The organism is Brucella tritici (assembly GCF_008932285.1).
Taxonomy (GTDB): Bacteria; Pseudomonadota; Alphaproteobacteria; order Rhizobiales; family Rhizobiaceae; genus Brucella; species Brucella tritici.
On the sequence record NZ_WBVY01000006.1, the window covers coordinates 1 to 206,066 of the forward strand.

Genomic DNA, 206,066 nt, shown 5'->3' on the forward strand with positions numbered 1-206,066 from the left:
CGGCGTCACAACATCCGCAATCAGCCATCGTTTGCGTAAACTCGAAGCCGATCTCGGCGTCCGGCTCCTCAATCGCACAAGCCGATCCATCACGCCAACCGTAGCTGGCAAAGCGTTCGCTGAGCAACTCGAAGCAGGACTAAGGGCTATAGCCGAGGCTGTCGAGGCACTGACCAGCCAGCGCGACTTCCCATCCGGACGCATAAGGCTCAACGCGTTACGCGATGCCGCTCGGTTGATTATTGCCCCCATCCTGCCGCGCTATACGCAAACCTATCCCGATATGCATCTGGACATGACGATAGACGACCAGATGGTCGATATCGTTGCCGAAGGCTTCGATGCAGGGATTCGCTATGGCGACCGGGTACCGCAGGATATGATCGGTGTGCCGTTGACTGGACCTTTGCAATGGATCGTGGTTGGATCCCCTGTCTTGATATCAAGGGTAGGGCGCCCCGAAGCACCGGACGATCTGCTACACTTGCCATGCATAGAGACAAGGCTCGGGGACAATTCCCGCTACGCGTGGGAGCTAGGAAACGGAGCTTCCTTGCGCCGGGTCGATGTGAAGGGCCCGATTTGCGCCAATGAGACCGAGCAGGCTGTTGAGGCTGCCTTGAGTGGGATCGGCTTTGCCTATTGTCTGGAGCCTTTGGTCCAGAATTACCTGGATACGGGTGCGCTTGAAGCTGTGCTGCCTGACTGGGCTTCGGAAGGTCCGCCTCTGACCATGTATTATCCAAGCAGACGACAGGTGCCATCCGGTTTGCGGCGGTTGATCGATATTATCCGGGAAGATCAGGGGCTTCCGAAATTGGTCGTCGCAGAGGAGGCCGTATCGCCCTGACGGTTTTGTTGAGTATCTGTCATTCTTTCGTTGAGTAGCGGTCAATAGATTAGCGTTGCACCAGCTTCTCATCGGGATCAAATATGCGCCACACCTGTTATGCATGGGATTGGCGCTGCCTTCCATGCGTGGTCAAACCATTTCACTCATGGAGATGCGTCATGCATTATTCTGCAGCGGCTGATCGTTACCAGTCAGATATGATCTATCGCCGTACCGGCCGGAGCGGCATCGATTTGCCAGCCATATCGCTTGGCCTTTGGCATAATTTCGGTGGCCGGGATGTCTACGAAAACGGTCGCGCGATTCTCCGTCGCGCCTTCGACCTGGGTGTAACCCACTTCGATCTGGCGAATAATTATGGGCCGCCTGCAGGGTCTGCCGAAGAAAATTTCGGTCGCATTATGGCCAGTGATTTTCGGCCCTATCGCGATGAAATGATTATTTCGTCGAAAGCCGGTTGGGATATGTGGCCGGGGCCGTATGGCGGAATTGGCGGCAGCCGCAAATATCTGATCGCCAGTCTCGATCAGTCGCTGAAGCGGATGGGGCTCGATTATGTCGACATCTTCTATTCGCACCGTGTTGACGCCACGACGCCTCTGGAAGAAACGATGGGAGCGCTCGCGCATCTGCATCGCCAGGGCAAGGCGCTTTATGTCGGTATTTCGAGCTATTCGCCGGAACTGACGCTGAAGGCGGCGGCGATCCTGAAGGAAGAGCGCGTGCCGCTTTTCATTCACCAGCCGAATTACAACATGTTCAATCGCTGGATCGAGAACGGGCTTCTCGATACGCTGGATGAACTGGGCACCGGCTGCATCGTCTTCTCGCCACTGGCTCAGGGTTTGCTGACATCACGCTATCTGAACGGCATTCCGGAGGGAGCACGGGCGAATCAGGGCGGCTCCCTGAAAGCCAGCGCAGAGAACGAAGAACTGCTGGGTCGCATCCGCGCATTGAACACCATTGCGGAGCGTCGCGGACAGACTTTGGCCCAGATGGCTATTGCCTGGACGCTGCGTGATCCGCGCGTCACCTCTTCGCTCATCGGAGCAAGTTCGGTCGCACAGCTTGAAAACTCTTTGGGAGCTCTGAAGGGACTGGAATTCAGCGCTGAGGAACTGGCTGAAATTGACCAATATGCGCATGATGGCGGAACCGACTGGTGGAAGAGCTCGACGTCGCTTTGAATTATCCAGTCTGACGAACAACTTGATAAAAGGCCGTACGCTTTGCGTACGGCCTTTTTGCTAGAGGACATCCCGAAAAGTGTGAAACGGCTTTCGGATAAGATGCGCTCTAGGAATAAGACGCGGCGAAAGCAATTCACGCGGGGAGATGAAATTGCTATAGGCGAGTGGGGTTTGCTGCTGGGCACGATCCTGCGCCAAGTCTGGCCTTCGGGGGAAGTATATTCGAGAAGATGTCGCTGCGGTCGATAAAGGGCAGTTTAAAATATCCGCTGATCCGTGCGGGGCTGGAGGCTATCGCCTTTTCCGGCGCGCCAGCACTTTTCCCTTCTGCCGGTGGGCGTGGTGTCGTCTTCACGATGCATCACGTCAAACCGGAAGATGCGATTGATCGGCCGGACCCCAACGCCATTCTCTCCATTACACCGCACACGCTTGAAATGGCGATAGAAGCGGCATTGGAAGCAAGCCTCGTGCCGGTGCATCTGCATGACTTGCCGAGGTTACTTTCCGAGAAAGCCGACGCCCGGAAATATGTCGCCTTCACACTCGACGACGGTTATCGGAACAATGCAGAATTCGCGGCGCCGGTGTTTGCCAGATACAACATTCCTTACACGATTTTCATCACGACGGGTTTCGTGGAGCGCAAGCGATCCATGTGGTGGCGAACTATCGCGGCTCTGGTGACGGAGGCCGACGGTTTTCAGTTCAATTTTGGCGGCGGTACTGTCGATGTCCGCTCGGCAAACTCTGCCCAGAAATCAGCGGCCTTCGCCCGGCTCGTGCAGTTCATGCAGTGTTTCGATGAGGACGAAGCAGTCGCCCGCATTGATGCGGCTGCACAAACGGTCGGGATCGACGCGATTTCGCTTGTCGATGAATCGGTGATGACCCCATCGGAGTTGCGCACTCTTGCGCTGGACCCGCTTGTGCATCTTGGAGCGCACACCGTCACTCACGTCAATCTGCGCCGTGTCGACGACAGGCGGCTGGTAACGGAAATCGCTGATTCGACCGAATCGGTGCAACGCTATGCCGGTTACAGGCCGCGATCCTTTGCCTATCCATATGGATGGAAGGCGGCAGTTGGGGAACGTGAGATCAGGGCGGTATCAGCAGCCGGTTTCGATGTGGGCGTGACCACCCAGCCCGGTGTGCTGCAGCAAACGGGCGCGATGCCAGCCGCAGCGATTCCGCGTATCTCACTCAACGGCTATTTTCAGAAGAAGCGCTATATAAAGGTGCTCGTTTCGGGCCTGCCATTCAAGCTGCTCTAGTGGTCTGATTCCAACATTTGCGTATGTCGGTTCAAGCGCTGAGCAAATGTTGGAATCAGACCACCAGGAAGTATATGTATCTAGTGGATTGAATTTGACGTTTGAAACGGCATCTATGTCAGCCGGGGTTCAAACGTCAAATTCAATCCACTAGCGACGATTCGCTTCCAGAAACATTGCCCTGAAACACGAAAGGCCGCCTGTCGGCAGCCTTCGTAAAACCTGATCTGAAGAAAAACTGGAGCGGGCGAAGGGATTCGAACCCTCGACCCCAACCTTGGCAAGGTTGTGCTCTACCCCTGAGCTACACCCGCTCGCGCCAGTCATTCCGGAAACCGTTCGTTTCCGTCAGGCAGGCGCTATATGGACCAACGCTTCGGAGATTGCAACAGGGAAATTTGCTTCTTTGTGCAAGATATTTTCCGGTTCTCTTCAAAGCTGTGGATGAAGTCAGCGTCCGAGACGTGTGACGCTGATCAGTGAGGCAAACAGCGCGAAGCCGGATGCGAAGAAGAGAATATAGGGTGTTCCTTCCACGCCCCATTGCGACAGCAGAAAGGCGACGAAGGCCGCACCCAGCGATTGGCCGAGAAGGCGGGCCGTGCCCAGCATGCCACTTGCGGCTCCACTGCGTGAGCGTGGTGTAGACGTAATCATCATGCGATTGTTCGGTGCCTGAAAGAGGCCAAAACCAATTCCGCAAATTGCCATGCGCCAGCATATATCCGGGATTGACGGATGTTCCGGCAGCATGCCGACCAGAGCAAGGCCGATGGCGAATGTGATGAGGCCAAGCAAACCCAGAATCGCCGGCGAGTACTTGTCGGACAGTTTGCCCGAAAGCGGCGCGACGATGGCAAGCGCAATGGGCCACGGCATCATCAGGAAACCGACTTCGATAGGCCTGAAGCCAAAGACGACCTGAAAGAGGAACGGCAGTGAGATGAATGCCATCATCTGCGCCAGAAACGACATGATCGAAGTGCAGATGGAAAGCGTGAAAACGGGAATGCGCAAGAGGTCGAGCGGCAGCAGCGGATCGGCCATGCGCAGCGACCGCCGTGTGAGGAGAACAGCCGCGGTTACGCAGCCCACCGCCTGCAACAGCACGACGAAGGAACCGATTTCGTTGCCTGCACTGTCGATGGTCGTGATCAGAAGGCCAAAGGTAAGCGCCGACAGGATGGCACTGACCACATCGAATTTACGCGCAGAGCGGTCATTCTCGGGCAGGCTTTTGAGGCCCATCACGACGGCAGCGACGCCGAGTGGGATATTGATGACGAAGAGCCAGGGCCAGCTCAGGGACGACAGCATGACACCGGCAAGCGTCGGCCCGATGGTTGACGAAACGGCGACGAAGAGTGCATTGAGGCCGATGGCCGTGCCAAATTTCGCCTGCGGCACCGTATAGCGCAGAAGGGCAGTGTTGACGCTCATCAGGCCTGCCGCACCCAGCCCCTGTATGATGCGGGCGAAAGTGAGCGCTTCCAGTGAGCGCGAGAAAACGCAGGCGACGGAAGCGACGGTGAATAATGCCACGCCGCCAAGATAAACGCGCCGATAGCCATAGATTTCGCCAAGTGCTGCCAGCGGAAGCAGGGTGACCACAATTGCAAGCTGATAGCCGTTGACAATCCAGATCGAGGCTGCAGGACCAGCCGAAAAATCGGCGGCAATTGTCGGGAGGGCGACATTTGCGATGGTGCCATCGATGACGGCAAGCGTCAGGCCGACCATCAGGGTTGCCCATGCCCAATAGATTCTCGGCTTGGGCAAACCGTCCGGAGCGACGGACGTGCCTTGTTGGATCGCGGTTTCGTGCTTCATATTATACCAGTATTCGGGTCAATATGGCTGGCGCTTCCATGTTCGCCGGAACCGCTTCAAATGCCACAAATAAAAACAGGTTTCCTATAACCTTAACCCTATCGGGAAGGTCAGCAAGCTATCTAGCCGAAAATTGCCTGCCGAAAACTGTTTTTGGGGCATAAACTGGCCGGGTAACGCTATTGTGTGCCACCTTCCGCCTGAACCGGCAGTTTCATGACATGCGCATATTTGTGCGGATTGAAGCTCAGATAGAGCGGGCAGATGCTTGCGACCAGAACAAGGTGCAAGATCCAGCCGGAAGCAAACGAACCGGTCAGGCCATGCAGGAAAGCGGTTGCGACGGGACCGAGAGCTGCGATCAGAAAGCCACCGCCCTGCATCATGGCAGCCAGTGCGCCTGCTTCTTCCGGTCTCGGCAGGTGATCGAGCGATGTAATCATGGCGAGCGCGAAGCTGCCGCCGAGACCTGCGCCGCAGATCGCGGACCACAAAAAGGGCGAGAGCTGCGGTGCGAAGGCAAGACCCGCGAAGCCTGTCGCCTGCATAGCCAATGTCAGTAGCAGCCACGGGCGGCGGTCGGTGCTGTGGCGGGCAACGAGCGGCAGTCCGAAGGCTGCAAGAGCTTGGGCAACGGCCATCGCTGCGACGAGATTGCCGGTGGTGGAGGCTGCCAGACCCAACGACTGGTAATAGGGAGCAAGCCAGGCGACCATAGACGAATAGCCCGCATTGACGAGACCGAAAGCAGCCATCAGCACCCAGGTGCGAGGACGTCGCAGCAGGTGTCCGGTTATTCCGGATTTTTTGCCCGACGATAACGTCTCGCGGAGGATGGGTATAGCCGTCATCAAGGCCAGGGCAGCGGGGATTGCAAGGATGGCAAGGGCGAAGCGCCAGTTATGCTGGCTGCCCGCAAGCCATGGCGTCAGCCGCGCGCCGAGCGCGCCGCCGCCCATGATCATGGCAGAATAGAGCCCGGTCACAGTGGCAATGCTTGCTGGGAAATTGGCCTTGATAAGGCCCGGCATCAAGGCCTGAATCATTGCAACACCTGCGCCGCACAGTACGGCGGTCAGAACCAGCGAAACGCCGTCCGGCACAAAGCCGCGCAGGAGGGAGCCTGCTGCAAGAATAGCAAGTGCCGCGAACATGCTGCGCCGGGTGCCGAACCGCGACTGGATGCGTGGAGCCGCGAAAGCGCCAAGCCCCATCAGCATCATTGGCAGGAAGGTGAGCAGGGAAAGCGCACCAAAGCCCATTCCGGTATCGGCTGCGATATTCGAAAGTACCGGCCCCGGCGCGGTCAGGAACGGACGTAGGTTGAGGCCGACCAGAACGACGAGCGCGATGAGGGCAACGTTTGCAGCTTGTTTGCTGCCGGTCGCCGGATGGGTGGTGGTCTGCATGTTTCAGGCGCCTGCCTTGTTCTTGATGCTCCAGACTTCGTAGAGTTCAGGATCTTTTTCCGGTGGGGAATGTTCGAAGCTGATGCCGGTCTGCGCGCTGAGAGGCTTGGCGAGCTCAGCAGCGATTTTCGCGGTTGAAAGGCCGAATGGTTCGGCCTGCTCATTGGAATAGGCGAAGCGGATTTTTTCAACACCAGCCATGCGCATCGCGGCAAAGCACATGGGGCAGGGCTGGCCGCTGGCATAGACTTCGCAGCCATCGAGACGCGGCGATTGCAGCGTCTTGCCTGCTGCGCGCAGAGCCAGCAATTCGGCATGGGCGGTGGGATCGCAATCGGCCTGCATGCGATTGACGCCTGTGGCGATGACCTTGCCACCCCTGACGACCACGGCTCCGAACGGACGTCCGCCTTGTTCGACATTGTCGAAGGCGAGCTTTATGGCCTGGTCGAGATATGTGCTGTCGCTGCTCATTTCGCGCCAGCCTTCTCCAGCAGGGCCACCATCGGCGCATAGCCGCGGCTGCGGGCATGCTGAAGCGGCGTGACGCCGTCATTATCTGCCAGATTGACGTCGGCCCCGGCATCGATGAGGAGCTTCACAATATCGATATGACGCTGGCCGCCGTCGCCGAGCATGATGGCTTCGAGGAGTGCCGTCCAGCCAAGATTGTTGACGTGATCGACCTTGACGCCAGCCTCGATCAGCGTGCGCACCGTTTCGACATGTCCGCGTTCGGAGGCGGGAATGAGCGCCGTTCCGCCATAGCGATTGGTACTCTTCAGATCCGCGCCATGTGCAAGCGTCATCTTGAGAATTTCGAGATGGCCGCGTGCGCCGGCATAAAGATAGGGGCTATCCTTGATGGCATCCTTTGCATTGACGTCAGCGCCAGCATCAATGAGCGCACGGGCGACGTCGACGTGATTGGCATGGGTTGCCGCCAGAAGTGCCGTCTCGCCATTCTTGCCCCGCGCTTCGAGGTCTGTTCCTGCCTTGATGGCTGCAGTGACCGCAGCCAGATCGCCAGCCGCTGCGGCCTGAAGAAGAGACGTTTCGGTCTGTGCATGGGCGGTGGCGTTGTGGCCCGGCAATGTCGGTTCGGTCATAACTATCGTTCCTGCAATCAATGCCAAGGCACTCAAGCTGAATATCGTTTGACGCATCGGCTGGTTCTCCTGCTTGTTGTGTTCATACAAGCAGGGTGGCATATTCGGAAATTAAATGTTGAACTGACATCCAGTGGACTTATGAATACTTCTTTCAATCTCGATCTTTTGCGGGCCTTCGCGGCGGTCGTCGACAGCCGTAGTTTTACGGCTGCGGCCTTGCAGTTGCACTCGACCCAATCGACCATAAGTCAGAAGATCATAAGGCTGGAGGAAGCTGCCGGACAGGCGCTTCTGGAACGTGCCCGGCATGATGTGCGCCCGACGGATGCAGGCGAAAAGCTGCTGGGCTATGCGCGCCGTATCCTGCATCTGCATGATGAGGCGGCAGCCGCGATGACAGGGACGGCGCTTGCTGCCGTCTTTCGTCTCGGCCTGCCGGAAGATTTCGCCTCACGGCTGGTTACGCCTGCGCTGGCGCGTTTCATGCGCACACATCCGAACACGAAACTCGAGGTGACGAGCGGCCTCAGCCGCGACCTGCAGAAAGGCTTCGAGACGGGTGAGTTCGACCTTGTCATGGTGAAACAGAAGCGCGGCGAAACGATGGGGACCATGCACTGGCCAGAACCGCTGTCCTGGCTCGACAGCGCCGATTTTCCTGTTTTCCATGTTGATCCGCTGCCGCTTGTCGTGTTCCCGCCGAACGGGCTCTATCGCAGCGACATGATGGAAGCTCTCGATCGTGTAGGCAGGCGATGGCACGTGGTTTTCACCAGCTCCAGTCTGGCGAGTATTCAAAGTGCAGTCGCGGAGGGGCTGGGTGTCAGCCTGCTTCCGACGCGTGTAGCACTTCCTGGTCATCAGGTGGTGCCTGCCGCGGCGGGATTGCCGTCCGTCGAGCCGATGGAAATTGTTATCCGGCACATGGACAATGGCCCCGACCAGATCCGTCAGCTTGCCGAAATGCTGGCGGAAATTGTCGGAGACTAAGAAGGTTTCAGACAGGTCGCCGATCCACGCTTTCCCTGCATAATTGCTTGTTCTGATTGATCGTGTCGTTTCGAGTGGTGTTCACGAAATTTCCGGTCTTTCATTCTCTGTTTAATTTCTGAAAAGCGCATCCGTTTTCAGATTGACTGATTTTGTATCCAGGATATTCTGTTCGGAAAAGTTGGGAGGCTTTTCTATTGGCGGCTTTTGAATGGCGCAGTCAGACCCGTTTGCTGGACGAAGTGGCAGAGGCACTTCGCGAGCGAATCTATGCCGGTGACTATGCGCCGGGCGCGATACTCAGGCAGGAACATATAGCAGCAGAATTCGGCATCAGCCGGACGCCCTTGCGAGAAGCCTTGCGCGTTCTGGAGCGGGACGGGCTGGTCATTCACCTGCCGGGCAGGGGGGTGCGTGTCGCTTCCGCCGATCTCACCCGCCTGATCGATGCCTATGCGGTGCGCGAAGTGCTGGACGGTGTGGCAGCGCGTTTTGCCGCCGAGCGGGCGAGCGATGCGGATATTGCAAAATTGCGCGCCCATGTTGCAGGGCAGGGCACGGTCGTCGATCCGTGGGACCCGAAAGCCTATACCCAGTCCAATGTCGATTTCCACATGGCGGTGATGAATACGGCGGGAAACGCTTCGCTGATTGCCTTTGTGCCGCTTTTGCGCATGACGTCACAGGTTTTTGCGCCTTCGTTCTCGTTGTCCGTGGACAGGGCGCGCGATGCAATTCGTGAACATGGAGCCATTGTCGAAGCCATTGCTTCGCGCGATGGCGAAGAAGCCGAGCGGCTGGCGCGCGCGCATATCCGCGCCACAACCGCGAGACTTGAGGCGGAAATGCCTCTTCGGGAGAATGAAAATGAAGCATGAGAACAAGACGGGAGGAGCGGGCTTGCTCCGTTATAGCAATTTCATCGCAGGCGAATGGCAAGATGCCGTTGGCGGTGAGCATATCACGCTCCGAAATCCTTCCGATGGCAGCGATCTTGCGCTGATTGCGCGGGGCACCAAGGCTGATATCGATCTGGCAGTGGCTGCGGCTCGTAGCGCACTTTCCGGCGATTGGGGCAAGCTGACGGCGACCGAGCGCGGTCGCGTGCTGCACCGCATTTCGGAGGAGGTGTTGAAGAACATCGACCTTCTGACCGATCTGGAATCGAAAGATGTCGGCAAGCCGGTCACACAGGCGCGTGCCGATGTGGTGGCGCTGGCGCGTTATCTCGAGTTTTATGGCGCCTCTGCCGACAAAGTGCATGGCGACACGCTGCCTTATCAGAACGGTTTTACGGTTCTGTCGATCTATGAGCCGCACGGCGTTACGGGCCACATCATTCCGTGGAACTACCCGATGCAGATTCTGGGCCGCAGTCTTGGCGCAGCGCTTGCCATGGGCAATGCAGCCGTGGTCAAACCTGCTGAAGAAGCCTGCCTGACCATCTTGGAGTTTGCAAAAATTACCGAAAAGGCCGGTCTGCCGAAGGGCGCGCTCAATGTGGTGACTGGACTTGGTGCGGAAGCGGGTGCGGCGCTCTCCGAACATCCAGACGTCAATCACATCTCGTTCACGGGGTCGGTGCGCACGGGCGAGGCTGTGCAGGCTGCGGCTGCGAAGAACACCGTGCCGGTGACGCTGGAACTCGGCGGAAAATCGCCGCAGATCGTTTTCGCTGATGCCGATCTCGACCGCGCTTTGCCGTTTCTGGTCAATGCGGGAATTCAGAATGCCGGTCAGACCTGCTCGGCGTCATCGCGTATTCTCGTCGAGCGCAGCATTTATGAAGAAGTCGTCGCCCGCATGAGCGAGCGTTATCGCGCATTGAAGGTTGGCCCGGCCAGTGCCGATCTGTCTGTTGGCCCAGTGGTATCGCAGCGCCAGAAGGCGATTGTTGACGGCTATCTGGATCTTGCGAAAGAGAGCGGTTTGGCGATTGCTGCACAAGGCGTTTTGGCAGAAGAAGCGCCGGAAGGCGGGGCCTATGTGTTGCCGACGCTGATCCGTGACGTGCCTGCCAATCATCGTCTGGCGCAGGAAGAAATCTTCGGTCCGGTGCAGGTCATTCTGCCTTTCGATACCGAAGAAGAAGCCATCGCGATTGCCAATGGCACATCCTATGGCCTCGTCTGCGGCATCTGGACTAATGATGGTGGACGTCAGTTCCGCCTGGCGCGGGCTATCCATTCGGGTCAGGTGTTCATCAATAATTACGGTGCCGGTGGCGGCATCGAGCTGCCATTCGGCGGCGTGAAGAAATCCGGCCATGGCCGCGAAAAGGGTTTTGAGGCGCTTTATGGATTTGCCTCGCTGAAGACCATCTCGGTCTGGCATGGCTGAGACTAGCATTTGGGAGAAACATAGTGTCGCTTGAAGGTAAGGTCGCGCTCATCACGGGAGCAGGTTCGGGGTTTGGCGAAGGCATGGCAAAGCGCTTTGCTGATGGCGGCGCAAAAGTCGTCATCGTCGACCGCGACAAGGCAGGCGCTGAGCGCGTCGCAGGCGAAATCGGTGACGCGGCACTCGCCGTTGCTGCCGATATTTCCAGGGAGGCCGATGTTGATGCAGCGGTGGAAGCCGCTCTGTCGAAATTCGGCAAGGTCGATATTTTGATCAACAATGCTGGCATCGGCCACAAACCGCAAAATGCCGAACTGGTTGAGCCGGAAGAATTCGACCGCATTCTTGGCGTCAATGTGCGCGGTGTCTATCTGATGACGCGCAAGCTCATCCCGCATTTCAAGGATAACGGAGAGGGCGTTATCTTGAACGTCGCTTCGACCGGTGCGGGACGTCCGCGTCCCAATCTCGCCTGGTACAATGCCACCAAGGGCTGGGTCGTTTCCGTGACGAAGGCGCTGGCTATCGAGCTTGCTCCAGCAAAGATTCGCGTGGTTGCACTGAACCCTGTTGCCGGTGAAACGCCGCTTCTCACCACATTCATGGGCGAGGACACCGAGGAAATCCGCAAGAAGTTCCGCGATTCCATCCCGATGGGCCGCCTGTTGAAACCCGACGATCTGGCTGAAGCTGCGGCTTTCCTTTGTTCGCCCGCTGCATCTATGATTACCGGGGTTGCGCTCGACGTGGATGGCGGGCGTTCGATTTAAAAAAAGAGGCAAGGGGAGCCAAAGAGGAACAATGGGTAAACTGCTGAAAGCCGGTCTTATAACGGCTACAATGCTGGCATCGATCAACGGTGCATTTGCAAAAGATACGCTGGTGGTCGGCGAAGTGCTTGAGCCGCCAGGCCTCGATCCGACCGCTAATGCCGCTGCTGGTATCCGGCAGGTTACCTATGCCAACCTCTATGAAGGTCTTGTGCGCATTGTCGAGGATGGCACGGTGAAGCCGCTTCTGGCTGAAAGCTGGACCGTCTCCGACGACAAGAAAACCTATACATTCAAGCTGCATCAGGGCGTGAAGTTTCATGACGGCACGCCGTTTGACTGCTCGGTGGTGAAGTTCTCCTATGAACGCGCAGTGGCTCCGGATTCCACCAATGCGCAAAAGGGTCTTTTTGAGCCAATTGCGAGCACGGAATGTCCTGATCCCGCAACCGCCGTTGTGACGCTGAAGCGCCCGACCTCGAACTTCCTGTTCAATATGGGCTGGGGTGATGCGGTCATGGTCGCGCCGAATTCGGCTGCCGACAACAAGACCAAGCCTGTGGGCACGGGTCCGTTCAAGTTCAAGCGCTGGGTGCAGGGCGACCGCGTCGAACTGGAGCGTAACCCGGATTATTGGGGCGAGCCTGCAAAGCTTTCCGCCGTCACGTTCCGCTTCGTCAGCGATCCGTCGGCTGCCGCTGCTGCTATCCTCGCCGGTGACATTGACGTGTTCCCGATGTTCCAGGCACCGGAGCTGATCAGTCGTTTCAAGAGCGACGACAAGCTGCAGGTCGAAGTGGGCGATACGGCAGGCAAGGTTCTGCTGTCGCTCAACAATGCCAAGGTGCCTTTCGATAATCTGAAGGTGCGTCAGGCACTGGCCCATGCCATCGATAGCAAGGCGCTGATCGAAGGTGTTTATTCGGGTTTCGGTACGCCCATCGGCTCGCATTATGCGCCGGTCGATCCGGGCTATATCGATCTGTCGGAAACCTATCCGTATGATCCGGCCAAGGCGAAGCAATTGCTGGAAGAAGCTGGCGTTCCGGCTGGCGCCTCGATCACCATCACGCTTCCGCCTCCGGCCTATGCGCGCCGCGGCGGCGAGATCATTGCAGCGATGCTGGCGGAAGTCGGCATTCAGGCCAATCTCGTACCGATCGAGTTTGCCCAATGGCTGGATCAGGTGTTCAAGCGCTCGGATTTCGACGCGACGATCATCGCGCATACCGAAGCGCGCGATCTCGATATCTATGCCCGCGACAAATACTACTTCAACTATAACAACCCGGAATATAAGGCGCTCTACAAGGCCTATGCCGAGGCTGGAAGCGATGAAGAGCAGCTCGAACTCGTGAAGAAGCTGCAGGAAAAACTTGCTGCCGACGAGCCGAACATCTTCCTCTATGCGCTGCCGAAAATCGGCGTCTGGAATAAGAATGTGAAGGGTCTGTGGAAGAACATGCCAATCCCGGCTGACGACCTGACACAAGCCTATTGGGCTGAATAACTAGCTTGCCCCGTCGCATGTCCGGCGGGGCGGTTTACGCGTATCCCTGAAAAGTGTGAAGCGGTTTTCGGTAAGGATGCGCGTTGAATCAATTTGAATAGCCGCACACCCCATAAAGATAAGGGGAGGGCGTGCGGTGAGTTGGAATGTGGAAAGCGGATATCCGTCTTTTCAAGGAGGTCGCTTTGCTGGCTTACATATCCGGGCGATTGGTTTCGCTCCTGCTTACGACGCTTGCGGCTTCCGTCATCGTCTTTCTGCTGATGCAGGTGCTGCCGGGTGATCCGGCGGCGGTGATCCTCGGCATCAATGCGCAACCTGAAACGCTGGCAGCGCTTCACAAACAGCTCGGCCTCGATCAGCCGCTCTGGTGGCGCTATCTTTCGTGGATTGGCGGCTTTCTGAAAGGTGATTTCGGCACGAGCTATACATACTCCGTGCCGATCAGCGAATTGCTCGGGCCGCGCATCATGGTCACGCTGCCACTGGCGCTTCTATCCATGTTGCTATCCGTCGCGGTCGCCATTCCGGTTGGTGTCTACGCCGCTTCCAAGCGTGGCAAGACAGGTGATGTGCTTTCCATGGGGGTGGCGCAGGTTGGTGTCGCCATTCCGAATTTCTGGCTCGGCCTGCTTTTGATCCTGCTCTTTGCCTTGCAGCTCGGCTGGTTTCCAGCTTCGGGTTTTGCCGGATGGGAAAATGGTTTCTGGACAGGCATCCGTTCGCTGTTCCTGCCAGCATTGGCGCTTGCGCTGCCGCTTGCTGCCATTCTGGCCCGCGTAACCCGATCCGCCGTCATCGAAACTCTGGGTGAGGATTTCGTGCGCACCGCACGCGCCAAGGGCCTGACACGCAAGGCCGCGCTCTGGCGTCATGCGGTGCCCAATGCACTGATCCCGGTTGTCACCATCATCGGCCTGCAATTCTCCTTTCTGCTGGCAGGAACCATCATCATCGAAAACGTCTTCAATCTGCCCGGCCTTGGAAGGCTGGTGTTTCAGGCCATCGCGCAGCGCGATCTTGTCACCGTGCAGTCGCTGGTGACACTGCTTGCCGCTTCCGTGATCGCGGTCAATTTCATCGTCGATCTTGTCTATGGCTTCATCGACCCGCGCCTTTCGACGGGAGGCAGCCGATGAGTGAAACGCAAGCTCTCCCGAAACCGGGTGTGTTCAGAACGATGTTGAGCAGCCGCAGCCTGACGGTCGGCTCTCTCATCACGATCATTCTGGTTGCGATGGCTGTCATCTCCTATGTCTGGACGCCTTATTCGCCAACCGCCATGAACTTCCGTGACAAGTTGCAGGGGCCGAGTTTCAGTCATCTGTTCGGTACGGATAATTTCGGCCGCGACGTGTTTTCCATGATTATGGTCGGCGCGCGCAACTCCATCGCGGTGTCAATCATCGCCGTGCTGGTCGGTGCCGGTATCGGGATTCCGCTTGGCGCTTTCGCGGCTGCGCGCGGCGGCATGGTGGACGGTTTTGTCATGCGCATGACCGATCTGGCCTTTGCGTTTCCGGCACTTCTTACTGCTGTCATCATTACCGCTATTTTCGGCCCCGGCGCTGTCAATGCGATGATCGCCATCGGTATCTTCAATATCCCGGTCTTTGCACGTGTCACGCGTGGCGCATCGCTGGGGCTTTGGAAGCGCGAATATGTGCAGGCGGCCCGTTGCGCTGGGCGTGGCGATGTGTCGATCACGCTTTTGCATGTGCTGCCCAACATCAACCATGTGCTGATCGTGCAGGCGACGATCCAGTTCGCGCTCGCCATCGTTGCCGAAGCGGGCCTTTCCTATGTCGGGCTTGGCACCCAGCCGCCGATGCCGAGCTGGGGCAAGATGCTCAACGACGCACAGACCTTTATCTATGATGCGCCATGGCTCGCCATTTTCCCCGGCCTTGCCATTACGCTGGCCGTACTTGGCCTCAACATGCTGGGTGACGGATTGCGCGATGTGCTTGATCCGCGCGTCAGGAGGCAGAGATGACGACACCCCTGCTCGAAATGGACAATATGTCCGTTGAATTGCCTATCGGTCTCAAGGTTGCGGATATCGTGTCCGATATTACGCTGACGCTCAATCGCGGTGAACGCCTTGGCGTGGTGGGTGAATCCGGCAGCGGCAAGTCGATTACCGCCCTTGCCGCCATGGGGCTGCTGCCCGACCGGATGCGCGTGCGCGGTACGCTGCGTTTCGACGGTGAAGATCTGGCAAGCAAGCCGGAAGCCGAACTGTGCAGGATGCGCGGACGGCGCATGGCGATGATCTTTCAGGAACCGATGACGGCGCTCAATCCGGTGAAGACTATCGGTGCGCAGATTGCCGAAGGTCGTCGTCTGCATTTGGGCGAAAGCCGTGCCGATGCCGAACGCAAGGCGCGCGAATTGCTGGATCGCGTGGGACTGCCTGCGCCGCGCTTCAATCTCGATCTCTACCCGCACCAGCTCTCCGGTGGACAGCGCCAGCGCGTGATGATCGCCATGGCGATTGCCTGTGAGCCGGACCTGCTGATTGCTGATGAGCCGACAACCGCTCTCGATGTCACCGTTCAGGCGCAGATTCTCGATCTCATGGATGAGCTGATCGACGAAACCGGCACAGCTCTGATGCTCATCACCCATGACCTCGGCGTGGTGTCAGAAATGACCGATCGCATCGCGGTCATGTATGCAGGTCGCATCGTCGAGACCGGACGCACGGAAGCGGTGTTCAATCGTATGGCGCATCCTTATGCCCGCGGACTGTTCCAGGCTTCGCCGCACGGTGCAGCGCTGGTGCGCAGTCACGGCACGGGGCGCCAGCGCCTTGCTGCCATTCCCGGCGTTGTGCCGGACCCGCTGGCGCGTCCGCCTTATTGCACCTTTGCTGACCGCTGCGCCTTCGTGCAGGACGATTGCCGAAGGGCGATACCGGGGCTGGATTTCATCGCCGACAATGACGGCATCGCGCATCGCGCCGCCTGTATTCACCCGCGAGACGGCGAGGTGGTGTTATGAGCAAGATGATTTTACAGGTGCGCGATGTCGTGCGCGAATATCAGCTTCCACGTGCATCTTTTTTTTCCAAGCCGAGCGCTTTGCGCGTTCTGCATGGTGTGAATGTCGAGATTGAGGCAGGTCAAAGCCTTGGCATTGTCGGCGAAAGTGGTTCCGGCAAATCCACACTGGCGCGCGCTGTGATGGGGCTGGAACGTCCGCAATCGGGGCAGATTCTCATCAACGGACAGGATATCTATGCACTGGATCGCTCGGGTCTGCGCGAGGCACGCAAGGGTTTTCAGGCGATCTTTCAGGATCCTTACGGTTCGCTCGATCCGCGCCATACGGTCAAGCGCATCATTTCCGAGCCGATTGTGTCTCTGGAAAGTGGCACGAGTTCCAAAGACCGCGATGATCGCGTGGCGCAAGCGCTGGAAGCGGTTGGCTTGCCCAAAGCATCTGCGGAAAAATATCCGCATGAATTTTCCGGTGGTCAACGCCAGCGCATTGCTATTGCGCGCGCGCTAATCACCAAACCGGCGCTGATCGTCGCCGACGAGCCGGTCTCGGCGCTGGACGTTTCCATTCAGGCGCAGGTGTTGAATCTGATGATGGATTTGCAGGAGAAGTTCGGCCTTTCCTATCTCTTCATCAGTCACGACCTCGGTGTCGTACGCGCCATCACCGACCGCGTTGCGGTGATCTATCGCGGCAATATTGTCGAGCAGGGGCCGACGAATGAGGTCTTCGACAATCCACAGCATGAGTATACGCGGGCGCTGGTCGATGCCGTGCCAAAGCCATTTTCGGGTCGCCGCAAGCGCGTGCGACGTCCAAGCTCCACACTGAAATTGCCTGAGTGATTTGAGGAAATATCCAATGTCGAATCTAGCCGATTTGTCAGCCGTCGAACTCGTGGTCGCCTATAAGGCGAAGTCGCTTTCGCCGGTCGAGGTCACGGAAGCTGTCATCACCCGCATCGACGCCTATGAGCCGAAGCTCAATGCGCTTTGGGCTTACGATCCGGATGCGGCACGGGCGGCGGCCAAGGCTTCGGAAGCACGCTGGGCGAAGGGTGAGCCCGCCGGGCCTATTGATGGTGTGCCACTGACGATCAAGGAGAATATCGCGACCGAAGGGACGGCCGTTCCGCTTGGTTGCGCGGCGCTGCCGCTGAAGCCTGCTAGCGCCGACGCACCGCCTGCGGCGCGTACCCGCGAGGCTGGCGGCGTGCTGCTCGCCAAGACGACCATGCCTGATCTCGGCATGTTGTCGTCGGGCCTGTCGAGCTTTCATAAGCTTGCGCGCAACCCGTGGGACCTCAACACCAATCCGGGCGGTTCGAGTGCCGGTGCGGGCAGCGCCGGTGCAGCCGGTTACGGCCCGTTGCACATTGGCACCGACATTGGCGGCTCCATCCGCCTGCCTGCCGGCTGGTGCGGTCTTGTCGGTCTGAAGCCGTCCTTCGGACGTATTCCGATCGATCCGCCATTCCTTGGTCGCGTTGCCGGGCCGATGACCCGCACGGTAGCCGATAGCGCGCTTTATATGTCGGTTCTGTCGAGACCGGATCGCCGCGACGGCATGAGCCTGCCCCCGCAGGATATCGACTGGATGAACCTCAACATCGACGTCAAGGGCCTGAAGATCGGTCTGTGGCTCGATGCCGGTTTCGGCGAGCCGACGGGGGATGAAACCCGTGCCGCCGTGGAAGCAGCTGCAAAGCTTTTTGCGGATGCCGGTGCAATCATCGAGCCGGTGGGGCCGTTCGTGAACCGCACCATGATCGACGGTCTGGATCGCTTCTGGCGTGCGCGTTCATGGTCGGACATCAAGAAGATGACGCCGGAAAACCGTGCGAAGATCCTGCCTTATATCTATCAATGGACCGAGACGGCGGAAGGGCTTTCCGGCGAGGAAGTCTATCTCGGCTTTGCCCAGATGGACGCCATGCGCAACGCCGCGCTTGCAGCTTCCAGGGGCTTCGATTTCATCATTTCGCCGACGTCACCCATGCCGACCTATCCGGCGGAATGGGCATCACCGGTCAACGATCCGCAGCGTCCGTTCGAACATATCGCCTTTACCGTGGCGATGAACATGTCGGAACAGCCAGCAATTTCGATCAATTGCGGTTATACGGCAAAGGGCTTGCCCATCGGCTTGCAGATTTTCGGTCAGCGTTTCGATGATCTTGGCGTGTTGCAGTTGGCACGGGCCTATGAAGAGATGCGGCCTGTGCAACGTCCCTGGCCAGTCCTCTAGATTCCGCCTCTGGCTGCCTGCAAATGGCAGCGCTCTGCGCTTCCGGTGCTCATGTACCCTAAAGTACACTCCGCTCCGGTTCTCGAACGCCACCATTTTCGGCTACCCATTGACGGAATCACACGCGCTGCAAAAAGAAAGGCTGCAGATGCGGCCTTTTTATTTCTTCGGGCGAAGCGGCGCACGTTCCTTGTAACGGTCCATGGCGGTGAGCTTCTGGATCAGCGGATCGGCATCGCGCCATCCATAAATCTCGGTGCGTAGATATTCGAGTTCGGTTTCGAGATCCTCTTCGCCGATTTCCGTCCACCATGATTTCGGGCGTCCATCGGTGCCATCCGACCAGCGATAGCCGCGTGACTTCAGGTGGTCCTTCATTTCGAAGGGGCTGTTTTCAGCATAGATGCGCATCCGCGCGCGCTGGCTTGCCTTCAGCAATTCGGCAAAGGGCGTGGTTTCGCCCGACTGCTCCTTCAGCACCGCGAGCAGGGCCTGACAGTCATCTTCGGCCCGATGTCCGTTGTGGAAATAGCCGCTCTGGCCGATCAGGTAGCCAAGCTTGGTGCCTTCAAAACCACGTGCGGTCCAGTCGATCTCCTTGACCGAACAGGCCCAAGGCTTGTTGGCGAAAGCGATTGAGAAACGCTCGAGAAACGGGCGGTCGAAACCTGCATTGTGCGCAATGATAATATCGGTTTCGGCGATGAGTGCGTCCAGCTTTTCGCGCGGGATCGTCTGGCCTTTCACCATCTCGTCGGTAATGCCGGTGATGCGGGTGATGTCGGCGGGGATCGGCTTGGAGGGTTGTTGTAGCGCGCCGAACGTCGCGCAGACATCGCCGATGGAGCCGTCGTCCGCATAGCGGAAGGCAACTGCACCGATCTCGATGATTTCTTCCTGTGCGGGATTGAGGCCGGTTGTTTCGGTGTCGACGACGACGCCCAGTCGCGGAAAGGCGATCCGGTCAGCATCCGGTACTGTCGGTGGTGGATCGAGCCGCTGCAAGATGCGGTAACGCCCGCTATCCTTCAGTCTCTTCACCATCTCCGCTTCATCGATGCCGGTCGTCTTGCCGGGTTTGGCACGGGCAGAGCGCAGTTCTGCCCGTTCCTCTCCTTCCGCTGGGGAAAGAGCAAAAAGGTCGAACTGATGGCGCATGGAACTTCTCCGCATGGGGGAACGGGTTTGACAAAGAATGCCATTTTGCGGTGCTGTAACCAAGGCCGCATTCGTATAAGTAACAGGTAATGATCCTGTCGAGTGCTAGCAAGGCAGGGCGCTTGCGCCGGGAAAGGGCATGAGGAGGGGACTTCGTGGCAGATTATGATTATTGCGTTATCGGCGGTGGCATTGTCGGGCTCGCGACAGCAAAAGCTATGCAGGAAGCGGAGTCGGGCGCAAGGATCATCCTGCTGGAGAAGGAAAGCGATTTCGCGCGCCACCAGACGGGACACAATAGCGGCGTCATCCATGCCGGTATCTATTACCAGCCGGGTTCATTGAAGGCGCAACTGTGCCGGGCAGGTGCCGAGGCCACGAAAGCCTTTTGCAGGCAATATTCCATTCCTTTCGAAACATGCGGCAAGCTTCTGGTCGCGACCTCTTCGCAGGAGGTTGAACGCATGGAGGCGCTCGCCAAGCGCGCAATCCAGAACGACATCACCTTCCAGCATGTGGACCAGCAGGCGTTGCGCAAGGTTGAGCCTGCGGTTGCCGGGCTCGGTGCATTGCTCGTTCCGGCGACAGGCATTGTTGACTATGCGAAAATATCGCGGGCGATGGCTGCGGAAATCATGGAACGCGGCGGTGTCGTGCGGCTTAATGCGCCGGTTACGGCAATCCGGGAGGATGGCAAGGGTGTTACGGTAACGGCGAAGGGTGAAACCGTGCGCGCTTCCAGGCTGGTTGCCTGTGCTGGCCTGCAGTCAGACCGCATCGCGCGTCTTGCCGGGCTGGATATCAGCCATCGCATCGTGCCGTTTCGCGGTGAGTACTACACCTTGCCGCAATCGAAGGCGAATATCGTCAAGCATCTGATTTATCCGATCCCTGATCCCGACCTGCCATTTCTCGGCATCCATCTGACGCGAACGATCGACGGTGGCGTCACGGTCGGTCCGAATGCCGTTCTGGGCTTTTCGCGCGAAGGCTACGACAAAGGCAGTTTCCGTGCAGGCGATGTCGCGGATATGTCGACCTTTCCTGGCTTCTGGAAGATGGCGGTGAAGAACTGGCGCTCGGCATTATCCGAGTTCAGCAATTCCGCATCTCGCGCGCGCTATCTGAAGGAGTGCCGCAAATATTGTCCGACGCTGGAGCTTGCCGATCTTGGCGCGCCGGGCGCCGGAATACGGGCGCAAGCCGTTCTTGATGATGGCACATTGGTGCATGATTTCCTCTTCAAGGAAACGGAGAGAATGCTGCATGTTTGTAACGCACCGTCACCGGCGGCGACGTCTTCCATTCCCATCGGCCGTATGATTGCCGAAAAGCTTCTGGGGATAAATCTCAAGGTAAAAACTGCGTGAAACGAGGTTTTCGCCGAATGGTGTTGTTTTCAATTTATTTTTAGCAATCGCTTATTCTCTGTATTGCTACTTTAGGATTTAATGCTCATCAATATTGCAAGCTAACAACTTGACTTTGATCCTGGTTTGTAATTGCACATCAGGTTCAATTCGAAATAGCGTTTTCGCATTCTCATTTTCAACCGATTTAGGGCCTGTTCGTGAAGTTTGTGCCGCCGCTGGTAGTATTGCTGTTTGCTGCGACGATGTTGGGCATCTGGATGCTCGACACGAAGCGCAGGCATCTTTTACTTTTCGGTCTGAGCTTTGCCAGCTTTGCTTTCGGGCTTCTGGTTCCGATATCGTTGATCTCGGACAGCCTGCCCCTGACTTCGCCTATTGCCACGACGTTCCATTTTATGGGTGGCTGGCTGCTCTGCGAAGGTGTGATGATCCGGATGGGCAAGCATTACTCCCACCTTGCATCGGGCCTGATCGGCCTCGCACTTCTGGGAGCAATGATCTACTTCATTGCAAATGATACGGGCTATGCTCGAATTGCGCCTGCGGTCCAACTGACTCTGGGCAGCCTGGTAGCTGTTCTTTGTATTCAGGCGCGTGATCTCGCACGCCGAAGCTGGATAGAGCGCGTGCTGTTCGGCGCATTGTTGTTGTTGACGGTGCATTTCTATGTGCAGGCTGGAATGGCGTTGAGGCTTTCCCCTGAAATTGCACGGCCGTCCGAGTTGATACATTCGCGCTATTGGCAGGGCATTATGATATTCGGCGCCTTTGCGGGTGTCTTTGCCGGGCTTGTGCTTCTGGTCGTGACGACTTCCGATGTGGTGAAGGAATTGCAGGCGGAGCGGGACTCCGATCCACTGACCGGTGTTTTCAATCGTCGCGGCCTTGAGCGCCACGCCCAGCTGCGCCTGGCTGAGGCCCAGCGCGGTGATTATGGGGTCATCATCGCGGATATAGATCACTTCAAGTTGATCAATGACGATCTGGGCCATGCGACCGGCGATCAGGTTCTGGTCGAGTTCGCCCGTATCCTGGAAATGACGGTAGCAAGTTCGACGATTGTCGGACGCGTCGGTGGCGAGGAGTTCGTTATGCTGGTGCAGGGCGATGCCGAAACATGCGAGAGACTGGGCAACAGGCTCTGCGGACGCGTCGCCCATTACAGTTTTCCGATGCTGCCCGTGGATCGCCAAATGACATGCAGTTTCGGTATTGCCATGGTGCGCGGCGGCGAAACTTTGTGGGAAACGGCGGCACGTGCCGATCTTGCTCTGATGCGGGTCAAAAATCGCGGACGCAACCGCGTTGCTGTTGAGGGACTTGAGTTCCCGAGCGCCAAGCAGGGCGCGTATCTTCTGACTGCCTGATCCGGCTTCGGAGACAAGCTGAACCGGATTTCTTCATCACGTAAAGGATTTGGTTACCATAATTGGCGATGCTGGAGATGACCTTCCAGTCACCGCCTTGCCATGTCTTGCTCGTCTTTTTGCCGAACTGACATGCAAGGCGGTGCCGTGAAAGTTGATTTCCACTCGGATTTTGTATCATGGCGTGTGTAACAGAAGTGTATGGCTACGCGGCTCCGCGCAGCAATGGCATCAGGCTTCCATTCGGTTTCAAGGGATTTACGCGCGTTGCGGTGTTTGCCGCGACGGGCCTTGTGGCAGGAAGCTGGATGATGACTGCGCTCGGTACGCTGGAAACGGTCGTGCCAGCCTTTGCACCTGTTGCACCGATCATGCGCCGCGTTTCCCTGACCACACCGCAGGCGCTTGCTGTCGTCGATCACAAAATCGCGCCGTCGCGCCGCATCAGACAAGGCTTTATCGATGCCTATACCACCGATACCGCCTATTCCAATCTCGATTGGCGCCGGGCCAGAAACACGAGCGATGAGCCGATTATCGCCGATATCGGTCCAGATTCCGTAATCGAGGACAAGCCTGTCGATACGGCATCTCTCATCGAATTGCGTGCTGATCGCGTCCGTCGCGAAGAGCCCGTTGTGGCGAGTGTTCAGCCAGAGCAACCTGCTGCAGAAGCCGGTACGACTGTGGTCGCCTATGCGCCAGTGCCTTCTGCGCCGGACGCAACGGCAGCCTTCAACAAGATCGATCCGCTTTCGCAAGCCGAAGAAATGGATGCCGCCGAAAAGCAGGCACACCTTCCCACCGGCAATGCCGTTCCCGTTCCGCAGCTCGCTCCGGATCAGAAGACGGATATGGCCGCAGAGGACGAAGCCACCCAAGACGCATTCCTGCCCGATGATGTGCCGCTGCCCGGCGCTAAGCCTTCGCTGCGCCGTTCCCGCATGCATGAGAAGACCGAGCTTGCCTATGCGCCGGAAAGCGGTGCAACCGAAGAGCCGCGCCCCGGTCTGTTCAGCCCGCTTTTCAATCAGGCCGCGCGCAGCAAGGTTGCTATCTACGACATTTCCGCAGCCACTGTGTACCTGCCGAGCGGCGAGCGCCTTGAAGCCCATTCGGGTCTCGGCCCGATGCGCGATAATCCGCGCTACGTAAACCAGAAGAACCGGGGACCCACGCCGCCTCACACCTATGATCTGCGCATGCGCGAGGCGCTGTTCCACGGCGTGGAGGCGATCCGCCTCACGCCTGTCGACGGCAACAACCGCTATAATCGCGATGGTCTTCTGGCGCATACTTTCATGCTGGGACGCCGCGGCGATTCCAATGGCTGCGTGGTATTCAAGGACTATCCGCGTTTCCTGCGTGCCTTCAAGCGTGGCGAGTTCAACAAGATGGCTGTCGTAACGCGAATGCAGTCATCGAAGCCCGCGCGGATCGCATCGCTTTTCTGATGAATCGTCCGTCGGCGGATGATTTTTCGAATGATGGGGTTACACAAAGAATTGTGATCCCAATTCCTTGCGAGGCACACCAGAATTGGTAGAAATCTTTCATCGAAACCGATGGGAGATTTCTATGAAGCTTTATTACAAGGTTGGTGCTTGCTCGCTCGCACCCCACATCATTCTGAGCGAAGCTGGCCTGCCTTATGAACTGGAAGCCGTGGACCTCAAGGCCAAGAAGACGGCGGATGGTGGCGACTATTTCGCGGTCAATCCGCGCGGCGCGGTTCCGGCGCTGGAATTAAAGCCCGGCACTGTTATCACCCAGAATGCGGCAATCCTCCAATATATCGGCGACCATTCCGACGTTGCGGCGTTCAAACCCGCCTATGGGACGATGGAACGCGCACGCCTGCAGGAAGCGCTGGGCTTCTGCTCGGATCTGCATTCGGCTTTTGGTGGCCTGTTTGCACCTAACCTGACTGATGAAGCCAAGGCGGGCGTCATCGCCAACATCAACCGGCGTATGGGGCAGTTCGAAGCCATGCTGTCGGATAAGAATGCCTACTGGCTTGGCGATGATTTTACGCAGGCAGACGCCTATGCTTCTGTCATCATCGGGTGGGGCGTCGGCCTCAAGCTCGATTTGAGCGCTTATCCGAAGGCGCTGAAGCTGCGCGAGCGTGTTTTGGCTCGCCCGAATGTGCAAAGGGCGTTCAAGGAAGAAGGCCTGAACTAAAAACAACAGCCGGAGGCACAAACCTCCGGCTTTTTGTTGCCTGAGGTGCGGGGGTGGTAACCGGTTTACCGTCTTGAAAGAGGTAACTCGCATCTGTTGTTGGAAAATTAAATGGCGGAGAGAGAGGGATTCGAACCCTCGATACGGTTTCCCGTATACACGCGTTCCAGGCGTGCGCCTTCAACCACTCGGCCACCTCTCCGTCTGCCTTGCTGTCGGGAAACCGTGTCTCACGGTGAAAACTGACTGCAAACGTGACACCGCTTTTCGAAACAGGCGCTGGTTAATCGCCAACTAGCGGGTGCGGCGCGAATATAGCCAGAAAATGCATATGTTCAACAGCTATTTGCAAGTTTTTGCGTCTAAATCGACGAGCCTGTGCAAAGAACGATATTTACGAAATAACTATCTGAAACCATTGCGTTTATTTAGATCGAGCAATTGTGTTTCAGCCTGGCTTTGAGCCTGACGGGTTCTGTGTGCTATGCTTTAGCAACATCAAAAAGACAAATCTTCGGGTGATCGGACTCAAAACCGACACCGAAATCAGGGTAGGAAATCCGGGGCAGAGAATCGTGATCCGATTTGTATTGCGTAGTTTTGCGGTTGTTTTTCTGGCTTTCGCGGTGATTTTCGCGGTTCTTGACGGCGCGCGGTCCGTCGGCGCGTCGCAGTTCATTGCAAAGCCGCTTTTGTCCATGTGGTCGCGTAACGCGCCTGAAACATTGGCCGATGCAGAAACCTTCATGACGCACTATATAGGGGCAGGAGTCTGGAATGCCGTCTGCATCCCTTTGCTTGAGCAGCCGGGCTGGCTTCTGTTCGGCATTCTCGCCCTTTTATTCTATGCAATCGGTCATCGTCGGGAGCGCCCTCTGGGACGCTTCACCGCTCGATAATCAGGAGGTGGATACTATGAGTTTCTTGGACGGCTATCGCAAGAAGACACAGATGCCTTCGAAGGACGAAGCTTTGCCGGGACGCACACAACCGATCCCGACATCCGCGACCCACTTCGTCAATGGTCGCCCGCTGAAAGGACCGTGGCCGGAAGGTTACAAGCAGGTTCTGTTCGGGATGGGCTGTTTCTGGGGCGCCGAGCGCCTGTTCTGGCAGGTGCCAGGCGTGTATGTAACAGCTGTCGGTTATGCGGGCGGGGCTACGCCCAACCCGACTTATGAGGAAACCTGCACGGGCTTCACCGGTCATGCGGAAGTTGTGCTGGTCGTCTATGACCCGAAGGTCGTGAGTCTTGATGAATTGCTGACTCTTTTCTGGGAAGAGCACGATCCGACGCAGGGCATGCGGCAGGGCAACGATATTGGCACGACCTATCGTTCGGTCATCTATACTTTCGACAAGACTGATCGTGACGTGGCGGAAAAGAGCCGGGAAGCCTATTCGCAAGCGCTTGCCGCTCGCGGTCTCGGTCCAATCACGACCGAGATCGAGGATGCGCCGGAGCTCTATTATGCTGAAGACTACCACCAGCAATATCTGGCGAAGAACCCGAACGGTTATTGCGGATTGCGCGGCACTGGCGTGAGCTGTCCGATCCCGCTCGCTCAGAGATAGTAGATCAAACCTAGAGCATTTCCTGTTTTGATTGAATCATTGGAAATGCTCTATCTGTTTGTTTTTACGCATGTCTTTATCCCGAAACCGGTTCTCACTTTCGGGAGACATGCTCTAGCGTATAATGGCAAATCGCGCGGTCTTTACCGCGCGATTTTCTTTTCCAGGATCAGCATCCCGGCATAGTCGCCTTCCAGATGCTCGAAATCGCTCCAGCCGATCCGGCGGTAAAGGTCGGGCTTGTCGGTGTAAAGATAGGCTTCCGCATAGCCGAGTTCCCGTGCGGCATCCTCGATTGCGCCGACAAGACTTCTGGCAATGCCTTTGCCGCGACAGTCAGGTGCGACAAAAACACTTGCCACCCACGGCTTCAGATGCGGATGTGTTTCCAGATCGCTGTGGATCAGAAGGGCAAGGCCGGCGGGTTGCCCGTTCCAGAGCGCGACTCGCGCCACCTGCCCATCGTCTTCACGGGAAATATCGCTAAACGCCTCGGCGGTCTGTGCGAGTGACGAGCCGGTAAACTCACCCCATTCCGCATGGTTCCATGCGGCGCAGACCGGTATAAGGTCAGGGCGGTCGGCGAGGGAGACGATCTGAAGCATGGTGTTACCAGTGCGGCGGTTTGGTGACCGGGACGTCCGGAGCGGTCTGTTCTTCCAGTTCCAGAAAGCGGTCGGTCAATGCGCCGAGCTTTTTGGAAAGCTGGTCAATCGTTTTCCATTGTTCGGCCAGAACGGATGACAACTCGTCGATCGTCTTTTCCTGTTCGGCTACGCGAATTTCGAGCTCGGTCAGGCGCTGGTCCGGTGTCATGGCTGGCTTCCATTAGTATTTGGGCGTCGGTGGTCAGCGGGTTTAGCCGCTTTTGATCCATATCGGAAGTACGGTATCACATCATTGCGTCAGCACGAGCACGCCGTTTGAAACTTCATAATGACGCAGACGCTTCAGAAAGCTCATGCCGAGGAGCGTATCGGACAGGGCGTCGTCACGAAGAACCATGGTCTCCACATTCTCCATCCGAATGCGCCCGATTTCGATGCTTGGCAGGATGGCGGACGCAGCGACAGTCTCACCATTGGCGGTCGAGACGCGATATTTGAAATCGTCGGGTTTGAGCGACAGGCCGATGCGCCGCGCGGCGTTTGTGTTGATCGCAACCACGCTCGCCCCCGTATCGACCATTGCGCGAAGGTATTGCCCGGCAATTTTTATGTCTGTGATGAAATGGCCGCGACTGTCCGGCGCGATCTGCATGCGGCGTCCGCTATAGGCGGTGGGGGTTTGCGACGGAACAGTTGAAGCTGTCGCTGATGTGTTTGAACCGGATTCCGGCTGTTGCCCGAATTTTTCAAACAGAAGCGGGAAGGCAATTGCCAGTCCCGCAAATACCAGAAGGATCGTAAAAACCCGCGCCATACTGCCCCCGTTTCCAGGCATGATAGCAGGCGCGGGCCGCTCTGCGTTGTTTATTTTAGCGCGCATCTGGCCCGAAAACCGCTTCACACTTTTCGGGATGCGCACTGGGGCTTACTTCGTACCGTACATACGGTCGCCGGCATCGCCGAGACCAGGAACGATATAGCCCTTTTCGTCGAGGCGTTCGTCGATGGAAGCCGTGAACACGTCGACATCCGGATGGGCTTCGGTAAAGCGCTTGATGCCTTCCGGAGCCGCCAGCAGGCAGAGGAAGCGGATATTGGTCGCGCCGCGTTCCTTCAGCTTGTCGATGGCTGCAATTGCCGAGTGCCCGGTGGCCAGCATCGGGTCGACCACGATGATGAGGCGGTTGACGATGTCTTCCGGGGCCTTGAAGTAATATTCGACCGGCTGCAGCGTGTCGTGATCGCGATAAAGGCCGATATGGGCGACGCGCGCGGCGGGCACCAGATCGAGCATGCCTTCCAGAAGGCCATTGCCTGCGCGCAGGATCGAGGCGAAGACAAGCTTCTTACCTTCGAGCACCGGTGCATCCATTGGCATCAACGGGGTTTCGATCGGCATGGTGGTCAGTTCGAGATCGCGCGTCACTTCATAGCAGAGCAACAGCGATATTTCCTTCAGCAGCCGCCGAAAGCTGGCTGTGGACGTTTCCTTCTTGCGCATGATGGTGAGCTTGTGCTGGACAAGCGGATGGCTGACGACTGTAACGCCCATGATCTTTCCACTTTTCTTGTTATCTTTTTGACTTTAGCGGCAGTTTGCGCCGGAGAAAACGCGTGTCGAGCGCGCACGCACAGTTTTATGTCTCTTTGGCCATTTTTAAACGCTAACGCAAGACGGTTCGCAAGGTCCCTTCACAAAAGGGGTAGTGGAGGGCGGTCTCTGCTTGTATCGTCCAGCACAAGCTTTATATGCATTACGGAAATCGTTTTCGTCTTAATATTCAAAAGCAGGATGAGCTATGAGCCAGCAGAACGGCAATGCGGACCGCGTGGGCGCACAAGGTGGCATGGAGCATTCATTCGGCTTCAAGGCGGTTGATGAAAACGAAAAGCAGGGCCTGGTCAACGACGTTTTCCATAAGGTCGCCAGCAAGTACGACGTGATGAACGATCTCATGTCGGCGGGCATGCACCGCGTCTGGAAAGATGCGATGATCGCATGGCTGGCGCCATCGAAGCGTCCCGGCTGGACCTCGCTTGATGTTGCAGGCGGCACCGGCGATATCGCCTTCCGCATTGTCGAGGCTTCCGGTCGTCAGGCTCACGTCACCATTCTCGATATCAATGGCTCGATGCTTGGCGTGGGGCGTGAACGGGCGATCAAGAAGGGCCTTGCCGACAATCTCGAATTTGTTGAAGCCAGTGCCGAAGAGCTGCCATTTGAAGATGCGAACTTCGATGCTTATACGATTTCGTTCGGCATTCGCAATGTTCCGCATATCGACAAGGCGCTGTCCGAAGCCTATCGCGTGCTGAAGCCGGGCGGTCGTTTCCTCTGCCTCGAATTTTCAGAAGTTGAACTGCCCGTTCTAGACAAGGTCTACGACCAGTGGTCGTTCCACGCCATTCCGCGCATCGGCAAGATGATTACCGGCGATGCCGATTCCTACAGCTATCTGGTTGAATCGATCCGCAAATTCCCCAAGCAGCAGGATTTTGCCGCGATGATCGAGAAGGCCGGGTTCGAGCGTGTGAGCTATCGCAATTTCACTGGCGGCATTGCCGCGCTTCATTCCGGCTGGAAGCTTTGATTGTGCCTGTGATGAATTGGGGTCAGAAACGGGGCGTCGAGGCATGAGCAATCTTTCCGCTGCTTTCCGGCTGATGCGGGCCGGATGGATATTGACGCGCGAGGGCGTCATCAGTGCGCTTCCCGTCGAGGGGCTTTCCGGCCTCCCGGCATTCGGGCACAAGATTGCAGGCATTCTGGCGCGTCCGCGCGCACGCCACATGCAGCGTTCCGAACGCATGTCGCGGGCCATGAACAAGCTGGGTCCGTCCTATGTGAAGCTCGGCCAGTTTCTGGCGACGCGGCCCGATATTGTCGGTCGCGATGTTGCTGCCGATCTCGAACTTTTGCAGGACAGGCTCGATTTCTTCCCGCAGGCCGACGCGGTTTCCGCTATCGAAGGGTCGCTTGGTCGCAAGATTGACGATCTTTACCTGCATTTCGATGCGCCGATAGCGGCAGCGTCGATGGCGCAGGTTCATCCAGCCGAAATCATGAAGGACGGGTCACGCCAGAAAGTGGCGGTCAAGGTCATTCGTCCGGGCGTTCGCCACCGCTTTGCCCGTGACCTTGAAGGCTTCTACATGGTTGCGCGCATGCAGGAGCGTCACGTTCCCTTCACGCGCCGCCTGCGCCCGGTGCAGGTTGTCGAGACCTTGCAGCAGACCACCCGTATCGAGATGGATCTCCGTCTGGAAGCGGCGGCACTTTCCGAGATCGCCGAGAACATCAAGGACGATGCGGGTTTCCGCGTTCCCAATGTCGATTGGGAACGTACAGGTCGCGATGTGCTGACGCTCGAATGGATCGATGGCATCAAAATGTCCGATGTTTCGGCGCTTGAAGCCGCGGGTTTCAATCTCAAGAAGCTTGCAGAAACGCTGATCCAGTCCTTCTTGCGCCATACGCTGCGCGATGGCTTTTTCCATGCCGACATGCATCCGGGCAACCTGTTCGTCGATCATCAGGGGCTGATTGTTGCGGTTGATTTCGGTATCACCGGGCGGCTCAACAAGCAGCAGCGGCGCTTCCTCGCCGAAATTCTCTATGGCTTCATTACCCGCGACTACATGCGCGTGGCAGAAGTGCATTTCGAGGCAGGCTATGTGCCGCACACGCATGATGTGGCAAGCTTTGCGCAGGCCATTCGCGCCATCGGCGAACCTATCCACGGACAGCCTGCCGAAACTATTTCCATGGCCAAGCTTCTGACGCTGCTGTTCGAAGTGACCGAGCTTTTCGACATGGAGACCCGGCCGGAACTCCTGATGCTCCAGAAAACCATGGTTGTGGTTGAAGGTGTGTCGCGCACGCTCGATCCGCATTTCAATATGTGGAAAGCTGCGGAGCCGGTCGTCGGCGACTGGATCGCCAAGAACCTCGGGCCGCAAGGCATGCTTCTCGACGCGAAGGACAGTGCTTATTCGCTGCTGCATTTCACGCGCAAGACGCCGGAACTTGTGGCGCGTGTCGAGCGTGTTTCCGTTGCGCTGGACAACATGGCCGCCAAGGGCTTGCGTTTCGACGAGGCGACAGCGGAGGCTATCGGTCGCGCCGAAGCCAAGCATTCGCGCTGGGGTCGCATCGCGCAGGTGGTGATTGCGATCTCGCTCGCGGCGATAGCGATCAAGCTATATCTTGGGCTCTAAGTCACTTTTAAGGTGACATCTACCTTTTAAAGTGATTTCAATGATTGCACTTGTAACAAGCAGGTGCAATCAAATGGCCAGTATTACCATCCGTAATCTCGACGATGACGCCAAGGAACGGCTGCGTATCAGGGCGGCACAGAACGGGCGCTCCATGGAAGAGGAAGCGCGCATTCTGCTGGCCGGACAGGATATAGCTCCACAGGCTGTTGCAGTGTCTCCCGGTGCAGTGGTTTCACTGGCCGGAAAACGCATTCTTCTTATCATCGGTGGTGGCATAGCCGCCTATAAGACGCCGGACCTCATCCGTCGTCTGCGTGAACGTGGAGTGCATGTGCGCCCATTGATGACGGCTGCGGCGCAGCAATTTGTAACACCACTGACCATTGGCGCAGTTTCTGCCGATCATGTCTTTACCGATCTTTTTTCGCGCGAGGATGAGCAGGATGTCGGGCATATCCGGCTTGCGCGCGATGCCGATCTGATCGTGGTTGCGCCTGCGACCGCCGATCTGATGGCCAAGATGGCCAATGGTCTTGCTGACGATCTGGCCAGTGCCGTGCTGCTGGCGCGCAAGGTTCCGGTTCTGATTGCGCCTGCCATGAACCCGGCTATGTGGGACAACCCGGCGACCCGACGCAACCGCCTGACGCTTGAAAAGGACGGCGTTCGCTTCATTGGCCCGGAGAAGGGCGAGATGGCGGAAAGCGGCGAAGCGGGAACGGGACGCATGAGCGAACCGCTGGCGATTGTCGCGGCGATCGAGACCCTTCTGGCACCACAGGCAAAGCCGCTTGCAGGCAAAACCATTGTCATGACGTCCGGCCCCACGCACGAGCCGATCGACCCGGTTCGTTACATTGCCAATCGTTCGTCGGGCAAGCAGGGTCATGCCATCGCGGCAGCACTGGCGCGTCTCGGCGCTACGGTGCATCTGGTGTCCGGCCCTGTAACCATTCGTGACCCGGACGGCGTCGATGTCATTCATGTCGAGACGGCGCGGGAAATGCAGGCGGCTGTAGAGCGACATCTGCCTGCCGATGCGGCAATCATGGTCGCGGCGGTTGCCGATTGGCGAACGGCCAATGAAGCCGGACAGAAGATCAAGAAGAAACCCGGTGAAAGCGCTCCGACGCTTGCCATGGTTGAGAACCCGGACATTCTGGCCGGTGTCGGCCATAGCGACAAGCGCCCCGGCCTCGTCGTCGGCTTTGCAGCGGAAACGCAGGACGTGGCTGAAAACGCGCTGCGCAAGCTTGAAAAGAAAGGCGCGGACTGGATCGTCGCCAACGATGTATCGCATGCTCCGGATGGCAGCAGCGTCATGGGTGGCGACCGTAATCATGTCCGCATTCTAAGCCGGACCGGCATCGAGGAATGGCCGGAAATGAGCAAAGGCGAGGTGGCTGAAAAGCTGGCTGCGAAAATTGCCGAACGGTTGCTCGACGCGAAGTGATGACGCTGGCTGTCTAGAAAAACTCGTCCAGCAGGCGGTAGTAGGCAATTTTCGCTTCGTCGGTGGCCGGGCCGCCATAGAGGTCGAGGAAAGGTTTCACCCATTCGTCGCCGAGATTGTAGCGGATGCTCCAGCAGGCGAGTCCCAGATCCTGATGGCGGTCTGCAAGGCCGAGCCTGCCGCAGTCGATAAAACCGGTGAATGCACCTTCGATGGCCATGAAATTTGGCAGGCAAGCATCGCCATGGGTGACGACAACATCTTCCTGCGACGGTTTCAGGCGGCATAGTTCGGTGAACAGGTCTTCGGCGCTGCGGCCTTCGCGCTCATCATCGAAATCATCTTCATCGACCGCGCCCGCTTCCACGCGTTTGCGCGCGTCTTCAATGCGACGGTCGAGCCGGTGGTCGAAGGGACAAGCGGCGGGATCGACGCTGTGCAGTGCCTTCAAAGCCATGGCAAGAATGGAGACGATGCGATCTGGCGGAAGAGCGCCTGCAGATGAGGCGAGGTCCGATCCGGCAAGGCGTGTCATCAAAAGAAAGTGGCGGTCGGCCTGTGTCTCGTAAGCGGCGACCCTGGGACAGGGCAATCCCTGCGTTGCGAGCCATTTCAGCCGGGCGCATTCGCTGGCAAGCTCGCTGACGGTGCTTGCCGGTTCGATTTTCAGAACGAGCGGTTCACGTTCGTCATGATCGAGAAGCAGGACATTGGCGGTCGAGCGGCCAAGTTGATCCTGCTGGCTGCCGTAACCCGTGAGCCGCTGCCGCAGCGCATCGGGCAAATCGAGAGCAGCCAGAACAGGATCGGTCATATCACCTTACCGCATCAGGCCTTGTCGCGGACCTGATAGTCCTTGACGGCGGCAAAACGGATATCCTTCCAGCGTTCGGCTTCGTAATTGAGAGAGAAGCCGTTCTGGGCAAGGAAAACCGGATCATGATCGAGGTCGTGAGCGATATCGGCACGATGCGAGGCGATGAAGCGGTCAAGTTCGGCCGGATCATCTGCCGTAATCCACCGGCAGACCGAGAAGCGCGACATTTCAAAGCCAACCGGCAAGGAATATTCCACTTTCAGGCGTTCGGTCAAAACGTCGATCTGGAGCGCGCCGACGACGCCGACAATTGCCGGAGAACCGTCGTCGGGCACGAAAAGCTGCACCACGCCTTCCTCGGCCATCTGCTGCAGCGCTTCACGCAGCTTCTTGGCCTTCATGGCGTCATCGAGGCGCACGCGGCGCAGGATTTCCGGCGCGAAGTTCGGCACGCCGCGGAACAGGATATCCTCGCCTTCGGTCAGCGTGTCGCCGATACGCAGCGTGCCGTGGTTCGGAATGCCGACCACGTCGCCTGCAAAAGCTTCGTCGGCGATCTGGCGCGAACGCGCGAAGAAAAATTGCGGCGCAGACAGGCTCATTGGCTTGCCGGTGCGCACCAGCTTTGCCTTCATGCCGCGCGACAGCTTGCCCGAACAGACGCGCAGGAATGCAATGCGGTCGCGGTGGTTCGGGTCCATATTGGCCTGAATCTTGAACACGAAACCGGTCATCTTGTCTTCGGTCGAACCGACCATGCGCGTATCGGCCTGCTGATCGCGTGGCGCTGGGCCAAAATCGCAGAAAGCTTCAATCAGGTCGCGCACACCGTAATTCTTCAGCGCCGAGCCGAAATAGACCGGCGTCATATGGCCTTCGCGGAAGGAGGCAAGGTCGAACGGACGGCAGACGCCGCGTGCCAGTTCCACGCTTTCGAGCCATGCATCGCGCTCGTTTTCAGGCAGCAGTGCGGCGGCTTCTGCCGGGCCGCTGACCTTGGTTGGCTGCTCTTCATTATCCTGGCGACGCATCGTATCGTTATGCAGGTCGAAGGTGCCAGCAAAGCTCTTGCCTGAGCCGATAGGCCAGGTGATCGGGGCCGTGTCGAGTGCCAGCTTTTCTTCGATCTCGTCGAGGATTTCGAGCGGGTCGCGCGCTTCGCGGTCCATCTTGTTGACGAAGGTGACGATTGGAATATCGCGCATGCGGCAGACTTCGAACAGCTTCAGCGTGCGTGGCTCGATACCCTTTGCGGCGTCGATGACCATGACGGCGCTGTCGACTGCGGTCAGCGTGCGGTAGGTGTCGTCTGCGAAGTCTTCGTGGCCCGGCGTATCGAGCAGGTTGAAGATGCAGTCCTTGTATTCGAAGGTCATCACCGAGGTGACGACCGAGATGCCGCGGTCGCGTTCGATGTTCATCCAGTCCGAACGGGTCTGGATGCGATCCTTCTTGGCCTTCACCTCACCGGCGAGCTGGATGGCACCGCCGAACAGCAGCAGCTTTTCGGTCAGCGTGGTCTTACCGGCGTCCGGGTGCGCGATGATCGCGAATGTGCGGCGCTTGGAAACGGGATGGTCAGCGGGCATGAAGAAACTCGTGATGGCGAAACGTTGGGCTGCGCGTGAAAGCGTGCCGCGAAGATGTTGGGGAGCATCTAGCAGGACTTGGCCGAAAGGTCGAGTTCAAATGAAAAAGCGGCGCAGTGAGCGCCGCTTTGCCAGTGATGCGTTATGCTTATCGGCTCTTGATGCCAAGCCCGAAAGCGATGAAGGACCAGCCCTGGAAGATCAGGTCGATCGCCAGGAAAAGGCCAAGAATGAACAGGCTGTTGACCGGCCATTTGATGGCGATGATGAGACCCAGCAGCAGGGTGACGACGCCGCCTGCGACGATCCAGCCCCAACCGGCGGATGGTTTCGACTTGAAGCCGAGCCAGATGCGGAAGGCACCGGAACCGATCAGCGCTGCCGCCAGGAGGAAGGTCAGCACACCGGCTGCCAGCACCGGATTGATGAAGGCGACAATGCCGGCTGCCAAATAAAGCAGGCCGCTCAGGAGCCAGAAGAAGAAGCTGCCCCAGGTTTTAACGCCAAATGCGTGAATGATCTCGATGACACCGCCGATCAGCATCATCAGGCCGACATAGTAGACCGACACCACGGTGGCCAGAACGAGATTACCGAAGGCGATGCCTCCGAGGATCAGCAGTGCGACCCCAAGGGCGACGAACCACCCCCACTTGCTGGAAAGTTCCTTTGGAAAGGTCGGGCGGTCGAAATCATTATGAGCTGTTGCCATGAAACGTCCCTCAAATTGTCATGCCTCGTGAACAATATAAGGCATGTCTGGAATTTGACCAGCTTATCACAACAGGTGCATTCTTCGTGATGCCGGGCTGCAAAGAGCAATCTCCTGCGCTCGGGTGCTCGATAATCACTCTTTTCGCCACGGCCTGACGAATCTGCGCCTGTTGTATTTATGCGCAGTGCAGGCCAGATCATTATTAATCCCGCTGTTCGTTCGCTCGGCAGAGCATTATATCTCTTTGCTATTGCAGTCGTTTTCCGCTTAAAGTTCGTGTGATGTTCGATCTGGTTTCCCACTACTGGCCGCATATCCTGTTCGCTCTGTCGGGCGTTCTGGGCGCGATAGCTGCCATTCATGCGACGATGACGAAGGAAGAGGTGCGCACAGCCATCGGATGGGTGGGTGTGATCATGCTGTCGCCCATCGTCGGAGCGGTGGTCTATGCCATTGCAGGCGTGAACCGCATCCGCCGTTCGACGCTTACCCACCAGCGCGCCAATATGGGCAAGATCGCGCTCTACCACCTGTCGCATTTCGATACGACGAATGACCTCGTGCGGGCTGCCTTCGGACGCCAGTTCGGGGCGATGAAGATATTGGGCGATGCGGTCAGCCTTTATGATTTTACCAGTGGCAACAGCATCGACATGCTGGAAACGGGTGACGAAGCTTACGCGGCAATGCTCGATGCGATAGGCAGAGCCCAGCGCAGCATCATGCTGGAAACCTATATTTTCGACAGGGATGCGATTGGCGAAAAATTTGCCGATGCTCTGGGTGACGCGGTCAAGCGCGGCGTGGAAGTGCGGGTGCTGGTCGATGCGGTCGGCGCACGCTATTCCTTTCCAAGCATCGTGAAGCTTTTGAAGGACAAAGGCGTTGCCGTCGATGTGTTCAACGGCAATATCATCATCGGGCTGCGCCTGCCTTATGCGAACTTGCGCACCCACCGCAAAATCCTCATCGTCGACGGCAAGATCGCCTTTACCGGCGGGATGAATATTCGTGCGGGTTTCGTGCGCGCGATAGCGGGCGATGCGGTTGCCTTCGATACGCATTTCAAGCTTGAAGGCCCGGCTATTGCCGACCTCTTCCATATCGCATCCGAAGACTGGCGCTTTGCGACCGGCGAACTCCTGACCGGCGAGGCATGGAAGATAGCGCCGCCGGAAAATCCGCCTGGGACGGGAACGCTGGTCCGCGTCGTCGGATCGGGCCCGGACAAGAATGTGGAAACCAACCAGCGCATGATGATGGGCGCTTTCTCGATTGCCGAGCAGCATATTCTCATCATGACGCCTTATCTTCTGCCGGATCGCGAATTGATCAGTGCGCTGGTGACAGCGGCGCGGCGCGGCGTGTCAGTCGATATCGTTGTGCCGGGCGTCAATAATCTGAAGCTGGTAGATCGCGCCATGCGCGCGCAGTTCGACCAGTTGTTAAAGGATGGGTGCCGCATCTGGCGGGCAGGCGGGGCGTTCAATCATTCGAAGCTGATGACCATCGACGGCGCATGGTCCTATGTCGGGTCGTCCAACATCGATCCACGCTCGCTGCGGCTGAACTTTGAGGTTGATCTGGAAACCCTCGACCGCGATGTGGCGCGTCAGGTGGAAGAGCGCATCGGCAAGGTGATAGAGGAGAGCCGCGAGGTCAATCTTGCGCGTCTTAAGAGCAGGCCATTTCTGGAACGGCTTCTGGACCGGATTATATGGCTGGGTTCGCCCTATCTATAAGAGCCTGTTCCAAAAGTCGCCATGCCGGTCTGCAAATGGCAAATTTCTGCGTGCCCGTGCTCATGTAGCTTTCTCTGGTGCATCGTCTTATCCGAAAAGTCTGCAACTTTTCGGGATCATGCTCAGAAGTACATTGCGCTCCGGTACTCGAAAATCACCATTTTCGCCACGGCCTGCCGATTTTTGATTCAGGCTCTAAGCATTACCCCGTCCGGCTCGTGAATATTTCCGGGCTGTATTCTTCCAGAAGGTTCGTCGCTGATTTGAGATCGAGATGCGCCTTGATGGGCAGGTGATCGGATGCCAGGCGTGCAAGCGGCGTATTGTGCACTTCAACCGATGTAACCAGATTGTGCGGCGCACCCAACACGCGATCCAGTGCAAAAACCGGGAAACGTGACGGAAAACTCGGGACTGCTGTCGCGACATGGTTGAATGTCGGCATGAGGGCTGCAAGCGAAGAGCGTTTGCCGATGCGCCATTCGTTGAGGTCGCCAATCAGCAGGGTCGGCAGTGTGTCAGCCTCCTGCAGGGCAGTAAGGATGCTTTCGGCCTGCTGTTCGCGGGAGCGTTTCAAGAGACCAAGATGCGCGGCAATCACCCGGAGAGGCCCTGCCGGAAATTGCAGGTCCGCGACCAGCGCGCCGCGCGGCTCGACGCCGGGAAGTTTGAGCTGCTGCACATTGCGCACCACGCCTTCGCGGAACAGAAGCACGTTGCCATGCCAGCCATGCCCCTTTGGCATTGTTGCGGTGATGGGGACCGGGACGAGCCCGTGACGGCGTTCAAGCAGGCCGAGATCGAGCAGGCCCGAACGCTCGCCGAAACGCCTGTCGGCTTCCTGCAGGGCGATTACATCCGCGTCGATTTCGCTGATGACTTCGGCCGTGCGTTGCGGGTTGAACTGTTTGTCGATACCGATGCATTTGTGGACATTGTAGGATGCAATGACGATATCACCGCCGGTAATATTGGCGTTGAGCGGCCTGAAGCCCGGCCTGTTCCGGATCGCAGTCAGGATGGACTTCGATATCCGATTTGGTTCTTTCTTTTTCAGCACCCGTTTTTCACCTGTCAGGTATCCGCCTCTATATAGTCAGATTATAGCTCTGTTTGAATAGCAATTCCCTACCCAATTGGGCGAACTCTGGAGCGCATCCGAAAAGTGTGAAACGGTTTTCGGATTAGATGCGCGTCACAATGGCCTTTGATGTAACGCGATACCCGCTCGTGCCGTTCCCTGATTTATCGCGCAATGAAACGGATCAGTCGGTCGGTGATGCCGGTATAGGGTGGCTTGATGAGATCACTTGGCGCAGGCGCATATTTGGTCAGGACCGGCATTGCTTTGGAAAAGGTCAGAAAACCGTCATGTCCATGGTACTGGCCCATGCCGCTTGCACCCACGCCGCCGAAGGGCAGGTTGCTGCAGGCGAAATGGTAGAGCGTATCATTGACGCAGACGCCGCCAGCCACGATGCGGCTGAGCATCATTTCAATCTCTGCCGTGTTGTCGCTGAAACAGTAAAGGGCCAGAGGACGATCAAGTTTCAGAACAAAACCGATCGCATCGTCGAGCAGGCGATAGCTGACGATTGGCAGAAGCGGGCCGAAAATCTCCTCCTGCATGATCGCATTGTCGGCGGCAGGTTCCAGCACAATTGCGGGGGCCATTGATCGCGGCTGATTGGAGCCAGCCGGAAGCTCAATGACGGCCTCGCTCCCGTCTGCGGCATCGGCCAGCAGTTTGGACAGTCGCGCTTCCTGAGCATCGTTGATGATTGTAGTGCGGTCTTTTTCCGCTGATGCGCCGCCGTAACGCGCCTGCATTTCGGCACGCAGAAGGTTGACGAATTCGTCGCGCTTGCTGTGATGAATCAGAACATAGTCCGGTGCGATGCAGGTTTGCCCTGCATTGAAGAATTTGCCAGTGGCGATTGCTCGGGCGGCGCGTTTGAGATTGGCGTTTTCACTGACAATGGCAGGCGACTTGCCGCCAAGCTCGAGTGTGACCGGGGTCAGGTTCGGTGCAGCAGCAGCCATGATCTTGCGCCCGACGGCAGTGGAGCCGGTGAAAAAGAGGTGGTCGAATGGCAGCGACGCGAATTGTGCGGAAAGCGATGCATCGCCGAGCGCCACCACGACACGGTCTTCCGAGAACACTTCCAAAAGCAGGCTTTGCAGGAAATCCGCAGTGCGCGGTGTATGTTCGGACGGTTTCAGGAAGACGTGGTTTCCGGCTGCGATTGCCGCGACAAGCGGCGCCAGCGCAAGATTGACCGGGTAGTTCCACGGCGCGATGATCCCGACCACGCCTAGCGGAACATAGCGGATTTCGGCCTTTGCCGGCCACATTTTCCAGCCCGCCTTGCGGCGCTTTGGCTTCATCCAGCGTTTGAGATTATGCAGGGCATCGTCGATTTCGGCGAAAACGACACTGGCCTCACCGAGCAATGTTTCGTGCAGCGAGCGGTTGCCGAAATCCGCGCTGATGGCCTTCGCCATTTCATCCAGCCTTGCCTCGAGCCGCTCGCGCAGGCGCTTCAGGTCATCCAGACGCTGTTCATAGGCAGGGCGGTCTTCAAGCCATGCGTGACGCAGGCGCTCGAATGAGAGCTGCAAGGCCTGTTCTTCAGTCGCCATAGGCAAAATCCTCGGTCGAGCGGGCAAAGAGGAATTGCGCGGCATAATAGGTTGCCAGCACCCAGAGGCCGTTCAGCGGAATGTCGAGGCTGAACCGTCCATAGGCGAGCAGCGTGTCGCTTGCCATGAAGAAGAGGCCACCTGCTGCGGCAAGCCAGGCGGCATAACGTTGCGGCGTCTCAGGTTGGGCGCCGAGCGCACGGCTCATTGCCTGTGCCGCCATGATGCAAAGTGCGGCAGCGTAGATGATGACGGGGATTTTCAGGGGCGTCGGCAGCGATGACCAGAGGCCCGCTATGATAGCGAGGGCTGCGATTGCGAAAAGGATGAAGACGCCCTTATGCGCTGCAAAGCGTGTTTTGCGGCAAAGCGCATAGATATAGGCGCAATGGGTGATGAGAAAGCAGATCAGGCCTGCCATGAAATAATCGCCGGGCAGCATCAGCAATAAGTCGCCGAGTGCCGCGAAAGCCAGACCAAAGGCGACCGCAAAGCCATAGGATTTCGATTTGGGGCGCCCGGCGCAAAGCACGGCGGCGAGCAGCAGCAAGGTCGCCGTCGGCTTGGTCAGATAGTGCAGCCAGCGCCATGCGGAATCCTCGCCACTATAGCTCATGAGACTGCCTGCAATGGCGCAGACCGCGCAGAACAGAAACAGGCCGTAAAGCGTTCTGTTTCTCCCGAATTCCAGCAAGCCTTTACGGCGCATATTCGCTCCCCGTTATTATATTTGTAAGCAAATGAATTTGAGCAAAGGACGTCGGATTGTGCCGCCAATTGCGAGATCAGCGCAATAGGCACAATTCATAGGGCTGTTGACAAAGCCCTGCCGGAGAAGCCGGGCACTCTGCTCCAGCGGTTCGGAAGCCTGGCTGAAATCAGGAAAGGTTCTTGCGTCGCTCGATTTCTTCTTCCGAAGGGTGGTCCATCGCGAAAGAACCGGTCTTGAGTTCGTCTGAACGCTGATAATTGGCAATGATGACGCCGCTGGGCGATGTGGTGGAACTGACCAGCTTGAAGGCCGATGGCATGGATTGCCCGTCGAACAGACGCTTGCCCCTGCCAAGAACGACCGGATAGATCAACAGCCGTAATTCGTCGACCAGATCGCTGGCAAGCAACTGATGAACCAGTTCGCTGCTACCCGAGACTGACAGGTCAGGGCCTTCGGTGGCCTTGATGGCTCTCAATGAGGCGATGATATCGTCGCCCAGCAGTTCACTATTCTGCCAGTTCAGGCTTTCCGGCCTGTGCGTCGCGACATATTTCGTCACTTCGTTGAACATTCTGGCGATCTCGCCTTCACCAGACACGAAACTGGGATCGTTCGGGTCTGTCACCTGATGCGGCCAGTGGGCAGCAAAAATATCATAGGTGCGCCTGCCCAAAAGCAGGTCGAACGGTTTGGAAAAGCTTTCGCCCATGGCTCCGGCAATCACATCGTCCCAATAGGGCACTGTCCAGCCGCCATATTCGAATTGGCCGGTACGATCCTCTTCCGGTCCACCCGGCGCCTGCATTACGCCGTCGAGGCTCAGAAACGTTCCAACAATGATCCGTCGCATGATTTTCCTCCCAGAAAAGCCCGCCACGCGGGGCGTAGAGCGGTTCTGGTTAGAGCGCGGTTCGATCTGATTGAATCAGATCGAACCGCGCTCTAACTGTTTGTTTCATCGCGCATCTCGTTCCGAAAACCGTTTCACACTTTTCGGGATGCGCTCTAAAACAGAGCCGCTGGAACCGCTCTATCTATTTTCACGCATGTCTTTATCCCGAAACCGGTTCCCACTTTCGGGAGACATGCTCCAGCTTACAGGCTGGGAGCGGATCAGGATAGTCGCAGGCTGTCAGGAGGTATTTCTGCCGCCTTGCGCTTTTTGCGGTCGATGCGCTCGGCACGGGTGGAAAGCTCCGTATTGCCTTCTAGGTCGGTTTGCAGAATCAGGCCTTCCTGCTTCAGCCAGCGGATGATTTCGCCAAAGTCCCGATCATAATCCGGTTTTTGCATGGCTCATCGCGCCTCCGATTTCCGTATGAGGAGAATGCGCGGAACGACGACCCGTTGCAACAGGGGCAGGAAAAGCGGGAAGCCTCCGGAAGGGAAAATCAGCTCGGCGGCCGGTTCAACCGGAACAATCCGCCAGAAAGCAAAAAAGCCCGCTTGCGCGGGCTTTTTTGGATGCTTCTGAACCTTGGTAGTGGTCCGAAGACTTGGAAATGGTGCCCAGAAGAGGACTCGAACCTCCACGCCCTTGCGAGCGCCAGCACCTGAAGCTGGTGCGTCTACCAATTCCGCCATCTGGGCGACGAGGACCCATCTAAGGGGTCGACCTGCCTCTGTCAATCGCGTTTTCGACATTCAGCCAGCTTTTTTTCAGCCAACGCTTTTTTCGCGTTGAAAAGAGGGGCGGGCGCGCTGGCGCGCCCGACAAATTCGCTGCCAGACAGGTATTAAGCTTCGAGAATTTCCTTCGAAGCGACAGTCGAATCAGCATTGAGCCGGTAAACGACAGGAACGCCGGTATTGAGTTCCTGCTTGAGAATCTGTTCCGGCGTCAGACCGTCGAGCGCCATGATGAGCGCACGCAGCGAATTGCCGTGTGCGGCAACCAGAACCGTCTCGCCGCGCAGCACGTGCGGCTGCACCGTGTGCAGATAATATGGCCATACGCGCGCGCCGGTGTCCTTCAGGCTTTCGCCACCGGGAGGCGGGACGTCGTAGGAACGGCGCCAGATATGGACCTGTTCCTCACCCCATTTGACGCGGGCATCATCCTTGTTGAGGCCGGACAGATCACCATAGTCGCGTTCGTTCAGGGCCTGATCGCGGATCGTCTGGAGATCAGACTGGCCGAGTTCATCAAGAATGTGCTGGCAGGTTACCTGCGCACGCGACAGCGCGGACGTGTAGGCGATGTCGAACTTGAGACCAGCAGCCTTCAGGCGCCGGCCAGCGGCCTTGGCTTCGGCATGGCCCTGTTCGGTCAGGCCCGGATCGCGCCATCCGGTGAAAAGGTTCTTGAGGTTCCATTCGCTTTGACCGTGACGGACCAGGACGAGAGTACGAGACATATGCAACGCTCCGTTAGAGAGCGCATCCCGAAAAGTGTGAGGCGGTTTTCGGATAGGATGCGCGATAAAACAAAACTCTGGAGCGCCGATCTGAACAGGTCGGATCGGTGCTCCGGCGGAAATATCAGTCGTTGAGCCCGAGAACGTCGAGCATGGAATAGAGACCGGGCTTTTTGCCATAGGCCCAGAGTGCGGCCTTGATGGCGCCGCGCGCGAAGATCGAACGGTCTTCGGCATGATGGGAGAGAACGACGCGTTCACCGGGACCGGCAAGAATCACCGAGTGATCGCCGATGACCGAACCGCCGCGCAACGTTGCAAAGCCGATGGAGCCGGTTTCGCGTGGGCCGGTATAGCCGTCGCGTACGCGAACGCTGTTTTCCGCCAGCGCGATATCGCGTCCCCTGGCTGCTGCTTCGCCGAGAAGCAGCGCGGTGCCGGAGGGAGCGTCGACCTTGTGCTTGTGATGCATCTCAAGAATTTCGATGTCGAAATCTGCGGGATCGAGCGCTTGTGCCGCCTTCTGTACAAGAACGGACAGAAGATTGACGCCGAGACTCATATTGCCGGATTTGACGATGGTTGCGTGGCGGGCGGCGGCGCGGATTTTCTCTTCGTCTTCAGCCGAGCAACCCGTCGTGCCGATGACATGCACGATGCGCGCCTGCGCAGCAAGGCCTGCAAATTCCACGCTTGCCGCAGGGCTCGTGAAATCGAGGACGCCCTGCGCCTTGGCAAAGACCGGCAACGGATCGTCGGTGATTGTTACGCCGAGCGCGCCGATACCGGTGACTTCGCCTGCATCCCTGCCCAGAAGGGGAGAGCTGGAGCGTTCGATAGCACCGACCAGTTTCGCGCCTTCGATGGTCTGGATAGTGCGGATCAAGGTCTGTCCCATGCGCCCGCCAGCGCCGACGACGACGAGGCCCACTTCGCTGTTCTGCGTTTCTCCGCTCATCCGGGTTCTCCTGTCCGCAATTCTTCAGCCGTCTGTTCGGTGATGATATCGCCATTGCCGCTCTGCAATTGATAGAAGCGCGCATAGACGCCGTTCTGGATGGCGATCAGATCGTCGTGGCGGCCTTCTTCCACCACGCGACCGGCTTCCATCACCACGATGCGATCCGCATTGACCACCGTGGAAAGGCGATGCGCAATCACGATTGTGGTGCGGTTCTGCATGATGCCTTCCAGCGCCTGCTGGACCCGCTTTTCAGACTCGTTGTCGAGCGCGGAAGTCGCCTCGTCGAGCAGGAGAACCGGCGCATTGCGCACTATGGCGCGGGCGATGGAAACGCGCTGTCGCTGGCCGCCGGAGAGCGTCACACCATTTTCGCCGACCGGTGTATCGTAGCCCTGTGGCTGCTGCAGGATAAATTCATGCGCATGGGCGAGCTTGGCCGCCTCGATGATTTCCTCGTCCGTCGCATCCGGGCGGCCATAGCGGATATTGTCGGCAATGGTGCCCTCGAACAGATAGGGCTGTTGCGAAACATAGGCGATGCCATGGCGCAGCGAGCGCTTCTTGACATGCGCGATATCCTGTCCGTCGAACAGTATCCTGCCGCTGTCGAGATCGTAGAAGCGCTGGACGAGATTGATGAGCGTCGACTTGCCTGCGCCCGAAGCGCCAACCACGGCAGTGGTCTCACCGGCCTTGGCGACGAAGCTGACGCCATGCAGGACCGGAGCGGTCTCGTTATAGGAGAAGTAAATGTCCTCGAAGCGGATTTCACCGGGACCCGCTTTCAGTTCCACTGCGCTTGGAAGATCGCGCTGGCGCGGCTCTATATCCAGCACCTCATAGATCATGCGTGCATTGACAAGCGCCTTTTCCAGACCGACCTGAAGGCGGGCGAGGCGGCGAGCCGGATCGTAGGCCAGCAGCATTGCGGTGATGAAGGCAAAGGTTGCGCCGGGGGGCTGTTGTTCGAGAATTGCGCGATAGCCGCTATAGGCCAGCACGCCCGCCACGGCGAAACCGGCCAGCATTTCTGAAATGGGCGTCGTGCGTTCGGAGACCTTGGCGATCTTGTTGCTGCGGCCTTCGGACTGGTCGATGAGCTTGCCGATCTTGGCGCGCAACTGATCTTCCATCGTAAAGGCCTTGACGATGGCAATGCCCTGAATCGATTCCTGCATCGCACCCAGCAGATGGGAGTTGAGATGCACGAGATCGCGAGTGACGGAGCGAATGCGACGCGAAATATAGGCGACGGCCAGAATGAGGGGCGGTCCGATGAGGAAAATCGCAACGGACAGTATTGGGTCCATATAGAACATCGTGCCGACGAGACCGATAAGCGAAATGAGGTCGCGTGCGATCGACGAAATTGTCATGTTGAGAAGGTCGCGAATGCCGGAAACATTCTGGTTGATCTGCGCCGCCAGATGACCTGAACGCGTATCGTTGTAAAAATCGAGACCGAGCTTCATCAGATGGTCGAAAATGCGCTTCTGATAGCGCGCGACCAGATTGTTGCCGATCTTGGCAAGTTCGACAGCCTGTATGTAGCCGGAAAAGCCGCGCAGTATGAAGATGACCAGCAATGTGCCGCAAATGACCCAGACCAGACCGAGATTCTGCTCGTAGAAGATCTTGTCGATCATCGGTTTCATCAGATAGGCCAGCGCGCCATTCGATCCGCCGACGATGAGCGATGCGAGGATGGCGATAATGTAGTTCTTCTTATATTCGCGGATGTTTTCCGACATCATGCGCCGGATTACGCGGGTGGCTTCGCCCGTATCGATCTTCTTGTTTTTCTTCTTGAATAGACTCACGTGCAAAAGCGCTTTTTGTCTCTTAGCCCTCCGGCAGGCCCGGCGGCTATCGTTGAAAAATACGACTTCCCATACGGAAACGCTGCACTGCAAAAGCCGTCGGCAATTTCAGTGCAGCGTTTCTATAACGTTATCCGTGCGGCTTGACCATCCTCAAGCTTTGTTGGTCAGAGCGGGATGTTTTTAAGCTGAACCATCATCCCGCTCTAAATTTTTGTTTGAGCATGATTTTACCTGATCGAAGCAGGATCAGAAATCAGTCCACTGGACTGATTTCCCTGCGTAGGCGGTTCCCACTTTTCGGAATCATGCTCCAATGCACCAGCGGCGTCCTTCGGTCGAGACTTCGAAACGGGCAGGGGCCTGTGCGAAGGCGGAAAGCCCGGAGACGGCTGCAAGCTGGTGCGTGATCACGCGGACAGGAATGTCACGCATGATGGCCTTGTGCGGGGCCTTGTCTTCGAAGGCTTCACGGAAAGCGCCTGCCTTGAGTGCGGAAAGGATGCGCTGCGGAATGCCACCCGAAAGATAGACGCCGCCATGAGCCATGAAGATCAGCGCCAGATCGCCCGCAAGGCGCCCGAGATAGGTGACGAACAGATGCAGGGTTTCTTCCGCCTGCACATTGCTTCTGTCAAGCCCGGCTGAGGTGATATCGGCGGGTGTCTCTAGCGTTGGTGTCACCTTGTCGGCGGCGCATATGGCAAGATAGAGATTGCGCAGGCCGCGCCCGCAAAGAATCTGTTCGCCTGCAACGCGGCCGTCGATGCGTTCGATATGCGGGAAGACCTGATAGTCGCGTTCGCTACGGGGACCGATATCGATATGGCCGCCTTCGCCCGGCACCGGCACCCATGCGTGGCGTGTGCGCACAAGACCGGCCACGCCAAGCCCCGTGCCCGGCCCAAGCACGACGCGGGTGGCAATCACTTCTTCCGGCTTGCCGCCGATCTGCTCCAGATGATCGCTGCCGAGAGACACAACGGCGAGCGCCTGCGCCTCGAAATCGTTCAGTACGGTCACATCCTCGAAGCCGAGATCGGCGATCATCTTCTTCGGGCGCACGACCCAGTCGCAATTGGTGAGGTCGATCTCGTCACCGTCGACGGGACCGGCCACAGCGAGAATCGCAGAGCGCGGCCGGATCGAAGTGTGATCGAGAATGGCGTTCTGTATTGCCTCATCGATGGTTGCATAATCTGCCGTCTGGAGAACAGGAAACTCCTTCGGCTCGGCATTGGAATCCACCAGAATAGCAAAGCGGGCATTGGTGCCGCCGATATCGCCGACGAGTACCGGAAACCGGAAACTCTGTTCGGCCCGCTCTATCTCTTTGTTTTCATGCATGTCTTTGTCCAAAACCGGTTCCCACTTTTGGGAGACATGCTGTAGTCGCCAGCATGTCCTCTCCCTGGTTATGTCTTCCGCCCGCAGTGGTCTTCCACGGGCGAACCTGTCTTGTGCAGGATCAGATCGGCGCTCTAATCATTTGTTGTTACGCGCATCTTTTCCGAAAACCGTTTCACACTTTTCGGGATGCACTCTAATCAAGCGCCTTGATCAGCTTTTCCGCTGTCGCGCGATTGAGCGCCATTGGAATATCATAGACGCTGCCGAGGCGTGTCAGCGCCTTCACATCGACATCGTGAGGAAGCGGGGACAGCGGGTCGATGAAGAAGATGAGCACTTCCACCGTGCCTTCCGCGATCATCGCGCCGATCTGCTGGTCTCCGCCGAGCGGCCCGCTTTTCACACGCTGAATGCTGAGTGAAGGGCAGGTATCCAGAATGAGACCGCCGGTCGTGCCCGTCGCCACGATGTCATAGCGGGCCAACGCCTGCTCATGCGCTTTTGCGAAGGCGACCATGTCATCCTTCTTCTGGTCATGGGCGATCAATGCGATGCGCAGGCGTTCCGTCATGAATGAGCAACCTTACGAGTTGATAACCTTGTCATTAGCATTCTAAATCGTTTTAAACCTATAGCGAAGTGCCAAAGACCTGAAAAGCGCTAAAAGCCTCTACTGCACGCCGTAGGTGACATCTGCGACCGAGTTTGGCGCAGGACCGTTGAGGACGGCAGCGCAAGCCTTGGGCAGATCGGACACCATCACCGGGCGCGGCTTTTTAGGTGGTTCCTTTGAAGGCTTTGCAGGCTTCCATGGCTCGTCGGTGAACCACCAGGCAAGCGACTTGTCACAACCGTCGCCAGCAGCCACTTTCGGCTGCGGCTTGCATTGGGGCGAACCGGGCTGGCAGGTCAGGCGCACATGGAAATGGTAGAAGTGACCCCAATAGGGGCGAACCTTTCCGAGCCAGTTTCTATCACCTGTCACCGTGTCGCAAAGCTGCTTCTTGATGCCCGGATGCACGAAGATGCGCTCGACTTCCGGATAGCTTGCGGCATGTCTGATGAGAGCCGTGCGGGCAGGGGTCCATTTCTTCGGGTCCACGTAAAGCGAATCCGGTTTCAGCATCGAAACGGCTGATACGCTTTCGCGTTCGGCGTCGCTAAACCGCTTTTTCGGCATGGGCGTCAGCCAGATGTCGGCATCGAGGCCGACCTGATGCGAGGCGTGGCCGGTCAGCATCGGGCCGCCACGCGGCTGCGAGATGTCACCGACGAGCAGGCCGGGCCAGCCATCCTTTGCCGCGTCGCGGGACAGTTTTTCCAGAAGGCCGATCATGCGCGGATGGCCCCAGCGGCGGTTACGCGAAAGACGCATGACTTGCCAGTTGGGTCCGTCCGTCGGCAGTGCCACAGCACCAGCGAGGCATCCCTTGGCATAAAAGCCGATGGATTGCGGCTGCTGTGCCAGTACGGGCAGCGCTTCGCCACCGAATGCCTGTTTGGCGGGCATGTCTTCTGCCATGGCCATTGGCACGAAATCGGGCGCGATCATAGCTGTCAGCGAGGCTGCGAGAACGATCTTCTTCAATCTGTTTGCGATCATGGGGCAATTCCATGTTTTGCCTACAGCATCGGCCCGAAAATCAAACACGATTTTCGGAAAGCACGATGCGTAGTTTCTATCGGTTAGAGCGTCCTTTGTGCGTCCATATGGACGCACGGCGCTCTAGGGGCTGCGGCTGCGAATCAAGGCAGCCGAATTGCGGGCATTATGCTGTGTCAACGGCAGGGCTTCAATGGCGGTCGACAGTTTGTGCTGCCGACCGCCATTTCCCTCAGTTCTTTCGTAGCCTCACGAGCATGGCCAGAACCAGCAATGGCATGATTGTGCAGAAAACGATCAATGGCCAGGCAGTATCGCCCGGCAGGAAAATGACCAGTGCGGTTCCTGCGAGACTGACGATCAGGCTTTGAATGCAGAAATAGACTGCGACCGCCATGCCTGCATTGTCATCAAAGGCTGCAAGCGCTCCATTTGCCGTCATCGATGCGGTGAAAACAATCCCGACGGCAGCAAGCCACATCGGGACGATGAGGCTTGTGAACGATGGTTGTAGTAGTTTCTCACCCGCCAGAAGCAGGAGCGCGCTGGCAAGGAGCACGGCCATGCCAAGGGCCACACTTTTACGGGCACCCCATTTCTGCGTATGGCGTGGCAAGATGCGCGTGGCGGCGATCATGACGATGGCAACGCTTGCGAAGGCAAGACTGAAGTTGGTTTCCCGGAAGCCGCCGCGTTCGATCAGAATGCGCGGTGCGGTGGAAAAGAACACGAAGAACGTGCCCATCGCCGTCGCAAAACCGAGCGTATAGGTCCAGAAGGGAAAATCCTTCATGATCCGCCCCAGACCGCCTGTGCCTGGCGCGCTGCCGGTCGGTCGTGTCTCGTGCCAGTGGCGCAAGGCGCGCAATGTTGCGACGAGACTGAAAACGCCCAGCAATGCGAAGATTGTCCGCCATCCGAACCCTTTTGCAATCAGGGCGCCTGCAATCGGCCCAAGCGCAGGGACGAAGGAAACCATGGCGCTGAAAAGGCCGTAGATCGTCGCGCCTTCGGGGCGCGTCGCATAGACGTCGCGGACCGTTGCGAAAGTGGCGACAAGTGCTGCCGAGGCACCTGTTGCCTGTACGAAACGAAGCAATACGAAAACGGTGGCATTGTCGGTAATCGCCAGAGCGAAGGACGAAAGGGTGAAAACCAATCCGCCACCAAGCAGGATGGGCCTGCGTCCGAAGCGGTCCGACAACGGGCCGAACAGCAGTTGCCCGACACCCAGCATCACCATGTAGAGGCTGAGCGTCAGCTGCACCATGGCGGGTGTCGTTTGCAGGATGGCGGGCATGGACGGCACGACCGGCAGGTAGATGTCCATGGCCAGCGAGGCGAGAATGTCGAAAGGGGCCATCAGCGCGAGCGCAAATGGCAGGGAGTAGCTCCAGCGTGGAGTTTGTTTGTTATCAAAAGGCATGACGAAGCATCCGCTCGAGAAAGAATTCGGGCGGCGATCTGCCTTCTTTACAACGCGTGTCTTATCCGAAAATCGTTACACACTTTTCGGGATGCGCTTTAAGGGAAATTGGTCCGGGGCAGATGCCGCAACAGGTCGGAAAGGCTGTTGCGGCTTATCTGGTTGCGAGTTCGGTGCTGCTCATTCTGTTTTGTCCCGGTTCGATTGCGGACGCATTTTTAACAGCCGCATCTGAACAATGCAAATCAGTGCCAGCTATCATCGCGCCACATGGCCGAGAAGGCCGTCTTGTAGTCGGGATAGACGAATTCGTAGCCGAGATCCCTGATACGCTGGTTGGAGACACGCTTGTTCTCGCCATAGAAGGAGCGCGCCATCGGCGTCATGTCAGCTTCCGCGAAGGGGACTTCCGGCGGCGGCGTCACGCCCATCAGTTCGGCTGCGTAGGTGACGACATCCTGTGGCGGGCTTGGTTCATTGTCGGTGATATTGAAGATGCCGCCCGTGTTGGTTCCCGCCAGAAAGCGCAGGCTACCGGCAATGTCATCGACATGGATGCGGTTGAAGACCTGATTGTCCTTGATGATGCGTCTTGCAGTGCCGCGCTCCAGATTGACGAAGGCATTGCGGCCCGGCCCGTAAATGCCGGAAAGTCGCGAGATTGCGAGCGGCGTTCCGTGCCGTTCGCTCAATTGTCCCCATGCCTCTTCGGCTTCAACGCGCTCCAGACTGCGGCGGGACGCAGGCTTGCAGGGGGGCGTCTCATCCACCCATTGGCCCTGATGGTCGCCATAGACGCCGACCGTCGACAGATAGCCGATCCAGCGAATGGTATTGTCGGGACGGCGAAGCGCTTCTTCTACAACGGCGACCGCCGGATCGCCGCTTTCGCCGGGAGAGATTGAAACAACCACATGGGTCGATTGGGCAAGCCGGTCCAGAAGATCGGGCGAGGGCGTTTCGCCGTCAAAGAGCATCGGCTTTATGCCTGCCTTTTCCAGGAGCGGGAATTTCTGCTCGTGCCGCGTGGTCCCGTCGATGCGTTCCGCCTCACCGGTCATCCTTTGAGCAAAAGCCTGGGCAGAATAACCGGCTCCGAACAGAAAAACGCGCATATCAGACTATCTCCGTATTCCACTCTGTCCGTACCGTAGCATCCTCTTCAGATGAGGCCAGACGTTTCTGCATCTCAGCCACACGGTCGGGATTGGCCAATTGCTTCAAGGCCCATATAGCCGCGCCGCGCACGACCGGTGCATCGTCTTCCAGCAGTCGTTCGACATCTGGCAGAAGAGCTTCATCACCGGAATTACCAGCGGCGATCAGCACATTGCGGAGGAAGCGGTCGCGCCCGATGCGCTTCACCGGGGAACCGGAAAACAAAGTGCGGAACGCGGGATCATCCAGTGTCAACAGGTCGGCCAGACGCGGCGCTTTCAGGTCATCGCGGGCTTTCAGCTTCATTTCGCTGGTCGCTTGCGCAAACTTGTTCCAAGGGCAGACGGAAAGGCAATCGTCACAGCCATAGATGCGGTTGCCCATGACTTTACGGAATTCGTGCGGGATCGGCCCCTTGTTCTCGATGGTGAGATAGGAAATGCAGCGCCTTGCGTCGATGCGATAAGGCGAGGGGAAGGCCTTGGTCGGGCAGGCGTCGAGACAGGCGCGGCAGGAGCCGCAATGGTCGCGCTCAGGCGCGTCTGGCGGGATTTCCGCCGTTGTGAAGATGGAGCCGAGGAACAGCCACGAGCCAAGCTCGCGGCTTACCAGATTGGTGTGCTTGCCCTGCCAGCCGAGCCCTGCGGCCTCAGCCAGCGGTTTTTCCATGACGGGCGCGGTGTCGACGAAAACCTTGACGTCCTGTCCGGCGCGCGCGGCAAAACGGCTCGCCACGTGCTTCAGCTTGCCCTTGATGATGTCATGATAGTCGCGGTTCTGCGCATAGACCGAGATTGCCGCGCGGTCTCGCTTTTCCAGAATGGCAAGCGGATTGGCATCCGGCCCGTAATTCATCGCCAGCATCATGATGGATCGGACTTCCGGCCACAGCACGCTTGGATCGCTGCGGCGCGCCTCGGTTTCCTCCATCCATTCCATGTCGGCATGGTGGCCATCGGCAATATATTGGCGCAACCGTTCAGGCGCTTGCGGAATTGCATCCGGCGTTGTGAAGGCGACGGCATCGAAACCAACCGCCTTCGCCTCTTCGATCAGGAAGCGCTTCAGCTTGTCTGTCTTCAAACTAGAAGTCGAGGTCGCCATAATGGGCCACCGGGGCAAGGCCGCGCACGCGGTCAGAAAGCAATGGGCGGAAAGCCGGGCGCGATTTCATGCGTGCATACCAGTCACGCGCCGCTTTGGTTTCGCCCCATTCGATTTCGCCAAGATAGTCCAGCACGGAAATGCATGCTGCAGCAGCCATGTCGGCATAGCTTGGATGCGCACCACCAAGCCAGTCGCGGGTTGCGGCCAGCCAGTCGATATATTTCATGTGCTGGCGGATATTGGTGCGGGCGGCACGGATAGCGGTCGAATCCGGCGCGCTGCCGCCCATTTCGGCGGCCATCTGCAACTTGAACACACGTTCGCGGGCGATGTGACGGGTCACTTCATTTTCGAATTTCAGCAGGAACCAGTCAACGAGGCGGCGCACCTCGGCCCGCTCCATCGGGCTTTCCGGCAGAAGGCGGCGGCTGCGTTTCAAGGCGCCACGCGTCTCGTCCAGATATTCGGCAATCACCGTTGCGCCGACGACCGGAAGGTCATTTTCAGCCAGAAGAACGGGCAGGGTGCCCGCCGGGTTTAATGCCAGAAACTCCTTGCGACGCGACCACGGTCGTTCCTCGATCAACTCCGCTTCAACGCCATACTCGCCGAGGATGAGCCGCACATAGCGCGAACCCGAAGACATGGGATGATGAAAAAGCGTAAGCATGATCGACGCGATACTCTCGACTGAAGCTTGAATTGAACGTCCGGAGATAGCACGGCGGCTGGCGTTTGCGCATGCAGCAGGCTATTCCTGCTACCGAGCGATTCGACGCCGCCTCAACGGAATATAAAGTCTATAAGGGCTATGTCTGCGTGAGACAAGCAATCGCTTGAGCATGTCTCTTGAAAGTGGGAACCGCCTCCGCGGGGAAATCAGTTCACTGGACTGATTTCTGTTTCCCGCTACGACAGGATAAAGACATGCGTAAAACTAAGGAAATAGAGTGTCCTTTGTGCGTCTGTGATGACGCACAAAGGACACTCTAGACATGCTCGTTTTTACCTCGGCAACCGCAAACGCGGACCGGTCTTGCTGCCATAATCGTGCCCACTATCCTAAGGTGCTGACTTCATGGATGTTTTTAATCTGCTGGAAGCCGCGTTTCTCGGTCTTATCGAAGGTTTGACCGAATTTATCCCGGTTTCCTCCACCGGGCATTTGCTGCTGATAGGCCATTTTCTCGGTTTTGAATCCACAGGAAAGACTTTCGAGGTACTGATCCAGCTCGGTGCCATTCTGGCCATCCTGACCGTCTATTCGGCAAAACTTCTGAAAATCCTGACCGATTTTCCCCGGGATGCCCGCACGCGGCGTTTCGTCTTCGGCATTCTGGTTGCCTTCCTCCCCGCCGCCTTTATCGGTGCGCTGGCGCATGGCTTCATCAAGAGCGTGCTGTTTGAAACGCCGATGCTGGTCTGCATCATGCTGATCATCGGCGGTTTCATTCTGCTCTGGGTGGATCAGCTCAATCTGCGTCCGCGCTATCACGATGTGATGGATTATCCGCTGCCCATGTGCCTTGCCATCGGCTTCATCCAGTGCCTTGCCATGATACCCGGCGTGTCGCGCTCCGGCTCCACTATTGTCGGCTCGCTTTTGCTGGGGGCCGACAAGCGCTCGGCGGCGGAGTTTTCGTTCTTCCTCGCCATGCCGACCATGGCAGGCGCATTTGCCTATGACCTCTACAAGAGCCGGGATATGCTGTCGTTCAACGATGCCGCGCTGATCGGCGTCGGCTTCGTGATGGCCTTCATCTCTGGCGTTTTCGTCGTGCGCTATCTGCTCGACTACGTGTCCCGCCACGGCTTCAAGCTGTTTGCCTGGTGGCGCCTGATCGTCGGATCGGTGGGCCTGGCGGCATTGCTTGTATGGGGATGAACAAGGATGACAGGGCGCAGAAACACTGCGCCCTGCTATTAGTCAATGTGCATTCGGATTAGGGGCAGGCGCACCGATATAGCATTTTTCAAAGGGCCAGAAGCCTTGACCGTGAGTTTCGATCACGCATTTGATATGGCAATATGCTGGCAGCGGTGTCTGTAACATGCAGGCAGAACTGGCCTGGATGCTTCCTGCAAGTAAAGCAGATGCAAGGGCGATCTTCATAATTGTATTATTCATGATTATTTCTCCAATATTAAATTCCAAAAAAATTGAATAATAAGAAATAAAACTTGATAATTTTACTTGATCGTGAAATCTCCTTTCATTCATGAAACGAGATTGCGCCTAATCTTTCCGTTTGGAAATACCAATAGATTGCAGAGTACTATCATTTAAATATAAGGTGCATGCTTCTATATAAAAAAGAAGCGCCACCAATTATTGATTGGTGGCGCTTTTTTATTCAGCGATAATTATTGCTTGACGATAGTCACGCAAAGCCGGTCTTGGTGTATTGGCCGGCAACGCGGTAGCGCCACAGATAGGATGGCAGCACGGCGTCGACGCCTTCCGGCGTGATGCCCATGCCTTCCAGCGTACGGCCTTCCTTGATCGCCTTTTCGGAAACGACATTGTCGAATTTCAACAGCGTCACCTGATCGTTGGTGAGCATGGGGTTCGGCAGCAGGCCGAGGATCGCTGCCTGCAAACGGGCAACCCACCAGGGCATGGAAATGATGAGGCGCTTGCGGGCGATCACGCCGAGCATGTCCTTCATCCAGTTCTTGAACGGCTGCACATCCGGGCCGCCGAGTTCGTAGATGCCACCCGGCATCAGCTTGCCATCGACGGCGCGGGCAACGGCTTCCGCAACATCACCGACATAGACCGGCTGGAGCTTCGTTTCGCCGCCGCCGATAGCTGGCAGGAACGGCGAGAAGCGCGCCATGTTGGCGAAGCGGTTGAAGAAGCGGTCTTCCGGGCCAAAAATGATCGAGGGGCGCAGGATGACGCTTTCCGGCAGAACGGAAAGAACGGCGTTTTCGCCTTCGCCCTTGGTGCGTGCATAATCCGATGGCGAATTGACATCGGCGGCCAGCGAGGACACATGCGTCATGCGGATGCCTGCGGCCTTGGCGGCTTCGGCGATGTTTTTCGCGCCCAGCACCTGAACGGTATTAAAACGCTGGCGACCGCTTTCGGCGAGAATGCCGACGAGGTTCACGACATGGTCGGAGCCCTTGACGACATGTTCGACCGAAGCGCGGTTGCGGACATTGGCCTGGACCATCTGGATCTGGCCGACATTGCCGAGCGGAGCCATGTAATAGGCAACTTCCGGCTTGCGCACGGCAACGCGCACGCGATAGCCGCGCTTGGTGAGACTTGCGACGACCGCGCGCCCGACAAAGCCGGAGCCGCCGAAAACGGTGACCAGTTTCGGCCTGTTGTGGACTTCGTTCGGTTCGGTCTTCATCCTAAACTCCTGCATGAAAGCCAGTTGCGCCGCTTGCGATGAGCGGCCACGATGCATCTATATTGCCGGTGATTTATCGCCTTTTGGCCACAAGGCAAAGGGGACTTGTTGTCACGAGTACGCTAGCGGCTGTTTTTCCCATGTTCGTTTTTTGGTTTCGGCATGATCTTATCCGAAAACCGCTTTGAGATTCCGCTTCTTGCTGTTAAATCGCGCGCATGAGCACACCACTTGACCATATTCGCAATTTTTCGATCGTCGCCCATATCGACCACGGCAAATCGACGCTGGCCGATCGCCTCATTCAGTTGACCGGCGGGCTGGACACGCGCGAGATGAAGGATCAGGTTCTCGACTCGATGGATATCGAGCGCGAGCGCGGCATCACCATCAAGGCGCAGACCGTCCGTCTCAGCTATCACGCGAAGAACGGCGAAGATTATGTGCTGAACCTGATCGACACGCCCGGACACGTCGACTTCGCCTATGAAGTCTCGCGCTCGCTGGCCGCGTGCGAAGGTTCGCTTCTGGTGGTGGACGCCTCTCAGGGCGTGGAAGCGCAGACGCTGGCCAATGTCTATCAGGCCATCGACAACAATCATGAAATCGTGGTCGTGTTGAACAAGATCGACCTGCCCGCTGCCGAGCCTGAGCGCGTCAAGCAGCAGATCGAGGAAGTGATCGGCATCGATGCCGCGCAGGCCGTGCATATTTCGGCCAAGACCGGCATCGGCATCGAGGATGTGCTGGAAGCCATCGTCACGCAGTTGCCAGCGCCGAAGGAAGGCGACCGCAATGCGCCGCTCAAGGCCATGCTGGTCGATAGCTGGTACGATAGCTATCTCGGCGTTATCGTGCTGGTGCGCATCATCGATGGCGTCCTGAAAAAGGGCCAGACCATCCGCATGATGGGCACGGGCGCGAAATATCCGGTGGAACGCACCGGCGTGTTCACGCCGAAGATGGTTCAGGTGGACGAACTCGGTCCCGGCGAGCTTGGCTTCATCACCGCTTCGATCAAGGAAGTGGCCGACACCCGCGTCGGCGATACGATCACCGAAGATCGCCGCCCGACGAGCAAGATGCTGCCAGGCTTCAAGCCCGCGCAGCCGGTCGTGTTCTGCGGCCTGTTCCCGGTCGATGCGGCGGATTTTGAAGATCTGCGCGCTGCCATGGGCAAGCTGCGTCTCAACGATGCATCGTTCTCGTTCGAAATGGAAACCTCTGCTGCGCTCGGCTTCGGCTTCCGCTGTGGTTTCCTTGGTCTTCTGCATCTGGAAATCATTCAGGAACGTCTTGAGCGCGAGTTCAATCTCGACCTCATCACGACCGCGCCTTCGGTTGTCTACCGCCTGAACATGCAGGACGGATCGCAGAAAGAGTTGCACAATCCGGCCGATATGCCGGATATCGTGAAGATCAACGCAATTGAAGAGCCCTGGATCAAGGCAACCATCATGACGCCGGATGATTATCTCGGCGCGATCATGAAGCTGTGCCAGGAGCGCCGCGGCATCCAGATCGATCTCACCTATGTTGGCCCGCGCGCCATGATCACCTATGATCTGCCGCTCAACGAAGTGGTGTTCGATTTCTACGACCGCCTGAAGTCGATCTCGAAGGGCTATGCCTCGTTCGACTACAATCTTTCGGATTACCGCGAGGGCGATCTGGTCAAGATGTCGATCCTCGTCAACGAAGAACCGGTCGATGCGCTTTCGATGCTGGTCCACCGCTCGGCGGCGGAAAAGCGGGGCCGCGCGCTGTGCGAAAAGCTGAAAGAACTGATCCCGCAGCACATGTTCAAGATCCCGATCCAGGCGGCCATCGGCGGTCGCATCGTGGCGCGCGAGACGATCTCGGCGCTGCGCAAGGACGTGACGGCCAAGTGCTACGGCGGCGATGTGACGCGCAAGCGCAAACTTCTGGAAAAGCAGAAGGAAGGCAAGAAGCGCATGCGCCAGTTCGGCAAGGTCGAAATCCCGCAAGAGGCCTTTATTCAGGCGCTCAAGATGGGCGATGATTGATCTTTTCCCTGTGACAAACGGGGACGAGTTTGCTGAATGTTGTTTTAGATTGGGCGCATCTAGCGCCCTTTCTTTTTGAACTTTGACGATGCCAATTTCGTCCTCATCCTGAGGAGCTTCCCGAGCTTGCGAGGGAGGCGTCTCGAAGGACGAGGGCGACAGCGCTCCCCTCAGCCCTTCGAGACGGCTCCCGTGAGCTACGCTCAGGGCGCCTCCTCAGGATGAGGGGGAAGGCGGGACGAGGTAGACGTCCCGATCTCATCCCCGTTTCGACAGTGCAGGCAGGCCCTCATAATTTAGCGCAATCAACGCCTCTTTCTTTGCCCGCGACCATCCTTTGATCTGCCGTTCGCGCGCGATGGCAGCGATAATCCGATCATATGTTTCTGTGAAAACAAGTTCGACGGGACGCCGCTTCTTCGTATAGCTTTCATAAATCCCTTCGTTATGCTCCCACAATCGGGCTTCGATGTTCTGCTTGGTGAGACCGGTATAATATGAACCGTCCGCGCAACGCAGAATATAGACAACGACTTCCATGACTTGCCCCCGCGCGTCTTTGGAAGCTAGATGTTGATGCAAATTTTCCTGTCTAACAAGTCGGCAATAGACTTTAAGATTGCCCGAGTTCCGAAGGTTGAAATCAATGTCCGTACGTCCTGGCATCTCCATTAGCTACTGCACCCAATGCAACTGGCTGCTGCGTGCTGCGTGGATGGCGCAGGAGCTGTTACAGACTTTTGGGCAGGACTTAGGCGAAGTGGCGTTGCGTCCGGGCACGGGCGGGGTTTTTGAAATCCGCGTCCATATACCGGACGGCAGCGAAGAACTTATCTGGGAGCGCAAGCGTGACGGCGGATTTCCGGAGGCTAAGGTGTTGAAGCAGCGCGTGCGCGATCTGGTCTGGCCGGAACGTGATCTCGGTCATTCGGACCGGCCAGCCAATACTTGATGAGCCGTTGTGCTGTCCGCCTCTTCGACAGGCTGAGAACGAGGGTCGAGTTGTGCGTTCCCCCTCGTCCTTCGAGACGGCGCTTCGCGTCTCCTCAGGATGAGGGAAATAGCAGCGCCGCTATTTTAAGCCGAAGAAATCAATCCTCATCCACCACGCGCAGGCGTAGCTGATTGTTCGAGCCTTCCGCCTGCCGCGCTTGCGGGCGGGATGCTTCCTCGGTGGGTGCTGGGCCGAATTCCAGTGCCTCGATCTTCGCGCCGCGCTTGGTAACCTTGCTGGAAGACACAAGAATATCGTCAATATCCTTGTTGGCCTGCACGAAATGGGTCTGCAGCTTGCGCACGCGCTCGTCGAGGCGACCGACATCTTCCATCAGCCGGATCACTTCGCCCTGAATGACGTGCGCCTGCTCGCGCATGCGGGCATCTTTCAGGATTGCCTGGATGACCTGAATCGACAGCATCAGCAGCGACGGCGAGACGATGACGACCCGCGCCCGGTGCGCACGCTGGATCAGGGCTTCGAAATGCTCGTGAATATCGGCGAAGATCGACTCCGACGGCACAAACAGAAAAGCCGTATCCTGCGTTTCGCCGGGGATCAGATATTTGTCGGAGACATCCTTGATATGCACTTCCATGTCGCGGCGGAACTGGGCGACTGCTGCCTTGCGCGCCTCCGGCTGTTCCGTTTCGCGCATGGAATTCCAGGCTTCGAGCGGGAATTTCGCGTCGATCACCAAAGAGGGCGCATTGTTCGGCATCCGTACAAGGCAATCGGGGCGGGTGCTGTTGGAAAGCGTTGCCTGAAACTCGTAGGCACCCTGCGGCAGGCCGTCGGCGATGATCGCTTCCATGCGCGACTGGCCGAAAGCGCCGCGCGTCTGCTTGTTGGCGAGGATCGCCTGCAACTGCACCACCTGCCCGGCGAGCGACTGGATATTGTTCTGGGCCGTGTCGATGACGGCAAGACGTTCCTGCAATTTGGCGAGATTCTCATGCGTCGAACGGGTCTGCTCGGTCATGGTCTGGCCGATGCGATGCGTCATGCCGTCAAGCCGTTCGCGGATCGACTGGTTGAGCTCCGCCTGCCGCGAGCCGAACACTTCCGCCATGGTCTGCATCCGGCCCTGCATCTCGGCCTGTGCCTTCAGGATTTCCGCCATGCGATATTCTGCATCGCGGGCACGGTCTTCGGCCTGCGCTTCCGCGACCGCGCGAAGCCGGGCGGAGCGCGCCGCGGCGATCAGAAAAATAGCAAGACACAGCACCAGCACGACGATACCCGCGAGCAGGATATTGCCGAGCGTGAACGACGTGGCACCGAGCTGCAGGAGCGGCTCATTCAAGAGATTCTGGTTTTCCATGAAGGGAGCTTAGCTGATTCGTGTCGCCTTGATGAGATCAAAACAAGAACATTTTGCAAAGTGTAATTGACGATTCTCACGCGAGCCATTACGTGAAAGCCCATGTCTGTAAAACCGCTTGTCATCCTTCCCGATCCCGTCCTGCGCCAGGTTTCCAAGCCTGTGGAGCGCTTTGACGATCAGCTGCGCAAATTTGCCGGCGACATGTTCGACACCATGTATGATGCGCCGGGCATTGGTCTTGCCGCCATTCAGGTGGGCGAGCCGATCCGTATGCTCGTCATCGACCTTGCCAAGGAAGGCGAACCGAAAGCGCCGCATGTCTTCATCAATCCCGAGATCATCGGCGTGACGGATGAAGCCAGTACCTATGAGGAAGGCTGCCTTTCGATTCCGGATTATTATGCCGAGGTCGAACGGCCGGCGGCTATCAAGGTCAATTACTTCGATGCTGACGGCAAGCCGCATTCGATGGAAGCTGATGGGCTGATGGCCACCTGCCTGCAGCATGAGATCGACCATCTGAACGGTGTGCTCTTCATCGATCATATTTCCAAGCTGAAGCGCGATATGGTCATCAAGAAGTTCAAGAAGCTCGCCAGCCAGCGCGTGCCGGGGAAAGTGCTTTAATGCGTGTCGTTTTCATGGGGACGCCGGAATTTTCCGTGCCGATCCTCACCGCCATCATCGGTCACGGTTATGAGGTTGTTGCGGCCTATACGCAGCCTCCGCGCCCGGCTGGCCGTCGCGGGCTGGAGCTGACCAAGTCGCCAGTGCATGAAAAAGCCGAGCAGTTTGGCATTCCGGTGTTCACGCCGAAGAGCCTGAAGGGTGCGGAAGAGCAGGACGTTTTCGCAAGCCTCGAGGCCGATGTCGCGGTTGTCGTGGCTTATGGTCTGCTGCTGCCGCAAGCGATTCTGGATGCGCCGCGTCTCGGTTGTTATAACGGCCATGCCTCGCTGCTGCCGCGCTGGCGCGGTGCTGCTCCGATCCAGCGCGCCATCATGGCGGGCGATGCGGAAACCGGCATGATGGTCATGAAGATGGATGCGGGGCTCGATACCGGTCCTGTCGCGATGGCCGAAAAGGTTGCGATCACGCCTGACATGACAGCAGGTGAACTGCATGATCGTCTGAGCATGATCGGCGCCGACCTGATGATCCGTGCCCTGGGTGCGCTGGAGCGTGAAAGCCTTGCCTTGCAGCCGCAGGCGGAAGAAGGCGTCACCTATGCCGCCAAGATCGACAAGGCCGAGGCACGCATCGACTGGTCGAAGCCTGCAAAGGACGTGCACAACACCATTCGCGGTCTGTCGCCTTTTCCGGGCGCTTGGTGCGAAATGGAAATCAACGGCGCTGTTGAGCGCGTGAAGCTTCAGCGCTCAACACTGGGTGAAGGCAAGGGCGAGCCCGGTACGGTGCTGGATGATCGTCTGACGGTTGCCTGCGGCGAAGGTGCGGTTCGGCTCGTCACGCTGCAGCGCTCCGGCGGCAAGCCATTGCCTGCGCAGGAGTTTCTGCGTGGTGCACAGGTCACGAAGGTTCTGTAGGCGGTGCCGCGCTACAAGCTCACTGTCGAATATGACGGCACGCCCTATGTCGGCTGGCAGCGGCAGGAAAACGGCCATGCGGTGCAGAATGCCATTGAACTGGCATTCAAGAAGTTCTGTGGCGAAGACCTGACATTAAGCGCTGCGGGCCGCACCGATGCGGGCGTTCACGCGACAGCACAAGTTGTCCATGTCGATCTCATCAAGGATTGGGATGCAGGCAAGGTGCGCGATGCGGTCAATGCGCATCTGGTCATGGCGGATGAGCGCGTCAGTATCCTGAATGTCGAGAAGACGACGGACACGTTCGACGCGCGTTTTTCCGCACGTGCACGGCATTATCTCTACCGCATCCATAATCGTCGTGCGCCTCTGGCTATCGATTATCAGCGTGCATGGTGGGTACAGAAACGGCTTGATGCTGAAGCGATGCATGAAGCGGCGAAGCGGCTTCTGGGAGAGCACGACTTCACCACGTTTCGCGCCACGCAATGCCAGGCCAAGAGCCCGATCAAGACGCTCGACCGGCTCGATGTCACCCGCAACGGCGACATGATAGAAATGCGCGTTTCGGCGCGGTCCTTCCTGCACAATCAGGTGAGGTCCTTCGCAGGCAGCCTGATGGAAGTGGGCGTGGGTCGCTGGACAGCGGATGATTTGCAGTCTGCTTTGGAAGCCAGAGATCGCAAGGCCTGCGGGCAGGTTGCCCCGCCCTATGGGCTTTATCTTGTTGGTGTGGACTACGCCTTTCCGTTTTGAGACCGGGAGCGCATTCGATACCCGGCTCTAGGGGATCAGGAGCAGACTTCCTGACGATTTCCCCGTCTCCAGTGCACGATGGGCTTTCGCTGCTTCGGTCAGCGCATAGGTGATGCCAACGGTTCCGGCGAGGCCTTCTTCCATCATGCCGAAAAGCCTGGAAGCGGAGTTCCGGTAGTTATCGAGATCGTTGATGTAAGCGATTACACTTGGCCGGACGAAAGAAAAGTCCGCCTGATTGCCAAGTGCATCAATGACTGCCTCGGAGATTCTTCCACCGGCTTGACCGATGCTCGCCAGAGTTCCGAGATAGCGCACGCATTGCGCGGTTTTGGCTACGGTTTCTCCACCGATCCCGTCATAGGCGACGTGAACACCCAGTCCATTCGTTAGGCGCCTTGTAGCAGTGATGAAATCACAATCGCGTCCGACGAGTACATGATCCGCGCCGTTTTTGCGCGCCGTTTCGGCCTTGTCCTCCGAGCTGACTGTTCCGATTACTGTTGCTCCAAGAGTCTTGCCCCAGCGAGTTAGCAGGGTGCCCAGTCCGCCGGCGGCTGCATGCACAAGCATGATTGTATCCGGGCCGACGGGAAACGTATCGGTCAGGAGCATGTGGGTGGTAAGGCCGCGCAGCATCGTTGCCGCCGCCGACTGCGCGGAAATTGTGTCGGGCAGTAGCAATGCTCTTTGGGCCGGTAGAAGCCGGGTTGAGGCGTATGCCCCCACTGGCAAGCCTGCATAAGCCACTCTGTCACCCGGTTTGAGGTCGGTTACATCTGATCCGACTGCTTCCACAACGCCTGCACCTTCGACACCGAGCACAGCCGGAAAGGACGGCAGCGGATAGAGGCCGGTCCGATGGTATATGTCGACAAAATTCACGCCGATTGCCTCGTGGCGAATGCGTATCTCGCCTGCACCGGGGCTTCGGGGTGTGTGTTGGACTGTCTGAAGCAGCCCTGCTTCACCGGTTTCATTCAGAATGATCTCGTGGTCCATCAGTCAGCCTCCGTTGCAATCCGGGGCAGTATCGCGGATAGAGAAACGGGAAAAAATTGCTGTTTTGATCGCAGCATATGGGAAAAATTTCACAATGGTAAATTGGGAAAGCGTACGTTACTTTGTGGCTTTGGCCGATACCGGTACTCTGTCCGGTGCGGCGCGATTGCTGAATGTAGAACATGCGACGATTGCGCGACGTGTGGCTGCCTTGGAAACCGAAACCAGTTTGAAACTGGTTGATCGTCGGGGACGTCGCTTTCTGCTGACGGAAGATGGTGAGCGGATCGCTGCAATTGCTCGAAAGATGCAAGACGAAGCGCAAGCTATCAGCCGTTTTGGAGCAGTCCGGGATACTGGCATAAGCGCCACTGTTACACTCACAGCGCCGCCCTCCTACGCGGTTGCGAGACTAGCCAGACCGCTTGCTGCGGTATCGGCGCAATATCCGGGTATCCATATGTGTGTGATGGGGGAGGCGCGCTTCAGCTCGCTGAACCGTAGGGAAGCGGATATAGCTATTCGCCTGACACGTCCGACAACCGGTGACCTCACTATTCGCAGGCTTGGCGAGGAAGCCTTTCGCCCTTATGCGAGCCGGGATTATCTGGCGCGAACTCCTCCTGAAGAATGGCAGTTCATCGCCTATGATGAAAGTCTGGAGGACGCTCCGCAGCAGGCTTACTTACTTGCCTTGGCTGGCGCCCGGCCGATTGCCTTGCGGGCCAATACATTGGAGATGCAGCTCGCTCTTGTAAGCGAGAATGCAGGCATTGCCATGTTGCCTGATTTCATGGCTGAGACGCAGGAGCATCTGATGCCAGCGTTGCCAGACCATGCTCCCCTTCTGCGTGAGGTGTGGATGGTCGTTCATTCCGACATGAAGACGGTTCCGGCTCTCCGTGCGGTCATGACCGAGATCGCTGGCACCCTCAGTCATCCCATGCCGATATAACACTTTTCGTTTTAATAGGCGTGCGGATCGAAGCCGATCCCGAGCAAATTCTGCAGCAGGACAGTCAGGAAGAGCGAACCGAAAACGGTGCAGGCAAAGAATGGTGCCGTATAGGTATGCGGGCGTTGCAGCGCGACGAAAGTCAGCCGGTAACCCAGCACGATGGATATGCCGAACATGATGATGGCGAACAGTGTCGTGACATCGAGCTGTCCGGGAAAGAACAATTGCAGCAACGTGATCGGTGCGAAGATCCACGAAATCAGGGCGCTGCCCCAGTTGGTCGCAATCACGAAAGCTGCATAACGCTTGGCAATGCCGATGCGCTTGGCGAGAAGGCCGATGATGACAAGCGGAATGATCCAGGCCGCTATTTCCACGACTGCGGCACGGGTGACGATGGCGAAGCGCAAGCCTGCTTCGTCACGGCCAGCCGTGAGGTCCGCCGCATAGGACACCCAGTTCGCGAACATGGGGGGCAGCGCAATCGCTATCGCAAAGAAGGACGTCCAGAAGCCCTCGGCGGAAATGTCGAGATAGCCCAGTCCTTCCTTGCGCCCGAGCATCATTTTCCAGACGCCCCAGAAATATCTGAAAATATCGTCCAGGCTTGGCATGAGATTCCCAATTTTTCGCGTAATCCGGGCGAAAAGTCATGCAACTTTCCGGGATTATGCTCTACCCAAAGAAATCGGCGATGAAGCGTTCATAAATCTGTGTCAGGCCTTCGAGGTCGGCAAGAGCCACGCGCTCGTCAACCATATGCATGGTCTGCCCGACAAGGCCGAATTCGACCACCGGACAGTAATCCTTGATGAAACGGGCATCGGATGTGCCGCCCGATGTCGACAGTTCCGGACGCCTGCCGGTTACCGCTTCGACCGAATCCGTCAGCGTGCCGATCAGTTTCTCGTCGCGGGTCAGGAACACATGGCTCGGATGCTCGCGCCAGGTGAGTTCATAATTGATCGGCGTTTCGCGACCGGGACGCAGGCGATTGTCGCTGGCGGCTTTTTCGAGACGCGCGATGATTTCAGCCTGCAAGGTCTCTGCCGTCCAGGTATCGTTGAAGCGGATGTTGAACGAGGCTATCGCCTTGTTCGCAATGACATTGGTGGCCTTGTTGCCGACGTCGATGCTCGTCACTTCCAGATTGCTGGCCTGGAAATTGGCCGTGCCTTCGTCGAAGGCCGGGTAGAGCAGGCTGTCGACGAGCGTGGTGATGCCACGCACCGGGTTTTCGGCCAGATGCGGATAGGCAGCGTGGCCCTGCACGCCATGAACGGTGATCGTGCCGGACAGCGAGCCGCGCCGTCCGATCTTGATCGCATCGCCAAGCGCATTCGGGTTGCTCGGCTCTCCGACGATGGATGCATCCCAGCTTTCGCCGCGCTGTCTCGCCCAGTCGAGAAGCTTGACCGTGCCATTGATAGCCGGGCCTTCCTCGTCGCCGGTGATGAGAAAGGAGACGCTGCCCTTGATGCTGCCGTGCTTTTCGATGTGACGGGCAACTGCGGCCACGAAACAGGCAACGCCGCCCTTCATATCCACCGCACCGCGACCGTACATCACGCCGTCTTCAATAGCGGCAGAGAAGGGCGGGTGCTTCCAGTCGCCTTCATTGCCGGGCGGCACGACATCGGTATGTCCGGCAAACATCAGATGCGGGCCATTGCCCGACTTGCGCGCATAGAGATTTTCGATGTCCGGCGTGCCTTCATCATGGAAGACAGGTCGCTCCACCGAAAACCCCATCGGCTTCAACATCGCTTCCAGCGCCGTCAGCGCGCCACCTTCGGCAGGTGTTACGGAAGCGCAGCGAATGAGGGCAGCAAGGTTATCGGCGGGATTGACGGCTAAGCTCATGAGATCGGGACTTTTTTTGAAAAGGGAATCGTCTGAGAGCGAGATTATCGCGCATCCCGAAAAGTGCGAAGCGGTTTTCGGATTAAGATGCGCGTGAAAACAAGCGGCATCCCGAAAGGTGCGAAGCGGTTTTCGGAACGGGTGTGCATGAAACAAACAGATAGAAGCCGCAGACGAAACAGCAATCCAATGGTTGCGCGCAGACGGCATCGTTTCGCCTTTCACTTGTTTTTCTCAACTGGTTTCAATTTGGGAACGAAATTTCCTTGACCGAAACCCCCTTGTCATCGTTAGTTAAAAATAAGTTGATAACGAGACCCGCAAAGGGCCGCTCAACGGGGACTCTTTTTAAATGGGAAACTGCGCATGCGTTTTGTCACTTCTGCGATAGCAGGCATGATGGTGCTCTTCGGGGCGACGACAATACCGGCCAAGGCCGCGCAATGGAGTGAGGCTGGCGGACTTACAAGCATTCCTTATGGGCACAAGGATTACTGTGATCGCAACAAGCGCGATTGCGGTGCGCATCGCGTGTTGCCGCCGATGAAGATGACCCCGCAGCGCATGAAGCTGCTGCAATCGGTCAGCAGCTCCGTCAATCATCGCATCAAGCCGGTTTCCGATCAGGATAATTATGGCAAGCGCGATTACTGGACCATGCCTGTGAACGGCAAGGGCGATTGCGAAGACTATGTTCTGATGAAGCGCGCCCAACTGATGGCTCGGGGCATCAGCGCATCGCAGCTCCTCATCACCATGGTGCAGGGCAGCGAGCCGCATGTCGTTCTGACTGCCCGCACTGACCATGGCGATTACATTCTCGACAATCTGCGCGACGAAGTGTTGCCGGTCGAGAAGACTTCTTATCGCTATATCAAGATGCAGTCGCCAGCCAATTCCGGTCAGTGGGTATCCATCGCCGGGCGTTCGGTAGCTGTCGCAAACAACTGATCGGAGTGATGGCATTCAATTGAATGTCGGTTCACCTGGTCCATCAAACCAGTATCCAAGCCGCATTTCGATGCGGCTTTTTCTTTTCAGCATGGGCTGATTTGACTGGCCGGTCGATGCCAAAGACAGATCAGGGTGTCATTTCGACGAAACCAGCTTTGTCTTTCCGTGTCAATTTTGCGAAAAATGGCCCCATTGTTCACTTTCATTGGACAATATATCGGGACAGACTGTTCGCGGTTTTTGAACAAATGTACGGCTGTAACAGTCATGTGATTACTGGTGTATGAATCAACATATTGATATTGTTATATTTTATTAATTGTTATTATTCCTTTCAGATAAAATACCTGCACGAATCTGTGATTAAGAAAACATTTTCGTGACTGGAACTTTTCCTCACTGTCACCCATTTGAGATGCATCGGAACGACGAACAAAACGCCGCTCCACTTTCCAAGGAGATAGGAAAATGAAAAAGATTGTTCTTGCTGCCGCTGCCCTCGCTCTTACCGCCGGTGCCGCTTTTGCAGAAAACCCACATGTCGGCGAACCTGCCGATCTTTATGCAAACGACCGTACGCCGGTTGCAACGCAGAGCCAGAAGCTCGACTACACGGCTCCTGCTTCGATCAACAAGGCAACGGTTTATCAGGATGGTTCGGCTCACCGCTTCGGTGATGCATCGCCTTCCTCTTACCAGAACTAAAGGTCCGTTCGGACTTTGGCCTTTCCGGTCCAGATGGGCCGGGCATGAATGAACTATCGCATTGCATGTATTCCCGAAGGTGTCGGAGCATTTCCTCCCAGATGTGCCTGACACCGCAGGGCGGGCCACGAAGGCCTAGCTAACAGAATGTCCCCTGCAAGCCTGAGATGTGGTCTCGGGGTTCAGTCGGCGAAACACCGATCTGAAAAATTGAAATCAGGGGACGCTATGAAGAAGGAATAAAGAGATGAAAAAGTTTGCTATCGCTGCTCTTGCTGTCGCTCTTAGCGCCGGTGCTGCCTATGCCGGAAACCCGTTCGTTGGCGAGCCGCCCGCAATGGCTGCCCAGGACAAGGCTTTCGTTCTTCCGGGCGAAGCCCCGGTCGCTTCGACCCACCGCACGGTCGATTACACGGCTACGGCTGCCATCCACCGGTCTGCGCCGGTTAATCAGGACGGTTCGGCTCATCGCTTCGGCGACGCTTCCCCGTCCAGCTACCAGAACTAACTTGTTCTGATGGCTGAGCCTGTCGGTCGTCCTGCATTGTCCGTTGCGTTCCTCCCCCTCACGCATTGGACACGCAGGGCAACCGAAGGGCCGCTAAAGAATCTCCCCGGAGGATGGCGTCAGTGTCTCCCCGGACTGCCCGGATCAGAGGCATTGCGCCATCCGAAGGGGCGACCAGTTATAAAAAAGGCGACGCCAACAGCGTCGCCTTTTGTTTTTAAGCAAGCTTGTTTTGTACTCAGTCGCGCAGCAATTCGTTGATCGACGTCTTGGAGCGGGTCTTTTCATCGACGCGCTTGACGATGACGGCGCAATAGAGGCTTGGGCCCCAGTTTTCGCCGGGAACGTTCTTGCCCGGCATGGTGCCGGCAACGACAACCGAATAGGGCGGCACTTCGCCATAGAAGACTTCACCGGTTGCGCGATCCACGATCTTGGTCGACTTGCCGATGAAAACACCCATGCCGAGGACCGAGCCTTCGCGCACGATGCAGCCTTCAACGACTTCCGAGCGGGCGCCGATGAAACAATTGTCTTCGATGATGGTTGGACCGGCCTGCATCGGCTCAAGAACGCCGCCGATGCCGACGCCGCCGGAAAGATGAACGTTCTTGCCGATCTGCGCGCAGGAGCCGACGGTCGCCCAGGTGTCTACCATGGTGCCTTCATCGACATAGGCGCCGAGATTGACGAAGGACGGCATCAGGATCGCGTTGGGCGCGATATAGGCCGAGTGGCGCACGACGCAGTTCGGTACTGCGCGGAAACCAGCCTTTTCGAATTCATTGGCCGTCCAGCCGTCGAATTTCGACGGCACCTTGTCCCACCAGGATGACTGGCCGGGACCGCCCTTGATGACTTCCATCGGATTGAGGCGGAAAGAGAGCAGGACCGCTTTCTTCAGCCATTGGTTGACATGCCAGTTGCCGTCCGCCTGTTTTTCTGCGACACGGGCTTCACCGCGGTCGAGCAGAATGAGCGATTGTTCGACGGCTTCGCGCACTTCGCCGCGCGTTGCCGTGTTGATACCGTCGCGCTCGTCAAAAGCCTTGTCGATTGTCTTCTCAAGGGAGGCGAGGTCTGGCTTGGTCATAGGGTGCGATCTCCATGAAGGGGCGGCAGATGGCAGGCGCGGACAAGTCCGGCCCGTTGCTGGGAAATTGATTAAGCGAAGGCGCCATGAGGGTCAATGTCGTTCGTGATCCGATTGCAGTGCCACGTTTGAGACAGATTAAGCATTTAGCGCCAGAATGGATGCTGTTATACCAAAACCCGATGAGCTTGACTCATCGAGTTTTGGTTAAGCCCGTGCGGCAATTGAGCATTTTCAGGGCTTGGATAGCGTCAGCATCTCAGCGCCCTGGTATTACGCGTTGAATGGCGATAATGAAGGAGCAGGTGAGAGCATGAACCCGATGGAGAAGTCTGGCTGGACGCCATTCCCGAATTCTGAGGAAGCGGTCAAGCAGGCGCGCACCGTACCGCAGACGCCACAGACCGAAGCCCCTGCCTATCGCCTTGCTTTCACGGACGATGATTTCCTGACGCGGCGCGAGTTGCGGCCGATCCGGCTGCAGCTTGAGCTTCTGAAACCTGAAATGATTCTGGCTGACCGGGGCATCAAGTCCACTGTCGTCATGTTTGGCGGTGCGCGCATTCCGGAGCCTGGCGGCGAGGCATGGGCAGCCAAGAACGAGGTTCAGAAGAAGAACCTTGAAGCCAACGCGCATTATTACGAGGAAGCGCGCAAATTTGCGCGGCTTTGCTCCGAATATTCGGCAACGACCTATTATCGCGAATTCATCGTGGTGACGGGCGGCGGCCCCGGCGTCATGGAAGCCGGTAATCGCGGTGCTGCCGATGTCGGTGCGCCGACGATCGGTCTCAACATTGTGCTGCCGCATGAACAGGCGCCCAACGCCTATGTCACGCCGGACCTTTGCTTCAACTTCCATTATTTTGCGATCCGCAAGATGCACTTCCTGATGCGCGCCAAGGCGATCTGCGTGTTCCCCGGCGGCTTTGGAACGATGGACGAGCTTTTCGAGGCGATGACGCTGATCCAGACCAACCGTATGGAGCGCGTGCCGCTGATCCTGTTCGGCAAGGAATTCTGGACGAAGGCGATCAATATCGAGTTTCTGGCCGAGCAGGGCACGATTTCGCCTGCCGATATCGAACTGCTTAACTTTGTCGAAACCGCCGACGAAGCCTGGGAGCAGATCAAGGATTTTTATAAGCTCTGATCGCCCCGGATTTTCTGTTCGATGCGCCCGGCCAAATGGTCGGGCGTTTCTTTTTGTAGCACTTCTTCTGCCTGATAGGGACGGGGGCGGTGAACGAGTGTCACCAGCACGACCGAGATAATCATCAGGAGATACCACGAGCCGAGCTTGCTCATTGAGACCAGCTCCCAGCCATTGCGCTGGTTCGGATAAAGCCAGGCCTTCGACCATGTGCCGATGTTCTCGGCAATCCAGATGAAAAGCGAGGTCAGCAGGAAGGCGACCAGCAGCGGCATTTTGTGCCGGAAGCGGAAGACGCGGTAATGCATGCTGGTGCGCCAGAAAAGGGCGAAAGTCGCGGCAAACAGCAGCCAGCGCATATCCCAGATGAAGTGGTGCGCGAAGAAATTGATATAGATCGCGGCGGCCAGAACAACAGTCATCCAGAGTGGTGGATAGCGGTTCAGCCTTATATCGAAGATGCGATTGATGCGCGCCATGTAGGAGCCGACAGCCGCATACATGAAGCCGGAAAACAGAGGAACGCCGCCAATGCGGAAGAAATTCTCCTCGGGATAGACCCATGAACCGGCATGGGTCTTGAACACTTCCATCGCTGTGCCGACCACATGGAAGATGAGGATGACCTTGGCTTCCTCCCACTCCTCCAGCTTGAAGACCAGCATGGCAAGCTGGATAGCTAGGGCGGACAGGAACAGGAAATCGTAGCGCGTGATGAATCCCGCGCCACCATCTGGCCAGAACCAGCGGGTCAGCATGATGAGCGCCAGCATGGCGCCCCCGAAAAGACAGGCCCATGCCTGTTTCAGCCCGAAGACCAGAAACTCGATCAGCGCATCGCTGATCCGGTGACGGGGCAGATTATCGAGAAGGCGGTGGGCGGCCTTGTCGATGCGTTTTTCGAGGCCGGTAAATTGCCTATCGGTCTGCAATTATGGTTTCCAGAAACTGGGTCAGGTTATCGGTCACATAGTCCACCTGATCGGTGAATTCGGGATCGCTTTCCCATATCTCGGAAAATGTAGGCTCAAAATTGTTCGGCACGACCAGCACGGTTTTCATGCCGAGTGTTTTGGGAACGACCAGATTGCGCGCCAGATCCTCAAACATGACTGCCTTGCCTGCATCGATGCCAAAAGCGCCGAGGAAGCGGTCATAGGTGGCCCGTTCCGGCTTCGGTGTCAGTCCTGCCGCTACAATGTCGAAAATATCGTCGAAATCATCGAGGATTCCAAGCTGGCTGGCAGCGCGCTCGGCATGGCCGCGATCACCATTGGTAAAGATGAAGCGACGGCCCGGCAGTGCCTTGATCGCCCGTCCCAGCGCCGGATCGGGCGTCAGCCACGTATAGTCGATATCATGGACTTGTCTCAGAAAATCGTCCGGATCGATCTGATGGCACTCCATCAGGCCTTTCAGCGTGGTGCCATATTCCAGATAGAACTGCTTTTGAATCTTGCGCGCTTCGTCGCGCGGCAGTTTCAGCAAAGTCTCGACATAGGTCGTCATCTTCACGTCGATCTGCGAGAACAGATTGGCGGCGTGCGGGTAGAGCGTGTTGTCGAGGTCGAACACCCAGTCAGTGACGTGGGCGAAAGCAGCTCTGTCCGGAATATCGGTCATGGTCGATCCTTAAGGCACGATAAGCGCGCATCTTACCCGAAAACCGTTTCACACTTTTCGGGATGCGCTCTACGGCACGATCAGCGTGTTTCTTCTTATTACGGCACGATCAGCGTGCCGGCACCGTGCTCGGTGAAAAGCTCCAGTAGCACGGCATGCGGGGTTTTGCCGTTGAGGATGACAACGCCTTCGACACCACGGCGGATTGCTTCGATGCAGGTTTCCACCTTGGGGATCATGCCGCCGGAAATCGTGCCGTCCTTGATGAGCGCCTGCGCATCGGCAACGGACAGTTCCTTGATGAGGTTCTTGTCCTTGTCCAGCACGCCCGGAACATCGGTCAGGAACAGGAGGCGCGTTGCGGCGAGCGCACCGGCAATCGCTCCTGCAAACGTGTCTGCATTGATATTGTAGGTATGGCCGTCGCGACCCGGTGCGACCGGCGCAATGACCGGGATCATCTCGGAGCGCGCCAGAAGATCAAGCAGTGTGCGATCCACTTCCGCCGGTTCACCAACGAAGCCGAGGTCCAGCACCTTCTCGATATTGGAATCCGGGTCGATGACCGTCTTGTGCGCCTTCTGTGCAAAGACCATGTTGCCGTCCTTGCCGCAAAGACCGATTGCCCATTCGCCTTCGGCATTGATGAGGGCGACGATTTCCTTGTTGATGGAACCGGCCAGAACCATTTCCACTACTTCGACGGTCTTTTCGTCGGTGACGCGCAAGCCGCCTTCAAAGCGGGATTCGATACCGAGCTTGGTCAGCATGGCCTGAATCTGCGGGCCGCCGCCATGAACGACAATCGGATTGATGCCCGACTGCTTCAAAAGCGCGATATCACGCGCAAAGGCCTTGCCCAGTTCCGGATTGCCCATGGCGTGGCCGCCATATTTCACGACGACATGCTTGTTCTCGTAGCGCTGCATATAGGGCAGGGCCGCGGACAGGAGTTGCGCTTGCATTTCGGGATTTTCAAGTGTCGTCATCGCGGGCTCCATGGCAGGCGACAGGGCAAAAAGAGGCAGGCTTTTCTAGACCGGATTTATCGCAATTGGAATCCGCAGTTGCTTATTTTTCGCTTATCCGTTCGCGATTAATTGAATTTACGGCCCGAAACCTGCCCAACAAAAAGCCGCTCTGCGGTCTATGCAGGCTTTGAACCGGAATGATTTTCAGAGGCCGCATCATGCGCAAAATATTCCTCGCCGTCCTCGCCTCCCTGCTTGGTGCAACTGCATCCTATGCTGCATCGGCACCCACGACCGAAACAATCATTCTCGTCCGTCACGGCGAAAAGCCGCAAGGCGGGTTGGGGCAGCTCGACTGCCGGGGCCTTAATCGCTCCTTGAAGCTACCGGCCGTCATTGCAAAAGATTTCGGCAAGCCCGATGCCATTTTCGCACCCGATCCTGCGAAGGAGGAGAAGGATAGCGGCATTTCCTATGCCTATAACCGCCCGTTGGCGACTGTGGAGCCGACCGCCATCCGCTTTCAGATGCCGGTCGATACGCGCTTCGGCTATGACGAGATCGGGAAGCTGCAGGCCGCACTTGAGCAGCCGCAATACAGCAATGCGACGATACTGGTCGGCTGGGAACACAAGCAACTCTACAAGCTGGCGAGAAATCTGCTCAAGGACAATGGCGGAGATAAAGCTGCGGTGCCCAAATGGCGCGGCGATGACTTCGACAGCATCTATGTGCTGCATATCCAGCGCGGCGCCGGGCATGTGAGTGCCCGTTTCGAACGTCTCAATGAAGGACTGGACGGGCAGCCGGAAAGCTGCCCGAGCTAGAGCATGCCCCCAAAAGTGGGAACCGGTTTTGGGATTAGGACATGCGTAAGAATAGAAAGGGTCAGTGTTCCTTGATAAGCAATGCGATTGCTGCACGCAGTTCGTCGAGGCCTTCGCCCTTTTCCGACGATGTTGCGATGATGCCCGGAAAGCAGGCCGCGCGCTTGTAGGTAAGCTTGTGCGTTTCTTCCAGGAGGCGCGGTACGCCTGCGGGCTTGATCTTGTCGATCTTGGTCAGCACGATCTGATAGGAGACCGCCGCCTTGTCGAGAAGGTCGAGCACTTCCGCATCGTTTTTCTTGATACCATGGCGGGCATCGATCAGCACATAGACGCGTTTCAGCGTGGTGCGTCCGCGCAGATAATCGAACACAAGGCGCGTCCAGGCATCGACCTGCGCTTTCGGCGCTTCGGCGAAGCCATAGCCTGGCATGTCGACCAGCGCCAGGGGCGGAAGATCGCCGTTCTCACCGGAATAGCCGTCCGGCACGAAATAGTTCAGTTCCTGCGTGCGGCCCGGTGTGTTGGACGTACGCGCAAGGCCCTTCTTGTTGACGAGCGCATTGATGAGCGATGACTTGCCGACATTGGAGCGGCCTGCAAAGGCGATCTCCACCGGACCTTCCGGCGGCAGGAATTTCATCGACGGCACGCCACGGATAAATATCCATGATTTCTTGAAGAGCAGGCGTCCTTCCTCGACGAGTGCCGCCTGGGCTTCCCGGACTGCATCCGCCGCTGCCTGAGCGGCCCTGATTGCCGCCTGCTTCTTATCCTGCTCGCTCAATGGTTCTGTCCCGGTCGGTGTGTTCTCTTGCGTACACGCATCAATGTTATGGGCCGCATTGTCAACATGACGGCACAAAAAACCCCGCCGAAGCGGGGTTCTTTCAAGTCTATTTCTTTGCTTCTTTCGGCTTTCGCTTGAAGAGGCTCTTGAGATTGTCGAAGAGCTCGATCTTCACGCCCTGGCGCTTCATGATGATGCCCTGCTGGGTGATGGAGAGCAGGTTGTTCCATGCCCAGTAGATCACGAGACCAGCCGGGAACGAAGCCAGCATGAAGGTGAAGATCACTGGCATCCAGGTGAAGATGGCAGCCTGCGTCGGGTCTGGAGGCGTCGGGTTCATGCGCATCTGCAGGAACATGGTGATGCCCATCAGGAGCGGCCAGACGCCGATCATCAGGAAGTGCGGCACGCCGAAAGGCAAGAGGCCGAACAGGTTGAAGAGCGAGGTCGGATCGGGTGCTGCAAGGTCCTGAATCCAGCCAAAGAACGGCGCATGACGCATTTCGATGGTGACGTAGAGCACCTTGTAGAGCGCGAAGAACACCGGAATCTGCACCAGCACCGGCCAGCAACCCGCAAGAGGATTGATCTTTTCCTGCTTGTAGAGCTGCATCATCTCCTGCTGCTGCTTCATCTTGTCATCCGCATATTTCTCGCGGATTTCAGTCAGCTTCGGCTGCACCAGCTTCATGCGTGCCATCGACTTGTACGACTTGTTGGCAAGCGGGAAGAACAGGCCCTTGAGGAGAACGGTGACGACCAGAATGGCGACGCCGAAATTGCCCGAGAACTTGTAGATCCAGTCGATGAGATAGAACATCGGCTTGGTGATGAAGTAGAACCAGCCCCAGTCGATCAGGAGTTCGAACTGCTTGATGCCAAGCTGCTGTTCGTAAGCCTGGATCTGTGTGACCACCTTCGCACCGGCGAAGACGTGGTTCTTCAGCGTCTGCGCCTGGCCGGGCGCGATTGTCATCGGCGCGCCGAGGAAGTCGGTCTGATAGCGCGGGCGATCATTGGTGAAGTGCGAGAAGCGACCGGTGAACTTTTCGTCCTGCGGCGGTACGAGCGTTGCGGCCCAATATTTGTCGGTAATGCCGAGCCAGCCGCCCATCACGTCCTTGAACGAGATGTCCTTATCGTCTTCGACCTTGGAATACTTGATTTCCTGCAGGCCGTCCTGACCCATGACGCCGATCAGGCCTTCATGCAGAACATAGGTCGCGCTTGCATGTTCCGGCTGGTTGAAGCGGGTCACGCGGCCATAGGAGGCCAGCGAAATCGGCGCGCCGGTATTGTTGGTGATCGTGTCTTCAACGGCGAACATATAGGCGTCGTCAACCGAAATGACGCGCTTGAAGGTGATGTTCTTCTCGTTGGTATAGGTCAGCGTGACCGGCGTGGTTTGGGTCAACTTGTTGTTGCCCTCCACGGTCCAGACCGTGTTCGGTCCCGGAACCGGGCCGGTCGCGTCGTTGCCGGTAAAGCCCAGTTCCACGAAATAGCCCTGCTTCAGCGCGGAAGGCGCGAGCAGTTCGATATTCGGAGAATTGTCGTCGACGGTCTCGTGATAGTTCTTGAGGAAGAGATCATCAAGGCGCGCGCCGGTCAGGTTGATCGAACCGCGCAGCGAAGGCGTGTCGATTTCGACGCGCTGCGTCTGGGCAATGGCTGCCTCGCGGGTCAGTGCGCCGCCTGCGGCTGCAACATCGCCGTGGCCGGGAATGTTCCCGGAGGTGGCGGGCATCTGCGGCGTGTCGCCACTTTGAGCCTGCTGTTGCGTCGCCTGTTGTTTCTGCTGCTGCTGCTCCTCAATGCGTGCCTGCTCCCGCTGGGCTTCCGTTTTCGGACCCAGATAAAACACTTGCCACAGCGTTAGCACGAGGATGGACAGGGCAATGGTGATGAAGAAATTACGATTATTTTCCATTGACGGGTCCTGATTCCGGTCTTTCCGTTCGGCGTTTCCCATCGCCCCGCCGTTCACCCTTCGCCTTGATGCGGCGGGAGAGCTCTTCGGTCAGTCGCGAAAAGGGCGCAGTGAGGGCTTGCTCGCGCGCTACGATCACATAGTCGGTCGAAGGCGCCATGTCACGCCCTGCGTGACAACGAACCGCTTCTCGCAGCCTGCGGCGGATGCGGTTTCTTATCACGGCGTTGCCGTTTTTTTTCGTTACGGTGAAACCTGCACGGGGTTTTTCGCCGATTTTGGCGGTTTTCGATTCTTCTTCGGTCCGTTCGCGGACTTCGAGAAGAAACAGTGGACCACGTCGCTTTTCACCATTCCTCAAAGCCAAAAACTCCGCTCTCTTGCGAAGGCGGAGTATTTGTTTCGGCTTGTTCATTTCTTTAGTCACCGCGCGACAGCGCGGGAAAAGATTAAGCGGAAAGCCGCTTACGGCCGCGCGAGCGGCGAGCGGCGAGAACCTTGCGGCCGCCGGTGGTTGCCATGCGTGCACGGAAACCGTGACGACGCTTGCGGACGATCTTGGATGGCTGGTAAGTGCGCTTCATTTATTTAATACCGCGGTGTGCGGCCCTTCTTAATTCTGTTTTTCCGTTGAACATGATCTTGTCCGAAACCGTTATTCACTTTTCGGGATCATGTTCTATTGAACAGGAGCTGGTTCTTGTCCCTTGCGACGGACAGCACAAAACCATCCGTAAACCGCGCGGGCGAACGTGACGCGGCTTATAGGGGGAGGGGGACAAAGAGTCAATGGTGACGGGCGCTATATCACAGTTGCGCTTCAATCGCTGCCTTGTCGATGACTGACCAGACTTTCCTTATCAGCGTATTCTCGAATTCATAGAAAACATTCTCCGCAAACCGGACCCGTTTGCCGTTAACCGGAAGACCGAACAATAGTGCCTTCGGCGTGCAATCGAACTGGAGCCGACTGGCAATATAGGGAGGTTCGCTGACAAGCAGCTCAATATTGAAGTGCAGGTCCGGGATGGCTTCGAAATCCTGTTCCAGCATCGTGCGGTAGCCGCCAAGTCCCAAAGGTCGGTCGTTATGCATTGCCGCCTCGTGGACATAAAGCCCGAGATCGTTCCAGTCTTGGCGGTTCAGGCATGCAATATAATCGCGATAAATCTCGGCGAGTGGTTCCGACATGACTGTCCTCCTCTTTTTACTGAAATTGCATCATTCAGGCGGGTAATGGCATTGCCAAAGCAAACTAGGGCTTTAATAAGGATGCGCAACATTTTCACATGCGGGACCAGTTCCGCAGAAGAGCATTATTGAGAGGAGTTCACCATGAGCATCCGTCGCATCGGAGTCGGTCCGCGCATGAGCCAGGCCGTAATTCACGGCAACACCGTTTATCTCGCCGGTCAGGTGGGAAATCCGGGCGCCAGCGTTACCGAACAGACCAAGGCCGTTCTGGCCGAGGTGGACCGCCTCCTCAAGGAAGTGGGTTCCGACAAGACCAAGATCCTTCAGGCCATCATCTGGCTTGCCGATATGAAGGACTTTGGCGAAATGAACGCTGTCTGGGACGCATGGGTCGATCCGGCTCACACGCCTGCCCGCGCCACCGGCGAAGCTGCGCTGGCAACGCCTGACTACAAGGTTGAAATCATCATCACCGCTGCAGTATGAGCTGTTTTTGATTGACCTGAAAATCCGCCGGAGCAGTCGCTTCGGCGGATTTTTTATTCGCGGATACGTTGCGAAAAGCCGTCGCGTCCGCCTGCAAGCGCCCTTGCATCTATAGATGCGCGTTCCCGTGCTTCCTCCAACGTGCCGCCATTCTCGATCCAGCCGTGATCGTGCAGATAGCCGGGCAGGTAGCCCGACAAAAGAATGCGGTAATCGAACGGGAAGGTCGGGTCCAGCACCCGCGCCATGTGGAAGATGATCGTGGTGCAGTTCGCGGTCAGCGTATTATAGAATTTCGGTTGCTCCGCCAGCTCATTGCCAAGCTCGACATAGGACAGGAACAGTTCGCGCGCGCCCACAGGCGGCAGCTTCACGCGATAGCGATAGACGTTTTCCTTGCGGACATTGGTGCGCAGATAAATGATGTCCTGCTCTTCGGCGGCAATCATCGCCAGCTCGTATTTGCGGAAGAAGCCCGCGATTGGCGAATAGACCTCATGGTGCTCGCGACGGATTTCACCGGAAAAGACCACATGACGGCCATCCTCGAAACCGAATGACAGAAGCGTATGGGCGATTGCCGGGCCTGACCAGTAGGAAAGAAAGACGTCTACCGTTGCGATCTTGCTGAGATCGTAGGTTTCCTCTTTCCAGTTGGGCGTAAAATCTTCCGTCGTCCGCCAGATGAAGTCACGGACATTGGAAAGGGTGACAATGTCGCCATTGATCTGTCCCGTCACCGTGCGGGCAACGTCGGGCGCCCATATGCGGTTGAGGGAGGGGCGGACGGTGGACCATGCCCCCAGCATCACCAGCGCCAGAAGGCAGAAGACCAGCCGCCTGCGCCAGCAGCTATAATGCCTTTCGCCTGCAATGACCCCGAGCGAGATCAGAAGCCACACGGCGATAATCGATCCGCGCATGGCATCGCCGAAGGGCAACTGGAACCACATGGCGAAGCTGGCCCATATCGCAAAGATAAGGACGAATAAAATGAAGACGAACTTGCCTGCGATGCGGACGGGAGCCGATTTCAGGAGAGATGACATATGCATTCCGTATTCGTCGGTTGCCGCTGCCAGGAATTATTCTGTGTGCGGAAATCGGCGGGATACTGACATGATTTGCATCCCTATGTCATGGGGGAACCGTTAGAATAGTAAATTTAAGTTTCTACATTAGAAACCGTAGAAAGTTATTGGCGTGCCAGGGCTTATTTCTTTACCGCCATTGCTTCGCCGCGTGGGCGGGAAATGGGCTTGCGGTTGCGGGCGTGAGGGCGCACCAGACGCCATAAAAGCAGCGCGCTGACGATCCCGGCATAGATGACCGGTTCGGCAGGCCAACTCTTCACCGACATGACGAAATGGATCGCGCCGCCTGCGATTGCGACATAGACCAGCTTGTGCAGGCTGTTCCAGCGGCGGCCGAGCTTGCGGATCGACCAGTTGTTGGAGGTCAGCGCCAGCGGCACCAGCAGGACCAGGCTAATCATGCCGATGGTAATGAAAGGCCGTCGCACGATATCGGTGACGATGGCGGAAATGTTCAGGCCCTGATCCAGCACCATATAGGTGGCGAAGTGCATCAGCGCATAATAGAAGGCGAGCAGACCGAGCGCCCGGCGATAGCGCAGAAAAGCCATGCCGGTCAGGTCGCGGATCGGCGTTACCATCAGGGTCAGAATCAAAAAACGCAGAGCCCAAAGGCCAAGCGTGTGTTCGAAAGTCTTGACCGGATCGGCACCAAGATTGCCGCTTGCACCCAGATAGAACGTCCAGACGGCCGGGACGAAACCGACCGCATAAAGCAACCAGATCTTCCATTCGCCGGGACGAGCTGTCTTCTTTTTAACCGTCTGGGTCGCTGCTGCCATGTCAGTAATTCGCCTTCAGGTCCATGCCCGCGTAAAGCGATGCGACTTCCTCGCCATAGCCATTGAACGGCAATGTAGGGCGGCGGCCCGAACCCAAAAAACCGCTTTCGCCGATGCGCCGTTCGGTCGCCTGGCTCCAGCGCGGATGATCGACCTCCGGGTTCACATTGGCATAGAAGCCATATTCGTTGGCCGCCTGCTGCTGCCACGAGGTTGGCGGCTGCTTTTCGACAAAGCTGATCTTCGTGATCGCCTTGATCCCCTTGAAACCGTATTTCCAGGGCACCACGAGCCGGATCGGCGCGCCGTTCGCATTGGGCAATGTCTCGCCGTAAAGGCCGACCGAAAGAATCGTCAGCGGATGATTGGCCTCATCGAGGCGCAGGCCCTCGATATAGGGCCAGTCGAGAACCTGAAAGAGACCGGTCTGGCCCGGCATTTCTTCCGGTCGCACGACGCCGGTAAAGGCGATGTATTTGGCGGAACCAAGCGGTTCCACCTGCGACAGAAGGCTTGCGAGCGGAAACCCGATCCACGGAATGACCATCGACCATGCCTCGACGCAACGCATCCGATAGATACGCTCTTCAAGCGGCATGCTGGCAATCAGTTCCTGAATGTCGAATTCCTTCGGCTGTTTCACGAGGCCGTCGACGGTGAGCTTCCACGGCAGCGGCTTGTAATTGCCGGAATTGGCGGAAGGGTCGCTCTTGTCCGTGCCAAACTCGTAGAAATTATTGTAGGTCGTGACAGCATCCTGCGGCGTCAGCTTCTCATCCACCTTATAGGCGGAAGCCTTTGCCTTGAGCGGTTCGGCAAAAGCCGACGATGCGACACCGGCAGCGGCCAGAGCACCCGCGCCGACCATGAAAGAGCGACGGTTCAGGTAGAGGCTTTTGGGCGTCACCGCATCGTAAGTGAGGCGGGCGGATGAAAAACGCCCCGGTTTAAAGCTGCTCATGGTCACTCCCACTTCCAAAACAATTGACCCTCAAGTTGCAGATAGGTTCCCACGTAAACGCGTCAAAAGCGTGGATAATTTGGGACCTGCCCCTTGTTCACGCATTGTTGAAACCGCGTGAAAGCGTAACAGAATTGTAACACGATGTAACTTTTCGTGCATTCTGCCATATTCTCGCTAAAACTCTGCTGTTAACGGCATTACATTAGTGCATCCCGAAAGAGCCTGAAGCAATTTCGGACAGATGTGTCGGATAAAATTATTATCGCCGGCAGGGGTGGGGACGCACCCGGGAAGAGCTGCCTTCAAACCTTCGTTAACGTCTCATTGGCTATGTTGAGATCATGGTAAAGAAGATGTTTATTGCCGCTTTGGCGGCAGCTGCACTCACGGTGACGGCTGGCTCGGCTTTGGCCGAAGGACAGCCTGTTTCGACGAACGGTCAGGGCAAGGCTCTGAACGCTATTGCCGCATCGATGAAAGAAGAGCAGGGCGCTCCCAAGCTCGGTGAAGGCGTTACAATGCGCGAGAAGAAGATGGACACGGAAACAACCCCGGAGCAGAATTTTTCGCGCAGCAAGCAGTTCATCCACCGTTTCTACAAGCCGGAAAATGCTTCGAATGAACTGGTGATCCTGCTGCACGGTTCGGGCGGGAACGAAACCAGCCTTGTGCCGCTGGCTTCCAAGATATGGCCGCGCGCCACGCTGCTCGGCATTCGCGGTCGCGTGATGCAGGACGGCGGTACACGCTGGTACAAGCGCATCTCGCCGGTCAAGTTCGACCAGAAGGATGTGAAGCTCGAAGCCAATGCCTTCGTGACTTTCCTGACCCGTCTGGCCGACGACAAGGACCTCGATCTCACCCATGCAACCTTCGTGGGCTATTCGAACGGCGCCAATCTTCTGGCGGCGACCATGATGCTGCATCCCGATCTGGTGAAGCGCGCGGTTCTGATGCGTTCGATGCCAGTTCTGGACAATGCCCCCGTCGCCAATCTGAGCAAGGCGCGCGTTTTGACCATTACGGGTGAGGAAGACAAGCTCTACTCACCGTTTGCCCCAGCGCTTTCCGCACTTCTGCGCTCGGGTGGCGCCCGCGTGGATGCCCGCACCATCGATGCGGATCATATGCTGGGTGAAAAGGATATCGCCGCCATCACTCAATGGGTGGCATCGCTCGGACCAGATGGCGCGCCTGCGGTTGCAAGACGCGGACAATAATATCGACTTGATTGAAGCCCGGTCAGTCTCCTTGATCGGGCTTTGCTTCATGCATTTGGGCGATAGCGAAAGTGGCCGGTAATGGGGAACTCAAACAGCCGGTCTTCAACCCGGGTTCCCGCACCAATATTGTGAACAACCAAAGGACGTGTGCCCTCGGCGTTATAGCGCTGTGTAACGATGGCTATATGCGGCAGGTTTCCCGGAAGCATCTGTGCAACGAGGTCGCCCGGACGATAATCCTGTGCGGCTTTTGTAACCGGTAAAGCCGCATTGCTCCTGTTGAAAAACACGGCAAGGTTCGGCACGCGACGGTGGTCAATATTCGGGTCGGGGCGCTTCAGGCCCCAGTTTCTCGGATATTGCGTGAAAGCTTTCCGCATATCGTTATGGACCAGGGCCTGCAGGTCCGCATTCAACGCCTGTCGATAGGCGCGGATGATGACATCCGTACAGACGCCTCGATCGAGAGGAACGTCCCCGCCGGGATATTTCAACTGCGTATAGGCGGGGTCATAGCGAACCGTCGTTCCCACCTGGCTTTCCGCCGCTGCAATCAGCTTTTGCGCCCATGGTTCGACCTCAGCCGCAGGGGCGGTTGCGAAAGTCTTTTCGACGAGCAGGGACGTCGAAAAGACTGCCGATACTCCGCCGAGGACAATAGAACGACGTGAAAGCATACTGAAATTCTCTTCCTCCTGCATGAACAGGATAAAACCGCTGCGGATTGATTGCGATTGTTGGTCCGTTGCCGGTGTGATCTATTAGCTATTCTAGATTTAAATAAGGAAATCGTATGATTCGAAGAAGTTCTAAAGGTTCGTCTGTTCTGATGGCCGTTATCGGCGCAGCTCTCGTGGCAGGCGGATTTTATTATCAGGCAAGCGGCTCGTCTGTTTCCAGCGCCGATCAACAGCGCTGCGAACAAATCATCCAGAATATTTATGGTGACAATGCCGATGCCAAATCGTCGTTGCTGCCGAAATGCAACGAGCCGGGCATGGTCGCTATGATGGATGCAAAGGCCGGTGGCTCTGGCGCATCGCAAGCTGCCGCAGCCATTGCCTCCGCCAATCAGAGCGACATTGCGTCGAATGCATTGGGTTACGGGGTGATGGGCGTCGGCGTGGCGCTGGTGATCTCTGGTCTTTTCGGCGTGGCGCGCGCCAAACGAAACGATCAGGTCTGAGGATCTGCAAGCAGTCCACTTGTGTGGATGAAACGGGGAATCAGTCCATTGGACCGTTTCCCCCGCGACTACAGTTTCTGTTCAGGGTCTAGAGCGCGTTTCGATCTGATTGAATCAGATCGGCGCTCTAATCATTTGTTTTTACGCGCATCCCGAAAACCGTTTCACACTTTTCGGGATGCGCTCTAATCCGCTATCGAAACCACACCGCAATCACCGGCCTCCGAGCCGAAGACGAGGCGGTGGCCCTGTTCATCCCAGCCCATGCTGGTGATCGCGCCCTTGCCGGGGCGGCGCAGCAGAACTTCCTTGCTGTCGGCGAAACGCACGATCAGGATCATGCCGTCATTATAGCCGATGGCGGCAATGTCCTCGACCGGATGGCAGGCAACCGATGTCACCATGCTGTCGCCACGAAGGCCGAGTTCCAGAGGAGCCTTGCCCATCGGGCCGTCCTTGCCCGCAAAAGGCCAGACGATTGCTGCCGGGGCGCCTGAAGTGGCGAGCCACTTGGCCTTGGCGCTCCACGACCAGTCCTTCACCTTCGCGGGATAGCCGGTCATGCGCATGTGCTTCGTATCTTCGAGGCGCCAGCCATGCAGGGCATTTTCCTGCATCGAGGTGATGAGGAAGCGGCCATCGGGCGAGAAGATCACGCCGATATGCGCGCCCTTCCATTCCAGTTCAACGGGTTTTGCCGCCGTTCCGGTCCAGATCAGGGTTGCGCCATTATAGCGGGCAATTGCCAGCCGCTGGCCCTTTGGCGCAAAGGCTATGCCTTCGACGCTGCGCTCCTGCGCAAATTCCTGCACCTTGCCGTCGGACGTGCGCACCCAGGCAGTGCGACCCGATGCAAAACCGACAGTTCCGCCGGGGCCTGCTGCGACAGCGGTCATCCATTTGCGCGGTATCTTCGCAAGTTCGGTCACCGTCCCATCGACGTCGGTACGGCACACGCGACCGTCTTCGCCGCCAGTGATGAGCGACTTTCCGTCAACGGAAACGGTTGCGCTCAACAGCCCGTCATGGGCTGCAGAGGTCTTGCTGCCGTTATTGAGCTGATGGATCGAGCCATCGGCCATTGCGAAGAAAGGAATGCCGCTGATAAAGCGCGCATAGAGACAATGACCTTCAAGGTCGAGCGGAGCTACTGTAGGCATCGGCTTCCGGTATTGTTTATTGATGAGAACATTTCCAGCAGAAGCGGTTTTGCCGGAAATGCATAGAAATAGGCGGTTAAGCGGTTTCCCGGTTCGATTGGAACCAGAACCGCTTCATCGGGCCTGACTGTTTTCGAAACCGGCCTTCAGGGCGGCGGGGTCGAGTTCACGTCCGATGAAGACGAGGCGACTTTCACGCTTTTCGTCTTCCTTCCAGGCGCGCTGATGGTCGCCCTCGATAATCATGTGCACGCCCTGGACCACATAGCGATCCGGATCGTCCTTGAAAGCGATGATGCCCTTGAGGCGCAGAATGTTCGGTCCCTGCGTCTGAGTGATGTTCTGAATCCACGGGAAGAATTTCGCCGGGTCGATTTCACCAGCCCTGAGCGATACTGACTTCACCGTCACATCATGGATCGGCGAGGCGTGATCGTGGTCATGATCGCAGTCGGGACCGCACACATGGTCATGGTCGTGATGGTGGTCATGATGATCGTGATCATGGGCATGATGATGTCCATGGTCGTGACCATGATGGTCATGATCGTGGTCGCAATCCGGTCCGCATACGTGATCGGGATGGTCATGGTCATGGTCGAGGAAGTGCGGATCGTTGTCCAGAACGCGCTTCAGGTCGAATGCGCCGCGATCCAGCACGCGGTCGAGCGGGATGGAAGCGCGCTCGGTGCGATGGATGATGGCATGCGGGTTGATGGCGCGCACGGTTGCTTCGATTGTGGCCAGCTCCTGCGGCGTCACGAGGTCCGTCTTGTTGATGAGCACGACATCGGCAAAGGCGATCTGGTCTTCCGCCTCGCGGCTGTCCTTCAGGCGCAGCGGCAGATGCTTGGCATCCACGAGGGCGACAACGGCATCAAGGCCAGTCTTGGCGCGCACGTCGTCGTCCATGAAGAAGGTCTGCGCAACCGGAACCGGATCGGCAAGGCCGGTCGTTTCCACGACGATCGCGTCGAAACGGCCCGGACGGCGCATCAGGCCCTCCACCACGCGGATCAGGTCGCCGCGAACGGTGCAGCAGATGCAGCCATTGTTCATTTCGTAGATTTCTTCGTCCGACTCGACGATCAGGTCGTTGTCGATGCCGATCTCGCCGAACTCGTTGACGATGACAGCATAACGCTTGCCGTGATTTTCGGTCAGGATACGGTTGAGAAGAGTGGTCTTACCCGAACCCAGATAACCGGTCAGAACGGTTACGGGAATGCGGCCAGCTTCAGTGGTCGTCTCGGTTGCAGACGGAGCTTCGGTTTGGGCTTCAGCCTGGCTCATGATTATGCCTCTTGAAGTTGTGGCCTTTTGAAAACGTGGCCCGAGGTGGCCAGTGCGCGGCCAACGCAAAGCGGCACAGCACCGAAACCTCGGATAGGACAATTCATATAAGGGAAGGGCAGCGTGAATGCCATATGCAATGCTATAATATTACATTGTTGCCGTTCACGATGATGGCAGTGGCTTTCCTCGAAGCCGGTCATGGTGCAGAGGTCAAATTCCACATCTCCTAAAGAGATTTCCGATAGAAGATTACCCTTTCCGTTTCATCAAAACCAAGTGCTGCGTGAAAGTTCTGGCTATCAAGGTTTTCAAATGAAACATCGGAGGCAAATTCAGTGCAGCCCTTTTCTCGGCCCCAGTTTGCGATTGCTTCGCAAAGCAATCGCGCGACGCCATGCTGGCGATATTCGGGAGACACAAAAATACCCTCCAGGAAGAGGACAGGCGATGTCGAGCAGCCATTGACATAGTCACGCCGTAACGCTGCTTCGGCGAAACCCGCAATCTGGCCGATTGCACTCTCCGCGATGAACGTTACAGCATCAGGGTTATCTTGATCGAGCGTATCGCAAATATCCTGCAGATGCTGTTCAAGGCTGGTGTTGGGCCAGAGTGCGTGGCGCAATTGCGCCCATGCTTCGGTATGTTTTCTTTGCGCGGTGATCGAGTGCATCATCCTGCCTGATTGGCGAGGCGTTGCGATTTGAACCGGTCAAGATCGAACCTGTCGACATCGCGCAGCAATTCGATAAAGCCGGACACCGCATTGGCGATCAGTTTTTCTCCGGCTTCAGCCGTCGCGGCAGCAGCGTTGCCTGCAACCCCTTCCGGGTTGAGATCGTGCATCTTCCAGCCGAAGGCGTGAGGGCCATAGGCGCGCAGGAACTTGAATTCCTCGGCGTAACGTGACTGGGCGTTGGAGAAATTGCGTGCTTTCGACATGTCCACCAGATCGGGGCGCAGCGCCAGCATCACCGATGTCTCGATGAAGCCACCATGAATATCGAGCGCTTTTTCCTCCGGTTTAATCAGGCCCTCCGGCAGGCCGAAGCGGGTCCAGCTCGTGGCGACCGCCAGCATGTCGAGCCGTGTGCGCAGTTCCGTTGCGACAATTGTCATCAATGGCGAGTTTCCGCCATGCGCGTTCAGCATGACCAGTTTGCGAATGCCGCCGGCATGAAGGTTCTCACCAATGCCGATCCACTGGTTCACGGCCTCGGCAAAGGCGAGGCTCTGGGTTCCGTCGGTATCCATGTGCTCGATGGAATAGCCGACCGGCTGTGCGGGCAGAAAATTGACGTTCAGCTCGGCAGGCAGCGCATCGCTGACACGCGCGACAATGCCTTCGGCGATGATCGTATCCGTTTCAAACGGCAGGTGAGGCCCATGCTGTTCGTGAGCGCCAAGGGGCAGGACGACAATCATGTCGCTGTTTTGATCGCGCAGATCGGTCATGTTTTCCTCGCTTTATTCATTTCATGGAGCCCCAGAGCGTAACGTCCGTTAGCCATGACAGCAACCGGGCCTTGTTGTTTCATAAGTCGGACAATATTTTACGATATATGGATGGATGGGACTATCGATCAGGCGACAGCAACTGGTTTATTTTGAACAGCGTATCTTGTCCGAAAACCGTTGGATGCTTTTCGGGATGCGCATCAAAGTGCCAACAAGGGCGAGGTGGCGATGAGCAAGGACAATAAGGCGGTTGTACTTTACCGGCTGCAATCCGTGGCAAGACTGTCGCGGACGGTGCTGGCCACGCGGCTTCTGGAACAGGGGCTTTATGCGGGGCAGGATGCGGTCATGCTGCAACTGGCTGCCGAAGACGGGCTGACGCCGGGCGTGCTTGCACAGCGGCTGGGTGTGCGTCCGCCGACCATCACCAAAACCATTGCGCGTCTGCAGGGGCAGGGGTTCGTGGCGAAGCGCGCCTCGGAAACCGATCAGCGCCAGTCGCATGTCTATCTTACGCAGACGGGTCTGGAGACCATCAAGGCGATCGAGAAATCCATTCGCAAGACCGAGAAGGACATGTTGAAGGGGCTCGACAAGAAAGATCGCAAGACCTTCCTCAAGATGTTGAGCCGGATGGAGAGTAATCTTGCGCTTCGCGGTGTCACGCGCATTCCCGATGAGCCTGAAACGGAAGTGCTTGAAGAGGACGACGTGGAATAGGCCTGTCGTTTATCGAGCTCTAACTATTTGTTTTGACGCGCATCTTGGCGGGAAAGCGTGAAACACTTTTCAAGATGCGTGCTATCGAAAATGCTTCCAATTCAAGGTTTGCAATGGCATAACCGTTCGCAGGACGAACGGTCGCGTCTCACCTTGTCAGGTTGCGGCCGCGTCTCCGACTGCGGCACGGACCATTTTGGGGAGGCGACTTGGCCCAGAAAATAAAGCTATCGACCATCGCTGACGCGCTTGGTGTTTCGACAGCCACAGTTTCGCTCGCTTTGCGCGACAGTCCCCTCGTTGCCGACCAGACCCGCGAGAAGATCAAGGAACATGCCCGCGCCATCGGTTATATCTATAACCGTCGCGCTGCGAGCCTGCGCACCTCACGCTCCGGCATTGTCGGCGTCGTGGTGCATGACATCATGAACCCGTTCTTCGCGGAAATTCTCAAATCTATCGAAACGGAACTGGACCGGTCGCGGCAGACCTTCATCCTGTCCAACCATTACGACCAGCTCGAAAAGCAGCGCACCTTCATGGATACGCTTCTGCAGCTCGGCGCGGACGGGGTCATCATGTCGCCCGCCATTGGCACGCCGCCGGAAGATATACAGCTTGCGGAAGATAACGGCCTGCCGGTCGTGTTGATTGCGCGTAGCGTCGAGGGTGTTCATGCGCCGGTTTTCCGGGGGGACGACGCCTATGGCATCGGTCTTGCCACCAATCACCTGATTTCGCTGGGGCACACGCGCATCGCCATGATCGGCGGTACGGACCAGACCTCGACAGGCCGTGACCGTTATCGCGGCTATGTGCAGGCCATGGACAAGGCTGGCCTTGAAGTTCGTCCCGACTGGCGTATTGCCGGGCCGCGCACGAAGCAGGGCGGTTTTGAGGTCGCGCCACAATTTCTTGCGCTGAAGGACAAGCCGACGGCTGCGGTCTGCTGGAACGACCTGACGGCCATCGGCCTGATGAACGGCATTGCCCGCGCCGGGCTGGTGCCGGGCGAGGACATTTCCGTGACCGGCTATGACGACCTTGAGGAAGCGGCCATCGCAACGCCCGCGCTCACGACCGTCTGGAACGGCCAGCGTGAAGTGGGACGCCGCGCCGCGCGCGCGCTGCTCGACCAGCTCAACGGCGTCGAAGTTTCTTCGATGCAGGAACTCATCAAGCCGGAGCTGCATATCCGGCAATCGACGTCCAAGCCAAAACACGGCTGATTTCCCCGCACCGGTTTTGCTTTACGCATTATCCAACGCTAAACCGCTGCGCACTTTTGCTGGAAATGCTCTACGACATGAGGAATGCCATGACAAAACGCGACGCGACTATTCTGGTGCTCGGCAATTTTGATGATTATGCTGTGCAGAGGCTCTCGGGCGAGTTCAATGTTCAGCGTATCGCGCGCGGCGACACGGCACTTCTGGATGCGGCATGGACGAAGGACGTGAAGGGTATCGCAAGCATGTCGACCGTCGATGCGGCGCTGATCGACGCTTTGCCCGGTCTTGAAATCGTCGGCAATTTCGGCGTCGGCTACGACGCGGTGGACGCGAAACATGCTGGTGCGAAAAATGTCATGGTCACCAACACGCCGGACGTGCTGACCGAGGAAGTGGCGGATACGACCATTGGCCTCCTGATCGACACGGTGCGCGAATTGTCGAAGTCGCAGGAATTCCTGCGCGCCGGCAACTGGGTCAAGGAAGGCCGCTACCCGCTGTCGAAGCTCTCGCTGCGCGGACGCAAGGTCGGCATTTTCGGCCTTGGCCGCATCGGCAAGGCGGTCGCTCACCGGATCGAGGCATTCGGCCTGCCGATTGCCTATCACAATCGCCGCAAGTCGCCCGATGTCGCCTACGAATATCATCCGAGCCTCAAGGAGCTTGCCGGGGCAGTCGACACGCTCATTCTGGTTGCGCCGGGCGGTGCGGAAACGGCCAAGGCCGTGAATGCGGAAGTGCTGAAGGCGCTTGGTCCGGAAGGTGTGCTTATCAATATCGGACGGGGTTCGGTGGTGGATGAAGACGCGCTTGCCGAAGCGCTGCAGAACGGGACGATTGCCGCTGCCGGTCTCGATGTCTTCGCGAACGAGCCGCACGTGCCGCAGGCACTGCTCGATGCGCCGAACACGGTCCTTCTGCCGCATATCGGCTCGGCCTCGGTCCGGACCCGTCGTGACATGGCCAATCTGGTGATCGACAATCTCATCGCATGGTTCGACACCGGCTCGGCGCTGACGCCAGTGCCGGAGACGGTTCATGTTAAGGCAGTAAGGCCATAGGGCAATAAGGCAGTATGTTAAGGGAATAGGGGAGTAAGGGAATATGTTGTGATTGCAGATGACCGCAACGATCATATGCTTCTCTGCCCTACTGCCCTACTGCCCTACTGCCCTACTGCCCTACTGCCCTACTGCCCTAAACTATGCTTGCGCACCGCATCGCCGAACGCCTCGAAGATCTTGCGGGAAGGGGCATCGGAATGCACCCAATATTCCGGGTGCCACTGAACGCCGACGACAAATCCCTTGGCGTTCTTGACCGAAACGGCCTCTACCGTGCCGTCTTCGGCAACGGCTTCGACTTCAAGCTGCGGGGCAAGCTTGTCGATGGCCTGACGGTGAACGGAATTCACGCGCACGCTTTCTTCTTTCAGGATTTCGGCAAGGCATGAATTCGGGTTGAGCTTGATCGGATGCTGGATGGCGAAACGCTCGGCCTGGCTTTCGGATTCCGGCGCGCGGTGATCCATCCGCCCTTCGAGGTCCTGGATTTCGGTGGCGAGCGTGCCGCCCAGCGCGACGTTCAGTTCCTGTATGCCGCGGCAGATGGCCAGCACCGGAACACCCTTTTCAATGGCGGCCCGGATGAGCGGCAGCGAAGTGGCATCGCGAGCATTGTCATAGGGCTCGAATGCCGTGCTTGGCTCGACACCATAAAGGGCAGGGTGAACGTTCGATTTGGAACCCGTGATGAGAACACCGTCGACCGCATCCAAAATGGCGTCGAGATCCATCTTGTCACCGAAGCTCGGCACCAGAAGCGGGGTTACTTCCGCAACGTCGATCGCGGCTGCCAGATATTGCTGGGGTGCTGCGTGCCAGGTGTAGTTTTCAAACGGCTTCACATCGGTCGGCACGGCGACGAGAGGGCGAGAAGTCTTGGGCATAATGTTCGTATCCACCAGTCGGATTATGCTCTTAAAGCATTTCCAGCAAAAGTGCGAAGCGGTTTTGCGTAGGACAATGCGTAAAAGCAACGAGATAGAGCATTTCCAACGATTCAATCTAAACTGGAAATGCTCTATTTGCTTTGTTCCTTACTTCTACGCAATGGGTCGCGCAATCACGAACAGGTGTCGTCTTGCGGCTGCACCATGGGTCTTTCGTCGCGCCTTCTGTGTATTGTGTTGATTTGAACCGATTTTTACGCTCGAAGATGGTTCAAATGCCGATCTCTATATTCTAGAAAGTGATAAAGAGGGATTGGCAGTTGAGGGGATGAATGACTGACGATCAGCTTTTCTCCGTCAGGGGCAAGGTCATTGCCGTGACGGGTGGGTCTTCGGGGTTGGGCCTCAGAATGGTGCATGTGCTGGCAGGGCACGGTGCGCGCGTGATTTCAATCTCGCGCACCCATGCAGGCGAAAGCATTTGCCCATCGGGTGGCGAAGTGCTGGAAATCATGGCGGATGTGACCCATCCGGATGAAATCATTCGCGCTTTCGACGAGGCGGAAGGCCGTTTCGGACCGATAACGACGCTTTTCAACAATGCCGGGGTCGCGCATATGGCACGCGCGCTCGATACGACCCGCGACATGCTCGAACATATATTCGAGGTCAATGTCGCAGGCGCCTTCTTCGTGGCGCAGGAAGCAGCGCGCCGCATGATCGAGCGCGGTGAGGGCGGCTCCATCGTGAACACGACCAGCATTCTGGGCGAGCGTCCGCAGAAGGGGGCTGCTGCCTATTCCATGTCCAAGGCCTGCGTAACGCAGATGACGCGGGCGCTGGCGCTCGAATGGGCTGCCCACGATATTCGCGTCAACGCGATTTCGCCGGGATGGTTTCCGACGCGAATCAATGAAGATCAGCTGCAAGGTCCGGCCGGGGGCTACTTCAAAGGGCGGAACCCGATGCGGCGTCTGGGCGAACCGGAAGATCTGGACGGGGTTGTGCTGATGCTGGCTTCCGATGCCAGCCGCTATATGACCGGTTCGATCATCACCGTGGATGGCGGGCACCAACTCTGACAGGGTGGGAAAGTTTCTTTGGTGGTTATTTCCCGCGTCGTGACTTGTATGGCCGGATTTTTCTCTAGCAGTTGGCGGTATGGCGGTAGAATATCCACCACGACTAATCTGGATTAATTCTCGCGAACGCGGAAACTAACCTGTTCCTCTTCTCCCATTATAGCCATTTCAGTAATATTAGGACGACTAAAACATAAATGCCTATGGTTGTAATTGCCCGTTAAGGGTTGTGGGGATGTGGTTTTCCTTAAAAAATATCTGAATACATCTTATGGTGGTTGTCGTAACAGCTTGTGGTTTAATATCCCGAAAGATATTTTTAAGTCATTAGTGCGATATTGCCTCCCCGTGTAAGGGATTAATGCATCGAATGTGGCAAAGCCGTAAACCTGAGATACCTGCAGATGTGCGGCTATCTTTTCTCAGAGCGCTGTACGGCAATCGTACGACGCTTTGGTTCGGCTTGCTCGCGCACGTTGTAGCCTGCGTCGTCATCTATGTGAAAACTGACGACTGGCGCTATCTGGTTTTTGGCGGCATCTTCGCCATCATCGCCGTCGGCCGCATCTTCGACATGCACAAGTTCGACCAGGCAAAGCAGCAGTCGCTGTCCCATGCCGATCTCGACCGGTGGGAAACGCGCTATCTGATCGGTGCATCCGCCGTTTGCCTGACGCTCGGCATGTTGTGTTTCTTCTCAAGTTATGTGCTCAGGGATTCCTTCGCCGAACTTGCCAGCTTGACCGTGCTGCTCGCTTCGGTCGTGTCCATTGTGGGCCGCAACTATGCTTCGGCGAAAGCCGTTGTCCTGATGTCGGCCTGCACGCTTATTCCGGTTCTGGCCGGGCTTATTCTGGCGGGAACGCCGTTTCACGTCATTATCGGCCTGCTGCTGATCCCGTATTTCCTGTCCAATATCCAGATGGCCAACGGCCTGCGCGAGTTTCTCTTCGCTGCGGTCATGGGCAAGCGGCGCTTATCCATCGTGGCCGGGCGTTTCGATGCGGCGCTCAACAACATGCCGCAGGGCCTGCTGATGTTCGACAGCCAGCAGCGCATTGCAGTCATCAACAACAAGGCCAAGGCGATGTTGCAGATCGCCGAGCACACCAAGCTGCATGGCCGCAAGCTTGACGTTCTGCTGCGCTATTGCGCCAAGAAGGGGCTGTTTCCGCAAAACGACCTGAAAAACGTGCATATGCGCATGCAGGATCTTTTGCTCGGCAAGCGCACGCGCGACATTTTCCAGCTTTCGAACCAGCGTTATATTGAATGTATCGGCAACCAGACCCTCAATGAAGGGGCGGTTCTGATGTTCGAGGACGTGACGCAGCGCGTGGAAGCGGAAGCCCGTATCCAGCATATGGCGCGTTATGACGGCCTGACCGGCCTGCCGAACAGGAACTACTTCGAGACGCTGGTACGGTCGATGCGGGCCCATCAGGAAAAGGGCACGCAGGCCGCGCTCATTGTCATCGACATTAATCATTTCAAGCACGTCAACGATACGCTTGGCCATCATACCGGCGACGTGTTGTTGCGCCTGTTTGCGGAGCGTCTGAACTCGCTCGATCCGCAGCGTTTCGTCGCGTCGCGCTTCGGCGGAGATGAGTTCGTGGTCTTTGTCTTCAACCTGCGCAGCGAGGCCGATGTAACAGGTGTGATGGAACACATCATGGCTGTCGTGACCGGCGTTTACGATCTTGACGGCGATCAGGTTCATATTGATATCAGCGCGGGAATCGCGCTTGAGGACATCGGAAGATGCGATGTCGGCAGCATGCATATCAGCGCCGATCTTGCCCTCTATGAGGCCAAGAGCAGGGAAGACAAGCCCTGGTCGATCTTCATCGATGCGATGGACACCAAATATCGCGGGCGCCAGAAACTCAAAGCCGACTTGCGGCTTGCCATCGAGCATGGCGAGATCAAGGTCGTCTATCAGCCTATCGTCAGCGCGCAGTCCCTGCGCGTTGTTGCGTGTGAAGCGCTGGCGCGATGGGAGCATCCGGAGCTTGGCTTCGTTCCGCCTGCGGAATTCATTCCGCTTGCCGAGGAAATGGGCATCATCACCGATATTACCCGTTTCATGCTGGCGCAGGCCTGTGCGGACTGTCTGTCCTGGGGCGACCGGATCGGCGTGTCCGTCAATCTTTCGGCCATTGATCTGAAAAGCAGCGACATCGCGCGCGATATTGCCAATGCGTTGCAGAAATCGGGGCTTCCGGCGCATCGCCTGGAAGTCGAGGTGACGGAAAGCGCCATCATTTCGGACCGCAACAAGACCTCGATGGTGCTGCAGCGGCTCAAGAATGCCGGGATCAATATCGCGCTGGACGATTTCGGCACCGGCTATTCCAGTCTGAGCTACCTCAACACCTTGCCGCTGACCAAGGTGAAGGTCGATCGCTCCTTCGTGCGCGACATTACCACCGACCGGCGGTCGCTGATGCTGCTTCGCGGCGTTACCCAGCTCTCGCATGAGCTTGGGCTGGGGGTGACGGTCGAAGGTGTCGAAACCGAGGAACAGCTTGCGCTGATCCGTGTAGCGGCTGGCGCCGATCTCGTGCAGGGCTACCTTCTCGGCATGCCCGTGCCTGTCGAAGCGATCAGCGCCATGACCGCAAAGGCCGCGGCGCGCCGCGACGGCGGACGTACCGTCGCCTGATTATTCCCCAACCAGCAGCATCGCGAAAACTGTCTCGCATTATCCTGCGCGTCGAAGCGTGATGTGAAGTCAGTCCGGTGGACTGATTTCCGCGTAAAGGGCTTTTCAGTCTTGGCTTGAAAATGCTCTATCTGTTTGTTTTTACGCATGTCTTTATCCCGAAACCGGTTCCCGCTTTCGGGAGACATGCTCGCGCGCCTTGTCGTTGTCCGAATTTTCGAATGGCTGGAGTGCATGTCGCGTTTTTTACATAACTCGTCTGTACTGGTTCTTTTACAAAATGCATAAATTCGAATATTATTGAAATAATAGGGATGTTTTTCGGTTCCTTTATCGTGACACTATCACGATAGGAGGATTTATATAAGTATATGTAAATATACTTATATAAAGTCGATTTAAAATTCAATTCATTTATTTAAGGGGAGGCGATGAAACGATTTCTGCGTTACGCTTTGTATGGTTTTATTGGGCTTGTTGTTCTTGCCGGTGTCGGCACGGCTGTGTTCTGGAGGAAAATCCACGAAACCTGGGCTGTTTATCAGTATGCCCAGATGTTCAAGGGACCGGAAATTTTTGAAAACTTCCGCAATGTTTACAACCGCTATCCGTCGGTGCGTATTCCGCGTGAGGGCGAGGTCAGCCCGCTGCCGAAAGAGGAACGGCCTCTGCCGGAAACCTTTGTTTACAAGGGCGAGACCCGCAAGATTTCCGATTGGCTGCAGCGTGGCGGCACAACCGGGTTCATCGTCCTGAAGGACGGTGTGATCGTTCATGAAGAATATGATCATGGAAATAGCGAGACGACCCAGTCAATCGCATTTTCGGTTTCGAAATCGGTTGTTTCCTTCCTTGTCGGCAATGCCGTTCGGGATGGCTTGATCGATATCAACCAACCGGTCGACCACTATGCGCCGGTGCTGGCTGAGGGCGGTTACAAAGGTGTGACCGTCAAGAACGTGCTGCAGATGGCATCCGGTATTGGATTCAACGAGAACTATGGCGATCTCAATTCCGATATCGTTCGATATGCTGTCGAGCTTCTGACCGGCTCGATCACGAATTTCACCGCGCATCTGAAAAATGAGCGCCCGCAGGGAACGCTCAGCCACTACGTGTCGGCGGATACCCAGGTTCTCGGGCTGGTTCTGGAGGGCGCAACCGGTGTTCCTTTTCAGGATTACATGAAGGACAAGCTCTGGTCGAAGCTTGGGGCCGAGGCCGATGCATATTGGGCGGTGGACCCGCATGGCGAGGCTGCTGCTTCGGCAGGTATGAATGCAGTCCTTCGTGACTATGCGCGTTTCGGCCTGCTCTATCTTAATGAGGGTCGCAACTTCAAGGGCGAGCAACTCGTACCCGCGCAATGGGTGCACGATTCGGTAACGCCGGATGCGCCCTATCTGATGCCGGGTCGCAAGGATGCGCTTGGCAAGATTCCTTTCGGCTATGGTTATCAGTGGTGGACGCCGGTTGACTGGCAGGGCGATTTTAGCGCCGTCGGCATCTATGGGCAGTTCATCTATGTCAATCCGGCCAAAGGTGTGGTGATTGCAAAGACCTCGGCGCATTCCAGTTACAATGTCGACGGACAGGATATGAAGGACGAAACGATGCATGCGTTTCAGGCTATCGCCAACGCGCTTTGAGGGACCGTTTTCAAATTATGGCAGAAGCGTAAAATGGCCCGGAACGGGGCCATTTTGCATTTTCATCCCGCTTTTAGCGCGCAAAAGCGCTGTTCAATTGTGGCGACGGAGTGTTGATTGCAAGGCAATAGGAAGGCAGCGCACAAAGTTATATCTTTACACGCTGTTAAAGGTGCATATTCTGCGCACTGATTTGTGGGGTGCGGAAAATCGATTGCATGACGAATATGGCTGTTACAGGCGATAAACCGCCATTGTCTAATTTCGCGCGACAGCTGTTGCAGTTTCTCGATCGGGTGGAATATCGCCGCATCGTCCACGCGGAGGACCTCGAGGAAATCGGTCGTCTGCGCTACCGTTCCTATCGTACGCGTAATGTTATGCATGAGGCGGAAGTGCCGTCGATCGTCGATGATATCGACCGCGACAGCCATGCCTTTGTCTATGGCGTATATGTGGACGGGCAACTGGTCAGCACGCTGCGCATCCATCACATCACGCCCGATCATCGTCGCGGCACGAGCTATGCGCTGTTCCCCGATATTCTCGATCCGCTGCTTAATAGCGGCATGCATTTTGTCGATCCGACCCGTTTTGCCGCTGATCCGGAGCTTTTGAGCGAATATCCGGCCATTCCTTACATAACGTTGCGCATTGCTGCGATGGCGTCTGAATTTTTCTCGGCGGATCAATGCCTGGCCTCGGTCAAGCCGGAGCATATGGCCTTCTACAAGCGCATTTTCGGCACTTCTGTCATGGCCGATGCGCGCGAACATGAGGGCTATGGAATCAGGGTCGGGCTCGGCGCCGCTCCCATTCGCAATATCCGCGATGCGGTGGCCGTGCGTTTTCCGTTTTTCAAGTCGCAGCCGCATGAACGCCAAGCGATGTTCGGCGACATGCGCGGCAGTTCCGTGCCGCTGACGATTTTGCCGACGGCGAAATATACTGGTCTCGGCGTATAATACCAGGGCGCTGAGATGCTAACGCATCACGCCCTGAAAATGCTCAGTCGCCGCACGGGCTTAACCAAAACTCGATGAGTCAAACTCATCGAGTTTTGGTATAAGAATCTAAAAACAACGCCGGATATTAAACAATTAAATGTAGCCAGAGGGGTAGTTTCGCTTTACGAAGATTGCGGAACCGCTTCTGCGGAGAGAGGGTAGCTGCGACGAAAAGCCTTGCTGTCAATGCATGGGTTTATTCGGTCGCACATTGAAGATTGCAGTTATTTTCGCTTAACATGACGGTGTATGGGCGGAAATTCTGAATGGGTGGAACTAAAATGGCAGAACATCATACAACGGCTCCGGCTGAACTTGGCGCACCGATGGACTATGCTGAGCATGAGAAAACTTATGCCGGTTTTGCGGGCCTGGTTAAATGGGCCACGGTGGCGCTCGTTGCCCTTATGATTGCCATGGCGTTCGGCTTTTTTGCTGGTGGTTTCTTCTCCGCGACCGTTCTTTTCATTCTAGTCTGTGTCGCTGCCTGGTTCATCCTCTAGCGCATTCAATCCCTGCCGGATGAATACATCCGGTAGCGGTCCGATGCAGCTTTGGTGCTGAACCGGGATTAACCCGCACGATTTGATCGAATGCCTTGGCATGGGGTACCGTGCCGAGGGTTTATGCATGTCTGTATCTCAGTCTATTTTAACGAGCTCTGGAGCGCCTTGCGCCCAACCAGTATTCCAGCCGCATCTATGCGACGCCAAACGGAAAGATTTGGCTGCAAGATGCTCCGAAGCCCGTAATTCTGCCGACCGGAATCAACCCCGGATGAACGCCACGAAAGGGAAACCAGCTTGGCCCAGACGTTATTTATCCCGAAAGAGAGTGATCCCAGCGAGACCCGCGTTGCGGCGTCGGCGGAGACGGTGAAGAAATTCATCGCGCTCGGCTTCGATGTCGTCGTGGAAAAAGGCGCAGGCGAGAAATCGCGCATTCCCGATGCCGAGTTTACGGCAGCCGGTGCCCGCATCGGTACGGCGGCGGATGCCAAAACGGCGGATGTCGTGCTCAAGGTGCGGCGTCCAACGGATGCGGAACTCAAGGGGTATAAATCGGGCGCAGCACTCTTCGCCATGCTTGATCCCTATGGCCATGAAGACGCTGTTGCGGCGCTCGCCAAGGCTGGAATTTCGGCTTTCACGATGGAATTCATGCCGCGCATCACCCGTGCGCAGGTGATGGACGTCTTGTCGAGCCAAGCAAACCTCGCCGGTTATCAGGCGGTGATCGATGCGGCGGAGGTCTATGACCGCGCCTTGCCGATGATGATGACGGCAGCGGGCACCGTGCCCGCCGCCAAGGTGTTCGTTATGGGGGCAGGCGTTGCCGGTCTTCAGGCCATTGCAACGGCGCGCCGTCTCGGTGCTGTCGTGACGGCAACCGACGTTCGCCCCGCCGCCAAGGAGCAGGTCGCTTCGCTCGGCGCGAAATTCATCGCCGTCGAGGACGAAGAGTTCAAGGCAGCGGAAACTTCCGGCGGCTACGCCAAGGAAATGTCGAAGGAATATCAGGCCAAGCAGGCGGCACTTGTTGCCGATCATATCGCCAAGCAGGATATCGTCATCACAACGGCGCTCATTCCGGGCCGTCCGGCCCCGCGTCTGGTTTCCAGGGAAATGGTCGCTTCCATGCGTCCGGGTTCCGTGCTGGTCGATCTCGCGGTTGAGCGCGGCGGCAATGTCGAAGGCGCTGTCGCTGGCGAGATCGCTGACGTGAACGGTGTCAGGATCGTTGGCCATCTCAACGTGTCTGGACGTATCGCGGCGAGCGCTTCACAGCTTTATGCGCGCAACCTGATCGCCTTCGTCGAAACGCTGGTCGACAAGGAAGCCAAGGTTCTGAAAATCGACCCGGAAGAAGAGCTGGTCAAGGCAACGCTTCTGACCCATCAGGGCAAGATCTTGCATCCGGCTTTTGCCAAGGCTGAGACAGCACCGGCACCGACTGCGGTTGAAAAGCCAGCAAAACCAAAGGCTGCGCCGAAACCGAAAGCCGAGAAACCGGCGGCAAAGGCAGATGCACCCAAGGCTGCTGCAAAGCCTGCGAAAAAAGCACCTGCAAAAGCGCCGAAGACGACGTCTTCCCCCAAGTCTCCAGTTGATGGAGGAGAGGCATAATGGCCGATACAAATCTCGACAAAGCCCTTGAGGGCCTTAATCAGGCTGTGGACGCCGTGCGTCAGGCCGCTGAAAATGCGGGCGGCCATCCGGGCGGCTTGGGTGATGCAGCAGCGGCTGCCGCACATGCCGCATCGGGCGGTGCGATCGATCCGTTCGTGTTCCGCTTTGCCATCTTCATCCTGTCGATTTTCGTCGGCTATTACGTGGTGTGGTCGGTCACGCCTGCGCTGCACACGCCGCTGATGGCCGTTACCAACGCCATTTCATCGGTGATCGTGGTGGGTGCGCTTCTGGCCGTCGGCCTTTCGCTTTCGGGCTGGGCAACCGGCTTCGGTTTCATCGCGCTCATTCTGGCGAGCGTCAACATTTTTGGCGGCTTCCTGGTCACCCAGCGCATGCTCGCCATGTACAAGAAAAAAGAAAAGTGAGGCTGAACCATTATGAGCGTTAATCTCGCAGCCTTCCTTTATCTCGTTTCGGGCGTGCTGTTCATTCTGGCACTGCGCGGCCTGTCGCATCCGACAACCAGCCGCCAGGGCAATATGTACGGCATGATCGGTATGGCGATTTCCATCGTCACCACGCTTCTGCTGGCGCGTCCAAGCTTCGGCGGTCTGGCGCTGATCGTCGTCGGTATTGCCATCGGTGGCGGCATTGGTGCCGTCATTGCACGCCGCATCGCCATGACGGCCATGCCGCAGCTTGTTGCGGCGTTCCACTCGCTGATCGGTCTTGCTGCCGTTCTGGTGGCTGCCGCCGCACTCTACTCGCCGCATTCCTTCGGGATTGGCGAAGTGGGCCAGATCCACGGTCAGGCACTCGTGGAGATGTCACTGGGCGTTGCCATTGGTGCCATCACCTTCACCGGCTCGATCATAGCCTTCCTCAAGCTTGACGGTCGCATGTCGGGCAAGCCGATCATGCTGCCGGGGCGTCATGTCATCAATGCGGCTCTGGCCGCGGCCATCGTGCTTTTGATCGTTGTGCTCACGAACACCGAAAGCCATTTCGTGTTCTGGCTGATCGTGCTTCTGTCGCTGGTGTTTGGCGTGCTTATCATCGTGCCAATCGGCGGCGCGGACATGCCGGTTGTCGTTTCCATGCTCAATTCCTATTCGGGCTGGGCAGCGGCAGGCATCGGTTTCACGCTCGGCAATCTGGCGCTCATCATCACCGGCGCACTGGTCGGTTCGTCCGGTGCGATCCTGTCCTACATCATGTGCAAGGGCATGAACCGCTCGTTCATCTCGGTCATTCTCGGCGGCTTTGGCGGCGATACGTCCGACGGTCCGGCTGGCGAGGTCGAACAGCGTCCGGTCAAGCAGGGTTCTGCCGACGATGCTGCCTTCATCATGAAGAACGCTTCCAAGGTCATCATCGTGCCGGGCTATGGCATGGCGGTGGCGCAGGCCCAGCACGCGCTGCGTGAAATGGCCGACAAGCTCAAGGCGGAAGGCGTGGAAGTCAAATATGCCATCCATCCGGTTGCCGGTCGTATGCCTGGCCATATGAACGTGCTTCTGGCCGAGGCCAACGTGCCTTACGACGAAGTGTTTGAGCTGGAAGACATCAATTCGGAATTCGCGCAGGCCGATGTTGCCTTCGTGATCGGCGCGAATGACGTCACCAATCCGGCTGCGAAGACCGATCCAAAGTCACCGATCTTCGGCATGCCAATCCTCGATGTCGACAAGGCTGGCACGGTTCTGTTCATCAAGCGCGGCATGGGTTCCGGCTATGCAGGCGTGGAAAACGAACTGTTCTTCCGCGACAACACCATGATGCTCTTCGCCGACGCGAAGAAGATGGTGGAGAGTATTGTGAAGGCGTTGGACCATTAAGGGAAGGCAATAGGGCAGTAAGGCATTAGGGCAGTATGTTTGACTTGCAGACATGCTGCCCGTCTTCGCCTTACTCCCTTACTCCCTTACTCCCCTAAACATACTGCCGTATTGCCCTACTGCCCTAGCATGGCATCCTGCAAAGCGCGCAGTTCGGCGATCTTGGAGCCGGGCTGCGGTGCGGCATTGGCATAGGTGATGAGTTCGCCCTTCCTGATTGGCGCGATGACCGTGCCGTTTTGCAGCAGGCCGCAGGGAATGGCCTTGGCTGCACGCGCTTCAGGCGTCGTCATGATCCACGAGCGGTAGCAATATTGCCCGATAGCATCCAGATGATCGCCGGGCTGCAAGTCCTTCTTGGCGACCGCACAGACTTCCGCTACCGGCTTTGGCAGCGGCACCATATCGGTCTTGCCGTGAAGCACGACGCGAGCGACGGTGAGCGGCACTTCCAGCGAGGTGAGGTGGAAAGGTCGATGGAAGGTGAAGTAGGGGCCTTTGCCCATCTTCAGGTCTTCCAGACGCTCGACAAGGCGTGGATGTTCCATCTTAGCGATGACAAAGACGCCGGGCGACACACCACGCCCGATGGAATAATCGACCACACCGGTCTTGTTGAGAACGCCGCCGTCTTCCTTCGGGATCAAGGTGCGGTTCAGCTCATCGATTGCTGCCTTGGGGCCGTGCATGCCTGCAATATCCGGCACCAGGCCGGTTGCATTGGCGATGGCTGCCATCTCAACCATGGTCTTGGAACCGTCGATGAATTCCACCAGCAGGCGGACATTCATGTTCCGGCGGTCGGCTTCTTCCTGATAATCATCGGGCGTGGCGTCGAAATTGAGCGGATTGTTCTTGCCCTTGCCAGCGGCCACGACCTTGTGGCCCATGGCGGAAACGAACTCGATCAGCTCCATGCAGGATGAAGGCTCATCGCCCGCACCAAGGGAATAGATCACGCCCTGCTTGTCGGCCTCGGCCTTGAGGTAGGGCCCGATGGTAACGTCAGCCTCGACATTCATCATGACGAGATGCTTGCCGTTGCGGATGGCCTTGATGCCGGTCTCGGCACCCACTTCCGGGATGCCGGTCGCATCGATGATGACATCAAGCAACGGATTGGACAGGATCAGGTCATTGTCATCGGTGACGGCGATCTTGCCGCTTTCGATGGCGCTGGTCATCGCGGACTGGGTAGCGGCTTCTCGCGCGTTTTCTTCGTCGCCATAGGCGGTGCGGACAGCTTTGAAAGTGTTGGGCAGCCTGCGGGCGGAAAGCGCGCCGACTTCGATACCCTGCATCCGCGCCACCTGTGTGACGATGTCGGTGCCCATTTCGCCTGCGCCGATAAGACCGATGCGGATCGGCTTGCCGGTTTCTGCCCGCGCCGCGAGATCGCGCGCCAGTCCAACCAGTGCCACATTTGTCGTCATGAAACTCTCCGCAAAACTTCAAGGCCGCTTCTTCGCGGTAATTTTGTCACGCTTATGTTGATATAGGTGCGTAATAGATGAACAGTCTCTATATCAACACTGGCATGCGCGCACCTTCAAACTGCGCGACAAAATATACATCCTTTTAGAGGGCCACCGGAGCCAAAATGAGCAGCGTATCCCCTTTCGATCTCGTGATCTTCGACTGTGACGGTGTTCTCGTCGATAGCGAGCCGCTTTCCTGTCTTGCCTTTGAGCAGGTCTATGCCAATCACGGCATGAAACTGCCGGAAGGCACAGTCGCCAAGGGCATCGGCATGAAGCAGGCCGATATCATGAAGATGATCGAGGATATGACCGGGCACCGTCTGCCGGAAGAGGCTACGAGCCAGTTCTGGCCCGAAACGAAGATCCTGTTTGCCGAAGCCTTGCAGCCGACCGTTGGCATTGCCAATTTCCTGCGCGAACTGCCGCAAAAGCGCTGCGTGGCTTCGTCGTCGCAGCCCGAACGCATCGCGTTCAGTCTGGAAAAGACCGGCATCAGCCACTATTTCGGCGATGCGGTCTATTCGTCCAGCATGGTCAAGCGCGGCAAGCCAGCGCCGGACCTGTTCCTGTTCGCAGCCGACAAAATGGGTGTCGATCCGGCGCGTTGCGTGGTGATCGAGGACTCACCCTTCGGTGTCGAAGGAGCAATCGCGGCAGGCATGACGGCATTCGGCTATACTGGCGGCGGACATACTTATGCCGGGCACGCAGAAAAATTGACGGGCAAGGGTGCGCATCAGGTTTTCTCGCACTGGGATGATATAGCGCGGGAAATTCTGGTTGCCGCCTAAGTGTCTGATCCAAAAGTCGCCATGCCGGACTGCAAATGGCAATTTCTGCGCTTCCGGTGCTCATGTACATTTAAGTACATTGCGCTCCGGTTCTCGAAATCACCATTTTCGCCATGGCCTGCCACTTTTTGATTCAGACACCAGGCTTTATTGGTTAAACACAAGGCAAATCACATCAGCAGGAATAGCCAGCGAATGAAAGACGCAATCACGCTTGACCAGTTGCGCGAGGCAATCGGCACGGAAATCGGATGTTCCGAGTGGCGCGAAGTCACGCAGGAAATGATCAACCAGTTCGCGGATGCAACCGACGATCATCAGTTCATTCATGTCGATCCGGAACGCGCTGCCAAGGAAACGCCATTTGGCGGCACCATCGCACATGGCTTCCTGACGCTGTCGCTGCTCTCGACGCTGGCCTATGAAGCGCTTCCAATGCTGGAGGGTGCTACGATGGGCATCAATTACGGCTTCGACAAGCTGCGCTTCCTGTCGCCGGTCAAGACTGGTTCGCGCGTGCGCGCGCGCTTCAAGCTTGCCGATGCGGATATCCGTCCGTCAGGCCGCGTGGTCAATCATTATGATGTGACGCTGGAAATCGAAAACGCGCTGAAGCCTGCGCTGACGGCAACCTGGTTGACGATTGCCGTCGTGGCGCCACCGGAAGGTTAAGCCGCTTTGCGGTATTGAACCGGAAGCCGTCCTTCTTCATCGAGAGGGGCGGCTTTTTCTTTGTGCTCCGTCATCAGCTCGCGGAAGAAGAATGGGCCGTGCAGGAACATGCCGAAATCGTAGAAATTCTTCTTCTCCGCCCCGCGCATATAAAGCAGATGCATCAGGAAGAAATTGCCCTTCGACCGCTTGTAGCGGTTTTCGCTGTGCACGTTCTTGAAGCGGATGCGGTTGATAAGCGGCGGGTTGGCGGTCTTCAGCTTGAGGACCTTGGCCGGGTCCGAGCCGTAGAAATGAATGATGTCGGTCAGCACCTGAAATTCCGACCACAGGACCGAACTTTCCTCGATCACCACCCGCGCGTCCTCGCGTAGCGATTTTGCCTTGGGATGAAGCGCGATCATCATCAGACATGAGCCGATGGCAAGCAGAGAGACCGGCTGTTTTGCCAGAAGATCGGGACGCTCGCGCTGAAGGTCGGCAAGCGCTTCCACGGCTGGAACCGTGCCGAGACTATGCGCAACGATGATGACCTCATCGGCATCGCTGGCTTCGATCTTCCGTTTCAGGGCTTCCGCAAAGGCCTTGCGCCGCTGGTTGAGCTTTTCGTTGCGCCCGTGAATACGATCATAGGCCGCAGACCAGTCGTCCAGCAGATAGGACATGAAAAACCGGTCGCCGGGCTTGCGCACGAGCAGGGTTGCGACGATGGCGGCTAACGGCACCGACCATAAGAGATGCAGCGTCGAAAGGCCTGCGGCTATCGGTGCGAAGGCGAGCAGGGCAGCGATAGCCAGAATCGCCAGCGACAGCAGAAACGGCCACAGGAAAAACAGGACAAAGCGCCAGCTTGTCGTCAGATAACGCCACAGCGTTCCGGTGAGGAGGATGTTCAGGAATGCGTGAAAGCCGGTCAGCATCCGCTTCGGTGTCGAGCGCGCGGCGTAATCGTCGAAAATATCCGCTGTGCCAAACTGGCAGAACTCGGTTTCCGTCTGCCAGCCATTGCCCATGGTGACGGCGGTGGTCGTGCCGCAATCATCAGGCTCTTCCGTCATGGGCGGAAGCCTGGTCTTTGCCTTCCACAGGCGGTCGAAATCCTTCAGGGCCTGGGCGTGACGCACGCGGACGGCTTTCGGGTGCAGGCCTTCATAGCCTGTGAACTGGATAACGAGTCGTTTGCGGAGGGGCATCAGGAGAATCGGATAAAATGAGAGGGGGCATTATCGGTTTGCTGGCAAAATGCTATGCGTAGCCATTAAGGCCGAATTATGCGGGAAACGTGCGCCATTTAGCCTATTCACGCGATTGCGACCATAGTAAATCGTGCGCAAGCGGGTAATTCACGCAAGCCGGTGGGCAAAGTTGCATCTTGAGGTGGACAGGGTTGGCTCTTTCTGGTAATAGCCACGACCAATTTGCAGCGTATCCGTTGCGAAGCTTGGGAGCCTTTGGGCGTTGATCGGCCGGTCAGACCGGCTGAAATCGTTAAAAGACCCCCTAACGGCCTCAGGCTTAACCGAAATTCTAACCGATACGGGAATACACGTGCAGGTACTCGTCCGCGATAATAATGTTGATCAGGCTCTCCGCGCTCTCAAGAAAAAGATGCAGCGCGAAGGTATCTTCCGCGAAATGAAGATGCGCGGCCACTATGAAAAGCCGTCCGAAAAGCGCGCTCGCGAAAAGGCAGAAGCCGTTCGTCGCGCACGCAAGCTGGCCCGTAAGCGCGCTCAGCGTGAAGGCCTCATCGGCGGCCGTCCGGGCGCTCGCTGATCGACTTTAAAAACAGGCGCTGTTGAACAGCGCCTTTTTTGCTTTCCGGTGCTGGCTTCCGCTTGCGCCGGATTTTGCACGTTTTGACTTCAAATATTTGAGATCGTTTCCAGACATAGCGTGACGCGATCCATGTCGGCGAGATATAATTTCATCTATTCCGCTTCCATTTTTAATGCAGCGTTACGAAAAGTTTCTGGACTTCTCGCGCGCCATTATGTGTAAAAACAAATGATCAGGATATCCAACTATCAAGCGGACTATCTAATTATAAACCAAGCTTGAGAGTATGCCGCCTTTTTGCTGTTTTTATCTGCTGGTTGACGCCAGTATAGTACCGTAACAGACAGAATAGCCCGGCATGAGCAGGCCCTGGAAACCGGGCTGGCACGGGATGGAGAAGAGGCAGAAGGGTCTTGCGCCCTATGCGAGCTGAAAGGAATGCAGTCGTTGCCCACGCGCGTGAAGATGATGCAATCGTCCGGAACGAAAGTTTCGGGAATTGAAGCATTGGGTGGAACAGGCCGAAACGGCCTTCTCATTGCCGCCGCACTTCTGGCTTTGACCGTTGCCGGCTGCCAAAGCTCCACAACCACGGCACTCAGCACTGTCGACAAGGCGCAGGGGTCGAGCGAGAACATCAGCTCGCTGACAAGCGTGATCCAGAGCAATCCGCGTGATCCGGAAGGCTACAATGTGCGCGGTTCCGCCTATGGCAAGTCCGGGCGCTACAAGGAAGCGTTGCGCGATTTCGATCAGGCAATAGCGCTCAATCCGAATTTCTATCAGGCCTATGCCAATCGCGCGCTGGTCTATCGCTATATGGGCGACAGCGCCAAGGCCGTGCAGGATTACAGCAAGGCGATCCAGCTCAATTCGCAATATGACGCCGCCTATATCGGGCGAGGCAATGCCTATCGTCAGGCCGGACGTCTCGATCAGGCGCTCAGCGACTTCAATCAGGCTATCTCCCTGCAGACGACCGATGGTCGCGCCTATCACAATCGCGGCCTGATCTATCAGGCCAAGGGCCAGCACAAGCAGGCCATCGAAGATTTCTCCAAGGCAATATCGCTTAATTCCACGGCGCCGGAGCCATATAATGGTCGCGGCATTTCTTATGTGGCGCTTGGCGACTACGACAACGCCTTCGACGATTTCAACACCGCCATCACGCTCGACCAGAACGTGGCGGAAAGCTGGGCCAATCAGGCGCTTGTCTACGAGCACAATGGCGACAAGGCCAAGGCTGCGAATTCCTATTCGCGTGCCGTGCAGCTTGATCCGAAATACCAGCCTGCAAAGGATGGTCTGGCGCGGACGCGCGGATAACCTTTTAGAGCCTGTTCCAAAAGTCGCCCTGTGTGGCTGCAAATGGCAATTTGTCTGCGTTCCGGTGCTCATGTACATCTCATAGACGCATAGTTTTATCCGAAAAGTTTGCAACTTTTCGGGACCATGCTCAAAAGTACACTGCGCTCCGGTACTCGAAAATCACCATTTTCGCACACACATACCGCCTTTTTGATTCACGCTCTCATATTATCAAGAATTGAAGAGTGATAGCGGCGTTTTCCAAAATCGAAAGCGCCGCTTTTCTTTATATTTGGGCGCGATATATTGAATCTCATGTCGCTCTTCGATCACATCGGATTCAAAGCCCGTAACGTCAATCGCAGCCTTTCTTTTTACGAAAGCTGCATGCCCGAACTTGGCCTGGAGGTCATTGCCCGATCAGGCAGCGGTTTCTTCGTCAGCGGGGGAGAACGGGCGCCGGTTCCGTTTCTGTGGATTCACGGCGGCCACGATGGGGCGGGTGATGGCGATGACAAGCCCGGCGACCGTCTGCATCTCATGTTTACAGCCGGAAGCCGCGAGGCGGTGGAGGCGTTTCATGAGGCCGCGCTGAAGGCTGGCGGCAGGGAGAGCGGCGGCCCCGCCTATCAGGGGCCAGAAGAGATGGGCTATTACGCAGCGCTGGTCTTCGATCCCGACGGAAACACGCTGGAAGCGGGTTTCCGTGAGAGGAAGAGATAAGCGGGCAGGGAACAGATCAGGCGCGCAGGTTACGCTTGTCGAGACGGCTCACCAGCCGGTCGCCGATCCACTGGATGCCGCAAACCATGATGATGAGGATGATTACAACCGCGATCATGATCTGCGTCTCGAAGCGTTGATAGCCGTAGCGAATGGCGAGATCGCCGAGGCCGCCTGCGCCAATGGCGCCCGCCATTGCCGATGCGCCGACCAGTGTGATGATCGTGACCGTGAAGCCTGCGATGATGCCCGGCAGGGCTTCGGGGACGAGCACTTCGCGCACGATGGTCCAGCGATTTGCGCCCATGGAGCGTGCGGCTTCGATGAGGCCATGATCCACTTCACGCAGCGATACTTCCGCAATGCGCGCATAATAGGGAATAGCGGCAATGGAAAGCGGCACGATGGAGGCCCATGTGCCGATTGACGTGCCGACGATGAAGCGCGTGACGGGAATGAGCGCCACCAGCAGAATAATGAACGGAACCGAGCGGAAGCCATTGATGATGGCGCCAAGGATCGTGTTCAGCGTCAGGTTCTGTGCAAGGCCGCCACGCTCCGTCAGGATCATGATAAGTGCCAGCGGCAGACCGACGACGAGCGAGATCAGACTCGAAAAACCGGTCATGATGATGGTCTCCCAGAAGGAGCGCCAGAGAAGATCAAGCATCGCCTGAGACATAGCCGAGTACCTCCGTGGCGTCTGCATGGGTGTTGAGATAGGTGATTGCGGCGTCGAGTTTCGCCTTGTCCAGTGCGGGCAGGCCGATGAAGAGCGTGCCGACCGGCTCACCCTGGATCGTATCCATGCCGCCATGGATAAGCTGCGGTGCCACGCCGGTGGCAGCGGAAACATCGTTGAAGAACGCGCCTTTTGCGGCTGCGCCCGACAGCTTTACCTTCAGCACGGCGAGGGCGCCGGATTTCTCCAGCCGGTCGCGCCAGATGGCAGGCAGTTCCGGTGTCAGCACCTGCAACATGCTCTGCGTGACGGGCGATTGCGGATTGGCGAAGACCTTCCAGACCGGGCCTTCCTCGGCGATGGCGCCGTGGTCCAGCACGATCACGCGGTCGGCAATGCGGCGGATCACTTCCATTTCATGCGTGATGAGCAGGATGGTAAGGCCGAGCTTGGTGTTGATGTCTTTCAGCAGGGCCAGAATAGACTGGGTGGTTTCCGGGTCGAGCGCGGATGTCGCTTCGTCCGAAAGCAGCACAGCCGGTTCGGCAGCAAGGGCACGGGCAATGCCGACGCGCTGTTTCTGGCCGCCGGAAAGCTGGGCGGGATAGTGCTTTGCCTTGTCGGAAAGGCCGACCAGTTCCAGAAGTTCCGCAACACGCTTGGCGCGTTCAGCCTTCGGCTTGCCCGCGATCTTCAGCGGCAAAGCGATGTTTTCCGCAACCGTCTTGGCTGAAAGCAGGTTGAAATGCTGGAACACCATGCCGATGCGACGGCGCACGGGACGCAGTGCGTCTTCGCCAAGGCCGGTGATTTCGCGCCCTTCGATCAGGATCGAACCGGCATCCGGCTTTTCAAGGCTGTTGACGCAACGGATCAGCGTGGACTTGCCCGCGCCGCTGCGACCGATGATGCCGAGAATTTCGCCGCGCGCGACGGAAAGCGAAACGCCGTTGATAGCTGCCGTATCGCCGAACATTCGGCGCACGTCTTTCATCTCGACGATGGGCGCTGATGTGGCGGGTGGCTTTTCAATGGTCACGGTCGTTTCTTCTATAGTTTGATGCGCCGCTGCGAACAGCGGTTTGATTCATTCGATAAGGCTTCAAGGAAGGATGATGCCTGGCTCAAGCCATCAGCTTTTGCTGTGGCGATGCTTTAGGGCAATTTTTGTCGGTACGTCAATAAAAGCCGCGCCGGAAACGGTTCCGGCGCGGTCTTTCAAGCTTCTAAGGCAATTATTTCCAGGCCGGAATGCCGGTGCCCTTGTAGGCACGGTCGATTTCGGCCTTCACGGCGTCGTTCTGGAACGAAGCCACGAGGTTCTTCACCCATTCGGCGTTTTCATCTTCGGTGCGGACCGCGATGAAGTTGTTGTACGGGTTGTTTTCCTTCGATTCCCAGCCGATTGCCTCTTCCTTGTTGAGGCCCGCTTTTGCTGCCCAGTCGTTGTTCACAATGGCTGCATCGAGGTCATCGATGGAACGGCCGACAACACCGGCGTCGAGTTCCTTGATCTCAAGCTTCTTCGGGTTTTCGACGATGTCGATCGGGGTGGCCAGAATGCCTGCATCCGGCTTAAGCTTGATGAGGCCCTTTTCTTCCAGGACGCGAAGCGCGCGGCCTTCGTTCGACGGATCGTTCGGCACGCCGACCACCGCACCTTCCTTCAGCTCGTCAAGGCTCTTGTGCTTGCGCGAATAGATGCCGATCGGCCAGACGGCGGTGTAGCCGGCAACGCTGATCTTGTAGCCGTGCTGCTTGATCTGCTCATCCAGATAAGGCTTGTGCTGGAAGGCGTTGGCGTCGATTTCCTTGCGTTCCAGAGCTTCATTCGGCTGGTTGTAATCGTTGAAGGTCACGCGCTCGATGTTGAGGCCGTGCTTCTTGCCTTCTTCGGCAACGACTTTCCAGACGTCTTCGTCTTCACCGCCCATGATGCCGACCTTGATGGTCTTGTCTTCTGCGTGGCTCGGCGCCGACGCGAAGCCTACAGTCAGTGCGGCTGCGGTGAAGAGGAGGGCTTTCAGACCGGCGCGACGGGTCAGCGTATAGCGGGAAAGGACTGACGACATTTTGTTTTCCTTGTTTAAAGACTTTTGGAGAGCCGGTCCCGGAAAGCGATCTTTTGAGATGATCTTTCTCCCCCTGCCCACCTTGTTGCCGATAATTCCCTTTTGTCGGGCAATAAACAAGGAAAATTATTTCAGAATTTGCCAGAGCGATGATGCCGAAATTGCGTTCACAAGACGGTGAGCGGATTGCCATTTCTGCTCACCGTCTTCATAGGAATCTGGTTCTAGCGGTTGTCGGCAATAATCATCTGTGCGGCCTTCTCGGCGATCATGAGAGTCGGCGAGTTGGTGTTGCCGGAAGTGATGGTCGGCATGACCGAGGCGTCGGCGACGCGCAGGCCCGCAATGCCGTTGAAGCGCAGGCGCGGATCGACGATTGCTTCCGCATCCTGCCCCATGCGGCAGGTGCCGACCGGATGGAAGATCGTTGTGCCGATATCGCCGGCCGCCTTTTCCAATTGCTCCTGCGTTTCGTAAGTGGGGCCGGGCTTGAATTCCTCGGGGCGGAATTTCTGCAACGGTGCCTGTGCCACGATATGGCGCGTGATACGGATGGCGTCGGCGGCAACGCGGCGGTCGCTTTCGGTGGCGAGATAATTCGGCCTGATTGCCGGTTGGGCGCGATGATCCGGCGACTTGATATGGATCGAGCCGCGGCTGTCGGGGCGCAGATTGCACACGCTTGCCGTGAAGGCAGGGAAGGGGTGCACCGATTCGCCGAACTTTTCGAGACTGAGCGGCTGCACGTGATATTGCAGATTGGCGGTCTCAAAGGACGGGTCCGAACGGGTGAAGACGCCGAGCTGGCTTGGCGCCATGGACATCGGCCCGGATTGCCGCAGCAGATATTCCAGCCCGATCATCGCCTTGCCGACAAGCTTGTTTGCCTTTTCGTTGAGCGTCGGAATGCCGGTGACCTTGTATGCGCAGCGCAATTGCAGGTGATCCTGAAGGTTTTCGCCAAGCTGCCTGCGCTCCAGCGTGACCGGGATGCCCGCCTGCTGCAGCAGGTCGCCGCGCCCGATGCCCGACAATTCGAGGATTTGCGGCGATCCGACCGCTCCGGCAGCGAGAATGACCTCGCGCTTTGCCTTCACTGTGCGGGTGGTGCCGTTCTGGTCGAAAGTGACGCCGGTGGCGCGCAGTTCCTCGATCTCGATGCGGCGCACATGCGCGCCGGTTTCCACACGCAGGTTCTTGCGATCCAGTGCCGGACGCAGAAAGGCCTTGGCGGTATTCCAGCGAATGCCGCGCTTCTGGTTGACCTTGAAATAGGACACGCCTTCATTGTCGCCGCGATTGAAATCGTCGGTGGCGGGGATGCCCGCAGAGACTGCCGCATCGCGGAAGGCATCCAGAATATCCCAGTGCAGGCGGGCGCTTTCGACGCGCCATTCGCCACCCGCGCCGTGCAAATCGCTTGCACCCGCAAAATAATCTTCCGATTTTTTGAAGAGAGGCAGGACATCGTCCCAGCCCCAGCCGTCGCAACCGGCCTGACGCCACAGATCGTAGTCGCGGGCCTGACCGCGCATATAGATCATGCCATTGATGGAGGAGCAGCCGCCCAACACCTTGCCGCGCGGATAGCCGAGTGAACGACCGTTCAGTCCCGGTTCGGCTTCCGTGGTGAAGCACCAGTCGGTGCGTGGATTGCCGATGCAATAGAGATAGCCAACCGGGATGTGAATCCAGGCGTAATTGTCTTTTCCGCCTGCCTCCAGCAGCAGTACGGAGCGGTTCTGGTCTGCGGAAAGCCGGTTCGCGAGGGCGCAGCCTGCCGTGCCCGCGCCAACCACGATGTAATCGTAGGTGTCGGTCATGATCTCATATCCAGTAAAAGGCGGAGCCGCTATCGAGCGAGCGTGCGGCGCCCGAAATGTTGGTTAGCCGAAGAGTTTCTTTCCAATCCGCGATGCATAGAATTCGCCTACGATTCCTTTCCGGAAGAGGAGGACGCATGCCATGAAGATGAGGCCCGTAACGATTGTGACGGGGAAGTCGGATGTTGCGAGATAGTTCTGCAGCGCGACGACGAAGGCGGCGCCGACGATGGGGCCGATGAGGGTTCCGATGCCGCCCAGAAGCGTCATCAGGATAACCTCGCCCGACATCTGCCAGCCGACATCGGTCAGCGTTGCGAACTGGAAGACAAGCGCCTTCAAGCCGCCCGCGAGGCCGGCAAGCCCTGCCGACATGACGAAGGCTGCGAGCTTGTAGCGGTTGACGGAGTAACCGAGCGAGATGGCGCGGTTTTCATTTTCGCGCACCGACTTCAGGATCATGCCGAAGGGCGAGTTGATGATGCGCCAGATGATAAAGACACCAAGGACGAACACGGCCAGCACGAAGTAATACATGTTCATCGGCTGGTTGAGGTCGATGATGCCGAAGAGAAACCCGCGCGGCACGCCCTGCAATCCGTCCTCGCCATGGGTGAAGGTGGCTTGCAGGCAGAAGAAGAAGAACATCTGCGCCAGCGCTAGCGTAATCATCGTCGAATAGATGCCCTGGCGGCGAATGGCGAGATAACCGATGACGAGGCCAAGCGCTGCTGCGGCGAGAACGCCGAGCACGAGGCCGAGTTCCGGCGTGACACCCCAGACTTTCACCGTATGGGCCGTGATATAGGCAGCACCGCCGAAGAAGGCCGCATGGCCGAAGGACAGAATGCCGGTATAGCCCAACAGAAGGTTGAAGGCAGAGGCAAACAGCGCAAAGCACAGCATCTTCATCAGGAAGATGGGGTAGACCATGAAGGGTGCTGCCAGCAGCCCGACGAGGGCAATGCCGAGCACGATGATCGAGAGGCTGTTGACGGCAGGCGCCTTGCTGTCGCGCGGGGTCGCGGTTGCCTTGAGAGCGGGCTTGAGAGCAGTATCAGCCATATCAGGCCTCCTTCCCGAACAGTCCGGCGGGTCGAACCAGAAGGACGATAGCCATGATGACGAAGATGACGATGCTGGAGGCTTCCGGATAGAAGACCTTGGTGAGCCCTTCCGCCAGCCCCAACACATAGCCGGTGATGATGGCGCCGAGGATCGAGCCCATGCCGCCGACGACCACCACGGCAAAGACCACGATGATGATGTTGGAGCCCATCAGCGGGCTGACCTGATAGATCGGCGCGGCCATGATGCCAGCCACACCGGCAAGCGCCGCACCCAACGCATAGGTGAAGGTGAGGAGCAGCGGCACATTGATGCCGAAGGCTTTTACCAAAGTGGGGTTTTCCGTTGCGGCACGCAGATAGGCGCCGAGCTTGGTCTTTTCGATCAGGAGCCAGGTGCCAAGGCAGACGAAGAGCGAGGCGACGACGACCCAGGCACGATAGTTCGGCAGGAACATGAAGCCGAGATTGTGTCCGCCTGCAAGCGAAGGCGGCACCGCATAGGGCTGGCCGGCAGCGCCATAATAATAGCGGAACGTGCCTTCGATCACGAGGGCAAGGCCGAAGGTGAAGAGCAGGCCATAGAGCGGATCGAGATTGTAGAGCCGCGACAGGGCCACGCGCTCGATGATCGCGCCGCCCAGCCCGACGATGAGCGGGGCGAGGATAAGCGCTGGCCAGTAACCGATACCGAGCCAGCTCAACAGCAGATAACCGACAAAGGCACCCAGCATATATTGTGCGCCATGGGCAAAGTTGATGATGCGCAAAAGCCCGAAGATGATGGCAAGGCCAAGGCTCAACATGGCATAGAACGAGCCGTTGATGAGGCCGACCAGCAACTGCCCGAGAAGCGCCTGCAAAGGTATTCCAAAGATCATGGTCATTGTCTCAGACTCCCAGCGCGTGCGTGAGCGCCGCCATGCGGGCGGGCAGTTCGGCGGTCGGGAAGTTCTCCGTCACCACGCCATGGTCCATGAGATAGAAGCGGTCAGCGACCTTGGCGGCAAAGCGGAAGTTCTGCTCGACCAGAAGCACGGTCATGCCGCGTTTCTTCAACTCCACCAGCACATCACCGATGCGCTGCACGATGACGGGTGCAAGACCTTCGGTCGGCTCGTCGAGCAGCAGCACCTTGACCCCGGTGCGCAGGATGCGCGCAATCGCCAGCATCTGCTGTTCGCCGCCCGAAAGCTTGGTGCCGGGGCTGTTGCGGCGCTCATGCAGATTGGGAAAGAGTTCGTAGATTTCGTCCAGAGACATTGCGCCTTGACTGCCCCCGCCCTTGGTGACGACGGGCGGGAGAAGCAGGTTTTCATGCACGTTCAGGCTAGCAAAGATACCGCGCTCCTCGGGCACAAAGCCCAGACCTTCATAGGCGATGCGGTGCAAAGGCACACGCATGATGTCCTTGCCGCCGAGGGTGATACTGCCGGTGCGCTTGCGGATGATACCCATGATGGCGCGCAGCGTCGTCGTCTTGCCGACGCCATTGCGGCCCAGAAGCGTGATGGTTTCGCCGGGCCAGATATCGAGGTCGACGCCGTGCAGGGCATGGCTTTCGCCATACCAGGCATTGAGCCCGCGCACGGATAATAGCGGTTGGCCTCTAGTCATGTTCGGTTCCCATATAGGCGGTGCGCACGCGCTCGTCTTTGGAGACGGTGGCATAATCGCCGGAGGCGAGGATTTCGCCGCGCTGCAGCACCGTGACGTGGTGGGCAATGTCGGCCACCACCTTGAGATTATGTTCGACCATCAGTACCGCGCGGTCCTTCGCCACATCGGCAATGAGGGCGGCAATGATGTGGACGTCTTCATGACCCATGCCTGCCATCGGCTCGTCGAGCAGCAGCACTTTCGGATCGAGCGCCAGCGTGGTGGCGATCTCAAGTGCGCGCTTGCGGCCATAGGACAGATCGGCGGCCAGCGCATGACGAGCATCGGCAAGGCCGACACGTTCCAGAAGCTCGACGGCCTGTGCATCAAGCCGGTCGAGTGCCGAGAGCGAACGCCAGAATTGCGTGGCAAGCCCATTGGGGCGCTGCAATGCGACCTTCACATTTTCCAGAACGGTCAGATGCGGAAAGGTTGCCGAAATCTGGAACGAGCGCACCAGCCCCATGCGGGCCACCCTGGCCGGATCGGTCTTGGTGATGGTTTCGCCCAGAAGCGTGATCTCGCCACTCGACGGCTGCAAGAATTTGGTCAGGAGGTTGAATACCGTCGTCTTGCCTGCGCCGTTCGGGCCGATCAGCGCGTGAACGCGGGCATGTTCCACATCAAGATCGACATTCTTCACCGCGTAAAAGCCGCCAAACGACTTGCCCAGTCCGCGCGCCGAAAGAACCGTCCGACCGCCAGATGAGCCACCATCGTTCGGCCCTGCTTCAGGCAGGGCCGTCATATTGCCAGTTGCTGCGTTCATTCAACCAGCCTCTTACTGCGTTACCAGCGGGCAGCCGCTTTCTTCCGGCTTCATGTAGGCCTGATCGCCGGGAATGGTTGCAAGAACCTTATAATAGTCCCATGGCGCCTTGCTTTCATCAGGCTTCTTCACTTCCATCAGATACATGTCGTAGATCATGCGTCCGTTGGGGCCGACCTTGCCATGACGGGCAAAGACGTCTTCGACCGGCATTTCATGAAGCTTCTTGGCGACGGCTTCGGTTTCATCCGTGCCTGCTTCCTTGATCGCCTTCAGATATTGGGTGACGGCGGAATAGGTGCCTGCCTGGATCATGTTCGGCATACGGCCCGTACGCTCGAAGAAACGCTTGCCGAATTCACGCGATTCATCGTCACGATCCCAGTAGAAACCTTCAGTCAGCGTCAGGCCTTGAGCGGCTTCAAGGCCGAGACCGTGCACTTCCGACAGGGTAAAGAGCAGGGCCGCGAGGCGCTGCCCACCGGCAACGATGCCGAATTCAGCCGCTTGCTTGATCGCATTGGACGTATCGAGACCGGCATTGGCGAGGCCGACCACCTTCGCGCCAGAAGCCTGTGCCTGCAGCAGGAAGGAGGAATAATCGGTAGTTGCCAGCGGGTGGCGTACGGAACCCAGCACCTTGCCGCCCTTGGATTCGACGAATTTGCTCGTCTGCTCTTCCAGCGAATAGCCGAATGCATAATCGGCAGTGAGGAAGAACCAGGTATCGCCACCCTGCTGCACGAGCGAGCCGCCAGTGCCGACTGCAAGCGCATGGGTGTCATAGGCCCAGTGGAAGCCATAAGGCGTGCACTGCTTGCCGGTCAGTTCCGATGTGGCCGCGCCGGTGTTGATGGTGATCTTTTTCTTGTCTTTCGACAAAGCCTGCACAGCGAGGCCGACCGACGAGGTTGTCAGTTCCATGATGGAATCGACCTGCTCCGTGTCGTACCACTGGCGGGCAATGTTCGAGGCGACGTCCGGTTTGTTCTGGTGGTCCGCCGTGATGATCTCAATTGGCGCATCGAGCACTTTGCCGCCAAAATCTTCGGCTGCCATCTTGGCAGCTTCGAACGACCATTTGCCGCCGAAGTCGGCATAGACACCCGACTGGTCATTCAGAATGCCGATCTTGACCTTGCCGTCGGAAATTTCCGCTGCCGACGAAATGGCCGTGGCGGCGAAAAGCGCTGCCGTTGCAAGTGCGAGACATTTCATGAAGTGCTCCTCCCAATCAACACTTTGAGCCATTGCGGAAAAACCGCACGGCATCCTCCTTCAAGCAGTCTTTGCCAGACAGGAAACGACTTATCCTCTTTGTCGTTCATCCCTCCCTTGCGCCCGATTTGTTCCTCCGCTCGGGCTTTGAATTAGAACGGTAGCATTGACAAATGCGTACACGAACAACAATTTTTGAACACCGTCTGTTCAAAAACGTACAGATAGAGCAGCATAAGCTGCTGCAATTGTTTGGGAGGGGTGCATGCGGCAGTTCACATGGGACGATCTGCAATATTTTCTTGCGGTTGCGCGCACCGGCCAGCTCTCGACTGCGGCACGGCAATTGCGCACCAGCCATGTCACGGTTCTGCGTCGCATCGACCGGCTGGAACAGGCGCTTGCGACCAAGCTTTTCGAGCGCAATCCGCGCGGCTATCTGCTGACACCAATCGGCGAACGGCTGGTGAATTCTGCCGAAGTCATGGAACGTGAGGCGATGAAGTTCCAGACCGAGGCCACCGGCAATCTGGCGGCGCTGTCGGGCGTCGTGCGCCTTTCGACGCTGGAAGGTTTCGGCAATTTCTTTCTTGCCGACCGCCTGCCGGTGCTGGCGCAATCCTATCCGAGCCTGTTCGTGGAGGTGGTGACGATCCAGCAGATCATGTCGCTGTCACGTCGCGAGGCTGAATTGTCGATCACGCTGCATATGCCGCGCACCGGTCCCTATCACAGCGAGAAGCTGACGCCGTATCGGCTTTTTATTTATGGTCATCGCGATTATCTGGAGCGGCATCCGCCGATCAGGACGCGCGAGGATATGGCACGGCACCCGTTCATCGGCTACATCGACGACATGGTGTTCACGCCCGGCCTCGATTACATGCGCGAAATCCTGCCGGGGCAGCGCTGCACCTATCAAAGCTCCAGCATCCATGCGCAGCTTATCGCCACGCAGATCGGCTATGGCCTGTGCGTGCTGCCTTACTTCATCGCCAGTCGGCATCCGGAACTGGTTCCGGTTCTGCCGCGTGAAATGCATCTGGTGCGTGAATACTGGATGAGCTGCCACATCGATGTGGTGGCCGCACCGCGAATCCGGGTGCTGAGCGATTTCATGATCCGCTCGGTGCGCGAATCTTCAGCAATTTTCCTTGGGGAATCCCTGCTGCGGGCATGAATTATAGGGAGATGATCGTTCGTTGCCGGTCAAAGCATTTCCAGCAAAAGTGCGAAGCGGTTTTGCGTAGGATAATGCGTAAAAACAAAGAGATAGAGCGGCTCTACGATTCCGTCTTAACTGAAACCGCTCTAGATCGTACCGCCGCCAATGGCGAAAATGCATGTGATGACGAGCGCGGTAAAGCCGAACCCGATAATGAATAGATTAAGCGTCTTCATGTCCCCTCCTTTTCAACCCAGGGGCGTTATGTTCGACTTGCGGTAGAATGTCTACCTTAAATTGTAGTCGTCCAGACTAAAGTTGTGGAGCCTGATTTCAAACGGTTTCACGCTCGATATCACGGCGAAGCACAATTGCCGTAGTGAGATCCTCTACAGTTTCATGAGTGGCGATGAGATCGCGCAGGCTGTTGAGCCGGTCTATGGAGGGGACTTCAACCTCGACAATCAAATCAAGCTGGCCGCTCACCGAGGAAACCCGGCGCACTTCGGCATGGCGCGCCAGTTCATCGAGGAGACCGAGTGCCGGGGTGCGCTTGAGACTGACCAGAATCATGGCGCGAATGACATTCTTGTCGATCTGGCCGATATCCGCCCTGTAGCCGCGAATGACACCATTCTTCTCGAGATTGGCGACGCGCTCTCCGGTTGCGCTGCGCGAAAGACCGATGCGGCCCGCCAGCGTTTTCAGCGGAATGCGCGCCTCTTTGGAGAGAATGGCCAGTATCTCGCGATCTTTCGCATCCAGTTCCCGCATGGTTGGTTCTTTCGTGCTGCCGTAAATGTACCGGTCCATTCCGGCAAAGTGCCGGTCTGACCGACGCCTTTTCTGATGCCTGAAAATCGCGGACATGCCAAGCTCATCTTGTTACTTCCCATTCATATTCAACCCGTGAAGTGCCTCCCATGACCGATCTTTCGCATCCCGCTCCCGATTTTTCTCCGCAAGAGGCTGAAGTGCTGGCCCAGCTTCATTTCGGCGTGACGGCGAGTGCCTCGCCGCTCGACAGCGAGCGCGATCGCAATTTCCGGCTGAAGACGGGCAATGGATCGGGGGACTGGATTCTGAAGGTCGTCAATGCCAGCGAGCCGCGTGTCGAAAGCGAGTTCCAGACCGCTCTCCTGCAGCATCTGGCCAAGGCCGATCCGGCGCTTGCCGTGCCGCGCCTGAAGGCGAGCCTGTCGGGTGAGGTGCTGGCCTCTATCGAAAAGGAAGCGGGCAAGCCGCATGCGTTGCGGGTGGCAAGCTGGCTTCCCGGAACGCCGCTGGCCGAGGTCAAGCGCACCAACACGCTGATGCACAATCTGGGCGGTGCGCTTGGGCAACTGGACCGCGCCTTGCAGGGCTTCATTCATCCGGGCGCCTTGCGCGATTTCGACTGGGACGTGCGCCATGCGGGCCGGGCGCGTGACCGCCTGCATTTCATCGACAAGCCGGAAGACCGCGCCGTCGTCGAGCGCTTCCTTGTTCGTTTCGAGCGCGATGTCGCGCCAAAGCTGCCGCTGCAGCGCGCCCAGGTGATCCACAGCGACGCCAATGACTGGAATGTGCTGGTCGACCCACAGGACAACGAGCGTATCGCCGGGCTGATCGATTTCGGCGATGCGGTTCACACCGTTCTGGTCGCCGAAGTGGCGATTGCCGCTGCCTATTCCATTCTGGATATGGACGACCCGATTGGTGCAGCCGCAGCCCTTGCTGCCGGGTTCCATGCGAAATATCCGCTTTTGCCGCAGGAAATCGATCTCATATTCGATCTGATTGCGATGCGCCTCGTCACAAGCGTCACGCTGTCGGCCTCGCGCCGCGAAAAGACCGATGATAATCCTTATCTTGCGATCAGCGAAGCGCCTGCATGGCGGCTTCTGCACAAGCTCGATGCCATGAACCCGCGCTTTGCCACCGCCATTTTACGCAAGGCCTGCGGTTTCGATGCTGTCGACGGTGCGGGTGCGGTGCGCGACTGGATCGGTGCCAACCGAAAGAACTTCGCCCCGATCGTGCGTCCGCATCCGGCGACCATGACCAAGGCGCTGGTGCCCTATGGCGACCCGGCTCATGTGATGACGGTCGATTCCGCCGGGCAGCGCCCGAAGGAAGCCACCGCCTGGTGGGACGATTTCTGCGCCCGCAACCATGTGCAGCTCGGCATCGGCCCATGGGGCGAAAAGCGTTCTGTCTATACCGATGAGGCGTTCCGTTCGCGCTTTGTCGAAGGCGAGCGGCGTGTCCACCATCTAGGCCTCGACCTGTTCATGCCCGCTGGTACGCCTGTCTACACGCCGTTTGCAGCCACTGTGAAAAGCGTCGAGATCGAGACCGCGCCGCTTGGCTATGGTGGGCTTATCGCACTGGAACATCAGCCGGAAGGCTGCCCGGCTTTCATCACGCTCTGGGGCCATATGGCGCATGAAGCTATTGCCCGGTTGAAGCCGGGGCAAAAGCTCGCCGCCGGTGATCTTGTCGGCGCTATGGGCGACATGCACGAGAATGGTGGCTGGACGCCGCATCTCCATTTCCAGATTTCGACCGATACCGGCCTCACGGCGGCGGAAATTCTGGGCGTTGGCGAACATGCCTATCTCGATGTCTGGGCCGATATTTTCCCGGATGCCGCAGTCCTTGCCGATATTCCGGCAGAAGCCTTCCACCAGACCGGACGTACGCGCGCCGAGATCGTCAGCGCCCGCAAGGATATTCTGCTGCCGAACCTCTCCATCTCCTATTCCGAGCCGATCAAGTTCGTGCGCGGCGAAGGGGCATGGCTGATCGACAATCGGGGCCGTGCCTATCTCGATTGCTTCAACAATGTCTGCCATCTCGGTCATGCTCATCCGCAAGTGGTGGAAGCGATTGCCAGACAGGCCGCGATCCTCAACACCAATACGCGCTATCTGCATGACAACATCGTTTCCTATGCCGAGCGCCTGACGGCGACCTTGCCGGAAGGCTTGACGGTAGCCTCGTTTGCCTGCTCGGGCAGTGAAGCGAACAGTCTGGCGCTGCGCATGGCACGTGCGCATTCGGGCCAGCGCGATGCGCTGGTGCTCGACTGGGCCTATCACGGCACGACACAGGAGCTGATTGATCTCAGCCCTTACAAATACAAGCGCAAGGGCGGCAAGGGACGTCCGGACCATGTGTTCGAGGCCACCATCCCCGACAGCTACCGCGCGCCGGAAAACTGGCCGCTGGCGGAACATGGCAAGCGCTTTGCCGAAAGCATCGCCGAGCAGATCGAGGCCATCAAAAGCCTTGGGCGCGGCCCGGCTTATTTCATTGCCGAATCGATCCCGAGCGTCGCCGGTCAGGTCTTCCTGCCGGAATTCTATCTGCAGGAAGTCTACGCGATGGTGCGGGCGGCTGGTGGTGTCTGCATTGCGGATGAAGTGCAGGTCGGCTTCGGCCGTGTCGGCAGCCACTGGTGGGCGTTTGAAATGCAGGACGTGGTGCCTGATATCGTCACCATGGGCAAGCCCATCGGCAACGGTCATCCGATGTCGGCTGTGGTAACGACCCGTGAAATAGCCAACAGCTTCAACAACGGGATGGAATATTTCAACACATTCGGCGGCAATCCGGTTTCCTGCGCGACAGGTCTGGCAGTGCTGGATGTGATTGAACGCAACGATCTGCGCCGCAACGCGCTCGATATCGGCAACTATCTCATCGACGGGTTCCGTTCGATGCAGAAGCGCTTCGATATCATCGGCGATGTGCGCGGGCAGGGGCTGTTCCTCGGTATCGAGCTGGTCACGGATCGCAAGACCAAGGAACCGGCAACGGCTCTGGCCAAGAAGATCAATGATGGCGCGCGCGAACGCGGCATCCTGATGGGAACCGAAGGTCCGTTCGACAATGTTCTGAAAATGCGCCCGCCGATGATCTTCACGCGCGCCAATGCCGATCATCTGCTGAGCGTTCTGGAGGACAGCTTCGCGGCTGCACTGAAGTAGTTCGTAGTTGGGTAACTGAACAAACAACAAGCCCGGCGGCATGCTGCCGGGCAATGGATCGGCTTTGTCGAAATTCTGGGCCGAAACTCTGGCCCGAAACTCTGGGAGGAGGAACAATGAAAAAGATAGTTTTGGGTTCGTTATTGGCGGCAGGCTTTGCCCTGTCTGCTCAAAGTGGGGCGCAGGCGGATACGCTTTCGACCGTGAAGGAGCGCGGCAAGATCAATTGCGGCGTCAGTCAGGGCGTTGCAGGCTTTTCGTCGCCCGATGATCAGGGAAAATGGACCGGCTTCGATATTGATTTCTGCCGCGCTGTATCGGCGGCAGTCTTCGGCGATCCTGACAAGGTGAGCTTCATTCCCCTTTCGACCAAGGAGCGCTTCACTGCGTTGCAGTCAGGCACGGTCGATCTGCTTTCGCGCCAGACCACCTGGACGCTTTCGCGCGATGCGGGCATGGGTGTCCATTTCGTGGGCACTGCCTATTACGACGGTCAGGGCTTCATGATCCGCAAGGATCTGGGCATTGATAGCGCGCTTAAACTCGACGGCGCGTCGGTCTGCACCGAACAGGGCACGACCACCGAACAGAACGCTGCCGATTATTTCAATGCCAACAATATCAAATATGAGCCGGTGGTGATCGATTCTGCCGATGGTATCCTGAAGGCGTTTGAAACGGGTCGCTGTGATGTTTACACGACCGATGCGTCTGCACTTTACGCGCAGCGTCTGAAGCTTGCCGAACCCGATGCATTCACCGTTTTGCCGGAAGTGATTTCCAAGGAGCCGCTCGGACCTGCCGTCCGCCAGGGCGACGACAAATGGTTCAACATCGTTCGCTGGACCCTGTTTGCAATGCTTGAGGCAGAGGAACTGGGCATTACGCAGGCTTCGGCGGAAGCGGACCTCAATTCCAAGAAACCGGACGTGCGCCGTTTCCTCGGTTCGGAAGGCGATAGCGGCCAGCAGCTCGGACTTGAGCCGAAATGGGCCTATAATATCGTCTCCAAGATCGGTAATTACGGTGAAATGTTCGAGCGCACGATCGGCAAGGGCAGCCTGCTCAAGATCGACCGCGGCATCAATGCGCTGTGGAACCAAGGCGGGCTGATGTACGCGCCGCCTGTAAAGTAAAGATCAGAGCCTTCTATGAAAGAGCCCCGGGAAACCGGGGCTCTTTTGCTTTTACTGTTTCTTGGCGAGCCCCTGCTCGCGCATCTGGCTGAGGCTCATCTTCGGTGAAAGCGCTTCGGGATCGATGCGGATTTCGATGAGGCCCGGCTTGCCGGACTTTTCGCAAGCCTCGAAAGCTGGTGCGAAATCAGCAGTCTTTTCCACCACTTCGCCATGCAGGCCATAGGCGCGGGCAAGCGCTGCGAAGTCGGGATTGGCAAGGCCGGTGCCGGAAACGCGGCCCGGATAGGTGCGTTCCTGGTGCATGCGGATCGTGCCGTACATGCCGTTATTGACGACGATGAAGATGGCATTGGCACCATATTGCGCTGCCGTTGCCAGTTCCTGACCGTTCATGAGGAAACAGCCGTCGCCTGCAAAGGCAACAACCGTGCGTTCCGGCGCGGTGAGCTTGGCTGCGACGGCAGCCGGTACGCCATAGCCCATCGAGCCGTTGGTGGGTGCCAACTGGCTGCGATAGGTGCGATACTGGTAGAAGCGATGCGGCCAGGCGGAATAGTTGCCTGCGCCATTGGTGATGATGGCGTCGGCGGGCAGATGCGCGCGCAGCCATTCCATCACTTCGCCCATCTGCACATCGCCGGGGATGACCGGCGACTTGATGTTGTCGCGGTAATCGGCATTGGCGCTGTCGGTCCATGCCTTCCAGCGCGGCTCGGCAACCGGCGCAAGCTTTGCCGCTGCCGCACAGAAGGCAGGCATGGAAGCATTGACCGGAACGTCTGCATGATAAACGCGGCCCAGTTCTTCTGCGCCCGGATGGATATGGACGAGCTTCTGCTGCGGCACCGGAATGGATACCAGTTCGTAACCCTGCGTCGTCATTTCGCCGAGGCGGGCACCGATCACGATCAGCAGATCGGCATCGCGAACGCGCTGCGCCAGCTTGGGGCTGATCGAGGTTCCCATTTCGCCAGCATAAAGCGGGTGGGTGTTGTCGAACATGTCCTGGCAGCGGAAGGACGCTGCGACGGGCAGATGCATGTTTTCGGCAAATTTCTGCAGGTCGCCAATGGCTCCGGCATTCCAGCCGCCACCGCCGACGATCACCAGAGGCCGCTCAGCCTTTGAAAGCAGCGCCTGCATGTCCTGCAACTGGTCTGCACCTGGATGCATCTGGACCTGCTTATAGGCCGGCGTGTCGCTGATGGCGGCATAGGATGTCAGCATATCTTCCGGCAGGGCGATCACGACCGGGCCGGGGCGTCCGTTGACGGCGCGGTGAAAGGCCTGACTGACGAGTTCCGGAATGCGGGCGGCGTCGTCGATCTGGACGACCCATTTGGCCATCTGGCCGAACATGCGACGGTAATCGATTTCCTGAAACGCCTCGCGCTCGACCTGATCGCTGGCGACCTGACCGATGAAGAGCAGCATCGGCGTTGAATCCTGAAAAGCCGTGTGCACGCCAACCGAGGCATTGGTTGCGCCGGGACCGCGTGTGACGAAGCAGATGCCGGGCTTGCCGGTCAGCTTGCCATAGGCTTCCGCCATATAGGCCGCGCCGCCTTCCTGCCGGCAGACGATCAGGTCAATCGCGTCGCTGGCATCATGAAAGGCGTCAAGCGCGGCGAGATAGCTCTCGCCGGGTACGCAGAAGACGCGGTCGGCCCCATGGATGCGCAGCGCATCCACCAAAATCTGGCCTCCGGTACGGGCATTGGGTTCGCTCGTCATTGTATGCATTTCCTCAATCTCACCATGTCTGGCTCGCCATTCCGGCTTACCTTGCAAGGGCGGTTTTTCCGCCTCTTTTCAAAAAGATCGTCCCGAAATTCCGGACAATTCATGTGTTTGGGGGAACGGGAACTCATGGTCAGACGCACCCAAATGGCCGACAGGTGCACCGGGCCTTAGTCTCGCGGCCGAGTTTTACCCTCAACCGTCTGCTTTTCCTCCCAGTCAAGCACGCTGATATGAACATAGCCAGCGGTGCGAATACAGATTAAACATCATGACTAAACTGTATGAACTCATGATGCACCGGTATGGAGGAATGGCGATGGCCAGGGAAAACACAGGCAAGATCCGCGTCGGTATTGGCGGATGGGCTTATGAACCGTGGGACAAGAGCTTCTATCCTGAAAAGCTGTCGAAGAAGCGCCAGCTCGAATATGCCTCAAGCAAGCTCACATCCATCGAGATCAACAGCACCTATTATGGTCCGCAGAAGCCCACGACCTTCGCCAAATGGCACGATGAAACGCCGGAAGGCTTTGTGTTTTCATTGAAGGCACCGCGTTTTTCCACCAACCGCCGCGTGCTGGCGGAGGCGGGCGAGAGCATCGAGCGGTTCATGACCGGCGGCATGATGGAGCTGAAGGACAAGCTTGGCGTCGTCAACTGGCAGTTCATGGGAACAAAGAAGTTCGATCCCGTAGATTTCGAGGCTTTCTTGAAGCTTCTGCCAAAGCGTGTCGACGGGCGCGATGTGCGTCATGCGGTGGAAGTGCGCCACGACAGTTTCAATTCACCGGAGTTCATTGCCCTGCTGCGTGAATATGGTGTGGCCGTCGTGATTGCAGGCGACAGCGACTTTCCGCAGTTCGCCGATATGACCGCGCCTTTCGCCTATCTTCGCATCATGGGCACAGAAGAAAGTGAACCGCTCGGCTATAGCGAAAGCCATCTCGACGAGTGGGCGGCGCGCGCCAAGGCGATTGCGGCAGGAGAGCTTCCCGAAGGATTGAAGACCGTCACGCCGCCCGTTGCCGATCATGTCGCCCGCGATGTCTATCTCTATGTCATCAGCGGCTATAAGGCGCATAATCCGCATGCGGCCATGGCCTTGATCGAAAGGGCAAAATGATGCCTCGTGGCGACTGTTGATTTTCATCTGAGTCGCCCGAGCAATCATGTCAAAATTAGATCTTTCAGCGCTTGAATCCTTCGTTCGTACCATTCCGCAGCATTATAAGGGGCCGGGCGGCGCTGTCGCGGTGCTGAAAGATGGCAAGGTGGTATTGCGCCACGCATGGGGCTTTGCCGATCTTGCCGCGCGCAAGGCGATGACGCCCGAAACGCGCATGCCGATCTGCTCCGTCAGCAAGCAGTTCACCTGCGCCGTTCTGCTCGACAGTGTCGGCGAGCCGGAAGTTCTTGACGATGCGCTTGCCGACTATCTCGACAAATTTGCGGAAAAGCGCCCCAGTGTGCGCGACCTGTGCAACAACCAGTCGGGCCTGCGTGACTACTGGGCGCTGACGGTTCTGTGCGGGGCCGATCCAGAAGGCGTCTTTCTGCCCGAACAGGCACAAAGCCTGCTGCGCCGCCTGAAGACCACGCATTTTGCACCGGGCACGCATTATTCCTACTGCAATGGCAATTTCCGCATTCTGGCTGATTTGATCGAGCAGCATACAGGCCGTACGCTTATCGAACTTCTGTCGGAACGCATTTTTCAGCCAGCAGGTATGAAGACAGCGGAGCTTATCCCCGATACCGCGCTGTTCGACGAATGCATCGGCTATGAGGGCGATACGGTGCGCGGGTTCCTGCCTGCCGTCAATCGCCTTCACTGGATGGGCGATGCCGGCATCTGCGCGTCGCTGGACGACATGATTGCCTGGGAACAGTTCATCGATGCGACCCGCGACGACGAAAATGGAATCTATCGTCGCCTGAGCGGACCGCAGACTTTCAGCGATGGTGCAGCAGCGCCTTACGGTCTTGGCCTCAAATTCGAGGAAACGGGCGGCAAGCGACTGACCGGCCATGGCGGTGCTTTGCGCGGCTGGCGCTGCCAGCGCTGGCATTGCGCCGATGAGCGTCTCTCGGCAATCGCTTTGTTCAATTTTGAGGGCGGGGCGTCCGACGTCGCCTTCAAGCTGATGAATATTGCGCTTGGCGTTTCCACATCGGAACCGGTGCGGGTGGAAGCTGATGCCGCATGGTTCGGTTCATGGCTCGACCATGAAACCGGCCTCGTGCTGAGCCTTGAAGATGCCGGACGCGGACGCATGAAGGCACGTTTCGGCACTGGCCCGGAAATGATGGACGTCGTGGGCGAGAACGAAGCGCGTTCCTCGATGACCACGATTCGCCGCGATGGTGACACGATCCATCTGGCGCGTGAGGATGAAAATCTGAGCCTGACGATGCAACGCCTGCAAGGTGCGGCGAAGCAGGATGTTGCGGGGCGTTATCGCAGCGACGAACTTGAGGCCGATCTTCTGATCGTCAATGAGGGCGGTGCTTTTTACGGGGCCTTTGAAGGATTTCTCGGCAAGAGCGATATGTATTCGCTCTATGAGGCGGGGCCGGATGTCTGGCTGCTGCCGGTGCAACGCTCGATGGATGCGCCGTCGCCGGGCGAATGGAAACTTATCTTCCATCGCGATGCCAAAGGCGGGATAACAGGCATGACCGTCGGCTGCTGGCTGGCACGGCATGTGGACTACAGGAGAATTCAGGAATGAGCGAACTGAAAGTCAGAACCCGCGAGACGGGCGCCGTCGCCGAAATGCCGCATGGAAAGCTGCCTGTCATCACCACGCCGACCGGCGGCGTGGTTGAAATCGTCACCAGTGTCAGTCAGGCGGGCTTCAATCCGCTCGACCTTATCTATTCGTCGGTTGCGGCCTGCATGGCGCTCAGCGCGCGCATTGCCGCAAACAAGCTCGAACTGAAGGAAAAGCTGACCGATGTGCGGGTGGAAGTGAAGGGCGACAAGGCGCATGAAGGACCGTCGCGTATCGAACGGTTCAACATCACCTTTCACTTCGACGGTGATTTGACCGACGACGAAAAGCATCGCCTTGCCGAAATGGCCGAGGAAATCTGCACGGTCAGTAATACGCTGCGCGGCGAGCCGCAGTTTGATCTGAAGGTATCGTAACCTTCAGATCACATCCCGGATGCGATCGACGCCGAGCTTGATGACGCTTTCCATGGCCTGGCGTGCCTTCTGTGGATCACGCGACGCAATGGCGTGGGCAATGCGCAGGTGATTGGCCGCGCATTCGGCAATACCTTCCCGCGATGAGGCAGGAGACGAAAGCTGGAACGAGATTGCCAGCGCCGCCTCGATCAATCCGCTGACCGAGCGCATGAACGGATTGCCGGACATGCGCGCAATGGCCAGATGGAATTCCAGATCAACCTTGGCGATGGATTCAGGCGTGTGGTTCGGATCGTCGAACTTGGCGGCGAGCGCATAGAGTTCGACAATCTCGTCGCTGGTGGCACGCTCTGCTGCTGCTGCTGCTGCCGCCGGTTCCAGCGCCATGCGCATTTCGGCCAGATGATCCACGAAGACTTCATCGAAGCCTGCCTCGAAGCGCCATGTCAGCACGTCGGGATCGAAGAAGTTCCAGCTTGCATGGCCCAGAACGCGTGTGCCAACCTTGGCCTTGGGTTCGATGAGACGCTTGGCGGCAAGGGTTTTCATTGCTTCGCGCAGAACCGTGCGGGAAACGCCGAAGCGCAGCGACAATTCATGGTCTCCCGGAAGGATGGACCCTGCAGGAATGGTTCCCGCGACGATGCCGCGGCCCAGTTCACCCACCACGACTGCGTGGCTGTTATGGCGCTTGCGTCCGGTTATGGCCGTTTCCAGCAATCCCAATTCAGGCCTCCTTCATTCGTTGCCTGGCTAGCTATTTGTTTCAACGCGCATCTTGCCCGAAAACCGGTTTCCACTTTTCGGGATGCGCCTTAGATCCGAGAACCACGCAAGTCCTCGTTGCAGAGCAATGAACAGGAACAGCAATATACCGATTGCTATTTTCGTCCACCAGGAAGACAGCGTTCCGTCGAAAACAATATATGTCTGGATCAGCCCCTGTATGAGAATGCCGACGAATGTTCCGGCCACAAGGCCCGCGCCACCTGTCAGCAATGTCCCGCCGATCACCACCGAAGCGATGGCGTCCAGTTCTACCCCCACCGTCGCCAGCGAATAGCCGGATGACGTATAAAGCGTATAGACGATCCCGGCGAGGCCGGAAAGGATACCTGACATCGTATAGATGCCGATTGTCGTGCGGGCAATCGGAACGCCCATCAGCTCCGCCGACTGCTGGTTGCCGCCAAGCGCGTAGATATTGGCACCGAAGCGCGTGCGATGGGCGATGATGCCGCCGACAATGAAGACCGCAAGCATGACCATGGCGATGAATGTCAGCCTACCGCCGCCCGGCAGGCGGAAATAAAGCCCCTGCAAGGTGTCGAGAAACGGATGCGCGATGGGCACGGATTGCGTCGAGATGAGGAAGGCCGCGCCGCGCGCCAGAAACATGCCCGCAAGTGTGGCCACGAAAGGCGGGATCCGCAAGAAATGGATCATCACGCCCATCCACGCCCCGAACAATGCCGCGATCACCAGTATGAGCGCGAAAGCCACAAGCGGATGCACGCCGAGCTGCCCGACTAGCACGGCGACGAAGACGCTGGTGAAGGCGATGACCGAACCGACCGAAAGGTCGATGCCGCCGGAGAGGATCACGAATGTCATGCCGACAGCGGCTATGCCGAGGAAGGCATTGTCGGTCAGAAGATTGCCGATCACCCGCGTCGACAGCATGTTCGGAAACTGGACGATGCAGATCGCATAGGCGAGCAGGAAGATTGCAACCGTGGTCAGGAAAGGCAGATTGCGCAGTGCCTTCATTGCCGTGCTCCCTGCTGGCTCTGGTGGACCGGATTGGCTCCATTGCCCTTGCGCTCCGAGCGCAGGAAGGTAATGAGCTGGACAATGGCCGGCGACTGGAAGGTGAGCACGATCACGATGATGACGGCCTTGATGATGAGGTTGAATTCCGGCGGAAAGCCCGCCATCAGGATGCCTGTGTTGATCGACTGGATGATGAGCGCACCGAGCAGCGAGGCCATGATCGAGAAACGCCCGCCATTGAGCGAGGTGCCACCGATGACGACGGCCAGAATGGCGTCGAGTTCAAGCCACAGCCCGGCATTGTTGGCATCCGCGCCGCGAATATCCGCAGCCGCGATAAGCCCTGCAAGGGCAGCGCCAATGCCGGAAACCGCATAGACGCTGAACAGGAGAAAGCGCGCCTTGACCCCCGCCAGCATCGCTGCGCGGCGGTTGATCCCGGTCGCCTCGATCAGGAAGCCAAGCGCACTGGTGCGCACTGCAACGCCCACGACCAGACCGGCCAGAATCCATATCAGGACCGGGATCGGAATGCCGAGGAAGGAGCCGGAGCCAAGCGCTGCAAAGGAATCATTGTTGAAGGTCAGGATCGCGCCTTCGGTGATAAGCTGTGCGATGCCGCGACCTGCCACCATCAGGATAAGCGTTGCGATGATCGGCTGGATATCGAAGACCGCAACCAGAAAGCCGTTCCACAAGCCACACAGAAGGCCCACGCCAAGTGCTGCCGGAATGACGAATGCAAGCGGATAGCCCGCGACGATGAGCGATGCGGCAAAGGCACCGCTGATTGCCATGACTGCACCGACCGACAGATCAATGCCGCGCGTTGCGATTACCAGCGTCATGCCAACGGCCAGAATGGCAACGGGCGCTGCACGCACCAGAATATCGATCAGGCTTCCATAGAGCCGTCCGTTCTGGAAAGAAATGTCGAGAAAGCCGGGTGCGATGATGGTGTTCACCACCAGAATGAGCACAAGGGCGGCCAATTGCGGCACCAGTCTTTTGAGTTTTCTGGTCATGCGGGCAATCATGCTGCAGCTTCCTTTTCGCTTCCGGTCTCAGCGATTGCACGCACAATATTGTCGGCAGTGATTTCATCGCCCTTCAGTTCCGCCACATGGCGACGGTCGGACAGGACGATGACGCGATTGGCGACGGCGGCAAGCTCCTCGAATTCCGAAGAGATGATGACCAGCGACATGCCTTCAGCGCAAAGTTCGCCGATGAGCTTCAGGATTTCGGCATGGGCACCGATATCGATGCCGCGCGTCGGCTCATCGAGGATCAGCAGGCGGGGATCGGTGGCAAGCCAGCGTGCCAGTATGGCCTTCTGCTGGTTGCCGCCGGACAGGAATTTGATCGGCTTGTCAGGATCCGGCGGGCGAATATCGAGCGCCTTGATGTATCGCTGCGCAAGCGCCGTCTTCTCGCGTGATGAAATCGGTCTGGACCAGCCGCGCTTCGCCTGAACCGCCAGCGCAATGTTTTCCGCCATCGAGAAGTCACCGATGATGCCGTCTGTCTTGCGTTCCTCCGGACAGAAAGCGAAGCGCTCACCGATCGCCGCAACGGGCGAGGGAAGCCTTGTTTCCTTTCCGTCGACGGTCAAGGTGCCACTATCAGTCTGATCGACGCCGAACATCAAAAGAGCGGTTTCGGTGCGGCCGGAACCGAGCAGGCCGGCAATGCCAACGGCTTCTCCGGGCTTGATCGAGAGATCGAACGGCGCAACGCTGCCTTGTCTGCCGAAGCCTGCAAAACGGATCGGGGCAACCGTGTCGCGGCTTACTTCCTCGGTCAGCTGGCGGCGCACAGTTTCCTGCAACTGGTGGCCGAGCATCATGGAAATGAGATCGGTGCGCGGCAGTTCCGACAGGTTGCGGCTGCCGACCAGCCGTCCGTTGCGCAATACGGTGGCGCAATCAGCGATGGCATAGACCTGATCCAGAAAATGGGTGATGACGATGATGCCGAGGCCTTCTGCCTTCAACTGGCGCAGCACGCCGAACAGCATCTCGACTTCGCGTGCATCGAGACTGGCGGTCGGTTCGTCAAGGACGAGCACCTTGCCCGAGAGATCGACGGCACGTGCAATCGCGATGATCTGGCGGATGGCGACTGAATAGGCGGACAGAGGCACGCCGACATCGATGGTGAGGCCATAGCGGGAAAGAAGGTTCGCCGCATCCTTTTCCATCCGGCCCCGGTCAACCAGTCCGAAACGTTTCGGCTGGCGTCCCAGAAACAGGTTCTCTGCAACCGTCAGATTTTCGAGAAGGTTGACCTCCTGATAGACCGTGCCGATGCCGAGCGTCTGCGCTTCCGCCACGGAGGCGGGCGCAATCGGCTGGCCCTCAAGCAGGATCGAACCGTCGAAGCCGTGATAGGCGCCGGTCAAAATCTTGATGAGCGTGGATTTGCCAGCGCCGTTTTCGCCGAGCAATGCATGGATTTCACCCCGGTTGAGCATGAAATCGACATGGTCGAGCGCGGTCACGCCCAGAAAGGATTTGGTGATCGAACGGGCTTCAAGAAGCGGCATTGCGGCCGCCGATGGAGCGTCTTTTGCAGCCATGGCAGTCTTCCATTGCATTTTGCAAAGGTCATTCCGGGCCGCGACAAACGCGGCCCGAGGACGAGAGGATCAGTAGCCGAGACCCTTCTTGGCTTCATAGACGGCCTTCGGGTCGTCAGCCTGCGTGTAGAGCTTCGATTCTGTCTGGATCCACTTTGGCGGAACGGTGCCCTTGTCCTTGAAGGCTTCAATCGCGTCGAAGGCCGGGCCTGCCATGTTCGGCGTCAGTTCGACGGTCGCGTTGGCTTCGCCGTTCGCCATGGCCTGGAAGATGTCCGGCACGGAGTCGATCGACACGATTTTGATCTCGGTGCCCGGCTTCAAGCCAGCTTCCTTGATCGCCTGAATGGCGCCGACAGCCATATCGTCATTATGAGCGTAGACGGCGCAGATGTTCTTACCGCCACCCTCGGCCTTGATGAAGCTTTCCATGACTTCCTTGCCCTTGGTGCGGGTGAAGTCACCCGTCTGCGAGCGGGAAATCTTGATGTTGTCGTGACCCTTGATGGCGTCTTCAAAGCCCTTCTTGCGGTTGATGGCGGGCGAGGAGCCGGTGGTGCCCTGAAGCTCGACCACATTGCACGGCTTGTCACCCACATCCTTCACCAGCCAGTCGCCGGCGACCTTGCCTTCATGAACCTGATCGGAGGTAACGGCGGTCAGATAAAGGTCTTCCGGCGAATCGATCTGACGGTCGAGCAGGACGACCGGAATTTCGGCTTCCTTGGCTTCCTTCAGAACTGCGTCCCAACCCGTGGAGACCACCGGTGCGATGAGGATCGCATCGACCCCTTGAGCGATGAAGCCGCGAACGGCCTTGATCTGGTTTTCCTGCTTCTGCTGGGCATCGGCGAATTTCAGCGTATAGCCGCGCTTTTCGGCTTCCTGCTTGGTCAAGGCCGTTTCTGCGGCACGCCAGCCCGATTCCGAACCGATCTGCGAAAAGCCAACCGTCAGTGATGCAGCGGATGCGCTCGAAATCAGGGCAAAAGACGATGCAGAGATCAGGGCGGCCGTCAGGGCCGTCAAACTGCGTTTCATGATAGTTCCTCCCAATAAGGCCCTCCCGGCCTTCGCATTTATGAAGCATATAATATTACTTTATGGCAAGCACCTTTCGACATTTCCCAACAAAATGCCGGTGCGACAAACGGGCAATATTCCCATTTATAAATATAAAACAATGGCTTGTGTTTGCTATGCCCATCTGCTCTTCATGAACTGCTCCTGAAGGGGCATCAGCTTGCTTGACAAAGCAGGTTACGGCAAAATAGTCATATTAATAACACGAACCGTAAATTGGCGCCTTATGGTGTTTTTCAAGCGGTCGGGGTGAATTCCGCAACGGGTATGCGGAAAATGGGAGGTTTAATGTTACGTCTGGTCCAGTTCCGCGATGAAGGCGGAGAAATGTGTGTGGCTGCCTGCAATGGTGAGGGAGCGGCGCATGTCGTCAAGGGCGTGGCAACGACCTATGAGCTGGCCACGGCGGCAATTGCAGCGGGTATCAGCCTTGAGGAGCAAGTCGCACGCAGCGGTCAGGGCGAGGCGGTCGATATTGACGCTGCTCTGGCTGCGGGCCGTGTCGGTCTGCCGATTACACATGCCGATCCGGCACATCTCATCGTTGCCGGTACTGGGTTGACGCATCTGGGTTCCGCCGATGGTCGCGACAAGATGCATAAGGCAGCACAGGCTGCCGAAAAGCCGACCGATTCCATGCGCATGTTCCTGATGGGTGTCGAAGGCGGCAAGCCGAAGCCGGGCGAGACCGGCGTGCAGCCGGAATGGTTCTACAAGGGTGATGGTTCGGCGCTTGTAGCAACCGGTGGTGAACTGGTTTCGCCTTCCTTCGCCGAAGATGGTGGCGAAGAGCCGGAGCTTGCAGGCATCTATCTGATTGGCCCGGATGGTACGCCGTTCCGGCTCGGCTTCTGCCTTGCCAATGAATTTTCCGACCATGTGACCGAAAAGCAGAATTATCTCTGGCTTGCCCATTCCAAGCTGCGTCAGGCGTCGCTGGGACCAGAGCTTTATGTGGGCAGCTTGCCTGACCACGTGGAAGGCGTTTCGCGCATTCGTCGCGGCAATGAGGTGATCTTCGAAAAGCCGTTCCTGTCAGGCGAAGCGAACATGTCGCACACGATTGCCAATCTGGAACACCATCATTTCAAATATGAGCTGTTCCGCCGTCCGGGCGACATTCATGTTCATTTCTTTGGCACGGCAACCTTGTCTTTCTCAGAAGGCGTGAAGACGGAAGCTGGTGACCAGTTCGAGATTTCCGCCAAGCCGTTCCGTTATCCGCTGGTCAACAGGCTGGCTCAGGCAGCAGCTAAAAACCTTGTCGTGAAGGCGCTTTGAACATGGCGGCGGAACCGAACATCGCTCTCGCAATCGTCGGTCTGGGCAAGATTGCGCGTGACCAGCATCTGCCGTCTATTGAAGCCGTCGATGGCATTGAGCTGAAAGCCATTGCCAGTCGCAATGCCGGGCTGGACGGCCTGCCGTCTTTTCACGACATCGATGAGCTGCTGGGCAATGACGTTGCCATTGACGCGGTGTCGCTCTGCACGCCGCCGCAAGGGCGCTTTAGCCAGGCCTACGCAGCCTTGAAGGCGCGCAAGCATGTGATGCTGGAGAAGCCTCCGGGTGCAACCATTTCGGAAGTGCAGGCGCTGACGCGTTTTGCTGAAAAGCAGGGCGTTACGCTTTATGCGACATGGCATTCGCGCGAAGCCGCGGCCGTTGAACCTGCCCGCGAATTTCTGAAAGGCGCTGCAATCAAGTCTGTTGCCGTGTCGTGGAAAGAGGATGTGCGCCATTGGCATCCCGGCCAGCAATGGATCTGGGAGCCGGGTGGTCTCGGTGTGTTCGACCCAGGCATTAATGCGCTTTCCATCGTCACGCATATTTTGCCGGAGCGCTTCTTTCTCACGCAATCCGATCTTTATTTTCCCGAAAACCGTGCGGCACCCATCGCAGCCGATCTCAAGTTTCAGACGGAAAGCGGCATACCGGTTTCGTTCGAACTCGACTGGCGCCAGACGGGTCCGCAGACATGGGATATTCGTGTTGAGACCGATAAAGGAACGCTGCTTCTCAGCCATGGCGGTAGCCGCCTGACCATCGCAGGCGTGGAGAAAATGGCCGAGCCGGACCGCGAATATCAACGACTTTACAAGCGTTTCGTGCAATTGATCGGCGCGGGGCGTTCGGATGTTGATCTCGCTCCACTGACCCATGTGGCCGATGCGTTTCTGCTCGGAAAGCGGCATGTCGTCGAAGCTTTTGAAGATTAGGAATCGAGGTTGTCGTAACGCGGCCTCTCACCCACGCAGGACAATGAAATGAACAAGCCCGTCTCTCCGAAAACGCTAAAGCTCCGCTCGCGCGCCTGGTTCGACAATCCTGATAATGTCGATATGACGGCGCTCTATCTGGAGCGCTACATGAATTATGGCCTGAGCCAGGAAGAGTTGCAGTCCGGTCGCCCGATCATCGGCATTGCGCAGACGGGTTCCGACCTCTCACCTTGCAATCGTCATCATCTGGAACTGGCCAAGCGCGTCCGTGAGGGCGTTCGCGAGGCGGGCGGCATTGTCATTGAATTTCCGGTTCATCCTATTCAGGAAACCGGCAAGCGCCCGACAGCAGGTCTGGACCGCAACCTTGCCTATCTTGGCCTCGTGGAAGTGCTTTATGGCTATCCGCTTGATGGTGTCGTGCTGACAATCGGCTGTGACAAGACCACGCCTGCCTGCCTGATGGCAGCTGCAACCGTCAATATTCCGGCGATTGCGCTGTCGGTGGGTCCGATGCTCAATGGCTGGTTCCGTGGCGAACGCACAGGTTCCGGCACCATCGTCTGGAAGGCGCGCGAGCTGCTTGCCAAGGGCGAAATCGACTATCAGGGCTTCGTCAAGCTCGTTGCTTCCTCGGCTCCATCGACCGGCTATTGCAATACGATGGGCACGGCCACGACGATGAACTCACTCGCCGAAGCGCTCGGCATGCAGCTTCCGGGCTCCGCCGCCATTCCGGCTCCTTATCGTGACCGTCAGGAAGTTGCTTATCTTTCGGGACGCCGCATCGTGGAAATGGTGCATGAGGATTTGAAGCCATCGGATATTCTGACCAAGGATGCCTTTGTCAATGCCATCCGCGTCAATTCCGCCATCGGCGGTTCGACCAATGCGCCGATCCATCTGAACGCTTTGGCGCGTCATGTAGGCGTGGAACTGACGGTTGATGACTGGCAGAAATATGGCGAGGAAATTCCGCTTCTGGTCAATCTGCAGCCTGCCGGTGAATATCTCGGTGAGGACTATTACCATGCCGGTGGCGTACCGGCCGTCGTCAATCAGTTGATGGGGCAGGGCCTCATCAATGAGGATGCGCTGACCGTCAACGGCAAGACCATCGGCGAGAACTGCAAGAACGCGACCATCGAAGACGGCAATGTCATCAAGACCTACGACCAGCCGCTGAAGAAGCATGCCGGTTTCCGCGTGTTGCGCGGCAATCTGTTCTCGTCGGCGATCATGAAGCTCAGCGTGATTTCGGACGAGTTCCGCAACCGCTACCTGTCCGACGACAAGGACCCGAATGCCTTTGAAGGCAAGGCGGTCGTGTTTGACGGACCGGAAGATTATCATCACCGCATCGACGATCCGGCGCTGGAAATCGACGAGAATACGGTGCTGTTCATGCGTGGCGCTGGCCCCATCGGTTATCCAGGTGCGGCGGAAGTCGTCAACATGCGCGCGCCGAATTACCTTCTGAAAAAGGGTATCAGCTCACTGCCATGCATCGGCGACGGTCGCCAGTCGGGCACGTCGGGTTCGCCTTCGATCCTCAATGCCTCACCGGAAGCTGCCGCTGGCGGCGGTCTGGCAATTCTCAAGACCGGCGACCGCGTGCGTATCGATCTTGGTCGCGGCAGCGCAGACATTCTGATCTCTGACGAAGAACTGGCCGAGCGTCGCAAGGCGCTGGAAGCTTCCGGTGGCTACAAATATCCGGAAAGCCAGACGCCGTGGCAGGAAATCCAGCGCGCCGTTGTCGGCCAGATGGAAACCGGTGCAGTTCTCGAAAACGCGGTCAAGTATCAGGACATCGCGCATACGCGTGGCCTGCCGCGAGATAACCACTAAGGTTCCCCGGATGGCTCTCGATAAAAAGCCATTCGCAGCAGTTGCGGACTGGGGCACCACCCGGTTCCGCCTCTGGACGCTGGATGTCGATGGCAATGTGCTGGGCGAAAGCCGTGGCGATGACGGCCTGTTGCAGGCAAAGGGAGCCGGTTTCGAGCCAACGCTCGAACGGCACCTTGCTTCTGTTGACGCGCCGGATGATCTGCCCGTGGTGATCTGCGGCATGGCCGGATCGCGGACCGGCTGGATCGAAGCGCCCTATATGAGCCTGCCCGCTGGTCTGGATGGCATCGTGAAGGCTGCGGTGCGCGTGCCTGCGCGCCGTCACGTCATCATGCTGCCGGGTGTCGCGCGTCGGGACGAAACGGCGCCCGATGTTATGCGCGGCGAGGAGACGAAGCTTCTTGGGCTTGTGCACGGGGGCACGCATGATGCTGTTGTCGTCATGCCCGGCACCCATGCCAAATGGGTGCGGATTGCCGACGGTGGCCTTGCCGATTACCGAACCTTCATGACCGGTGAAATGTTCGCTCTTTTGAAGGAAAAATCGGTGCTGGCCGGTGCGCTGGAAGGTGCTGCGGCGGTTGATCCGAATGGTGTGGCTTTCGCTGCGGGCGTCAGGGCGTCGCTCGAAAACCCGGCACTGATTTCCAATGCGCTGTTTTCCATTCGCGCAGGCTGGCTCGTGCATGATCGCAAGCTGACTGACCTGCAGGCTCGTTTGTCGGGCTTGTTGATCGGGCTGGAAGTCGCAGGCGGGCGTACGCTTTACGGCAAACCCGAAGAAGTACTGCTTCTCTCGGACGACACGATGGGCGCGCTCTATGCCAGCGCACTTGAAATCGCAGGGCTCACGGTGAGGCGCGTTGCAGCCGATGAACTGGTGCGTGACGGTCTGTTTATGGCCGCAAAACACGCTTTCGGAGGAGCGGCACAATGAGCGACCGCATCGCATGGCCAAAGCTGCGCTATCCGCTGGTCGCGATCCTGCGCGGCATTCGTCCGGAAGAGACGGAAGCAATCGTTGGAGCACTGATCGAGACCGGTTTCGAGGCGATTGAAATTCCGCTCAATTCGCCGGAGCCTTTCGTTTCGATTGAGAAGGCGGCGAAGCTTGCGCCTGCGGGCGTGTTGATCGGGGCCGGGACCGTGTTGAGCGTCGAAGATGTGGATCGCCTCAACGATGTCGGCGGCAGGCTTCTGGTCAGCCCCAATGTCGAGCCGGATGTCATCCGCCGTGCCGGACAGCACGGCATGGTGACGATGCCGGGCGTGTTCACGCCGACGGAAGCCTTTTCGGCAATCCGGGCAGGTGCATCGGCGCTGAAGTTCTTTCCGGCCAGCGTGCTGGGCGCGGACGGTATCAAGGCTATATGCGCCGTCTTGCCGAAGGATATTCCGGTCGGCGCCGTGGGCGGTGTTTCCGAGGCTGATTTTGCGATCTATCGGGCAGCGGGAGTGAGCTGCTTTGGCCTCGGTTCCAGTCTTTACAAGGCCGGATTGACGGTCGCTGAGGTTCGCGAACGCGCTGAACGCGCGGTTGCGGCATGGGACAAGATCGCGGGCTGAGGAGGCTTGCGATTGAAGGAATTCCGCATGGCCGGAAGGCGGGGGCGGAAATTTTGGGAGAACGACAGGCGGAAAGCCTGTCCCAATTTGGGAGTGAGACAATGGCAGGCATGAAATCTCTAACACTGGCAGTCGCGATGGCCGCGCTTGCCTTTAGCGGCCTGGCGCATGCGGAAGACAAGGGTCTTGTCGCCGTCGCCATGCCGACGAAGTCTTCGGCGCGCTGGATTGCCGATGGCGACAACATGGTCAAGGTGCTGAAGGAACGTGGCTACCAGACCGATCTTCAATATGCTGAAGACGACGTACCTAACCAACTGGCGCAGATCGAAAACATGGTGACCAAGGGTGCCAAGGTTCTCGTCGTTGCATCCATCGACGGCACGACGCTTTCCGATGTTCTGGCCAAGGCACACGATGCGGGCATCAAGGTTATCGCCTATGACCGCCTCATCCGCGATACGCCGAATGTCGATTATTATGCGACCTTCGACAATTTCCAGGTTGGCGTGCTTCAGGCCCAGTCAATCGAAACGGCTCTTGACCTGAAGAACAAGCCGGGTCCGTTCAATGTTGAGCTTTTCGGCGGATCGCCGGACGATAACAACGCCTACTTCTTCTACAACGGCGCGATGTCCGTTCTGCAGCCTTATATCGATAGCGGCAAGGTTGTCATCGGTAGCGGCCAGACCGGCATGGACAAGGTCGCAACGCTGCGCTGGGACGGTGCAACCGCTCAGGCCCGCATGGATTCGATCCTTTCGGCCTATTATTCCGACAAGAAGCTCGATGCAGTCCTGTCGCCTTATGACGGCATCTCCATCGGTATCCTGTCATCCCTCAAGGGTGTAGGCTATGGCAGTGGCGACATGCCGATGCCGGTCGTTTCGGGTCAGGATGCGGAAGTGCCTTCGGTGAAGTCGATTCTCGCTGGCGAACAGAATTCGACCATCTTCAAGGATACCCGTGAACTCGCCAAGGTCACGGTTGACATGGTCGATGCGCTGATGACCGGCAAGGAGCCGGAAGTCAACGACACCAAGACCTATGACAATGGCGTCAAGGTCGTGCCGTCCTATCTGCTCAAGCCGGTGATCGTCGACAAGTCGAACTGGAAGCAGGTTCTGGTCGATAGCGGTTACTACAAGGAAGACCAGATTCAGTAATGCGGTTTCGGGCGTATCGGAGGATATGCCCGTAACCTTTCTGCATGCCATTGCCCCAAATCCCCAGCCCTTCGGCTGGGGTAGGCTCGACGGTTGACAGCGTTGTCTTTTCGTTGAGGGCAATGGCAAAGCAGATTTGTAATGGGAGCGAGCGATGAATGTAGCCAATCCTGTCCTGCGCGAGCAGCCTGACGGTGAGCCGGAAATTGCCGGCAAGCCGCTTCTGGAAATGCGCGGCATCAGCAAGTCTTTCGGTGTCGTCAAAGCGCTGAGCGATGTCAATTTCACGGTCATGCCGGGCGAAATTCACGCCTTTGTCGGCGAGAATGGAGCAGGCAAATCGACCTTGATGAAGGTCCTGTCGGGCGTTTATCCGCACGGCAGCTATGAAGGGTCCATCTTCTTCGACGGAGAAGAACGGCAGTTTCGCGACATCAACGATTCCGAGGCGCTTGGCATCGTCATCATCCATCAGGAGCTGGCGCTCATACCGCTCATGACGATTGCCGAGAACATTTTCCTCGTCAATCCGCCGGCAAGCTACGGGGTCATCGACCGCAGCACGGTGCACAAGCGCACTCGCGAGCTTCTGCAGAAGGTTGGCCTGTCGGAATCACCCGATACGCTCGTTACCGATATTGGTGTGGGTAAGCAGCAGCTTGTCGAAATCGCCAAGGCATTGTCGAAGCGCGTGCGGCTTCTGATCCTGGATGAACCAACCGCAAGCCTCAACGAGACGGACAGCGCGGCATTGCTGGCGCTTCTGCGTGAGTTTCGCGCGCAGGGCATCACGTCGATCCTCATTTCGCACAAGCTCAATGAAATTCGCGAAGTTGCCGACAAGATCACGGTGCTGCGCGACGGCAAGGCCGTGGCGACACTTGATTGCAATGCGGGCGAGGTCGAGGAAGACGACATTATTCGCAAGATGGTCGACCGCGATCTGGAAAGCCGTTACCCGAAGCGCGATCCGAAGGTCGGCGAGGTGATTTTCGAAGTCGACAACTGGTCAGTGCATCACCCGCTGCACCCAGAACGGCACTCGGTCAAGAACGTGTCGTTCAAGGTGAGGGCAGGCGAGATCGTCGGTATTGCCGGATTGATGGGCGCAGGCCGCACAGAATTCGCCATGAGCCTGTTCGGGCGTTCATGGGGCACCAATATCAGCGGCGAGGCGCGCATCAACGGCAACAACGCCGATATTTCCACTGTGGCGCGGGCCATCAAGGCGGGGCTTGCCTATGTGACCGAGGATCGCAAGAAGCTCGGCCTCGTCCTGGGCGAAAACATTTCGCGCAACATCTCTCTCGCGCATTTACGCGGTGTCAGTCCGAAAGGCATCATCGACGATATTCGCGAAATGAAGATCGCGAACTCCTATCGCGAGCAGATGAGCATTCGCTGCCGCAATGTCTATCAGGAGACAGGCACGCTTTCCGGCGGCAACCAGCAGAAGGTGGTGCTGTCGAAGTGGCTCTTCACCGGGCCTGACGTGCTGATCCTCGATGAACCTACGCGCGGCATCGATGTCGGCGCGAAATACGACATCTACACGATCATCAATTCACTGGCGGATAGCGGCAAGGGCGTGGTCGTCATTTCTTCGGAAATGCCGGAGCTGATCGGCATCTGCGACCGCATCGTCGTCATGCATGAAGGAGCCTTCGTCGGCGAAGTCGCCGGCGAGGAAGCAACGCAGGAAAACATCATGCGCGCCATCATGCGGAATAAGGGAAAACGGCAATGAGCGAGAATATCATCGGAAGCAGTGGATCGAAAGCTCCGGCGAGCAGCGTGGGGCGTTATCTCAAGAACAATCTACGCGAATCCGGCATGCTGATCTCGCTGGTCGCGATCATGATCTTCTTCCAGATCGTGACTGGCGGCGTGCTGATGAAGCCGCTGAACCTCACCAATCTGGTCCTGCAGAACAGCTATATCGTCATCATGGCGCTCGGTATGCTGCTCATCATCGTCACCGGCCACATCGACCTTTCGGTCGGCTCGGTCTGTGGCTTTATCGGTGCGCTTGCTGCCGTGATGATGGTGAAATGGGGCGTGCCGTTTCCCATCGCAGCCATTTTGTGCCTGCTGGCAGGCGGCATTATCGGTGCTATGCAGGGCTTCTGGGTCGCCTATTTCAATATTCCGTCCTTTATCGTCACGCTGGCTGGCATGCTGGTCTTCAAGGGCCTGATGCTTGCCGTGCTTGGCGGACAATCGGTCGGCCCGTTCCCGGTCGTGTTCCAGAAACTCTCATCCGGCTTCATTCCTGAAATCATCGGCACGACAGGCGGCGTCTATCTGACGTCGCTCATCATCGGCGTGCTGCTGGCCGGTTTCATGATCTGGCAGAATGTGAAATCGCGTCAGCGTCATATCGCGCATGAAGTGGAAACCGAGCCCTTTGGCCTGTTCGTCATCAAGAATATCCTGTTCTTTGCGGCGATTGCCTATCTGTCGTTGCTGATTTCAATGCATCGCGGCTTGCCGAACGTCCTCATCATCATGGCCGTTCTGATTGCAGCCTATGCGTTTCTTACCAATCGGACCGTACTCGGGCGGCAGATTTATGCGGTGGGCGGAAACCGGCATGCGGCCAAGCTTTCGGGCGTGAAGACCGAACGGCTGACATTTCTGGCTTTCGTCAATATGGGTGTGCTGGCGGCGCTTGCTGGCCTGGTCTTCGCGGCGCGCCTCAACACGGCAACGCCCAAGGCCGGTATCGGCTTTGAGCTGGACGTGATCGCAGCCTGCTTTATCGGCGGTGCTTCCGCGTATGGCGGTGTGGGCCGTGTGACAGGTGCGGTGATCGGCGCGCTCATCATGGGCGTGATGAACAACGGCATGTCGATCCTCGGCATCGGCATCGACTATCAGCAGGTCATCAAGGGGATCGTGCTGTTGGGGGCTGTCTGCATCGACGTCTATAACCAGAAACGCTGAGGCGAGGATATTGCGGCTCTGACGGCCTGCAAAGAGCGCTTTTCTCGCTTCCGGTGCTGTTCTGTTTTGGGCGCAATCGTTTCAGGTTTGTCTGTCGCTGCGCTTATCCCTCATCCTGAGGTGCGGAGCGAAGCGTAGCCTCGAAGGACGAGGGCAGGCGCAGTGGGTTTTCCCTCGATCCTTCGACAAGCTCAGGATGAGGAGCGAGGGAAAATGGTTACGTCATGCCTCAGATTGCCGTGCGGCGGGCATGGTCGAGATAGATTTCGCGCAGGCGCTGGGCAACCGGACCGGGTGTGCCAGTGCCGATGGTCTTCTCGTCGATGACGGTGATCGGTGTGACGAATGTGCCTGCGCTGGTAAGGAAAGCTTCCTTTGCCGCATAGGCTTCATCGATGGTGAAGAGGCGTTCTTCCAGCTTCATACCGGTCTCGGCGATCAGTTGCAGAAGCGACATGCGCGTGCAGCCGGGCAGGATGGAATTACTGTTCGGGCGCGTGACGACGACATCGTCTTCGGTCACGATATAGGCGGTGGACGATGCGCCTTCAGTCACATAGCCGTCTTCGATCATCCATGCTTCGTCGCAACCGGCATTCTTGGCGATTTCCTTGGCGAGTGCCTGCGGCAACAGGCAGACCGTCTTGATGTCGCGACGCTTCCAGCGCAGGTCGTCCAGCGAAAGCACGCGGGCACCGGTTTTCAGTGCGGGCTTGTCGAGCAGATTGGCTTCCTGTGTGAACAGGACGACCGATGGCTTCATGCCCTTTGCAGGTACGAAATCGCGGTCGCGTCCGTCGCCGCGCGTCACTTGCAGATAGACCAGACCTTCGGTCAGATTGTTGCGGCGGATCAACTCGCGCTCAATGGCTACGATCTCGTCTTCGTTCATCGGCATCGGAATGCCGATCTCGCCGGTCGAGCGTCGCAGGCGTCGCATATGCGGCTCGCTGTCGATGAGCTTGCCTTCCAGCACGGCGGTCACTTCGTAAATACCGTCACCGAACAGGAAGCCACGGTCAAAGATGGAAATGCGCGCATCGTGGGCGGTGACATATTTGCCGTTGACGTAGACGATGCGGTTTTCGAGTTCTTCTGCTGAAACGGCCATGATGGAATGTGTCCTGAAACGAAAAGACTGCGATCAAGTCGCAGTCTTTTCATAGGTCACTCGGCTGCAATGGGAAACAGCTATTTTCAGGCAGCCTGCTTTGCTGCCGCAATGGCTTCGCTGCGGATTTCTTCCGTCAACTTCAGGCGCAGTTCGGAAAATTCCGGGCTTGCCTTGACGTGGTAGGTGCGCGGATGCGCGATATCGACCGGCGTGATCGATTTGATCTTGCCCGGACGAGCCGTCATCGTAACCACGCGGGTCGCCATGAAGATGGCTTCCTCGATGTCGTGGGTGACGAAAATGACCGTCTTATGCTCCCGCTCCCAGATGCCGAGCAGCAGCTCCTGCATCAGTCCGCGGGTCTGGTTGTCGAGCGCGCCGAAAGGCTCATCGAGAAGCAGGATCTTTGGATCGTTGGCGAGTGCGCGGGCAATCGCCGTACGCTGCTGCATGCCGCCCGAAAGCTGCTTTGGCCAGTGATCTTCAAAGCCGCGTAGTCCGACCTTGTCGATATAGCTATCCACGATTTCACGCGCCTGCTTTTCCGGCACGCCTTTTTCGCGAAGCCCGAAGCCGACATTCTGCCGGATGGTGAGCCACGGAAACAGCGTGTAGGACTGGAACACCATACCGCGATCTGCACCCGGTCCGGTGACAGGGTTGCCCTCCAGCATCACGGTGCCGGTGGTGGGCTTGTCGAGACCGGCGATGATGCGAAGAAGCGTGGACTTGCCGCAGCCCGAGGGACCGAGGACTGTCACGAAATCATTTTTCGGGATGACGAGGTCGGTCGGCTGCAATGCCAGTGTCGGCTTGCCGCCATGGACGCCCGGAAAAGTGCGGCTCACGCCCTTGATGACAAGTTCCTGGTCGCTTTTGGTAACCATTATGCGAACCTCCATGCAAAGAGCCAGCGGTTGAAATATTTAAAGGCAAGGTCCGAGATCAGACCGATGACGCCGATCACGATGATGCCGAAGATGATCTGGCCGGTGGCCATCAGGGCCTGAGAGTTGATGATCATGTAGCCGATGCCGGACGATGCACCGATGAGTTCGGCAACGATCACATAGGTCCATGCCCAGCCGAGCACGAGGCGCAGCGTTTCGGCAATGTCCGGCGCACTGGCAGGCATAAGCACGCGGCGAATGATGCCGCTGTTCGATGCGCCAAGCGTATAGGCGGCTTCAACAAGGTCGCGCCGTGTGTTGGAGACCGTCACGGCGATCATGAGGATGATCTGGAACACCGCACCGATGAAGATAACCAGCAGCTTCTGGGTTTCACCAATGCCTGCCCACAGGATCAGCAGGGGCACGAAGGCGGAAGCCGGGAGATAGCGGGCGAAGGATACGAAGGGCTCCAGCAGGGCTTCGATGGGCTTGTAAGCGCCCATGGCGATCCCGAGCGGTATCGCAACGACGCTTGCCAGCACGAAGCCGCCCAGCACGCGCCAGACCGTCATGCCGATGTCGTTGAGGAAACCCTGATTGGCAATGAGGTCCCAGCCGTCCTTCACCATGGTGATGGGATCGGCAAGAAAAGTCGGGGAAACGAAGCCGCCCAGAGTGGCGATACCCCAGAACACAAAGAAGAGAATGAAGAATAGAATACCCAGTAATATCCGGGGCTGACTGCCTATCGGCTGCAAGGGCTGCATATATTTTTCCGTTTGATCGCGTATCTGCCGCACTCGACAGGCGGAAAATGAGGAAGCCCGGACGCGTGGTCCGGGCCGGCGCATGAAACGATGTTACTTGATGAAGCTTGTGTCCACGATATCGTCGAGATTGGGCTTCGACTTGATAACGCCTGCCTGCAGCAGGAGGTCGGCGGCTTCGGTCGAGAATTCCTTGAATTCCTTCTCGAAGAACTTCTGGTTGGCCGCCTTGTCCTGCCAGCGAAGATAATCGGCCGATTTGCCGAAATCCTCGCCCGACTGCTTCACGTCCTTGCCCATGATTTCATAGGATTTGGCCTTGTCGGAAGCGATCAATTGCAGCGCTTCAAAATAACTGTCGGCGAGTGCTTTGGCAGCTTCGGGGTTCTTTTCAAGGAAATCGGGCGTGCAGCCGACCGTATCCATGACCGCCGGATAATCAAGCGTAGTGGCCAGAATCTTGCCCTTGTCGGGTGCCGCGCGCACGGTGGAAAGATAAGGCTCGTAGGTCATGGCGGCGTCGTTCTGGCCTACCACGAAAGCCTGTGCAGCCGGTCCCGGCTCCATATTGACGACCTTGACGTCCTTCGTGGTCATGCCGTTCTTGGCAAGCATGAAGGCGAGAAGGAAGTAAGGCGATGTGCCCGGTGCAGAAGCGGCAACCGTCTTACCCTTCAGGTCGGCGAAGGAGTTCACGTCGGCGCGTACCGCGATGCCATCAGCACCGTAAGACTTGTCCATCTGGAATATCTGCTTGGTTTTCACGCCAGCCGCGTTCCAGACGATCCATGTTTCGACGGTGGTGGCCGCGCACTGGATATCGCCGGAAGCGAGCGCCAGATGGCGGCTTGCCTGCGGGATTTTGGTCAGCGTCACATCGAGGCCGTTTTTCTTGAAAATACCGGCTTCTTTCGCAAGTGTCAGCGGAGCAAAACCGGTCCAGCCGGACAGGCCGATGGAAACGGCAGTTTCCGCGTGCGCAGCCGATGTGATCGTGAATGCTGCTAGTGCTGCCCCGGCGAGCAATGATTTCTTCATGTGTAGTACCCCTTTTATAGTGAGACTTTTTTGTCCCTTCAGTCCTGTCAAATTAACAGGACCGTGTCGTCTGTCCAGAGAGTTCGTCGCGGATATTTGAGCCCTCCCATCTCCTGCGAACAGTCATAAGCTACTGGTCAGGCTGGATTAATTGCGATCAGGTAAGCAGTTCCCTTCCCCTTTAGTTCAAGAGGCAAGGCGTCGCAGTTTATGAAGACTGCGCAATCATGCTGCTCAAGTTTTGCGGTTTTACCTGCAAATGTCAGGTCGACCTGACCTTCGGCGCAGAAGAGAAGCACCGGATTCCCGTCGGCCTGGGTGAGCGTGGTGCCCCCGACAGGCAAGCGCCGGACCGTATGGATAAAACGCCCGCGCCGGGTCATGACGTTGAGATCGGTAATGGCCGATCCGATCAGTCGCGCGCTGGAGTGCGCATCGGCGGCAAAGAACAACGGCGCGCTTTCATGGGTGAGGATGTTCGTCTGTTCCTCGACGTCGAGCAAGATGCCATCGCCCTCCAATACTGACAAGGTGCGATCGATGCCGGGGAAGATGGAGAACGGACCATCGCTGGCGACCGTTGCCATGGAAACGCGCCAGTCGAAATTATCGACTGACGCACCTTCGGGATAGACTGCAATTTCAACCGTCACGCCTCCGCCGTTCTTCCACGGCATGCGGCGATGACTTTCTGCCTTGCGGATAGAGAAAGCCATTCGACCTCAATTCCCAAGGATGGCTGGAAGGCGCAGGCCCTGTTGCTTTGCCCAGTCGAGCGCCTCTTCATAGCCCGCATCGGCATGGCGCATGACGCCGGTTGCCGGGTCGTTCCACAACACGCGGCCGATGCGCTGGTCGGCATCTTCCGAACCGTCGCAGCAGATGACCATGCCCGAATGCTGGGAGAAGCCCATGCCGACGCCGCCGCCATGATGGAGCGATACCCATGTTGCGCCCGAAGCCGTGTTGAGCAGCGCATTGAGCAGCGGCCAGTCGGACACGGCATCCGAACCGTCCTTCATGGATTCGGTTTCGCGGTTTGGCGAAGCCACCGAGCCGCTATCGAGGTGATCGCGACCAATCACGATAGGCGCTTTCAATTCGCCATTGCGGACCATTTCGTTGAAGGCGAGGCCAAGGCGGTGACGGTCACCGAGGCCGACCCAGCAGATACGGGCAGGCAGACCCTGAAACGCAATGCGTTCCTTCGCCATGTCGAGCCAGTTGTGCAGGTGCTTGTTGTCGGGCAGCAGCTCCTTCACCTTGGCGTCGGTCTTGGCGATGTCTTCCGGATCGCCGGAAAGGGCAGCCCAACGGAACGGTCCAACGCCGCGGCAGAACAGCGGGCGGATATAGGCAGGCACGAAGCCCGGGAAGGCAAAGGCGTCTTCCAGACCTTCTTCCAATGCCATCTGGCGGATGTTGTTGCCATAATCCACCGTGGGAATGCCTGCATTCCAGAAGTCGAGCATGGCCTGAACCTGCACCTTCATCGAAGCACGGGCGGCTTTCGCAATACCCTTTGGATCACTCTCCTGCTTGGCGCGCCATTCGGCGACTGTCCAGCCGATTGGGAGATAGCCATGCACCGGATCATGCGCCGAGGTCTGGTCGGTCACGATGTCAGGGCGCACGCCGCGCTTGACGAGTTCCGGGAAGACTTCAGCGGCATTGCCGATAAGCGCAATGGACTTTGCCTCGCCTGCCTTGGTCCATTCATCGATCTTCGCCAGTGCTTCATCGAGGCTGTGGGTCTTCTCATCGACATAACGGGTACGCAGGCGGAAATCAGCGCGGGTTTCGTCGCATTCAACCGCAAGGCAGCAGGCACCGGCCATGACGGCTGCGAGAGGTTGCGCGCCGCCCATACCGCCGAGACCGCCAGTCAAAATCCATTTGCCCTTGATGTTGCCGTCATAATGCTGGCGACCAGCTTCCACGAAGGTTTCATAGGTGCCCTGAACGATGCCCTGTGCGCCGATATAGATCCACGAACCGGCTGTCATCTGGCCATACATGGCGAGACCTTTCTTATCCAGTTCGTTGAAATGATCCCAGGTTGCCCAATGCGGTACGAGGTTGGAATTGGCGATCAGAACGCGTGGTGCATCCTTGTGGGTACGGAACACGCCGACCGGCTTGCCCGACTGCACCAGCAGGGTTTCGTCTTCATTGAGTGTCTTGAGGGTGGCGACGATGCGGTCGAAATCGTCCCATGTACGTGCTGCGCGGCCAATGCCGCCATAGACAACCAGCTCATGCGGACGTTCGGCGACATCGGGGTCGAGATTGTTCATCAACATGCGCAGGGGCGCTTCGGTGAGCCAGCTCTTGGCGTTGAGTTCGTCTCCGCGGGGGCTACGCACTTCGCGCTCGTTGTGGCGTGGGTTGGACATGGTTTCCTCCTCAGGATTTCAAGTCGGCGGCAATCGCTTCCAGCCGCTGCAAAAGGGTTTTGAGATGCACACGAAGCTTGCCCGCCTTGGCTTCGTCATAGGCAAAAGGCACGGCTTCGGTCGCAAGATGGGTCGATTGGGCAAGCTCCATCTGGATGGCGTGAACGCCTGTTTCCGGCTTGCCATAATGGCGTGTCGTCCAGCCGCCCTTGAAGCGCCCATTGAGGATCGACGTGTAGCCATCGGCCCCAGCGGTCACTTCGACAGCCGCAGCCTCGATCTTCGGATCGCAGGTCTTGCCCATATCCGTGCCGATGTTGAAATCCGGTAGCTTGCCTTCAAACAGGAACGGGATATGCGAGCGGATCGAATGGCAGTCATAGAGGATGGCGACGCCATGGATCGCCTTTACCCGTTCAATCTCGGCGGCAAGCGCCTCGTGATAGGGCTTATGGAAGCGCGCAATGCGGTCTGCAATATCGGCTTCCGTCGGTGCTTCCCCGTCTTTCCAGATGGCAATGCCGTCAAAGTCGGTTTCCGGGATCAGCGTCGTGGTGTTCTGTCCCGGATAGAGGCTTACACCCGCCGGATCACGATTGGCATCGATACAATAGCGGTGGAAGGTGGCGCGCACCGTGGTCGCGCCCTCGATGAGGCCGTCATAGAGCTGGTGAATGTGCCAGTCGGTATCGGCGAGAATCCGGCCATTGTCGTTGAGACGTGACCAGATATCCTGCGGCACATCGGTTCCGGTATGCGGCAGGCCAAGAATAACAGGGGACGTGCCCTGCCGGACTTCGAACGGGCTCATGCTCACGCCTCCAGAGATGGCAGGATGCTGCTTGAAACCGCACCGGCAAGCACGCCGTCAGCGACCAGATCGGCAGCGTTCCTGAGGTCGTCGGCCATATAGCGGTCGTCTTCCAGCGTCGGCACGCGCCCGCGCAACACGGCAATGACCTTGGCCAGTTCCGGGCTGGTGGTCAGCGGCTCGCGCAGCTCGACGCCCAGCGCACCGGTCAATGCTTCGATGCCGATAATGGCATTGAGATTGGCGGTCATCTGCAACAGGCGACGTGCGCCGTGGCAGGCCATGGACACATGGTCTTCCTGATTGGCCGAGGTCGGTGTGGAATCGACAGAGGCTGGATGCGCCATCTGCTTGTTTTCGCTCATCAGCGCGGCAGAGGTGACTTCGGCGATCATGAGGCCGGAATTGAGCCCGGGCTTGCGGGCGAGGAAGGCTGGAAGACCGAAGGAAAGTGCCGGATCGACCAGAAGCGCAATGCGGCGCTGCGAAATCGCGCCAATTTCACAGACGGCCAGTGCAATCTGGTCGGCGGCGAAGGCAACAGGCTCGGCGTGGAAGTTGCCGCCCGATACTGCGCGCCCGTCCGAAAGAACGAGAGGATTGTCGGTGACCGCATTGGCTTCGATTTCCAGCGTGCGCGCGGCCTGTCGCAGAATGTCGAGGCAGGCGCCATCAACCTGCGGCTGGCAGCGAATGCAATAAGGGTCCTGCACGCGCTGGTCGCCTTCGAGATGGCTCTGGCGAATGACGGAACCTTCGAGCAGTGCGCGCAGTGCGCGGCCAGCGTCAATCTGGCCCTTATGGCCACGCAGCGTGTGGATTTCCTCGTGGAACGGCGCATCCGATCCCATGGCTGCATCAGTGGACAATGCGCCGGTGATGAGCGCGGTCTGTGCAGCGCGATGCGCGCGGAAGAGACCTGCCAGTGCGAGGGCAGTCGAGGTCTGCGTGCCGTTGATAAGTGCGAGACCTTCCTTGGCAGCCAGAACGACAGGCTTCAGCCCGGCTTTTTCCAGTGCCTTCGCGCTGGGCAGTCGCTCGCCCTGATAGAAGGCTTCACCTTCGCCGATCATGGCCGCAGTCATATGTGCCAGCGGTGCGAGGTCGCCAGAGGCGCCGACAGAACCCTTTTCAGGGATCATCGGTATCACGCCTTTTTCCAGCATGTCTTCGATGAGGGTGATGACCTCAAGTCGCACGCCGGATGCGCCGCGACCGAGCGAAATCAGCTTCAGCGCCATGATGAGGCGCACGATGTTTTCCGCAAGTGGCTCGCCGACGCCGCAGCAATGCGACAGGATCAAGTTGCGCTGGAGCGTGGCGACATCGCCTGCCGCGATGCGGATCGAAGCGAGTTTGCCGAAGCCGGTATTGATGCCGTAAACCGGTTCATCCCCCGCTGCGATTTCCGCAATGCGCGCTGCCGCCTTTTCAACGCCGGCATGGAAGGCAGGATCGATGCGGACGGAGAGGCCATCGCGATAGATTTTTTCCAGCGTTTCCAGCGGGACAGAACCGGGCTTGAGGATGATGGTCATAGAAGGCTCCATAAGAGCGCATCCCGAAAAGTGTGAAGCGGTTTTCGGAAACGATGCGCGGTTCGAAACAACAATTAAAGCTGGCCCTTGAACACCCGCTTCCAGAGCGGGTTGAAGCCAATGCGGTAGACGAGTTCAGCCGGACGCTCGACGTTCCATATGGCGAGATCGGCGTCCTTGCCGATTTCGAGTGTGCCGGTCTGATCGAGAAGGCCGAGGGCGCGGGCCGCTTCGCGGGTGACGCCTGCGATGCATTCATTGACCGTCATGCGGAACAGAGTTGCGCCCATATTCATGGTGAGCAGAAGCGAGGTCAGCGGCGATGTGCCCGGATTGTTATCAGTAGCAAGCGCCATCTTCGTGCCGGCCGCGCGGAAGGCTTCGACTGGCGGCTTTTGCGTTTCGCGAATGAAGTAATAGGCGCCGGGAAGCAGAACCGCGACGGTTCCGGCCTTGGCCATCGCGGCAGCACCTTCCGCATCGGTATATTCGAGATGGTCCGCGGAAAGCGCACCATAGGCGGCGGCAAGCGCCGCACCATGCAGATTGGACAACTGGTCGGCATGAAGCTTGACCGGGATATTATGCGCCTTGGCCGCATCAAAGACGCGGGCGATTTCGTCGGGCAGGAAGGCTATCCCTTCGCAAAAACCATCAACCGCATCAGCCAATCCTTGGTCGGCAATAGCCGGAAGCATGTCGTTGATGACGCGGTCGATATAGGCGGCCTTGTCGCCGTTCATTTCCGGAGGCAGTGCGTGCGCGCCGAGGAAGGTGGTGCGGATTGCAACGTCGCGCTCTACACCCAGACGGCGGGCGGCCTTCAGTGACTTGATTTCGCTGTCGCGGTCGAGACCGTAACCGGATTTGACTTCGACAGTGGTGACGCCTTCGGCAATCAGCGCATCGAGACGGGGCAGGGTTTCGCGCACCAGATCGTCTTCACTGGCAGCGCGCAGGTTTTTGACCGAGGAAACAATGCCGCCGCCAGCGCGAGCGACTTCCTCATAGGATGCGCCGTTGAGACGGAGTTCGAATTCATGCGCGCGATTGCCTGCATGGACGAGATGGGTGTGGCAATCGATCAATCCCGGCGTGATGAGCCGGTTGCCGCAATCTATCTTCTCGAAGGATGCATATTCAGCGGGCAGGGTATTCTCCGGACCGATATAAGCGATCTTGCCGTTTTTAACGGCAAGCGCTGCATTGTCGATGAGGCCCAGGCCTTCGGAGTTTTCACCCAGCGTGGCGATACGGGCGTTGCTGAAAATGTAGCCTGTTTTATCTGACATGAGCGTTTTCTCGCTTCCCCTGTTTTTCAATAATGTATATACATATTAACGGAACCGCCAAGAGAAAAAATGCATCCATTTGCGATCTGTTGAAAGATCGGCGCGAAAATTTGGCGAAGTGAGGAGCTTGTTCGAATGTCTGCCGCAGCCACCAAAAAGCAATTTATTCATGCCGGACAGGCGCTTCTGCAAACCGGTTGGGTGAATGATGTGCGGCTTGGCATGGCGGATGGAAAAATCGCATCTGTGGAAGCTGGCGTCAGCGCGCAGTCGGGTGATGAACATCATGCAGTAGTCATTTCCGGGATGCCAAACCTGCACAGCCATGCGTTCCAATACGGCATGGCTGGATTGGCGGAGCGGCGCGGCCCGTCTGCCGACAGCTTCTGGAGCTGGCGCGAGATCATGTACAAGTTCGCACTCACCACGTCGCCGGAACAGGTTGAAGCTGTGGCGTTGCGGCTCTATGTTGATATGCTTGAAGCCGGTTTCACCCGCGTCGGCGAGTTTCACTATCTGCATCACGATCGCGATGGCACGCCTTACGGCAATATCTCGGAAATGGCCGACCGCATTGTTTCCGCAGCCAAGGCGGCGGGCATCGGCCTGACGCTTCTGCCCGTCTTTTATGCGCATTCGGGTTTTGGCGGTGCTGTTCCGAATGAAGGACAACGGCGGTTCATCAACAATCCTGAACGTTTCGCGCGGCTGATCGAAGGCTGCAAACAAGCGCTTGCGGGTTTCGACGGTGCGGTTCTGGGTGTTGCACCACACAGCCTGCGCGCCGTGATGCCGGACGAACTCAACCTCGTAACGAAGCTTCTTCCCGAGACGCCGGTGCATATCCATGTGGCTGAACAGGTGAAGGAAGTCGAGGACTGTGTCGCCTGGTCGGGCAAGCGTCCGGTCGAATGGCTTCTCGACCATCAGGATTTATCTTCGCGCTGGTGCCTCATTCATGCGACCCATATGACCGATGACGAAACGCAGCGCATGGCCAAGGCCGGGGCGATTGCCGGTCTCTGCCCCGTGACCGAAGCCAATCTCGGTGACGGAACGTTCAACGCGACGGTGTTTACTTCTGCTGGTGGCAAGTTTGGTGTCGGCTCGGATTCCAATGTGCTGATCGGCATTGGCGATGAATTGCGACAGTTCGAGTATTCGCAACGTTTGCTCCATCGCGCCCGCAATGTGCTGGCTGAAAATGAAGGCTCGACGGGGCGTGCCCTGTTCGATGGCGCAGCGGTGGGCGGCAACATTGCCATGGGCCGTGCAGGCGATGGTTTGAGAGAGGGCGCTTCGGCCGATTTTGTCGCACTTGATATGGCGCGCCTGCCTCATGCGAAAGGCGATGCCGTGCTGGATGGATGGCTGTTTGGCGGTCGCGCACGACCGTCCGACGTGTGGGTGCGCGGCGTTAAACAGGTGGAAGGCGGGCGTCACCGCTTGCGTGATCAGGCGGAGCGTGCTTTCCAGAAAATCCTTGGCGAATTGCTCGCCTGACAGGAGACGGCATGGCTGGCGAAGATTTGATCGCAAAGAATGTACCGGTGCTTTCGCTGCATCAGCGTATTCTGGACGATATAGAATCGCGCATCCTGTCGGGAGAATGGCTGCCCGGCCATCGCATCCCCTTCGAGCACGAGCTGACGGAGCAGTATGGCTGTTCGCGCATGACGGTGAACAAGGCGCTGACCCAGCTTGCCAAAGCAGGACTGATCGAGCGCAAGCGGCGATCCGGCAGCTTCGTTTCCTTTCCGCAATCGCAGGCGGCGATCCTGGAAATCCACGATATCCGCGATGAGGTGGCAGCGCTTGGTGCCGCCTATCGGTTCGAGCTGACGAGCAGGCGCGAGCGACTGAGCGGACCTGCCGATGCACGGCATATCGATATGCCGCGCCACACGCCGCTGGTTGAGCTTGTCTGCCGTCACTATGCGGGCAAGCGCGTCTTTGCGCTGGAAGAGCGCATTATCAGTCTGCATGCTGTTCCGACAGCGGCGCAGACCGATTTTGCCGAAAACTCTCCGGGGCCATGGCTGGTTTCGTGTGTGCCGTGGAGCAGCGCAAAACACTCGATACGTGCGATTGCCGCCACGCAGGAGAATGCCGGGATGCTTGGCATTCCGCTGGGCTCGCCCTGTCTGGTGATCGAGCGCCAGACCTGGAATTCCGACCAGCCGGTGACGCATGTGCGTTTTACCTATCCGGGCGATAGCCATGCGCTGGTGGCGAATTTCACGCCATCGCAGGGTTAAGCCTGTGTGGCGTTGAGTATTTTCAGGGCGTGATGCGCTAGCATCTCAGCGCCCTGGTATAAGCATGTCAGAAAGAAAAAAGCCGCCGCAGGGGAACAGCGGCGGCTAAAAGGCAGCGTGACCGGGGTGCAGGTCAGGCTGCGCGTTTGATGGCGTCGCCGAGGACGGACACGATCGTGTCGATCTGTTCCTTTTCCACGATCAACGGCGGCGAAAGCGCGATCACATCGCCAGTTACGCGAATGAGCAGGCCCTTCTTGAAGCAATCCACGAAAACATCGTAGGCGCGGGCGCCCGGTGCATCCTTGCGGGACGAGAGTTCGATAGCGCCAACCAGGCCGAGGTTACGAATGTCGATGACGTTCGAAACGCCCTTGAGCGAATGGAGCGCTTCCTGCCAGTGATTGGCAAGCTCTGCACCGCGCGTCAGCAGGCCTTCTTCGGCGTAGACTTCCAGCGTTGCAAGACCGGCAGCGGCTGCAACCGGATGGCCGGAATAGGTGTATCCGTGGAACAGCTCGATAGCGTTTTCCGGGCCGGTCATCAGACCATCATAGACCTTGCGGGCGGCGAAGACTGCGCCCATCGGGATGGCACCGTTGGTCAGGCCCTTGGCGGTTGTTACGAGGTCAGGCACGACGCCGAAGTAATCAACGGCAAACGGCGTGCCGAGGCGGCCAAAACCGGTGATGACTTCGTCGAAGATCAGGAGGATGCCATGCTTGTCTGCCGTGGCGCGGAGGCGTTCCAGATAGCCCTTCGGCGGGAGGATGACGCCAGCCGAACCGGACATCGGTTCAACGATGACGGCAGCGATCTTTTCAGCGCCATGTAGCTGGACAAGGCGTTCCAGATCGTCGGCAAGCTCGATGCCGTTTGCTGGCAGGCCCTTGGAGAAGGCGTTCTTTTCGATGTCGAGCGTGTGGCGAAGGTGGTCAGCAGGAATCTGCGGGAAGACGCGACGGTTGTTGACGAGGCCACCGACGGAAATGCCGCCGAAACCGACGCCGTGATAACCCTTTTCGCGGCCCAGAATCATGGTGCGGGTGCCCTGACCGATGGCGCGCTGATACGCGATGGCGATCTTCAATGCTGTATCGACCGATTCCGAACCGGAATTGGTGAAGAATACGCGGTCGAGTTTTGCATCCGGTCCGCCCGGCGCAATGGCTGCGAGCTTTTCTGCAAAGTCGAAAGCCACATTATGGCCCATCTGGAAGGTGGGTGCGAAATCCATCGTCGAAATCTGGCGCTCGACAGCCTCGGTAATGCGCTTGCGGCCGTGACCGGCATTGCAGCACCAAAGACCTGCCGTGCCATCCAGAACCTGATTGCCGTCAGTGTCGGTGTAATACATGCCCGAGGCACTTGCGAGCATGCGCGGCGCGGCCTTGAACTGCCGGTTCGCGGTGAACGGCATCCAGAAGTTCTCAAGGCTAGGCGTGTTGGTTTTGGTGAGCATAGTTACCTCCTATTTGCAGGCAGCAGGCCACGCTTTGCGAAAGGCAACAAGTCCTTTTCTTCAAAATATTAAGCTATTGTTTTTATGTGGGATAATTATCAAGTTTGTGCTATATCGAACATCATAAACAGAAGGGGAAGGTTCGATGAGCATCGATATCGGCGGGAGGCTTCGTTATGTGCGCATGCGGCAGAATCTGTCGCAGCGCGAGCTTGCCAAAAGAGCAGGCGTGACCAACTCCACCGTATCGCTGATCGAGGCCAATCAGTCCAATCCGTCCGTTGGCGCATTGAAGCGCATTCTCGACGGTATTCCCATCGGCATGGCCGAGTTTTTCGCGCTCGAACCGGATGCGCCGCATAAGGTATTCTATCAGGCTGAGGAGCTGGTGGAAATTGGCAAGGGTTCGATTTCCTATCGTCAGGTGGGCGACCATCTGTTTTCGCGCTCATTACAGATACTGAAGGAGCGTTATGAGCCGGGTTCCGACACGGGAAAAGTGCTTTTGATGCACGAGGGGGAGGAAGGCGGCATCGTCATTTCGGGTCGCATCGAAGTGACTGTCGGCAGTGAGCGCCGCATTCTGGGGCCGGGCGACGCCTATTATTTTTCCAGCAAGCTGCCGCACCGGTTCCGTTGCGTCGGGCCGGTGCCATGCGAAATCGTCAGCGCCTGCACGCCACCGAGCTTTTGAATCGCCTCGGAAAGGCGATTCAATTTCGTGCATGTGTTCTTATTCGTAGCGGGAGATGCCGAGATCGTCGGCCCGGATATCCGGCTTGTTGCCGGAAATAAGGTCGGCGAGCAATTTGCCGGAGCCGCACGACATGGTCCAGCCGAGCGTTCCATGACCAGCATTGATGAACACGTTGTCGTAGCGCGTTGCACCGATGATCGGCGTGGAATCCGGCGTCATCGGGCGCAGGCCGGACCAGAAGGTTGCTGCTTTCAGGTCGCCGCCGGGGAACAGGTCGGTCACCGACAGATCAAGCGTCGCACGCCGCGCGGCGGGCAGGTCCTTGGTGAAGCCCGAGACTTCCGCCATGCCGCCGACGCGGATGCGGTCGCCAAGCCGGGTGATGGCGATCTTGTAGCTTTCATCGAGAACTGTCGAAACCGGAGCGCGATCCTCATCGATGATCGGCGCGGTGATGGAGTAGCCTTTCACCGGATAGATAGGGGCGTTGAGGCCAAGCGATTTGACGAGCGCTGGCGTGTAGCTGCCAAGCGCAACGACATAACGGTCGGCGGTCAGAACGCCCTCGGAGGTCTCGACGCCGGAAACCTTGCCGCCGGACATCAGCAACGACTTGATGTTGACGCCGAAGCGGAATTTGACACCGAGCCCTTCGGCGATCTTTGCCAGAGCGTTGGTGAACTTGAAGCAGTCGCCGGTTTCATCGTGCGGCAGACGCAAGCCGCCAACGAATTTGTCCTTTACGCGGGCAAGTGCCGGTTCCACCTTGGCGCAGCCCTCACGGTCGAGGACTTCAAACGGCACGCCGTCCTGACGCAGCACTTCAATATCCTTGCCGATGCCGTCAAGCTGGTACTGCTCGCGGAAGAGCTGGAGCGTGCCCTGCATGCGCTGGTCGTATTCGATGCCGGTTTCCTTGCGCAGGTCGACAAGGCAATCGCGCGCATATTCGGCAACGCGTACCATGCGGGTCTTGTTGACCTTGTAGCGGCTGTCGGTGCAATTCGCGAGCATCTGCATGAGCCAGCTATATTGAGCCGGGTCGCAGGTTGGGCGCAGGATGAGCGGCGCGTGCTTCTGGAACAGCCATTTCGCAGCCTTGAACGGAATGCCGGGTGCGGCCCATGGCGAGGCATAGCCTGGCGAAACCTGACCTGCGTTGGCAAAGCTTGTTTCCAGTGCCGGGCCTTCTTCGCGGTCGACAACGGTTACCTCATGGCCGAGCTTGGCGAGGTAATAAGCGGTCGTAACGCCAATAACGCCGCTGCCGAGGATGGTGATCTGCATGTTCGCCTCTTGTCTTATGCTTTTATGCCGCTCGCGCCGCTCTCCACGTAGACACGTGCATAACGGTTGCCGAGCGCAGTCAGAATTTCATAGGGAATGGTGTCGCAGTCGCGCGCCACGTCTTCGAGACGCTGATGCGGACCAATCAGCTCCACAAGGCTGCCGAGTTTCAGCGTGCCTTCCGGCAATGCGCTGACGTCGAGCGTGATCGAGTCCATCGATACACGTCCGATGATTGGCAGGCGCGTATCACCAAAGAAGGCCGCGCCCTTGTTGCTGAGAGAACGGAACCAGCCATCGGCATAGCCGACGGCAATTGTGGCCACCCGCATTGGACCTTCGGCGATATAGGTGCCGCCATAGCCAACCGCCGCGCCCGCGCCGATGTCGCGCACCTGAATGACGCGCGCCGAAAGGGTGAGGACAGGAACGATCTCGCTTTTAGGTCCAACGCCATAGAGCGCGACGCCGGGGCGGGCGAGGTCGAAATGATAGGTCTTGTCGAGGAAGCTGCCGCCGGAATTGGCAAAGGCGACCGGCAATTTTGGCAGACGCGCAAGCAGGGCGGTCATATTGGCAAGCTGACGGGCATTTGCCGCATTTTCCGGCTCATCACCGCTTGCCAGATGGCTGATGATAAATTTGATGTCGATGTTGCCCAGAAGAGCTGAACTTTCCAGAAGGCGCTCGAATTCCTTCGGCGACAGGCCGAGACGCGACATGCCGGTATCGAGCTGGAGCAGGGCGGGCAGCTTCTTGCCTTGTCTGGCGGCGAGCGTCGCCCAGTTTTCAATCTGTTCCAGCGAGTTGAGTACTGGCACAATGCCTTCGCGGGCGCAGGCTTCTTCTGTTCCCGGCTGAAGACCATTCAGGACGTAAAGGGTCGCATCGGGCTTGAGAAACGGCTTCAGCGCAATGGCTTCGCCGAGATGAGCGACGAAGAAATCACGGCAACCGGCATCGTAAAAGGCAGGCGCGACACGGCTGGCGCCGAGCCCGTAGGCATCGGCCTTGACGACGGCTGCGGCGCGGGTGGGCGCTATATGACGGGCAATGGCCGAATAATTGTGGCGCAGCGCCGACAGGTCGATGGTCAATACGCCACCGGCAGCAAGATCGCGCTCATCCTGTGAAAATTGCATCGACATATCAACCATTTACACGGCTCTTTCCAAACTGCTCACTACTCTACGAGAACGCTTGGAACGTCGTTGTCGATATGGATCGCCTGCCGCCCAAAGCATATAAGCCTTGGTTGAGAAACCTTGTGACTCCTCACTCCCAAAGCTTGCCCGCATATTAGTCGAAGACTATTCGAATGTTTTTGCTATTTGTCGCATATTATGCGAATTTTCGCACATCTTGCGCATATTTTAGCTTTCAGGTTGAAGATTATTCATGCCAACGCTCGACGGTATCGACCGCAATATCATCCGCTGCCTGCGCCGGGACGGGCGTATGACCAACAGTCATCTTGCCGGCGAAGTGGGGCTTTCGCAGTCCGCCTGTCTGCGGAGGGTGCAGATATTGGAGGAAAGTGGGGTCATTCGTGGCTACACGGCCATCGTCGGCTCATCCGATGGTGACGAGCGGCTGGTCGCCATCGTGCGTATTACGCTCGACCGCCAGACGGAGGAATTCCTGAACCGTTTCGAGGAGGCCGTGCGGCGGCACCCGGAAGTACAGGAATGCTATCTCATGACAGGCGACGCGGATTATATTCTGCGCGTCGAAGCGGAAAATGCCGCAGCCTATGAGATTATTCACAAGGAAATCCTGTCGCGATTGCCCGGTGTTGCGCGCATCCATTCCAGTTTTGCCATCCGCACAGTGCTTCTGTCAAAAGCGCCGACTTCACGCAGCTGAAATGAAAAAAGCCCGGTATTGACCGGGCTTTCTATTCGAAAGATCACTGTGTTTAACGGAATTCGTAACGAAGACCGGCACGAATTGTGTGCATGTTGAAGCCGTTGTCCTTGGCCTGTGTTCCGGTGGCGCCCGGTCCTTCAGCATTGCCGTAAGGGTTGGTGCTGCGATCTGCTGCGTCGAAACCATAGGCTTTGCCGCCATTGATGCGCATATAACGATAACCGACATCAAGCTTGAGTTGCTCGGTCAGATCGTAGCTGACACCGGCCATGAGAGCCATTGCAAAGCGCCAACTGTCCAACCCGTCCTTTTCGCTGGAATAGGTGCAGCCAGCGCAGACTTCATGGGATTTCCAGTTATCATATTTGACATAGGCAGCGCCCAGACCGGCACCCAGATAAGGCGTGACTGCTCCAACACGCGGCAGGTCAACATAGGCGTTGGCCATGGCCGTCCAGATATTGGCCGTGGACGAATCCTCGTAGTTGCAATTATCCTCAACCGGGTTGAAGCCTTTGCTGGATTTCACATAGCTTGGGCAGGCGGTGCGCCCGTTGATGCCCGCGCGGAAGAAGTCGAGCGTGGCATCGGCGCGGAACATGTCGGTAAAGCGGTAACCGACACCCACGCCGTAAGTCGCGCCTGCCTTGAGGCTGAAATCGTCGTAGCGCAGCGTATCGTCAATGCCGCGATAGGGCGGATCGTACTGGTTCCAGAAGCTCCAGTCGCCATCCGTGCTCGATTTGAAATTGTAACCGAGGTCGCCACGAATATACCAGCCGGAGGAATTAACCGGTTCCGGCATGGGCTCAATGACAGGGTCTGCAATTATATCGGCGGCAAATGCCGCTCCTGATCCCGCCATCAGACTGATAGCCACGATGGCAATGGCGGAAGTGCACTTCATCGGTTCCCACTCCAAATCCGAACAGAAAAACGGCCACGAGCCGTACTGCCGAACATGGTAAAGAGATATGTTTAACACTTGGTTATTTTTAAGTAACCTTGCGGTGCATCATTCACCGGTACTCGCGTATGGCGCGATATTATTCAAGTAATTGCTAAAGTACAGGAGCCGACACGGGGCCGGCTCTGGACATTGTCAAAAGTTTATGGCTCAAAAATTTATGGAATGGATGATCGACTTGTCGATATCGTTGATATCGCGTTTGCCGCAGAGCGCCATCGTGACATCCAGTTCCTTGCGGATGATTTCAAGCGCCAGCGTTACGCCATCCTTGCCCATCGCACCGAGGCCATAGAGGAACGGACGGCCGATGAACACACCCTGCGCACCGAGCGCGCGGGCTTTAAGCACATCCTGACCGGAACGGATACCGCCATCGACATGCACTTCGATCTTGTCGCCGACAGCGTCAACGATCGGCTGCAGCATGGAGATTGAAGACGGTGCGCCATCGAGCTGACGTCCACCGTGGTTTGACACGATGATTGCGTCTGCACCTGACTTTGCCGCCATCCTGGCGTCTTCGGCATCGAGAATGCCCTTGAGGATGAGCTTGCCACCCCATTGTTCCTTGATCCAGGCCACGTCGTTCCAGTTGAGCTGCGGATCGAACTGTTCCGCCGTCCAGGAGGAGAGCGAGGAAAGGTCGGTAACATTCTTGGCGTGACCGGCGATGTTGCGGAACGTGCGGCGCTGCGTGCCCATCATGCCAAGGCACCAGCCGGGGCGGGTTGCCATCTGCCAGATATGCTTCGGGGTGAATTTCGGCGGGGCGGAAAGGCCGTTGCGGATATCCTTGTGGCGCTGGCCGAGAATCTGAAGATCGAGTGTCAGTACCAATGCCGAGCAACCGGCGGCCTTGGCGCGACCGATCAGATTCTTCACGAAGTCGCGGTCCTTCATCACGTAGAGCTGGAACCAGAACGGCTTCTTGGTGACCGAAGCGACATCTTCGATGGAACAGATGCTCATGGTCGAAAGGGTGAAGGGAACGCCGAAGGCTTCTGCCGCCTGCGCGGCGAGCATTTCGCCGTCGGCATGCTGCATGCCTGTCAGGCCAGTCGGGGCGAGCGCCACCGGCATCGACACTTTTTCACCGATCATTGTTGTTTCGAGCGAACGGTTCGTCATGTCGACGAGGACGCGCTGGCGCAATTTGATCTTCTTGAAGTCGTCTTCGTTGGCGCGATAGGTCGACTCGGTCCAGGCGCCAGAATCCGCGTAATCAAAGAACATCTTGGGGACGCGGCGCTGGGCAAGCCGCTTCAGATCGGCGATTTCAACGATGTTGGGCATCTATCCCACCCCTTGTGGTAATTTTTCTTGACCAATCGCATGACGGATCGCGCGACTGAAATCAAGTGCGAACAAGTATCGAATAACAATTGCCTCGCGGTTAATTGAAGGACCAGGCAATTCCACTTATGATATTGGCACCCGCCCAAGGCAAGTTTATGCCAACTGAAGAAGGCGGGCTCGCAACTGGGTTAGAGGGTAACGGATGAGCAAGGCCACCAAAACCGGTTTCATTGGCAAGCGATCCGCTGCAGCAGGCGGATGGGGCGCATTGAAAAGCTGCGGCAAGCAACTGCTTGCAAGCGGCGCTCCGCTCTCCGGTGCGCGCACGCTTCTCAAGGCAAACCAGCCTGACGGGTTCGATTGCCCCGGTTGCGCCTGGGGTGATCCGGAACATGGCTCTTCCTTCGAATTTTGCGAGAATGGCGTGAAGGCTGTCGCCTGGGAGGCAACCGACCGGCGCACGACGCCTGCCTTCTTCCGCGAACATACGGTTTCGCAGCTGCGTAGCTGGACGGATTACGATCTGGAGAATACGGGTCGCCTGACCCATCCGATGCGGTACAATGCCTCGACCGATCAGTATGAAGCCATCGAATGGGATGAGGCGTTCAGGACTATCGGTGATATTCTCAAGAGTTTCGACAGCCCGAACCGGGTTGAGTTCTATACGTCGGGTCGTGCCTCGAATGAGGCAGCGTTTCTCTATCAGTTGTTTGTGCGCGCCTATGGGACCAACAATTTCCCCGACTGCTCTAATATGTGCCACGAGGCTAGCGGTGTTGCGCTGAAGCAGTCGGTTGGCGTCGGCAAGGGGACCGTCCTGCTGGAAGATTTCGAAATGGCCGATGCCATTTTTGTCGTCGGCCAGAATCCGGGCACCAACCATCCGCGCATGTTGGGCGATCTGCGTCGTGCCGCTGAGCGCGGTGCGCGCATTGTCGTTTTCAATCCGATCCGCGAACGCGGGCTGGAGCGGTTCGCCGATCCGCAGAACAAGCTTGAAATGCTGCATGGCGGCAGCGAAGCCATAGCGAGCGATTATTTCCAGCCGCGCCTTGGCGGCGATCTTGCCGCTTTCCGTGGTATGGCCAAGGCGGTTTTCGCGGCGGACGATGCGGCGCTGGCCGAAGGCAAGCCCTCCATCCTCGACCGGGAATTTCTCAGCACGCATACGGCGGAACTGGAAGCCTATCGGGCCGTTGTTGACGCGACATCGTGGGAAGAGATCGAGGACCAATCGGGACTTCTCCGGTCGTCGCTGGAACGCGCGGCAAAAATCTATATGGAATCGGAACGGGTCATCTGCACCTGGGCGATGGGCATCACCCAGCACCGCCATTCCGTCATCACGATCCGCGAAATCACCAACTTCATGCTGCTGCGCGGCAATATTGGCAGGCCCGGCGCTGGGCTGTGTCCGGTGCGCGGCCATTCAAACGTGCAGGGGGATCGGACCGTCGGCATCAATGAACGGCCTCCGGTCGCATTTCTCGATGCTCTGGAAAAGGAATTCGGCTTTGATGTTCCTCGTGAGCCGGGACACAATGTTCTGGGTGCCATTGGTGCCATGCTCGACGGGTCTGCTCAGGCATTTATCGGCCTTGGCGGCAATTTTGCCCGGGCCACGCCGGATAGCCCGCTTATTTCCAAAGCGCTTTCCGGCCAGGGGCTGACGGTCCATATCGCAACCAAGCTCAACCATTCGCATCTGGTGCCGGGGCGGGAATCTTTCATTCTGCCTTGCCTTGGCCGCACGGAGATCGACCTCAATTCCAGAGGTGTGGCGCAGATCGTGACGGTTGAGGATTCCATGAGCATGGTGCACGGTTCAGGCGGCATCAATGCGCCTGCATCTGCGCATCTGCGCTCGGAAGTGACGATCATTGCGGGTATGGCGCAGGCGACGCTTGGGCCACAGCCGGTCGACTGGCTGGAGCTTGCCGACGACTACGATCTTATCCGCAACCATATCGCCCGTGTGCTGCCGGACTTCTATGATTTCAATATGCGTGTGCGGGTTCCCCGCGGCTTCCATTTGCGTAATTCCGCCCGCGAGCTGGAATGGAATACGACGAAGGGCAAGGCCACATTCTGGACCGGGGGCCTGCCGGAAGCCGTCGAGCATCAGCAGGCACGCGGTATACCGGGGCGTTATGTGCTGCAAACATTCCGCAGCCACGACCAGTATAATACGACCATCTATGGCATGGATGATCGCTATCGTGGTGTTTATGGAGAACGGCAGGTCGTCTTCATGAATGCCGCCGATATGGCCGATATCGGTGTCGAGGCCGGTGACCGGGCTGATATTGTCGGCGAATTCGACGATGGCGTGGAGCGTATTGCCCGCGATTTCCGCTTTGTGCCCTACGACATCCCGCGCGGCTGTATTGCAGGCTACTATCCGGAAATGAATGTGCTGGTGCCACTCGCCAGTTCGGGTGATGAAAGCTACACGCCGACCTCGAAATCGGTGATTGTTTCATTCCGTCCTCTTAAATCGGCTGCCGCATGATGGATGAGGGCGAGGCGGAATATATGGCGTTCGTTGACGCTCTCATGACGGCGTCCCGCAATCTCACCGGGCTTGGCGCCGGGATTGTCGCCGCGCTGGCGCTGGGTATAGCGTCAGACAGCCGAACTTTTGCGCGGTTATTGGGTGTTGCGCACGCGCTGGTGCTGCGGGAAATTTCAGTGCTCGGGCAAGATCATGGTTATGTGCGGATCAGGCAGCGCGATCCGCGCACGCAACGCACGCGTTATGAATTGAATGCCGCTGGGCAGAGACTTGTCGAGGAGGCAAAGCTTTAGAAAGCTGTTCGCAGCAGCCAATATTATTGAATATCAATATATCTCTATATTTCTATTTATATACGCTCCCGTAAGGGGCAAAGCCTGTCAATTGTTTTGTGTGAACATTTTCGAAAAGATTTTAACAGCGATAACTATGATTCAACATCTTTTACAACGCCGCTTTTCTCTGCATGGCTTTAGTTGCATTCTCAACAGAACCGAACCAGTGAGAATCGTGTAAATGGCAGTAAAATCAATCATTTACGGTTTCCAGAATGGATGGAGGCGCGTTGCGAGCCAGCTCGCGGCTTCCCGTTTTGGAAAGCGGGGTATGCTCCTTGTCTGTCTGGGGCTGCTTGTGCCGGGCATCGTGTCTCCTGTGCGGGCGGACCAGCTTAATGTCGTACCGGTGGCGGTGGTCAAGGCGGTCGCAAGCGATTACCAGCCGAAACTCACATTATCCGGTGCGATAGCGGCGCGTTCTCTCGTCAATGTTTCGTTCCGTTTGAACGGTCAGGTCGTGCAGCGTCTGGTCGAGATCGGCCAGCATGTGGAAAAGGGCCAGCCTCTCGCCAGTATCGACGATGTTGAACAGCAGGCCAATCTGCGCGTTGCGCAAGCCACAAGGGACGCCGCGCAGGCGCAACTCGTACAGGCACAGGCCAATTTTGTGCGGCAAAAGGCCTTGCTGGCGCAAGGCTTCACGACGCGCAGCACCTATGACCAGGCAAACCAGAACCTGCAGACGACGCAGAGCGCTCTTGCAAGCGCCGAAAGCCAGCTCAAGGATGCGCGCGACCAGTTGTCCTACACCGAATTGCAGGCGCCTGTTTCAGGCGTGATTACCGCGCGCAACGTCGAGGCCGGGCAAGTGGTGCAGGCGGCGCAGACAGCGTTTTCTATTGCCGAGGATGGTCCGCGTGACGCGATCTTCGATGTGCAGGAAACGCTGGTCAACCATGCCAAGATCGGTATGGGCGTAACGATTGCGCTTCTGTCCGATGCTTCGATCAGCGCCGAAGGCAAGATCCGCGAAATTTCGCCGGTGGTGGATGCGCAGACGGGCACCGTGCGGGTGAAGGTGGGAATAGCGCAAACGCCACCGCAGATGGCACTCGGAGCCACGGTGACGGGGACGGTGCATATGGACAGCGTGAAAGTCGTGGTGCTGCCGTGGAGCGCGATGACTTCGGATGCAGGACGCACGGCTGTCTGGAGGCTATCGAAGGATTCCAAGGTGGCAACGCTGGTTCCGATAAAAGTGCTTGCCTACGAAAAGGGGAGGCTGCTCGTTGAGGGTGGCCTGCAGGAGGGCGAGCTGATCGTCACCAAAGGCGCACAGATGCTGCGTTCCGGCGAACCGGCTGATGTCGTGCAGGAACAGGAAGGGCTCGTTGCACAATGAAGACGGCAATCCAGTTTCGTGCGGTCCGGTCAATGGGCTATGTCGTCATGCTTGGCGCAGCGGTTCTGCTCAGCGCCTGCGGCAAGGAAGAAGACAAACAAGCGGATACGGACATTGCGCGCCCGGTTCTGTATATGGTGGTTGAACCCAAGCCTGTAACGCAGACGGGTTTTGCAGGTACGATAGAGCCGCGTTATTCCACCGATCTTGCGTTCCGTGTGCTCGGGCGGATTATCAATCGTCCCGTTCAGGTGGGCGATCTCGTGAAGAAGGGCGAGATGGTTGCGATGGTCGATCCGTCCAATCTCGATCTTGCCGTTCAGTCGGCACGGGCCGATCTGGCGAGCGCCGAAGCGCAATTTGCCAATGCCTCGGCAAGCGAGGAGCGCCAGCGTATCCTCCTCAAGGGCAATAATGTCTCGCAAGCCGATTACGATGCGGCGAAACAGGCGCGCGACAGCGCCGAGGCGGGGCTGGAAAAGGCTCAGGCGGGGCTGAAAAAGGCGCAGGACCAGCGTAGCTATGCCGTGTTACGCCCGGATTACGACGGCGTCATTTCGGCAACGAATGCTGAAGTCGGGCAGGTGGTTGCGGCGGGGCAGACCGTAATGACGGTCGCGCGTCCCGATATCCGCGAAGCCGTGCTCGATATTCCTGACAGCATGACGCAGTATTTTGAGCCGGGTACGCCATTCAATGTACAGCTTCAGGCCGATCCGAAAGTGACGGGACAGGGAACGGTGCGCGAGGTTGCGCCCCAGGCAGATGCACAGACGCGCACGCGGCGCGTCAGAATTGCTCTCGATAATCCGCCGGAAGGCTTTCGCCTTGGCGCTACGATCCGGGCAGCCATGGCTGCACCCGAACAGAACCTTGTGACGATGCCAATTCAGGCCCTGCGTGATGAAAACGGCAAGACTGGCATCTGGGTCATCGACCCGCACAAGCAGACGGTTTCCCTTCATGATGTGCAGGTTATCGAACGACGCGGCGACAGTTTTGTCGCCGGGGGTGTCGATGTCGGCAGTTACGTTGCGATTGCCGGTGTGAACGAGTTGAAGGAAGGACAGAAAGTCCGCCTGGACGCGAAAGGAACGGGCCTGTGAAGAAGGGTTTCAATCTGTCTGACTGGGCTCTGAATCATCGGTCCCTCGTCTGGTATTTCATGCTCGTCTTTCTGGTGGCAGGCCTGATTTCCTACATCGATCTCGGTCGCGAGGAAGATCCGGAATTCACCGTCAAGACGATGGTCGTACAGGCCAACTGGCCGGGGGCTTCCGTTGAGGAAACACTCAATCAGGTTACGGACCGGCTGGAAAAGAAGCTCGAAGAGCTGGATACGCTCGACTATACGCGCAGCATAACCACCGCAGGCAAGTCGGTCGTGTTCGTGTTTCTGAAAGATACGACGCGGGCCGAACAGGTCAAAAAATCCTGGACGGAAGTGCGCCATTTTCTGAACGATATTCAGAATACGCTGCCGCAGGGCGTTCTCGGGCCGTATTTCAACGACCAGTTCGGTGACGTTTACGGCAACGTTTATGCCTTCACGTCGGATGGTCTTTCCATGCGGCAGTTGCGCGATTATGCCGAGAGCACGCGGACCAAAATTCTGACACTGCCCAATGCAGGCAAGGTCGAGTTGATCGGTGCGCAGGACGAGGCGATCTATCTGGAGTTTTCGACACGCCAGATTGCGGCGCTGGGATTGGACCAACAGGCAATCCTGCAAGCCTTGCAGGACCAGAACGCCATTACGCCTTCCGGTGTCGTGGAAGCCGGGCCGGAGCGCATCAGCGTGCGCGTCAGCGGGCAATTCAATTCGGAAGCCGATCTGCGTGCAGTGAACCTGCGCGTCAATGATCGCTTCTTCCGTCTTTCCGATGTCGCGACGATCACGCGTGGCTACGTCGATCCGCCCGCATCCATTTTCCGGGTAAACGGGCAGGATGCGATTGGGCTTGGCATCGGCATGAAGCCGAATGGCAATCTTCTTGAGTTTGGGGCAGCCCTTGACAAGATGATGAGCGAGGTGACGGCAGAACTGCCGGTTGGCGTCAATGTATTCAAGGTCGCCGACCAACCCGAAGTCGTCAAGGATGCAGTTTCGGGCTTTACCAGAGCGCTCTTCGAGGCCGTCGTTATCGTTTTGGCCGTAAGCTTCGTCAGTCTGGGCGTACGAGCGGGCTTTGTTGTTTCTCTGTCGATCCCGCTGGTGCTGGCAATCACCTTCCTGGCGATGTCGCTGATGGATATTTCCCTGCAACGCGTATCGCTTGGCGCGCTTATCATCGCATTGGGCCTGCTGGTCGATGATGCGATGATTGCGGTTGAAATGATGGTGGCGCGGCTTGAGCACGGTGATCCCATCAACAAGGCCGCAACCTATGTCTATTCGCATACGGCGTTCCCGATGCTGACGGGCACGCTCGTCACCATTGCAGGGTTCATACCGATCGGGTTGAACAACAGTCAGGCCGGTGAGTATACGTTTACATTGTTCGTGGTGATCGCAGTTTCGCTGATTGTCTCGTGGATCGTGGCGGTTCTGTTTGCGCCTCTGCTGGGTGTCACTTTCCTGCCGAAGAAGATGAAGGCGCATGAAGAAAAGCACAGCCGCTTCTTCATGATCTTCTCGCAGGTCCTGCTGGCATCCATGCGGCATAAATGGATCACCATCGCCACTACCATCGTGCTCTTTGTTGTGTCGGTTTTCGGCATGGGCTTCATCCAACGACAGTTCTTCCCGGAATCGGACCGTCCGGAACTGGTGCTCGACTGGACGCTTCCGCAGAACAGCTCCATCGCCGATACCAGAGCACAGATGGAAAAGTTCGAAGCGACGATGCTCAAAGACAATCCTGATATAGATCACTGGAGTACCTATGTCGGGGAAGGTGCCATCCGCTTCATTCTTTCTTTCGATGTGCAGCCTGCAAATCCGTATTTCGGGCAGATGGTCGTCGTTGCCAACGATATCGAAGCGCGTGATCGGCTCAAGCAGAAGTTCAACGAGGTTCTGCGCAAGGATTACGTCGGTACGGACGTCTATGTAAAATATCTGGAGCTTGGACCGCCGGTTGGCCGTCCGGTGCAGTATCGTATCTCGGGACCGGACATCCAGAAGCTGCGTGGCATCGCGCAGGATTTTGCCGGTATCCTGAGCGCGGATAAGCGGCTCGGTGTCGTCAACTATAACTGGAACGAACCGGGGCGTGTCATTCGCGTCGACGTTATGCAGGACAAGGCAAGAAAGCTCGGCATTTCGTCAAAAGATATTGCAACGACTCTCAACGGCATCGTTGGCGGGATCACAATCACGCAGGTGCGGGATTCGATCTATCTGATCGATGTCATAGCTCGGGCGCAGAAGCAGGAGCGGGACTCGATCGATACGCTGCAAAGCCTTCAGATCGCAACCGGTAACGGGACATCGGTGCCCTTGGCGGCGATTGCGAATTTCCGGTACGAACTGGAGCAGCCGGTTATCTATCGTCGTTCGCGCATTCCGACGATTACGGTCGCTGCTGGCATCATCGACAAGACGATGCCGGACACGATCGTCAAGGATCTGGCGCCAGCAATCAAGACTTTCGCCGACAAGCTGCCATCGGGATACTATATCCAGACGGCAGGCACGGTGGAGGAAAGCGGCAAGAGCCAGGGACCGATTGCTGCTGTTGTTCCGCTGATGCTGTTCGTCATGGCGACGGTGCTGATGATCCAGCTTCAAAGCTTCCAGCGGTTGTTCCTTGTGGTGGCTGTGGCGCCGCTCGGTCTGATCGGCGTGGTGGCAGCCCTGCTACCAAGCGGCAAGCCGCTTGGTTTCGTGGCTATCCTCGGCGTGCTGGCATTGGTCGGTATTCTCATCCGAAACTCGGTCATTCTGATCGTGCAGGTCGAGGAACATATCACCGAGGGTATGCATCCATGGGATGCGGTGACACAAGCCAGCCAGCACCGTATGCGACCCATCGCGCTGACGGCGGCGGCGGCAAGTCTGGCGCTGATTCCCATTGCGCGTGAAGTGTTCTGGGGGCCGATGGCCTACGCCATGATGGGCGGTATCATAGCGGGCACGGCGATCACGCTCCTGTTCCTGCCGGCGCTTTATGTCGCCTGGTTCCGGATCAAGGAGCCGGAGCACAAGCCGGATGAGCCGCCAGCCGAGGCACATCCCGCTCCGCAATCGCATTAAACAAAAAGCCCGGTCACGACCGGGCTTTTTTCATGCGATTGTCACTTGCCATTGGTTCTATATAGGTTCTATTATGTAAAGCATGAATAGAACCACATTGATCACGGCTATCGAAGAGCGCGGTTTGCACGATCCGCAGCTTACGGGGCCGCTTTACCGGAACCTTGCGCGTATTCTCGGTGAGCTGATCGAGGAGGGGCAACTTGCGCCCGCTGTCGGACTGCCGCCGGAGCGCGATCTGGCGGAGCAGCTCGGCGTCGGCCGCATCACCGTTCGCAATGCCTATAAGGAATTATTGACGCAAGGCGCAGTCGAGGCGCGACGCGGCAGCGGGACTTTCGTTGCCGAGCGGCCTGCCCGTATCAGCCAGCATCTCTGGCGGCTGACTTCGTTTTCCGAGGATATGCTGTCACGCGGCAAGGAGCCGGGCGCGCGCGTTGTCACCAACAAGGTTGACAGGCCGTCGCCCGACGAGGCTTTCCGGCTGGGGATCGGTGTCGATACGACGGTGGTGAGGCTGGATCGTCTACGTCTTGCCGATGGCGTTCCGATGGCCTTCGAGCGGGCTGTGGTTCCGCGTCATTATCTGGATAAGGATCGTGTCGAAGAAGCCTCGCTTTATGGTGCATTGGCGCGGCGTGGCCACAAGCCGGTGCGCGCCTTGCAGCGCCTGACAGCAGTTACACTCGACCCCGGTACGGCACGCCTGCTTGGTGTGCATCGGGGAGCGCCCGCGCTTTTGATCGAGCGTGTCTCGCATCTCGAGGACGACCGGATCGTTGAATATACCCGTTCGCATTATCGCGCCGATGCCTATGACTTCGTCGCAGAACTGAAAATTGGAGAATGACTATGAACAGCCCTTCCTCCCTGATGCTGCAGGAAACCGAACAGTCACCTGCCGTCGTCGCCGGTCTGCTTGAGAAGGAGGCAGGCACATTCTCGGAAATCGCGCGCATTTTCCAGAAGAACGAGCCTGCCGTCATCACGACCGCTGCGCGCGGTTCGTCCGATCATGCGGCGACATTCTTCAAATATCTGATGGAAATCACGATGGGCATTCCGGTAGCATCCATCGGGCCATCGGTGGCATCCGTCTACGGTTCCAAGCTGAAGCTCAAGAACGGACTGCACTTCACCGTGTCGCAGTCCGGCGCGAGCCCGGACATTGTTGCAGCGCAGGAAGCTGCCAAAAAGGGTGGTGCAACCACAATTGCGGTCGTGAATGTCGTCGACAGCCCGCTTGGCAATGCTGCCGATGTCGTGCTGGCGCTTAATGCCGGTGAAGAAAAGAGTGTTGCCGCAACCAAGTCGTTCATTGCTGCGGTTGCAGCGCTGTCGGGCGTAGTCGCTTCGGCCAGCGGCGATGCAAGCCTGCGGGCCGGGCTGCAACGCCTGCCAGAGGCGCTTTCTGCAACACGGCCCGATGGTCGCGAAGCTGTTGAAAATCTGCTTTTCAACGCTCGTTCGCTTTATACCGGCGGTCGCGGCACGGCCTTTGCGATTGCGCTCGAAGCGGCGCTGAAGGCAAAGGAAACCGCCAATATCCATGCGGAGGCATTTTCGCTGGCGGAATTGATGCACGGGCCGATGCGTCTTGTGGAAGAGGGGTTCCCGATCATTTCCTTCCTGCCGCGTGATGAAGCTTTCGACACCAACATGCAGGCCCTGAAGCGACTGCATTCATTCGGGGCGAGCATTGTGTCGCTGTCCGATGTGGAGACGCCGGGCTTCCGACTGCCATCGGCAAGCACGGGCAATGCACATCTCGATCCGCTGGTTTCCCTCATCAATTATTACCGCGTCATTGAAGCGGTCACGCGCCGCAAGGGTTTTGACCCAGACAAGCCGCGCAATCTCAACAAGGTTACGGTGACGGTATGACCAGGAAATCGGCAATAGCAGGCGCACGCATTTTTGATGGCGAGCGCTTTCATGACCAAAGCGCGCTGGTGTTCAGCGATGGCAAGATCGAAGCCATTGTGCCGGAAGCTTCGCTTGGCGAAGTCCATGATGTCGAGCGCCTGAACGGTGGCGTTCTGGCGCCCGGCTTCATCGACGCACAGGTCAATGGCGGCGGTGGGCGCATGCTCAACGATCAGCCTACGCCCGAGACCATGTTCACGATTGCCAAGGGGCATCGCAAATATGGAACGACAAGCCTTCTGCCGACGCTGATCACCGATACAACGCCGGTACGCGACCGCGCCATTGAAGCGGCAATTGAAGCGGTCAAGGCCGACAAGGGCGTTGCCGGTCTCCATCTGGAGGGGCCGCATCTGGCCCCGGCACGGAAGGGCGCTCATCTGGCGGAACTGATGCGTCCCGTCAATGATGCCGATATTGCGCTCTATATCCATACGGCAAGGCAGGTCGGGACATTGCTGGTCACGCTTGCTGCGGAACAGGTCACACCTGAGCAAGTGCGCCGCCTGAGCGAAGGCGGTGTCGTCGTCAGCATCGGCCACAGTGACACAACAGCCGAAGAGGCGTTCAAGCGCTTCGATGCTGGTGCACGCAGCGTCACCCATCTTTTCAATGCCATGAGCCAGATCGGCCATCGTGCGCCGGGGCTTGCCGGTGCGGCACTCGATCATCCTGATATCTGGTGCGGCATCGTTGCTGATGGCCACCATGTTGATCCGATGGCGTTGCGGCTCGCACTTCGAGCGAAGCGGGGAGATGCCCATCTTTTCTTCGTAACGGATGCCATGGCTCTGGTTGGTTCGGACTCTGAAAGTTTCGAAATCAACGGGCGTGCTGTCCGTCGCGTGCCGGGCGGCATCTGCTCCAAGCTTGTGCTGGCGGATGGCACCATTGCCGGTTCCGATCTCGATATGGCATCGGCGGTGCGTTTCGGCGTGGCCGAACTGGAGCTGACGCTGGCCGAGGCACTGCGCATGGCGAGCCACTATCCGGCGCGTTATTTGCGTCTCAATGATCGCGGCACGTTCCGTCCCGGCATGCGGATGGACGCAGTCCATCTTGACGACGGGCTGTTTGCGAAAGCCACATGGCTTTCGGGCGAAAAGCAGATAGCAGGGTAAGGCTGATGACGGAAATCACCGATCGTTATTTCAATGATCTGATAGCCCGGCTTTCCGGTCTGCGTGATCGCCTTGCTGAGCCGATGGCCAAAGCCGCCGAACTCATTGCCACGGCGGCCAAGGCAGATCGTCGGGTCTATGTGTTCGGCACCGGCCATTCGCATATGATGGCGGAAGAATTGCATTATCGCGCGGGCGGACTGGCGATTACCGTGCCGATCCTTTGCGGCGCGATCATGCTGCAGGATGGCGCGGTGGCAAGCTCGCATTTTGAGCGAATTGAAGGGGCCGTGTTGCCCATTCTCGAACGCTACGGCATTCGCGAAGGCGACGTGTTGATCGTCGTGTCGAACTCCGGCGTCAACGCCGCTCCCATCGAGGCGGCACGCTTTGCGCGGGAGAAGGGGGCTGCCGTCATTGCGGTCACCTCCGTCACCTATTCCAACGCCATCGCCAAAGGCCGCACGCAATTGCTTTCTCTGGCCGATGTCGTACTGGATAATGATGCGCCCGCGGGCGATGCGGTGCTGGAAGTCGAAGGCAGTGCTTTGAAGGTCGGTCCGGTTTCGACTGCCCTTGGCGTCACGATCCTCAATGCCATTTTTGCCGATGTAGCGGCCAGGCTGGTGGGCGAGGGCGATGCACCGATCTATCTCAGCGCCAATATGCCGGGCTCAGGCGAGGTGAACCGGGAACTTGTCACCCGGTATCGTGACCGCAATCCGCATCTTTGATCAAATTAGAGCAATCTTTCTTCCAAAGTTGCTTGATAGCGCAATCCGGTCAGTGCATTACGCATTCTGGCATGGCGGGGGCCGCATCGTGAACTAGTTTCAAGGCGCGTGCCCTGGCTTGCGCCTTCGAAAATTTGAGGAAGTCCGATGCATAATTTTGTCCTGACCGTCACCTGCAAGTCCACCCGCGGTATCGTAGCCGCGATTTCGGGTTATCTTGCGGGCAAGGGTTGCAACATCATCGATAGCGCCCAGTTTGACGATCTGGACACCGGCCGTTTTTTCATGCGCGTCAGCTTCATCTCCGAAGAAGGCGTTGCTCTCGATGTTCTGCGTGAAGGCTTTGCGCCCGTGGCAGCTCCGTTCGAGATGGAATTTGAGTTCCACGACAATGCGCAACGGACTAAAACGCTTCTGATGGTTTCGCGTTTCGGCCATTGTCTGAACGATTTGCTTTATCGCTGGAAGATTGGCGCGCTGCCGATTGATATTGTCGGCGTGGTGTCGAATCATTTCGATTATCAGAAGGTTGTCGTCAATCACGACATCCCGTTCCACCATATTGCCGTCACCAAGGCCAACAAGCCGGAGGCAGAACAGCGCCTTCTGGATATTGTTGATGATACAGGCACCGAGCTTGTGGTTCTCGCACGCTACATGCAGGTTCTGTCCGATCAGCTGTGCAAGAAGATGTCGGGCAAGATCATCAATATCCACCATTCCTTCCTGCCGTCCTTCAAGGGTGCGAACCCTTACAAGCAGGCTTATGAGCGCGGCGTGAAGCTGATTGGCGCGACGGCACATTACGTGACCGCTGATCTTGATGAAGGTCCGATCATCGAACAGGATGTCGCCCGTATCACCCATGCACAGAGCGCAGCCGATTACGTGTCGATTGGCCGTGATGTTGAAGCGCAGGTTCTGGCGCGCGCAGTTCACGCACATATCCATCACCGTTCGTTCCTCAACGGCAATCGTACCGTCGTATTCCCGGCCAGCCCAGGGTCGTTCGCCTCCGAACGCATGGGCTGATTGACCAGTCGATATTTACGCACTGACGGTCTGCAAATGGCGCTTCTCTGCGTTTCCGGTGCTCATGTACCTTAAAGTACACTCCGCTCCGGTTCTCGAGAAAGCACCATTTTCGCCGCGGCACTGCAAAAATCTCAACCGGTCAATACGTTGCGTCTCATAAAAAAACCCCGCCGAAGCGGGGTTTTCTTTTGATCTGATTTCAGACCGATTAGTCGATGTCGAAGGAAACGCCCTGTGCGAGCGGCAGAGCCTTCGAGTAGTTGATGGTGTTGGTTGCGCGGCGCATGTAGCCCTTCCACGCATCCGAACCCGATTCACGGCCGCCGCCGGTTTCCTTTTCGCCGCCGAATGCGCCGCCGATTTCAGCACCCGAAGTACCGATATTGACGTTTGCAATGCCGCAATCCGAACCTTCAGCCGAGAGGAAACGTTCTGCTTCCTGCAGGTTGAGCGTGAAGATCGAAGAGGACAGGCCTGCGCCGACTTCGTTGTGGCTTGCCAGCACGTCGTCGAAGTCCGAATACTTCATGACGTAAAGGATCGGTGCGAAGGTTTCTTCGAGAACCGGACCCTGCTGCTTCGGCATTTCGACGATGGCCGGACGCACATAGTAAGCATTTTCATGGCCAGCATCGACGCGTTCGCCGCCCTGTACCTTGCCGCCGTGAGCCGCAGCTTCCTTGAGCGCCTTCTGCATGTTGTCGAAAGCTTGCCTGTCGATCAGCGGACCGACCAGAGCGCTGGTTTCGAGCGGCGAACCAACGGTGACGCTGGCATAGGCCTTCTGCAGACGCGGAACGAGAGCGTCGTAAACGCTTTCATGCACGAACAGGCGACGCAAGGTGGTGCAGCGCTGACCGGCGGTGCCCATTGCGCCGAAGGCGATTGCGCGCAGCGCCATGTCGAGATCGGCCGACGGGCAGACGATACCGGCATTGTTGCCGCCGAGCTCGAGGATCGCACGAGCGAAACGCTTGGCAAGGCGTGGACCGACTTCGCGGCCCATGCGGGTCGAACCGGTTGCCGAAACGACCGGAACCTTCGGGCTGTCGACGAGGACTTCACCAACTTCGCGGTCACCAAGCAGAAGCAACGCAATGCCTTCCGGTGCATCGCCGAAACGCTTCAGTGCGCGCTTGAAGATCGCATCGCAGGCAAGAGCGGTCAGAAGGGTCTTTTCAGACGGCTTCCAGACGACCGAGTTGCCGCACACGATTGCCAGAGCGGCATTCCAAGACCAGACCGCCACGGGGAAGTTGAAGGCAGAGATAACGCCGACAACGCCGAGTGGATGCCAGGTTTCCATCATGCGATGGCCAGCCCGTTCGGTTGCGATGGTGAGGCCGTAAAGCTGGCGCGACAGACCGACTGCGAAATCGCAGATGTCGATCATTTCCTGCACTTCGCCGAGGCCTTCCGAAGGAATCTTGCCAGCTTCGAGCGAAACGAGACGGCCAAGGTCTTCCTTGGAAGCGCGTAGCTCTTCACCAAGCAGACGGATCAGTTCGCCGCGCTTCGGTGCCGGAACGTTGCGCCAAGCGCGGAAAGCTTCATCAGCCTTGTCGATGATCTTGATGGCATCTTCCTTGTTGTGGGTCTTGACCGCAGCAATCTGTTCGCCCGAAACGGGGCTGAAACCGGCAAGGTCGCCGCCGGTATAGGCGGATGCATCTACGCCGAGTTTGGAAAGCAGATCGGCGGCTTCCTTCTTCACGTCGATTTTTCTAACAGCGGTGTTCATGGCTTTCCTCTCTGTAAGAGTTGTTTGCGCATAATCCTGTCCGAAAAGTCTGCAACTTTTCGGGGTTATGCGTTTATTCTGCCGCTTCGAGGCCCTTCAAGCCTGCCTTAACGGCTTCGATGGATTCGCGTTCGATGCGGGCATAGTGCTCGAATTCATTAAGCACTTTTGCACCCAGATCATCCTCGAAACGCTTCTGGTTGGGGCTTTCAACAAATTCCTGTGTGTCGTCATCGCCCAGATTGGACTGGAATATACCGGCAGCACTCACCGGCAGGAAGTCCTCATAGATGATCGGGTCGAACTGAACTGCACCAGCTTCAATCAGAACCTCAATATCGGTGCCCGGCTTGTAAGCTTCAAGCTTTGCAGCGTCCTTGACCGAATAGGCGAAGTAGCCGAGGCCTTCTTCGCGCACGCCAGCCCATGTGTCCGGGAAAGCCGCAAAAGTGTCGCTCAGCGCCTTCACATATTCAGCTGCATTCGAGCCGTCTGGGGCAGGGCGGGCAACGGCGCGGGTGTCGTTGAGCAGCTTGTCGTAAAGCGCGCGACCCTTTGGCGTGAGCGCTATGCCGCGTTGTTCGATTTCACCGAAACGGGCAGTGTGCGAGCCTGGCGTCCAGGTGCCATCAGCACTGACGAAGGATACTTCTTCTTCCAGCGCCTTGAACGAGGTCTGGCGCAGAAGGATCGGGCACTTGCGGGTTGGCGGGCCTTCGACGACTGCCTTCGGATTGATACCGCGATCCGGCATCTGAAGCTGCACGGCGTCGATGTCGAGCGTGCGCGGCGTCAGATGGTTGATATGCGGGCCCTTGAACGACACGACATCAGCGATCAGGCGATGAGCGTCATGCAGGCGATGATAGAGTTCGGCGCTGACATTGGCATGGTCGTGCCAGCGGAAGGTTTCCAGCACTTCTGCGACAAAGACTTTTGCGTCGTCGTCGTTGAGGCCACCTTCGGCTTCAGCCTTTTCGACAAGTGCGATGACGCCTGCGGTGAAGATGTTGCGCTTCGACAGGACGTCTTCCGATTCAGCGCGCAGCTTTTCATCAGCGATGAGATCAAGACGCAGAAGCGAGGTGAAGACGCGGAACGGATTGTACTTCAGGGCAGCATCGTCAACCGGGCGGAAGGCGGTCGAATGAACCGGGACGCCTGCGGCGCTGAGGTCGTAATAACCAACCGGGAACATGCCCATGACCGCAAAGACGCGGCGCATCATGGAAAGTTCGGCAGCCGTGCCGAGACGGATTGCGCCGTGGCGTTCTTCCGAAATGCGCTCAAGCGAATCTGTTTCCGTCAAACGCTCATGCAGGTGGCTGTCATCGGCCAGCACCTTGGCATTCACATCGGCAACGAGTTCCATCAATGTGCCATAAGCAGGGACTTCCTGCTTGTACATGGCGGACATCGCAGCCGAGAAGGCAGAACGGATGGCGTCCGGCAAAACGAATTTCTGGTCTTTCATGGCGAAAATTTCCGTCGAGTGGGGCATCTTCGGGTGGTGCATGTCTTGTTTGGGAGGATCATGCATGGATTATGATGAAAATGTATCATATAGACCGTTTTGCGGTTATGCTTGCGACGAAAGCAACTATGTTAATGCGAGAATGGAATGAAGCTGAGCAGACGACTGATCCCGGACATCGCCACGCTGCAGGCATTTGAGTGCGCCGCCCGTCATGGCAGTTTCACGCAGGCTGCGCATGAGCTCAATCTCACCCAGAGCGCGGTCAGCCGTCAGATCAAGGATCTTGAAAGCCAGCTTGGCGTCCTGTTGTTCGAGCGCATCCGCCAGCGCATTCTGCTTTCCGATGCAGGCAGGAAATTTCTGCCGGAAGTGCGGCGTCTTCTGAACCAGACGGAAGATACGATGTTGCGTGCCATGGCTTCGGCGCAATCAACGTCTTCTTTCAGTGTGGCGACCCTGCCGACATTCGGCACGCGCTGGCTGATGCCGCGCATTTCCGATTTTATCGAAAAGCATCCCGGCATTGCCATCAATGTCGCGTCGCGCTCTGGCGTCTTTGATTTCGAGGAGCAGCCATTCGATCTGGCCATCCATTATGGACAGCCGGTCTGGGCACATGCCACCTGTACCTTTCTGTGCAGTGAAGTGATTGTGCCGGTCGCCAGCCCGAGCCTGTTGAAAGCGCGCCATCCATCCGCACCGGAAGAGCTTGAAAACGAGCCCTTGCTGCATCTTGCGACGCGGCCCAAAATGTGGGCGCAATGGTTTGAAAGCTGCGGTGTTGAGGGACGGTCTGCCTATCGGGGGCACCGGTTCGATCAGTTCTCGATGGTCATCGGCGCGGCACTGGCCGGTCTGGGTTTTGCGCTTCTGCCACTTTATCTGATTGAGCAGGAGTTGCTCAGCGGTGAACTGGTCATGCTTTTCGAGAAGCCGATGCGCACCGAGAACGAATATTATCTGGTTGTACCGGAAGGAAAACTGGAAAATCCGCTGACGCAGGTGTTCTGTCAGTGGATTGCCGGGCAAGTCGGGAATACGGATTATTCGATGCTGGTTCATTCCAAACCGGAATGAATTGTTGCGCAAATAGCGCTGTCCAAGCGACTTTCGCGGCGTGAAATAGAAGCAGTCGGGCGGATAGCCTGTTTTTCACTATATGAAATGGTTGCTCTCAATGTTGAACGATCCCCGCTCCCATGGTCTTTGGGAAAAGACCGCCCCTGCAGCTCCCAAGACGACTGCGCTGCAAGGTGATCTGACTGCGGACGTGGTGATTGTTGGGGGCGGTTTCACCGGCCTCTCGACAGCTCTGCATTTGGCCGAGAAAGGCACGCGAGCCATCGTCCTCGAAGGTATCGAGATCGGTTATGGCGGTTCGGGCCGCAATGTCGGTCTGGTGAATGCCGGCATGTGGGTCATGCCGGATGATCTGCCCGGCGTGCTCGGCCAGAAATATGGTGACCGGTTGCTTGATGTCCTCGGCAATGCGCCGAAGCTCGTCTTCGAAATCGTTGAGAAGCACAAGATCGCCTGTGAAGTAGAGAAGCAGGGCACGCTCCATTGCGCCGTCGGCAAAAAGGGCCTGAAAGAACTTCAAGACCGCCACGAGCAGTGGGCGCGCCGCGGCGCGAATGTGAAGCTGCTCGATGCCAAGGAAACCGAAGCCAAAGTTGGAACCAAGGCTTATGCCGGATCGCTGCTTGATCTGCGCGCCGGTACGATCCAGCCGCTTGCTTATGTGCGCGGGCTTGCCCATGCTGCCATTGCCGCTGGCGCGACCGTGTTTACCGGAAGCCCGGTGATCGGAGCCGAGGAAAAGAACGGCAAATGGGTGGTCAAGACCGCCAAGGGTTCCGTGACGGCAAACTGGGTCGTTGTGGCGACAAACGCCTACACCAATGCGCCATGGCCGGAAGTGCGCGCCGAGCTGGTTCACCTGCCATATTTCAACATGGCCACGAAGCCGCTGTCGGATAATATCAAGCGCTCCATACTGCCGGAACGTCAGGGTGTGTGGGACACGAAGGAAGTTCTTTCGTCCTTCCGTTTCGACCAACAGGGTCGCCTTGTCTTCGGAAGCGTTGGTGCGTTGCGCAATACGGGTGCTGCCGTGCACAAGGCATGGGCGAAAAAATCGTTGAAGCGTCTGTTCCCGCAGATTGGCGAAGTCGAGTTTGAAGCCGAATGGTATGGCAAGATCGGCATGACCAATGACAGCCTGCCGAAATTCCATCGCCTCGCGCGTAATGTGGTTGGGTTCTCCGGTTACAACGGTCGTGGCATCGCGCCGGGAACAGTCTTCGGGAAATTGCTTTCGCAGCTTGTTTCAGGTGAGATCAAGGAAGATGATCTGCCGTTGCCGGTCAGCGATCCGAAGGAGCAGAATTTCCGCGGTCTGCGTGAAGCCTATTACGAGGCCGGTGCTCAGGTTGCGCATGTTGCCGAGATCGTTATCTGATCTGTTGATCTTTTTACTGGGAATGCGTTTGCGGTTGTCATAAAACCGCATTGCAATTCCTCTAATGCCATCCGTATCTTCTCCATACTTGGAGATACGGATGGCTGTTCGGCAAAACATTCAATGTCTTACAAGCCTTCCGATGGATAAGATTCCGCCGGGAGGCTTTTGTTTTCCGGGTTCACGTTGCAGGATGTTTGACAGGTGCACCATGAATGGAAATGATCGTGCCTATCGCCATGGCAGTATCTGCGCGCTATCACTTCGCACGCGTCAGGATTGCACCGGCATCGCTGGTCATGCTGGCGAACATTATACAGAAATTCGAGGAGCGAATCCCATGAACAAGATGCTGAAGCGGGCTGCTGTCGTACCTGCGCTTCTTGCTCTTTCCATCGCCGTGGCTCAGGCCGATACGCTGACGCTCTATACGTCGCAACCGGAAGCGGATGCGACCAAGACGGTCGAAGCTTTCCGCAAGGCCAATCCGGATACGGATGTGCAGATCTTCCGTTCCGGTACGAGCGAACTCCTCACCAAGCTTGCCGCCGAGTTTTCGGCTGGCGCGCCGCAGCCTGACGTTCTGCTGATCGCTGATGCGGTGACGATGGAAGGTCTGAAGAAGGACAAGCGCCTTCTGGCTTACACGGACGCCAAGGTTGATGGTTTTGCAGCGGATAGCTATGATGCCGACAAGACTTATTTCGGCTCCAAGCTGATCACCACCGGCATTGCCTACAATACCGGCGCAGCGCAAAAGCCTGAACATTGGGCAGATCTCGCCAAGGCCGACTATAAGGGGCAGGTTGTCATGCCGAGCCCGCTTTATTCAGGCGCTGCGGCCTATCTCCTGAGCGGCTTCGCGCTCAACAAGGAACTCGGCTGGGATTATTTCAAGAACCTCAAGGCCAATGAACTGGCAAGCGTCAAGGGCAATGGCGCTGTGCTGAAGTCGGTTGCGAGTGGCGAAAAGCCATATGGCATTCTCGTTGACTTCATGGCGCTCAATGCCAAGGCCAAGGGTTCGCCGATCGAGTTCGTCTTCCCGTCGGAAGGTGTTCCAGCCGTAACTGAACCAGTTGCGATCATGGCAACTGCCAAGAATGTTGATGGTGCCAAGAAGTTTGTTGATTTCATCCTGTCGGATGATGGCCAGAAGCTGGCACTTGAGCAGGGTTATCTGCCTGCCAAGGAAGGTGTAGGCCGCCCGGCATGGCTGCCGGAAGGCACCAAGATCAATATCATGTCTATCGACACCCAGAAGGTCCTCAACCAGACTGATGCCGACAAGAAGCAGTTCTCCGAGTTGTTTGGCGGATAAGGCATCTCGATGCGCATCATGAAAGATCTTCAGGGCCGCGATGCGGCCCTGATTGCTGGCGTAACCCTGATCGTCGCTGTTCTGTCGCTTTTGCCGATGGGCAGGCTGCTGGTGGAACTGGTCGCACCACAGGGACAGCTTTCGACCTCGGCGCTGGTGGAAACGCTTGGCAGCCAGTCGACCTGGATTGCGACGTGGCATTCGCTGCAGATCGGCATTGGCGGTACCGTACTCGCGCTCGTGTTCGGTATTGTTGCGGCGTTGCTGGTCGGTCTCACCAACATGCGCGGACGCAATGTCTTCGTGCTTTTCTATGTCACGCCGCTGCTGATCGCCCCGCAGGTAACAGCGCTGGCTTGGCTCCAGCTTTTCGGGCCTTCGAGCCAGTTTCTCAAGATCATCGGCATGGCGCCACCACTTGGCAGCCGCAATCCGCTCTATTCCGTCTGGGGCATTATTTTTCTGCTTGGTGTGCAATACGGACCGCTGGTCTTTCTGATTGTACGGGCGGGCCTGCGCAAGCTTCCACGCGAACTGGTGGAAGCGGGTCTGAGTGCAGGTGCCAGCAAATGGACCGTTCTGCGCACCATTATCCTGCCGCTGATGACACCATCGATCATCGGTGCTGCCGCATTGGCTTTCGTGTCGTGTGTCGGCAATTTCGGCATCCCTGCGTTTCTGGGAATTCCATCGAATTATCTCGTTCTCCCAACGCTGATTTATCAGCGTCTTGCGGGCGGCGGGCCAGCCGTGTTGTCCAGCGTCGCCGTGCTTTCGGTGCTGATCGGTATCATCGCCATGGCGGGTATCGCAGCGCAGGAATATGCCTCGCGCCGCCGCGATTTCCGCATTGTTTCGACGTCGCTGCCTGCTGCACCTTTTGTGCTTGGCCGCTGGCGTGTGCTGGTGGAAGCTGCGGCGTGGCTGCTGATCGCGATCGTGCTGTTTCTGCCGCTGATCGGCTTGACGCTTTCTGCCCTTGTTCCGGCCTACGGTGTGCCGCTGACTTTTGCGACGGCAACAGTCGAGAATTTCCGTTTTGTGCTGCTTGAACATGCAGGTGCGGCGCGTGCTTTCCGAAACAGTGTTGTTCTGTCGTTGGCGGCGGCGGGTTTTGCTGTGCTGATCGCAGTTCCGCTTGCCTATATGCTGGCTTGGCGTAAGCGGCGCTGGACGCCGATCCTCAATTTCGCAGCCGAGATGCCCTATGCGTTACCGGGCGTAGTTCTCGCGATTGCCTCTCTGCTGATGTTCTTAAAGCCGCTGCCAGTGGTTGGTGTCAGCCTCTACAACACGCTCTGGATCATCCTCTTTGCCTATCTTGCGCGCTTCTTCGTGCTGGCGCTGCGGCCAACGGTTGCTGGGCTGCACCAGATCGACCGTGCTTTGGAAGAAGCAGCGCGCGTTGCGGGGGCGGGGCTTTTCTATCGGCTGCGGACCATTATATTTCCTCTTGTCGCACCAGCGACGCTTGCAGGCGGCGTGCTCATTTTCATGACCGCATTCTGTGAGCTGACGGTTTCAGCGCTTCTCTGGGCGTCGGGATCGGAAACGCTGGGCGTGGTGATGTTTTCTTTCGAACAGGCGGGCGATTCCGCCTATGCGGCTGCCATATCCATTCTGGCCGTTGCGGTGACATTCATGCTGATGCTTGCAACAAATCTGTTTGCACGGCGTCTTCCAAACGGGGTGCTGCCATGGCGCGACTGAAAATCGCTTCTGTTTCCAAGGCCTTCAATGAGTTTCAGGCCCTTTCTGAAGTGTCGCTCGATGTGAAGGACAGCGAGTTTGTTGCCATTCTCGGACCATCGGGCTGCGGCAAGACCACGCTTCTGCGGATGATTGCCGGTTTTGAAGATGTTGACGGCGGCGAAATCCACATTGGTGACAGCCGCGTTTCCCATGTTGACGGTAGCGTGCCACCGGAAAAGCGGCAGGTCGGTATCGTCTTCCAGAATTATGCGCTCTGGCCACATATGACGGTCGCTGAGAATGTCGGCTATAGTCTGCGGGTGGCAAAGGTTGCCAAAGCCGAACGCGAGGCTCGTGTGAAGCAAGCGCTAGCGCTGGTCGATCTTGACGGTTTTGGTGATCGCCGCCCGGCCAATCTTTCGGGTGGTCAGCGGCAGCGTGTGGCTTTGGCCCGCTGTCTTGTAGCTGCCCCTTCACTGGTATTGTTTGACGAACCGCTTGCCAATCTCGATGTGCATTTGCGTGCTTCGATGGAAGACGAGTTTGCGGCTTTCCACAAGCGCACGGGTACGACGATTATCTACATCACGCATGACCAGGCCGAGGCCATGGCGCTTGCAGACCGGATTGCGGTTCTCGATCATGGCAAGCTTCAGCAGTTCGATACGCCGCGCAAGCTTTACGAAGAACCGGCCAGCGAAATGGTCGCGTCCTTCATCGCGCATGGCATGGTTCTGCCTGCGGAGGTCGTGTCTTTTGCGCAAGCGGGACATTGTGAGGCGCTGGTGCTGGGAAGCCGTGCGCAGGTGCGTTGTTCCGGCATTGAAATGCCGCGTGCCAATGCGCAGCTCTGCGTTCGCGCAGAAGATTTGGCATTGACCGAAACCGGTGGCATCCCTGTGCGGGTCAAACGTTCTGTCTATCGCGGTGGCGGTTCGCGCATCGAGGCGCATCCGCTCACCAAGCCGGATATTCATCTGCATTTTGAAGTGCGCGATCCGGTAAGACTGGAAGAAGGCGATGAGGTTCGCATCGCTATTCGCGGCGGCTGGATCATTCCAACCGATGAAATGCCGGTGAGAAAAGTCTCAACCGGCTTTCCAATCGGCAACAAGATTTAGCTTATTTCTTCTTCATCGCTTCCAGAAGGGCTGCACCGAAACCACCGGTTGACGGCTGTTCCTGTTTGCGTGGAGCGAAGTTTTGCTTCTGTGCAGGTTTCGTGTCGCGCTGCGCATTGTTGCGTGGGGCAGGGGCTTCGCCACCTTCCTTGCGCATTGTGAGGCCGATGCGCTTGCGTGGCACATCCACTTCGGTCACGCGCACCTTCACCACATCACCAGCCTTGACCACTTCATGCGGGTCTTTGACAAACTTATCAGCGAGTTGCGAAACATGGACAAGTCCGTCCTGATGCACACCGATATCGACAAAGGCACCAAAGGCTGCGACGTTTGTGACGGTGCCTTCCAGCATCATTCCGGGTTTCAGGTCCTTGATGTCATCGATGCCATCGGCAAAGGTCGCTGTCTTGAATTCAGGACGCGGATCGCGGCCTGGCTTGTCGAGCTCGGCAATGATGTCGCGCACAGTTGGCAGACCAAAACGCTCATCGACAAAGACGCGCGGATCGAGGCTTTTAAGTGCTGCGCTATCACCCATGAGGCTGCGCACATCGCGGCCACAGGCGGAAACGATCTTTTTGGCAACGCCATAGGCTTCCGGGTGAACGGAGGACGCATCAAGCGGCTCGGTGCCGTTGGCGATACGCAGAAAGCCTGCACATTGTTCAAAAGCGCGGTTGCCGAGGCGGGCGACTTTCAAAAGCTCCTTGCGGTTCTTGAAGGCTCCGGCTTCATCGCGATGCGCAACGATTGCTTCTGCGAGAGACTTTCCGAGACCCGATACACGCGCCAGCAGCGAAGCGGATGCCGTGTTGAGATCAACGCCGACAGCGTTCACTGCATCTTCGACCACTGCATTGAGCGAACGCGCCAGACGGGACTGATCGACATCATGCTGATACTGGCCAACGCCGATGGATTTCGGCTCGATCTTGACGAGTTCTGCCAGAGGGTCCTGCAGACGGCGGGCGATGGAAACGGCACCGCGCAGCGATACGTCGAGCTGCGGAAATTCGTTCGCTGCGGCTTCTGATGCCGAATAGACCGATGCACCTGCTTCCGACACGATGACTTTGAGCGGTTTTGGCGCTGGCAGGTCGTTGAGCATATCCACGACAAGACGTTCGGTTTCGCGGCTGCCTGTGCCGTTGCCGATGGCAATCAGCTCGATCTTGTGTTTGCGGATCAGGCTTGCGAGCTCGGCCTGGGTGCCGCGTACATCGTTCTTTGGTGGAAACGGATAGACTGTCGTTGTGTCGAGCAGTTTGCCGGTGCCATCGACGATTGCGACCTTGACGCCGGTGCGGATGCCTGGATCAAGACCCATGGTGGCACGCGAACCGGCAGGTGCGGCGAGCAACAGGTCCTTGAGGTTGCGGGCGAAGACGTTGATGGCTTCTTCCTCGGCGCGTTCACGCAGGTCGCGCATGAGATCGAGTGACAAGGAGAGCGAAAGCTTGACGCGCCATGCCCAGCCTGCAACTTCCATCAGCCAGCGATCGCCGGGCAGGGTTGCGCCGATGTTATAGGCGGCTGCAATTTTGCGTTCGACCGGCTTCACAGGCGAGGTATCGTCGGCATCGATTTCAATGTCGAGCGACAGAAAATCCTCGTTGCGACCGCGCAGCATGGCCAGAGCGCGGTGGCCTGCAACATTTGCCCAGCGTTCGAAATGGTCGAAATAATCGGAGAACTTCGCGCCTGCGTCCTGTTTGCCATCGACAACGTGCGAGCGCAGCACGGCGCGATCTTTAAGATAGTTGCGCAGATTGCCGATCAGTTCGGCGTTTTCTGCAAAGCCTTCGGCGATGATGTCACGCGCGCCTTCAAGGGCTGCTTTCACATCGGCAACTTCACCGGTGAGATATTGCGCAGCAATCTCTGCGGGGACCAGCCTGCGGTCGGTCAGAATGGCTTCCGCAAGCGGTCCAAGACCGCGTTCGCGGGCGATTTCCGCTTTAGTGCGGCGCTTGGGCTTATAGGGAAGATACAGGTCTTCAAGCTCGGCCTTGGTCTGGACGCCTGCGATTTTCAGTTCGAGTTCCGGCGTCAGCTTGTTCTGACCTTTGATCGATTCGAGAATGGAGCTGCGACGTGCCTCGAGTTCGCGCAAGTAGGCGAGGCGCTCTGAAAGCTGGCGCAGCTGCGTATCATCAAGGCCGCCGGTGACTTCCTTGCGGTAACGGGCGACGAATGGCACGGTTGAGCCTTCGTCAAGAAGACCAATGGCGGCGATTGCCTGTTCCGGCTTTGCATTGATCTCAGCCGCTATAATCCCGGCAATGCGCTTAATATCGTTGGCCATATTCATTCCAATCTCAAATCTTTACGGCGAACATAGTCGGATGCCCGTTTGACGCAATCAAGGCCGTTATGGTGGTCCACAGGAAAGGTATGGATTTGGAGGTTCACGGCGATGTGAACGCCTCACCCCTTTTTAAATCGGATTCAATCAATACTTATATCGGGAAATGACGATACGTATCAGAAGATCAGCGAGGTGACTGCGATGTCGGATGTTCAGCCTATACCTTTGGACGAGATACTCAAGGCACTCGCGAATCCTGTACGTCTCGACATTTTGAGCTGGCTCAAGGAACCGGAGAACCATTTCTCCGATCAGCACATGCCTCTGGAGATGGGCGTGTGCGCGGGCCAGTTCGAACGGTGCGGCCTCTCCCAGTCGTCCGTTTCTGCTCATTTGTCCGTGCTGACGAAAGCGGGTCTGATTACACCCCATCGCGTCGGCCAATGGACCTTCTACAAGCGCGATGAGGAGGCGATAACCGCCTTCATCAAAGCTGTGTCCGATCTTTAATCCACCTGCCTAACCTTTCCCATTTGCCCAATCTTTCCCATTTGAAGGAATGTATCTATGGCCACATTGTTCGATCCAGTCACCATCGGTGATTTAAAGCTTGCCAATCGCATCGTCATGGCGCCGCTGACGCGTAATCGCTCGCCCCGTGCCGTGCCGAATGATCTCAACGTCACCTATTATGAACAGCGCGCAAGCGCCGGTCTTATCATCACCGAGGCAACGCCGATCAGCCATCAGGGACAGGGCTATGCCGATGTGCCGGGCCTTTATTCCGATGAGCAGCTTGCCGGCTGGAAGCGTGTAACCGATGCCGTGCATAGCGCAGGCGGCAAGATCGTCGTGCAGATGTGGCATGTGGGCCGTATTTCGCACAATACGTTGCAGCCAAATGGTGGCAAGCCGGTGGCGCCTTCCGCGATCACGGCCAAGTCCAAGACCTATCTGGTTCAGCCTGATGGCACGGGCGGCTTCGCACCGACCTCCGAACCACGTGCACTGGACAAGAGCGAGCTACCGGAAATCGTCGCCACCTATGGCAAGGCGGCCAAGGATGCGGTTGAAGTGGCCGGTTTCGACGGTGTGGAAATCCACGCTGCAAATGGCTACCTAATCGACCAGTTTCTGCGTTCGGGCAGCAATCACCGCACTGATGAATATGGCGGCTCGATTGAAAACCGTGCCCGCTTCCTGTTCGAAGTCGTTGACGCCGTGACGAAGGCGGTTGGTGCTGGCAAGGTTGGCATCCGCCTTTCGCCGGTGACGCCGGCCAATGACGCGTCGGATTCCGATCCGCAGCCGCTGTTCGACTATGTGGTCGAAAAGCTTGGCTCTTACGGTCTTGCATATGTTCACATCATCGAAGGTGCGACCGGCGGTCCGCGCGATTTCCAGCAGGGTCCGCAGCCATTCGATTATGCGCGTCTCAAGCAGGTCTATCGCGATGCGGGCGGCGAAGCTGCCTGGATGGTCAACAATGGATATGATCGTGAGCTAGCGGAAGAGGAAGTCGAAAGCGGCCGCGCTGACGTCGTGGCCTTTGGCAAGCCGTTCATCTCGAATCCGGATCTCGTTCGTCGTTTGAAGGACAACTCGCCGCTTAATGAGTTGGACCAGCAGCATATGTATGGCGGTGGCGCCAAGGGTTACACGGATTATCCGATCCTCGCCTAATAGAAGTGAAAAAGCCGGAGTATCCTCCGGCTTTTTTATTACAGACGCGCTCGCGTCGAACGTGGTGTTGCCAGCAGAAGATTGGTTTCGCTGGCCTTGATGCCCGGCACCAGCCTGATGCGGCGCAGCACGGCATCAAAATCGGTGAGCGTGGCAGCGCCCAGTTCCACCACAAGGTCGAAACGGCCATTGGTGGTGTGGACGGCGGAAACTTCCGAAAAACCGCCAAGCGCCTTGACCACACGGTCGGCGACATTGCCTTCGATTTCTATCATCATGATGCCGCGCACCGGCAGATCGACAGCATCCGAGCGCAGGATCACCGTATAGCCGATGATGTCACCGGAATTTTCCAGGCGCTCCATGCGCGCTCGCACGGTGGCTCGTGAAACGCCGAGATCGATTGCAATATCCGAAATGCTGCGTCGTCCATTGTGGCGCAAAAGCGTAATCAGCTTTTCATCCAGATCGTCCATGTTTTCTCCATTTTGAAAAGCCAATCCGACATTCTGATAAACCAAACCGTTAAAATTGCCAATCCGGTTGCTTCACATCGCCAAGCGTAAATGGTCAATCTAGGGCAATAATTTCTTTGGAGTAGCACTTTATGCATTGCAAGATTTTGGGATTGCCGGTTCAGGAAGGCACGGGTCGTCTGGGCTGCAATATGGGACCGGACGGTTATCGTGCCGCTGGCATTGCGGATGCAATTCGCGAACTCGGTCACGAGTTTACCGATCTCGGCAATCTGGCCCCGGCTGAATTGCGCCCGGTGTCTCATCCTAATCCTGTAATCAAGGCTTTGCCGCAGGCTGTTGCCTGGATCGAAGCAATCAGCGAAGCCGCTTATCGTGAGAGCGAAGAGGGTTTTCCGATCTTCCTTGGCGGGGATCATTTGCTCGCTGCCGGCACCGTTCCGGGCATCGCGCGCCGTGCCGCTGAAAAGGGTCGCAAGCAATTTGTGCTGTGGCTTGATGCGCATACGGATTTCCATACTCTGGAAACGACGGGCAGCGGCAATCTGCATGGCACGCCAGTTGCCTATTACACGGGCCAGAAGGGCTTTGAGGGCTACTTCCCGGCTCTGGCAGCACCGATTGATCCCGCCAATGTTTGCATGATGGGTATTCGCAGTGTTGATCCGGCAGAACGTACTGCGATCAAGCAGACCGAAGTTGCCGTCTATGATATGCGCCTCATCGATGAGCATGGTGTGGCAGCCCTGTTGCGCCGCTTCCTGCAGCGCGTGAAGGACGAAAACGGCCTTCTGCACGTCAGCCTCGACGTCGATTTCCTAGAACCTTCGATTGCGCCTGCCGTTGGCACCACGGTTCCGGGTGGCGCGACCTTCCGTGAAGCGCATCTCATCATGGAAATGCTGCATGACAGCGATCTGGTGACGAGCCTCGATCTCGTGGAGCTTAATCCGTTCCTCGATGAGCGCGGACGTACCGCAACTGTGATGGTCGACCTGATGGCGAGCCTGCTGGGCCGCAGCGTCATGGACCGTCCAACCATCAATTACTGAATTCAGGAGGCCGCATTCGTAAAGCGCCGGATGGGTTCATCCGGGGTAGAATGCTCAAGCTAATTGTATTACGCGCATCTTGGTCCGAAAACCGCTTCGCACTTTTCGGGATGCGCTCAAGGAGCAATAATGACCCAACCGAACCTCAATATCGTCCCCTTCGTCAGCGTCGATCATATGATGAAGCTGGTGCTGTCCGTCGGCGTGGAAACTTTCCTCAAGGAACTCGCCGACTATGTCGAAGAAGATTTCCGTCGCTGGGAAAACTTCGACAAGACACCGCGTGTGGCTTCGCACTCGAAGGAAGGCGTGATTGAGCTGATGCCGACGAGCGACGGTACGCTCTACGGCTTCAAATATGTGAATGGCCACCCGAAGAACACGCGTGAAGGTCTTCAGACCGTCACGGCATTCGGCGTTCTTGCCGATGTGGGCAGCGGCTATCCGATGCTGCTGACCGAAATGACCATCCTGACTGCGCTGCGCACTGCCGCGACTTCGGCAGTAGCCGCCAAGCATCTGGCCCCGAAGAATTCCAGCACGATGGCCATCATCGGCAATGGCGCGCAGAGCGAATTCCAGGCTCTGGCTTTCAAGGCACTGCTCGGCGTCGACAAGCTGCGTCTCTACGATCTTGATCCGGAAGCGACTGCCAAGTGCATGCGCAACCTGCAGGGCGCCGGTTTCGACATCGTTGCCTGCAAGACGGTCGAAGAGGCTGTCGAGGGTGCGGACATCATCACCACCGTGACCGCCGACAAGGCCAATGCAACGATCCTGACCGACAACATGGTCGGATCGGGCGTGCACATCAATGCGGTTGGCGGCGACTGCCCCGGCAAGACGGAACTGCACGGGGATATTCTGCGCCGTTCGGACATCTTCGTCGAATATCCGCCGCAGACCCGCATCGAAGGCGAAATCCAGCAGTTGCCGGAAGATTATCCGGTCAAGGAGCTTTGGGAAGTTATCACTGGCAAGATCGCCGGACGCAACGATGCCCGCCAGATTACGCTGTTCGACTCTGTCGGCTTTGCAACCGAGGATTTCTCGGCTCTGCGCTATGTGCGTGACAAGCTGAAGGATACCGGCTTCTACGAAAAGCTGGATCTTCTTGCCGATCCAGATGAGCCGCGGGATCTCTACGGCATGCTGCTGCGTCACGAAAAGCTGCTGGAAGGCGAAAAGACCAAGCCAGCGGCCTGATCCGTTCTCTTGAGCAGCTTCCACCTTTGGAAGATGGGCTCTACCTGTTGCAACCCTGCCGCGCTTGACGCACGGCGGGGTCGAACTGTCGCAATCAATGCGATAAATCCTTGGTGCCGTGCGCGATTTCCATTATTGCAGGATGTGATTTCTGTGATGGGGTGCATTGGGCATGGGCGACAGGGTGGCAAACGAAACATCCTTCAGACAATCGGGAAATACTGTGCGGTCCGCCGCCAGTCCGGTCGTCTTCTGCGACACGCTGGGCCTTTATCAGGCGCCCGTCGGCCAATCTCTCGATACGGTTGTGGTCTTTGCAAGCCCCTGGGGGCTGGAGGAACTCTGCACGACACGCAAATTCTGGCGCATCATCGCCGACGGACTTGCGGTGCGCGGGATAGGTTCCTTCCGCTTCGATTGGCCCGGTACGGGTGACGGACGCGACGACATCGACTTTTCCAACGGGCTGGAACTCTGGTACAATACGCTTGCCGAAGCTGCCCGGAAGGCGCGTGACCTGTCGGGGGCAAGCCGTATCATCATCATTGGACAGAGCCTTGGTGCCGCGATTGCTGCCCAAACGGCGGCCCGGATCGAAGGTGTTGCGGCATTGGCGCTTCTGGCACCTGTCATTTCCGGGCGGTTCTACACGCGTGAACTGGCCGTCTGGTCGAGCATGGTCGATGCCGATCTGGGACTGACGGACGAGCAAAGGATCAAGAACAGCGTTTCCATCGCATCGCTGACAATGCAGCCGCAAGTGGCTGCTGATGTGAAGAAGATAAATCTTCTGTCGCTGGAGACAAAGCCTGCGCCTCAATGTCTTTTGCTGGCGCGGACGGACCGTCCGAACGATGCCGAACTGGCAACGCATCTGGAAAAGCTTGGCGCTGATGTGACGGTTGAAGCCTTTACCGATTATGACAAGCTGATTTCGAACCCGGTCATCTCACGCCTGCCGGTGGAAGTTGCGGACCGGCTTGTGGACTGGGCGGCAGGTATTGCAGGTTCCGCGCCCGCACGGAACAAGCCGGATGAAAGTGCACTTGGCGGTACTTTGACGGGCGATGGTTTTGTCGAAACGTCTGTCTCGTTCGGTTCCGACAATCGCCTTTCCGGTGTTCTCTGCGCCCCCTTGGGTGAGCGGCGGGGCAGGGCGGTCCTGTTTCTCTCCGCAGCCTATGATCGACGTATAGGATGGGGACGCACGACTGTCGATATGGCGCGTAAGCTTGCGCGGGAAGGGATAGCGTCACTGCGCTTCGATATTGCGAATGCAGGCGACAGCCCGCCCAATCCGGGGATGCCGGAACAGGTACTTTACACCAACGGGGCAGAGGCCGATGTTGCCGAAGCCCTCGACTATCTCGACTCCATTGACTGGGGCCGTCCTGTGATCGCCGGGCGGTGCAGCGGTGCTTTTCTGGGGTTCCACAGCGCCTTGAAAGATGAGCGCGTTTCAGGCGCGGTCCTCGTCAATCCGGAGACATTCTACTGGGCGCCGGGACGCTCGGTCGAAGATGCAGTTCGAGAAGGCAAGCGCACGCTGGAGGATTATGGCAGTCGCGCGCTCCGCGCCGAAACATTCCAGCGCCTGTTTCGCGGTGAACTGGATATCCGTGCCATCCTGCGCAACCTCACGCGCGGGGTTGCAGGGCGTATTCGCGGTCTGGCACGCAAGCTTCTGCGCAGCCGCACAGTGGAAGGACGGGCAGTCTATTCGGCTTTTGACGAACTGAAGCAGCGTGAGGTGCCACTGGCGCTCGTTTACGCTGAGAAGGATGTTGGGCGCGAGCATTTCAATTTCTATTTCGATCAGATGGGCACCGGCCTGAAAGGCTTCGACAATGCGTCAGTCGCCATCATTCCAGATGCCGATCATAATCTCACACCGGAACATTCGCGCGAAATCTATATCGACACGATCCGCGCAATGACCTTACGGGATTAGAACCAGACGATCCGTGACGAACCGGCGATGCGGATTTCTCCAGACGGCTTTTCGGGTGTCGCCTTACGCGGAATAAGGGCGATGCGTTTCGCCTCGTTGGGAGCAAGGTGAAACCAGTTCTCGGCAGCCCGCCAGTCACCGGCATCGATGCTGACAGATTGGGCCAGAACCAGCGTTTTCAGATCGAGGAACCAGTTTCCGTTCTCTTCGATGAGAGCCACTTCGATAGTGGCGTCGTGAAATGCCTTTGTTCGTCCGAGCGGAAAGTGAAATGCCTCGGCAATCGTAATGTCATTGCGCTTCAGTCGCGCCACCGTCACGTCATGGGCTGGAGGGCCGAAACGATAGGCATACGTCACATCGAAGAACGTGCCGAACATATCCGTTGCAGCGATGGTGATCGCTGAGCGGCCGGCAATCGAAAGATCGCGACGACCGGAAACCACCGGCTGCGAACCGGCACGCAGACATGCTAATTCAAGCGAAAGATCAGCGGTTTCGGCCTGTTCGTTTAAAACATGGATCGCGAGGCCATTAACGCCTTCGTCTGTCAAGGCGACCTGCTGTGGACGGAAAGCGCGTTTCAGGCCATGCCATGAGGCTTTGGGTTCACCGGTCGCATCGATCATGCCCCAGCCCGCGCCGGGCAACAGGTCCTGAAACATCCAGAGTAGGCCACCGAAACAAGTACTTCCCGGTCGTCTCCATTCGGCGAAGGTAGCTTCCATCACTTCCGCTGTGACAGCACGGGAGAGGTGGAGATATTGTTCCACATCTTCGCGTCGCAGTCGTGCTGGATCGTAACCGTATAACATCTCCAGATAGGCGTCCCGCACATCCTCGAAGTCCCATGAAACGCCACGGTCACGGGGCACACGTGCTTTCCAGCGCGGATCGTGAACCGGCGGCACATCGAGATGGGTTTTCAGCGTGCGCGCTTCGGGCACGTTGGAGAAGGCCAGACATTCGGTCGCAAAACGTACTTCCGCACGCCGCGCATCTTCCAGTGGACGGCAATAGGCGCTGACACCATAATAATGGCTGACGCCTTCATTGCTGATAAAGGGGAGGGCACCATCACAGGGCGAATTCGGCACATAGGGAACATCGGGGCAAAGCTTGCCGACAATACCGGGCAGGATCTCCTCGGTAAGCGGGCCTTTCCAGGTCGCTTCCGGCAGGCCCATCATTGCGCCCTGCTGGTAAATTTCACTGCCGCCACAAAAGACCGTCAGCGATGGCGCATGTCGGACAGCGGTCAGAAGCTGAGACGCTTCTGCCTGCACCTTTGTGACAAATGCTTCGTCCTTCACCGGATAGTCGAAATTGGCGAACATAAAGTCCTGCCACACCATGATGCCCAACTCGTCGCAAAGCGCATAGAAATCCGGTGTCTCATAGGCGGTGATGCCGCTCAGCCGCAGCATGTTCATGCCCGCTTCCTGCGCGAGCTTCAGCCATGGTTCGTAATCGTCGCGGGCGCCGGGAAGGCGGACGATATCGGCAGAACTCCATACCGCGCCGCGGCAGAAAATCTTCTCGCCATTGATCCTGACTGCTAAGCCCTTGCCGTCCGACCCGCGATCAACCTCGATGCGGCGGAAGCCGGTGCGCCCGAGCGGGCGTAGTTCGCCGTCAAGTGAAAGTTCGACATTGTGAAGCGCTGGATTGCCGTGCGTGTGCGGCCACCACGGTTTGACGCTGGGAAGCATCAGTCTTGCCGTCCACTGATTGCCAGTCTGGCGCTTGCAGGCGATTTGTTGCCCTGCGCAATGGAGAATGGGTGCCTCGGCCTTGCCGCTATAGGTAAAGCTGACCTGGAGTTCGCCATCACCGGTTTCGGTCAGTCTTGCCTGAATGGCGATGTCGGATATGGCTTCAGCATCGGAACGGCTGATTGAAATCGGACGCCATGGACCTACGGCATGCACTTCCGGGCACCAGCCCGGCATATAGCCGAGTGCTGTTGTGCGGATAAGGCGCAGGCCTTGTGTGTTCATCAGTTGCGTGCGCCAGCGGGCACGTGGGCCTTTCTGGCTGAGGCGAGGCGCGAGCGCGCGAAAACACAGGGCAAGCTCGTCCTTGCCCGTCAGTGTAACCGGCAAATCATAGCCGAGAAACATGCTGTCGGTTTGCAGCAGCAATTCGCCATTGAAAAAGATGTCGCATATCGTGGCGAGCCCGGAAAAGCGGAGTATGGCGGGGCCGGGTGCCTCCTCGATATCGAGGAAATACCAGGCTTGCCTGTTATCGAGCGCTACGGGATTGTTTCTGTCGAAACGTCCTGATTTCTCCAGAGCTTCCGCCACTGTGCCGGGCACCGGCGCGTCATCGATCGCCGTACCAGACTTCGCGTCAAGCGGCGTTTGCGCCGCATCCGGGCCGGTGATGACAAGCCGCCACCCGGTCGAGAGCGGTCGGCTGGTCGAGTTTAGTTCAAGCCGCATCGCGACCAAGTTCTGCTACAAGCGCTGCCGTCATCCGATCCCAGGCATCTGCCGCCGGTTGTAGCGTTCCGGCCAATGCGTCGAATTTCTTGCGCATGACCGCACGGGCGAGCTGGAACTGAACAGCCTTTGACGTTTCCGCAATCTGCAAGGCGTCTGCCGAGGCCGCTGCGAAGTGCTTTCCTTGGCCGAGCCAGTCGAGATGACTTGCCGCGAGTTCGAAATTGGCGCCGAGCTGGCGCAGCGTGTTGAACGCATATTTATGGAAGAAGCCGAACGGGCGTTCCGCGATTGCTTCGACCTGAACTGGGAACACGCTGGCAAAAGCGCGGATCGGGTTTTCCTTCGGCCTGCGCGCAAAATGGCGCGTCAGAAGGATTTCGGCGATGCGTCGCTGATGCGCCTCATCCGGCACATGCTTCGGAAACTTGGCAAATTCCGTGTAGGGCAGGAAGGGCAGGTCGGTTTCCGTCAGATGACGCTGGAAAACGCCGTCGAAATCCTCACCTTCGAGGTGATAGAAACCGCCATTGTGGAAATAATCGAGCGAGCGGTTTTCGACGTCCATACGGTTGATGGCGATGGTCGTCTTGCCGTGTTCTGTGCGGTAGCTGACGCCATGCGTATCCGGCATGAAGTAGCTGTCCATTTCGATCATGCACAGACGTCCGCGCGCGATCTGCTCGGCGACATGGCTTTCCACATGATCAAAAATCGCAAGCTCCGTCGCCCGAACGCCATAAAGGGCTTCAAGGTCTTCCAGCGGCACCTTGAAGAAGGTGAACTGGTCGCCCTCGAAATCCTGTGTCAGCGTGAAGCCGAGCATGGCTTCCGGGGCGGCACCCAATGTTGCCAGCACTTCGATCCAAAGATCGACATAGCAGTTGGTTTCCGGCCAGATACGCGTCTGGGCATGCAAAGCGTGCGGCGTGTAACGGTCGGGCGCGATGTTCGGAAAAACTGCCTGCATGGTCGCGATCAGCCCCACAATTCCTTGCGTACGTTTTCCGGCCAGATTTCAACATCCAGACCGTGATGATGGAAGAGCGCCAGCGCAATACGTTCCAGCCCGAACCCGACGCAAGCCGTGTGTGCCACGGCACCGTCATCAAGCGAGAGCCCCCACTTCACGCCGAACTGGTCCTGATGATAGTTGAAGCTCATGCAGGCGGTCGGCTTTTCGACGCTGGTGATCGGGATCAGCAGTTCGAATTTCAGGTTCTGGTCGCGCTGGTTGTTGACCAGCAACTTGCCAGCACGTCCGAAGAACGGGTCGTTGGCGACGTCGATCTCGACCGGCAGTTCAACCTTCTTCATCATTTCCGTGCCACGGTCGATCCAGAGCTGGCGGAACGACATCACATCGGCTTCCGTGCCCATGCGCACATATTCACGCATGCGGAAAAGCTGCTGGCGGGCAGGGTCGACCGACGGTTCATGGCGGAAGCAATAGGATTGCAGGTCGTAGAGTCCGCCGCTCTGCGGCAGCGGTCCACGCTTGGCGACTGTCGGATAGAGCGGATAACAGGCCGCAGGCGTCAGCACGATGTCCGTCGCCTTCTGCTCCAGCGTCCAGTCCGTGCCTTCATCCATGCATTTGATGAGATTGACGTGGTCAAGCTCGCAGCCGCAGAAGCTGTGCACCGTGCCAGCGAGCTGCGGAAAGCTTTTCATATAGCCACTTTTTTCGAAAAAAGCGCGATTCATGCCGGGGGGGAAACGGATCGCTTCGGCACCGTCATTGCCTCCGGTGCGGTCGATCAGGCGTTCAAATGCCTGGATGACATCTTCGAACTGGCCGGAGCGTCCGTAAAGACCTTCCACGCCGGTGTCGATCAGGAGACCGGAATCGAAAAGCCGGTCGAGAAATGATCTCTGAGCATCCATGGCAATTATCCCAAAAGGCTGGTGTTCTGTTTGTGAATGAGCAGCATGGTGGCCGTATTGCCGAGGATGCGCTCGTTTGAAATCATCAGCTGCGCGGAATGCGCGTCACGCAAATGGCGGCCAAGGCTGAAAGGCGTACCGTTCTTGTAGCCCATGATGCCGCAGACCAGCATGGCGTGATTAATGATCTGAAGGATCGTCTGTGACGCGGCAATCTTGAGATTGTTCATCGCAATCGCAAAGCCCATCGAGGCCAGCTTGTCCGGATCGTGCTTCGCTTCGCGATATGTCTTGAGGCAGGCGACGATTTCGGATTTCAGCATTTGCAGCATGTTCGATGCTTCAGCCACACGCAAGGCGCCCGGTTGCGGCGCGCCCGGATTGCGCTTTGCGGCGGCACGCACGAATGCCTGCGCCCGGTTGACCGCATCGACGGCGATGCCATACCAGAGCGAGCTCCACAGCGTATGCGACTGCGCCAGCATGGATTGCGCTGCGATTTCAGCAAAGGGATGTGGCAGAATCTGCACCTTGTCCGCTTCGCCACGGAACACAAAGCCCTCCGAGCAGGTGCCGCGCATGCCGAGCGTGTCCCAGTCATGGGTCTTTTCGAGCGTGTACTGGTCTTTCAGGAACACGGTCATCACCTGATCCGACGATGCGGCATCCTTGTGGGAGCGCGATGTGATCAGAATGGCATCCGCATGAGAGCCATAGGAAATGACGGTGGCATTCTTTTCCAGACGGCAGATATTACCTTCGACCTCGATAGCGCAGATCGAGTTGCGCAGATCGCCGCCAATGCCCCCTTCGGTCGTAGCCGAAGCAAGCAGAAGCTGGTCTTTTGCGACCTTGCGCATGAAATCCCGGTGCCATTCGACCGTCTGGCCGTGTTCCACCAGGCTCGAAAGCTTGATGTGATGCATGGCGAAAATCATTGCGCTCGACGCACAGGACTGGCCGAGAACGCAGCACAATTCCGCAATCTGGTCGATTTCCGCGCTCTCTCCACCGAACTCGCTCGGCACCTGAATGCCAAGCAGGCCCTCGGCCTTCATCGCATCGATAGCTTCACACGGGAAGCGGCCTTCCTTATCGACGCTATCGGAAAATTTACCCGCTATGGCCGCAACGCGGCCCACTCGCTCTGAAAGACTGTTCCCCGCCCCGGCATTCATTATGCAGCCTCTTTGTCCTTGAGAATCTGGGTGACCGTCTGTTCGATGGCCTTGATGCTCGCGAAAGATTTGCGATTGAGATACTGGTCCGGAAATTCGATGTCGAACTTGTCTTCCAGGCCGAGCATGAGCTGTACCGAGGCAAAGGAAGACAGGCCTGCGCTGTAAAGATCAGCGTCGTCTGCAATGTCCGTCACCTGGCCCGGCAGTCCGCCGACCTTGGCCAAAAGTTCGCGAATGGATTCATTCATAGTTTAACTCCCTGCATATCCGCTCAAGTCGAAGCTTCGCGTCTGGGTTGACGCGATACACGATCTATCGAGCTTTCAAAAAAGCTGCGGTGACTGTTCGAAATTCTGCCCCTTTATGCAAGTGATATGTTGCGAATATTAGTGATATCGCAAACACACCAGCATGCGTTTGGCCTTTTGTGCTCCCACAAGCCTTTATTTTCTGTTGACGTGACTGAACTACAGTCCGCCTATTCTGTGGACGTGCTTATATAGTTAAATATTCGATGACAAGATATGTTGCATTGCGCGCAGGGGTTGCGTGCGACCCTGGTTAAAGCGGACGGCGTGAATGCCGTGGTGCGGAAATCCGGCCTGTGTTGGTGGCGATTGCCATTTCAAAGCTGTCGGCAATGCGTCGGGCCCGATCAATGAAAATGATTGCGGCTTCCGGAGGGAATATTTCGCGCGCGGTTTTCTCGAAAAGGTCGAGCCAGCGGTCGAAATGTTCGTTCTTCAGCCCCAGCTTGAGATGCGGCGCCATGGGGCGCCCGTCATAATTGCCGGTCTTGAGGATTACCGACGACCAGAATGCAGCAATCTGCGCGATGTGATGATCCCAGTCGTGAACTGCATCGGCAAAGATCGGCCCGATGACTTCATCCTCGCGCGCGCGTCCGTAGAATGTGGCCACCAGCTTTTCAATGGAGGCCGGATCGATGGACGGATGAGGCTGATTGATGAGAACGGTCATGATCACTGTTTGATGTCGTTGCGCCGGAAAGCGGACTCTGAGCCGGATATAGTCGCTGCACCGGCTACAATCCAGTGAAGTGTTGCCGCATGGCCATCAACTTCCCGTTGGCGAAACCGCTGTCACGATTTAATAGTCTAAATGTCTAATATAGTTGAGGGAGAGATGAATGCGGGTGTTTCTGCTTGCGGGTCTGTTGACCCTGGCGACAACCGGAGCGGGCTTTGCCGCTTCGTGCGAACAGAATTTCAAGTCCGAGGGTGTTCCGCTCGTCACTGCGATTAGCTATCGCTCGACACAAAGCTTTGCCGGTGTGAAATCATCGACAGCTTTGCAGCGTCTGGCGCAAGCCGTCGCAGCCGAAGGGTTTTCGGGCATCAAGATCAACAAGCAACTCGCTTCCATAGACGCTTTTCAGGAAACGACCGGATCAGGCCGCATCCAGACCTTGCGCGTCACTGCACGGGCGCAGGGCAAGGGCACTCGTGTTGACGCGATCTTCAGTATTCAGGCGGGGCAGGCGACCAGCAAGTCGGTGGTACGCGACGGACTATGCCGTATCATCGCTGCCGCAGCGAATTAAAACTTATAGCCTGATGGCTATTGCCGTCAGGCTATCTTCTGCATCAATTCGATACGGTTGCCGAATGGGTCGTGGATGTAGCAACGCTCATAACCTTGCAGTGACTCATCCACGATAGTTTCGATGCCTGCTCGCGTCAGATGCGCAATCATTTCGTGCAGGTCGTCGACCAGAAATGCAGGATGTGCCTTGCGTGCGGGCGTGAAGGGGCGCTCGACGCCCAGATGAAGCTTGATTGCTCCATTCTCAAACCAGCAACCGCCGCGAGCCGCCAGATTCTCAGGCTTTGGAACTTCCGAAAAGCCGAGGGTCGAACCATAAAAATCGCGCGCTTTCTGCTCCTGACCTTCAGGCATTGCCAGTTGAACATGATCGAGAGCGATGACTTGCATGAATGTGCCGACGTTAAATAATGACGCGCACAACATAAAGCGCATCGATAGCCGGTCAAGCTATAGGCATTTGACACAGATGTCTGGAGAGGGAGAACGATGGTAGCGGAGGAGGGATTCGAACCCCCGACACAAGGATTATGATTCCTCTGCTCTAACCTACTGAGCTACTCCGCCACACGTCGCTTTACAGAGACAACTTCATGATCGCCGTTTCCGGTGGGACAAATCGTTGTTCCTGCAAGGAATGGCGGCGGTATATGTGCGGAATGAAATGCTGTCAAGCACTCTTCGCATAGCTTTCGTCTTGTTTTCTATCATTTGCACCGATAAGGAACTTTGCATCAGCAAAGGCATAGTTTTATGGCACCTCGTATTGCGGTTTTGGGTTGCGGCTATTGGGGCGGCAATCACATTCGTACCCTGAAGAGCCTCGGTGCCCTTCAGGCAGTCTCGGACTCAAGGACAGAACAGGCGGAACGCTTCGCGACCGAGTTCAATGTTCCGAGCATTCCCGTCGATGAATTGTTCACGCGTCCAGACATTGATGGCATCGTTCTGGCGCTGCCAGCGCAGTTTCATTCACAATATGCCATTCAGGCAGTGAAGAACGGCAAGGACGTTCTGGTCGAAAAGCCAATCGCGCTCGACATTCCGGCTGCAGAAGCCGAAGTGGAAGCTGCCCGCGAGAACGGTCGCGTGTTCATGGTTGGCCATGTGCTGCGTTTCCATCCGGCCTTCGAAAAGCTTCTCGACATGGTGAAAAGCGGCGAGCTCGGCGATATTCGCTATGTGCATTCGCATCGCGTCGGGTTCGGCAAGTTCCACAACGAGTTCGATGCCCTGTGGGATCTTGCGCCGCACGACCTTTCGATGATTCTGGCCATTACCGGCGAAGAACCCAACGCGGTTCGTGGGGAAGGCGTCGCGACGCTCGATCATCTCACCGATATAGCCCATCTTCATCTCGATTTTCCGAATGGCATCCGCGGCCATCTGTTTGCGTCGCGCCTGAATGCCTATCGCGAGCGCCGCCTGACAGTCACCGGCACAAAGGGCATGGCCGTGTTCGACGATGGCGAGCCCTGGGATCGCAAGCTTGCGCTCTACAATCATGAAGTCTGGCGGGAAAACGATCAGTGGTCTTTCAAATCCGTCGAGCCGGTCTATATCCCGGTTGAGGAAGGCATGCCGCTGACACGCGAATTGCAGCATTTCATGCATTGCATTGAGACGCGCGAAAAGCCGCGTACCGATGGCAAGGAAGCGATCAGCGTGCTGCGCATTCTTACGGAAGGCACTGTCCGGCACCCGCGTTAAAAGGGAGTCGTGCGATCCGGGTAATCTGCGTCAAGCGGTGTTACAGGAATCGCAAAACTTTGAACGCTCTGGCCATAGCGGGGCAGGGCGCAAGCGAATAAATAGGTTGCCGAGGATTCGCATATCCATTTGTGCGGGCCAGATATATTGGAGCCAACATGCAGTTTATTGATCTTGGAGCGCAGCGCGCGCGTATCGAAGACCGTCTCAATGCCGCCATTTCCAAGGTTGTTGCGGAAGGCCGTTATATTCTTGGACCGGAAGTGGCCGAATTCGAAAAGAAGCTCGGCGAATATCTGGGCGTGGAACATGTCATTGCCTGTGCAAACGGCACCGACGCCTTGCAGATGCCTCTGATGGCACGCGGCATCGGCCCAGGTGACGCTGTCTTCGTTCCGTCCTTCACCTTTGCTGCCACGGCGGAAGTTGTTGCGCTGGTCGGCGCAGAGCCGGTGTTCATCGACGTAGATGCGGAAACCTACAATCTGAATGTCGAGCAGCTTGAAGCTGCCATCGCCGCTATCCGCAAGGAAGGCCGCCTGCAGCCAAAGGCGATCATTCCGGTCGATCTGTTCGGTCTGGCTGCCGACTATAACCGCATCAGCGCCATCGCCGACCGCGAAGGCCTGTTCGTCATCGAAGATGCTGCGCAGTCGATCGGCGGCAAGCGTGACAATGTCATGTGCGGTGCGTTCGGCCATGTCGGCGCGACGAGCTTCTATCCGGCCAAGCCTCTCGGCTGCTACGGCGACGGCGGTGCTATGTTCACCAACGACGCCGAACTGGCTGATACGCTGCGTTCAGTCCTGTTCCATGGCAAGGGCGAGACCCAGTACGACAATGTCCGTATCGGCATCAACTCGCGCCTCGATACGATCCAGGCCGCTGTCCTTCTGGAAAAGCTTGCGATTCTGGAAGACGAAATGGAAGCACGTGACCGTATCGCCAAGCGCTACAATGAAGCGCTGAAGGATGTCGTCAAGGTTCCCGCCCTTCCGGCTGGAAACCGTTCGGCATGGGCTCAATATTCCATCGAGAGCGAAAACCGTGACGGTTTGAAGGCACATCTTCAGGCGGAAGGCATTCCTTCGGTCATCTATTATGTGAAGCCCCTGCACCAGCAGACCGCATACAAGCATTATCCGGTTGCACCGGGCGGTCTTCCGGTTTCGGAAAGCCTGCCGAACCGTATTCTGAGCCTGCCGATGCACCCCTATCTGTCGGAAGCCGATCACGACAAGATTATCGGTGCTATCCGTGGTTTCCACGGCAAGAAGGCCTGATCAGACTTCCAACCTGATTGACGAAAAACCCGGCAAAAGCCGGGTTTTTTATTGGGTGCGCCGAGCATGGCGCGTGGTGCGCAAGCATCGCTCGACCGGGATGGTATCCGTTCGATGACTTGGAGGTGAAAGTCCTCTACGGGCCCTGGTGATGGGAACCGTTAGCCGAACAGCAAGGGCG

At 57.6% G+C, this 206,066-nt stretch carries 191 protein-coding genes, 4 tRNA genes and 1 pseudogene; 97 read left to right on the plus strand and 99 right to left on the minus strand.

The features are described from left to right. The 3 genes from F9K94_RS20095 to F9K94_RS20105 form a co-directional block, all read left to right on the plus strand. Nucleotides 1-850: LysR family transcriptional regulator (locus tag F9K94_RS20095; RefSeq protein WP_151647989.1), on the plus strand; the 850-nt coding region annotated here is incomplete at its 5' end. A 161-nt stretch (nucleotides 851-1,011) separates the two neighbouring features. Next, complete coding sequence (gene mgrA, locus F9K94_RS20100; RefSeq protein ID WP_061345531.1) at nucleotides 1,012-2,043, plus strand: L-glyceraldehyde 3-phosphate reductase; 1,032 nt, start codon at nucleotides 1,012-1,014, stop codon at nucleotides 2,041-2,043. Nucleotides 2,044-2,276: 233 nt separating this feature from the next. Continuing rightward, nucleotides 2,277-3,323, plus strand: coding sequence for a polysaccharide deacetylase family protein (locus F9K94_RS20105; protein ID WP_151647991.1), 1,047 nt, complete (start codon nucleotides 2,277-2,279; stop codon nucleotides 3,321-3,323). 239 nt (nucleotides 3,324-3,562) lie between these two features. On the opposite strand, the gene F9K94_RS20110 is transcribed toward F9K94_RS20105, so the two are convergent. The 5 genes from F9K94_RS20110 to F9K94_RS20130 form a co-directional block, all read right to left on the minus strand. Further along, nucleotides 3,563-3,637 (minus strand) — tRNA-Gly (locus F9K94_RS20110). 136 nt (nucleotides 3,638-3,773) lie between these two features. Next, nucleotides 3,774-5,153: an MFS transporter gene (locus tag F9K94_RS20115; RefSeq protein WP_151647993.1), complete on the minus strand. Its 1,380-nt coding sequence runs from the start codon at nucleotides 5,151-5,153 to the stop codon at nucleotides 3,774-3,776. 179 nt (nucleotides 5,154-5,332) lie between these two features. After that, a complete protein-coding gene (locus F9K94_RS20120) occupies nucleotides 5,333-6,562 on the minus strand; it encodes a cyanate transporter (RefSeq protein ID WP_151647995.1) in 1,230 nt (409 codons plus the stop codon). A gap of 3 nt (nucleotides 6,563-6,565) precedes the next feature. Continuing rightward, nucleotides 6,566-7,036 (minus strand): nucleoside deaminase, encoded by a 471-nt coding sequence (locus F9K94_RS20125; protein ID WP_151647997.1) that lies wholly within the window; start codon nucleotides 7,034-7,036, stop codon nucleotides 6,566-6,568. Beyond that, nucleotides 7,033-7,671 (minus strand): ankyrin repeat domain-containing protein, encoded by a 639-nt coding sequence (locus F9K94_RS20130; RefSeq protein ID WP_235920659.1) that lies wholly within the window; start codon nucleotides 7,669-7,671, stop codon nucleotides 7,033-7,035. Before F9K94_RS20130 ends, F9K94_RS20125 begins: the two co-directional genes overlap by 4 nt. Nucleotides 7,672-7,812: 141 nt before the next feature. Here F9K94_RS20130 and F9K94_RS20135 point away from each other — a divergent pair, with 141 nt between their 5' ends. The 10 genes from F9K94_RS20135 (at nucleotide 7,813) to F9K94_RS20180 (ending at nucleotide 18,537) form a co-directional block, all read left to right on the plus strand. After that, the gene (locus tag F9K94_RS20135) at nucleotides 7,813-8,664 is read left to right on the plus strand and encodes a LysR family transcriptional regulator (protein WP_151648001.1); all 852 of its coding nucleotides are present in this window, start codon (nucleotides 7,813-7,815) and stop codon (nucleotides 8,662-8,664) included. Nucleotides 8,665-8,861: 197 nt separating this feature from the next. After that, nucleotides 8,862-9,542, plus strand: a complete 681-nt coding sequence (locus F9K94_RS20140) for a GntR family transcriptional regulator (protein ID WP_036585627.1) — start codon at nucleotides 8,862-8,864, stop codon at nucleotides 9,540-9,542. Continuing rightward, on the plus strand, nucleotides 9,532-11,004 hold the full coding sequence (locus F9K94_RS20145) for an aldehyde dehydrogenase family protein (protein ID WP_151648003.1): 1,473 nt from the start codon (nucleotides 9,532-9,534) through the stop codon (nucleotides 11,002-11,004). Before F9K94_RS20140 ends, F9K94_RS20145 begins: the two co-directional genes overlap by 11 nt. A 23-nt stretch (nucleotides 11,005-11,027) precedes the next feature. Continuing rightward, on the plus strand, nucleotides 11,028-11,774 hold the full coding sequence (locus tag F9K94_RS20150; RefSeq protein WP_061345540.1) for a glucose 1-dehydrogenase: 747 nt from the start codon (nucleotides 11,028-11,030) through the stop codon (nucleotides 11,772-11,774). Nucleotides 11,775-11,805: 31 nt separating this feature from the next. Further along, on the plus strand, nucleotides 11,806-13,284 hold the full coding sequence (locus F9K94_RS20155) for an ABC transporter substrate-binding protein (RefSeq protein ID WP_151648004.1): 1,479 nt from the start codon (nucleotides 11,806-11,808) through the stop codon (nucleotides 13,282-13,284). 185 nt (nucleotides 13,285-13,469) lie between these two features. Further along, nucleotides 13,470-14,423: an ABC transporter permease gene (locus F9K94_RS20160; RefSeq protein WP_151648227.1), complete on the plus strand. Its 954-nt coding sequence runs from the start codon at nucleotides 13,470-13,472 to the stop codon at nucleotides 14,421-14,423. Beyond that, the gene (locus F9K94_RS20165; RefSeq protein WP_061345542.1) at nucleotides 14,420-15,280 is read left to right on the plus strand and encodes an ABC transporter permease; all 861 of its coding nucleotides are present in this window, start codon (nucleotides 14,420-14,422) and stop codon (nucleotides 15,278-15,280) included. Before F9K94_RS20160 ends, F9K94_RS20165 begins: the two co-directional genes overlap by 4 nt. Beyond that, nucleotides 15,277-16,290 carry an ABC transporter ATP-binding protein gene (locus F9K94_RS20170; RefSeq protein ID WP_151648007.1) on the plus strand — a complete coding sequence of 338 codons (1,014 nt, stop codon included), beginning with the start codon at nucleotides 15,277-15,279 and terminating at the stop codon, nucleotides 16,288-16,290. Before F9K94_RS20165 ends, F9K94_RS20170 begins: the two co-directional genes overlap by 4 nt. Then, nucleotides 16,287-17,135, plus strand: a complete 849-nt coding sequence (locus tag F9K94_RS20175) for an ATP-binding cassette domain-containing protein (protein ID WP_151648009.1) — start codon at nucleotides 16,287-16,289, stop codon at nucleotides 17,133-17,135. The genes F9K94_RS20170 and F9K94_RS20175 overlap by 4 nt, the downstream gene beginning before the upstream one ends. A 16-nt stretch (nucleotides 17,136-17,151) precedes the next feature. After that, the gene (locus tag F9K94_RS20180; protein WP_151648011.1) at nucleotides 17,152-18,537 is read left to right on the plus strand and encodes an amidase; all 1,386 of its coding nucleotides are present in this window, start codon (nucleotides 17,152-17,154) and stop codon (nucleotides 18,535-18,537) included. A gap of 159 nt (nucleotides 18,538-18,696) precedes the next feature. Here the strand turns inward: F9K94_RS20180 and F9K94_RS20185 are convergent, their stop codons facing one another. Then, a complete protein-coding gene (locus tag F9K94_RS20185; RefSeq protein ID WP_151648013.1) occupies nucleotides 18,697-19,695 on the minus strand; it encodes a 3'-5' exonuclease in 999 nt (332 codons plus the stop codon). 155 nt (nucleotides 19,696-19,850) lie between these two features. Between F9K94_RS20185 and lhgO the strand changes: the two genes are divergently transcribed. The 4 genes from lhgO to gst all read left to right on the plus strand — a co-directional run bounded on the left by lhgO (nucleotide 19,851) and on the right by gst (nucleotide 24,619). After that, complete coding sequence (lhgO, locus tag F9K94_RS20190; RefSeq protein ID WP_151648015.1) at nucleotides 19,851-21,065, plus strand: L-2-hydroxyglutarate oxidase; 1,215 nt, start codon at nucleotides 19,851-19,853, stop codon at nucleotides 21,063-21,065. A 200-nt stretch (nucleotides 21,066-21,265) separates the two neighbouring features. Next, nucleotides 21,266-22,435: a GGDEF domain-containing protein gene (locus F9K94_RS20195; RefSeq protein ID WP_192799542.1), complete on the plus strand. Its 1,170-nt coding sequence runs from the start codon at nucleotides 21,266-21,268 to the stop codon at nucleotides 22,433-22,435. A 179-nt stretch (nucleotides 22,436-22,614) separates the two neighbouring features. Continuing rightward, the gene (locus tag F9K94_RS20200) at nucleotides 22,615-23,889 is read left to right on the plus strand and encodes a DUF2778 domain-containing protein (protein WP_151648017.1); all 1,275 of its coding nucleotides are present in this window, start codon (nucleotides 22,615-22,617) and stop codon (nucleotides 23,887-23,889) included. Between the two features lie 124 nt (nucleotides 23,890-24,013). Then, nucleotides 24,014-24,619 (plus strand): glutathione transferase, encoded by a 606-nt coding sequence (gst, locus tag F9K94_RS20205; protein WP_151648019.1) that lies wholly within the window; start codon nucleotides 24,014-24,016, stop codon nucleotides 24,617-24,619. Between the two features lie 112 nt (nucleotides 24,620-24,731). On the opposite strand, the gene F9K94_RS20210 is transcribed toward gst, so the two are convergent. Then, nucleotides 24,732-24,821, minus strand: a tRNA-Ser gene (locus F9K94_RS20210). Between the two features lie 373 nt (nucleotides 24,822-25,194). On the opposite strand from F9K94_RS20210, the gene F9K94_RS20215 reads away from it, so the two are divergent. Together F9K94_RS20215 and msrA are read left to right on the plus strand one after the other, a co-directional pair. Further along, nucleotides 25,195-25,518, plus strand: a complete 324-nt coding sequence (locus tag F9K94_RS20215; protein ID WP_061345564.1) for a hypothetical protein — start codon at nucleotides 25,195-25,197, stop codon at nucleotides 25,516-25,518. Between the two features lie 16 nt (nucleotides 25,519-25,534). Beyond that, nucleotides 25,535-26,194, plus strand: a complete 660-nt coding sequence (gene msrA, locus F9K94_RS20220) for a peptide-methionine (S)-S-oxide reductase MsrA (protein ID WP_151648021.1) — start codon at nucleotides 25,535-25,537, stop codon at nucleotides 26,192-26,194. Between the two features lie 143 nt (nucleotides 26,195-26,337). Here the strand turns inward: msrA and F9K94_RS20225 are convergent, their stop codons facing one another. The 4 genes from F9K94_RS20225 to upp all read right to left on the minus strand — a co-directional run bounded on the left by F9K94_RS20225 (nucleotide 26,338) and on the right by upp (nucleotide 28,354). Further along, a complete protein-coding gene (locus tag F9K94_RS20225) occupies nucleotides 26,338-26,799 on the minus strand; it encodes a GNAT family N-acetyltransferase (protein WP_061345566.1) in 462 nt (153 codons plus the stop codon). A gap of 4 nt (nucleotides 26,800-26,803) precedes the next feature. Further along, the gene (locus F9K94_RS20230; RefSeq protein ID WP_021587137.1) at nucleotides 26,804-27,010 is read right to left on the minus strand and encodes a SlyX family protein; all 207 of its coding nucleotides are present in this window, start codon (nucleotides 27,008-27,010) and stop codon (nucleotides 26,804-26,806) included. A gap of 81 nt (nucleotides 27,011-27,091) precedes the next feature. Beyond that, nucleotides 27,092-27,616 (minus strand): retropepsin-like aspartic protease family protein, encoded by a 525-nt coding sequence (locus tag F9K94_RS20235; RefSeq protein ID WP_151648023.1) that lies wholly within the window; start codon nucleotides 27,614-27,616, stop codon nucleotides 27,092-27,094. A 111-nt stretch (nucleotides 27,617-27,727) separates the two neighbouring features. Then, a complete protein-coding gene (upp, locus tag F9K94_RS20240) occupies nucleotides 27,728-28,354 on the minus strand; it encodes a uracil phosphoribosyltransferase (protein ID WP_006467614.1) in 627 nt (208 codons plus the stop codon). Between the two features lie 247 nt (nucleotides 28,355-28,601). On the opposite strand from upp, the gene ubiE reads away from it, so the two are divergent. The 3 genes from ubiE (at nucleotide 28,602) to coaBC (ending at nucleotide 32,476) form a co-directional block, all read left to right on the plus strand. Further along, nucleotides 28,602-29,393, plus strand: coding sequence for a bifunctional demethylmenaquinone methyltransferase/2-methoxy-6-polyprenyl-1,4-benzoquinol methylase UbiE (gene ubiE / locus F9K94_RS20245; protein ID WP_151648025.1), 792 nt, complete (start codon nucleotides 28,602-28,604; stop codon nucleotides 29,391-29,393). A 43-nt stretch (nucleotides 29,394-29,436) separates the two neighbouring features. Continuing rightward, nucleotides 29,437-31,020, plus strand: a complete 1,584-nt coding sequence (gene ubiB, locus F9K94_RS20250) for a 2-polyprenylphenol 6-hydroxylase (protein ID WP_151648027.1) — start codon at nucleotides 29,437-29,439, stop codon at nucleotides 31,018-31,020. A 73-nt stretch (nucleotides 31,021-31,093) separates the two neighbouring features. Next, nucleotides 31,094-32,476 (plus strand): bifunctional phosphopantothenoylcysteine decarboxylase/phosphopantothenate--cysteine ligase CoaBC, encoded by a 1,383-nt coding sequence (coaBC, locus tag F9K94_RS20255; protein WP_407922058.1) that lies wholly within the window; start codon nucleotides 31,094-31,096, stop codon nucleotides 32,474-32,476. A gap of 13 nt (nucleotides 32,477-32,489) precedes the next feature. On the opposite strand, the gene F9K94_RS20260 is transcribed toward coaBC, so the two are convergent. The 3 genes from F9K94_RS20260 to F9K94_RS20270 all read right to left on the minus strand — a co-directional run bounded on the left by F9K94_RS20260 (nucleotide 32,490) and on the right by F9K94_RS20270 (nucleotide 35,594). After that, nucleotides 32,490-33,290 (minus strand): APH(3')-II family aminoglycoside O-phosphotransferase, encoded by an 801-nt coding sequence (locus tag F9K94_RS20260; RefSeq protein ID WP_151648029.1) that lies wholly within the window; start codon nucleotides 33,288-33,290, stop codon nucleotides 32,490-32,492. 14 nt (nucleotides 33,291-33,304) lie between these two features. Next, on the minus strand, nucleotides 33,305-34,882 hold the full coding sequence (locus tag F9K94_RS20265; protein ID WP_151648031.1) for a peptide chain release factor 3: 1,578 nt from the start codon (nucleotides 34,880-34,882) through the stop codon (nucleotides 33,305-33,307). 148 nt (nucleotides 34,883-35,030) lie between these two features. Then, entirely contained in the window at nucleotides 35,031-35,594 is a 564-nt protein-coding gene (locus F9K94_RS20270) for an HdeD family acid-resistance protein (RefSeq protein ID WP_061345572.1), read from the minus strand. Between the two features lie 284 nt (nucleotides 35,595-35,878). Here F9K94_RS20270 and F9K94_RS20275 point away from each other — a divergent pair, with 284 nt between their 5' ends. Both F9K94_RS20275 and F9K94_RS24960 read left to right on the plus strand, forming a co-directional pair. Continuing rightward, nucleotides 35,879-37,339 carry a phospholipase D-like domain-containing protein gene (locus F9K94_RS20275; RefSeq protein WP_151648033.1) on the plus strand — a complete coding sequence of 487 codons (1,461 nt, stop codon included), beginning with the start codon at nucleotides 35,879-35,881 and terminating at the stop codon, nucleotides 37,337-37,339. Continuing rightward, nucleotides 37,336-37,546, plus strand: a pseudogene (locus tag F9K94_RS24960) (hypothetical protein); the annotation flags it as partial. The gene F9K94_RS20275 and the pseudogene F9K94_RS24960, both read left to right, overlap by 4 nt. On the opposite strand, the gene F9K94_RS20280 reads toward F9K94_RS24960, so the two are convergent. The 16 genes from F9K94_RS20280 to F9K94_RS20355 all read right to left on the minus strand — a co-directional run bounded on the left by F9K94_RS20280 (nucleotide 37,542) and on the right by F9K94_RS20355 (nucleotide 53,152). After that, nucleotides 37,542-38,399 (minus strand): endonuclease/exonuclease/phosphatase family protein, encoded by an 858-nt coding sequence (locus F9K94_RS20280; RefSeq protein WP_151648035.1) that lies wholly within the window; start codon nucleotides 38,397-38,399, stop codon nucleotides 37,542-37,544. The pseudogene F9K94_RS24960 and the gene F9K94_RS20280 sit on opposite strands and share 5 nt — an antisense overlap. A gap of 185 nt (nucleotides 38,400-38,584) precedes the next feature. After that, nucleotides 38,585-39,982, minus strand: coding sequence for a coniferyl aldehyde dehydrogenase (locus F9K94_RS20285; RefSeq protein WP_151648037.1), 1,398 nt, complete (start codon nucleotides 39,980-39,982; stop codon nucleotides 38,585-38,587). Continuing rightward, on the minus strand, nucleotides 39,972-40,691 hold the full coding sequence (locus F9K94_RS20290) for a lysoplasmalogenase (protein WP_151648039.1): 720 nt from the start codon (nucleotides 40,689-40,691) through the stop codon (nucleotides 39,972-39,974). Before F9K94_RS20290 ends, F9K94_RS20285 begins: the two co-directional genes overlap by 11 nt. 169 nt (nucleotides 40,692-40,860) lie before the next feature. After that, the gene (locus tag F9K94_RS20295; protein ID WP_151648041.1) at nucleotides 40,861-41,547 is read right to left on the minus strand and encodes a dihydrofolate reductase family protein; all 687 of its coding nucleotides are present in this window, start codon (nucleotides 41,545-41,547) and stop codon (nucleotides 40,861-40,863) included. A 263-nt stretch (nucleotides 41,548-41,810) separates the two neighbouring features. Then, nucleotides 41,811-41,990, minus strand: a complete 180-nt coding sequence (locus F9K94_RS20300) for a hypothetical protein (protein ID WP_151648043.1) — start codon at nucleotides 41,988-41,990, stop codon at nucleotides 41,811-41,813. A gap of 210 nt (nucleotides 41,991-42,200) precedes the next feature. Continuing rightward, nucleotides 42,201-42,287 (minus strand) — tRNA-Leu (locus F9K94_RS20305). A gap of 146 nt (nucleotides 42,288-42,433) precedes the next feature. Beyond that, entirely contained in the window at nucleotides 42,434-43,054 is a 621-nt protein-coding gene (locus F9K94_RS20310; protein WP_151648045.1) for a 2,3-bisphosphoglycerate-dependent phosphoglycerate mutase, read from the minus strand. A gap of 124 nt (nucleotides 43,055-43,178) precedes the next feature. Further along, on the minus strand, nucleotides 43,179-44,012 hold the full coding sequence (dapB, locus tag F9K94_RS20315; protein ID WP_151648047.1) for a 4-hydroxy-tetrahydrodipicolinate reductase: 834 nt from the start codon (nucleotides 44,010-44,012) through the stop codon (nucleotides 43,179-43,181). Further along, on the minus strand, nucleotides 44,009-45,838 hold the full coding sequence (locus tag F9K94_RS20320) for an ABC transporter ATP-binding protein (protein ID WP_151557634.1): 1,830 nt from the start codon (nucleotides 45,836-45,838) through the stop codon (nucleotides 44,009-44,011). Before F9K94_RS20320 ends, dapB begins: the two co-directional genes overlap by 4 nt. A gap of 306 nt (nucleotides 45,839-46,144) precedes the next feature. Then, entirely contained in the window at nucleotides 46,145-47,185 is a 1,041-nt protein-coding gene (locus tag F9K94_RS20325) for a glucokinase (protein WP_151648049.1), read from the minus strand. Between the two features lie 196 nt (nucleotides 47,186-47,381). Beyond that, the gene (locus F9K94_RS20330) at nucleotides 47,382-47,759 is read right to left on the minus strand and encodes a methylglyoxal synthase (protein WP_151648051.1); all 378 of its coding nucleotides are present in this window, start codon (nucleotides 47,757-47,759) and stop codon (nucleotides 47,382-47,384) included. 99 nt (nucleotides 47,760-47,858) lie between these two features. Then, nucleotides 47,859-48,791, minus strand: a complete 933-nt coding sequence (mepA, locus tag F9K94_RS20335) for a penicillin-insensitive murein endopeptidase (RefSeq protein ID WP_151648053.1) — start codon at nucleotides 48,789-48,791, stop codon at nucleotides 47,859-47,861. Between the two features lie 232 nt (nucleotides 48,792-49,023). Beyond that, on the minus strand, nucleotides 49,024-50,217 hold the full coding sequence (cml, locus tag F9K94_RS20340) for a CmlA/FloR family chloramphenicol efflux MFS transporter (RefSeq protein WP_151648055.1): 1,194 nt from the start codon (nucleotides 50,215-50,217) through the stop codon (nucleotides 49,024-49,026). 245 nt (nucleotides 50,218-50,462) lie between these two features. Next, nucleotides 50,463-51,332: an SDR family oxidoreductase gene (locus F9K94_RS20345; RefSeq protein WP_151648057.1), complete on the minus strand. Its 870-nt coding sequence runs from the start codon at nucleotides 51,330-51,332 to the stop codon at nucleotides 50,463-50,465. Nucleotide 51,333: 1 nt separating this feature from the next. After that, nucleotides 51,334-52,479, minus strand: coding sequence for a tRNA epoxyqueuosine(34) reductase QueG (gene queG, locus F9K94_RS20350; RefSeq protein ID WP_151648059.1), 1,146 nt, complete (start codon nucleotides 52,477-52,479; stop codon nucleotides 51,334-51,336). Continuing rightward, the gene (locus F9K94_RS20355; RefSeq protein ID WP_010659404.1) at nucleotides 52,460-53,152 is read right to left on the minus strand and encodes a glutathione S-transferase family protein; all 693 of its coding nucleotides are present in this window, start codon (nucleotides 53,150-53,152) and stop codon (nucleotides 52,460-52,462) included. Before F9K94_RS20355 ends, queG begins: the two co-directional genes overlap by 20 nt. Before the next feature lie 408 nt (nucleotides 53,153-53,560). On the opposite strand from F9K94_RS20355, the gene F9K94_RS20360 reads away from it, so the two are divergent. Then, a complete protein-coding gene (locus F9K94_RS20360) occupies nucleotides 53,561-54,367 on the plus strand; it encodes an undecaprenyl-diphosphate phosphatase (RefSeq protein ID WP_061345587.1) in 807 nt (268 codons plus the stop codon). Between the two features lie 42 nt (nucleotides 54,368-54,409). Here F9K94_RS20360 and F9K94_RS20365 read toward each other — a convergent pair whose 3' ends face one another. Next, a complete protein-coding gene (locus F9K94_RS20365) occupies nucleotides 54,410-54,610 on the minus strand; it encodes a hypothetical protein (RefSeq protein ID WP_151648061.1) in 201 nt (66 codons plus the stop codon). Between the two features lie 253 nt (nucleotides 54,611-54,863). Further along, a complete protein-coding gene (locus F9K94_RS20370; RefSeq protein WP_061345589.1) occupies nucleotides 54,864-55,850 on the minus strand; it encodes a complex I NDUFA9 subunit family protein in 987 nt (328 codons plus the stop codon). A 218-nt stretch (nucleotides 55,851-56,068) separates the two neighbouring features. Between F9K94_RS20370 and lepA the strand changes: the two genes are divergently transcribed. Next, nucleotides 56,069-57,877 carry a translation elongation factor 4 gene (lepA, locus tag F9K94_RS20375; RefSeq protein ID WP_061345590.1) on the plus strand — a complete coding sequence of 603 codons (1,809 nt, stop codon included), beginning with the start codon at nucleotides 56,069-56,071 and terminating at the stop codon, nucleotides 57,875-57,877. A gap of 258 nt (nucleotides 57,878-58,135) precedes the next feature. Here the strand turns inward: lepA and F9K94_RS20380 are convergent, their stop codons facing one another. Next, nucleotides 58,136-58,417: a GIY-YIG nuclease family protein gene (locus F9K94_RS20380; protein ID WP_151648063.1), complete on the minus strand. Its 282-nt coding sequence runs from the start codon at nucleotides 58,415-58,417 to the stop codon at nucleotides 58,136-58,138. Between the two features lie 106 nt (nucleotides 58,418-58,523). Between F9K94_RS20380 and F9K94_RS20385 the strand changes: the two genes are divergently transcribed. Beyond that, the gene (locus tag F9K94_RS20385; protein ID WP_151648065.1) at nucleotides 58,524-58,829 is read left to right on the plus strand and encodes a SelT/SelW/SelH family protein; all 306 of its coding nucleotides are present in this window, start codon (nucleotides 58,524-58,526) and stop codon (nucleotides 58,827-58,829) included. Between the two features lie 139 nt (nucleotides 58,830-58,968). Here F9K94_RS20385 and F9K94_RS20390 read toward each other — a convergent pair whose 3' ends face one another. Then, nucleotides 58,969-60,198 (minus strand): DNA recombination protein RmuC, encoded by a 1,230-nt coding sequence (locus tag F9K94_RS20390; RefSeq protein ID WP_151648067.1) that lies wholly within the window; start codon nucleotides 60,196-60,198, stop codon nucleotides 58,969-58,971. A 102-nt stretch (nucleotides 60,199-60,300) separates the two neighbouring features. On the opposite strand from F9K94_RS20390, the gene def reads away from it, so the two are divergent. The 3 genes from def to truA are packed head-to-tail and all read left to right on the plus strand — an operon-like array spanning nucleotide 60,301 to nucleotide 62,507. Further along, nucleotides 60,301-60,828, plus strand: coding sequence for a peptide deformylase (def, locus tag F9K94_RS20395; RefSeq protein WP_151648069.1), 528 nt, complete (start codon nucleotides 60,301-60,303; stop codon nucleotides 60,826-60,828). Continuing rightward, nucleotides 60,828-61,748, plus strand: coding sequence for a methionyl-tRNA formyltransferase (gene fmt, locus F9K94_RS20400; RefSeq protein ID WP_151648071.1), 921 nt, complete (start codon nucleotides 60,828-60,830; stop codon nucleotides 61,746-61,748). Before def ends, fmt begins: the two co-directional genes overlap by 1 nt. Before the next feature lie 3 nt (nucleotides 61,749-61,751). Then, on the plus strand, nucleotides 61,752-62,507 hold the full coding sequence (truA, locus tag F9K94_RS20405) for a tRNA pseudouridine(38-40) synthase TruA (protein ID WP_151648073.1): 756 nt from the start codon (nucleotides 61,752-61,754) through the stop codon (nucleotides 62,505-62,507). Between the two features lie 27 nt (nucleotides 62,508-62,534). Here truA and F9K94_RS20410 read toward each other — a convergent pair whose 3' ends face one another. Then, on the minus strand, nucleotides 62,535-63,509 hold the full coding sequence (locus F9K94_RS20410; RefSeq protein ID WP_151648075.1) for a quinone oxidoreductase family protein: 975 nt from the start codon (nucleotides 63,507-63,509) through the stop codon (nucleotides 62,535-62,537). Between the two features lie 94 nt (nucleotides 63,510-63,603). On the opposite strand from F9K94_RS20410, the gene F9K94_RS20415 reads away from it, so the two are divergent. Further along, nucleotides 63,604-64,464, plus strand: a complete 861-nt coding sequence (locus F9K94_RS20415) for a LysR family transcriptional regulator (protein ID WP_151648077.1) — start codon at nucleotides 63,604-63,606, stop codon at nucleotides 64,462-64,464. Nucleotides 64,465-64,475: 11 nt separating this feature from the next. Here F9K94_RS20415 and F9K94_RS20420 read toward each other — a convergent pair whose 3' ends face one another. Together F9K94_RS20420 and dapE are read right to left on the minus strand one after the other, a co-directional pair. Further along, nucleotides 64,476-65,081 (minus strand): hypothetical protein, encoded by a 606-nt coding sequence (locus F9K94_RS20420; protein ID WP_151648079.1) that lies wholly within the window; start codon nucleotides 65,079-65,081, stop codon nucleotides 64,476-64,478. Between the two features lie 61 nt (nucleotides 65,082-65,142). Beyond that, nucleotides 65,143-66,330 (minus strand): succinyl-diaminopimelate desuccinylase, encoded by a 1,188-nt coding sequence (dapE, locus tag F9K94_RS20425; protein WP_151648082.1) that lies wholly within the window; start codon nucleotides 66,328-66,330, stop codon nucleotides 65,143-65,145. Nucleotides 66,331-66,729: 399 nt separating this feature from the next. Here dapE and F9K94_RS20430 point away from each other — a divergent pair, with 399 nt between their 5' ends. From F9K94_RS20430 to F9K94_RS20440, 3 genes are all read left to right on the plus strand, one after another. Continuing rightward, nucleotides 66,730-67,281, plus strand: a complete 552-nt coding sequence (locus tag F9K94_RS20430; protein WP_151648233.1) for a transglutaminase-like cysteine peptidase — start codon at nucleotides 66,730-66,732, stop codon at nucleotides 67,279-67,281. Nucleotides 67,282-67,752: 471 nt separating this feature from the next. Continuing rightward, nucleotides 67,753-67,989 carry a hypothetical protein gene (locus F9K94_RS20435; protein ID WP_010659420.1) on the plus strand — a complete coding sequence of 79 codons (237 nt, stop codon included), beginning with the start codon at nucleotides 67,753-67,755 and terminating at the stop codon, nucleotides 67,987-67,989. Nucleotides 67,990-68,236: 247 nt separating this feature from the next. Further along, a complete protein-coding gene (locus tag F9K94_RS20440; protein ID WP_061345601.1) occupies nucleotides 68,237-68,497 on the plus strand; it encodes a hypothetical protein in 261 nt (86 codons plus the stop codon). A gap of 238 nt (nucleotides 68,498-68,735) precedes the next feature. Here the strand turns inward: F9K94_RS20440 and dapD are convergent, their stop codons facing one another. Beyond that, on the minus strand, nucleotides 68,736-69,590 hold the full coding sequence (gene dapD / locus F9K94_RS20445; RefSeq protein WP_109988689.1) for a 2,3,4,5-tetrahydropyridine-2,6-dicarboxylate N-succinyltransferase: 855 nt from the start codon (nucleotides 69,588-69,590) through the stop codon (nucleotides 68,736-68,738). Between the two features lie 313 nt (nucleotides 69,591-69,903). On the opposite strand from dapD, the gene F9K94_RS20450 reads away from it, so the two are divergent. Further along, a complete protein-coding gene (locus F9K94_RS20450; protein WP_012091443.1) occupies nucleotides 69,904-70,743 on the plus strand; it encodes an LOG family protein in 840 nt (279 codons plus the stop codon). Here the strand turns inward: F9K94_RS20450 and F9K94_RS20455 are convergent. From F9K94_RS20455 to argB, 3 genes are all read right to left on the minus strand, one after another. Then, complete coding sequence (locus F9K94_RS20455) at nucleotides 70,731-71,675, minus strand: DUF817 domain-containing protein (RefSeq protein ID WP_151648084.1); 945 nt, start codon at nucleotides 71,673-71,675, stop codon at nucleotides 70,731-70,733. The genes F9K94_RS20450 and F9K94_RS20455 overlap by 13 nt on opposite strands. Further along, nucleotides 71,662-72,366 carry a pyrimidine 5'-nucleotidase gene (locus F9K94_RS20460; protein WP_151648086.1) on the minus strand — a complete coding sequence of 235 codons (705 nt, stop codon included), beginning with the start codon at nucleotides 72,364-72,366 and terminating at the stop codon, nucleotides 71,662-71,664. Before F9K94_RS20460 ends, F9K94_RS20455 begins: the two co-directional genes overlap by 14 nt. Before the next feature lie 98 nt (nucleotides 72,367-72,464). Next, nucleotides 72,465-73,355: an acetylglutamate kinase gene (gene argB, locus F9K94_RS20465; RefSeq protein WP_061345605.1), complete on the minus strand. Its 891-nt coding sequence runs from the start codon at nucleotides 73,353-73,355 to the stop codon at nucleotides 72,465-72,467. A 200-nt stretch (nucleotides 73,356-73,555) separates the two neighbouring features. On the opposite strand from argB, the gene F9K94_RS20470 reads away from it, so the two are divergent. After that, on the plus strand, nucleotides 73,556-74,164 hold the full coding sequence (locus tag F9K94_RS20470) for a hypothetical protein (RefSeq protein WP_235920660.1): 609 nt from the start codon (nucleotides 73,556-73,558) through the stop codon (nucleotides 74,162-74,164). Nucleotides 74,165-74,225: 61 nt separating this feature from the next. On the opposite strand, the gene yihA is transcribed toward F9K94_RS20470, so the two are convergent. From yihA to F9K94_RS20500, 5 genes are all read right to left on the minus strand, one after another. Beyond that, nucleotides 74,226-75,029, minus strand: a complete 804-nt coding sequence (gene yihA, locus F9K94_RS20475) for a ribosome biogenesis GTP-binding protein YihA/YsxC (protein WP_151648090.1) — start codon at nucleotides 75,027-75,029, stop codon at nucleotides 74,226-74,228. Between the two features lie 31 nt (nucleotides 75,030-75,060). Continuing rightward, complete coding sequence (gene yidC, locus F9K94_RS20480; RefSeq protein WP_061345607.1) at nucleotides 75,061-76,884, minus strand: membrane protein insertase YidC; 1,824 nt, start codon at nucleotides 76,882-76,884, stop codon at nucleotides 75,061-75,063. Beyond that, complete coding sequence (gene rnpA, locus F9K94_RS20485; RefSeq protein ID WP_061345608.1) at nucleotides 76,874-77,299, minus strand: ribonuclease P protein component; 426 nt, start codon at nucleotides 77,297-77,299, stop codon at nucleotides 76,874-76,876. Before rnpA ends, yidC begins: the two co-directional genes overlap by 11 nt. Nucleotides 77,300-77,333: 34 nt before the next feature. Continuing rightward, nucleotides 77,334-77,468: a 50S ribosomal protein L34 gene (gene rpmH, locus F9K94_RS20490; protein ID WP_006467565.1), complete on the minus strand. Its 135-nt coding sequence runs from the start codon at nucleotides 77,466-77,468 to the stop codon at nucleotides 77,334-77,336. 223 nt (nucleotides 77,469-77,691) lie between these two features. Continuing rightward, entirely contained in the window at nucleotides 77,692-78,075 is a 384-nt protein-coding gene (locus tag F9K94_RS20500) for an ester cyclase (protein ID WP_151648092.1), read from the minus strand. 144 nt (nucleotides 78,076-78,219) lie between these two features. On the opposite strand from F9K94_RS20500, the gene F9K94_RS20505 reads away from it, so the two are divergent. Next, entirely contained in the window at nucleotides 78,220-78,564 is a 345-nt protein-coding gene (locus F9K94_RS20505; RefSeq protein ID WP_061345609.1) for a RidA family protein, read from the plus strand. A 53-nt stretch (nucleotides 78,565-78,617) separates the two neighbouring features. Here F9K94_RS20505 and F9K94_RS20510 read toward each other — a convergent pair whose 3' ends face one another. The 3 genes from F9K94_RS20510 to msrP form a co-directional block, all read right to left on the minus strand. Further along, nucleotides 78,618-79,613: an Lnb N-terminal periplasmic domain-containing protein gene (locus tag F9K94_RS20510; RefSeq protein ID WP_192799543.1), complete on the minus strand. Its 996-nt coding sequence runs from the start codon at nucleotides 79,611-79,613 to the stop codon at nucleotides 78,618-78,620. A 164-nt stretch (nucleotides 79,614-79,777) separates the two neighbouring features. After that, the gene (gene msrQ, locus F9K94_RS20515; protein WP_151648096.1) at nucleotides 79,778-80,440 is read right to left on the minus strand and encodes a protein-methionine-sulfoxide reductase heme-binding subunit MsrQ; all 663 of its coding nucleotides are present in this window, start codon (nucleotides 80,438-80,440) and stop codon (nucleotides 79,778-79,780) included. A gap of 1 nt (nucleotide 80,441) precedes the next feature. Next, nucleotides 80,442-81,401, minus strand: coding sequence for a protein-methionine-sulfoxide reductase catalytic subunit MsrP (gene msrP / locus F9K94_RS20520; protein ID WP_151648098.1), 960 nt, complete (start codon nucleotides 81,399-81,401; stop codon nucleotides 80,442-80,444). Nucleotides 81,402-81,745: 344 nt separating this feature from the next. Between msrP and F9K94_RS20525 the strand changes: the two genes are divergently transcribed. After that, entirely contained in the window at nucleotides 81,746-82,624 is an 879-nt protein-coding gene (locus tag F9K94_RS20525; RefSeq protein WP_151648100.1) for an alpha/beta hydrolase, read from the plus strand. Nucleotides 82,625-82,671: 47 nt separating this feature from the next. Here the strand turns inward: F9K94_RS20525 and F9K94_RS20530 are convergent, their stop codons facing one another. Continuing rightward, nucleotides 82,672-83,304: a DUF1287 domain-containing protein gene (locus F9K94_RS20530; protein ID WP_192799544.1), complete on the minus strand. Its 633-nt coding sequence runs from the start codon at nucleotides 83,302-83,304 to the stop codon at nucleotides 82,672-82,674. 116 nt (nucleotides 83,305-83,420) lie between these two features. Here F9K94_RS20530 and F9K94_RS20535 point away from each other — a divergent pair, with 116 nt between their 5' ends. Further along, nucleotides 83,421-83,813 (plus strand): hypothetical protein, encoded by a 393-nt coding sequence (locus F9K94_RS20535; RefSeq protein ID WP_061345615.1) that lies wholly within the window; start codon nucleotides 83,421-83,423, stop codon nucleotides 83,811-83,813. Between the two features lie 185 nt (nucleotides 83,814-83,998). On the opposite strand, the gene F9K94_RS20540 is transcribed toward F9K94_RS20535, so the two are convergent. The 4 genes from F9K94_RS20540 to F9K94_RS20555 form a co-directional block, all read right to left on the minus strand. Further along, nucleotides 83,999-84,973: a WD40 repeat domain-containing protein gene (locus F9K94_RS20540; protein WP_151648104.1), complete on the minus strand. Its 975-nt coding sequence runs from the start codon at nucleotides 84,971-84,973 to the stop codon at nucleotides 83,999-84,001. Nucleotides 84,974-85,087: 114 nt separating this feature from the next. Continuing rightward, a complete protein-coding gene (locus tag F9K94_RS20545) occupies nucleotides 85,088-86,266 on the minus strand; it encodes a CobW family GTP-binding protein (RefSeq protein WP_151648106.1) in 1,179 nt (392 codons plus the stop codon). Between the two features lie 229 nt (nucleotides 86,267-86,495). Beyond that, complete coding sequence (aac(6'), locus tag F9K94_RS20550) at nucleotides 86,496-86,945, minus strand: aminoglycoside 6'-N-acetyltransferase (RefSeq protein ID WP_407922059.1); 450 nt, start codon at nucleotides 86,943-86,945, stop codon at nucleotides 86,496-86,498. Further along, nucleotides 86,942-87,724, minus strand: coding sequence for a creatininase family protein (locus tag F9K94_RS20555; protein ID WP_151648108.1), 783 nt, complete (start codon nucleotides 87,722-87,724; stop codon nucleotides 86,942-86,944). Before F9K94_RS20555 ends, aac(6') begins: the two co-directional genes overlap by 4 nt. Before the next feature lie 231 nt (nucleotides 87,725-87,955). Between F9K94_RS20555 and F9K94_RS20560 the strand changes: the two genes are divergently transcribed. The 3 genes from F9K94_RS20560 to F9K94_RS20570 all read left to right on the plus strand — a co-directional run bounded on the left by F9K94_RS20560 (nucleotide 87,956) and on the right by F9K94_RS20570 (nucleotide 90,740). Next, a complete protein-coding gene (locus F9K94_RS20560; protein ID WP_012091455.1) occupies nucleotides 87,956-88,447 on the plus strand; it encodes a MarR family winged helix-turn-helix transcriptional regulator in 492 nt (163 codons plus the stop codon). Nucleotides 88,448-88,656: 209 nt separating this feature from the next. Beyond that, nucleotides 88,657-89,676, plus strand: a complete 1,020-nt coding sequence (locus F9K94_RS20565) for a LacI family DNA-binding transcriptional regulator (RefSeq protein ID WP_061345620.1) — start codon at nucleotides 88,657-88,659, stop codon at nucleotides 89,674-89,676. An 89-nt stretch (nucleotides 89,677-89,765) separates the two neighbouring features. Further along, nucleotides 89,766-90,740 (plus strand): 2-hydroxyacid dehydrogenase, encoded by a 975-nt coding sequence (locus F9K94_RS20570; protein ID WP_151648110.1) that lies wholly within the window; start codon nucleotides 89,766-89,768, stop codon nucleotides 90,738-90,740. A 128-nt stretch (nucleotides 90,741-90,868) separates the two neighbouring features. Here F9K94_RS20570 and F9K94_RS20575 read toward each other — a convergent pair whose 3' ends face one another. Further along, entirely contained in the window at nucleotides 90,869-91,627 is a 759-nt protein-coding gene (locus tag F9K94_RS20575; protein ID WP_151648112.1) for a gamma-glutamyl-gamma-aminobutyrate hydrolase family protein, read from the minus strand. A 335-nt stretch (nucleotides 91,628-91,962) separates the two neighbouring features. Between F9K94_RS20575 and F9K94_RS20580 the strand changes: the two genes are divergently transcribed. The 8 genes from F9K94_RS20580 (at nucleotide 91,963) to F9K94_RS20615 (ending at nucleotide 102,006) form a co-directional block, all read left to right on the plus strand. After that, nucleotides 91,963-92,712, plus strand: a complete 750-nt coding sequence (locus F9K94_RS20580; protein ID WP_109988708.1) for an SDR family NAD(P)-dependent oxidoreductase — start codon at nucleotides 91,963-91,965, stop codon at nucleotides 92,710-92,712. A gap of 370 nt (nucleotides 92,713-93,082) precedes the next feature. Continuing rightward, nucleotides 93,083-95,380 carry a putative bifunctional diguanylate cyclase/phosphodiesterase gene (locus F9K94_RS20585; protein ID WP_061345777.1) on the plus strand — a complete coding sequence of 766 codons (2,298 nt, stop codon included), beginning with the start codon at nucleotides 93,083-93,085 and terminating at the stop codon, nucleotides 95,378-95,380. 431 nt (nucleotides 95,381-95,811) lie between these two features. Beyond that, a complete protein-coding gene (locus F9K94_RS20590; protein ID WP_151648115.1) occupies nucleotides 95,812-97,029 on the plus strand; it encodes a serine hydrolase domain-containing protein in 1,218 nt (405 codons plus the stop codon). A gap of 218 nt (nucleotides 97,030-97,247) precedes the next feature. Beyond that, nucleotides 97,248-97,994, plus strand: a complete 747-nt coding sequence (locus tag F9K94_RS20595; protein WP_151648117.1) for an N-acyl amino acid synthase FeeM domain-containing protein — start codon at nucleotides 97,248-97,250, stop codon at nucleotides 97,992-97,994. Nucleotides 97,995-98,317: 323 nt separating this feature from the next. Further along, on the plus strand, nucleotides 98,318-98,539 hold the full coding sequence (locus tag F9K94_RS20600) for an aa3-type cytochrome c oxidase subunit IV (protein ID WP_061345780.1): 222 nt from the start codon (nucleotides 98,318-98,320) through the stop codon (nucleotides 98,537-98,539). 300 nt (nucleotides 98,540-98,839) lie between these two features. Further along, nucleotides 98,840-100,162, plus strand: a complete 1,323-nt coding sequence (locus tag F9K94_RS20605; protein ID WP_151648119.1) for a Re/Si-specific NAD(P)(+) transhydrogenase subunit alpha — start codon at nucleotides 98,840-98,842, stop codon at nucleotides 100,160-100,162. Next, nucleotides 100,162-100,593, plus strand: coding sequence for a proton-translocating transhydrogenase family protein (locus tag F9K94_RS20610; protein ID WP_151648121.1), 432 nt, complete (start codon nucleotides 100,162-100,164; stop codon nucleotides 100,591-100,593). The genes F9K94_RS20605 and F9K94_RS20610 overlap by 1 nt, the downstream gene beginning before the upstream one ends. A gap of 12 nt (nucleotides 100,594-100,605) precedes the next feature. Continuing rightward, the gene (locus tag F9K94_RS20615) at nucleotides 100,606-102,006 is read left to right on the plus strand and encodes an NAD(P)(+) transhydrogenase (Re/Si-specific) subunit beta (protein ID WP_151648123.1); all 1,401 of its coding nucleotides are present in this window, start codon (nucleotides 100,606-100,608) and stop codon (nucleotides 102,004-102,006) included. A 116-nt stretch (nucleotides 102,007-102,122) separates the two neighbouring features. Here F9K94_RS20615 and F9K94_RS20620 read toward each other — a convergent pair whose 3' ends face one another. Next, the gene (locus tag F9K94_RS20620; RefSeq protein WP_151648125.1) at nucleotides 102,123-103,439 is read right to left on the minus strand and encodes a 1-deoxy-D-ribulose 5-phosphate reductoisomerase; all 1,317 of its coding nucleotides are present in this window, start codon (nucleotides 103,437-103,439) and stop codon (nucleotides 102,123-102,125) included. Nucleotides 103,440-103,606: 167 nt separating this feature from the next. On the opposite strand from F9K94_RS20620, the gene F9K94_RS20625 reads away from it, so the two are divergent. After that, complete coding sequence (locus F9K94_RS20625) at nucleotides 103,607-104,278, plus strand: HAD family hydrolase (protein WP_061345785.1); 672 nt, start codon at nucleotides 103,607-103,609, stop codon at nucleotides 104,276-104,278. 195 nt (nucleotides 104,279-104,473) lie between these two features. Beyond that, nucleotides 104,474-104,950, plus strand: a complete 477-nt coding sequence (locus F9K94_RS20635) for a MaoC family dehydratase (RefSeq protein WP_151648128.1) — start codon at nucleotides 104,474-104,476, stop codon at nucleotides 104,948-104,950. Here F9K94_RS20635 and F9K94_RS20640 read toward each other — a convergent pair. Next, a complete protein-coding gene (locus F9K94_RS20640; protein ID WP_151648130.1) occupies nucleotides 104,947-106,143 on the minus strand; it encodes an alpha/beta hydrolase in 1,197 nt (398 codons plus the stop codon). The two genes, F9K94_RS20635 and F9K94_RS20640, sit on opposite strands and share 4 nt — an antisense overlap. A 355-nt stretch (nucleotides 106,144-106,498) precedes the next feature. On the opposite strand from F9K94_RS20640, the gene rpsU reads away from it, so the two are divergent. The 3 genes from rpsU to F9K94_RS20655 all read left to right on the plus strand — a co-directional run bounded on the left by rpsU (nucleotide 106,499) and on the right by F9K94_RS20655 (nucleotide 108,763). Then, a complete protein-coding gene (rpsU, locus tag F9K94_RS20645; RefSeq protein ID WP_010659458.1) occupies nucleotides 106,499-106,726 on the plus strand; it encodes a 30S ribosomal protein S21 in 228 nt (75 codons plus the stop codon). A 441-nt stretch (nucleotides 106,727-107,167) separates the two neighbouring features. Next, nucleotides 107,168-108,058 (plus strand): tetratricopeptide repeat protein, encoded by an 891-nt coding sequence (locus F9K94_RS20650; protein WP_061345788.1) that lies wholly within the window; start codon nucleotides 107,168-107,170, stop codon nucleotides 108,056-108,058. Nucleotides 108,059-108,355: 297 nt separating this feature from the next. Beyond that, a complete protein-coding gene (locus F9K94_RS20655) occupies nucleotides 108,356-108,763 on the plus strand; it encodes a VOC family protein (protein ID WP_061345789.1) in 408 nt (135 codons plus the stop codon). Nucleotides 108,764-108,779: 16 nt separating this feature from the next. Here F9K94_RS20655 and F9K94_RS20660 read toward each other — a convergent pair whose 3' ends face one another. The 9 genes from F9K94_RS20660 to F9K94_RS20700 all read right to left on the minus strand — a co-directional run bounded on the left by F9K94_RS20660 (nucleotide 108,780) and on the right by F9K94_RS20700 (nucleotide 118,053). After that, nucleotides 108,780-109,445, minus strand: a complete 666-nt coding sequence (locus F9K94_RS20660) for a methionine ABC transporter permease (protein WP_010659461.1) — start codon at nucleotides 109,443-109,445, stop codon at nucleotides 108,780-108,782. Then, nucleotides 109,426-110,484 (minus strand): methionine ABC transporter ATP-binding protein, encoded by a 1,059-nt coding sequence (locus tag F9K94_RS20665; protein ID WP_151648132.1) that lies wholly within the window; start codon nucleotides 110,482-110,484, stop codon nucleotides 109,426-109,428. The genes F9K94_RS20660 and F9K94_RS20665 overlap by 20 nt, the downstream gene beginning before the upstream one ends. Nucleotides 110,485-110,680: 196 nt before the next feature. Further along, a complete protein-coding gene (locus F9K94_RS20670) occupies nucleotides 110,681-111,517 on the minus strand; it encodes a MetQ/NlpA family ABC transporter substrate-binding protein (protein WP_109987349.1) in 837 nt (278 codons plus the stop codon). Nucleotides 111,518-111,741: 224 nt separating this feature from the next. Further along, on the minus strand, nucleotides 111,742-113,340 hold the full coding sequence (locus F9K94_RS20675; protein WP_151648134.1) for a GMC family oxidoreductase: 1,599 nt from the start codon (nucleotides 113,338-113,340) through the stop codon (nucleotides 111,742-111,744). Between the two features lie 63 nt (nucleotides 113,341-113,403). Further along, the gene (locus tag F9K94_RS20680) at nucleotides 113,404-114,405 is read right to left on the minus strand and encodes a branched-chain amino acid ABC transporter permease (protein WP_151648135.1); all 1,002 of its coding nucleotides are present in this window, start codon (nucleotides 114,403-114,405) and stop codon (nucleotides 113,404-113,406) included. 1 nt (nucleotide 114,406) lies between these two features. After that, a complete protein-coding gene (locus F9K94_RS20685; protein ID WP_010659466.1) occupies nucleotides 114,407-115,294 on the minus strand; it encodes a branched-chain amino acid ABC transporter permease in 888 nt (295 codons plus the stop codon). A 4-nt stretch (nucleotides 115,295-115,298) separates the two neighbouring features. Next, on the minus strand, nucleotides 115,299-116,024 hold the full coding sequence (locus F9K94_RS20690) for an ABC transporter ATP-binding protein (RefSeq protein ID WP_151648137.1): 726 nt from the start codon (nucleotides 116,022-116,024) through the stop codon (nucleotides 115,299-115,301). Continuing rightward, nucleotides 116,017-116,835, minus strand: a complete 819-nt coding sequence (locus tag F9K94_RS20695) for an ABC transporter ATP-binding protein (RefSeq protein WP_151648139.1) — start codon at nucleotides 116,833-116,835, stop codon at nucleotides 116,017-116,019. The genes F9K94_RS20690 and F9K94_RS20695 overlap by 8 nt, the downstream gene beginning before the upstream one ends. A gap of 12 nt (nucleotides 116,836-116,847) precedes the next feature. Continuing rightward, on the minus strand, nucleotides 116,848-118,053 hold the full coding sequence (locus F9K94_RS20700) for an ABC transporter substrate-binding protein (protein WP_151556002.1): 1,206 nt from the start codon (nucleotides 118,051-118,053) through the stop codon (nucleotides 116,848-116,850). Between the two features lie 265 nt (nucleotides 118,054-118,318). Between F9K94_RS20700 and F9K94_RS20705 the strand changes: the two genes are divergently transcribed. Next, nucleotides 118,319-119,233: a LysR family transcriptional regulator gene (locus tag F9K94_RS20705; protein WP_151556001.1), complete on the plus strand. Its 915-nt coding sequence runs from the start codon at nucleotides 118,319-118,321 to the stop codon at nucleotides 119,231-119,233. A gap of 318 nt (nucleotides 119,234-119,551) precedes the next feature. Here F9K94_RS20705 and F9K94_RS20710 read toward each other — a convergent pair whose 3' ends face one another. Next, the gene (locus F9K94_RS20710; protein WP_109987376.1) at nucleotides 119,552-119,992 is read right to left on the minus strand and encodes an Lrp/AsnC family transcriptional regulator; all 441 of its coding nucleotides are present in this window, start codon (nucleotides 119,990-119,992) and stop codon (nucleotides 119,552-119,554) included. A 149-nt stretch (nucleotides 119,993-120,141) separates the two neighbouring features. Between F9K94_RS20710 and F9K94_RS20715 the strand changes: the two genes are divergently transcribed. Together F9K94_RS20715 and F9K94_RS20720 are read left to right on the plus strand one after the other, a co-directional pair. Beyond that, complete coding sequence (locus F9K94_RS20715; protein WP_151648141.1) at nucleotides 120,142-123,192, plus strand: aminotransferase class III-fold pyridoxal phosphate-dependent enzyme; 3,051 nt, start codon at nucleotides 120,142-120,144, stop codon at nucleotides 123,190-123,192. 116 nt (nucleotides 123,193-123,308) lie between these two features. Beyond that, entirely contained in the window at nucleotides 123,309-124,328 is a 1,020-nt protein-coding gene (locus F9K94_RS20720) for an amino acid ABC transporter substrate-binding protein (RefSeq protein ID WP_061345798.1), read from the plus strand. Between the two features lie 51 nt (nucleotides 124,329-124,379). On the opposite strand, the gene F9K94_RS20725 is transcribed toward F9K94_RS20720, so the two are convergent. Next, nucleotides 124,380-126,065, minus strand: a complete 1,686-nt coding sequence (locus F9K94_RS20725; protein ID WP_151648143.1) for a thiamine pyrophosphate-binding protein — start codon at nucleotides 126,063-126,065, stop codon at nucleotides 124,380-124,382. A 325-nt stretch (nucleotides 126,066-126,390) separates the two neighbouring features. On the opposite strand from F9K94_RS20725, the gene F9K94_RS20730 reads away from it, so the two are divergent. The 3 genes from F9K94_RS20730 to F9K94_RS20740 are packed head-to-tail and all read left to right on the plus strand — an operon-like array spanning nucleotide 126,391 to nucleotide 129,225. Continuing rightward, nucleotides 126,391-127,197, plus strand: coding sequence for a DUF72 domain-containing protein (locus tag F9K94_RS20730; RefSeq protein ID WP_151648145.1), 807 nt, complete (start codon nucleotides 126,391-126,393; stop codon nucleotides 127,195-127,197). 46 nt (nucleotides 127,198-127,243) lie between these two features. Next, a complete protein-coding gene (locus F9K94_RS20735; protein ID WP_151648147.1) occupies nucleotides 127,244-128,806 on the plus strand; it encodes a D-aminopeptidase in 1,563 nt (520 codons plus the stop codon). Further along, the gene (locus F9K94_RS20740) at nucleotides 128,803-129,225 is read left to right on the plus strand and encodes an OsmC family protein (protein ID WP_061345802.1); all 423 of its coding nucleotides are present in this window, start codon (nucleotides 128,803-128,805) and stop codon (nucleotides 129,223-129,225) included. Before F9K94_RS20735 ends, F9K94_RS20740 begins: the two co-directional genes overlap by 4 nt. Before the next feature lie 3 nt (nucleotides 129,226-129,228). On the opposite strand, the gene F9K94_RS20745 is transcribed toward F9K94_RS20740, so the two are convergent. The 5 genes from F9K94_RS20745 to ytfQ all read right to left on the minus strand — a co-directional run bounded on the left by F9K94_RS20745 (nucleotide 129,229) and on the right by ytfQ (nucleotide 134,623). Next, a complete protein-coding gene (locus F9K94_RS20745) occupies nucleotides 129,229-129,954 on the minus strand; it encodes a FadR/GntR family transcriptional regulator (protein WP_151555994.1) in 726 nt (241 codons plus the stop codon). Nucleotides 129,955-129,981: 27 nt separating this feature from the next. Continuing rightward, on the minus strand, nucleotides 129,982-130,998 hold the full coding sequence (gene yjfF / locus F9K94_RS20750; protein WP_151648149.1) for a galactofuranose ABC transporter, permease protein YjfF: 1,017 nt from the start codon (nucleotides 130,996-130,998) through the stop codon (nucleotides 129,982-129,984). Beyond that, the gene (locus F9K94_RS20755; RefSeq protein WP_151648151.1) at nucleotides 130,995-132,038 is read right to left on the minus strand and encodes an ABC transporter permease; all 1,044 of its coding nucleotides are present in this window, start codon (nucleotides 132,036-132,038) and stop codon (nucleotides 130,995-130,997) included. The genes yjfF and F9K94_RS20755 overlap by 4 nt, the downstream gene beginning before the upstream one ends. Then, nucleotides 132,035-133,582: a sugar ABC transporter ATP-binding protein gene (locus F9K94_RS20760; protein WP_151648153.1), complete on the minus strand. Its 1,548-nt coding sequence runs from the start codon at nucleotides 133,580-133,582 to the stop codon at nucleotides 132,035-132,037. Before F9K94_RS20760 ends, F9K94_RS20755 begins: the two co-directional genes overlap by 4 nt. 69 nt (nucleotides 133,583-133,651) lie before the next feature. Next, nucleotides 133,652-134,623 carry a galactofuranose ABC transporter, galactofuranose-binding protein YtfQ gene (ytfQ, locus tag F9K94_RS20765; RefSeq protein WP_061345806.1) on the minus strand — a complete coding sequence of 324 codons (972 nt, stop codon included), beginning with the start codon at nucleotides 134,621-134,623 and terminating at the stop codon, nucleotides 133,652-133,654. Between the two features lie 330 nt (nucleotides 134,624-134,953). Between ytfQ and araD1 the strand changes: the two genes are divergently transcribed. The 8 genes from araD1 to mmsB all read left to right on the plus strand — a co-directional run bounded on the left by araD1 (nucleotide 134,954) and on the right by mmsB (nucleotide 144,419). Beyond that, on the plus strand, nucleotides 134,954-135,946 hold the full coding sequence (araD1, locus tag F9K94_RS20770) for an AraD1 family protein (RefSeq protein ID WP_151648155.1): 993 nt from the start codon (nucleotides 134,954-134,956) through the stop codon (nucleotides 135,944-135,946). 2 nt (nucleotides 135,947-135,948) lie between these two features. Further along, nucleotides 135,949-136,884 (plus strand): Gfo/Idh/MocA family protein, encoded by a 936-nt coding sequence (locus F9K94_RS20775; RefSeq protein WP_151648157.1) that lies wholly within the window; start codon nucleotides 135,949-135,951, stop codon nucleotides 136,882-136,884. A gap of 48 nt (nucleotides 136,885-136,932) precedes the next feature. Beyond that, entirely contained in the window at nucleotides 136,933-138,738 is a 1,806-nt protein-coding gene (locus F9K94_RS20780; protein ID WP_151648159.1) for an IlvD/Edd family dehydratase, read from the plus strand. 10 nt (nucleotides 138,739-138,748) lie between these two features. Next, nucleotides 138,749-139,678 (plus strand): 2-dehydro-3-deoxygalactonokinase, encoded by a 930-nt coding sequence (locus tag F9K94_RS20785; RefSeq protein ID WP_151648161.1) that lies wholly within the window; start codon nucleotides 138,749-138,751, stop codon nucleotides 139,676-139,678. Continuing rightward, nucleotides 139,675-140,307: a 2-dehydro-3-deoxy-6-phosphogalactonate aldolase gene (locus F9K94_RS20790; protein ID WP_151648163.1), complete on the plus strand. Its 633-nt coding sequence runs from the start codon at nucleotides 139,675-139,677 to the stop codon at nucleotides 140,305-140,307. Before F9K94_RS20785 ends, F9K94_RS20790 begins: the two co-directional genes overlap by 4 nt. Nucleotides 140,308-140,408: 101 nt before the next feature. After that, nucleotides 140,409-141,473 carry a multiple monosaccharide ABC transporter substrate-binding protein gene (chvE, locus tag F9K94_RS20795; RefSeq protein ID WP_010659493.1) on the plus strand — a complete coding sequence of 355 codons (1,065 nt, stop codon included), beginning with the start codon at nucleotides 140,409-140,411 and terminating at the stop codon, nucleotides 141,471-141,473. A gap of 154 nt (nucleotides 141,474-141,627) precedes the next feature. Then, nucleotides 141,628-143,220 (plus strand): multiple monosaccharide ABC transporter ATP-binding protein, encoded by a 1,593-nt coding sequence (mmsA, locus tag F9K94_RS20800; RefSeq protein ID WP_151648165.1) that lies wholly within the window; start codon nucleotides 141,628-141,630, stop codon nucleotides 143,218-143,220. Beyond that, nucleotides 143,217-144,419, plus strand: coding sequence for a multiple monosaccharide ABC transporter permease (gene mmsB / locus F9K94_RS20805; protein ID WP_151648167.1), 1,203 nt, complete (start codon nucleotides 143,217-143,219; stop codon nucleotides 144,417-144,419). The genes mmsA and mmsB overlap by 4 nt, the downstream gene beginning before the upstream one ends. A gap of 229 nt (nucleotides 144,420-144,648) precedes the next feature. On the opposite strand, the gene F9K94_RS20810 is transcribed toward mmsB, so the two are convergent. The 9 genes from F9K94_RS20810 to hutI form a co-directional block, all read right to left on the minus strand. Then, nucleotides 144,649-145,530: a D-amino-acid transaminase gene (locus tag F9K94_RS20810; protein ID WP_151648169.1), complete on the minus strand. Its 882-nt coding sequence runs from the start codon at nucleotides 145,528-145,530 to the stop codon at nucleotides 144,649-144,651. A gap of 86 nt (nucleotides 145,531-145,616) precedes the next feature. Next, the gene (locus tag F9K94_RS20815) at nucleotides 145,617-146,420 is read right to left on the minus strand and encodes an ABC transporter ATP-binding protein (protein WP_125300009.1); all 804 of its coding nucleotides are present in this window, start codon (nucleotides 146,418-146,420) and stop codon (nucleotides 145,617-145,619) included. Then, nucleotides 146,420-147,193, minus strand: a complete 774-nt coding sequence (locus F9K94_RS20820; RefSeq protein ID WP_061345816.1) for an ABC transporter permease — start codon at nucleotides 147,191-147,193, stop codon at nucleotides 146,420-146,422. The genes F9K94_RS20815 and F9K94_RS20820 overlap by 1 nt, the downstream gene beginning before the upstream one ends. Nucleotides 147,194-147,286: 93 nt before the next feature. Beyond that, complete coding sequence (locus F9K94_RS20825; protein WP_151648171.1) at nucleotides 147,287-148,231, minus strand: ABC transporter substrate-binding protein; 945 nt, start codon at nucleotides 148,229-148,231, stop codon at nucleotides 147,287-147,289. 137 nt (nucleotides 148,232-148,368) lie between these two features. Beyond that, entirely contained in the window at nucleotides 148,369-148,947 is a 579-nt protein-coding gene (locus F9K94_RS20830) for a HutD/Ves family protein (protein ID WP_061345818.1), read from the minus strand. Nucleotides 148,948-148,953: 6 nt separating this feature from the next. Next, complete coding sequence (hutU, locus tag F9K94_RS20835) at nucleotides 148,954-150,627, minus strand: urocanate hydratase (protein ID WP_151648173.1); 1,674 nt, start codon at nucleotides 150,625-150,627, stop codon at nucleotides 148,954-148,956. 10 nt (nucleotides 150,628-150,637) lie between these two features. Further along, nucleotides 150,638-151,438, minus strand: coding sequence for an N-formylglutamate deformylase (gene hutG / locus F9K94_RS20840; protein ID WP_151648175.1), 801 nt, complete (start codon nucleotides 151,436-151,438; stop codon nucleotides 150,638-150,640). A 2-nt stretch (nucleotides 151,439-151,440) separates the two neighbouring features. Further along, nucleotides 151,441-152,976 carry a histidine ammonia-lyase gene (gene hutH / locus F9K94_RS20845; RefSeq protein ID WP_151648177.1) on the minus strand — a complete coding sequence of 512 codons (1,536 nt, stop codon included), beginning with the start codon at nucleotides 152,974-152,976 and terminating at the stop codon, nucleotides 151,441-151,443. 74 nt (nucleotides 152,977-153,050) lie between these two features. Further along, nucleotides 153,051-154,268, minus strand: a complete 1,218-nt coding sequence (hutI, locus tag F9K94_RS20850) for an imidazolonepropionase (protein ID WP_151648179.1) — start codon at nucleotides 154,266-154,268, stop codon at nucleotides 153,051-153,053. A 135-nt stretch (nucleotides 154,269-154,403) separates the two neighbouring features. Between hutI and F9K94_RS20855 the strand changes: the two genes are divergently transcribed. Both F9K94_RS20855 and hutC read left to right on the plus strand, forming a co-directional pair. Beyond that, nucleotides 154,404-155,771 carry a formimidoylglutamate deiminase gene (locus F9K94_RS20855; protein ID WP_151648181.1) on the plus strand — a complete coding sequence of 456 codons (1,368 nt, stop codon included), beginning with the start codon at nucleotides 154,404-154,406 and terminating at the stop codon, nucleotides 155,769-155,771. Between the two features lie 11 nt (nucleotides 155,772-155,782). Then, complete coding sequence (gene hutC / locus F9K94_RS20860) at nucleotides 155,783-156,526, plus strand: histidine utilization repressor (protein WP_061345823.1); 744 nt, start codon at nucleotides 155,783-155,785, stop codon at nucleotides 156,524-156,526. A 133-nt stretch (nucleotides 156,527-156,659) separates the two neighbouring features. Here hutC and F9K94_RS20865 read toward each other — a convergent pair whose 3' ends face one another. Beyond that, nucleotides 156,660-157,988: an aspartate aminotransferase family protein gene (locus tag F9K94_RS20865; RefSeq protein WP_061345824.1), complete on the minus strand. Its 1,329-nt coding sequence runs from the start codon at nucleotides 157,986-157,988 to the stop codon at nucleotides 156,660-156,662. Nucleotides 157,989-158,133: 145 nt separating this feature from the next. On the opposite strand from F9K94_RS20865, the gene F9K94_RS20870 reads away from it, so the two are divergent. Next, nucleotides 158,134-158,682 (plus strand): cupin domain-containing protein, encoded by a 549-nt coding sequence (locus F9K94_RS20870; protein ID WP_151648182.1) that lies wholly within the window; start codon nucleotides 158,134-158,136, stop codon nucleotides 158,680-158,682. A gap of 39 nt (nucleotides 158,683-158,721) precedes the next feature. On the opposite strand, the gene F9K94_RS20875 is transcribed toward F9K94_RS20870, so the two are convergent. Beyond that, nucleotides 158,722-159,972: a D-amino acid dehydrogenase gene (locus F9K94_RS20875; RefSeq protein ID WP_061345826.1), complete on the minus strand. Its 1,251-nt coding sequence runs from the start codon at nucleotides 159,970-159,972 to the stop codon at nucleotides 158,722-158,724. 14 nt (nucleotides 159,973-159,986) lie between these two features. After that, nucleotides 159,987-161,129: an alanine racemase gene (gene alr, locus F9K94_RS20880; protein WP_151648183.1), complete on the minus strand. Its 1,143-nt coding sequence runs from the start codon at nucleotides 161,127-161,129 to the stop codon at nucleotides 159,987-159,989. A gap of 241 nt (nucleotides 161,130-161,370) precedes the next feature. Between alr and F9K94_RS20885 the strand changes: the two genes are divergently transcribed. After that, nucleotides 161,371-161,838, plus strand: a complete 468-nt coding sequence (locus tag F9K94_RS20885) for an Lrp/AsnC family transcriptional regulator (protein ID WP_151648184.1) — start codon at nucleotides 161,371-161,373, stop codon at nucleotides 161,836-161,838. Between the two features lie 52 nt (nucleotides 161,839-161,890). Here the strand turns inward: F9K94_RS20885 and F9K94_RS20890 are convergent, their stop codons facing one another. Together F9K94_RS20890 and F9K94_RS20895 are read right to left on the minus strand one after the other, a co-directional pair. Further along, on the minus strand, nucleotides 161,891-162,748 hold the full coding sequence (locus F9K94_RS20890) for an outer membrane protein (RefSeq protein WP_061345829.1): 858 nt from the start codon (nucleotides 162,746-162,748) through the stop codon (nucleotides 161,891-161,893). Between the two features lie 210 nt (nucleotides 162,749-162,958). Then, nucleotides 162,959-164,104: an alpha-hydroxy acid oxidase gene (locus tag F9K94_RS20895; protein WP_061345830.1), complete on the minus strand. Its 1,146-nt coding sequence runs from the start codon at nucleotides 164,102-164,104 to the stop codon at nucleotides 162,959-162,961. Nucleotides 164,105-164,309: 205 nt separating this feature from the next. Here F9K94_RS20895 and F9K94_RS20900 point away from each other — a divergent pair, with 205 nt between their 5' ends. From F9K94_RS20900 to purU, 10 genes are all read left to right on the plus strand, one after another. Beyond that, nucleotides 164,310-166,622: an FdhF/YdeP family oxidoreductase gene (locus tag F9K94_RS20900; RefSeq protein WP_151648185.1), complete on the plus strand. Its 2,313-nt coding sequence runs from the start codon at nucleotides 164,310-164,312 to the stop codon at nucleotides 166,620-166,622. Continuing rightward, nucleotides 166,619-166,918, plus strand: coding sequence for a hypothetical protein (locus F9K94_RS20905; RefSeq protein ID WP_151648186.1), 300 nt, complete (start codon nucleotides 166,619-166,621; stop codon nucleotides 166,916-166,918). The genes F9K94_RS20900 and F9K94_RS20905 overlap by 4 nt, the downstream gene beginning before the upstream one ends. A 313-nt stretch (nucleotides 166,919-167,231) precedes the next feature. Then, the gene (locus tag F9K94_RS20910) at nucleotides 167,232-168,305 is read left to right on the plus strand and encodes an efflux RND transporter periplasmic adaptor subunit (RefSeq protein WP_151648237.1); all 1,074 of its coding nucleotides are present in this window, start codon (nucleotides 167,232-167,234) and stop codon (nucleotides 168,303-168,305) included. Further along, nucleotides 168,302-169,411, plus strand: a complete 1,110-nt coding sequence (locus F9K94_RS20915; RefSeq protein WP_151648187.1) for an efflux RND transporter periplasmic adaptor subunit — start codon at nucleotides 168,302-168,304, stop codon at nucleotides 169,409-169,411. The genes F9K94_RS20910 and F9K94_RS20915 overlap by 4 nt, the downstream gene beginning before the upstream one ends. Next, complete coding sequence (locus tag F9K94_RS20920; protein WP_151648189.1) at nucleotides 169,408-172,503, plus strand: efflux RND transporter permease subunit; 3,096 nt, start codon at nucleotides 169,408-169,410, stop codon at nucleotides 172,501-172,503. Before F9K94_RS20915 ends, F9K94_RS20920 begins: the two co-directional genes overlap by 4 nt. An 82-nt stretch (nucleotides 172,504-172,585) precedes the next feature. After that, a complete protein-coding gene (locus F9K94_RS20925; RefSeq protein WP_061345836.1) occupies nucleotides 172,586-173,353 on the plus strand; it encodes a GntR family transcriptional regulator in 768 nt (255 codons plus the stop codon). Between the two features lie 2 nt (nucleotides 173,354-173,355). Next, a complete protein-coding gene (locus F9K94_RS20930) occupies nucleotides 173,356-174,387 on the plus strand; it encodes an SIS domain-containing protein (RefSeq protein WP_151648191.1) in 1,032 nt (343 codons plus the stop codon). Continuing rightward, nucleotides 174,384-175,550: an N-acetylglucosamine-6-phosphate deacetylase gene (gene nagA, locus F9K94_RS20935; protein WP_151648193.1), complete on the plus strand. Its 1,167-nt coding sequence runs from the start codon at nucleotides 174,384-174,386 to the stop codon at nucleotides 175,548-175,550. The genes F9K94_RS20930 and nagA overlap by 4 nt, the downstream gene beginning before the upstream one ends. A gap of 5 nt (nucleotides 175,551-175,555) precedes the next feature. Further along, the gene (locus F9K94_RS20940) at nucleotides 175,556-176,284 is read left to right on the plus strand and encodes an SIS domain-containing protein (protein WP_151648195.1); all 729 of its coding nucleotides are present in this window, start codon (nucleotides 175,556-175,558) and stop codon (nucleotides 176,282-176,284) included. A 147-nt stretch (nucleotides 176,285-176,431) separates the two neighbouring features. Further along, entirely contained in the window at nucleotides 176,432-177,316 is an 885-nt protein-coding gene (gene purU / locus F9K94_RS20945; protein WP_061345840.1) for a formyltetrahydrofolate deformylase, read from the plus strand. Nucleotides 177,317-177,527: 211 nt separating this feature from the next. On the opposite strand, the gene amaB is transcribed toward purU, so the two are convergent. Continuing rightward, the gene (gene amaB, locus F9K94_RS20950; RefSeq protein ID WP_151648197.1) at nucleotides 177,528-179,060 is read right to left on the minus strand and encodes an L-piperidine-6-carboxylate dehydrogenase; all 1,533 of its coding nucleotides are present in this window, start codon (nucleotides 179,058-179,060) and stop codon (nucleotides 177,528-177,530) included. Between the two features lie 73 nt (nucleotides 179,061-179,133). Beyond that, a complete protein-coding gene (gene hglS, locus F9K94_RS20955) occupies nucleotides 179,134-180,534 on the minus strand; it encodes a 2-oxoadipate dioxygenase/decarboxylase HglS (protein ID WP_151648199.1) in 1,401 nt (466 codons plus the stop codon). A gap of 147 nt (nucleotides 180,535-180,681) precedes the next feature. Between hglS and F9K94_RS20965 the strand changes: the two genes are divergently transcribed. The 6 genes from F9K94_RS20965 to F9K94_RS20985 all read left to right on the plus strand — a co-directional run bounded on the left by F9K94_RS20965 (nucleotide 180,682) and on the right by F9K94_RS20985 (nucleotide 187,132). Continuing rightward, nucleotides 180,682-181,614 (plus strand): LysR family transcriptional regulator, encoded by a 933-nt coding sequence (locus tag F9K94_RS20965; protein WP_061345843.1) that lies wholly within the window; start codon nucleotides 180,682-180,684, stop codon nucleotides 181,612-181,614. A 100-nt stretch (nucleotides 181,615-181,714) separates the two neighbouring features. Next, entirely contained in the window at nucleotides 181,715-182,998 is a 1,284-nt protein-coding gene (locus tag F9K94_RS20970) for an NAD(P)/FAD-dependent oxidoreductase (RefSeq protein WP_061345844.1), read from the plus strand. 215 nt (nucleotides 182,999-183,213) lie between these two features. Next, the gene (locus F9K94_RS24850; protein ID WP_268878402.1) at nucleotides 183,214-183,342 is read left to right on the plus strand and encodes a hypothetical protein; all 129 of its coding nucleotides are present in this window, start codon (nucleotides 183,214-183,216) and stop codon (nucleotides 183,340-183,342) included. Next, nucleotides 183,339-184,319: an ABC transporter substrate-binding protein gene (locus F9K94_RS20975; protein ID WP_151648203.1), complete on the plus strand. Its 981-nt coding sequence runs from the start codon at nucleotides 183,339-183,341 to the stop codon at nucleotides 184,317-184,319. Before F9K94_RS24850 ends, F9K94_RS20975 begins: the two co-directional genes overlap by 4 nt. 9 nt (nucleotides 184,320-184,328) lie before the next feature. Next, the gene (locus F9K94_RS20980; RefSeq protein ID WP_151648205.1) at nucleotides 184,329-186,029 is read left to right on the plus strand and encodes an ABC transporter permease; all 1,701 of its coding nucleotides are present in this window, start codon (nucleotides 184,329-184,331) and stop codon (nucleotides 186,027-186,029) included. Then, complete coding sequence (locus F9K94_RS20985; RefSeq protein WP_151648207.1) at nucleotides 186,017-187,132, plus strand: ABC transporter ATP-binding protein; 1,116 nt, start codon at nucleotides 186,017-186,019, stop codon at nucleotides 187,130-187,132. Before F9K94_RS20980 ends, F9K94_RS20985 begins: the two co-directional genes overlap by 13 nt. Before the next feature lies 1 nt (nucleotide 187,133). Here F9K94_RS20985 and F9K94_RS20990 read toward each other — a convergent pair whose 3' ends face one another. Further along, nucleotides 187,134-189,440: a Tex family protein gene (locus F9K94_RS20990; RefSeq protein ID WP_151648209.1), complete on the minus strand. Its 2,307-nt coding sequence runs from the start codon at nucleotides 189,438-189,440 to the stop codon at nucleotides 187,134-187,136. A 204-nt stretch (nucleotides 189,441-189,644) separates the two neighbouring features. On the opposite strand from F9K94_RS20990, the gene F9K94_RS20995 reads away from it, so the two are divergent. Together F9K94_RS20995 and F9K94_RS21000 are read left to right on the plus strand one after the other, a co-directional pair. Further along, nucleotides 189,645-189,953: an ArsR/SmtB family transcription factor gene (locus F9K94_RS20995; RefSeq protein WP_061346450.1), complete on the plus strand. Its 309-nt coding sequence runs from the start codon at nucleotides 189,645-189,647 to the stop codon at nucleotides 189,951-189,953. A gap of 57 nt (nucleotides 189,954-190,010) precedes the next feature. Then, complete coding sequence (locus F9K94_RS21000) at nucleotides 190,011-191,126, plus strand: alkene reductase (protein WP_061345847.1); 1,116 nt, start codon at nucleotides 190,011-190,013, stop codon at nucleotides 191,124-191,126. Nucleotides 191,127-191,164: 38 nt separating this feature from the next. Here the strand turns inward: F9K94_RS21000 and F9K94_RS21005 are convergent, their stop codons facing one another. Next, complete coding sequence (locus F9K94_RS21005; RefSeq protein WP_061345848.1) at nucleotides 191,165-191,602, minus strand: Lrp/AsnC family transcriptional regulator; 438 nt, start codon at nucleotides 191,600-191,602, stop codon at nucleotides 191,165-191,167. A 131-nt stretch (nucleotides 191,603-191,733) separates the two neighbouring features. Between F9K94_RS21005 and rocF the strand changes: the two genes are divergently transcribed. The 3 genes from rocF to F9K94_RS21020 all read left to right on the plus strand — a co-directional run bounded on the left by rocF (nucleotide 191,734) and on the right by F9K94_RS21020 (nucleotide 195,811). After that, entirely contained in the window at nucleotides 191,734-192,654 is a 921-nt protein-coding gene (rocF, locus tag F9K94_RS21010; protein ID WP_061345849.1) for an arginase, read from the plus strand. A 129-nt stretch (nucleotides 192,655-192,783) separates the two neighbouring features. Next, nucleotides 192,784-193,860 (plus strand): ornithine cyclodeaminase, encoded by a 1,077-nt coding sequence (locus F9K94_RS21015; protein ID WP_151648211.1) that lies wholly within the window; start codon nucleotides 192,784-192,786, stop codon nucleotides 193,858-193,860. A 223-nt stretch (nucleotides 193,861-194,083) separates the two neighbouring features. Further along, nucleotides 194,084-195,811 (plus strand): alpha/beta fold hydrolase, encoded by a 1,728-nt coding sequence (locus tag F9K94_RS21020; protein WP_235920661.1) that lies wholly within the window; start codon nucleotides 194,084-194,086, stop codon nucleotides 195,809-195,811. Here the strand turns inward: F9K94_RS21020 and F9K94_RS21025 are convergent. The 6 genes from F9K94_RS21025 to F9K94_RS21050 form a co-directional block, all read right to left on the minus strand. Beyond that, nucleotides 195,808-198,258, minus strand: coding sequence for a glycoside hydrolase family 2 protein (locus tag F9K94_RS21025; RefSeq protein WP_151648215.1), 2,451 nt, complete (start codon nucleotides 198,256-198,258; stop codon nucleotides 195,808-195,810). The genes F9K94_RS21020 and F9K94_RS21025 overlap by 4 nt on opposite strands. After that, complete coding sequence (locus F9K94_RS21030; protein ID WP_151648217.1) at nucleotides 198,248-199,228, minus strand: DUF1839 family protein; 981 nt, start codon at nucleotides 199,226-199,228, stop codon at nucleotides 198,248-198,250. Before F9K94_RS21030 ends, F9K94_RS21025 begins: the two co-directional genes overlap by 11 nt. Before the next feature lie 8 nt (nucleotides 199,229-199,236). Then, nucleotides 199,237-200,145: an amino acid--[acyl-carrier-protein] ligase gene (locus F9K94_RS21035; protein WP_151648219.1), complete on the minus strand. Its 909-nt coding sequence runs from the start codon at nucleotides 200,143-200,145 to the stop codon at nucleotides 199,237-199,239. Nucleotides 200,146-200,150: 5 nt separating this feature from the next. Beyond that, a complete protein-coding gene (locus tag F9K94_RS21040) occupies nucleotides 200,151-201,323 on the minus strand; it encodes an acyl-CoA dehydrogenase family protein (RefSeq protein ID WP_151648221.1) in 1,173 nt (390 codons plus the stop codon). Next, entirely contained in the window at nucleotides 201,323-201,574 is a 252-nt protein-coding gene (locus tag F9K94_RS21045) for an acyl carrier protein (protein WP_061345855.1), read from the minus strand. The genes F9K94_RS21040 and F9K94_RS21045 overlap by 1 nt, the downstream gene beginning before the upstream one ends. A 313-nt stretch (nucleotides 201,575-201,887) precedes the next feature. After that, nucleotides 201,888-202,307: a group III truncated hemoglobin gene (locus F9K94_RS21050; RefSeq protein ID WP_061345856.1), complete on the minus strand. Its 420-nt coding sequence runs from the start codon at nucleotides 202,305-202,307 to the stop codon at nucleotides 201,888-201,890. Between the two features lie 169 nt (nucleotides 202,308-202,476). On the opposite strand from F9K94_RS21050, the gene F9K94_RS21055 reads away from it, so the two are divergent. Beyond that, nucleotides 202,477-202,890, plus strand: a complete 414-nt coding sequence (locus tag F9K94_RS21055; RefSeq protein ID WP_061345857.1) for a hypothetical protein — start codon at nucleotides 202,477-202,479, stop codon at nucleotides 202,888-202,890. A gap of 26 nt (nucleotides 202,891-202,916) precedes the next feature. Here the strand turns inward: F9K94_RS21055 and F9K94_RS21060 are convergent, their stop codons facing one another. Together F9K94_RS21060 and F9K94_RS21065 are read right to left on the minus strand one after the other, a co-directional pair. Beyond that, nucleotides 202,917-203,282, minus strand: coding sequence for a VOC family protein (locus tag F9K94_RS21060; protein WP_151648224.1), 366 nt, complete (start codon nucleotides 203,280-203,282; stop codon nucleotides 202,917-202,919). A 100-nt stretch (nucleotides 203,283-203,382) separates the two neighbouring features. Then, nucleotides 203,383-203,459, minus strand: a tRNA-Met gene (locus F9K94_RS21065). Nucleotides 203,460-203,645: 186 nt separating this feature from the next. On the opposite strand from F9K94_RS21065, the gene F9K94_RS21075 reads away from it, so the two are divergent. Then, nucleotides 203,646-204,602 (plus strand): Gfo/Idh/MocA family protein, encoded by a 957-nt coding sequence (locus F9K94_RS21075; protein ID WP_061345859.1) that lies wholly within the window; start codon nucleotides 203,646-203,648, stop codon nucleotides 204,600-204,602. Between the two features lie 158 nt (nucleotides 204,603-204,760). After that, entirely contained in the window at nucleotides 204,761-205,885 is a 1,125-nt protein-coding gene (locus F9K94_RS21080; protein WP_151555944.1) for a DegT/DnrJ/EryC1/StrS family aminotransferase, read from the plus strand. Nucleotides 205,886-206,066: the final 181 nt, after the last annotated feature.

Bases quoted from the DNA above. Each gene is read 5' to 3' on its own strand.
- F9K94_RS20985 (WP_151648207.1), top strand. From the start codon at position 186,017: ATGGCGCGACTGAAAATCGCTTCTGTTTCCAAGGCCTTCAATGAGTTT.
- F9K94_RS20735 (WP_151648147.1), top strand. From the start codon at position 127,244: ATGTCAAAATTAGATCTTTCAGCGCTTGAATCCTTCGTTCGTACCATT.
- F9K94_RS20990 (WP_151648209.1), bottom strand. From the start codon at position 189,440: ATGGCCAACGATATTAAGCGCATTGCCGGGATTATAGCGGCTGAGATC.
- ytfQ (WP_061345806.1), bottom strand. From the start codon at position 134,623: ATGAAACGCAGTTTGACGGCCCTGACGGCCGCCCTGATCTCTGCATCG.
- F9K94_RS20970 (WP_061345844.1), top strand. From the start codon at position 181,715: ATGTTGAACGATCCCCGCTCCCATGGTCTTTGGGAAAAGACCGCCCCT.
- F9K94_RS20380 (WP_151648063.1), bottom strand. From the start codon at position 58,417: ATGGAAGTCGTTGTCTATATTCTGCGTTGCGCGGACGGTTCATATTAT.
- F9K94_RS21050 (WP_061345856.1), bottom strand. From the start codon at position 202,307: ATGACCGTTCTCATCAATCAGCCTCATCCGTCCATCGATCCGGCCTCC.
- F9K94_RS24850 (WP_268878402.1), top strand. From the start codon at position 183,214: ATGGAAATGATCGTGCCTATCGCCATGGCAGTATCTGCGCGCTATCAC.
- mepA (WP_151648053.1), bottom strand. From the start codon at position 48,791: ATGATCGCAAACAGATTGAAGAAGATCGTTCTCGCAGCCTCGCTGACA.
- dapB (WP_151648047.1), bottom strand. From the start codon at position 44,012: ATGAGCGGAGAAACGCAGAACAGCGAAGTGGGCCTCGTCGTCGTCGGC.
- F9K94_RS20545 (WP_151648106.1), bottom strand. From the start codon at position 86,266: ATGAGCCAGGCTGAAGCCCAAACCGAAGCTCCGTCTGCAACCGAGACG.
- F9K94_RS20730 (WP_151648145.1), top strand. From the start codon at position 126,391: ATGGCCAGGGAAAACACAGGCAAGATCCGCGTCGGTATTGGCGGATGG.
- dapD (WP_109988689.1), bottom strand. From the start codon at position 69,590: ATGACCAAGCCAGACCTCGCCTCCCTTGAGAAGACAATCGACAAGGCT.
- F9K94_RS20900 (WP_151648185.1), top strand. From the start codon at position 164,310: ATGAGCAAGGCCACCAAAACCGGTTTCATTGGCAAGCGATCCGCTGCA.
- F9K94_RS20325 (WP_151648049.1), bottom strand. From the start codon at position 47,185: ATGCATGAAAACAAAGAGATAGAGCGGGCCGAACAGAGTTTCCGGTTT.
- F9K94_RS20330 (WP_151648051.1), bottom strand. From the start codon at position 47,759: ATGACGGAACGCCTGCGCATCGCATTGATCGCCCATGACCAGAAGAAG.
- F9K94_RS20710 (WP_109987376.1), bottom strand. From the start codon at position 119,992: ATGCGGGAACTGGATGCGAAAGATCGCGAGATACTGGCCATTCTCTCC.
- F9K94_RS20780 (WP_151648159.1), top strand. From the start codon at position 136,933: ATGAACAAGCCCGTCTCTCCGAAAACGCTAAAGCTCCGCTCGCGCGCC.
- F9K94_RS20815 (WP_125300009.1), bottom strand. From the start codon at position 146,420: ATGGTTACCAAAAGCGACCAGGAACTTGTCATCAAGGGCGTGAGCCGC.
- F9K94_RS21080 (WP_151555944.1), top strand. From the start codon at position 204,761: ATGCAGTTTATTGATCTTGGAGCGCAGCGCGCGCGTATCGAAGACCGT.
- F9K94_RS20790 (WP_151648163.1), top strand. From the start codon at position 139,675: ATGAGCGACCGCATCGCATGGCCAAAGCTGCGCTATCCGCTGGTCGCG.
- F9K94_RS20995 (WP_061346450.1), top strand. From the start codon at position 189,645: ATGTCGGATGTTCAGCCTATACCTTTGGACGAGATACTCAAGGCACTC.
- F9K94_RS20355 (WP_010659404.1), bottom strand. From the start codon at position 53,152: ATGCTTACGCTTTTTCATCATCCCATGTCTTCGGGTTCGCGCTATGTG.
- F9K94_RS20575 (WP_151648112.1), bottom strand. From the start codon at position 91,627: ATGCCCAAGACTTCTCGCCCTCTCGTCGCCGTGCCGACCGATGTGAAG.
- F9K94_RS20640 (WP_151648130.1), bottom strand. From the start codon at position 106,143: ATGCCCCTCCGCAAACGACTCGTTATCCAGTTCACAGGCTATGAAGGC.
- F9K94_RS20680 (WP_151648135.1), bottom strand. From the start codon at position 114,405: ATGGCTGATACTGCTCTCAAGCCCGCTCTCAAGGCAACCGCGACCCCG.
- F9K94_RS20125 (WP_151647997.1), bottom strand. From the start codon at position 7,036: ATGAGCAGCGACAGCACATATCTCGACCAGGCCATAAAGCTCGCCTTC.
- F9K94_RS20235 (WP_151648023.1), bottom strand. From the start codon at position 27,616: ATGGCGCGGGTTTTTACGATCCTTCTGGTATTTGCGGGACTGGCAATT.
- F9K94_RS20830 (WP_061345818.1), bottom strand. From the start codon at position 148,947: ATGGCTTTCTCTATCCGCAAGGCAGAAAGTCATCGCCGCATGCCGTGG.
- F9K94_RS20670 (WP_109987349.1), bottom strand. From the start codon at position 111,517: ATGTCGTCAGTCCTTTCCCGCTATACGCTGACCCGTCGCGCCGGTCTG.
- F9K94_RS20370 (WP_061345589.1), bottom strand. From the start codon at position 55,850: ATGAAGACCGAACCGAACGAAGTCCACAACAGGCCGAAACTGGTCACC.
- F9K94_RS20420 (WP_151648079.1), bottom strand. From the start codon at position 65,081: ATGCCAAGCCTGGACGATATTTTCAGATATTTCTGGGGCGTCTGGAAA.
- F9K94_RS20430 (WP_151648233.1), top strand. From the start codon at position 66,730: ATGGTGCTCTTCGGGGCGACGACAATACCGGCCAAGGCCGCGCAATGG.
- F9K94_RS20145 (WP_151648003.1), top strand. From the start codon at position 9,532: ATGAAGCATGAGAACAAGACGGGAGGAGCGGGCTTGCTCCGTTATAGC.
- F9K94_RS20865 (WP_061345824.1), bottom strand. From the start codon at position 157,988: ATGCTCACCAAAACCAACACGCCTAGCCTTGAGAACTTCTGGATGCCG.
- F9K94_RS20690 (WP_151648137.1), bottom strand. From the start codon at position 116,024: ATGACTAGAGGCCAACCGCTATTATCCGTGCGCGGGCTCAATGCCTGG.
- F9K94_RS20615 (WP_151648123.1), top strand. From the start codon at position 100,606: ATGAGCGTTAATCTCGCAGCCTTCCTTTATCTCGTTTCGGGCGTGCTG.
- alr (WP_151648183.1), bottom strand. From the start codon at position 161,129: ATGGTTGATATGTCGATGCAATTTTCACAGGATGAGCGCGATCTTGCT.
- gst (WP_151648019.1), top strand. From the start codon at position 24,014: ATGAAGCTTTATTACAAGGTTGGTGCTTGCTCGCTCGCACCCCACATC.
- F9K94_RS20925 (WP_061345836.1), top strand. From the start codon at position 172,586: ATGAATAGAACCACATTGATCACGGCTATCGAAGAGCGCGGTTTGCAC.
- F9K94_RS20755 (WP_151648151.1), bottom strand. From the start codon at position 132,038: ATGATTGCCCGCATGACCAGAAAACTCAAAAGACTGGTGCCGCAATTG.
- F9K94_RS20720 (WP_061345798.1), top strand. From the start codon at position 123,309: ATGAAAAAGATAGTTTTGGGTTCGTTATTGGCGGCAGGCTTTGCCCTG.
- F9K94_RS20620 (WP_151648125.1), bottom strand. From the start codon at position 103,439: ATGACGACAAATGTGGCACTGGTTGGACTGGCGCGCGATCTCGCGGCG.
- hutH (WP_151648177.1), bottom strand. From the start codon at position 152,976: ATGACCATCATCCTCAAGCCCGGTTCTGTCCCGCTGGAAACGCTGGAA.
- F9K94_RS20910 (WP_151648237.1), top strand. From the start codon at position 167,232: ATGCTCCTTGTCTGTCTGGGGCTGCTTGTGCCGGGCATCGTGTCTCCT.
- F9K94_RS21040 (WP_151648221.1), bottom strand. From the start codon at position 201,323: ATGAATGCCGGGGCGGGGAACAGTCTTTCAGAGCGAGTGGGCCGCGTT.
- F9K94_RS20295 (WP_151648041.1), bottom strand. From the start codon at position 41,547: ATGCGACGGATCATTGTTGGAACGTTTCTGAGCCTCGACGGCGTAATG.
- F9K94_RS20225 (WP_061345566.1), bottom strand. From the start codon at position 26,799: ATGCTTCAGATCGTCTCCCTCGCCGACCGCCCTGACCTTATACCGGTC.
- F9K94_RS20635 (WP_151648128.1), top strand. From the start codon at position 104,474: ATGAAAGACGCAATCACGCTTGACCAGTTGCGCGAGGCAATCGGCACG.
- F9K94_RS20975 (WP_151648203.1), top strand. From the start codon at position 183,339: ATGAACAAGATGCTGAAGCGGGCTGCTGTCGTACCTGCGCTTCTTGCT.
- F9K94_RS20610 (WP_151648121.1), top strand. From the start codon at position 100,162: ATGGCCGATACAAATCTCGACAAAGCCCTTGAGGGCCTTAATCAGGCT.
- ubiB (WP_151648027.1), top strand. From the start codon at position 29,437: ATGAGCAATCTTTCCGCTGCTTTCCGGCTGATGCGGGCCGGATGGATA.
- F9K94_RS20505 (WP_061345609.1), top strand. From the start codon at position 78,220: ATGAGCATCCGTCGCATCGGAGTCGGTCCGCGCATGAGCCAGGCCGTA.
- cml (WP_151648055.1), bottom strand. From the start codon at position 50,217: ATGCCTTTTGATAACAAACAAACTCCACGCTGGAGCTACTCCCTGCCA.
- F9K94_RS20435 (WP_010659420.1), top strand. From the start codon at position 67,753: ATGAAAAAGATTGTTCTTGCTGCCGCTGCCCTCGCTCTTACCGCCGGT.
- F9K94_RS20470 (WP_235920660.1), top strand. From the start codon at position 73,556: ATGCGCAAAATATTCCTCGCCGTCCTCGCCTCCCTGCTTGGTGCAACT.
- F9K94_RS20530 (WP_192799544.1), bottom strand. From the start codon at position 83,304: ATGCTTTCACGTCGTTCTATTGTCCTCGGCGGAGTATCGGCAGTCTTT.
- F9K94_RS20825 (WP_151648171.1), bottom strand. From the start codon at position 148,231: ATGAAGAAATCATTGCTCGCCGGGGCAGCACTAGCAGCATTCACGATC.
- F9K94_RS20725 (WP_151648143.1), bottom strand. From the start codon at position 126,065: ATGACGAGCGAACCCAATGCCCGTACCGGAGGCCAGATTTTGGTGGAT.
- F9K94_RS20685 (WP_010659466.1), bottom strand. From the start codon at position 115,294: ATGACCATGATCTTTGGAATACCTTTGCAGGCGCTTCTCGGGCAGTTG.
- F9K94_RS20460 (WP_151648086.1), bottom strand. From the start codon at position 72,366: ATGACCGATATTCCGGACAGAGCTGCTTTCGCCCACGTCACTGACTGG.
- F9K94_RS21030 (WP_151648217.1), bottom strand. From the start codon at position 199,228: ATGCAGGCAGTTTTTCCGAACATCGCGCCCGACCGTTACACGCCGCAC.
- def (WP_151648069.1), top strand. From the start codon at position 60,301: ATGTCTGTAAAACCGCTTGTCATCCTTCCCGATCCCGTCCTGCGCCAG.
- dapE (WP_151648082.1), bottom strand. From the start codon at position 66,330: ATGAGCTTAGCCGTCAATCCCGCCGATAACCTTGCTGCCCTCATTCGC.
- F9K94_RS20580 (WP_109988708.1), top strand. From the start codon at position 91,963: ATGACTGACGATCAGCTTTTCTCCGTCAGGGGCAAGGTCATTGCCGTG.
- F9K94_RS20655 (WP_061345789.1), top strand. From the start codon at position 108,356: ATGTCGCTCTTCGATCACATCGGATTCAAAGCCCGTAACGTCAATCGC.
- F9K94_RS20525 (WP_151648100.1), top strand. From the start codon at position 81,746: ATGGTAAAGAAGATGTTTATTGCCGCTTTGGCGGCAGCTGCACTCACG.
- F9K94_RS20625 (WP_061345785.1), top strand. From the start codon at position 103,607: ATGAGCAGCGTATCCCCTTTCGATCTCGTGATCTTCGACTGTGACGGT.
- F9K94_RS20510 (WP_192799543.1), bottom strand. From the start codon at position 79,613: ATGTCATCTCTCCTGAAATCGGCTCCCGTCCGCATCGCAGGCAAGTTC.
- rpmH (WP_006467565.1), bottom strand. From the start codon at position 77,468: ATGAAGCGCACTTACCAGCCATCCAAGATCGTCCGCAAGCGTCGTCAC.
- F9K94_RS20915 (WP_151648187.1), top strand. From the start codon at position 168,302: ATGAAGACGGCAATCCAGTTTCGTGCGGTCCGGTCAATGGGCTATGTC.
- F9K94_RS20855 (WP_151648181.1), top strand. From the start codon at position 154,404: ATGTCTGCCGCAGCCACCAAAAAGCAATTTATTCATGCCGGACAGGCG.
- F9K94_RS20585 (WP_061345777.1), top strand. From the start codon at position 93,083: ATGTGGCAAAGCCGTAAACCTGAGATACCTGCAGATGTGCGGCTATCT.
- F9K94_RS20820 (WP_061345816.1), bottom strand. From the start codon at position 147,193: ATGCAGCCCTTGCAGCCGATAGGCAGTCAGCCCCGGATATTACTGGGT.
- hutI (WP_151648179.1), bottom strand. From the start codon at position 154,268: ATGTCAGATAAAACAGGCTACATTTTCAGCAACGCCCGTATCGCCACG.
- F9K94_RS20555 (WP_151648108.1), bottom strand. From the start codon at position 87,724: ATGACCGATCTGCGCGATCAAAACAGCGACATGATTGTCGTCCTGCCC.
- F9K94_RS20180 (WP_151648011.1), top strand. From the start codon at position 17,152: ATGTCGAATCTAGCCGATTTGTCAGCCGTCGAACTCGTGGTCGCCTAT.
- mmsB (WP_151648167.1), top strand. From the start codon at position 143,217: ATGAGCGAGAATATCATCGGAAGCAGTGGATCGAAAGCTCCGGCGAGC.
- upp (WP_006467614.1), bottom strand. From the start codon at position 28,354: ATGGGCGTTACAGTCGTCAGCCATCCGCTTGTCCAGCACAAGCTCACC.
- F9K94_RS20415 (WP_151648077.1), top strand. From the start codon at position 63,604: ATGGTAAATTGGGAAAGCGTACGTTACTTTGTGGCTTTGGCCGATACC.
- fmt (WP_151648071.1), top strand. From the start codon at position 60,828: ATGCGTGTCGTTTTCATGGGGACGCCGGAATTTTCCGTGCCGATCCTC.
- F9K94_RS20810 (WP_151648169.1), bottom strand. From the start codon at position 145,530: ATGGCCGTTTCAGCAGAAGAACTCGAAAACCGCATCGTCTACGTCAAC.
- F9K94_RS20230 (WP_021587137.1), bottom strand. From the start codon at position 27,010: ATGACACCGGACCAGCGCCTGACCGAGCTCGAAATTCGCGTAGCCGAA.
- purU (WP_061345840.1), top strand. From the start codon at position 176,432: ATGCATAATTTTGTCCTGACCGTCACCTGCAAGTCCACCCGCGGTATC.
- F9K94_RS20115 (WP_151647993.1), bottom strand. From the start codon at position 5,153: ATGAAGCACGAAACCGCGATCCAACAAGGCACGTCCGTCGCTCCGGAC.
- mmsA (WP_151648165.1), top strand. From the start codon at position 141,628: ATGAATGTAGCCAATCCTGTCCTGCGCGAGCAGCCTGACGGTGAGCCG.
- F9K94_RS20715 (WP_151648141.1), top strand. From the start codon at position 120,142: ATGACCGATCTTTCGCATCCCGCTCCCGATTTTTCTCCGCAAGAGGCT.
- F9K94_RS20165 (WP_061345542.1), top strand. From the start codon at position 14,420: ATGAGTGAAACGCAAGCTCTCCCGAAACCGGGTGTGTTCAGAACGATG.
- F9K94_RS20120 (WP_151647995.1), bottom strand. From the start codon at position 6,562: ATGCAGACCACCACCCATCCGGCGACCGGCAGCAAACAAGCTGCAAAC.
- F9K94_RS20200 (WP_151648017.1), top strand. From the start codon at position 22,615: ATGGCGTGTGTAACAGAAGTGTATGGCTACGCGGCTCCGCGCAGCAAT.
- F9K94_RS20345 (WP_151648057.1), bottom strand. From the start codon at position 51,332: ATGCGCGTTTTTCTGTTCGGAGCCGGTTATTCTGCCCAGGCTTTTGCT.
- F9K94_RS20785 (WP_151648161.1), top strand. From the start codon at position 138,749: ATGGCTCTCGATAAAAAGCCATTCGCAGCAGTTGCGGACTGGGGCACC.
- F9K94_RS21055 (WP_061345857.1), top strand. From the start codon at position 202,477: ATGCGGGTGTTTCTGCTTGCGGGTCTGTTGACCCTGGCGACAACCGGA.
- F9K94_RS20930 (WP_151648191.1), top strand. From the start codon at position 173,356: ATGAACAGCCCTTCCTCCCTGATGCTGCAGGAAACCGAACAGTCACCT.
- hutG (WP_151648175.1), bottom strand. From the start codon at position 151,438: ATGAGCCCGTTCGAAGTCCGGCAGGGCACGTCCCCTGTTATTCTTGGC.
- F9K94_RS20155 (WP_151648004.1), top strand. From the start codon at position 11,806: ATGGGTAAACTGCTGAAAGCCGGTCTTATAACGGCTACAATGCTGGCA.
- amaB (WP_151648197.1), bottom strand. From the start codon at position 179,060: ATGAACACCGCTGTTAGAAAAATCGACGTGAAGAAGGAAGCCGCCGAT.
- rocF (WP_061345849.1), top strand. From the start codon at position 191,734: ATGCATTGCAAGATTTTGGGATTGCCGGTTCAGGAAGGCACGGGTCGT.
- F9K94_RS20760 (WP_151648153.1), bottom strand. From the start codon at position 133,582: ATGGCTGCAAAAGACGCTCCATCGGCGGCCGCAATGCCGCTTCTTGAA.
- F9K94_RS20905 (WP_151648186.1), top strand. From the start codon at position 166,619: ATGATGGATGAGGGCGAGGCGGAATATATGGCGTTCGTTGACGCTCTC.
- F9K94_RS20695 (WP_151648139.1), bottom strand. From the start codon at position 116,835: ATGAACGCAGCAACTGGCAATATGACGGCCCTGCCTGAAGCAGGGCCG.
- F9K94_RS21015 (WP_151648211.1), top strand. From the start codon at position 192,784: ATGACCCAACCGAACCTCAATATCGTCCCCTTCGTCAGCGTCGATCAT.
- F9K94_RS20290 (WP_151648039.1), bottom strand. From the start codon at position 40,691: ATGCGCCGTAAAGGCTTGCTGGAATTCGGGAGAAACAGAACGCTTTAC.
- F9K94_RS20940 (WP_151648195.1), top strand. From the start codon at position 175,556: ATGACGGAAATCACCGATCGTTATTTCAATGATCTGATAGCCCGGCTT.
- F9K94_RS21005 (WP_061345848.1), bottom strand. From the start codon at position 191,602: ATGGACGATCTGGATGAAAAGCTGATTACGCTTTTGCGCCACAATGGA.
- F9K94_RS20135 (WP_151648001.1), top strand. From the start codon at position 7,813: ATGAATACTTCTTTCAATCTCGATCTTTTGCGGGCCTTCGCGGCGGTC.
- F9K94_RS21045 (WP_061345855.1), bottom strand. From the start codon at position 201,574: ATGAATGAATCCATTCGCGAACTTTTGGCCAAGGTCGGCGGACTGCCG.
- F9K94_RS20300 (WP_151648043.1), bottom strand. From the start codon at position 41,990: ATGCAAAAACCGGATTATGATCGGGACTTTGGCGAAATCATCCGCTGG.
- F9K94_RS20650 (WP_061345788.1), top strand. From the start codon at position 107,168: ATGCAGTCGTTGCCCACGCGCGTGAAGATGATGCAATCGTCCGGAACG.
- F9K94_RS20500 (WP_151648092.1), bottom strand. From the start codon at position 78,075: ATGTCGGAACCACTCGCCGAGATTTATCGCGATTATATTGCATGCCTG.
- chvE (WP_010659493.1), top strand. From the start codon at position 140,409: ATGGCAGGCATGAAATCTCTAACACTGGCAGTCGCGATGGCCGCGCTT.
- F9K94_RS20175 (WP_151648009.1), top strand. From the start codon at position 16,287: ATGAGCAAGATGATTTTACAGGTGCGCGATGTCGTGCGCGAATATCAG.
- F9K94_RS20390 (WP_151648067.1), bottom strand. From the start codon at position 60,198: ATGGAAAACCAGAATCTCTTGAATGAGCCGCTCCTGCAGCTCGGTGCC.
- F9K94_RS20875 (WP_061345826.1), bottom strand. From the start codon at position 159,972: ATGCAGATCACCATCCTCGGCAGCGGCGTTATTGGCGTTACGACCGCT.
- F9K94_RS20360 (WP_061345587.1), top strand. From the start codon at position 53,561: ATGGATGTTTTTAATCTGCTGGAAGCCGCGTTTCTCGGTCTTATCGAA.
- F9K94_RS20185 (WP_151648013.1), bottom strand. From the start codon at position 19,695: ATGCGCCATCAGTTCGACCTTTTTGCTCTTTCCCCAGCGGAAGGAGAG.
- hutU (WP_151648173.1), bottom strand. From the start codon at position 150,627: ATGTCCAACCCACGCCACAACGAGCGCGAAGTGCGTAGCCCCCGCGGA.
- rnpA (WP_061345608.1), bottom strand. From the start codon at position 77,299: ATGAACAAGCCGAAACAAATACTCCGCCTTCGCAAGAGAGCGGAGTTT.
- F9K94_RS20660 (WP_010659461.1), bottom strand. From the start codon at position 109,445: ATGTCTCAGGCGATGCTTGATCTTCTCTGGCGCTCCTTCTGGGAGACC.
- F9K94_RS20265 (WP_151648031.1), bottom strand. From the start codon at position 34,882: ATGCCCGCTGACCATCCCGTTTCCAAGCGCCGCACATTCGCGATCATC.
- F9K94_RS20450 (WP_012091443.1), top strand. From the start codon at position 69,904: ATGAACCCGATGGAGAAGTCTGGCTGGACGCCATTCCCGAATTCTGAG.
- nagA (WP_151648193.1), top strand. From the start codon at position 174,384: ATGACCAGGAAATCGGCAATAGCAGGCGCACGCATTTTTGATGGCGAG.
- argB (WP_061345605.1), bottom strand. From the start codon at position 73,355: ATGACGACACTTGAAAATCCCGAAATGCAAGCGCAACTCCTGTCCGCG.
- msrP (WP_151648098.1), bottom strand. From the start codon at position 81,401: ATGAGCAGCTTTAAACCGGGGCGTTTTTCATCCGCCCGCCTCACTTAC.
- F9K94_RS20700 (WP_151556002.1), bottom strand. From the start codon at position 118,053: ATGAAATGTCTCGCACTTGCAACGGCAGCGCTTTTCGCCGCCACGGCC.
- F9K94_RS20385 (WP_151648065.1), top strand. From the start codon at position 58,524: ATGTCCGTACGTCCTGGCATCTCCATTAGCTACTGCACCCAATGCAAC.
- araD1 (WP_151648155.1), top strand. From the start codon at position 134,954: ATGTTACGTCTGGTCCAGTTCCGCGATGAAGGCGGAGAAATGTGTGTG.
- msrQ (WP_151648096.1), bottom strand. From the start codon at position 80,440: ATGGCAGCAGCGACCCAGACGGTTAAAAAGAAGACAGCTCGTCCCGGC.
- F9K94_RS20130 (WP_235920659.1), bottom strand. From the start codon at position 7,671: ATGACCGAACCGACATTGCCGGGCCACAACGCCACCGCCCATGCACAG.
- F9K94_RS20980 (WP_151648205.1), top strand. From the start codon at position 184,329: ATGCGCATCATGAAAGATCTTCAGGGCCGCGATGCGGCCCTGATTGCT.
- F9K94_RS20275 (WP_151648033.1), top strand. From the start codon at position 35,879: ATGTTCGATCTGGTTTCCCACTACTGGCCGCATATCCTGTTCGCTCTG.
- F9K94_RS20285 (WP_151648037.1), bottom strand. From the start codon at position 39,982: ATGGCGACTGAAGAACAGGCCTTGCAGCTCTCATTCGAGCGCCTGCGT.
- F9K94_RS20560 (WP_012091455.1), top strand. From the start codon at position 87,956: ATGAGCAAGGACAATAAGGCGGTTGTACTTTACCGGCTGCAATCCGTG.
- F9K94_RS20310 (WP_151648045.1), bottom strand. From the start codon at position 43,054: ATGTCTCGTACTCTCGTCCTGGTCCGTCACGGTCAAAGCGAATGGAAC.
- F9K94_RS20260 (WP_151648029.1), bottom strand. From the start codon at position 33,290: ATGACCGATCCTGTTCTGGCTGCTCTCGATTTGCCCGATGCGCTGCGG.
- hutC (WP_061345823.1), top strand. From the start codon at position 155,783: ATGGCTGGCGAAGATTTGATCGCAAAGAATGTACCGGTGCTTTCGCTG.
- F9K94_RS21075 (WP_061345859.1), top strand. From the start codon at position 203,646: ATGGCACCTCGTATTGCGGTTTTGGGTTGCGGCTATTGGGGCGGCAAT.
- F9K94_RS20890 (WP_061345829.1), bottom strand. From the start codon at position 162,748: ATGAAGTGCACTTCCGCCATTGCCATCGTGGCTATCAGTCTGATGGCG.
- yjfF (WP_151648149.1), bottom strand. From the start codon at position 130,998: ATGAAGGCACTGCGCAATCTGCCTTTCCTGACCACGGTTGCAATCTTC.
- F9K94_RS20965 (WP_061345843.1), top strand. From the start codon at position 180,682: ATGAAGCTGAGCAGACGACTGATCCCGGACATCGCCACGCTGCAGGCA.
- F9K94_RS20705 (WP_151556001.1), top strand. From the start codon at position 118,319: ATGCGGCAGTTCACATGGGACGATCTGCAATATTTTCTTGCGGTTGCG.
- F9K94_RS20540 (WP_151648104.1), bottom strand. From the start codon at position 84,973: ATGCCTACAGTAGCTCCGCTCGACCTTGAAGGTCATTGTCTCTATGCG.
- F9K94_RS20775 (WP_151648157.1), top strand. From the start codon at position 135,949: ATGGCGGCGGAACCGAACATCGCTCTCGCAATCGTCGGTCTGGGCAAG.
- F9K94_RS20535 (WP_061345615.1), top strand. From the start codon at position 83,421: ATGATTCGAAGAAGTTCTAAAGGTTCGTCTGTTCTGATGGCCGTTATC.
- ubiE (WP_151648025.1), top strand. From the start codon at position 28,602: ATGAGCCAGCAGAACGGCAATGCGGACCGCGTGGGCGCACAAGGTGGC.
- yidC (WP_061345607.1), bottom strand. From the start codon at position 76,884: ATGGAAAATAATCGTAATTTCTTCATCACCATTGCCCTGTCCATCCTC.
- F9K94_RS20270 (WP_061345572.1), bottom strand. From the start codon at position 35,594: ATGGCAACAGCTCATAATGATTTCGACCGCCCGACCTTTCCAAAGGAA.
- F9K94_RS20885 (WP_151648184.1), top strand. From the start codon at position 161,371: ATGCCAACGCTCGACGGTATCGACCGCAATATCATCCGCTGCCTGCGC.
- F9K94_RS21060 (WP_151648224.1), bottom strand. From the start codon at position 203,282: ATGCAAGTCATCGCTCTCGATCATGTTCAACTGGCAATGCCTGAAGGT.
- hglS (WP_151648199.1), bottom strand. From the start codon at position 180,534: ATGAAAGACCAGAAATTCGTTTTGCCGGACGCCATCCGTTCTGCCTTC.
- lepA (WP_061345590.1), top strand. From the start codon at position 56,069: ATGAGCACACCACTTGACCATATTCGCAATTTTTCGATCGTCGCCCAT.
- F9K94_RS20440 (WP_061345601.1), top strand. From the start codon at position 68,237: ATGAAAAAGTTTGCTATCGCTGCTCTTGCTGTCGCTCTTAGCGCCGGT.
- F9K94_RS21000 (WP_061345847.1), top strand. From the start codon at position 190,011: ATGGCCACATTGTTCGATCCAGTCACCATCGGTGATTTAAAGCTTGCC.
- F9K94_RS20105 (WP_151647991.1), top strand. From the start codon at position 2,277: ATGTCGCTGCGGTCGATAAAGGGCAGTTTAAAATATCCGCTGATCCGT.
- F9K94_RS20675 (WP_151648134.1), bottom strand. From the start codon at position 113,340: ATGACCGACACCTACGATTACATCGTGGTTGGCGCGGGCACGGCAGGC.
- F9K94_RS20410 (WP_151648075.1), bottom strand. From the start codon at position 63,509: ATGGACCACGAGATCATTCTGAATGAAACCGGTGAAGCAGGGCTGCTT.
- queG (WP_151648059.1), bottom strand. From the start codon at position 52,479: ATGGCGACCTCGACTTCTAGTTTGAAGACAGACAAGCTGAAGCGCTTC.
- F9K94_RS20590 (WP_151648115.1), top strand. From the start codon at position 95,812: ATGAAACGATTTCTGCGTTACGCTTTGTATGGTTTTATTGGGCTTGTT.
- F9K94_RS20595 (WP_151648117.1), top strand. From the start codon at position 97,248: ATGACGAATATGGCTGTTACAGGCGATAAACCGCCATTGTCTAATTTC.
- F9K94_RS20740 (WP_061345802.1), top strand. From the start codon at position 128,803: ATGAGCGAACTGAAAGTCAGAACCCGCGAGACGGGCGCCGTCGCCGAA.
- F9K94_RS20895 (WP_061345830.1), bottom strand. From the start codon at position 164,104: ATGCCCAACATCGTTGAAATCGCCGATCTGAAGCGGCTTGCCCAGCGC.
- msrA (WP_151648021.1), top strand. From the start codon at position 25,535: ATGAGTTTCTTGGACGGCTATCGCAAGAAGACACAGATGCCTTCGAAG.
- F9K94_RS20870 (WP_151648182.1), top strand. From the start codon at position 158,134: ATGAGCATCGATATCGGCGGGAGGCTTCGTTATGTGCGCATGCGGCAG.
- F9K94_RS20170 (WP_151648007.1), top strand. From the start codon at position 15,277: ATGACGACACCCCTGCTCGAAATGGACAATATGTCCGTTGAATTGCCT.
- coaBC (WP_407922058.1), top strand. From the start codon at position 31,094: ATGGCCAGTATTACCATCCGTAATCTCGACGATGACGCCAAGGAACGG.
- F9K94_RS21035 (WP_151648219.1), bottom strand. From the start codon at position 200,145: ATGGATGCTCAGAGATCATTTCTCGACCGGCTTTTCGATTCCGGTCTC.
- F9K94_RS20570 (WP_151648110.1), top strand. From the start codon at position 89,766: ATGACAAAACGCGACGCGACTATTCTGGTGCTCGGCAATTTTGATGAT.
- F9K94_RS20365 (WP_151648061.1), bottom strand. From the start codon at position 54,610: ATGAATAATACAATTATGAAGATCGCCCTTGCATCTGCTTTACTTGCA.
- F9K94_RS20600 (WP_061345780.1), top strand. From the start codon at position 98,318: ATGGCAGAACATCATACAACGGCTCCGGCTGAACTTGGCGCACCGATG.
- F9K94_RS21025 (WP_151648215.1), bottom strand. From the start codon at position 198,258: ATGCGGCTTGAACTAAACTCGACCAGCCGACCGCTCTCGACCGGGTGG.
- mgrA (WP_061345531.1), top strand. From the start codon at position 1,012: ATGCATTATTCTGCAGCGGCTGATCGTTACCAGTCAGATATGATCTAT.